This is a genomic window from Streptomyces sp. NPDC060035 (assembly GCF_042736635.1).
In the GTDB taxonomy this organism is placed as follows: domain Bacteria; phylum Actinomycetota; class Actinomycetes; order Streptomycetales; family Streptomycetaceae; genus Streptomyces.
The window spans coordinates 1-191134 of sequence record NZ_JBHWVO010000016.1 but is presented as its reverse complement, the minus strand read 5'-3'; the positions used below and the strand labels follow the sequence as shown (position 1 = coordinate 191134).

Annotated in this window: 181 protein-coding genes and 29 pseudogenes; 99 read left to right on the top strand and 111 right to left on the bottom strand. The window is 68.2% G+C overall.

Annotation, left to right across the window (positions count from 1 at the left end; all coding sequences use genetic code 11):
- Positions 1 to 713 precede the first annotated feature (713 nt).
- The 6 genes and pseudogenes from ACFWBQ_RS24940 to ACFWBQ_RS24915 all read left to right on the top strand — a co-directional run.
- A complete protein-coding gene (locus ACFWBQ_RS24940) occupies positions 714 to 1586 on the top strand; it encodes a hypothetical protein (RefSeq protein WP_385493456.1) in 873 nt (290 codons plus the stop codon).
- Entirely contained in the window at positions 1583 to 1792 is a 210-nt protein-coding gene (locus ACFWBQ_RS24935; protein WP_385493448.1) for a hypothetical protein, read from the top strand. Before ACFWBQ_RS24940 ends, ACFWBQ_RS24935 begins: the two co-directional genes overlap by 4 nt.
- Positions 1793 to 2136: 344 nt before the next feature.
- Entirely contained in the window at positions 2137 to 2484 is a 348-nt protein-coding gene (locus tag ACFWBQ_RS24930; RefSeq protein WP_385493410.1) for a hypothetical protein, read from the top strand.
- A gap of 3 nt (positions 2485 to 2487) precedes the next feature.
- Positions 2488 to 3699, top strand: coding sequence for an RES domain-containing protein (locus ACFWBQ_RS24925; protein ID WP_385493395.1), 1212 nt, complete (start codon positions 2488 to 2490; stop codon positions 3697 to 3699).
- Complete coding sequence (locus ACFWBQ_RS24920; protein ID WP_385493385.1) at positions 3696 to 3878, top strand: hypothetical protein; 183 nt, start codon at positions 3696 to 3698, stop codon at positions 3876 to 3878. The genes ACFWBQ_RS24925 and ACFWBQ_RS24920 overlap by 4 nt, the downstream gene beginning before the upstream one ends.
- A 445-nt stretch (positions 3879 to 4323) precedes the next feature.
- Positions 4324 to 4440, top strand: a pseudogene (locus ACFWBQ_RS24915) (recombinase family protein); the annotation flags it as partial.
- Between the two features lie 168 nt (positions 4441 to 4608).
- Here the strand turns inward: ACFWBQ_RS24915 and ACFWBQ_RS24910 are convergent.
- Complete coding sequence (locus ACFWBQ_RS24910; RefSeq protein ID WP_385493370.1) at positions 4609 to 4956, bottom strand: hypothetical protein; 348 nt, start codon at positions 4954 to 4956, stop codon at positions 4609 to 4611.
- A gap of 85 nt (positions 4957 to 5041) precedes the next feature.
- Here ACFWBQ_RS24910 and ACFWBQ_RS24905 point away from each other — a divergent pair, with 85 nt between their 5' ends.
- The 3 genes from ACFWBQ_RS24905 to ACFWBQ_RS24895 all read left to right on the top strand — a co-directional run bounded on the left by ACFWBQ_RS24905 (position 5042) and on the right by ACFWBQ_RS24895 (position 7391).
- On the top strand, positions 5042 to 5176 hold the full coding sequence (locus ACFWBQ_RS24905) for a hypothetical protein (RefSeq protein WP_385493365.1): 135 nt from the start codon (positions 5042 to 5044) through the stop codon (positions 5174 to 5176).
- A gap of 67 nt (positions 5177 to 5243) precedes the next feature.
- Positions 5244 to 5891, top strand: a complete 648-nt coding sequence (locus ACFWBQ_RS24900) for a hypothetical protein (RefSeq protein WP_385493345.1) — start codon at positions 5244 to 5246, stop codon at positions 5889 to 5891.
- Between the two features lie 468 nt (positions 5892 to 6359).
- Complete coding sequence (locus ACFWBQ_RS24895) at positions 6360 to 7391, top strand: LLM class flavin-dependent oxidoreductase (protein WP_385493331.1); 1032 nt, start codon at positions 6360 to 6362, stop codon at positions 7389 to 7391.
- A gap of 121 nt (positions 7392 to 7512) precedes the next feature.
- Here the strand turns inward: ACFWBQ_RS24895 and ACFWBQ_RS24890 are convergent, their stop codons facing one another.
- The 3 genes from ACFWBQ_RS24890 to ACFWBQ_RS24880 all read right to left on the bottom strand — a co-directional run bounded on the left by ACFWBQ_RS24890 (position 7513) and on the right by ACFWBQ_RS24880 (position 14075).
- The gene (locus ACFWBQ_RS24890; RefSeq protein WP_385493306.1) at positions 7513 to 9780 is read right to left on the bottom strand and encodes a Helicase associated domain protein; all 2268 of its coding nucleotides are present in this window, start codon (positions 9778 to 9780) and stop codon (positions 7513 to 7515) included.
- Between the two features lie 111 nt (positions 9781 to 9891).
- Positions 9892 to 12921, bottom strand: a complete 3030-nt coding sequence (locus tag ACFWBQ_RS24885; RefSeq protein ID WP_385493278.1) for an AAA family ATPase — start codon at positions 12919 to 12921, stop codon at positions 9892 to 9894.
- A complete protein-coding gene (locus tag ACFWBQ_RS24880; protein WP_385493262.1) occupies positions 12921 to 14075 on the bottom strand; it encodes an exonuclease SbcCD subunit D in 1155 nt (384 codons plus the stop codon). Before ACFWBQ_RS24880 ends, ACFWBQ_RS24885 begins: the two co-directional genes overlap by 1 nt.
- A 534-nt stretch (positions 14076 to 14609) precedes the next feature.
- Between ACFWBQ_RS24880 and ACFWBQ_RS24875 the strand changes: the two genes are divergently transcribed.
- Positions 14610 to 14903 carry a hypothetical protein gene (locus ACFWBQ_RS24875; protein ID WP_385493228.1) on the top strand — a complete coding sequence of 98 codons (294 nt, stop codon included), beginning with the start codon at positions 14610 to 14612 and terminating at the stop codon, positions 14901 to 14903.
- 323 nt (positions 14904 to 15226) lie between these two features.
- Here ACFWBQ_RS24875 and ACFWBQ_RS24870 read toward each other — a convergent pair whose 3' ends face one another.
- The 5 genes from ACFWBQ_RS24870 to ACFWBQ_RS24850 form a co-directional block, all read right to left on the bottom strand.
- On the bottom strand, positions 15227 to 15760 hold the full coding sequence (locus ACFWBQ_RS24870; RefSeq protein WP_385493221.1) for a hypothetical protein: 534 nt from the start codon (positions 15758 to 15760) through the stop codon (positions 15227 to 15229).
- 748 nt (positions 15761 to 16508) lie between these two features.
- Complete coding sequence (locus ACFWBQ_RS24865) at positions 16509 to 17228, bottom strand: helix-turn-helix domain containing protein (RefSeq protein WP_385493215.1); 720 nt, start codon at positions 17226 to 17228, stop codon at positions 16509 to 16511.
- Positions 17228 to 19459: a hypothetical protein gene (locus ACFWBQ_RS24860; RefSeq protein WP_385493949.1), complete on the bottom strand. Its 2232-nt coding sequence runs from the start codon at positions 19457 to 19459 to the stop codon at positions 17228 to 17230. The genes ACFWBQ_RS24865 and ACFWBQ_RS24860 overlap by 1 nt, the downstream gene beginning before the upstream one ends.
- A 22-nt stretch (positions 19460 to 19481) precedes the next feature.
- The gene (locus tag ACFWBQ_RS24855; protein WP_385493184.1) at positions 19482 to 20084 is read right to left on the bottom strand and encodes a helix-turn-helix domain-containing protein; all 603 of its coding nucleotides are present in this window, start codon (positions 20082 to 20084) and stop codon (positions 19482 to 19484) included.
- 237 nt (positions 20085 to 20321) lie between these two features.
- Positions 20322 to 21050, bottom strand: coding sequence for a hypothetical protein (locus tag ACFWBQ_RS24850; RefSeq protein WP_385493163.1), 729 nt, complete (start codon positions 21048 to 21050; stop codon positions 20322 to 20324).
- Between the two features lie 1144 nt (positions 21051 to 22194).
- On the opposite strand from ACFWBQ_RS24850, the gene ACFWBQ_RS24845 reads away from it, so the two are divergent.
- Positions 22195 to 22494, top strand: a complete 300-nt coding sequence (locus ACFWBQ_RS24845; RefSeq protein ID WP_385493144.1) for a hypothetical protein — start codon at positions 22195 to 22197, stop codon at positions 22492 to 22494.
- A 286-nt stretch (positions 22495 to 22780) separates the two neighbouring features.
- Here the strand turns inward: ACFWBQ_RS24845 and ACFWBQ_RS24840 are convergent, their stop codons facing one another.
- Complete coding sequence (locus tag ACFWBQ_RS24840; protein ID WP_385493135.1) at positions 22781 to 23257, bottom strand: transcriptional regulator; 477 nt, start codon at positions 23255 to 23257, stop codon at positions 22781 to 22783.
- 156 nt (positions 23258 to 23413) lie between these two features.
- Here ACFWBQ_RS24840 and ACFWBQ_RS24835 point away from each other — a divergent pair, with 156 nt between their 5' ends.
- From ACFWBQ_RS24835 to ACFWBQ_RS24820, 4 genes and pseudogenes are all read left to right on the top strand, one after another.
- Entirely contained in the window at positions 23414 to 24367 is a 954-nt protein-coding gene (locus ACFWBQ_RS24835; protein ID WP_385493109.1) for a hypothetical protein, read from the top strand.
- Between the two features lie 618 nt (positions 24368 to 24985).
- The gene (locus ACFWBQ_RS24830; RefSeq protein ID WP_385493084.1) at positions 24986 to 25924 is read left to right on the top strand and encodes a DUF3048 domain-containing protein; all 939 of its coding nucleotides are present in this window, start codon (positions 24986 to 24988) and stop codon (positions 25922 to 25924) included.
- Between the two features lie 375 nt (positions 25925 to 26299).
- Positions 26300 to 26827 carry a DinB family protein gene (locus tag ACFWBQ_RS24825; RefSeq protein ID WP_385493072.1) on the top strand — a complete coding sequence of 176 codons (528 nt, stop codon included), beginning with the start codon at positions 26300 to 26302 and terminating at the stop codon, positions 26825 to 26827.
- 45 nt (positions 26828 to 26872) lie between these two features.
- A pseudogene (locus ACFWBQ_RS24820) lies at positions 26873 to 27412 on the top strand (transposase); the annotation flags it as partial.
- Positions 27413 to 27670: 258 nt separating this feature from the next.
- Here ACFWBQ_RS24820 and ACFWBQ_RS24815 read toward each other — a convergent pair.
- The 5 genes from ACFWBQ_RS24815 to ACFWBQ_RS24795 all read right to left on the bottom strand — a co-directional run bounded on the left by ACFWBQ_RS24815 (position 27671) and on the right by ACFWBQ_RS24795 (position 31038).
- The gene (locus tag ACFWBQ_RS24815) at positions 27671 to 28030 is read right to left on the bottom strand and encodes a hypothetical protein (protein ID WP_385493061.1); all 360 of its coding nucleotides are present in this window, start codon (positions 28028 to 28030) and stop codon (positions 27671 to 27673) included.
- A 203-nt stretch (positions 28031 to 28233) separates the two neighbouring features.
- Entirely contained in the window at positions 28234 to 29043 is an 810-nt protein-coding gene (locus tag ACFWBQ_RS24810) for a hypothetical protein (RefSeq protein ID WP_385493049.1), read from the bottom strand.
- A 172-nt stretch (positions 29044 to 29215) separates the two neighbouring features.
- Positions 29216 to 29467 carry a hypothetical protein gene (locus ACFWBQ_RS24805; protein ID WP_385493035.1) on the bottom strand — a complete coding sequence of 84 codons (252 nt, stop codon included), beginning with the start codon at positions 29465 to 29467 and terminating at the stop codon, positions 29216 to 29218.
- Between the two features lie 123 nt (positions 29468 to 29590).
- The gene (locus tag ACFWBQ_RS24800; RefSeq protein ID WP_385493031.1) at positions 29591 to 30259 is read right to left on the bottom strand and encodes a DUF4097 family beta strand repeat-containing protein; all 669 of its coding nucleotides are present in this window, start codon (positions 30257 to 30259) and stop codon (positions 29591 to 29593) included.
- A gap of 413 nt (positions 30260 to 30672) precedes the next feature.
- Positions 30673 to 31038 (bottom strand): hypothetical protein, encoded by a 366-nt coding sequence (locus ACFWBQ_RS24795; protein WP_385493023.1) that lies wholly within the window; start codon positions 31036 to 31038, stop codon positions 30673 to 30675.
- Between the two features lie 161 nt (positions 31039 to 31199).
- On the opposite strand from ACFWBQ_RS24795, the gene ACFWBQ_RS24790 reads away from it, so the two are divergent.
- A complete protein-coding gene (locus ACFWBQ_RS24790) occupies positions 31200 to 32090 on the top strand; it encodes an ATP-binding protein (protein ID WP_385493015.1) in 891 nt (296 codons plus the stop codon).
- A gap of 155 nt (positions 32091 to 32245) precedes the next feature.
- Here ACFWBQ_RS24790 and ACFWBQ_RS24785 read toward each other — a convergent pair whose 3' ends face one another.
- The 3 genes and pseudogenes from ACFWBQ_RS24785 to ACFWBQ_RS24775 form a co-directional block, all read right to left on the bottom strand.
- Entirely contained in the window at positions 32246 to 32911 is a 666-nt protein-coding gene (locus ACFWBQ_RS24785) for a hypothetical protein (RefSeq protein ID WP_385493010.1), read from the bottom strand.
- Between the two features lie 86 nt (positions 32912 to 32997).
- Positions 32998 to 33928, bottom strand: a pseudogene (locus ACFWBQ_RS24780) (IS5 family transposase).
- Between the two features lie 55 nt (positions 33929 to 33983).
- The gene (locus ACFWBQ_RS24775; protein WP_385493007.1) at positions 33984 to 34904 is read right to left on the bottom strand and encodes a YncE family protein; all 921 of its coding nucleotides are present in this window, start codon (positions 34902 to 34904) and stop codon (positions 33984 to 33986) included.
- An 850-nt stretch (positions 34905 to 35754) separates the two neighbouring features.
- Between ACFWBQ_RS24775 and ACFWBQ_RS24770 the strand changes: the two genes are divergently transcribed.
- From ACFWBQ_RS24770 to ACFWBQ_RS24755, 4 genes are all read left to right on the top strand, one after another.
- Positions 35755 to 35901: a hypothetical protein gene (locus ACFWBQ_RS24770; RefSeq protein WP_385493005.1), complete on the top strand. Its 147-nt coding sequence runs from the start codon at positions 35755 to 35757 to the stop codon at positions 35899 to 35901.
- A gap of 765 nt (positions 35902 to 36666) precedes the next feature.
- Positions 36667 to 37557 carry a TIGR03620 family F420-dependent LLM class oxidoreductase gene (locus tag ACFWBQ_RS24765; protein WP_385493002.1) on the top strand — a complete coding sequence of 297 codons (891 nt, stop codon included), beginning with the start codon at positions 36667 to 36669 and terminating at the stop codon, positions 37555 to 37557.
- Positions 37558 to 38450: 893 nt separating this feature from the next.
- Entirely contained in the window at positions 38451 to 39026 is a 576-nt protein-coding gene (locus tag ACFWBQ_RS24760; RefSeq protein WP_385492999.1) for an RNA polymerase sigma factor, read from the top strand.
- Positions 39023 to 39970 carry a hypothetical protein gene (locus tag ACFWBQ_RS24755; RefSeq protein ID WP_385492992.1) on the top strand — a complete coding sequence of 316 codons (948 nt, stop codon included), beginning with the start codon at positions 39023 to 39025 and terminating at the stop codon, positions 39968 to 39970. Before ACFWBQ_RS24760 ends, ACFWBQ_RS24755 begins: the two co-directional genes overlap by 4 nt.
- Before the next feature lie 6 nt (positions 39971 to 39976).
- Here ACFWBQ_RS24755 and ACFWBQ_RS24750 read toward each other — a convergent pair whose 3' ends face one another.
- Both ACFWBQ_RS24750 and ACFWBQ_RS24745 read right to left on the bottom strand, forming a co-directional pair.
- Positions 39977 to 40582 (bottom strand): aldehyde dehydrogenase family protein, encoded by a 606-nt coding sequence (locus ACFWBQ_RS24750; RefSeq protein WP_385492989.1) that lies wholly within the window; start codon positions 40580 to 40582, stop codon positions 39977 to 39979.
- Between the two features lie 243 nt (positions 40583 to 40825).
- Positions 40826 to 41995 carry an MFS transporter gene (locus ACFWBQ_RS24745; protein WP_385492977.1) on the bottom strand — a complete coding sequence of 390 codons (1170 nt, stop codon included), beginning with the start codon at positions 41993 to 41995 and terminating at the stop codon, positions 40826 to 40828.
- Between the two features lie 129 nt (positions 41996 to 42124).
- On the opposite strand from ACFWBQ_RS24745, the gene ACFWBQ_RS24740 reads away from it, so the two are divergent.
- Positions 42125 to 42433 (top strand): ArsR/SmtB family transcription factor, encoded by a 309-nt coding sequence (locus tag ACFWBQ_RS24740; RefSeq protein WP_385492974.1) that lies wholly within the window; start codon positions 42125 to 42127, stop codon positions 42431 to 42433.
- 45 nt (positions 42434 to 42478) lie between these two features.
- On the opposite strand, the gene ACFWBQ_RS24735 is transcribed toward ACFWBQ_RS24740, so the two are convergent.
- Positions 42479 to 43492, bottom strand: a complete 1014-nt coding sequence (locus tag ACFWBQ_RS24735) for a cytochrome P450 (protein WP_385492971.1) — start codon at positions 43490 to 43492, stop codon at positions 42479 to 42481.
- On the opposite strand from ACFWBQ_RS24735, the gene ACFWBQ_RS24730 reads away from it, so the two are divergent.
- From ACFWBQ_RS24730 to ACFWBQ_RS24720, 3 genes and pseudogenes are all read left to right on the top strand, one after another.
- Positions 43484 to 43687: an SUKH-4 family immunity protein gene (locus tag ACFWBQ_RS24730; protein WP_385493930.1), complete on the top strand. Its 204-nt coding sequence runs from the start codon at positions 43484 to 43486 to the stop codon at positions 43685 to 43687. The two genes, ACFWBQ_RS24735 and ACFWBQ_RS24730, sit on opposite strands and share 9 nt — an antisense overlap.
- Positions 43688 to 44084: 397 nt before the next feature.
- Complete coding sequence (locus ACFWBQ_RS24725) at positions 44085 to 44582, top strand: N-acetyltransferase (RefSeq protein ID WP_385492968.1); 498 nt, start codon at positions 44085 to 44087, stop codon at positions 44580 to 44582.
- Positions 44583 to 44634: 52 nt separating this feature from the next.
- Positions 44635 to 45510 (top strand): annotated as a pseudogene (locus ACFWBQ_RS24720) (IS5 family transposase).
- On the opposite strand, the gene ACFWBQ_RS24715 reads toward ACFWBQ_RS24720, so the two are convergent.
- Positions 45494 to 45997 carry a hypothetical protein gene (locus tag ACFWBQ_RS24715; RefSeq protein ID WP_385492965.1) on the bottom strand — a complete coding sequence of 168 codons (504 nt, stop codon included), beginning with the start codon at positions 45995 to 45997 and terminating at the stop codon, positions 45494 to 45496. The pseudogene ACFWBQ_RS24720 and the gene ACFWBQ_RS24715 sit on opposite strands and share 17 nt — an antisense overlap.
- A 116-nt stretch (positions 45998 to 46113) precedes the next feature.
- Here ACFWBQ_RS24715 and ACFWBQ_RS24710 point away from each other — a divergent pair, with 116 nt between their 5' ends.
- Entirely contained in the window at positions 46114 to 46371 is a 258-nt protein-coding gene (locus ACFWBQ_RS24710) for a hypothetical protein (RefSeq protein WP_385492961.1), read from the top strand.
- Between the two features lie 106 nt (positions 46372 to 46477).
- Here ACFWBQ_RS24710 and ACFWBQ_RS24705 read toward each other — a convergent pair whose 3' ends face one another.
- The gene (locus tag ACFWBQ_RS24705; RefSeq protein WP_385492959.1) at positions 46478 to 47131 is read right to left on the bottom strand and encodes a class I SAM-dependent methyltransferase; all 654 of its coding nucleotides are present in this window, start codon (positions 47129 to 47131) and stop codon (positions 46478 to 46480) included.
- 211 nt (positions 47132 to 47342) lie between these two features.
- Between ACFWBQ_RS24705 and ACFWBQ_RS24700 the strand changes: the two genes are divergently transcribed.
- On the top strand, positions 47343 to 47480 hold the full coding sequence (locus ACFWBQ_RS24700) for a hypothetical protein (RefSeq protein ID WP_385492956.1): 138 nt from the start codon (positions 47343 to 47345) through the stop codon (positions 47478 to 47480).
- 23 nt (positions 47481 to 47503) lie between these two features.
- Here ACFWBQ_RS24700 and ACFWBQ_RS24695 read toward each other — a convergent pair whose 3' ends face one another.
- From ACFWBQ_RS24695 to ACFWBQ_RS24685, 3 genes are all read right to left on the bottom strand, one after another.
- Positions 47504 to 48751 (bottom strand): PP2C family protein-serine/threonine phosphatase, encoded by a 1248-nt coding sequence (locus ACFWBQ_RS24695; RefSeq protein ID WP_385493903.1) that lies wholly within the window; start codon positions 48749 to 48751, stop codon positions 47504 to 47506.
- A gap of 2 nt (positions 48752 to 48753) precedes the next feature.
- Positions 48754 to 49554: an alpha/beta fold hydrolase gene (locus tag ACFWBQ_RS24690; protein ID WP_385492954.1), complete on the bottom strand. Its 801-nt coding sequence runs from the start codon at positions 49552 to 49554 to the stop codon at positions 48754 to 48756.
- 725 nt (positions 49555 to 50279) lie between these two features.
- Positions 50280 to 51107: a class I SAM-dependent methyltransferase gene (locus ACFWBQ_RS24685; protein WP_385492952.1), complete on the bottom strand. Its 828-nt coding sequence runs from the start codon at positions 51105 to 51107 to the stop codon at positions 50280 to 50282.
- 179 nt (positions 51108 to 51286) lie between these two features.
- Here ACFWBQ_RS24685 and ACFWBQ_RS24680 point away from each other — a divergent pair, with 179 nt between their 5' ends.
- Together ACFWBQ_RS24680 and ACFWBQ_RS24675 are read left to right on the top strand one after the other, a co-directional pair.
- Positions 51287 to 51964: a winged helix-turn-helix transcriptional regulator gene (locus tag ACFWBQ_RS24680; protein WP_385492950.1), complete on the top strand. Its 678-nt coding sequence runs from the start codon at positions 51287 to 51289 to the stop codon at positions 51962 to 51964.
- A 323-nt stretch (positions 51965 to 52287) separates the two neighbouring features.
- Positions 52288 to 53175, top strand: a complete 888-nt coding sequence (locus ACFWBQ_RS24675; RefSeq protein WP_385492948.1) for an alpha/beta fold hydrolase — start codon at positions 52288 to 52290, stop codon at positions 53173 to 53175.
- A 178-nt stretch (positions 53176 to 53353) separates the two neighbouring features.
- Here the strand turns inward: ACFWBQ_RS24675 and ACFWBQ_RS24670 are convergent.
- The 5 genes and pseudogenes from ACFWBQ_RS24670 to bagB all read right to left on the bottom strand — a co-directional run.
- A pseudogene (locus tag ACFWBQ_RS24670) lies at positions 53354 to 53862 on the bottom strand (transposase); the annotation flags it as partial.
- A gap of 152 nt (positions 53863 to 54014) precedes the next feature.
- Positions 54015 to 55121, bottom strand: coding sequence for a LuxR family transcriptional regulator BagY/FevT (bagY, locus tag ACFWBQ_RS24665; protein WP_385492945.1), 1107 nt, complete (start codon positions 55119 to 55121; stop codon positions 54015 to 54017).
- A 217-nt stretch (positions 55122 to 55338) separates the two neighbouring features.
- Complete coding sequence (locus ACFWBQ_RS24660; protein ID WP_385492942.1) at positions 55339 to 55674, bottom strand: SAV_915 family protein; 336 nt, start codon at positions 55672 to 55674, stop codon at positions 55339 to 55341.
- 4 nt (positions 55675 to 55678) lie between these two features.
- On the bottom strand, positions 55679 to 56785 hold the full coding sequence (gene bagC / locus ACFWBQ_RS24655) for a bagremycin/ferroverdin biosynthesis 3,4-AHBA synthase BagC/FevH (protein ID WP_385492940.1): 1107 nt from the start codon (positions 56783 to 56785) through the stop codon (positions 55679 to 55681).
- A gap of 18 nt (positions 56786 to 56803) precedes the next feature.
- Positions 56804 to 57577, bottom strand: coding sequence for a bagremycin/ferroverdin biosynthesis DhnA-type aldolase BagB/FevI (gene bagB / locus ACFWBQ_RS24650; protein WP_385492937.1), 774 nt, complete (start codon positions 57575 to 57577; stop codon positions 56804 to 56806).
- Between the two features lie 167 nt (positions 57578 to 57744).
- On the opposite strand from bagB, the gene bagA reads away from it, so the two are divergent.
- The 7 genes from bagA to bagI all read left to right on the top strand — a co-directional run bounded on the left by bagA (position 57745) and on the right by bagI (position 66914).
- Entirely contained in the window at positions 57745 to 59334 is a 1590-nt protein-coding gene (gene bagA, locus ACFWBQ_RS24645; protein ID WP_385493839.1) for a bagremycin/ferroverdin biosynthesis tyrosine ammonia-lyase BagA/FevW, read from the top strand.
- Positions 59331 to 60644, top strand: a complete 1314-nt coding sequence (bagE, locus tag ACFWBQ_RS24640; RefSeq protein ID WP_385492933.1) for a bagremycin/ferroverdin synthetase BagE/FevW — start codon at positions 59331 to 59333, stop codon at positions 60642 to 60644. The genes bagA and bagE overlap by 4 nt, the downstream gene beginning before the upstream one ends.
- A gap of 15 nt (positions 60645 to 60659) precedes the next feature.
- Positions 60660 to 61682, top strand: coding sequence for a phospho-2-dehydro-3-deoxyheptonate aldolase BagF/FevY (bagF, locus tag ACFWBQ_RS24635; RefSeq protein ID WP_385492916.1), 1023 nt, complete (start codon positions 60660 to 60662; stop codon positions 61680 to 61682).
- Positions 61683 to 62436: 754 nt separating this feature from the next.
- Positions 62437 to 63813 (top strand): bagremycin/ferroverdin biosynthesis FAD-dependent oxygenase BagG/FevA2, encoded by a 1377-nt coding sequence (gene bagG / locus ACFWBQ_RS24630; protein WP_385492913.1) that lies wholly within the window; start codon positions 62437 to 62439, stop codon positions 63811 to 63813.
- A 632-nt stretch (positions 63814 to 64445) separates the two neighbouring features.
- Positions 64446 to 64808: a bagremycin/ferroverdin biosynthesis copper chaperon BagZ/FevE gene (gene bagZ / locus ACFWBQ_RS24625; protein WP_385492905.1), complete on the top strand. Its 363-nt coding sequence runs from the start codon at positions 64446 to 64448 to the stop codon at positions 64806 to 64808.
- Between the two features lie 34 nt (positions 64809 to 64842).
- A complete protein-coding gene (gene bagH / locus ACFWBQ_RS24620) occupies positions 64843 to 65766 on the top strand; it encodes a bagremycin/ferroverdin biosynthesis o-aminophenol oxidase BagH/FevF (protein ID WP_385492903.1) in 924 nt (307 codons plus the stop codon).
- Positions 65767 to 65924: 158 nt separating this feature from the next.
- Positions 65925 to 66914 (top strand): AfsR/SARP family transcriptional regulator BagI/FevR, encoded by a 990-nt coding sequence (bagI, locus tag ACFWBQ_RS24615; protein ID WP_385492900.1) that lies wholly within the window; start codon positions 65925 to 65927, stop codon positions 66912 to 66914.
- A gap of 1080 nt (positions 66915 to 67994) precedes the next feature.
- Here bagI and bagJ read toward each other — a convergent pair.
- A complete protein-coding gene (gene bagJ / locus ACFWBQ_RS24610) occupies positions 67995 to 69353 on the bottom strand; it encodes a bagremycin/ferroverdin transporter BagJ/FevB (protein WP_385492897.1) in 1359 nt (452 codons plus the stop codon).
- A 54-nt stretch (positions 69354 to 69407) separates the two neighbouring features.
- Positions 69408 to 70760, bottom strand: a complete 1353-nt coding sequence (bagK, locus tag ACFWBQ_RS24605; protein ID WP_385492895.1) for a bagremycin/ferroverdin biosynthesis FAD-dependent oxygenase BagK/FevA1 — start codon at positions 70758 to 70760, stop codon at positions 69408 to 69410.
- Between the two features lie 153 nt (positions 70761 to 70913).
- On the opposite strand from bagK, the pseudogene ACFWBQ_RS24600 reads away from it, so the two are divergent.
- The 4 genes and pseudogenes from ACFWBQ_RS24600 to ACFWBQ_RS24585 all read left to right on the top strand — a co-directional run.
- Positions 70914 to 70985: pseudogene (locus ACFWBQ_RS24600) on the top strand (hypothetical protein); the annotation flags it as partial.
- Position 70986: 1 nt separating this feature from the next.
- Positions 70987 to 71202 carry a hypothetical protein gene (locus ACFWBQ_RS24595; protein WP_385492891.1) on the top strand — a complete coding sequence of 72 codons (216 nt, stop codon included), beginning with the start codon at positions 70987 to 70989 and terminating at the stop codon, positions 71200 to 71202.
- A 478-nt stretch (positions 71203 to 71680) separates the two neighbouring features.
- Positions 71681 to 72154 (top strand): VOC family protein, encoded by a 474-nt coding sequence (locus tag ACFWBQ_RS24590; protein ID WP_385492889.1) that lies wholly within the window; start codon positions 71681 to 71683, stop codon positions 72152 to 72154.
- Between the two features lie 30 nt (positions 72155 to 72184).
- Positions 72185 to 72510, top strand: a pseudogene (locus ACFWBQ_RS24585) (UBP-type zinc finger domain-containing protein).
- A gap of 44 nt (positions 72511 to 72554) precedes the next feature.
- Here ACFWBQ_RS24585 and ACFWBQ_RS24580 read toward each other — a convergent pair.
- Both ACFWBQ_RS24580 and ACFWBQ_RS24575 read right to left on the bottom strand, forming a co-directional pair.
- On the bottom strand, positions 72555 to 72911 hold the full coding sequence (locus ACFWBQ_RS24580; RefSeq protein WP_385493794.1) for a VOC family protein: 357 nt from the start codon (positions 72909 to 72911) through the stop codon (positions 72555 to 72557).
- A gap of 108 nt (positions 72912 to 73019) precedes the next feature.
- Positions 73020 to 73291: pseudogene (locus tag ACFWBQ_RS24575) on the bottom strand (VOC family protein); the annotation flags it as partial.
- Positions 73292 to 73382: 91 nt separating this feature from the next.
- Between ACFWBQ_RS24575 and ACFWBQ_RS24570 the strand changes: the two are divergent.
- A pseudogene (locus tag ACFWBQ_RS24570) lies at positions 73383 to 74385 on the top strand (helix-turn-helix transcriptional regulator).
- A 45-nt stretch (positions 74386 to 74430) separates the two neighbouring features.
- On the opposite strand, the gene ACFWBQ_RS24565 reads toward ACFWBQ_RS24570, so the two are convergent.
- Positions 74431 to 74724 (bottom strand): hypothetical protein, encoded by a 294-nt coding sequence (locus tag ACFWBQ_RS24565; RefSeq protein WP_385492886.1) that lies wholly within the window; start codon positions 74722 to 74724, stop codon positions 74431 to 74433.
- Positions 74725 to 75412: 688 nt separating this feature from the next.
- On the opposite strand from ACFWBQ_RS24565, the pseudogene ACFWBQ_RS24560 reads away from it, so the two are divergent.
- The 4 genes and pseudogenes from ACFWBQ_RS24560 to ACFWBQ_RS24545 form a co-directional block, all read left to right on the top strand.
- Positions 75413 to 75610 (top strand): annotated as a pseudogene (locus tag ACFWBQ_RS24560) (DUF4145 domain-containing protein); the annotation flags it as partial.
- A 453-nt stretch (positions 75611 to 76063) separates the two neighbouring features.
- The gene (locus tag ACFWBQ_RS24555) at positions 76064 to 76504 is read left to right on the top strand and encodes an ATP-binding protein (protein WP_385492882.1); all 441 of its coding nucleotides are present in this window, start codon (positions 76064 to 76066) and stop codon (positions 76502 to 76504) included.
- A gap of 268 nt (positions 76505 to 76772) precedes the next feature.
- Entirely contained in the window at positions 76773 to 77114 is a 342-nt protein-coding gene (locus ACFWBQ_RS24550; protein ID WP_385492880.1) for a SpoIIE family protein phosphatase, read from the top strand.
- A 46-nt stretch (positions 77115 to 77160) separates the two neighbouring features.
- Positions 77161 to 77514, top strand: a complete 354-nt coding sequence (locus tag ACFWBQ_RS24545) for an STAS domain-containing protein (RefSeq protein ID WP_385492876.1) — start codon at positions 77161 to 77163, stop codon at positions 77512 to 77514.
- Positions 77515 to 77570: 56 nt separating this feature from the next.
- Here the strand turns inward: ACFWBQ_RS24545 and ACFWBQ_RS24540 are convergent, their stop codons facing one another.
- Together ACFWBQ_RS24540 and ACFWBQ_RS24535 are read right to left on the bottom strand one after the other, a co-directional pair.
- A complete protein-coding gene (locus ACFWBQ_RS24540) occupies positions 77571 to 78491 on the bottom strand; it encodes an anti-sigma factor RsbA family regulatory protein (protein ID WP_385492873.1) in 921 nt (306 codons plus the stop codon).
- Positions 78491 to 78796, bottom strand: a complete 306-nt coding sequence (locus ACFWBQ_RS24535; protein WP_385492870.1) for an STAS domain-containing protein — start codon at positions 78794 to 78796, stop codon at positions 78491 to 78493. Before ACFWBQ_RS24535 ends, ACFWBQ_RS24540 begins: the two co-directional genes overlap by 1 nt.
- A gap of 357 nt (positions 78797 to 79153) precedes the next feature.
- Between ACFWBQ_RS24535 and ACFWBQ_RS24530 the strand changes: the two genes are divergently transcribed.
- Positions 79154 to 79630, top strand: a complete 477-nt coding sequence (locus tag ACFWBQ_RS24530) for a hypothetical protein (RefSeq protein ID WP_385492867.1) — start codon at positions 79154 to 79156, stop codon at positions 79628 to 79630.
- Between the two features lie 283 nt (positions 79631 to 79913).
- Positions 79914 to 80517, top strand: a pseudogene (locus ACFWBQ_RS24525) (IS701 family transposase); the annotation flags it as partial.
- Between the two features lie 168 nt (positions 80518 to 80685).
- Here the strand turns inward: ACFWBQ_RS24525 and ACFWBQ_RS24520 are convergent.
- Positions 80686 to 81162, bottom strand: a complete 477-nt coding sequence (locus ACFWBQ_RS24520) for a hypothetical protein (RefSeq protein WP_385492863.1) — start codon at positions 81160 to 81162, stop codon at positions 80686 to 80688.
- 497 nt (positions 81163 to 81659) lie between these two features.
- Between ACFWBQ_RS24520 and ACFWBQ_RS24515 the strand changes: the two genes are divergently transcribed.
- Positions 81660 to 83207 carry an ISL3 family transposase gene (locus tag ACFWBQ_RS24515; RefSeq protein WP_385492861.1) on the top strand — a complete coding sequence of 516 codons (1548 nt, stop codon included), beginning with the start codon at positions 81660 to 81662 and terminating at the stop codon, positions 83205 to 83207.
- A gap of 8 nt (positions 83208 to 83215) precedes the next feature.
- Here ACFWBQ_RS24515 and ACFWBQ_RS24510 read toward each other — a convergent pair whose 3' ends face one another.
- Together ACFWBQ_RS24510 and ACFWBQ_RS24505 are read right to left on the bottom strand one after the other, a co-directional pair.
- On the bottom strand, positions 83216 to 83491 hold the full coding sequence (locus tag ACFWBQ_RS24510) for a hypothetical protein (RefSeq protein WP_385492858.1): 276 nt from the start codon (positions 83489 to 83491) through the stop codon (positions 83216 to 83218).
- A 145-nt stretch (positions 83492 to 83636) separates the two neighbouring features.
- Positions 83637 to 84167 (bottom strand): hypothetical protein, encoded by a 531-nt coding sequence (locus ACFWBQ_RS24505; protein WP_385492855.1) that lies wholly within the window; start codon positions 84165 to 84167, stop codon positions 83637 to 83639.
- A 661-nt stretch (positions 84168 to 84828) separates the two neighbouring features.
- Here ACFWBQ_RS24505 and ACFWBQ_RS24500 point away from each other — a divergent pair.
- The 3 genes and pseudogenes from ACFWBQ_RS24500 to ACFWBQ_RS24490 all read left to right on the top strand — a co-directional run.
- Positions 84829 to 85392: pseudogene (locus tag ACFWBQ_RS24500) on the top strand (transposase family protein); the annotation flags it as partial.
- Positions 85393 to 85672: 280 nt separating this feature from the next.
- Entirely contained in the window at positions 85673 to 86362 is a 690-nt protein-coding gene (locus ACFWBQ_RS24495; protein WP_385492852.1) for a transposase, read from the top strand.
- 55 nt (positions 86363 to 86417) lie between these two features.
- A complete protein-coding gene (locus tag ACFWBQ_RS24490) occupies positions 86418 to 86855 on the top strand; it encodes a DUF4259 domain-containing protein (protein ID WP_385492849.1) in 438 nt (145 codons plus the stop codon).
- 407 nt (positions 86856 to 87262) lie between these two features.
- Here ACFWBQ_RS24490 and ACFWBQ_RS24485 read toward each other — a convergent pair whose 3' ends face one another.
- The gene (locus tag ACFWBQ_RS24485) at positions 87263 to 87745 is read right to left on the bottom strand and encodes a GNAT family N-acetyltransferase (RefSeq protein ID WP_385492846.1); all 483 of its coding nucleotides are present in this window, start codon (positions 87743 to 87745) and stop codon (positions 87263 to 87265) included.
- 186 nt (positions 87746 to 87931) lie between these two features.
- On the opposite strand from ACFWBQ_RS24485, the pseudogene ACFWBQ_RS24480 reads away from it, so the two are divergent.
- Together ACFWBQ_RS24480 and ACFWBQ_RS24475 are read left to right on the top strand one after the other, a co-directional pair.
- Positions 87932 to 88325: pseudogene (locus ACFWBQ_RS24480) on the top strand (transposase); the annotation flags it as partial.
- Between the two features lie 1649 nt (positions 88326 to 89974).
- Entirely contained in the window at positions 89975 to 91042 is a 1068-nt protein-coding gene (locus ACFWBQ_RS24475) for a glycoside hydrolase family 11 protein (RefSeq protein ID WP_385492843.1), read from the top strand.
- 48 nt (positions 91043 to 91090) lie between these two features.
- Here ACFWBQ_RS24475 and ACFWBQ_RS24470 read toward each other — a convergent pair.
- From ACFWBQ_RS24470 to ACFWBQ_RS24460, 3 pseudogenes are all read right to left on the bottom strand, one after another.
- A pseudogene (locus ACFWBQ_RS24470) lies at positions 91091 to 91711 on the bottom strand (DDE-type integrase/transposase/recombinase); the annotation flags it as partial.
- Positions 91712 to 91832: 121 nt separating this feature from the next.
- Positions 91833 to 92409, bottom strand: a pseudogene (locus ACFWBQ_RS24465) (transposase); the annotation flags it as partial.
- Positions 92410 to 92466: 57 nt separating this feature from the next.
- Positions 92467 to 92592 (bottom strand): annotated as a pseudogene (locus ACFWBQ_RS24460) (IS5/IS1182 family transposase); the annotation flags it as partial.
- Between the two features lie 550 nt (positions 92593 to 93142).
- Here ACFWBQ_RS24460 and ACFWBQ_RS24455 point away from each other — a divergent pair.
- Positions 93143 to 93664, top strand: a complete 522-nt coding sequence (locus ACFWBQ_RS24455) for an AAA family ATPase (RefSeq protein WP_385492841.1) — start codon at positions 93143 to 93145, stop codon at positions 93662 to 93664.
- A 401-nt stretch (positions 93665 to 94065) separates the two neighbouring features.
- Here ACFWBQ_RS24455 and ACFWBQ_RS24450 read toward each other — a convergent pair whose 3' ends face one another.
- Complete coding sequence (locus ACFWBQ_RS24450) at positions 94066 to 94596, bottom strand: hypothetical protein (RefSeq protein WP_385492838.1); 531 nt, start codon at positions 94594 to 94596, stop codon at positions 94066 to 94068.
- 607 nt (positions 94597 to 95203) lie between these two features.
- Here ACFWBQ_RS24450 and ACFWBQ_RS24445 point away from each other — a divergent pair.
- Positions 95204 to 96283: a ferritin-like protein gene (locus ACFWBQ_RS24445; RefSeq protein WP_385492835.1), complete on the top strand. Its 1080-nt coding sequence runs from the start codon at positions 95204 to 95206 to the stop codon at positions 96281 to 96283.
- A 278-nt stretch (positions 96284 to 96561) separates the two neighbouring features.
- On the top strand, positions 96562 to 97281 hold the full coding sequence (locus ACFWBQ_RS24440; protein ID WP_385492832.1) for a dienelactone hydrolase family protein: 720 nt from the start codon (positions 96562 to 96564) through the stop codon (positions 97279 to 97281).
- 451 nt (positions 97282 to 97732) lie between these two features.
- On the opposite strand, the gene ACFWBQ_RS24435 is transcribed toward ACFWBQ_RS24440, so the two are convergent.
- On the bottom strand, positions 97733 to 97900 hold the full coding sequence (locus tag ACFWBQ_RS24435) for a hypothetical protein (RefSeq protein WP_385492829.1): 168 nt from the start codon (positions 97898 to 97900) through the stop codon (positions 97733 to 97735).
- 94 nt (positions 97901 to 97994) lie between these two features.
- Between ACFWBQ_RS24435 and ACFWBQ_RS24430 the strand changes: the two genes are divergently transcribed.
- Positions 97995 to 98399 (top strand): hypothetical protein, encoded by a 405-nt coding sequence (locus ACFWBQ_RS24430; RefSeq protein WP_385492826.1) that lies wholly within the window; start codon positions 97995 to 97997, stop codon positions 98397 to 98399.
- A 44-nt stretch (positions 98400 to 98443) separates the two neighbouring features.
- Here the strand turns inward: ACFWBQ_RS24430 and ACFWBQ_RS24425 are convergent.
- Positions 98444 to 98581: pseudogene (locus ACFWBQ_RS24425) on the bottom strand (IS5/IS1182 family transposase); the annotation flags it as partial.
- A gap of 390 nt (positions 98582 to 98971) precedes the next feature.
- Here ACFWBQ_RS24425 and ACFWBQ_RS24420 point away from each other — a divergent pair.
- A complete protein-coding gene (locus ACFWBQ_RS24420) occupies positions 98972 to 99136 on the top strand; it encodes a hypothetical protein (RefSeq protein WP_385492823.1) in 165 nt (54 codons plus the stop codon).
- Positions 99137 to 99248: 112 nt separating this feature from the next.
- Here the strand turns inward: ACFWBQ_RS24420 and ACFWBQ_RS24415 are convergent, their stop codons facing one another.
- The 6 genes from ACFWBQ_RS24415 to ACFWBQ_RS24390 form a co-directional block, all read right to left on the bottom strand.
- Positions 99249 to 99491: a hypothetical protein gene (locus ACFWBQ_RS24415; protein ID WP_385492820.1), complete on the bottom strand. Its 243-nt coding sequence runs from the start codon at positions 99489 to 99491 to the stop codon at positions 99249 to 99251.
- Positions 99492 to 99729: 238 nt separating this feature from the next.
- Positions 99730 to 100434: a pyridoxamine 5'-phosphate oxidase family protein gene (locus tag ACFWBQ_RS24410; protein WP_385492818.1), complete on the bottom strand. Its 705-nt coding sequence runs from the start codon at positions 100432 to 100434 to the stop codon at positions 99730 to 99732.
- Positions 100431 to 101558 (bottom strand): globin domain-containing protein, encoded by a 1128-nt coding sequence (locus tag ACFWBQ_RS24405; protein ID WP_385492815.1) that lies wholly within the window; start codon positions 101556 to 101558, stop codon positions 100431 to 100433. The genes ACFWBQ_RS24410 and ACFWBQ_RS24405 overlap by 4 nt, the downstream gene beginning before the upstream one ends.
- Positions 101559 to 101918: 360 nt before the next feature.
- Positions 101919 to 102221 (bottom strand): hypothetical protein, encoded by a 303-nt coding sequence (locus tag ACFWBQ_RS24400; RefSeq protein WP_385492812.1) that lies wholly within the window; start codon positions 102219 to 102221, stop codon positions 101919 to 101921.
- Positions 102222 to 102570: 349 nt separating this feature from the next.
- Complete coding sequence (locus ACFWBQ_RS24395; RefSeq protein ID WP_385492809.1) at positions 102571 to 103749, bottom strand: MFS transporter; 1179 nt, start codon at positions 103747 to 103749, stop codon at positions 102571 to 102573.
- A 7-nt stretch (positions 103750 to 103756) separates the two neighbouring features.
- Positions 103757 to 104662: a DMT family transporter gene (locus ACFWBQ_RS24390; protein ID WP_385492806.1), complete on the bottom strand. Its 906-nt coding sequence runs from the start codon at positions 104660 to 104662 to the stop codon at positions 103757 to 103759.
- A gap of 129 nt (positions 104663 to 104791) precedes the next feature.
- Between ACFWBQ_RS24390 and ACFWBQ_RS24385 the strand changes: the two genes are divergently transcribed.
- Positions 104792 to 105703, top strand: a complete 912-nt coding sequence (locus ACFWBQ_RS24385; protein ID WP_385492802.1) for a LysR family transcriptional regulator — start codon at positions 104792 to 104794, stop codon at positions 105701 to 105703.
- A 796-nt stretch (positions 105704 to 106499) separates the two neighbouring features.
- On the opposite strand, the gene ACFWBQ_RS24380 is transcribed toward ACFWBQ_RS24385, so the two are convergent.
- Positions 106500 to 107090 carry an AAA family ATPase gene (locus tag ACFWBQ_RS24380; protein WP_385492798.1) on the bottom strand — a complete coding sequence of 197 codons (591 nt, stop codon included), beginning with the start codon at positions 107088 to 107090 and terminating at the stop codon, positions 106500 to 106502.
- 103 nt (positions 107091 to 107193) lie between these two features.
- Positions 107194 to 107346, bottom strand: a complete 153-nt coding sequence (locus ACFWBQ_RS24375; protein WP_385492795.1) for a hypothetical protein — start codon at positions 107344 to 107346, stop codon at positions 107194 to 107196.
- 17 nt (positions 107347 to 107363) lie between these two features.
- Here ACFWBQ_RS24375 and ACFWBQ_RS24370 point away from each other — a divergent pair.
- Together ACFWBQ_RS24370 and ACFWBQ_RS24365 are read left to right on the top strand one after the other, a co-directional pair.
- A pseudogene (locus ACFWBQ_RS24370) lies at positions 107364 to 107546 on the top strand (arginase family protein); the annotation flags it as partial.
- A gap of 166 nt (positions 107547 to 107712) precedes the next feature.
- On the top strand, positions 107713 to 108825 hold the full coding sequence (locus ACFWBQ_RS24365; RefSeq protein ID WP_385492792.1) for a PP2C family protein-serine/threonine phosphatase: 1113 nt from the start codon (positions 107713 to 107715) through the stop codon (positions 108823 to 108825).
- Between the two features lie 427 nt (positions 108826 to 109252).
- Here ACFWBQ_RS24365 and ACFWBQ_RS24360 read toward each other — a convergent pair whose 3' ends face one another.
- Positions 109253 to 109426: a hypothetical protein gene (locus tag ACFWBQ_RS24360; protein ID WP_385492789.1), complete on the bottom strand. Its 174-nt coding sequence runs from the start codon at positions 109424 to 109426 to the stop codon at positions 109253 to 109255.
- Positions 109427 to 109685: 259 nt separating this feature from the next.
- Positions 109686 to 110236: pseudogene (locus tag ACFWBQ_RS24355) on the bottom strand (aminotransferase class III-fold pyridoxal phosphate-dependent enzyme).
- A 19-nt stretch (positions 110237 to 110255) separates the two neighbouring features.
- Between ACFWBQ_RS24355 and ACFWBQ_RS24350 the strand changes: the two are divergent.
- The 3 genes from ACFWBQ_RS24350 to ACFWBQ_RS24340 all read left to right on the top strand — a co-directional run bounded on the left by ACFWBQ_RS24350 (position 110256) and on the right by ACFWBQ_RS24340 (position 112495).
- Positions 110256 to 110537, top strand: a complete 282-nt coding sequence (locus ACFWBQ_RS24350) for a hypothetical protein (protein ID WP_385492782.1) — start codon at positions 110256 to 110258, stop codon at positions 110535 to 110537.
- Positions 110538 to 110776: 239 nt separating this feature from the next.
- Entirely contained in the window at positions 110777 to 111127 is a 351-nt protein-coding gene (locus ACFWBQ_RS24345; RefSeq protein ID WP_385492780.1) for a hypothetical protein, read from the top strand.
- Positions 111128 to 111505: 378 nt separating this feature from the next.
- Positions 111506 to 112495: an ornithine cyclodeaminase family protein gene (locus tag ACFWBQ_RS24340; protein ID WP_385492777.1), complete on the top strand. Its 990-nt coding sequence runs from the start codon at positions 111506 to 111508 to the stop codon at positions 112493 to 112495.
- A gap of 685 nt (positions 112496 to 113180) precedes the next feature.
- Here the strand turns inward: ACFWBQ_RS24340 and ACFWBQ_RS24335 are convergent.
- Entirely contained in the window at positions 113181 to 113684 is a 504-nt protein-coding gene (locus ACFWBQ_RS24335) for a GNAT family N-acetyltransferase (RefSeq protein WP_385492773.1), read from the bottom strand.
- Between ACFWBQ_RS24335 and ACFWBQ_RS24330 the strand changes: the two are divergent.
- The 3 genes and pseudogenes from ACFWBQ_RS24330 to ACFWBQ_RS24320 form a co-directional block, all read left to right on the top strand.
- A pseudogene (locus tag ACFWBQ_RS24330) lies at positions 113586 to 113867 on the top strand (VOC family protein); the annotation flags it as partial. The gene ACFWBQ_RS24335 and the pseudogene ACFWBQ_RS24330 sit on opposite strands and share 99 nt — an antisense overlap.
- 194 nt (positions 113868 to 114061) lie before the next feature.
- Positions 114062 to 114442 (top strand): VOC family protein, encoded by a 381-nt coding sequence (locus ACFWBQ_RS24325; RefSeq protein WP_385492771.1) that lies wholly within the window; start codon positions 114062 to 114064, stop codon positions 114440 to 114442.
- A 401-nt stretch (positions 114443 to 114843) separates the two neighbouring features.
- On the top strand, positions 114844 to 115317 hold the full coding sequence (locus tag ACFWBQ_RS24320) for a hypothetical protein (protein ID WP_385493752.1): 474 nt from the start codon (positions 114844 to 114846) through the stop codon (positions 115315 to 115317).
- A gap of 383 nt (positions 115318 to 115700) precedes the next feature.
- Here the strand turns inward: ACFWBQ_RS24320 and ACFWBQ_RS24315 are convergent, their stop codons facing one another.
- A complete protein-coding gene (locus ACFWBQ_RS24315; RefSeq protein WP_385492768.1) occupies positions 115701 to 116459 on the bottom strand; it encodes a helix-turn-helix transcriptional regulator in 759 nt (252 codons plus the stop codon).
- 117 nt (positions 116460 to 116576) lie between these two features.
- On the opposite strand from ACFWBQ_RS24315, the gene ACFWBQ_RS24310 reads away from it, so the two are divergent.
- From ACFWBQ_RS24310 to ACFWBQ_RS24295, 4 genes are all read left to right on the top strand, one after another.
- Positions 116577 to 117125: a DUF2231 domain-containing protein gene (locus ACFWBQ_RS24310; RefSeq protein WP_385492765.1), complete on the top strand. Its 549-nt coding sequence runs from the start codon at positions 116577 to 116579 to the stop codon at positions 117123 to 117125.
- 73 nt (positions 117126 to 117198) lie between these two features.
- On the top strand, positions 117199 to 117657 hold the full coding sequence (locus ACFWBQ_RS24305; protein ID WP_385492762.1) for a hypothetical protein: 459 nt from the start codon (positions 117199 to 117201) through the stop codon (positions 117655 to 117657).
- A gap of 1 nt (position 117658) precedes the next feature.
- Complete coding sequence (folE, locus tag ACFWBQ_RS24300; protein WP_385492760.1) at positions 117659 to 118315, top strand: GTP cyclohydrolase I FolE; 657 nt, start codon at positions 117659 to 117661, stop codon at positions 118313 to 118315.
- Positions 118316 to 118737: 422 nt separating this feature from the next.
- Positions 118738 to 119013 carry a hypothetical protein gene (locus tag ACFWBQ_RS24295; RefSeq protein ID WP_385492758.1) on the top strand — a complete coding sequence of 92 codons (276 nt, stop codon included), beginning with the start codon at positions 118738 to 118740 and terminating at the stop codon, positions 119011 to 119013.
- A gap of 87 nt (positions 119014 to 119100) precedes the next feature.
- Here ACFWBQ_RS24295 and ACFWBQ_RS24290 read toward each other — a convergent pair whose 3' ends face one another.
- Entirely contained in the window at positions 119101 to 119850 is a 750-nt protein-coding gene (locus ACFWBQ_RS24290; RefSeq protein WP_385492754.1) for a transposase family protein, read from the bottom strand.
- 292 nt (positions 119851 to 120142) lie between these two features.
- On the opposite strand from ACFWBQ_RS24290, the gene ACFWBQ_RS24285 reads away from it, so the two are divergent.
- Positions 120143 to 121336 carry a serine hydrolase domain-containing protein gene (locus tag ACFWBQ_RS24285; protein ID WP_385492752.1) on the top strand — a complete coding sequence of 398 codons (1194 nt, stop codon included), beginning with the start codon at positions 120143 to 120145 and terminating at the stop codon, positions 121334 to 121336.
- A gap of 267 nt (positions 121337 to 121603) precedes the next feature.
- Positions 121604 to 121801, top strand: a pseudogene (locus ACFWBQ_RS24280) (IS5/IS1182 family transposase); the annotation flags it as partial.
- A 10-nt stretch (positions 121802 to 121811) separates the two neighbouring features.
- On the opposite strand, the gene ACFWBQ_RS24275 reads toward ACFWBQ_RS24280, so the two are convergent.
- Complete coding sequence (locus ACFWBQ_RS24275; protein WP_385492749.1) at positions 121812 to 122018, bottom strand: hypothetical protein; 207 nt, start codon at positions 122016 to 122018, stop codon at positions 121812 to 121814.
- Positions 122019 to 122299: 281 nt separating this feature from the next.
- Here ACFWBQ_RS24275 and ACFWBQ_RS24270 point away from each other — a divergent pair, with 281 nt between their 5' ends.
- Positions 122300 to 122920 (top strand): hypothetical protein, encoded by a 621-nt coding sequence (locus ACFWBQ_RS24270; RefSeq protein ID WP_385492747.1) that lies wholly within the window; start codon positions 122300 to 122302, stop codon positions 122918 to 122920.
- 434 nt (positions 122921 to 123354) lie between these two features.
- Positions 123355 to 124326 (top strand): hypothetical protein, encoded by a 972-nt coding sequence (locus ACFWBQ_RS24265; RefSeq protein WP_385492744.1) that lies wholly within the window; start codon positions 123355 to 123357, stop codon positions 124324 to 124326.
- 27 nt (positions 124327 to 124353) lie between these two features.
- Here the strand turns inward: ACFWBQ_RS24265 and ACFWBQ_RS24260 are convergent, their stop codons facing one another.
- Complete coding sequence (locus ACFWBQ_RS24260; RefSeq protein ID WP_385492742.1) at positions 124354 to 124752, bottom strand: hypothetical protein; 399 nt, start codon at positions 124750 to 124752, stop codon at positions 124354 to 124356.
- A 636-nt stretch (positions 124753 to 125388) separates the two neighbouring features.
- On the opposite strand from ACFWBQ_RS24260, the gene ACFWBQ_RS24255 reads away from it, so the two are divergent.
- The 3 genes and pseudogenes from ACFWBQ_RS24255 to ACFWBQ_RS24245 form a co-directional block, all read left to right on the top strand.
- A complete protein-coding gene (locus ACFWBQ_RS24255) occupies positions 125389 to 127416 on the top strand; it encodes a transglycosylase domain-containing protein (protein WP_385492738.1) in 2028 nt (675 codons plus the stop codon).
- Positions 127413 to 128795, top strand: a complete 1383-nt coding sequence (locus tag ACFWBQ_RS24250; protein ID WP_385492736.1) for a hypothetical protein — start codon at positions 127413 to 127415, stop codon at positions 128793 to 128795. The genes ACFWBQ_RS24255 and ACFWBQ_RS24250 overlap by 4 nt, the downstream gene beginning before the upstream one ends.
- Positions 128796 to 128865: 70 nt before the next feature.
- A pseudogene (locus ACFWBQ_RS24245) lies at positions 128866 to 129123 on the top strand (transposase family protein); the annotation flags it as partial.
- Positions 129124 to 129251: 128 nt separating this feature from the next.
- Here ACFWBQ_RS24245 and mihF read toward each other — a convergent pair.
- The 4 genes and pseudogenes from mihF to ACFWBQ_RS24225 form a co-directional block, all read right to left on the bottom strand.
- Positions 129252 to 129566 carry an integration host factor, actinobacterial type gene (mihF, locus tag ACFWBQ_RS24240; protein ID WP_385492733.1) on the bottom strand — a complete coding sequence of 105 codons (315 nt, stop codon included), beginning with the start codon at positions 129564 to 129566 and terminating at the stop codon, positions 129252 to 129254.
- A gap of 190 nt (positions 129567 to 129756) precedes the next feature.
- A pseudogene (locus tag ACFWBQ_RS24235) lies at positions 129757 to 130110 on the bottom strand (transposase); the annotation flags it as partial.
- A gap of 68 nt (positions 130111 to 130178) precedes the next feature.
- A pseudogene (locus ACFWBQ_RS24230) lies at positions 130179 to 130555 on the bottom strand (transposase); the annotation flags it as partial.
- A 59-nt stretch (positions 130556 to 130614) separates the two neighbouring features.
- Positions 130615 to 130950 (bottom strand): hypothetical protein, encoded by a 336-nt coding sequence (locus ACFWBQ_RS24225; RefSeq protein WP_385492731.1) that lies wholly within the window; start codon positions 130948 to 130950, stop codon positions 130615 to 130617.
- 58 nt (positions 130951 to 131008) lie between these two features.
- Between ACFWBQ_RS24225 and ACFWBQ_RS24220 the strand changes: the two genes are divergently transcribed.
- Positions 131009 to 131776 carry a transposase gene (locus ACFWBQ_RS24220; protein ID WP_385492729.1) on the top strand — a complete coding sequence of 256 codons (768 nt, stop codon included), beginning with the start codon at positions 131009 to 131011 and terminating at the stop codon, positions 131774 to 131776.
- A 258-nt stretch (positions 131777 to 132034) separates the two neighbouring features.
- Here the strand turns inward: ACFWBQ_RS24220 and ACFWBQ_RS24215 are convergent, their stop codons facing one another.
- From ACFWBQ_RS24215 to ACFWBQ_RS24205, 3 genes are all read right to left on the bottom strand, one after another.
- On the bottom strand, positions 132035 to 132595 hold the full coding sequence (locus ACFWBQ_RS24215; RefSeq protein ID WP_385492726.1) for an SMI1/KNR4 family protein: 561 nt from the start codon (positions 132593 to 132595) through the stop codon (positions 132035 to 132037).
- A 405-nt stretch (positions 132596 to 133000) separates the two neighbouring features.
- Positions 133001 to 134272: a DoxX family protein gene (locus tag ACFWBQ_RS24210; RefSeq protein ID WP_385493703.1), complete on the bottom strand. Its 1272-nt coding sequence runs from the start codon at positions 134270 to 134272 to the stop codon at positions 133001 to 133003.
- A 205-nt stretch (positions 134273 to 134477) separates the two neighbouring features.
- Positions 134478 to 134936, bottom strand: a complete 459-nt coding sequence (locus ACFWBQ_RS24205) for a nuclear transport factor 2 family protein (RefSeq protein WP_385492723.1) — start codon at positions 134934 to 134936, stop codon at positions 134478 to 134480.
- Positions 134937 to 135071: 135 nt separating this feature from the next.
- Between ACFWBQ_RS24205 and ACFWBQ_RS24200 the strand changes: the two genes are divergently transcribed.
- Positions 135072 to 135962 (top strand): LysR family transcriptional regulator, encoded by an 891-nt coding sequence (locus ACFWBQ_RS24200; protein ID WP_385492721.1) that lies wholly within the window; start codon positions 135072 to 135074, stop codon positions 135960 to 135962.
- A gap of 48 nt (positions 135963 to 136010) precedes the next feature.
- On the opposite strand, the gene ACFWBQ_RS24195 is transcribed toward ACFWBQ_RS24200, so the two are convergent.
- A complete protein-coding gene (locus ACFWBQ_RS24195) occupies positions 136011 to 136922 on the bottom strand; it encodes a DUF5937 family protein (protein ID WP_385492718.1) in 912 nt (303 codons plus the stop codon).
- Between the two features lie 114 nt (positions 136923 to 137036).
- Between ACFWBQ_RS24195 and ACFWBQ_RS24190 the strand changes: the two genes are divergently transcribed.
- From ACFWBQ_RS24190 to ACFWBQ_RS24175, 4 genes are all read left to right on the top strand, one after another.
- On the top strand, positions 137037 to 137510 hold the full coding sequence (locus ACFWBQ_RS24190; protein ID WP_385492716.1) for a cupin domain-containing protein: 474 nt from the start codon (positions 137037 to 137039) through the stop codon (positions 137508 to 137510).
- A 258-nt stretch (positions 137511 to 137768) separates the two neighbouring features.
- Positions 137769 to 138443, top strand: coding sequence for an SDR family NAD(P)-dependent oxidoreductase (locus tag ACFWBQ_RS24185; protein ID WP_385492713.1), 675 nt, complete (start codon positions 137769 to 137771; stop codon positions 138441 to 138443).
- 558 nt (positions 138444 to 139001) lie between these two features.
- Positions 139002 to 141083 carry a tetratricopeptide repeat protein gene (locus ACFWBQ_RS24180; protein WP_385493694.1) on the top strand — a complete coding sequence of 694 codons (2082 nt, stop codon included), beginning with the start codon at positions 139002 to 139004 and terminating at the stop codon, positions 141081 to 141083.
- Positions 141084 to 141581: 498 nt separating this feature from the next.
- The gene (locus ACFWBQ_RS24175) at positions 141582 to 142976 is read left to right on the top strand and encodes a glycoside hydrolase family 76 protein (protein WP_385492709.1); all 1395 of its coding nucleotides are present in this window, start codon (positions 141582 to 141584) and stop codon (positions 142974 to 142976) included.
- A 52-nt stretch (positions 142977 to 143028) separates the two neighbouring features.
- On the opposite strand, the gene ACFWBQ_RS24170 is transcribed toward ACFWBQ_RS24175, so the two are convergent.
- From ACFWBQ_RS24170 to ACFWBQ_RS24145, 6 genes are read right to left on the bottom strand one after another with little or no spacing between them, the layout of a single operon-like run.
- Positions 143029 to 143316: a MaoC/PaaZ C-terminal domain-containing protein gene (locus ACFWBQ_RS24170; protein WP_385492707.1), complete on the bottom strand. Its 288-nt coding sequence runs from the start codon at positions 143314 to 143316 to the stop codon at positions 143029 to 143031.
- Complete coding sequence (locus ACFWBQ_RS24165) at positions 143313 to 144509, bottom strand: acetyl-CoA C-acyltransferase (protein ID WP_385492703.1); 1197 nt, start codon at positions 144507 to 144509, stop codon at positions 143313 to 143315. Before ACFWBQ_RS24165 ends, ACFWBQ_RS24170 begins: the two co-directional genes overlap by 4 nt.
- A 31-nt stretch (positions 144510 to 144540) precedes the next feature.
- Positions 144541 to 145278, bottom strand: coding sequence for an SDR family oxidoreductase (locus ACFWBQ_RS24160; protein WP_385492700.1), 738 nt, complete (start codon positions 145276 to 145278; stop codon positions 144541 to 144543).
- Positions 145265 to 145720 carry a Zn-ribbon domain-containing OB-fold protein gene (locus ACFWBQ_RS24155; RefSeq protein WP_385492697.1) on the bottom strand — a complete coding sequence of 152 codons (456 nt, stop codon included), beginning with the start codon at positions 145718 to 145720 and terminating at the stop codon, positions 145265 to 145267. The genes ACFWBQ_RS24160 and ACFWBQ_RS24155 overlap by 14 nt, the downstream gene beginning before the upstream one ends.
- Positions 145721 to 145728: 8 nt before the next feature.
- A complete protein-coding gene (locus ACFWBQ_RS24150) occupies positions 145729 to 146883 on the bottom strand; it encodes a thiolase family protein (RefSeq protein ID WP_385492694.1) in 1155 nt (384 codons plus the stop codon).
- A 30-nt stretch (positions 146884 to 146913) separates the two neighbouring features.
- The gene (locus ACFWBQ_RS24145) at positions 146914 to 148449 is read right to left on the bottom strand and encodes a class I adenylate-forming enzyme family protein (protein WP_385492691.1); all 1536 of its coding nucleotides are present in this window, start codon (positions 148447 to 148449) and stop codon (positions 146914 to 146916) included.
- Between the two features lie 133 nt (positions 148450 to 148582).
- On the opposite strand from ACFWBQ_RS24145, the gene ACFWBQ_RS24140 reads away from it, so the two are divergent.
- Complete coding sequence (locus tag ACFWBQ_RS24140; RefSeq protein ID WP_385492688.1) at positions 148583 to 149734, top strand: lipid-transfer protein; 1152 nt, start codon at positions 148583 to 148585, stop codon at positions 149732 to 149734.
- 3 nt (positions 149735 to 149737) lie between these two features.
- On the opposite strand, the gene ACFWBQ_RS24135 is transcribed toward ACFWBQ_RS24140, so the two are convergent.
- The 12 genes from ACFWBQ_RS24135 to ACFWBQ_RS24080 are packed head-to-tail and all read right to left on the bottom strand — an operon-like array spanning position 149738 to position 161437.
- Positions 149738 to 151300 (bottom strand): AMP-binding protein, encoded by a 1563-nt coding sequence (locus ACFWBQ_RS24135; protein WP_385492686.1) that lies wholly within the window; start codon positions 151298 to 151300, stop codon positions 149738 to 149740.
- Positions 151297 to 151728 (bottom strand): Zn-ribbon domain-containing OB-fold protein, encoded by a 432-nt coding sequence (locus ACFWBQ_RS24130; RefSeq protein ID WP_385492684.1) that lies wholly within the window; start codon positions 151726 to 151728, stop codon positions 151297 to 151299. Before ACFWBQ_RS24130 ends, ACFWBQ_RS24135 begins: the two co-directional genes overlap by 4 nt.
- Positions 151729 to 151730: 2 nt before the next feature.
- The gene (locus ACFWBQ_RS24125; RefSeq protein ID WP_385492681.1) at positions 151731 to 152888 is read right to left on the bottom strand and encodes a lipid-transfer protein; all 1158 of its coding nucleotides are present in this window, start codon (positions 152886 to 152888) and stop codon (positions 151731 to 151733) included.
- A complete protein-coding gene (locus ACFWBQ_RS24120) occupies positions 152888 to 153664 on the bottom strand; it encodes an SDR family oxidoreductase (protein ID WP_385492679.1) in 777 nt (258 codons plus the stop codon). Before ACFWBQ_RS24120 ends, ACFWBQ_RS24125 begins: the two co-directional genes overlap by 1 nt.
- Positions 153664 to 154086, bottom strand: coding sequence for a Zn-ribbon domain-containing OB-fold protein (locus tag ACFWBQ_RS24115; RefSeq protein WP_385492675.1), 423 nt, complete (start codon positions 154084 to 154086; stop codon positions 153664 to 153666). The genes ACFWBQ_RS24120 and ACFWBQ_RS24115 overlap by 1 nt, the downstream gene beginning before the upstream one ends.
- Before the next feature lie 51 nt (positions 154087 to 154137).
- A complete protein-coding gene (locus ACFWBQ_RS24110) occupies positions 154138 to 154923 on the bottom strand; it encodes an SDR family NAD(P)-dependent oxidoreductase (RefSeq protein ID WP_385492673.1) in 786 nt (261 codons plus the stop codon).
- Between the two features lie 2 nt (positions 154924 to 154925).
- Positions 154926 to 155399 (bottom strand): PaaI family thioesterase, encoded by a 474-nt coding sequence (locus ACFWBQ_RS24105; RefSeq protein ID WP_385492670.1) that lies wholly within the window; start codon positions 155397 to 155399, stop codon positions 154926 to 154928.
- Positions 155400 to 155426: 27 nt separating this feature from the next.
- Positions 155427 to 156572, bottom strand: a complete 1146-nt coding sequence (locus ACFWBQ_RS24100; protein WP_385492668.1) for an acyl-CoA dehydrogenase family protein — start codon at positions 156570 to 156572, stop codon at positions 155427 to 155429.
- Entirely contained in the window at positions 156569 to 157351 is a 783-nt protein-coding gene (locus tag ACFWBQ_RS24095; RefSeq protein ID WP_385492665.1) for an ABC transporter ATP-binding protein, read from the bottom strand. Before ACFWBQ_RS24095 ends, ACFWBQ_RS24100 begins: the two co-directional genes overlap by 4 nt.
- An 18-nt stretch (positions 157352 to 157369) precedes the next feature.
- Positions 157370 to 158236: a branched-chain amino acid ABC transporter permease gene (locus ACFWBQ_RS24090; protein WP_385492661.1), complete on the bottom strand. Its 867-nt coding sequence runs from the start codon at positions 158234 to 158236 to the stop codon at positions 157370 to 157372.
- Positions 158237 to 158277: 41 nt separating this feature from the next.
- Entirely contained in the window at positions 158278 to 159507 is a 1230-nt protein-coding gene (locus tag ACFWBQ_RS24085; protein ID WP_385492659.1) for an ABC transporter substrate-binding protein, read from the bottom strand.
- A gap of 31 nt (positions 159508 to 159538) precedes the next feature.
- Positions 159539 to 161437 (bottom strand): ATP-binding cassette domain-containing protein, encoded by a 1899-nt coding sequence (locus ACFWBQ_RS24080; protein WP_385492656.1) that lies wholly within the window; start codon positions 161435 to 161437, stop codon positions 159539 to 159541.
- A 151-nt stretch (positions 161438 to 161588) separates the two neighbouring features.
- On the opposite strand from ACFWBQ_RS24080, the gene ACFWBQ_RS24075 reads away from it, so the two are divergent.
- Together ACFWBQ_RS24075 and ACFWBQ_RS24070 are read left to right on the top strand one after the other, a co-directional pair.
- A complete protein-coding gene (locus tag ACFWBQ_RS24075; RefSeq protein ID WP_385492653.1) occupies positions 161589 to 162188 on the top strand; it encodes a TetR/AcrR family transcriptional regulator in 600 nt (199 codons plus the stop codon).
- 110 nt (positions 162189 to 162298) lie between these two features.
- Positions 162299 to 162580: a hypothetical protein gene (locus ACFWBQ_RS24070; RefSeq protein WP_385492651.1), complete on the top strand. Its 282-nt coding sequence runs from the start codon at positions 162299 to 162301 to the stop codon at positions 162578 to 162580.
- Between the two features lie 229 nt (positions 162581 to 162809).
- Here the strand turns inward: ACFWBQ_RS24070 and ACFWBQ_RS24065 are convergent.
- Positions 162810 to 163387, bottom strand: a pseudogene (locus tag ACFWBQ_RS24065) (DUF1062 domain-containing protein).
- Between the two features lie 797 nt (positions 163388 to 164184).
- On the bottom strand, positions 164185 to 165234 hold the full coding sequence (locus tag ACFWBQ_RS24060; protein ID WP_385492648.1) for an aldo/keto reductase: 1050 nt from the start codon (positions 165232 to 165234) through the stop codon (positions 164185 to 164187).
- Positions 165235 to 165502: 268 nt separating this feature from the next.
- On the opposite strand from ACFWBQ_RS24060, the gene ACFWBQ_RS24055 reads away from it, so the two are divergent.
- On the top strand, positions 165503 to 166096 hold the full coding sequence (locus ACFWBQ_RS24055; RefSeq protein WP_385492646.1) for a TetR/AcrR family transcriptional regulator: 594 nt from the start codon (positions 165503 to 165505) through the stop codon (positions 166094 to 166096).
- Positions 166093 to 166926 carry an alpha/beta fold hydrolase gene (locus ACFWBQ_RS24050; RefSeq protein ID WP_385492643.1) on the top strand — a complete coding sequence of 278 codons (834 nt, stop codon included), beginning with the start codon at positions 166093 to 166095 and terminating at the stop codon, positions 166924 to 166926. Before ACFWBQ_RS24055 ends, ACFWBQ_RS24050 begins: the two co-directional genes overlap by 4 nt.
- A gap of 338 nt (positions 166927 to 167264) precedes the next feature.
- Here the strand turns inward: ACFWBQ_RS24050 and ACFWBQ_RS24045 are convergent, their stop codons facing one another.
- Entirely contained in the window at positions 167265 to 167603 is a 339-nt protein-coding gene (locus tag ACFWBQ_RS24045) for an NIPSNAP family protein (RefSeq protein ID WP_385493635.1), read from the bottom strand.
- Between the two features lie 774 nt (positions 167604 to 168377).
- Positions 168378 to 169286, bottom strand: coding sequence for a LysR family transcriptional regulator (locus tag ACFWBQ_RS24040; RefSeq protein ID WP_385492640.1), 909 nt, complete (start codon positions 169284 to 169286; stop codon positions 168378 to 168380).
- Between the two features lie 284 nt (positions 169287 to 169570).
- Between ACFWBQ_RS24040 and ACFWBQ_RS24035 the strand changes: the two genes are divergently transcribed.
- From ACFWBQ_RS24035 to ACFWBQ_RS24025, 3 genes are all read left to right on the top strand, one after another.
- A complete protein-coding gene (locus tag ACFWBQ_RS24035; RefSeq protein ID WP_385492637.1) occupies positions 169571 to 170191 on the top strand; it encodes an NADPH-dependent F420 reductase in 621 nt (206 codons plus the stop codon).
- Positions 170192 to 170243: 52 nt separating this feature from the next.
- Positions 170244 to 171182, top strand: a complete 939-nt coding sequence (locus ACFWBQ_RS24030) for an SDR family oxidoreductase (RefSeq protein WP_385492633.1) — start codon at positions 170244 to 170246, stop codon at positions 171180 to 171182.
- 81 nt (positions 171183 to 171263) lie between these two features.
- A complete protein-coding gene (locus ACFWBQ_RS24025) occupies positions 171264 to 171923 on the top strand; it encodes an NADPH-dependent F420 reductase (RefSeq protein ID WP_385493611.1) in 660 nt (219 codons plus the stop codon).
- Between the two features lie 339 nt (positions 171924 to 172262).
- Here ACFWBQ_RS24025 and ACFWBQ_RS24020 read toward each other — a convergent pair.
- The 3 genes and pseudogenes from ACFWBQ_RS24020 to ACFWBQ_RS24010 form a co-directional block, all read right to left on the bottom strand.
- Positions 172263 to 173180, bottom strand: a pseudogene (locus ACFWBQ_RS24020) (transposase); the annotation flags it as partial.
- Between the two features lie 4 nt (positions 173181 to 173184).
- Positions 173185 to 175533: an ABC transporter permease gene (locus tag ACFWBQ_RS24015; RefSeq protein WP_385492630.1), complete on the bottom strand. Its 2349-nt coding sequence runs from the start codon at positions 175531 to 175533 to the stop codon at positions 173185 to 173187.
- Positions 175530 to 176237, bottom strand: a complete 708-nt coding sequence (locus ACFWBQ_RS24010; RefSeq protein ID WP_385492627.1) for an ABC transporter ATP-binding protein — start codon at positions 176235 to 176237, stop codon at positions 175530 to 175532. The genes ACFWBQ_RS24015 and ACFWBQ_RS24010 overlap by 4 nt, the downstream gene beginning before the upstream one ends.
- Before the next feature lie 214 nt (positions 176238 to 176451).
- On the opposite strand from ACFWBQ_RS24010, the gene ACFWBQ_RS24005 reads away from it, so the two are divergent.
- Together ACFWBQ_RS24005 and ACFWBQ_RS24000 are read left to right on the top strand one after the other, a co-directional pair.
- Complete coding sequence (locus tag ACFWBQ_RS24005; protein WP_385493576.1) at positions 176452 to 177756, top strand: sensor histidine kinase; 1305 nt, start codon at positions 176452 to 176454, stop codon at positions 177754 to 177756.
- Positions 177753 to 178439 carry a response regulator gene (locus tag ACFWBQ_RS24000; RefSeq protein WP_385492624.1) on the top strand — a complete coding sequence of 229 codons (687 nt, stop codon included), beginning with the start codon at positions 177753 to 177755 and terminating at the stop codon, positions 178437 to 178439. The genes ACFWBQ_RS24005 and ACFWBQ_RS24000 overlap by 4 nt, the downstream gene beginning before the upstream one ends.
- A 253-nt stretch (positions 178440 to 178692) precedes the next feature.
- Here the strand turns inward: ACFWBQ_RS24000 and ACFWBQ_RS23995 are convergent, their stop codons facing one another.
- From ACFWBQ_RS23995 to ACFWBQ_RS23960, 8 genes and pseudogenes are all read right to left on the bottom strand, one after another.
- The gene (locus tag ACFWBQ_RS23995; RefSeq protein WP_385492620.1) at positions 178693 to 178962 is read right to left on the bottom strand and encodes a GlsB/YeaQ/YmgE family stress response membrane protein; all 270 of its coding nucleotides are present in this window, start codon (positions 178960 to 178962) and stop codon (positions 178693 to 178695) included.
- Between the two features lie 483 nt (positions 178963 to 179445).
- Positions 179446 to 179598, bottom strand: a complete 153-nt coding sequence (locus ACFWBQ_RS23990) for a hypothetical protein (protein ID WP_385492617.1) — start codon at positions 179596 to 179598, stop codon at positions 179446 to 179448.
- Between the two features lie 79 nt (positions 179599 to 179677).
- A complete protein-coding gene (locus ACFWBQ_RS23985; protein ID WP_385492615.1) occupies positions 179678 to 180220 on the bottom strand; it encodes a GNAT family N-acetyltransferase in 543 nt (180 codons plus the stop codon).
- 341 nt (positions 180221 to 180561) lie between these two features.
- Positions 180562 to 180966, bottom strand: a complete 405-nt coding sequence (locus ACFWBQ_RS23980; protein ID WP_351408166.1) for a type II toxin-antitoxin system PemK/MazF family toxin — start codon at positions 180964 to 180966, stop codon at positions 180562 to 180564.
- Between the two features lie 64 nt (positions 180967 to 181030).
- A pseudogene (locus tag ACFWBQ_RS23975) lies at positions 181031 to 181773 on the bottom strand (helix-turn-helix transcriptional regulator); the annotation flags it as partial.
- A 308-nt stretch (positions 181774 to 182081) separates the two neighbouring features.
- Positions 182082 to 182579 carry a GNAT family N-acetyltransferase gene (locus tag ACFWBQ_RS23970; protein WP_385492611.1) on the bottom strand — a complete coding sequence of 166 codons (498 nt, stop codon included), beginning with the start codon at positions 182577 to 182579 and terminating at the stop codon, positions 182082 to 182084.
- A complete protein-coding gene (locus ACFWBQ_RS23965) occupies positions 182576 to 182944 on the bottom strand; it encodes an ArsR/SmtB family transcription factor (RefSeq protein ID WP_385492608.1) in 369 nt (122 codons plus the stop codon). Before ACFWBQ_RS23965 ends, ACFWBQ_RS23970 begins: the two co-directional genes overlap by 4 nt.
- A 42-nt stretch (positions 182945 to 182986) precedes the next feature.
- Positions 182987 to 183162, bottom strand: a pseudogene (locus ACFWBQ_RS23960) (FAD-dependent oxidoreductase); the annotation flags it as partial.
- Between the two features lie 211 nt (positions 183163 to 183373).
- Here ACFWBQ_RS23960 and ACFWBQ_RS23955 point away from each other — a divergent pair.
- The gene (locus tag ACFWBQ_RS23955) at positions 183374 to 184744 is read left to right on the top strand and encodes an NAD(P)-binding domain-containing protein (protein ID WP_385492605.1); all 1371 of its coding nucleotides are present in this window, start codon (positions 183374 to 183376) and stop codon (positions 184742 to 184744) included.
- Between the two features lie 5 nt (positions 184745 to 184749).
- Positions 184750 to 185973 carry an MFS transporter gene (locus ACFWBQ_RS23950; protein ID WP_385492601.1) on the top strand — a complete coding sequence of 408 codons (1224 nt, stop codon included), beginning with the start codon at positions 184750 to 184752 and terminating at the stop codon, positions 185971 to 185973.
- A gap of 308 nt (positions 185974 to 186281) precedes the next feature.
- Here the strand turns inward: ACFWBQ_RS23950 and ACFWBQ_RS23945 are convergent, their stop codons facing one another.
- On the bottom strand, positions 186282 to 186452 hold the full coding sequence (locus tag ACFWBQ_RS23945; RefSeq protein WP_385492598.1) for a hypothetical protein: 171 nt from the start codon (positions 186450 to 186452) through the stop codon (positions 186282 to 186284).
- A gap of 129 nt (positions 186453 to 186581) precedes the next feature.
- On the opposite strand from ACFWBQ_RS23945, the gene ACFWBQ_RS23940 reads away from it, so the two are divergent.
- The gene (locus ACFWBQ_RS23940; RefSeq protein ID WP_385493500.1) at positions 186582 to 186809 is read left to right on the top strand and encodes an abortive infection family protein; all 228 of its coding nucleotides are present in this window, start codon (positions 186582 to 186584) and stop codon (positions 186807 to 186809) included.
- A 6-nt stretch (positions 186810 to 186815) separates the two neighbouring features.
- On the opposite strand, the gene ACFWBQ_RS23935 is transcribed toward ACFWBQ_RS23940, so the two are convergent.
- Genes ACFWBQ_RS23935 through ACFWBQ_RS23920 form a run of 4 tightly spaced genes read right to left on the bottom strand, consistent with a single transcriptional unit; the run spans position 186816 to position 188381 of the window.
- Positions 186816 to 187187, bottom strand: a complete 372-nt coding sequence (locus ACFWBQ_RS23935) for a fic family toxin-antitoxin system, toxin component (RefSeq protein WP_385493478.1) — start codon at positions 187185 to 187187, stop codon at positions 186816 to 186818.
- A 2-nt stretch (positions 187188 to 187189) separates the two neighbouring features.
- Complete coding sequence (locus tag ACFWBQ_RS23930; protein WP_385492596.1) at positions 187190 to 187453, bottom strand: hypothetical protein; 264 nt, start codon at positions 187451 to 187453, stop codon at positions 187190 to 187192.
- Positions 187450 to 187773, bottom strand: coding sequence for a hypothetical protein (locus ACFWBQ_RS23925; RefSeq protein ID WP_385492592.1), 324 nt, complete (start codon positions 187771 to 187773; stop codon positions 187450 to 187452). Before ACFWBQ_RS23925 ends, ACFWBQ_RS23930 begins: the two co-directional genes overlap by 4 nt.
- 56 nt (positions 187774 to 187829) lie before the next feature.
- A complete protein-coding gene (locus ACFWBQ_RS23920; RefSeq protein ID WP_385492589.1) occupies positions 187830 to 188381 on the bottom strand; it encodes an AAA family ATPase in 552 nt (183 codons plus the stop codon).
- A 208-nt stretch (positions 188382 to 188589) separates the two neighbouring features.
- Between ACFWBQ_RS23920 and ACFWBQ_RS23915 the strand changes: the two genes are divergently transcribed.
- Positions 188590 to 188964 (top strand): hypothetical protein, encoded by a 375-nt coding sequence (locus ACFWBQ_RS23915; RefSeq protein ID WP_385492586.1) that lies wholly within the window; start codon positions 188590 to 188592, stop codon positions 188962 to 188964.
- Here the strand turns inward: ACFWBQ_RS23915 and ACFWBQ_RS23910 are convergent.
- Positions 188961 to 189236, bottom strand: a pseudogene (locus ACFWBQ_RS23910) (hypothetical protein); the annotation flags it as partial. The gene ACFWBQ_RS23915 and the pseudogene ACFWBQ_RS23910 overlap by 4 nt on opposite strands.
- A 96-nt stretch (positions 189237 to 189332) precedes the next feature.
- Positions 189333 to 189647: a hypothetical protein gene (locus ACFWBQ_RS23905; protein ID WP_385492582.1), complete on the bottom strand. Its 315-nt coding sequence runs from the start codon at positions 189645 to 189647 to the stop codon at positions 189333 to 189335.
- A 494-nt stretch (positions 189648 to 190141) separates the two neighbouring features.
- Here ACFWBQ_RS23905 and ACFWBQ_RS23900 point away from each other — a divergent pair, with 494 nt between their 5' ends.
- Both ACFWBQ_RS23900 and ACFWBQ_RS23895 read left to right on the top strand, forming a co-directional pair.
- On the top strand, positions 190142 to 190411 hold the full coding sequence (locus ACFWBQ_RS23900) for a hypothetical protein (protein WP_385492579.1): 270 nt from the start codon (positions 190142 to 190144) through the stop codon (positions 190409 to 190411).
- Positions 190412 to 190518: 107 nt separating this feature from the next.
- The gene (locus ACFWBQ_RS23895) at positions 190519 to 191040 is read left to right on the top strand and encodes a hypothetical protein (RefSeq protein WP_385492577.1); all 522 of its coding nucleotides are present in this window, start codon (positions 190519 to 190521) and stop codon (positions 191038 to 191040) included.
- The last annotated feature ends 94 nt before the right edge of the window (positions 191041 to 191134 follow it).

The following is a 191134-nucleotide window of genomic DNA, read 5'->3' as shown; positions in this document are numbered from 1 at the left end:
GAGCCTGGAGGCTCTTAAGTTGGGCCTGACGGCCCAACTCCGGCCTGACGGCCGGAAAGGTGACGGTGTCATGCCTGACGGCATGACAGTGGGTTGGGTTCGGGCCTGACGGCCCGATGGGTGGTGACGTGTCATGCCTGACGGCATGACAGTGAGTTGAAGTCGTACTTGCCCCTCCCTGCCGGTCAGGGAGGGGGTTGTGTGAGCGCCTGCCGGCGCTGTTGATGTCATCTTGGTTTTTGGGCAGGGATTTGATTTGGTGTCTCTCTCCCGTCACGCCCTGGTGGTGGGGCAGTTCGCGGGTTGCCTGACGGCCTGTCGGTTCGGACGTACGGATACCAGGGTTCTGTGCGCTGAGTGGTGGTGTGCTGGATTTCTGCCCTGCCCGGGATGACGTGAGGTGAGTCTGAGGATGCGGGGCTACGCCCTCGCGAGCCTGGGACTGCTGCATCCCATCCGGCCAAGGGAGTACTCGCCGCCAGGACAAGGTGCGCCAGAGGGCCGACAACTCCCCGGTCCGGGGCCGCGTCGGCCGGACTCTACAGATCTCACACCAGGGCAGCCCCTCCGCTCCTCGTCCGCTGGTCTAGCGCCAATCGGAAGAATGGGACCGGATCACGCAGAACCGGACCGTCCGAGCGCCTGACGCGCCATCATCCACGGGATCGTGGCACCCGGCCGCGCCCACCGTCCCGGACCGGAGATGACTCAACATGCCCACACCGCCCCAGTGGTCGAACCTCAACGATCTGCCCCGCGATCGCGGCATACGTGTTGTCATCGCCCTGAGCCTGCTGCTCGTATTCATGATCCCGGTCGTCAGGGTCGTGTCGATCGTCAGCGTCTCGAACCTCCCCCTCCCCTGGCGGCTCGCCTCCGGCGCGGCGTGCGGGGCAGCACTCCTGTCCGGGCCCGCATGGATGTTGACCCGCAGGCGCGAGGCCCCCGGCTGGGCCACCCTCGCGTGGACGGTCCTCGGCGTGACCGCCGGCCTGGGCGCGGCGGCCGTCTCCGCCACGGGCTATGTGGCGAACGCGCCCACCCCAAGGGAGGGCACCGCCGCCCTCGTGACCGCCGCCGTCCTGTTCGCCTTCTTCGGGCTTTTCATGCCAATCGCAGCAGCGTTTGCCATTGATGGCCTGCGGCACCGGACGGCCACGATCGACGCAGCCGACACCGAGGCTCGGGTGGCGAGGATCGTCACTGACGCCGAGACGGCCCACGCCGATGCGAGACAGGTGGCCGAGGAAGAGGTTCGCGGGCATGAAGCCGCCTTGGCCGCGATCGGCGACGACCATGCGGCACAGATGCTCCGCGTCAGGCAGGCCGCGGAGGTAGCGCACGACCGGCGGCTACGCGAGATCGAAGAGGACTACCGGCAACGCCTGAACGTCGAGCTGGCGCGCGCGACGGCGTGCGAGGAATGCGCACGCCGTGACCGGCTCTGGGCCGGCCGGGGTTCGGACGCCGCGTACGTGTACGTGATCACGCACGAGCAGGACGCCGCAGTGAAGGTTGGCATCTCCACCCGAGCCTCCCGCGCGAGCCGCCTCCGCTCCCACACGGACCGCAACTGGACCGGTTGACTCACCGCCAGGCCCTCGGCGTCGAACGGGCGACCCTCACATGGATGCGCGCCCTGTCCGCCCCCGCCCTCACCGCCGAGCAGATGCCGCAGGGCGGCCACAGCGAAACCGCCGCCGCCGGCCTGGTCCCTCCCGAGAAGCTGTGGACCCAAGTGAAAGCACTCGCGATTCAGCACGAAGGCGTGCCCCTGCGAGTGGACACATGAGCCCGTGCCCGACCCTTAGCCGTCGCTCGCTGGAGCCTGATCAACACCGGAGCAATCGAAGCCGCTTCGATCTTGTTACAGCAACCCTGGACAGCAGGCAAAACGGCGTCGGCGACCAACTCTTGGACGCCTACACCTCAGAGGCCACGCTGTGGGCCACCCCGGCCCGCGACGATCGCGAGGCTTTCCGTCCCAGGCCAGCCGGGAAGCGCCGCCGAGCGGTGAGGGGCGCTCCGAGAGCAGGAAGGACTAATCGTCCGGCTTCCGAGAAATTCATCTGAACCATCCGAGGGTGCGGTGCCTTACCGAAGTAAAGGCAGTCAACAGACACTCCTGGAGCGGACATGGTCTTTGAAGGAATCCAAACAGCGCTGTCGGTCGCGGGCGGCACTCTGAGGGGGCGTACGGGCGGGATGTGGCACACGATCGCGGCTTGGCTTGGTGGGAAAAACGCCGCGAAGTTCGAACGTGAGCGACGTACGACCCTGCTCATGGTTCCGACGGCTCTTCAGCAGGGCGGCAGGATCTACGATCAGCGGGCCGACGGCAGCGTTCTGGAGATCAGTGTTCCTTCCCCGGGATATCCCGCTGGTGTCATCATTGATGGGCTGGCCCGGCAGCACCTCGCCGCTGCACCTCTTGCGCCTCCTGGTGTCCGGCGGGCCATCCTCCGTGGCACCGAGGAGCGGTGATCTATGTCTGTCCTTCCCCCTCCGCCACGGCATCTGGGCGGTCAGGCTCTGCAAGTCCCTGCGGGCACGCCGCTCCACAGGGTCCATCATGAGAAGCGCTCTTCGACCGCCTTCAATCCCCTGCTGGCGAGTCCCTTCTCGGGCGGGCGTTTCGACGCCACCCCTGAGGACCCGTACCCCTTCCTCTACGCCGCCTTCACCCCTGCGGTGGCTCTCGCAGAGGCAGTGTTGCGCACCCTTCCCTTCGGTGAGAGTGGTGCGCGCATCGTCCCTCTGGCAGCGGTCCACGGGCGCTGCTTGTCCCATCTGCGGACCACCGAGCCACTGGCTCTCCTTGACCTGACCAACGCCTTCGCCCTCGCGAGCGTTGGTGCGTCAAATGAGCTCGTCATGTCTGACGGAGGTGCCCCCTCGCGGGCCTGGGCTGCGTTGTTGCGCCGGGACAACCCGTGGGCACAGGGGTTTGTGTGGCCTTCTCGATACAGTCACCCAGAGAACCTGGTTGTGTTGTTCGAGGACCGCTGCGCTTCCGGCCTCCTGACCGAGGCCGAGTCTTCACCTCTCACGTCGTCGCTGGTCAACAGCCTCTTGGAACCGTTCCGCTGTGCCGTCCATGTCCCAGATGGACGGGAGCCTCGCAGCGTGGCTCCGGAGAAGCCCCTCGATGTGGCCCCTGAAGTCGACGCGCCGCCCCGGCATACGGAAGTGGGAGATGATTTCGCCCTCTTCTTCAAGACACATTTTCCATCCGTCTGCCGCATCCTCAACTCACGAGCAAATGACTGGGAGCTGGCACAAGACGCCGCCAGCCATGCTTTCGAGATAGCCCTCCGCAACTGGCCAGATCTCTGTGAACACCCCAACCCTGTGGGCTGGGTAGTCCTCACCGGTCGGCGCGTCGTAATGAAGACACAGCGGATCCAGGCCAAGCGCTCGGCAGGGCCTCTGGGGTCTGACGACCTGGATGTGCCATGCGAGGACCTGAATCCCGCAACCGCGACGGTAGAGAAGGTAGCCATCCACGCCGCCATGGGGAACCTGACCAGGGACAAGCGCGAGTGCTTCGTCATGCACTACGTGCTCCAGCACTCCGTGACGTACATCGCTGATGTCCTGCAAATCCCACCCGGCACAGTGAAAAGCCGGCTCAGCGCCGCGCGCAAGGATCTCAAGGACGCGCTCGGTCACGACTTTCGCGAGGGAGGCACACGATGAGGCCCAACGCCGGAGCCCACATCGACGCATGCGACTTCGACCGGGACATCTCAGAAGAGGAGGTACTCGTCCATCTCGCTAGGCTCAGCCGCCGCGCCCTCACGCGCACGCCCATCCTCGACGATGACGACTACGAAGCAGCCATCGACGAAGCAGCCCGCGAGATCGCCGCAGGCTAACCACTCGACCGTTCTGGGAGACAGGTCAGGCCTCCGCTGTCCGCTCGGTCAGCAGAGGCCTGACACCATGCCGACCTACTTGTCATCGCCCAGCCTCGGACTCGGCGGGATCATCCGCCACCGCCTCAAAGAAGCAGGGATGAGATCCGGACAAGTGCGACAGGGGCCGGACGATACGGAGTGGGACACCCCTGACCACTGATGGACAGCCATGACCGGCAACAATCGCCGTCGCGGGTTGGCGGAACCTCGTCGCTCTGCGGTCGTTCGTTTCGGACCTACGGCAGTGCGCCACACTCCCCCTATGCCGAGTTTTCAACACAGGAAGGCCGTAGGGCGCGACCCGCACAAGCTGCGGGTCGCCCGAGAACTCACCTGGCGCGGGTAGGACGTCAACCCGTGGGGCCAGGGCGTGTTGACCGACCCCGTCCTGCGCAATCAGCGCGACACCACCACGCCCGGCGGGCGGCTGGTGTTCCACGTCTTCGGCGCGCCGGCGGTGTTCATCCGGGGCCTGATCGCCTCCGGCACCCGCAGGGGCCTGGAGGCCGCTCCCCGGAGGTAGACACACGATGACGCCGAAGCCCGAACCCGCCGAGAGCGACCTCGGCACGGCCTCAACCGGCCGTCCCGCGCCCCTGACGCACGCGACGCTGGCCAAGCTCGGCTTCGTCGGCTTCGTACCGTTCGCTAATCTCCCACACAGCACCGTCCCTTCCGGGGAGGGCATCTATGTCGTGCTACGCCCCGCCACCTCGCCCCCGGTCTTCCTCGCACGCAGCCCCGCCGGCCGCTCCTGGTCGCCTGGCGCACCGTGTCCGAGCCGCCCGCCGCCCAGGCCTGGTCCGCCGACGAGTTGGGGGCCACGACGGCCGCCGGAGGCCGCCGCCGGTGCCGTCGCACCGGCGAGGCCGAGCAGCCGGTTGGCGAAGGGGAGCGCTCCGTGAAGCGCGGTGAACTCCGCGATCAGCTCAGCCTCGGCCGCGCACAGCTGTCGGGTCTCCTGGAAACCATTCCCAGAGACATGGCACACCGCCGACAACGCGGCATCGACCACCGACACCATCCAGGACGCCAAGGGTGACGACGTGAGCGACCCCTACTTCGCCCCCGCCTCCTGACGCGCGCCGCCCGGCCGGTGCTCGTCGTCGCTGAACGGCTCGATGCCTCCGCTGACATGGTTGTGGACCAACCAGATCAGCGCGACGTCGGCCGCCAGCGGGCCCGCCCAGGGCTTGCGGCCCCTGCGCGACCCGGACGAGGTCGATCCCGACGACGAGGACGAGGACGAGGGCTGATCCGCGTGTCCCGCGCAAGGCGCACTCTCCCCCCGGGCCTGTCACAGGCGGCCAGTAGCCTCTCGCCATGCAGACAGCGCTGATGATCTACGACGGCTCCGCACCGGCCGATTCCGATGTCCCGCGTACCGGGGGCGTGCCGCTGGCTCCTGCCGGGTTCGCCTGGCCCCTGTGCGGCTGCGGGGGACCGCTTCAGTTCTTCGCCCATCTTCCCGTCGAGGACGGTGTCCTGTCGGTGTTCCTGTGCCAGAACGACCCCGGGGCGTGTGAGTTCTGGGACGCGAGCTCCAGCGCGAACAGGGTCTATCTGTTTCCCCGGGAGGAACTGCGGCCGGTAGCCGTACCCGAGGCGGGACTGACGCTGCTGCCCGCCACCTCGGCCATCCGCACCCATGTCGTGACGATCGACCCCGAGGATGTCTGCGGCGAGGAAGGGATCGGGCCTGACGCCTACGACCTTGCCCGCTCGGGGTGGAAGCGGGAACCCGAGGAACGATTCGGGAAGCAGCGCGAAGTGCTCGGGTCGCTCGGAGGCAGTCCTTCCTACCTTGAGGACGACCGCCTGCCCGCGTGTCCCTCCTGCACCGGCACGATGGAGTTCGCGGCACACCTGGAGGAGGGGATAGCCCGGGAGACCGCGATGAACCTCGGCGGTCAGCTGGGCTACGTCTTCGTCTGCCGCCCTTGTCGCGAGGGAGCCTTCCTCACAGACTGAGGGCCACCTGCGAGGGGCACTGACGGTGATGCTGTCGCCGGTTCGAGACGCCGCAGAGTGCCTCTGGGGCGGAGCCGGTGCCGCCCGTGCGCGGCGTTGCGCCAAAGGGGCAGGGCGAGTGCGGGTGCGAGAACACGGTGCTCCCTCGGCGTGCACAGCCCGGAACGTCATCTCCCCCCGCCCGCCCGCCACCGCTCCGGCTGATGGGGGCTCAATTTCAGTCCGGATGCTGCGACAGTCTGGATCAAGTGCCGGTCGGGGGCGCTAGGTTCCGTTCTCACCATGAGCTCAAACTACAAAGGCGAGTTCTGCGGTTTCAGTGCGTAAGCGCGGGGCGGGCTCGGGGCAGCGTTCTGTGGGACCAGCGGTTCGTGCGTCACCTGAGTGATGCCCTGCCGGGGAACATCGCAGGGCGGCTTCCTGTTGGCACGCCCGTAGTTTTGACGCGATCCATCGTTGGAGGGCTGAGTGCCGCTCACATCACGACCGCTGCGCAAGCTGGGGTTCCTGACCATCGGGCTCTTCGACGAGACCGACCCGGGCCAGGGCCATGAGTCCACGCTCCAGCTGATCGAACTGGGCGAGCGCCTGGGCTTCGACAGTGCCTGGGTCCGCCACCGCCATCTGCAGTACGGCATCTCCTCTCCCATCGCCGTGCTGGCGGCTGCCACGCAGCGCACCCGGCGCATCGAACTCGGCACCGCGGTTACCCCGCTGGGCTGGGAAAACCCGCTGCGGCTCGCCGAGGACCTGGCCACCGTTGATGTCCTGTCCGGCGGCCGGTTCAATCCAGGTATCAGCGTCGGCCCTCCTATGTTCTACGACCGGGTCAAGGACGCCCTGTATCCGGATACCGCGGACGCCGAGGACTTCGGTTACGGGCGGGTGCAGCGGCTGCTGGACCTCGTGCGGGGCAAATCCGCCACTGATTCCAGCGGCAGGGAGGGGTTCGAAGTCTTCTCCGATCGGGTTCAGCCGCACTCACCAGGGCTGGAGCGGCGGATGTGGTACGGCGGCGGCAGTCTGCGGTCGGCCCGGTGGGCGGGCGAGCACGGAATGAACTTGCTGACCAGCAGCGTCGTCAAGGCCGAGGGCCCCGAGGGCGAGCCCGTAGACTTCGCCGCGATCCAGCTCTCGCACATCCGCGCCTTCCGCGCAGTGCACCCCGACGGGGAGGATGCTCGTGTCTCCCAGGGACTGGTCGTCATCCCTACCGATTCGGCGTCACCCGAGCAGCGGGCCAGGTACGAGCGGTACGCCGCCGAGCGGCTGCCCCGCATCGTGGCACCACAGGGCCCGGCGCGCATGATGTTCGCGCCTGACCTGGTGGGCACGTCGGAGGTGATCGCCGAGCGGCTGCATGCGCACGCGGCGTTCCGTGAGGTGGACGAGGTGGCGTTTGCGCTTCCCTTCACCTTCGAACACGAGGACTACGAACAGGTGCTTACCGATATTGCGTTGAAGCTGGCCCCGGCACTGGGCTGGCAGGCGGGCGCCTGACTCTCACGGGTCCCGGCAGGGCTGGCTGCGGCTGCCGTGCGCAGATCGCGCAACATTCCACGGCTGCTGCGAGATACGGCCAGCAGATCTGAACGGGATCCGGCCCCGCCGCAAGGAGCGCCTACCAGCGCATGTCGAGAGCGTCGAGCGCGTGGATCCGGTCGGTGGGCAGGCGTTCCTTGCGGCGGCGGGTGTTGCTGATCCATTGTCCGAGCCGTACGGGTTCTCCGTCGAGGTATTCGATGTGGCGCTGGGGAACCTCGAGGTGGCCCTCCCGCTGGTGGAAAGTGCGGGCGGCGGCCAAGCCCTGCTCTGGCTTGCGGGCCGCTGGCTTCCGTTTCTCCGGGACGGGTTCGGTGTTCTGGATCAGGCCGAGGCCGGCTAGGAGCTGTTGCTGGGTGGGGTGCAGGCGTTCGGGGTGGAGGCGCTGGTTGTGCAGCCACTCCCCCAGGCGGTGTCCGTCATCGGTGGTGTAGTCCCGGGGCACGCCGGTCGGCTGGTGGCCGGCTTCGTGGTGTCTGCGGGCAGCGTGGTAGGTGCGGTGCCAGGTCAGGGGCCAGGGCGGGTTCCAGTGCGGGTCGAGGTCTTGGAGGGCCTGGGCTCTGGCGGGGGTGAGGGTGTCGGCTCGTTTGCGTTGGGTGGCGAGCCAGCGGCCGAGGGCGAAGCCGTCGTGGTGGTGGTCGACGGGGGCGGCGAGGTGGCCGTGGTGGTGGGTGTAGGCGGTGGCGTGGGCGAGGCCGCGGTCGAAGGCGTGCTGCTGGGGGTTCCAGATGATGCCGAGGCGTTCGAGGGCTTGGGTTCGGGCGGGGTCGAGGGCGCCGGTGGTGTGGAGGTGGCGTTGCCAGGTCAGCCAGCGGCCCAGGGGGTAGCCGTCGGGGTCTTCGTGGGTCTGGGGGGCGTCGAGGTGGTGGTGGTTGCGGTGGTAGCGGCGGGCGGCGGTGAGGCCGCGGCGCCATTCGGCGCTTTTGGGGTTGAGGACGCGCAGGGTGAGGGCGAGGGCGACTTCTTCTTGCTGGGTGGGGCGTTCGAAGTGGAGCCAGGCGCCGGGGTCTTCGGTTCCGAGGGTGGGGCGGTGGGTGCGGGGGTCGGCGAGGCGTGCGGTGAGGCGTTCGTCGTGGGCGCGCAGGGCTTGGACGGTGCGCCACAGGGGGGTGTAGGCGTCGGCGCCGAGGAGGTCGTCGGGGTCTTCGTCGGGGGTGAGGTAGACGGGGACTATGAGGGTGGCTTTTTTGCCTGCGCCGGGGGTTTGTCGGAGGGCGCGGCCGACGGCTTGGACGGTGTCGACGGGACTGTTTTTGGGGTCGGCGAAGACGACGGCGTCGATGGTGGGGACGTCGATGCCTTCGCCCAGGACGCGGGCGTTGGACAGGACGGCGGGTTGTTCGGGGTGGGTGTGGGTCGCGAAGTCGAGGAGGATACGGCGGCGGGTGCGGGGCGGGTGGGTGCCGCTGATCCATTGCGACCAGAGGCCTTCGGGTTGCAGATCCTTGGGGAGGGCAGCTGCGGTGTCGGGGAGGGTGGTGGCGAACGCGCGGGCGTCGGCCACGCGGTGGTGGAAGGTCAGGACGCGGCGCAGCTGGTGGTCGTGGATAGCTCTGAGGACGGCGACTTGGTGGCCGGCAAGGCGTAGGCCGTCGGCGCCTGCGCCGGGGCTGGTTGCGAGCCAGTCGCGCAGGTCGGTGTCCTGGATGACGGGGACGAGGATCTGGTAGTCGGCGAGGAGGCCGAGGTCGATGGCGTCGGAGAGGGTCAGGCGCCAGGCGACGGGGCCGAAGAGGGTTTCGTCGTCCATGGAGGCAACGGGGGTGTCGCTGTGGTCGGTGTCGGGGTCCCAGATGCGGGGCGTCGCGGTGAGGTAGAGGCGCCGGGCGGCGGGGACCTGGTCGTCGTGGTGGATCCCGGCCCAGGCTTTGCCGAGACGGCCGGCGGTGCGGTGGGCCTCGTCGACAACGATCAAATCCCAGGGCGGCAGGTGGTGGTCGCGGTGGGCATTGATGACGGTGGGCAGGGAAGCGTAGGTGGCGTAGACGGTCACCGGGCCGGTGGACGGGGTGAGTTCGGACAGCTCGGCAGGCTTCGTCGTCATCGGGACGTTGCCGGCTGAGGGGTGTTCCATGGCCTGCCGGGCGGAGCAGACGGCCACCGCCGGGCCTGTGTGGCCGGCCGTGTGCCAGGAGCGGATGGTCTGTGAGAGCAGGTCCAGAGTCGGGACGAGGACCAGGACCCGCCCGCGCGGGGCCACGCGGGCGGTGGTGCGGGCCGCGATCAGCGTCTTCCCGGTGCCGCACGCGGCGATCACGCTCGCCCGCGCATGGGTGCGCAGCGTTTTGACCGCGGCGGTGACGGCTTCCTTCTGATGGGGGCGGAGCTCGATCGCGGCGGTCGGCATGCTCTCCTGGCCGTTCTTGGTCGGGACGGTCTTCTTACGTGCCGCGGACGCGGTGGTCGGGCCGGCGGGCGGGGTGTGCTGGTGGGTTTTCCCTGTCCGGTGGCTCTGACGTTACAGATCGGTGCTGATCAACGGGCGCAGTGTGGAGCCGTTGCGGTGTTTCATCACGTTGAGCTGGCTGGGGATTCGGCGGCTGAGTTCGGCGACGTGGCTGACGATGCCCACGGCCCGGTTCCCGGCGCGTAGTTGGTCCAGGACGTCCATGACTTCTTGGAGGTTCTGTTCGTCGAGGGTGCCGAAGCCTTCGTCGATGAAGAGGGTCCCCAGGGGGCGGCCGCTGGCTTCCTGGGTGACGACGTCGGCAAGTCCGAGGGCGAGGGCGAGGGAGGCGGTGAAGGTTTCACCGCCGGAGAGGGTGGAGGTTTCGCGTTCGGTGCCGGTCCAGGTGTCGAGGATTCTGAGTCCCAGGCCGGACTTGAGGCGTCCGCGTCGGCCTGCGTCCTTGTCGGCGGTGTGCTGGAGGAGGTAGCGCTCCGAGGTCATGGCCTGCAGTCGGATGTTGGCTGCGTCGGCGATCTCTTCGAGTCGGGCGGCCAGGACGTAGGCCTCGAGTTCCATGCTGAGGGTGTTGGCGGTGGTGGTGGCTGAGGCGATGCCGGCAAGGCGGTCGGCCAGGGCATGGTGGGCTTGCAGGGGTTCCAGGTCGCTGAGGCGGGCTTCGAGGGTGGAGATCAGTTCGGTCAGGGCGGTGACCCGGTGATCGGCCTGCTGACGGGCGGCTGCGGTCTTTTTCATGCGGTCTTCGGCCTCGAGCAGGGCTGTGGCCGCGGCTTGGAGGTCGGCGGGGGGCTGGAGGCCGGCCTCGAGCAGGTTCGGGGTTTTCAGGAGGTCGGTGACGACAGCGTCGTCCTTGCCCCACTGGTCGAGTTCCTGGCTCCACTGGTCGAGGAGCTGGGGATCTTTAAGGGCGGCGGTTGCCTGGTCGAGAGTCGGGAACCCGGCGTCGTGGGCGGTGGTGGTGGCGGTGCTCGTCGCGTCACGGTGGCGGGCAGTTGCGTCGGCTGCCTTCTGGGCGGCGTCGATGGCGTCAGACAGGTTCTTGGCGGTGCGGCTGAGTTCGGCGATGCGCTCGTCGAGGGTGGTGGCGGTGCCGCGTGCAGCGGCCAGGGTGTCGGCGAGGGTGCTCTGCTGCTGGGCCAGGCTTCTGGTACGTGCCTGGCATTCGGTCACGCGGTCCTGGGCTTCCTGGCGTTGCTGGGTGCGGGTCTCGTGTTCTGTGCGGAGCCGGGTCAAGGTCTCCTGGGCTGCGGGCAGTGCGCTGGCGGCGTCGCATGCGGCCCGGTGGGCTGCCTTGGCCTTTTTGAGCTGTGCCTTGAGTTCGTCGCAGGAGGTGGGGCCTGCTGCTCCGGCCGCTTCGGCGTGCTGGGTGGCGAGGTCGTTGTGGTGACGGCCGGCCTGGGCGTGCAGGGTGTCGGCCTGTTCGTGAAGGGTGCGGGCCTTTTCCTCGTCCTCGCGCGTGGGCTGGTCGGGTAGGAGTTGCGCTGGGTCCGGGTGTTCGGGTGAGCCGCAGACCGAGCACGGGGCTCCGTCGGTGAGTTCAGCGGCCAGCTCCCCGGCCATGCCGTCCAGGCGGCGTTCGCGCAGGTCAAGCCACCGCTTTTTCGCTTCGAGGGCTTCAGTGGCACGGTCGGTTTCCGCTTGTGCGGCTGTGTCGAGCTGGGTGGTGAGGGTGTCACGGAGGCGTGCGGCTTTGAGGTGGGTGTTGAGTGTCTGGATGTCCTGCTCGTGTTGAGGTACCTGGTCGGCAGCCTTGGTCATGTCGCCGAGGAGGCCGGTGTGTTCGGCCTCCAGGACAGGCCATGCGGCCAGCCATTGCCCGGCCTCCTCGAGGTCGGCTTGTGCCTGCTCTGCCTTGGTGTTGAGATCGGTGATCTGGGCGCCGAGCAGTGTGTGGTGCTGTTCGTCGGGCAGCAGCCCTTCGACGCGGCCTCTCTCGGCATGGTGCTGTTCGAGGGCGGCCCGCAGCTGGGGAATGTTGGTGTGACGGTGTTCGTCGGACAGCCGGGTGCGGGCGTCGTTCTCGGCTGTCGTAGCCGTGCCCTGGGCACGTGACGTGTCCTTCACGGCCTCCAGGAGGGGGCGCAGCCGTTCGGCGCGCCGGCCGCTGTCGAGTTCCTCGCTCAGCCGCGGGTGGTGGGCGGCCTTGTCATCGAGAGCTGTACGCCGTGCCTGGGCCTGGGCGTGCTGGGTTTGCTGGTTGGCGAGCTCGTGGGTGCGCTGGTGTTCGGTCTTGGCGTGCTGGTGTTCGGTGTCGCTGCGTTCCTCGTCGGCCACCGCTGTGGCGTGGGCGCTCTGAGCGCGGGTGCGCAGGTGCTGGGCCCAGGGCAGGACGTCAGCGGCGTGCTCGGTATCGGGGCGGGCGACCTCGTCGGGGCCGGTGCCGTCCTGGTGGAGGAGGGGGCCGGCTTCCTGGTGGATGCGTTCACTGAGCTGCTGCAGGGTGGTGGTGACCTCGTCGAGGTCCTTCCGTGTGGCTTTGCTTCGGTTGGTGAGCCATACCTGCAGTTCCTGGAAGCGTCCGGTGTCGAATAGGCGGCGCAGCAGCACGGCGCGGTCTTTGGCGTCGGACCGCAGGAAGGTGGCGAAGTCGCCTTGCGGCAGGAGGACGACCTGGCAGAACTGTTCCTTGGACAGCCCCAGGGCCGCTTCGATCTCTCTGGCGGTGTCCTGGTGGTTGGCGCTGACCGGCTCCCACCCCGCAACACCGTCTGTGGTGCTGGTCTGCTGGTGGAGCTCGACGGTGGCCTCGGCGGTGGCGGTGCCGGTCTTGGCACGTGTGCTGGGGTAGGTCTGCTTGGGCTTTCGCGTGATCTTGAGACGGCGTCCGGCTGCGCTGAACTCCAGAATGACCTGGGTGCGCGTGTCGGTGGGGGCGTGGTCGCTGCGCAGGCGGTGGGTGGGGCGGATGCCGGGCACAGTGCCGTAGAGGGCGAAGCAGACGGCGTCCAGGATACTGGTCTTCCCGGCCCCGGTGTCGCCGCGCAGCAGGAACAGGCCGTTGCTGGCCAGGGCGTCGAAGTCGACAGCTTCCGTGCGGGCGAAGGGCCCGAATGCCTGGACCGTCAGGTGGTGGAGGTACATCAGCTGGCCTCTCGTGCGGCGGCTGCGGTGCGGACGCTTTCGAGTCCTTCTTGCAGCAGATTGTGCTCCGGGGTGGTGGCGGGGACGCCGGTGACGTGGTCGATGAAGCCGAGGGTGATCTCGTGGTCACTGCGGCCGTTGACGCGGGAGCGGTAGGACTCTTCCTCGGTGGCCTGTTGCTGGGAGAAGCTCAGCTTCAGGGCGTGGGGGAAGCGCTGCTGCAGGCGTTCCATGGCCATGTGGGGCCGGTCGGTGTCGGTGAGCGTGATGTGCAGCCAGCAGTCTTCGTACTCGGTGTGCTCGGGCTGGGTGAGCAGGTCGTTCAGCGTGCCGGTCAGCTGATGCAGGCGGCGAGGCACGGGGCAGAGGATCTTGCGGGCTGTGAGGGTGGAGTGAGTGTCCAGGTCGATCAGCCAGGTGGCTTTGGGGTGGCCGGCCTCGGAGAAGGAGTAGGCCAGGGGGGATCCGCTGTAGCGGATGCGTTCGCTGATCTGCTGGCAGCGGTGCAGGTGCCCCAGCGCCACATAGTCGACCCCGGAAAAGACGGAGGCACCGACCGAGGGAACACCGCCGGCGGTGATGTCACGCTCGCTGTCGCTGGTGTCGGCTCCGGTGACGAAGGCGTGGGCAAGGACGACGGAGCGGGTGTTGTCCGGGCGGGCCGCGAGATCGGTGCGGACCTTGTCCATCGCTGCGCTGAGCACGGCGTGGTGGCTGGGCTTCTCAGCCCCGAGGTGCGTGTGGACCAGGCCTGGTTCGAGGTAGGGCAGCCCGTAGAAGGCAACTGGTCCGTGCTCGTCGTGCAGGACGGCGGGGCGTGCGCAGTCCTCCACGCTGGTCCGCAGGTGGATTCCCGCACGTTCGATCAGCCTGGCGTTGACGCCCAGGCGGCGCGGCGAGTCATGGTTCCCGCTGATCATGACGAGCGGTACCTGGAGGTCGGCAAGCTCTCCAAGGACCCAGTTGAACAGGTCGATCGCGTCCAGCGGTGGGATAGCACGGTCGAAGACGTCGCCCGCAACGGCCACCGCCTCGACGTGCTCCTGGCGCACCGTGTCCAGCAGGTGCTCGAGGAAGGTGCGCTGCTCCGCGAGGAGGGGCACGCGATGTAGTTGACGGCCCAGATGCCAGTCCGAGGTGTGCAAGATCCGCATGAACGCAGACGGTAACCATCAGGACGGGTGTTACGGGCGGCTTTCCTGATAAACGAGCTTAGTTATGGAGTTGAACAGATAGACGAAGAAAGGTTCCCCTCCGGACACCACAAGGAAGCGCTACAGGGCGCCGGCCGCGACCGCGCGGTCGCGCAGCGTGCGCAGGCTGACGCGCGCCCCCGCCTCGTCTTCGACGTGCCATTCGTTCATGCCCTGGCAGGTCTTGGTGCCGCGAGCGACAGCTCCGGCTTGGCAACCGTGAAGCACTCTCCGTCGGTCGTGATCACCCGGTTGAGCCGGTCGACTGCCCTGGGATGTCCGGCTTCCTGTGCCCACAGCCGCAGAAGGCCAGGTACAGCGTGACGAACCGCTGTTGCCGCTGCTGGCCGGATGCTACGGACGGGCCTGCCTGGACATCGTCGCCCGCTCCTACTGCTCGGCTGGGGCCACGTCGGCCCCGCCTTCCTCGCCCAGTTCCACCCCTCACCCGCCCACCCCGCATCTGGAGGACACTCCCGCTCCTGTCTCCGAACGGTGCCCGACGAAGCAACCGCACCCGAGCCCCCGACACCCGCCCCGGTCGTCGCCGCCTCCCCGGCCGAGAAACCGCGGCCCGCTCTGGCTTCGGCCGCTGCTCCGCCCGTCGCCGTCACCAAGATGCCCCGGCCGGCCTCCGGCCCGGCCCTGCCTGCCGCCCTGCTGGACGCGGCCCCGCGCATCGCCGACACCCACCGAGCCGAGTACGGAACACCCATCACCGCCGCCCACCTGGGCACGCGCATGGGCGTCGCTCAGCCGGTGGCGACCGCCGCACTCGCTCAGCTCTGATCCCCGGCCTGCTCCGGCCGCATCTCCCTCGCTGAACCCACGCCCGCCCCACGGCCTGGTTCGTCATGCCTCGAACAGCACCAACACGCTTCTCATTGTGGGCGGTCGCCCGAGAGATCCCCATCTCTTGGGCCCACGTGAGCGACCGGACGGCCAGCCAGGACCCGCTGGAGTCAACAGCCGCCTGCCATGAACAGTCAGCCGGGCATTACGGTGGGACACGAAGACCTCCAGTGCGGTGCAGTCCTAGACAGCTCCACCACACCGGAGGTCTTCGCCTTTGATCAAAACCCCCGTGTCAACAACGCTCGTGATCAATACACCTAGTCGATCAGGGCATCAGCGATAATGATCACCAGGCCGATCAGCATGTCCAGGCTCCCCGCCCGGCAAGAGGACGGCCATCCGTACCCGGCGATACGAGCAGCCCAGGTACCCCAGCAGAACAGAGCGACGGTGTTGAGCAGCAGGGCTGTGTCCGCAGCCGTGGCTTCTGACCACCACCCGGCTACCGCGGCAAGCAGTATCCCCACTGTCGGCAGCACGGCGGCGACCAGTGGCCACTCGGCAAGCACCAACCGCAGTCTGCTCATGGTTGCTACCCCGTCGGAGGACGCACGCTGGGCGATGACGTGCGCGTACCCATGGGCGGCGCCCGCCGCCAGCGCGGTGAGCAGTACCCACAGCGCGTCCGGACCGGGATCGGCCTTCTCGCCCGTCGCGTCCAGCGCAGCCACCAGGGCGCTGGCCAGTACCAGGCCGTAGATGCCGCTGAACAGCGACTGCTCCGGCGGCCGGTGCCGCAAGATCCACCTTGGTGTGACGCTCTCGGGGCGGACGTGGTTGGTGCGGGGCATCGCATCGCCTCGGTGCGGGAAGAGGGCTGGGTCGGCACATGCTCACTCGCGTGGCGTCAGGGAACACGACGCCACGCGCTGCTCGCGTGGTTGTTGTGCCATAAGAGGTGGTCAGGACGCCGATGCCGGGTGCTGTGCCGGCAACGGGCAGCATGGGACGCCCGTGGGTCAGCAGCAGCGCCTGCTCGGATGGGCCCTATGCCCCGCTACACCAGCACGGCTCGAAGAACATGCCGGCTTCCGGCCCACCGCAGGACGCCCGGCATCGCCCGCACGTTCAACTCCCCGGGATGCCGGAGCCATCGTGCCACCCGCCACTGACAGCACCCCGCCAGCTGGTCGATGGGACCGGCTTGATGCGGGAGGGCTTCGCCGGAGACGGGTGTGGGCTTCACGAGAGGGTGTCTTGGTCCAGGCGGCAAACAGGTAGGCAGATCTGAGGACATCGGGATGTCGCAGCCGGCACCGGGGTACTGCCCGGCTGCGCGGGAAGGTCCTCGTAGGGAGGGCACGGCCCTACCCACCGGCCGTTCGCGTAGGGACCCGATCCCTCCCCGACGTCGTGGCCAGGCTTACGCGCAGCACACCGCCAACGTCCCCTGAAATTCGCATGGCTGACCTCGGGACGCTTAAGGACGTCGAGCACCCGCGGACGGTGTCGGCTACGGCACCTACACCGCATTACGCAACACCTCACGGAGCTCCGACGATGGAACTCGCATCTCGCGAGCAGCCCCTTGGGGCCGGGTCAGCGGGGGCGCCAGGTGCGGATTTCCAAGTGGGTGATGTGTGCGCCGGGGTGGATACGGCTGGTATCGACGAGCCATTGGTGGATGGCGGCGGTGACGTCTCCGCCGCGCTGGTCGACGCGGCGGGCGAAGTCCGCAGCATCGAACCCGCCGGTGGCAGCCGATCCGTAGGAGCGTTCTTCGGTGTGGTCGGCGCGTTGAATGACGTCGCGGCGGATGCCCGGCGAGTCGGTCCTGCTTCCGGAAGCGTGCAGAAAGCCGGTTCTGGCCAGGCGCACGGTGAACGCGAGGCGTAGGCCCTGGCGGGCGGCTTCGGCGATCAGGGGGCGCAGGCGGACGGACCCGGAAGCGATGGCTTGTGCTCCGGCGCGGCCGGTGCCGGTTCCGGTGGGGGTGATGAGGAGGGCTTTGGTGCGGACGCGGGCTTTGGTGCCGGCGGCTGTGGTGCGGCGGGTGATGTGCCCGGCTGCGATGGTGGCGAGTTCGGTGGTGTCGGTGATGCCCGCTGTCTGGATGGCGGTGAGGACCTGGGTGAGGGCGGGGACGAAGGCTGCGCCTTTGTTCTTTGTGTAGAACTGGGAGACGAGGGAGGCGTCGCGGTTGATGATGCGGGCGATGTCGCGTTTGGTATAGCCGGCTGCCTGTAGCTGGTCGGCGAGGCGGGCCGCTTCGTTGAGGTGCGGTGCGGGCGCGGGGCGGCGGGAGCGGTGGGGCGGCATCAGGGTGCCTCATGGTTGGTCGTGGGCTGCTGGGCGGTGCGGCCGCTGTCTCGCAGGGCGAGGAGTTCGTCTTCGCTGCCGGGTGCGGTGACGGGACCGGTGAGGTGGCCCTTGTTCAGGTAGTCGCCGGGCTGGCCGTGGTAGGGCCATGGCTGAGGTTGGGTGAGGTAGACGGCGTCGGTGCGGAAGGCGACGACGGTGCCGGGCGGGGTGTGGAGGGCTCCGGCGTAGGTGTCGTCGTCGCGGTGGCGCTGGGAGAGGAGTGCGGCGCGGGCGGAGGACCAGATGTGGGCGGCCCATTCGGGGTGGGCGTTGGGGTCGCGGGTGAAGCCGGTGGGGCGTTGCCAGGTGATGGTCTCGTCGTTGAAGCCGACGATTTCGGCGTCGGTGGGGACGTCGCGCTCTGCGGTGCGGGGGGTGGTGCCGGTGACGGTGCGGGGGCGCTGGGCAAAGGCGCCGATGCCGTACAGGAGGATCGCGCGGACGGCCCGGGAGGCGAGGTGGGCGGCGGTGCGTTGTGCGGGGTCGCCGTTGAGGTCGGCCTGGGCGGTGAGGGAGGACCAGGCTTCTTTCAGTTTCTTCGACCAATCGTCGAGTGGTTTGCCGTCGTCGAAGAGGATGCCGTCGAGGATTTCGATTTTCCACGGGCCCAAGGGGTTGGACAGGGCGGTGTGGATTTCGGGTCCGCCGGCCCAGGTGGTGAATGTGGTGCCGGGGGCGGCCGGGTAGTGCCAGGCGCGGTCGCCGGGGGCGGGTGCGGGGAGGATTCCGACGTGGTTCCAGGTGTCGGGGACGGTGACGCGGACGTGCCAGTGCCCGGAAGCGAACAGTGCTTTGGTCTGTTCTTTCTGGGACCAGGAGGCGAACGTGGCGGCGGTGACGCGGCGGGGGGTGCCGACGCCGGCTTTCCAGGTGTGTTTGGCGTAGGCGAAGGTGCGGTCGTATTCGACCAGGGCGGGGAGCTGTTGAGGGACGCGGGGCGGGGTGATGAGTTCGGTGCGGCCCTGCCCGGCCGTCGCGTGGAAGAGGCCGCGGAGCTCTTCGGACAGGACGGGGTAGCCGTCGGCGTACTGGCCCTTGGTGGGGATGGTGCGGGTCCACAGGTCCCGGCCTGTCTGGGAGGGGGAGCCCATGAGGACGGCGTCGGTCCAGTGGCGGCGCAGGGCCTTCCAGAGCAGGACGAACGCGTCGCGGATGATGGCGGGTTCGGTGCCGTCGGTGTCGAACCACTCCCCTGCCGAGCGGATCTCCACATGCTGCTCGCCGTGTTCGCGCTGGTAGCGGCCGACGGGATTGCGGGGGTGGACGAAGTGACCGGCCATGCGGTCCTTGCCGCGGCCGGTGTCGGTGCGCCAGCCCGGGGTGGGGGCGTTCAGCCAGGCTCCGACAGCATCCTTGAGGAAGGGGTGCTGGTCAGCCTGGCGGTGCCAGGGGGCACCTGCGGTGATGTAGATCCGCTCGACGCCGTCGGGCAGGACGTGGAAGACGGTGTTCAGGATTTCTGCGGCACTGGCGGTCGGCAGGTCCAGGCGGACCGTCTGGTCCCGGTGCACCAGCACACCCGTCTGCGTATCCAGGAAGACGGTGCTGCGGGCCTGCTGGGTGAAGTTGGGGTGTGTGGAGGTGAGGTTCGCGGTGTGGGCGAACCACCGGTCGCCATCGGGGCCTTCAGGGACACCGGGAAGGTCGCGCTGCTCTCCCGTCCGCACAGGCGGAGCCAGCGCAGTTGGTGGTGTCACTGCCGGAGGGGTGACGGGTTCGGTTGTGCATTGTTCGGGCGCCTGTGTAGCGGGCCCAGTCACTGCGGTCGGCGCGGACGGCATGTCGCTGGCGCTGACTTCCGAGGGCAGGCCGTACACCGGTTCAGGGGTCGATCGGGTCATGTCCGGTGCAACGGTGCCTGACCGGGCGGGTGGCTCCTCAGCAAGGCCGGTGGGTTCCGGACCTGCCACGGATTGAGGCGTCGGCGGGAGGGGGACGGTCTGTGCTGCCGCTGGGGCGGTGGTGAGCCGGTCAGGGGCGAGGATCGGGGCGATTGCCACAACGTCAGCAAGACTGAGCCCGGCCGCAGGTGCGATCCGCTCGGCCTTCGCCTTCTCGTATCCGGCCAGCGCGGTGATCTGCCGCGCACGGTCCGTCTCCAGCTTCGTGAGCGCGGCCTGGGCTTTCTTGATGTCATCGCGCAGCGCGCGCAGCTCGGCCAGCTGTGCGTTGTAGGTCTTTGCGTCCATCATGATCCCTCGTGCCCGCAGGTCAGTTGGTGAGGCGGTTACCGGTGGAGACGTAGGCGATCGCGCCGCCCGAATGCGAGATGAGGCGAGCGCCCAGGAGGAGGTCAGCCACGTTCCGGTCCGTTTGCTGTGGGGCGGTCAAGTGCTTGACGGGGGTGGCGAGGTCGGCGACGTAGCCGGCCAGGACAGCGTCCGGAAAGGCGTGCCGCCCGCCCTCACCTTTCTCCCAGGTGTCCAGACCGATCAGGACAGCAACGACGTAGCCCGACAGAGTCACCGGCAGCACTCCCCCGGCAGCCACACTGGCAGCATCGCAACGCCACCAGCCCCTCAAGGCCTTGAGGAGGTCGTCGGGTCCGAGGCCGGATGCGTATCCGATCCATTGCCGGTCGGTGTCTTCGACTTGGCGTGCCGCGTCGACACGCAGGACCCCGAGCTCTTTGGCCTCCAGGCGGTGCACGGGAGCCTGGGCGCGCTCCTGCAGGGCCTGGACGACCCAGAGAGGCGTCATCACGCGGACGCCACGGTGGGAGAGGCCGGGAAGCACGCCTGCGTTGACGAGGCGGCGGAAGGTCGTGACTGCGCAGCCCAGTTCCTCGGCGGCTTGTCCCGTCGTGAGCAGCATGGTGCCCTCCTCGGGGTCCGGGGGCGTGCCCTGCTCGTGGACGGTATCGACACACGCCCTCTAATGCAACCCTGATCTGATATCTGAGTTGGCATGCCGTAAGGGGTGGAGGTCCGACGGCTACGCGTTGCGGTCTTCCCTGAGGTGGCTGAGTATGCGCGGCAGCGAACTGAGCGAAGAGGAAGGATCGGGCCGCGCACCGGGCCTGCTGCCGGCCCGGCGAGACCCTGAGGTGGGTCAGACGTGGCAGCGCACGTTGACGAGCAGCGTGTCGGCGGGCAGTGCGAGGAGATAGGACTGGACGCTCTGGTGCCTCTGGCCGACGTCCGGGTCGTGGCCGCACCCGGCGCCGCTGTGGCACGCACCGTGCAGGGGCGCTTCGTTCAGTTCGTACCACCATCCCCCCAGCGTCAGCGCGTTACGTGAGGGCAGAACGCTGAACTCATAGGTCGCGATGTACTCTTCACGGCTGCGTTGGCCGATACCGACGGGGTCCCAGCCGAAGGAGAAGTGGTCTGCAATGTCAGGTCGGGCCAGTGTCGGCGCGATCTCGGTCCAGGCGCGGACGGCTGGCTGCGCCCGGTAGTCGGCGGCCTCCTGCGACGTCTCGTACAAGGTTCCGGTGCCTGCCACGGCGAGGTGACGGTAGTAGAACACCGACTCGTCCTCCGCGGCCGGATGGCAGGAGGCAACCTCCCGCCATCGATCCCAGACCCGGCCCGCGTGCTCAGCGGCCTCCACCCGGAGGGCATCCCCGAAGTCGATCAGCCCCCTCGGCCCACCCGCGCACATTCCAGGCAGACCGGGCTCCAGCGTGCCGTCCCAGTGGGGACGACCGGCGATCAGCCCCGGGTCGTCCTCGTAGCCGGCCAGCACCGGCAGACCCACGACCCCGCCGCAAATCCGGAAGTTGTCCCACACATCCCGCTCGACCGCCCCCACCCCGTCTCGCGCGAAGGGCGACATCGCCTCCGAGACCGCCTCATCCACCCGCCCCGACGCCGAACCCGGCAAGCACACAATGGGATCGACATCCCAGCCATCCCGGGATCGTAGGCAAGAACATCACCGCACGTCACCCTGGTTCACGGTGACAGGGACAGGTAAGGGATCGAAACGGTAGAGGCATTCCGGGCTGCGCACCAGGAGGGCGTGGGAACGTCACGGTTGGGCGTCTCCGAGCATAGGAGCGGGGCAGGGCGAGCGCGGTGGAGGCCGTCCAGTGTCCGCAGAGCGGGCGCAGGCCGTCGAGGTCGCCCTGACCGAGCTTCGCCGGGCCCGTGGGTACGAGCGCGGCCTGGCCGCGCGGCCGGCCCGTATGCACGGCGGCGGTGCGAGGACGTGGGGAGCGGGCCGCCGCCGACGCCCGGACCGCGTACGCAGCCGAGCGCGAGGCGCAACGGCCGGCCCCGGAGCAGGACCAGCTGCACCGGGCCGCGCTGCCCACCGTCCGGCCATCGGCCCGGCGTCCAGCGTCGGGCCGATGAAGGGAGCCAGCGCAGCGCCGCCCGCTTCCCCGAGACCACGCCACCACCAGCCACACACCCACCAACACAGCAGGACAGCCCAGACAGAAGAGGGGAAGTCTGAGCACTCACCACCCGAAAGCCGCGCCGCCCCTGCCGGCCCCGGCCCGGGTCGTCACCGAGGCCGGGGCCAGCTGGAGCGCTCCGCAGGCGACTGCGCAGCGTTCCGGGCAGCGGCGCTCGAGGGCCTGGCGTTGGCCGCGGTTCGGCATTCCCAGTGTTCAGCGCCGCTGATCTCCCGGTGGCAGGGTGTCAGGGCCCGGGGCGGGTGTCTGGTGTTTGACACCGGCGACGGAACTCCCGCCCCGGGCGTCTGTGCGCGTTGCAGGTGTTTGTCGTGCAGCCGCCACGGCCGTATGCCGACCCTCTACGCGCCGCACAGCAGATTCAACAAGGGAATGTTTCCAGTGGTCACGGCGATGCGGATTGTCGTGGTGAGTAGCCGGGCGGAGGAGTCTGCGCGGCCATTCACGGACGGGCATCCTCGGAGGCCTTCTTCCGGTCCAAGCGCCGCTGTGCGCTGTCACACTGGCCCCGCGCGGGTCGCGGCAGGGCGACGCCGAAGGGAAGGAGCTGATCGCGGGATGTCCCGATGGATAGTGCTGGCCATACCTGTTGGCGGTATAGCAGAGGCAAACACGGAAGCACGTACCGTCACGGAACTCGAAGGCAGCAGCGAAGAGGCCAAGGCTGCTCTCCTGCAGGCGGCGCACACATACACGCACAACCGCTGGAAAGTCCGCCGCCGCGAGATCTACCAGTGCTCCGACCGTTCCTACCTCCTGCGCCTTCAGGGGCGTACCGGGACGTACAACTACCTCGTGCAGCTTGCCGAACTGGTCCATGACTTCGCTGCGGAGCCAGTGGGCCCAGCCCCCGGCTGAACATCAGTCCCCCACCGCCCCTGACCTACACCGTGGTGAGTAGCCAAGCGGCCTCTGACCAGCCGTGGTGAGTAGTCGACCGGGAAACTCACCACGGTCTGCGGGTGCCTACACACCACGGCTGCGCGCACTCACCACGGGCTCACCACGGCAGGTCAGAGGCCTGCCGGCCGGTCAGTCGTTGACGACCTGGACCTCGCGGACGTCGGCGGTGAACGGTGTCTGTGGGGGCTCGGTGAATTGGCCGCCGTCGTTAGGTGGCCCAGCCGATGGAGGAGACGTTGCTTTACGCGTCGTATTCGGAGCCGATGTCTTCGATGATCTGATCCCAGATCGCGTCGAGCTCCGCCAGGTCCTCGTCGAGCCAGGCGTCGACGGCGCGGTCCCACGCGCCGCGGACGTTGATGCTGCGGCTGGCCACGTCCCGCTGGTGCTTGCGCTCGACCCCGGTCTGGTCGACGGGGTTGATCTCGACCCGGGTTCCACGGCCGTTGTTGTTGAGGCGGTGCTTGACGTCGGTGGCCACGTTGCGGCGGCGCAGATCCCAGTAGGCGGCGTCCAGCCGGGTGCGGTTGGCCTTGTTGGGGGTGCGTTCCTCGGCGAGCCAGGCGATGAGTGTGCGGGAGGCAACGTGGATGCCGCCGCGGTCCATGGCTTCGTATCTGGCGTCGGTTTTGGTGAGGTAGCGCAGGCGTGCGGCGAGGCCGCGGTCGCGGCACAGTCTGGAGAACCCCCCGACGGTGTCCGGACCGCTGTATAGCATCGCTACCGAACGTACTTGGAAGGCTTTCTCATGACCCGCGCCACCCCGCCACGTCCCCTCGACGTGGAAGCGGCTTTCCCTGCCCTTGCAGCTCACCGGCGCACAGCCACCCGGCTGCACCCCCGTCACGGGGCTCCCAGGGCACAGGAAAGTTCGGTGGCGGGCCCCCTGCTGTGGCCGGCCGACGAACCGTGGCCGGTGTGCACGGCCGTACACCCGAAGGGCACGGGCCACCTCCTCGCCGACGTGCGGCTGCGCCGTCGGATCCAGGAGGACGCTCGGGGACGGGAGTACACCGAGGAGGAACAGCGCCTGCTCGACGGCATGACCAAGGGCAACCACGTCTCGGGTCTTCATGACGACGCCCCGTTGCCGATGCTGGCCGTTGCCCAGCTGTACGCACGAGAGGTTCCGAATCTTGTGGGACCCGAGGGCCAGGACCTCCTGCAGGTCTTCTGGTGCCCCTTCGAGGTGCACGGCGACGACCGCACCATCGACGTCGTGCTGAAATGGCGGCGCTCCGCCGACGTCGGGGCCGTACTCACGCCGCAGCCCGAGCCGCCGGTGGCCGGCCGCGCGGAATGCGTGCCGACCATGTGCGTCGTGCACCCGGAGCAAGTCGTGGAGCACGAGTACCTCGGGCTGCTGGACGAGGAACTTCAGGAGGAGATCGACGAGTGGGAAGAAGGGCTCCTCGACGAGGAAGAGGAGGACGAGGACGGTTCTTCCTCTCCGGCGAGCTACGCGACGTATGAGGAGTACGAGGCGGCGATGGCCGCGGCCCGGGCCGGGGAACCGGAAGAGATCGACTACATGAGCGACCTGTCGATCGCCCCCGGTTGGAAGGTCGGAGGCTTCGCCTCCTGGCATCTGACCGATCCTGCTCCGGTCGACTGCCAGGTATGCGGAACAGCGATGCCACCCCTGCTCACCGTGGACAAGTGGGAGTGCGACGGCGCCTCACGCAGCTGGCTACCGGTCGAGGACCGGGATGCCGACAACGACCCACGCGTACTCGACCCGGTCGGTGTCTACCTCGGTCGCGGCCTGATGCGCGTGCACACCTGCCCGACCGATCCGGCCCACCCACACCGACTGAGTTTCCAGTAGACCGTCCAGGCCATGAAGTCGGGCGACGTGACCAACTCGTCATGGCCCACGGGGGCTGCTGCAGTACCAGCGGGCGCGCGCCTCGGCGTCGGCCGCGGCCAAGGTGGAGGACCGCAGTACCGATTGTGTGAGTTCGTGCAGCGGCCGGCGTGGTTACGTCGTCGGTGGGTTGCCGTCGGGGTGAAGGCACGGTCCAAGAATCCCGGCGACCGGCCGACCCGCGGCTGAACTCAGCCTCGGCCGCGCAAGGTTGGTCGCTGCCCAGGCCACGGCTGTCGCGCCTCGTCCTGAGGAGCAGCCGACCCTTGTGGCCGACCTGGTGAGCCTCCACTGGGAGTTGCCGCACGAGGACCCCCGGGGTGGGCTGTCGCCCCGCGGGGGCGCCGGCGCGTGAGGCTGGTCGTTGCAGCCGCGCTGTGGGATTCTCTCTGCGCAACAAGTACGGCAACTTCGATCCAGTGCTCTTCGTCGGCCTGCCGGGCGGCGCCGGAGGGGTTCCGATGCCGCGCCTGAGGCGCTCCGGTCGGTCTTCTGCGTGATGATGCACGGGAGAGTCATCGCCGCAGCAGACATGAGCCGGTGCCATGCCGCAGAGCCGGCTCGAAAGGGGCGGCAGCCATGCGTACCTCCGGAACGAAGAGATCGACCGCCGCCGCACTCGCCGCGCTCACGCTCGTCATCACCGCGGCCTGCGGCAGCTCGGGCGGAGGGAAGACAACTCCCACGACGGCATCCGCACCACGCGCCGACGTCCTCGCGGTGAAGATCGACAACGTGGAAGCCGCCCGGCCGCCGACCGGACTCGAGAAGGCCGACATCGTCTACGTGGAGCAGGTGGAGGCAGGCCTCAGCCGCATACTCGCCGCCTACTCCTCCGACGTGCCGTCCGTCATCGGCCCCGTACGCAGCGCTCGCGAGACGGATCTGGAGCTTCTCCGGCAGTTCGACGAGCCCACGCTCGCGTACTCGGGCGCCCAGTCCGCCCTCCGGCCATCGATCGAAGCGGCCCCCCTCGACGCGCTGCCGCCGTCGAAGGCACCGGACGCCTATTTCCGCAGCGGGGACCGCGCCGCACCGCACAATCTGTACCTGCGCCCGGGGAGCATCCCGCATGGCGCGACCGGGGTGAACGCGGCCGAGGACATCGGGCTCCGCTTCGCTGCGCCGCCCCCGGGCGGCACCCCCGTCAACAAGCGCACCGTGTCGTACCCGTCGGCACGGTTCACCTTCACCTGGGCCGCGGACCGGGACCAGTGGCTGGTGAGCATGGACGGCACCCCGGCCCGTACGGCCTCCGGGGACCGGCTCGGAGCAGCCACAGTGGTCCTGCAGGATGTGGACGTGCAGCCTTCGCGCTTCCGGGACCGAGGGGGAAACACCTCGCCCTTCAGCGCCACCGTGGGGTCCGGCTCGGCGGCCGTCCTGCGTGACGGCAAGTCGTACGACGTGGCATGGGAGCGGAACACCGCCGAGTCGACGACCGGCTTCACCACCGAGGACGGCGAGCCGATGACGTTCGCGACCGGCCAGGTCTGGATCGTGCTCGTACCGAAGTGACGCGGGGCCGCCGGAGTCCGCACAGCGGCCCCGGTGACGGCGAAGCGGCCCGGCTCAGGCGATGTCGATGATCGTGCGCAGTGCGAGGCGTTCCTGCAGCAACAGGGCTGGACCCGTCCCCGCAATCCTGACTCCAAGCACACCGCGGTCCACCCTGCGGACGTTGCCAAGTGGCGCGAGCGGTGGGATCTGCTGCTGGCTCGGCAGGCGGGCTGGACCGGCAATAGGCGCCCGGGAGGTGGCGGGGGCTATCAGAACGGTCAGGGGTCCATGTGATCATGGAGTTCTCTACGCTCAGTAACCACAAAGGACGGCCTGTCCGCGCTGCCATTTTGCCTGCTTGAACCCTCCAGGATGGCAGTGCAGGGTGGATCCATGACATGGACAGCGCCACCGGTCGAGCGCACCAAGCAGCTAGGCGACCTGGGTAACGTGACTGAGCGTCACATGTTGGAGGGTTGGCTGAGCTGGCACCGGGAAACGTTGCTGGCCAAGTGCGCCGGGCTTGAGCCGGCCCAATTGGCGCGGACGACCGTGGAGCCGTCGAACCTCACCCTCCTTGGCCTGGTCCGGCACATGGCGGAGGTGGAGCGATGGTGGTTCCGGCGAAGCTTCGCAGGTGAGGCTGTCGGTGATGTCTTCACTGGCCCGTCAGATGGCAATGAGGGACTCGACGGAGTTCACGCAGCCGATGCGGAGAGAGACTTCGGATTGTTCCAGACCGAGGTCAAAGTGTGCGACGCGGTGGCGGCCGGGCACGACCTCGACGAGACCTTCATGTCCTCTCGCGGAGTCCCCCTCAGCCTGCGCTGGGTCTATGTGTTGATGATTCAGGAGTACGCCCGCCACAACGGCCACGCCGACTTCCTGCGGGAGCGGACCGACGGGGCAACGGGTGACTGATGCTTCCTTCGCGGGCCGGTCCGGCAGCAGGTGCCCGACGCGGGCCACCTGCTTGACTGCCACCGCCGCCGCGTCCCCGACCGGACTGTGTTCGAGCACGTGGTGCTCGCTCTGGTCCACGGCTCGGGCTACGAACGGGGCTCCAGCCCCGGATGCTTTGACCGGACCATCCGTCAACGTGTAAAGGAGTGGGCTGACCAAGGGATATTCGAGGTGGTGCGCGGTCTCGCTCTGGAAGCGTACGACCGGATGATCGGCCTGGAACTGGCCGAGATATCCGTGGATGGTTGCATCACCAAGGCCCCGTGTGGCGGCCAGAGTGCGGGCCGGTCCCCGGTGGACCGTGGGAAGCAGGGCCTGAAACGCTCGGTCGCCACTGATGCCCGCGGCGTCCCGCTCGGCCTAGTCGCGGCGGGAGCCAACCGCCACGACTCGCCCCTGCTCGGACCGACTCTCCACGCAGCCATGGACCAGGTCGGGCCACGGCCGGACGACGTGAACGTCAACCTCGACCGGGGCTATGACGGAGCAAGGGCAATGGCGGCTGCAGAGGGTTGCCGCATCTCGACGATTACACGGACGTGAGCTTGAGCCAGCGCCGCCCGTTCGCCGCGACCACAGACCAGCCCCACATCCAGAAGCGGGCAGCCAGGAGTCACGGGGAATTCTGAGCACTCCCCACGGGAAAAGGGTGCTCCCACCAGCACAAACGCACGCGGCCGGACTTCAGGGGTGCAACACCCTGCGCAACGTCGTGCGCAACATCCGTTGCCGCTGAGCCGAAGCGCGAGGGCTGTCATCAAAGCAATTTTGTTGGCACCGAGATCGAAGGCACCGGACCGCTCATGGCCTGGTACGTGTGTGCAGGGCAAGCGCGCCGGCAAGCGCGAGCGCGCCCGATCCGACCAGCGCGAGCGTGCCTGGGGAGCTGACCACGCGGTATGGGCCGATGGCCAGTACAGAGCGCCGTGCCTGGATGGACAGCGCACTTCCGGTGCTCTGGATGGACCCCAGCGACACCAGGGACATGGCGGAGCCGATCGAGCCGACGGACATCGAAGAGCCGATGGACCCGATGGACAGCGCGCTGCCCACCGAACCGATGGACAGCACGGACCCCACGGAGCCGATGGACAGGAATGAGTCCTTCGACCACAAGGAGAGCGAGGAACCCCTGACTGGTCGGGAGAAAATATGCGCCATGGGGTCATTGTGCCGCGCGAGGGGCCAAGGCTGGCGTAGCCGGTGACAACAGCTTCGCCGGTTTCTCGCTGGTGACAAGCAGCGTGCTGATCCCATGACAACAAGCTTGCCTCGCCGAGGCGGAACCGCAGGTCGACGTCGTCCCCGTTGGAGCACACGTACGGCGGCATTCGCCTCACGGTCCAAGATCGGCGGGACAGAACCTAGCGGTTCGGGTAGTAGGCCGGGAAGCACACGGCGCCGTCCGCGCCGCAGATCTCGGTCTCCGGAATCTGGCGCGAGTGCTTCTCGTAGGACTTCTCGTAGGAGATCAGGCCCAGCTTGCGGCCCGAAGCGAAGGTCACGACGGCGTCGTGGACCGGGCCCGCCGCCTCTGGCGCCGCCCCCTTGTAGTCGTACGGGCCGTGATCACCCTCGACGACGGCAAGGAAGACGAACAGGCTGGGCTGCTCGCCGGGCTCCTCCTGATACGGCTCGCCCGTCGTCACGTTCAGGACGCCCTTGCGCGGCCAGCTCTCCGGCAGGGACCCGCACTCGATCCGGGCCAGCCCTTCGCGAACGATCGCGGAGCAGTACGTACGGTCGTCCTTCATCCACAGGAGCTCACCGGCGTCCGGCGCATCCCGCCGGATCACCGCTACGAACTCGTCAGACGGCATCTCGTGGAACGACAGCGAGTTCATGCTCTTGCGGACCGACGCCAGCATCGGTCCGTCGGCGACCGTGGGCCGCGCCGCCCCGACCGGGACGGCGGGCCCCGACGAGGATGCCGGCTTGGGCGGCGAGGGCGACGCAGTGGGTGAGGCCTGCGCCCGCTGCGACTGCGGCGGCACGGATCCCGGCGGCGGAGCCGCCGTGCACGAAGTCACGGCCAGCAGTGCCAGTCCGTACCCCGCTCCGTGCGCGACGAGCCTGCGCCCGTGCATGTTGAGCCCCATCTGCCCCACCCCCGTGGTCGAGCCCCCGCGCCCCTTGAACGGGGCGAACCTGTCGAAGCGTATCGCTGGTGACACGCCTGTCATGAACGGCTCAGGAGCAGGTGCTGACAGCATGCCCGGCCCAGCAATTGCTCCCAGGCCGTCTCATGCGTCAGTGCCCGTCGAGTCGTCGATGTTCCGGTCAGCGCTCTGATACATCCGCGGGACCTTGCGCCACCCGCCGAGGCGGGGCGGGCGCTGGTTCAGTTCATGCGCCGGCCAGTACGGCGCCCAGGATCATGCCGCCGATCAGTCCTACGGCGCTGACCACGATGGCGGGCACGGCGAGCTGCTCGTGCCGGACGGTCTTGGCGATGATGGCCAGTATCAGGCCGATCACGCCGAAGACGATCGGCAGGAAAAGGAGCGAGATCACTCCCAGCACCATCGCGATGATGCTCAGCACATTGCCGCTCGCCGCGCGCTGCCCGGTCGGTTGGTTGCCGTACTGCGTCGTCATCTGCCACTCCTTCGGGGCGATCACCCTGAGACCTGATCCCGAAATGGACCAGCCCACCCCACGGGTACCCGCAAGTCCTTTACAAACGCCACGACTTGACCGCCCATATCCGGAGGCTGGGGTTCAGAGGCTGCGGGCGTCGATGTCGCCCCGGGAGGTGGTCGCCCTGATGGTCAGAGCGGCGGCGCCGTCGGTGTTCTTGAGCGTGTTGGTGATCCGGCCGTATGTGGTGCCGGCGTCCAGGGATGCGGAGACGCCGCGGGCGGCACCGACGGTGATGGCGCCTTGCTGGGTGTTCAGCGTGAGCGTGCCGCGCACGGCCTCGGTGACGGTGACGTCGCCGCGCTGGGTGCTGATCTCGCCGGGGCCGTTGAGGCGGCCGACCGTGATGTGGGCGTCGAGGCCGGCCAGGCGGGCGCTGTCGGCCTCGTCGAGCCTGACCGAGCCGTGGCCGCCGTCGAAGGCGACGTCGCCGAGCCGTCCCACACTGCGGAACTCGGCGGCCGCGGCCTTCGCCTCGACGCGGGAGCCGGAGGGCAGTTGAACGGTGACCTCGACGGAACCCGAGTTGCCGAGAAGGCGGTTCTTCGCCTCCGGGGCCTGGATACGCACGACACCGTCGGCGTAGGTGACCTCGGTCTGTTCGGCGGCCTTGACGTCGCGGCCCTTCGAGGCGTCCGCGGCCCGGACCTCGACCGTGGTGTCGGTGCGGTCTGCGGCGATGAACTGGATACGTCCCGCAGGGATCTCGAGGACAACCTGGACGGCGGCGGGGGTGTCGAACTTCTGCATCATGCTCTCCTTCATCTGCGGTGCGAACCCTCCGGCCCGCTCTTTCCGATAGAAGAAACGCTACGTTGCATTCACCAGTCTGGCAACGCTTCAATTGCATCAGAATCCTGGAACCGCAGACCAACGCACCAAAGTTGATGCAATGACCCTCGCGACTAACGCAACGACTCACTCTCAGCGCGTTGCAATGAATTGGGAACGAACGCTACAGTCGACACACCGGGCACCACGAACACCGGCAGATCGCGCAGGGACCGGGACGGACCCGCCTACAGCCCCCTCCCCTGCGTACTTGATCCCCGCCTCGCGCTTCCGGGCCGCCTCGTTCTCCGCGCCTCCGGGCCGTCCAGATCCCGAACGAAACGGCCTATGCGGCACGCTGAAGTGCTGCTATCGCCAGCAAGGCCGGCCATTCACGAGAGCGACGCCGGCCTGCGAAGAGGCGACACCGCCCGCAGGATCTCCCACAGGGACGGGATCCATTCGCCCACGCGCCAGGGTGTGCGGGTCGACCAGATGCAGACGCTGGGCCTTGGCGAAGTCCACGGCGGGCGCTGCGGCAGGGGCAGGGTGGGGCTGGCGCGGGCGGGCGGGTGCAGGGCTCTGGACACCGGCGTGGGTGGTGAGGACCCGGTGGTCGCATGCGACACCAGATGGGCGAGGTCCACCGGCAGTTCGGCGTGGTGCACCACGACCACGTCCGTGCCGGTGCTGCGATGCAGGGCCACCAGGTCCGCCCACACCCCCAGCCCGAAGCGGTGGGCCCGCAGAATCGTCACCTGGCGCACGGCCGCGGCCCTGAGGGCGGCGACGCCCGGCCCGGCCGTGTCCCTAGCCCCAGCGCAACCGGCCCCAGAGGCGATAGGCGCCCGCCGAGCACCACCGGATCGCCACCCTTATCACCGGCCTGCAAGCCCTCGCCCGCGGCGACGCCCGCGCCGTGCCCGAACGCGCCACCGTCGACCTCCGGGCTCCGGCTCGCTGTGCACAACCTTCTCGACAACGCCGCCCTGCACGGCCGTTCCCACGGCACCGTCGCCACCACGCCGCGATCCGGACCACTGTCAGCGACGGCGGCCCCAACATCCCACCCGACCAGCGCCAGGCCATGAAGGAGCGCTTCACCCGTGGCGCGCGTGCGCGAGCACCCGGCTCCGGCCTCGCCCTCGTTGAGCAGCAAGCGCAGCTCCACCACGGGACGCTGCATCTTGGGCAGAGCCCCGGAGGTGGGCTCGGCGCGACTGTCAGCGCTGTGCGAACTGTGCGGCGACCTCGGGCGAGCCGTGTCACCACCGTCGTCAGCGCAGCGCAGCGCGCCCGCGCCGCGGTCCAGCGCCCAACTGCTCGCCCGTCTTCGGCAACCGGACCCCCGGCGCCAGGGCCCGCCCCGGCGCTCGATGCGAAGGAGATCCTGGCGGCAGCACAGCGGTGCACGTGGGCCTGCACCGACCCGGGCAACCCGTACGAGACGAACCGAAGTAAATGGCGGGGCCCCGGTCGAGACGGCCGGGGCCCTCGCCTTGTGGTGTCCTGCTTGGTGGAAGACCGAGGTGCGCCCGCCCACCGGGCGCTCGCCTCAGCCGATCGCCACGGTCACGCCGTTGGTGACAACGATCAGCCATCGCGGGTGAGGGCCGGCTCGTTGGTGGCCAGTTGGGGCCAGCCGTTTCTGCAGCCGTTGGCGCAGCAGGAGTACTGGGGCCCTTCCGGAAGCCGCAGGTCGGAGCCGTGGGTGAGGATGAAACAACCGGGAACCGTGTCCGGGCCGCGCGCAAGGCAAGACGCGCGCAGCACGATCCAGCGCCATCCTGACGGGCCATCAGCCCGCTAAGCCCCGAACAAGCAGTCTGACCAGCACAAATGGAAAAGCCGCTGCTGGAGTACTAGGGCCTGTTTCTTGGATCATCCATTCCCCATCTGGCCGGTGCCGATGCCTCTTCGAAATTGTGATGGAGCCGTACGACACGAGGTCCCTGTGCCGACACGTTAGCTCTGGCGGATCTTCGCCAATTTGTGGGCCCTGACCTGGCTTTCAACGATGGCACGCAGGTCCTCGGCGTTGTCCGCCTTCTTGCTCAGGGAAGCAATCCATACCTTTCCGCCGACCCAGTCCAGCGGCAGCCTGTGCTTAGGCCACTTCTTCACCAGGTCCCGAGCAAGTTGCAGCCCCTCCTCCGCTAGGTCCCTGTCCCCACTCGCTGACGAGATGAGGATGCTGTCCTCAACCTCCCCTACTGCGGGCCAACTGCCCATACTGTGCTGGGCTACCGCGAAAGCGTGCAATTCGGTGACGACGTCTCCGACGGGAGGCGGAACATCGAGACTCAATCTGGCCTGGCCAGCAAGGCGCCGGGCGGCGTCGAGATAATCCTCCGCATGGTCGGTGAACCTGATGGCTTCCGGCATCCCCGATCTTGACGCCAAGCGTTGGCCAAGTGCCAGAGAGACGGCTGGGAACGGTCGCGTCAATGCGTGAATGTGAGCGGTCGGGAAATAGGCGTCACCCGAAGTGGAACGATCAAGAGTGATCCCCTGGACCAAGGGCCCAACCCGGCGCAACAGCCGCAAAGGACGCCAAATGTCGAAGCCGTCGAAGACTCGCGCCCAATCCGCCGTTACCTGCTTGGCGGTCGCTGCATCCGTTTTCATCATGGCCCTACCTCTACGGTGATCACCCCTGTAGTGCAAGAATCTACCTTCGTTGCACGTAGAGGCTGGAGCAGGCCATGGTTCTCGGTTCATGCTCGGAGCCAGATCATGAGGGCCGCGAAGGTGACGGTGCCGAGGTAGATGTAGGCGCGTTTCTCGTAGCGGGTGGCGACGGCGCGGAAGCCTTTGAGGCGGTTGATGGTGCGCTCGACGATGTTGCGTTTCTTGTAGCGCTCGCTGTCGAAGCCGGTGGGCCGACCGCCTCGGGAACCTCGGTTCTTCCGATGTCTCTGCTGGTGAGACGTTCGGGGATTGTGTGCCGGATGCCGCGCCGTCGCAGGTAGCGGCGGTTCTGCCGGGACGTGTAGGCCTTGTCCGCCAGGCCATGGTCGGGCCGGGTGCGAGGCCGGCCGACTCCGGCTCGCGGCACCGAGACCTGCTCCAGCACCCGCTCGAGCTGAGGTCCGTCTCCGTAGTGTCCGGGTGTCAGGACGAAGGCGAGTGGCCGGCATCGTCCCTCGGCGACGAGGTGGATCTTGGTGGTGAATCCTCCGCGGGAACGTCCCAGACATTCGCCGATCTGACCACCTCCTCCAGACGGACGGCCAATCTCCGCAGTACCGGATCGACCTGGTTCGTCCCCCGCTTGGCCCCCCTTTGAGGGACGGCCGCCGGGGGCGCTTTCCTCGCACCGGCGGCATGCTGGTGGGCTCGCACGGCTGTCGAGTCCACTGACACGTCCCAGTCGATGCCCCCCTCGGCGTCCTCGGCTGCCTGGATGCGAGAGAGCAGCATCTGCCATGTTCCATCGGCTGACCAGCGACGATGCCGTTTATAGACCGTCTCCCACGGCCCGAACCGCGCCGGCAGATCCCGCCACTGCACACGTGTCCGCACCCGGTAGAGAACCCCGTTGATCACCCGGCGGTGATCGCTCCACCGACCTCCACGCGCACCACCAGGAGGTAAGAACGGCTCCAGCCGATCCCACTCCGCATTCGTCAGATCTCCACGGCCCATACAGCCAGCCTGGCGCCAACACTCTGCCCAGGTCAGGAGATCCGAGAAACAGTGCCTAGCTGCGAGCAAGGTCAATCGCCGATACGGTGCCGTCGCCCTTGTTGGCGACGTAGACGCGATTACTGTGGGGTTCGAAGGCCACGCCTACCGGTTGGGATCCGACTGGGATCGTGGCGCTCACGGTGCTGGACATGGCATCGATCACCTTCACCGTGCCGTCGGAGTGGGTGACGTAGGCGTCTCCCCGCGAATCGACCGCCACACCGATCGGTCTCAGTCCGACGTCTATGTCGGCGGTGCCGCCGGTAACCATGTCGATCACTGACACCGTCGTGAAGCCGGAGTTGGCGACATAAGCACGGCGTCTCGGGCGATCGAGCGCAATACCCATGGGATGCTGTCGGACCGGGATAGTAGCGATGACCCCGTTGGTCGCGGCATCGATCACCGACACCGAGTTGAAGTCGGGTTGCGTGACGTAGACGCGGTGATCTACAGAATCAACTGCCACACCAAGGGGACCACGGACATCGATGAATTCGTGGGCAGCGGTGGGGGGCTCGCTACTCATGCCAATTATCGACACCCTGTGACGACTGCGGTTGGTCACGTAGGCGCGACTCAGGAAATGATCGACCGCCACCCCCACCGTGTTGGGTGCTGGGTCAAAAATTGAAGGCGGGCCTCCGACGTTGATGGTGGCGACGACGGTGTTGAATCTGTCGATCGCTGACACGATGCCACCACCGCTGTGGGCGACGAAGACACCGAATTGAGGGTCGGTTGCCACGCCCTCCGGGTGGGGCCCGACGTTGATGGTGCCGGTCACAGTGTTGGTCAAAGCGTTGACCACCAGCACCGTGCCATCACCGCTGCTGGCGACGAAGACTTGGTCATGGACATCTACCGCCACACCGACCGGTCTCGTCCCCACAGGAATGGTGGCGACGACACATAGTTCTTCAACGTTGGACATTTTCACCAACATCTTTCGTTGATTGCGGCTATCCGGGTAGACCGAGCAGGAGGCCGCCGAGACCTTGATGCAGGCGGCGACCGAGGGCCCGGCGTTCACCGCATCGGGCGCGCGACCCGCATGACGTGACTCGTCTCTGGCTGCTTCGGCCGGCCAGACCCCGCGTTACTCGATGCGGCACCCGCTGAGCCACCCTGAGGCATGCCCCCTGGCCGCACCCTCGGTGCCGGCCCTCGGCCGGCCCCTCCCTCACCCGCCATGCCCCGTCGGCCCCGCCTCGCCGCCGGGAGCTCGCTCCCGGGACTCCGCCACAGGGCGGCCTCCGGCTGAGGCGCCGTACCCTGCCTCGGGTGAGGCATGCGTGCCCGCTGGGCAGCCGCCAACGAAAGATCAGACCGACGATCAGACGCTGCGAAGCAAACGGCCTCGGCGACGACGATGGAAAATGCTCGGTCAGAGGGAGTCGACGCAGGGGCCGTTGGCCGCAGCCCCACTGGCGCCATCGGATGCCGGTGAGTCTGGTGACGGTGAGGGCCGGAGGCGCATGCGCCCCGATGGGACCTGCCACAGATACCCACTTCTCATAATAGGCGGCGCGCGGGTGGGCTACCACTGGGCATCAAGGGCTCGAATCACTGATGGCATCAGGACGCCACCGCAGGTCAGAGGGCTGTCGGTCATAACCGGGACGGCCAGGCCGTCCTGGCCGGCGGGGACGGACACGCTATGACCCGCAGGACGGATCGGTGTACATGGTGCGGTGCGACAGCGGGCGGGGTGGTGTCCCTTCCACGCCAGATGCCCCACCGGCGGAGGCGGGTCGATGAAGTCTGCAGGAGCGCGTGTCCGCGTGTCCGAAGGCAAGCGGCAGCGGGCCAACGAGGTGATGAACACGATGCTTCCCCGCGCGTCACCGACCGCGCACCGGCCCGGCCGGTCGTTCAGGTCCGGCCCGGCGATCGCGAAGGCGGCGAACCGGTGGTTGCGGGCTGCGTAGTCGACGATGCAGCTACGGACCTTATGCGGTACTGAATTTCGCGGAGGCCCGGCCGGAGGGCTCTCATCAGGTGACCAGGATCGGTGAAGGCGGTGTTGGCCTGGCCCGGCACGCAACACCCTGTTGCGCCTGCCCTGCATCTCGGTTTCCGCGGACCACAGCGACCGGGATGACAACCGAAGCTCTCCGGCAGGACGGCGTGGTTGAAAGACCTCCCCCAGGCCGGGAAGACGGCTCACCAACACGGTGGCGGCATGGCCCGGTCACCAAACGACCGGCCGTGCAGCGGTGGTCAGCGCAGGGCAGCAACGAGCTCTCCGAGTGGTGCGGTGAGCTCGGGGCGGTCTCCACGTGAAGCGGACTGCAGGAGGCCGGGGCCGCGACAACCAGCTGAGCAGCCCTGAGTGTTCGGGAGTCGAGGACATCACCGAGCGCCGCGTGGATGCGGCGGCGCGGCACATTTCTGGACGACGCCCGCCGAGGAGCCGACAAGCTCAGCGGCGCGAGGCGCTGACCACACTCAACGTGCGCCGGACATGAGGGGGATGCCGTGATCACCGCCGTCGTGGCACTCGGGCCCGGCTACCGGAGGGGGCGGCGAAGCGGCGTTCACGCGGAAGGTGGCTACCCTGGCTACATCGCGAGGGAAGCCCGCACCGTCGTACCGGGCGGGCCCAGCGAAGCAGTCGAGGGCTGCGCTGTGTCCATACGGATGATTCCCGGCCCAGCCGGGAATAGCGGGCACGGGTGGCTGTTGATCACACCATGACTTCTGAGACGCGTGAGGCATTCGGACGGGTCGGCATCTGGAGCAGTGCCCTGCACGGGTCGCGGGCGGACGACGCGGGCAAGGGGGCGATCGCGGAGGCGGTCGCCGAGCTCGAAGAGCTGGGGTACGGCACTCTCTGGATCGGGGGCAGCCCCTCTCCCGACGACGCCGCGGCTGTCGTCGCCGCCACCCGCACGGTCACCGTGGCCACCGGCATCCTGAGTATCTGGGACCACACCGCCGAGGAGGTGGCGGCGCGGATCGCGGCGATCGACGCGGGCGGGCGCGGGCGATTCGTCCTCGGCCTGGGCGTCAGCCATGGCCCGATGGTGCCGCAGTACGCGAAGCCGTACAGCGCGATGGTGGCCTACCTCGACGCACTCGACTCCGCGACCCCGCCCGTGGATTCCGCACGTCGGGTCCTGGCGGCGCTCGGCCCGAAGATGCTGAAGCTCGCGACCGGCCGGGCGCTGGGCGCACACCCCTATCTCGTCACCACCGAGCACACGGCGGAGGCGCGCGAGGCGCTCGGCCCCGACGCGCTGCTCGCCCCGGAACTGTCGGTCGTGCTCGACACCGACCTCGACCGGGCCCGCAGCACTGCGCGGAACATGCTGGGGATGTACCTCCGACTGCCCAACTACACCGACAACCTGCTGCGTCTGGGGTTCGCGCAGAGCGACTTCGAGGGTGGTGGCAGCGTCCGTCTCCTCGACGCCCTCTTCGCCCTGGGCAGCGCGGAGCGCGTGAGGGCCCGGACGCGGGAATACCTCGACGCCGGCGCCGACCACGTCGCGCTCCAGGTGCTCACCGCCGACAAGGGCGGCGCCGGCCTGCCGCGGGCCCAATGGCGTGAGCTGGCCGGGGTCTTCGCCGACGAGCTGTAGAGGACGACTCGCACGGCCGGCCGGACCGGGGGCCTGGACGATGGTCGTACCGGGTGGTGATGCCGTGCCACTGCTTGAGCTGGTGATGCAGCGCTCGACGGTGGTGCGCTGTTTGCAGGCGGTCTTGTCGAAGTCCATCTGCACCCGGAGGCGTCCATGGGAAGGCCCCCGCTCTACCGGCGGCCCGACGAGTTACTCGCGCACCGGCTCACCCGCGCGGGCGTGTCGAACGTCGAGCTCGCGCGCCATCACCACCCGGGCCGTCGAAGTCGGCGAGCGGGGCATCGGCACGGACGAGAGTCGCATACGGCGGTGGGCTGCCCTGGCAGTCCGGCGTGACCTGCCGGCCCGGGTTCCGGGGAGCGGGCCTTCTCCAGCACCGGCTTGAACTGAGTCGGAGTCCGCCCGCTGCCCACCGGTGACGGCCAGGGGACAGCCGGCGGCGGCAGATCCGCGCTCGGACGGGCTCGTTGGTGGACCGTCGCGGCGAACTGCCCAGGCGCCTTCACCTCGGCCAGGCGGGCGAGCTGGCGGGCCCGCGGATGCCGCCCGCGTTTGGTGATTCAGCGCTCCCGGCCGGCTTCTTCAGAAAATTCACGTTCGGGATGTCACGTTCTTGCCGCCCGGCTGCACTAGGAAGGGCGGTGCTCGTTCACGGCATCGCGAACCAGGAGCAGACAGGAGCACAAGGGTGGATCCGGTGTTGGTCACGAGCGTGGCGATCGTGCTCATGGGGGCTGTCAGCAGCGCCCTGCGGTTCGCTCGGAAGCGGCTGGAGCAGGAGGTGGGGCGCCATGTGTCCCGACTGCTCGCAGACCACGCTCAGAGCAGCCTGCCGTCACGTTCTGCGGGCTGCGGCAGCAGCTGCCTGGCGGAGGCCGGGGTGAGCCGTCATGGAGGACGCGGCCAGCGCTGAGCTTCGGGTCGGCGATCCACTGGAGCAACTGCGTCCTGCGGACCTGCAGGGCCGGGATCTGGCCGAGGATCTGCACCACGCCGAGTATCCCGGCCTCGTGCGCTTCCTGCTGCTGCACGGAGCCTCCTGGAACGAGGCCCAGGACGCCGCCCAGGACGCATTCACTCAGATGTGCCGGCCGGGAACGAGTATCCAGTACCCCAAGGCGTGGCTACGCAAAGTGGCCTGGCGTTCCTGGTTACGACAACAGGTGCGGGAAGAGCCCTGCGAGGAGGTTCCGGACGCGCCGACAGCACACTGGCAGTCTCCCGCGTATGCCGTGGAACTCGGGTCCGAGGAACGGCGCGTGATGGAGCTTCTGTTGACGTTGCCGGCCAAGCAGCGCGCTGCGATGGCATGGACGCTGGATGGGTTCACGACGCAGGAGAGCGCTGAGTCGATGGGGATCACGCCTGAGGCTGCCCGTCAGAACCTCTCCAGGGCAAGGGCAACGCTCAAGGAACGGCTCGGACTTGAGGGGTTGGGCAACAGGATCGTGGAGGAGGAGCGATGAGCAGCGACCGGGCAGCCGAACGTTTCGAGGCTCTGCTGGCGCGTGCACACGAACAGTTGGGAATCGCTGTCTACGACGGTCTGATGAGCGCCGGCGGACCGCCGGAGCTGCGGGATCCGGACCAGATGCTGGGCCGCTTGCTGGCGTCTGTGCATCGCCGGACGGGAGATGCGGTGGTGGGACGTCTGGCCCGCAGCCGGAGGGGACCCAGCGAACCTGCCGGTGTGGGCAGGGCGGCACCGGCTGAGGGACTGCTGATGCGGCGCTCGGCATCGGTCCGGCTCAAGTATCGCGAGCAGGCGATGAACTGTGCTCGGCAGTACTGGCCGCTGGATGTGGTGCAGGTGATGGGTGCTGCGGTGGACGCGGTGCAGAAGCTCATCGCCGGCCTCGAGGAGGAGATGCTGCCGGACGCGACCCGTGACAGGCTCCTGCGGGTGAGCAGCAGCCTGGGCCGGGTACTGGCCCTGCCGCAGCATGTGCAGTTGCCGCCGGCACTGGGCGGTTACGACTACGTGCAGGAGGTGGAGGACTACTTGTCCACCTGCACGTGGCGACTCGTGGCGCAGGCACGCCGCTCCAAGCAGCTACTCGATGGCGAGCTGGCCCCCTACTTCCATGCGGCGGAGATCTCGTGGCTCGGCATGCTCGAGGTGTCGCAGGACCTGGGGGACGATCTCGACATGGCGCACAGGGAAGCCCTGTCCCTGTCCAGGGCCGTGGCTGCGGTCGAGGAGGCCAGCACCGATTTCCGGGGAGCTGACCTGCAGTTGGTGGACCTGGACGGCGTCGATCTCGAAGGCATCCGGTGGGACGCGTCAACCGGCTGGCCCCCGGAGTGGGAGAAACGGATCTGGAAGGCGTCACTCGCCGCCGGCACAGGGCAGGGGGAGCTCATTGTCGGCGCGGAACCCAGTGACAGCACAGTGCCTGCGGACATCTGACCGGGTTCAGCCGGTGAGCCCGGCCCATGCCTGGCCCGCCACGACGTCCACGCAAGTTCGCGGCGCTTGCCGGTACCGGCATGACAGGCCAGTCCCTGTGGGCGGCGAGGGCTTGAGCACCATGGTGTTGCCGGCCAACAGGGCCGGGGCGACCTTCCACACGGCAAGGACGATCGGGAAGTTCCATGGTGCGATGGCTGCCACGACGCCCAACGGCCGTGCAGCCACTTCGGCGTAGCCCTGGTCGTCGTTCTGCACGATCTCGTGCGGTAGTTCCATGTCCGCGTAGTGGCGCAGCCATGCCGTCGCGGCCGTGACTTCCTCGCGCGCCTGGGCGAGCGGCTTGCCCTGTTCCGTGGTGATGAGTCGGGCCAGCGGTTCGACTTCCGACTCAAGGGTGTCGGCGGCCGCGCGAAGGGCGTGCCGTCGGGCTTTTTCGTCGAGGCTCCAGGCCGGGTATACCCGGGCGGCCGCGGCCATCGCCGCGTCGAGCTGTTCGGGTGTGCATTCGGGTGCCTGCGCAAAGATCTCTGCGGTGGCCGGGTTGCGTACGCTGAAGTGCCCCGCTCCTGCCACTGCGGCGCCGTCGATCGTCATCGTGAGTTCGCTCAAGGTGTGTCCTCATGTCCGGCTGATACCAAGGTGCCTGGGGTGGAGGGCTGCTGGCGGGGGTGCGGGAGGCGGTCCGTTCACGGGCTTGCCGGGGGTCCGCCCTTGTTCGGGGTGTCCTTGGGGCGTGTCCGGTGCGAGCCGAACCTGTCCGACGCCTGGTCGTGTTCCGTGGTCGCAGGAGGGGTTCCTGTGCGGCGCTGCGGGTGGGTGGTCGGACAGGTTCCGTTTACGAGCGGGCACTGTTCAGTGGGTGGCGAGGCTTGGTTCGTTCACGGCTGTGCTCTTGCGGCGCTGCATGCCGGCGAGTGTCAGCAGGAATGCGAGCAGGGTGACGCCGGCTGCCGGAATGCCCAGCCACACGGGCGAGATCCATTCCTGGAGGAGCCCGCCGAGGGCTCCGCCCAGCGCGACGCCGAGGTAGATGGCCGAGGAGTTCAGCCCGAGCAGTACGGGTGTGGCGGCCGGGGCGTGGGCGACCAGGCGGTGCTGCTGCAGGACGGTGGGGACGCCCACCAGGACACCCCATGCCGCTGCCCAGACGAAAGTGGTCCCGAGGTTTTCGATGGCGGGCCGGCTGACCAGCAGCACGATGGTGAAGATGACGAGGGCGCCGAGCAGGAGCCGTTCGGCGGGGTAACGGTCGGACAGGCGTCCGGCCAGGAGGTTGCCACCCAGTACCCCGAGTCCGTAGACGAACAGTACCCAGGTGAGTGTGGCCTCGGAGCCGTCGATCGTGTCCTTGAGGGCGGCTCCGACATAGGTGTACAGGAGGTATGCGCCGGTCAGGGCAAGCATGGTGACGGCCAGGGTGCCGAGTACCCAGCGTTCCTTGAGCGGTTCGAGTCGGGCGCGGAAGGTCGTGGAGGGCAGCATGATCTTCGGGAGGGCGAAGGCGACGCCGAGGGCCGCCACGATGCCCAGTGCGGCGACTGCCCACAGGGTCACGTGCCAGTCACTGCTGCCGATGAGGGTGCCCAGGGGAAGGCCGATCGCGCTGGAGAGCGTCAGGCCGCCCAGGACGAAGGCCAGTGCCCTGCCTCGCTGTTCGGGCGGGCTGACGACGGCTGCTGCACTGGAGGCGGTGGAGGTGATGATGCCGGCGCCGGCCGCCGTGATGACGCGGGCGGTCATGACGGTGGCGTAGGTGGTGCCCAGCGCCGTGGCGATGTTGCCGATGGCGAAGACGACCAGGGCGATCATGAGTGCCTTGCGGCGGTCCATGGAGCTGGTGGCCCAGCCCAGGACGGGGGCGGCGACGGCGAGAGTCAGTGCGAAGGCGGTGACCAGCTGACCCGCGGTGGGGATGCTGACGTCGAGGTCTTCGGCGATGGAGGGAAGAAGGCCGGCGATGACGAACCCGTCGGTGCCGACGGCGAACGTCGCCAGTGCCAGGGGGATTAACCGCTTGTACACGATGCACTCTTTCCGCTGTGGAGGGTGTGGATTGGCTTCGAGAGTGGCAAAGTAACAAACATGTTGATGGTTGTCCACGCATCAACATGTGGGTTAGGGTGGCGGCATGACTTGGCAGGCGGGCCGGCGATGCGCGAACTGATACAGCCGGCGACCGAAGAGATTCAGCTCGTCGAGATCTTTCACGCTCTCGCCGATCCGGTACGCCTGCAGATCGTCGCCCAGCTGGCGGACAAGGGCCGCGACAGTTGTTCCGGCGTGGGCGAGAGCATCGACGTACACCGGACGACGATGTCCCACCACTACCGGGTGCTGCGCGAGTCGGGGGTGACGTGGACCGAGCTGGAAGGCCGGTCCAGGTTCGTCAGTCTGCGACGCGAGGATCTCGACGCCCGGTTCCCGGGTCTGCTCGACGCGGTACTGGCTCAGCTGCACTGATCTGGGCCGCGCCGGCCGGCCGTCCTCGGGCCGGCCGGCGGCCGGTCAGACCGTGAGCCTGACCGGCAGGGAATCGTGGCCGTTGGAGATGAACGAACCCAGCGGAACGATCTCCTCCTGCGGGACCGCCAGGCTGAGATCCGGGAACCGGTCGAACAGTGCGGAAAGCGCGATCACCGCCTCGAGGCGTGCCGGCGGAGCACCGAGGCAGTGGTGCACGCCGTGGCCGAAGGCGAGATGCTCACGCCGGGTCTCGCGCTGGATGTCGAACGTGTCGGCCGTGTCCCCGTGCTGTTGCGGATCCCGCCCCGCGGCCGCGAAGGAGATGATCATCGCGTCTCCGGCAGGGATGGTCACGTCATCGAGCTCGATCGTCTCCACGGCGTACCGCATGGGCATGTTGGCCGGCGGAGCCTCCAGGCGCAGCGTCTCCTCGATGACGTCCTCCCATGTGCTCGCGCCCGCCCGCACCCTGGCCAACTGCTCGGGGTTGCGCAGCAGCGAGTACACAGCGTGGTCGAGCAGGTTCACCGTCGTCTCGTGGCCGGCGGTGAACATCAGCAGGACCGTGTCGATCAGTTCCCGCTCGCTCAGGCCGGAGCCGCCGTCCGCGTCTGCGTCACGTATCTGGATGAGGCTGCTGATGAGGTCTTCACCCGGCGTCTCGCGTTTGACGGCGACGAGTTCGGCCATGAGCGCGTACAGCCCCTTCTCGTTGGCCCGGGCCTCCTCCGCCGTGGCCTGCGTGTCGAAGATCTGGTGCACGAAGACCAGGAGGGAGTCCCGGACGTCGTCGGGCATGCCGAGCAGTTCGGCGATGACCCGGGTGGGGAGCGGATAGGCGAAGTGCTCGCGCAGGTCGAGCGGTTGGCCGGCAGGGGTGTCGGCGATGCCCTCCAGCAGCTCGGAGGTGATGGTCTCGATGCGCGGCCTCAGAGCGGCCGAACGGCGGGTGGTGAAGGCCTTCGCCACGAGCTTTCGCAGGCGGCCCGGACTTCCGGAACCGTCCACGCCCTCGGCGACGGCGAGACCGGGCCGGTCTGCAACCCGATCCACCACGATGCGGAATCCCTCGTGTACGCGCTGACCAAGTTCGAGGCCCTGCGCCACGAACTCGAGGAAAGCGACGGGGACATCGAGAAACGCGTGGACGCCCTGCGTACCGAGATCACCGCACTCGATCCGCTCCCATGCGCAGACGAGGACTCGCAGTGGAACCTCGCCTCCGAAGAGGTCACCGACGGTATCCGGTAGTCCCGCTTCCCTTCGGAACCGGGACAGGCCAGTGCGTCCCGGCAGGCGTCACAGACCGGCCGGCATCCTCCGACCGCGTGTTGGAAGAGGAGAACAACGCAGCTCGAGGCCCTGGCCCGGGAGCTGGAGACCGAGCGGTGGCGTAGAAGTCGATGCCGTTCTCGCAGGGCCCGTCGGCGAACACCTTCAGTGCCTCGAGCTCGATCGCGTCCGCAGCCAGCTGCCGGCGCAGCTCGGTGGCTACCCACTCCCCCACACGCCGGCACTGCGCATCCGGCGCCGGCGCCAGCCACTTGGCCGGTCCTGGTCGGAGTCGTGTCGAAGTCTGGTGGTTGTCCGCCGTGGCACCCGCGCCGCCTGGATCCTCCCGCGCCGATCGGTTGTAGCCTCGGCCCTTATGAGCTGGCTGCCAGACGACTTCGTCCACCCCGTCCATATACCCGTGCCCGACACCGCGCTTCACCTGCGGCCGATCCGGGAGGCGGACACCGCGATCGACTACCCCGCCGTGATGGGCTCCCGAGAACGCTTGTGGGAGATCTTCGGCCCGGCCTGGGGCTGGCCCGAGGAAACGATGGCCTATGAAGAGGACCGCATCGACCTGCTGCGGCACGAGAAGGAGATAGCCGCGCACCAGTCGTTCAACTACGCGCTGCTGGACGAGGAGGAGACAGCGATCCTCGGCTGCGTCTACATCGACCCGCCCGAGCGCACCGGCTCCGACGCAGAGGTCTCCTGGTGGGTGGTGGACGACCTCGTCGGCGGCGAGGATGAGCGCGCGCTCGACGCGCTGGTGCCGCAGTGGATCGCCGCCGACTGGCCCTTCCAGCAGCCCCGTTATCTGGGCCGCGACATCACCTGGCAGGACTGGCTCGCGCTGCCGCGCGCCCAGTGACACGTCCGAGGCGGAGCCTGGATCGTGTCTTCGAAGATCGTCCGATCGTTGCGTGGATGTGCCGTTGACCGATGCCCGGTGGGCGTGGATCGAGCCGTTGCTCCCTGACCGGTCGCCGCGTCGCGGCAGCCGGTGGCGTGATCACCGGCAGGTGATCGACGCGATCGCATGGAAGTACCGGCGCGCAATGGCGGCGCCTTCCGCCGGAGTACGGGTCCTGAAAGGGTGTGTACACCCGGCTGCGCAACTGGGCGTGCGACGGGACTTGGCAGAAGGTGTCCACCGTGTTGGTGTCCCGAGCGGATGCCGAGGGCGGGCTCGTGTCGGCCGTGCACTCCAGAGTCGTCCGGGCCCTCCAGCACGCCGCCGGGGCCGAAAAAAGGGAGCGGGGTGGACGGCGAGCCGAGCGACCACGCCCTGGGCCGTCCCGCGGCGGCTTGACCACGAAGATCCACCGGCCGACCCCCGCCGTCGGCCCTGGTCCTGCTCGTCTCCCCCGGGCAATCAGGCGACGCCCCGCACCTCCCGCTGTTGAGAGACGCCCTGCGCGTGCCGCGCCCGGTCCGATGCCCGCGCACCAGGCCCGAGGCGGTGCTCGCGGACCAGGCGTATTCGTCCAGAGCCATCCGCGCGCACCTGCGCCGCCGCGGCATCCGCGCGATCATCCCGCAGCCGGCCGACCAGGTCGCCCCGCCGAAAGCGGCGCGGGCGCCACGGCGGACGACCACCGGACTTCGAGAAGACCGCCTGCACGCAGCGCACCACCGTCGAGCGCTGCATCAACCAGCTCAAGCAGTGGCACCGGCATCAGGCAACCACGACACTGGACCGCGCATTTGCCGCACATCGAAGTGTCCGCTGCGTAGGCAGCACGGTCCCGCAGATAGATCGCCGGACAGATTGCCGCGGCGTCAGTTCTGGTCGGTGACCCTTCGACCGATCTGCTCAAGGAACTCACGGATGGACGCTGCGGCAACCTCGAAATCGTCGAACCAGGATGCCGTCGTCGACCTCCAGACTCGTCCACTGCCTGCCACTGCGAACAGATGGCCACCCCCATCACTGGCGAACACAAGGGCGGGTGACTCGTCGTCGACCTGGACAGAGCCGTACTCGCGGAAGTGCTCGGCAACCGTCGAGGCTGAGTGGACGAAGTATCCGTGCTCGACATCAGGCAAGGAGACCTCGCACATCACCCAGTAAAGGGTGGTCAGGTCGGAGGGGATCGCGGTCAGATCCACCAGTGCACCCGTCGCCTCGTGGCTCTCATCCGTTGCGAGGATGACTGCGTTCTCGCCAGGGGGGAAACCATGCGTCTGCGAAAACGACGACATCACGTCCCCGAGCGCCGCAGAAGTCTGTTCGCCCCAGACTCGCACCCACCCCGAGTCGAGTCGCTCACCAGACACGTTCATCCTCCTCGGCACACCTCAGCTCGGCATCCGCGAACCTCAATGAATCTATCGAAAGGCACGTCGCGGACATGTCCACTACGCCTCACCGCAGTTCAGAGGATCCGGTGAGTCCAACGGTGGTAACGCCAGCGACGTCATCGAGTTCCGGCCGGGCCGGACTCCAGGACGGCGACCAGCTGTCTGACGACCCTGCCTGGGGCCGGTGGCTCGGCATCCGGGTGATCATCACGGTGGCACCCGCCGACACCACCGACCGCGATGCCGCCCGCGAACTCCTCTGGCGCCTGCGGGTCATGCAACCGCAGATCACCCGGGTCCGGGCCGACTGCGCCTGTACCGGCCGGCAGCCACCCGGCTCCTGGCCCCACCGCTGACTTGGCATCGCTGCCCCAAGTGGAATGTGAGGGTGCAGGCAGCCGGGCGCCTGCGGGGCCCGGCTGCCGACGGCGGACGGCAGGCACCGGATCCGTGCAGGAAGCCTCAGGCTCGGGCGATCAGCGCGTAGCGCTCGTCGGTGACCGGGCCGCCCCACAGGTCGGCATCGCCGGTCAGGTCCTCGACGCGGAGCTCGGCCACGAGCGGGCGTACGGCGGCGGTGAGATCGTCGGCGGTGATGCCGCCGTGCCAGGGCAGGGTTTCGGCGCCCGCGACGTAGGGGACAGCGCTCTGTCCGGCCTCGCGCCAGCGTCCTTCGACCAGGATCAGCAGGCCGCCGGGACGAAGCCGCCCGGTCCACTCGCGCAGTGCGGCCCGAGGGTCGGGCAGGGTCCACACCAGGTGCCGGGAGAGCAGGACGTCGAACCGTTCGCCGCCGGTGGGCGGGTTGGCAGCGTCGCCGACGAGGAAACGGCCCTCCAGGTCGGCGGCCCGCAGTTTCGCCTGGGCCTGTTCGACCATCCTGGGCGCGAGGTCGACGCCGGTGACCTGGTGGCCGGCTGCGGCGACGAGCTCGGACAGGGAGCCGGTGCCGCAGCCCACGTCCAGCACGCTCACCGGCACGGCCGGCAGCCAGGAGGCCAGGCGGGTGCCCCATGCGGTGCGGGTGCGCTCCGTGGTCAGTCCGTGGTCGGGTTCGTCGTCGAAGGCGTCGGCTGCGGCGTCCCAGTAGGCCGTGATGGCGGCGGAGTTCGTCATCCGGTGATCCTTTCAGTGACCACTGACAAGGCACCCTGACCGCGCGCGCCGGGCGTGCTGTGCGGTGGTGGAGGTCGGCGTGCGGGTGGGGGTGTGACCCACGCTCGGCGGCCGCCAAGGACTCGGGGAGTGCCGCCGGACCGGTCCCAGCGGCGCCGGCTGGAACTCCGGCGTTCTTGCGGCCGGGTGGAGGCCGGTGCGGTACTCCCGCATGCGGGAGCGCAGTGTCCTGGGTTCGCTGGTGCCGGCGCGGTGCGCGGTGAACCCAGGCCGTCACCTCACGCACGCAGTCGGCCTGGAGGACATCCTGCGCGAGGTCGGCAAGGTACTCGCAGTGGCCGGGTTCTGATCGCTTCCCGCGGCTTCCTCCCCTCACCGCTCACCCGGGGGCACGCTCATCGCCAGGAGCGCGGTGTCATCGTCGAGTCCCTCGCCGAACGAGTCCAGGAGTGCGGTGAGCGCCTGGACGGCACCGGGTGCCGAGGTGGGTGCGAGGGCCCGCGCGAAGTCCAGGAGCGCTTCGTCGCCGTAGCGTTCACCTGCGTTGCGGGTGCGTGCCTCGGTCAGACCGTCGGTGTAGAGCAGCAGGGTGTCGCCGGGACCCAGGTCCAGGGTGGCTGTGGTGAACTGCGCGTCCACTACGACTCCGACCAGCTGGCCGCCCGGCGTGGGCAGGTAGTCGGCGCTGCCGTCGGCACGCAGCAGCACGGCAGGGGGGTGGCCGCCGCCGGCCAGGACGACATGGAATCCCGCGTCGTTCCCGCCGGGTGTGAGCAGGCCGAAGATCACGGTAGAGAAGGGCGGTTCGTCTTCCTGGAACTGGTGGTTGAGCGCGGTGTTGAGGTTGGCCAGGACCGTGGCAGGTACCGGATCGGAGACCGCTGCGGCTCGCAGGGTGTAGCGCGCCAACGACGTCACCACAGCCGCGTCCGCGCCTTTGCCGCGCACGTCCCCCATGAAGAACCCCCAGCGTCCGGCGGCCAGCGGGAAGAGATCGTAGAAGTCCCCGCCCACCTCGTCGGAGGATGCGAAGTGGTAGTGCGCTGCAACGTCCAGGCCCGGAACCGGTTCGAGAGCCGGCGGGATCAGGGTGCGCTGCAGGGTCGTGGCCAGGCGCTGCAGGCGTTCGCGGTCGTGCTCGGCCTCCTGCCGGGCTCGCAGGAGTTCACGCTCGTAGGTACGCCTGTCCCGGGCGTCCAGGAGGGTGGTGCGGATCAGGAGCGGTTCGCCGTCGCTGTCCTGCTTGACGGTGGAGGTGACCAGGACAGGCAGTCGGCTGCCGTCCGCGGCCTTGAGCTCCAGGGCGATGCCGCTGACCTCGCCCTGCATGCGCAGCAGCGGTGAGAAGTGCGTCTCGTGATACAGCCTGCCGCCGATGGTCAGCAGGTCGGAGAACTGTTTGTGGCCGACCAGTTCCTCGCGACGGTAGCCGAGCCATTTCAACAGGGTTTCGTTGACCTTGGCGATCCGCCCGTCCATCAGTGTGGAGAGGTAGCCGCACGGCGCGTTCTCGTACAGGTCCTCCACGCTGTCCTCCAGCAGGGCGGAGAACGACAGCTGTTCCTGGTCACGGTCCCCGGCCGCCCACAGCCCGTCGCTCTCGTCGCCGCCCGGGGACACCGTCACGGCCCCTGCACGAAGGCGATGATCGCCTCGGCCGTCTCCTCGGGGGCACTCAGCTGGGGGCAGTGGCCCGTCGAGTCCAGAGTGACCAGTTCACTGCCGGGGATCTGTGCGTGGACGAAGGCGCCCACCTCGCGCGGGGCGATCGTGTCGCGTGCGCTCTGGGCGATGAGCGTCGGAACGGTCACGTGGGCGAGATCCGCCCGGTTGTCGGACAGGAACGTCGCTCTCGCGAAGACCCGGGCGATCTCCGGATCCATGCGGCAGAAGCTGTTGGTCAGCTCCTCCCCCAGTTCGGGACGCCCCGGGTTTCCCATGATCACCGGTGCCATTGTCGCGGACCAGCCCAAGTAGTTGCTGTCCAGCGACTCGAGCAGTTCGTCGATGTCCTGCTCGCTGAATCCGCCCCGGTAGTCGCCGTCATCGATGTACGACGGCGAGGGGGTGAGGAGGACCAGCCTGTCGAAGAGCCCGGGCTCCTGTACGGCGGCAAGAACACCGATCATGGAACTGACCGAGTGGCCGACGAAGGTCACGGGTCCGAGTCCGAGCTCCTGGCAGATCTCGATCACGTCCTGCGCATAGCCGTCCAGGGTGGCGTACCGCTCGGGGCTCCACGCGGACACATCGGAACGCCCCGCCCCCACATGATCGAAGCGGACCACCCGGAAGCGTTTTTCCAGTGCGGGCGCGACAAGACGCCACAGATTCTGATCGCATCCGAAACCATGGGCGAGCATCACCACCGGGCCGCTGTCCCGGCCCGTCACCCATACCCGGTTCCTCTTCCGCACGTCCATGAGAACATCCTGACACCCTGGGCACGTGACGGCCTGGTCTGTCAGAAGAAGGCCGCCCACCTGTGTAGATCACGATGAGTGACTGTCGGGGTGCAGGTGCGTCGGCGCGCAGGTCCGCAGCCGCGCTCGCACGGTGGCGGGCGAACCACCCTGCTGCGGCCCTCCTGCTTTTGATCTTGGACATGCCCATGTCCTAGGGTCCCGGGTTGCAGGCGGCAGCGGAGCAAACGGGGGACGGAATGCGCGTGGTGCGGGTATTGACGGCTGTGCTGGTCGCGGGTGCGACGGTGGCGGGCCTGGCCGGGTGTGAGGACAGCGGCAACCCGGCGATCGGCGCGATCGGCGGCGCGGCGGAGCCGGCGACCGCCGACGGCGCCGGACGCAACGGCGGTGGGGGCGCAGAGGGTGAGCGGTCCGGCGGACTGAGCACGCGTGAGCAGTTCATGCTCGGCAACCTCCCTGAGTCCGGGTCGGTCATGGCGGCCGGTGAGTTCCTGCAGCGGTTCACGGCCTGCGAGCAGTACAGCATCGACCCGTCCGACACCCGCTACTACTCCATGGACGAGAAGTTCGACGAGAGCTGGGGCGTCCGCTTCCGCGGCACCTGCGGCGACGGAGGGCACGGCTACATCCGCGTCTTCTGGACCGGTGCGGGCGAGGGCAAGGGACGCGTCATGTGCCACCGGATCGTCCCTCCCGAGCGCGTCCGTGCCGCAGGCCACTTCTCAGCCGCGCCTGCGGGCCGTGATCACCAGGTATTCCCACTCCATGCCGGCGGCGCCCGCCCTCTCGGCGAGGCTGTCGAGAGCGGCGTCCAGCGCGGCGACACGGCCGGGGTCGTCAGCGATGTTCCGATAGGTGGCAATGGTCGGGCCGTAGTTGGCCTTGAAGTACTCACGGAAGTCCGCCGGCTTCCCGAACCGGCCGATCCGTACCGTGCGCCGGTGCGCCTCGACGTCGCTCACCCGGTCGCCGAGAAGGCCGCGGACGTGTTCCGCCCGGCCCCACAGCGGTGGGGGCTGCGCACCGGGCGGAGGCAGGGGGGCGAATGGTTTCATCGTGGCGAACATCTGGCCGATGAATCCTTCCGGGGTCCAGTTGAGCAGGCCGATCGTCCCGCCCGGGCGGCAGACACGGATCAGCTCATCGGCGCCGGCCTGGTGATGCGGGGCGAACATGATGCCCACGCACGACATGACGGTGTCGAAGTCGCCGTCGGAAAACGGGAGAGCCTCCGCGTCGGCCTCACGCCACTCCACCTCCGCGCCCCGCTCGGCAGCGAGCCTGCGCCCGGCCTCCAGCAGCTCGGGCGTGAGGTCACAGGCCACGACGCTCGCGCCTGCCAGGGCCGCGGGAATCGCCGCGTTGCCCGACCCGGCCGCGATGTCCAGGACGCGCTGGCCGCTGCGGACGGGGCATGCCTGGACCAGATCGGGTCCGAGGTCGGGGATGAGCTGGGTGGCCACGGCCGGGTAGTCGCCCAGTGCCCACATCGTGCGGTGCTTCGTCTTGAGTGCGCGATCGGCCTCGACTGCGTCGATTGCTTCGGCCATGACAGCTCGCCTCCGGATTCTGTGCCCTGGCGGGGTCGTCGCCGTCCCCGTAGCACCGAGGTTAGGAAGGTAGGTGGGCCTGTGCCAGTACGGGATCTGTACCGGAGCCCGCTCCGCCGCTGTCCGTAGCTTCGCCCCGGACAGTGGCCGAGCCGTCACCGGGGTCCTAGCCTGCACCCATGGGGTCCTCGTACTACCAGTTCTGCCCGGTCGCCAAAGCGATGGAGCTGCTCGACGAACGCTGGACGCTGCTCATCGTGCGCGAGCTGGTGACGGGGACCGCACACTTCAACGAGCTGCGGCGCGGCGTGCCGCGGATGTCGCCCACGCTGTTGTCCAAGCGACTGCAGCAGCTCGTGCGCGCCGGAATCGTGGAACGGCGGTCCGAGGGCCACCAGGTGCGCTACGTCCTGACCCCGGCGGGCCACGAACTCAGGCCGGTGGTCGAGGCACTGAGTATCTGGGGCATCCGGTGGATCGGAGAGCTCGGCGACGCGGATCTCGATCCCAAACTGCTGATGTGGGACATGCACCGGCGTGTCGACCACGACGTCGTCCCGGCCGGGCGCACCGTAGTGGGGTTCGTGTTCTCGGACGTGGCCGCGAGCGCCCGCCACTGGTGGCTGGTGATCACAGCGGCCGGAGCCGACGTCTGCGATGTGGATCCGGGCTTCGGTGTGACGGTCACTGTCTGTGCGAGCCTGCGTCACATGGTCGAGATCTGGCGCGGCGATCTGGGATGGTCCGCCGCTCTGCGCTCCGGGGCCGTGGCAGTACAGGGACCGGAGACGCTGCGACGAGCGGTTCCCGGCTGGTTCACCCTGCCGCCCTTCGCTTCGGTGCCGCGGCCTGCCTAGTGCTGTGACCGCCTGGGTTCGCCGGGCCGGTGGTGGCGGTGGGATGTGCGGTGACGTCCGATCCGGCTGCTGGAGGCGCGGTGGCCGGGCCCGTCCGTGTGGGCGGACCGGCTGTCCAGGAGGGGCAGAGGCTGCAGCAGATCGTGCGCCGGGGCAGCACCGGTTCGGTGCGCTACCGGCGGGCGATGATGCCGGCCTCGAGGAGCAGTGCGAGATCAGCGCCGGACCGTGACATGGAAGAAGGCTACGGCGACTACACCTAGACATCGACAACCTTGTTGTCTATTGTCTTGGACAATAAGGTTGTCGAATTGGGGAGAATGATGGACGCCGCCTTTCCGGGTCCCACGCTTGCGGGTGTCTCCCACCACCTCACCGAGGTCAACGGAACCCAGTTGCACTACGCAGCGGCGGGAACCAGTGGATCGCCGGTGCTTCTGGTCCACGGGTTTCCCGAGAGCTGGTGGACTTTTCACAAGATCATCCCGCTCCTCGCGGAGAGCCACCGAGTCTTCGCAGTCGACCTGCGCGGCTTCGGCGACTCCGGCAACGGGCCGGGTGAGTACGACAGCAAGACCTCGGCCCAGGACCTGCACCTTCTCATCGAACAGCTCGACGTCGGCCCGGTGCACCTGACCGGTCAGGACATCAGCGGAGCGACCGTCTTCCGCCTGGCGGCCACCCACCCGCAGGACGTACGCAGTCTCACCGCCATCGAGATGGGCCTGCCCGGATTCGGCCTCGAAAAGCTGGCCGACATCACCCACGGCGGTGCCTGGCACATCGGTGTCCTCGCCGCACCCGGCATCCCCGAGATGCTCCTGGCCGGCCGCGAGCGGGAGTTTCTGGGAGAGTTCGCCTTCCCTGCCATGAACGCGACCCCAGGAGCCATCACCGGCACCGACATCGAGGAGTTCGCCCGCACCTACGCGCGCCCCGACGGCTGGCGCGGAGCGATCGGCCTCTACCGGTCGATGCTGAGGGAGGGGCCCGAGATCAAGGCTCTTGCCGACACGCACGGTCTGACTGTGCCCGTACTCGCGGTCGGCGCGGGCGGAGGTCCCTTCACAGCCGGCACCATGTCCCAGGCCGCAGCAACCGAAGTGAGCTCGGTGTCACTCGACGGTGTGGGTCACTATGCCGCGATGGAGGCCCCCGCGGAGTTGGCGAAGGTGATTCTCGAATTCACCGGGAACATCGACGCCCGCTGAGGGCTGTCCCAGCGCACGGCGTCGGATGCGGCGCATCGCAAGGCGGAGGGACATCCGCATACTGGACTGGATGTGTTCGGGCGTTCCGGCAACGCGGCGGGGTGCCGTAGCTGTCGTCGTGCGCCCGCCAGGGATTACGGGACAGCCCCTGGTGTTGTGACCGCACCGGTTCGCCGATCGCGTCAGTGACGCTGGGGCGTCCGCCCCGGCTGATGCCCTTTTCGCTGCGGATGCGGGCGCGTTCCTTGCGTTCGGCCGCCAGGGGGTTCGGTGGCGGGCGTTGGCGTTGCGCCGGCGCAGGCAGGCGTGCAGGGCCCGGGTCTGCACGGTGTGGTCGGGGCAGTTCGAGTTGGCGACGGTGAACTGCCTCAGCGGCCCGAAGTGCGCCTCGACCGGGTTGGCCCACGAGGCGCAGGGCCGGGGGTGAAGCACAACTCGGCCTAGTGCTTCTTCGCCCAGCGGCGGATGTCGGCGCCCTTGCGGGCGGACAGGTTGTCCAGGATGACGCAGATCGGTGCGCCGTCGGGCCGGGCGGCACGGATGGACTTCAGCGCGGCCGGCGTCTTCGCGGCACCTTCTGCGGTGGTTGACGCCCCACAGCCGGTCGTCGCCGACCGCGTAGCAGCCGTGGAAGTAGGGCACCCCGCAAGTACGGTGGCAGTCCTCTACGCAGGGTGCCCGGTCCGGCTCGCAGGCCGGGGGCAGCTGTGCCCGCAGGCGGGTGAGCAGACAAGGGCGCCTTGTCCGGTCGGGGCCGCGCATGCCGGCTTCGGCGAAGTCCCCCCAGGCGTGGGTCGTGTTCTTCCTGTTCCGTCAGTGCGCCGGGCTCCGGTCCGCCGCTACGCCCGGCGGCCGGTGGAGCCCGAGGGAAGCGGCTCGTAGTACTCGGTGTACAGCTTGCCCACCAGTTCGCCCCGGCTGGACACGCCGAGCTTCTCGAAGATCGCTTTGATGTGGTCGCGCACCGTGTGGGGCGACAGGTGGAGTTCCTCGGAGATGCCGCTGGTGGACAGGCCGCGGGCCACGCACTGCGTGACCTCCAGCTCCCGTTCGGACAGTTCGTAGGCCTGCACGATGAGCGGTGTGACGTCGGAGATCGGAGCGCGTTCGATGATGACTGCGGAGACACCCGGCCGTCCGTCGGCTCCCCGCAGGCAGGAGGCGTGGCAGACCAGCCAGCGGCCCGTCCGGCTGCGCATCCTGATCCGCGCGGTGTCGCCACCGTGCTTCTCCGCGATCGCTCTGGCCCGCATCGCGGTGCCGTGCACCCACAGCGGTATGCGGATGCCGAGAGCGGTGATTGAGGTGGGGCCCTCGGGCATCTCCTGAAGATAGCGCCGCGCGTCGTCGTTGGCGGAGATGAGGGCGCCACCGGTGTCGAAGAGCAGGAGCCCGGTGCCGGTCAGACCGCCGGCGGAGGGTTCGGGGCGGTGTTTGGCGTACGACCTCAGCTTGCGGGCGATCGGTGTGCCCAGGTCCTGGATGAACCTGCGCTCCACACTGTTGAAAGCGGCTCTTCCCTTCTCGCGGAACAGGCTGATGTACCCGTGCGGCCGTCCGTCCACCCGCAGGACGGCGCGCAGCTCGTCGTGTACCCCGCGCGGTGCAAGAAAGCCCCGGTACAAAGGGCTGCGGTCCGGTTCGCCGCCGGTGCTCTCCCACAGGCTCGCCACCGGTACCGGCGCCAGCGTGAGGTCGCGGAACAGATTGATCTTTTCCGTGAACAGTTCGTACTGCCAGTAGACGGCGCAGCTGTGATCCTCGATGTTCTCCGCGAGGATCGGTGACGTGATCATCCCGGTCTCGGGGTCAGTGGCCCGCCAGACAGCCGCGTCGTAGGGGACCGCCCTGCGTAACTGCGTGGCGAGCGTGCTGAACATCGTGTGTGGACTGTCGGCACGGCCGGCACGTGAGATGAGTTCTTCGCGGCCGATCACAGTGGGCATGCTCCGGCACTCCGTTCCGGGGTCGCCTGCGGATGGGGAAGCGAGCCTTGTCTGCTCCCAACCAGGCACCACCGTACGTCACTTGGCGGATCCTGCCTGTGACGGCCACCACGGCCGGCCGTCACCACGGCCGGCCGTCACCACGGCCGGCCGTCACCACGGCCGGCCGTCACCACGGCCGGCCGTCACTACGGCCGGCCGTCGCTGCGGCCGGCCGTCACCACACCTCGTCCGGCAGCCACTGGGCGTGGCGCCGCACTCCGGCCAGGACGGGCCCGTCCTGGATGAGGTCCACCGCCGGCACTTCCGGTCCGACGTAGAGCGGGTCGGTCCGGACGTCGTTGATCCCCAGCGGCCCGAGCAGCGCCAGGAGGGCGGGCCGGGACAGCCGGATCCACGGCTGGGTGGAGCCCAGCGCCGCGTGGAGCCGTTCCTCGCCGGTGAAGGCGAGGCCGACCCGCTCCTGCCCGGCGCCGGGCCGGGCTGTCCGGACGGCGGCGATCGCGCCGCCGGGGGCGTTGACCCGTACCGGGACGAACAGGAGCGTGTCCATTACGTCACGTCTCGAGGCAGAACTCGTCGAGCGGGTAGCCGACGTGCCGGTCCTGTGTCGGCAGGAAGCCGAGAACCTTGTCGCCGGGCTTGAGTTCGGTGCTGTTGAGTACGGTGCCGCCCGGGCCGAGCACCCGCACGTGCCAGTCGTCCTGCAGGATCAGGTTGACCTCGCGGCCGTCCGGGGAGACGGCGTTCACCGAGATCAGCGGCCTGGTCTCGATCTTGACCCGGCCGACGGTGACGAGCCGGGTGCGGCCCTCGACGTCGGCGGCCACGATCTTGCTGCCCGCCTTCAGTTCGCTGAGGTAGTTGGTGCGTCCGTCCTTGGACAGTGTGTAGGAGTGGATGGCGCCGGCGTTCACCCGGAAGGGACGGGTCGGCATGTACGGCAGCGGGTGTGTCTCGCTGACGCACAGGATCATGCCCTTGGAGTGCGACCCGACCAGGATGCCCTCGTCCTTGCGGAAGTAGGTGCAGGTGTCGACGCAGGCCCGCTCGCCCATGCCGACGTGCTCGGTGCTGATGACCTCGAGCTCGACCAGGGCCAGGTCGGGGGTCTCGGCGTTCACCACGGCCTTCAGGGCTGTCGCGTCGCCGACCTTGCGCGGCGCCATCATGACGCCGTCGGAGCCGTGTTCGAGCACGCCGAAGATGATTTCGGCTTCTTCGACGTCGGCCGCCACCGTGATCAGGCTGCCCGCGGATGCGGCGGACGCGGCGATGACGATCTCCAGCGGAATCTTGGTGGGGTCGCGGAACAGCAGCAGGCTCCACCGCTCGGTGCGCGCCGACTGGCAGGCGTCCTCCAGTGTTTGCGCGTCGACGATCTCCACGAACCGGCCGAACTCCAGCTCCGGGTGTTCGAGCGCGAGTTCGGCGGGGGTCGTTTGGTGGAACGCGGGGTCCACGATGACCACGGTGGCCTCGCCGAAATCCTCCGGGAGGGGCTTGCCGCGGGGGAACAGCACCTTGGTGACGGTCGGGGGCAGGCCCTCGAGGCCGGCCGGGTCCGCGGCGACGATGCCGTCGAGCCGCTGATGCAGCGCCTCCTGGACGATGGCGTTCCTGGCCTCGGTGAGGTCCCGGATGTCCAGCCAACTGAGCTTCATGCGTAGGGCTCCTAGAGGTCACTCACTGTGGATGAGGTCGGCCAGTTTCGCGGCCATGACACCGGGGTCGGGCGCCTCGAAGACGTTGCGGCCCATGGCCACGCCCGCGACGCCCGCGCTCAGCGCTTCGGTGACGTGGGCCAGGACCTGGCCCTCGTCGTCGTTGCGCGGGCCGCCGACGGTGATGACCGGGATGGGTGCGCGGGCGGTGATCTCTTTCATCTCCGCGACCGAGCCGACGTACGGGGCCTTCACCAGGTCGGCGCCGAGATCGGCGGCCAGTGTCACCGCGTGCGCCACCAGTGCCGGGTCGCGCGGATCACTGATCCTGGGACCGCGGGGGTACATCATCGCCAGCAGCGGGACGTTCCACCGGTCGCAGGCGTCGGCGACCGCGGCCAGATCGGAGATCTGGCGCTGCTCGCCGTCCGATCCCAGGTTGACGTGCACGCTCACCGCGTCCGCGCCCAGCCGCAGGCACTCCTCGACGCCGGCCACGAGGTACTTGGCGTCGGGGTCGGGGGCGTGCACGGTGCTGGCGCTCAGGTGGACGATGAGCGCGGTGTCTGCGAACCAGGCGGGATCGACGTGCCGGAGGCTGCCCTTGTGCAGGACGATCGCGTCCACCCTGTTGGTGGCCAACTGGCCCACGAGCGCGTCGAGTCCCTCGCCGCCGGTGATCGGTCCCTGGCTCACCGAATGGTCCAGCGGCACGATCAGCAGCCGTTCGGAATCGTTTCGGTAGAGGCGCCGCAGGCGAAGTTGCCTGCCGAACGCGCCGTTGGAGATCATGGGGTTTCCTCTTTCTCCGTGCCGGTCTTGAATCAACCCTGCGGAGCGCGGGTATCTTCGGGATCTCGTCCGCATATCACGCACGGCGCGTTCGGATATCGACGGGAAACATCAGCGGTCAAGACTCGTGGACAACCGGGTGAGAAAGGTGTCCACAAGTGACGACCATGAAGATTGACGGGCATGACCTGAGCATTGGCCAGGCCGTGGCCGCCGCGTCCCGTGAGGGTTCGGAATTCTCGGTCTCCGAGGATGCGCTGCAGGCGATGAACGCTTCACGGAACCTGAAGCTGGAGATCCTGAAGACCGGCAAGCCCATTTACGGGGTGACGACGGGTTTCGGTGACAGCGTCAACCGGCAGATCTCGCCGGAGAAGACCGCACGGCTGCAGAACGAACTGATTCGCTACCACCTGAACGGAACCGGCCCGCTGGCCTCGGACGAAGTCGTGCGAGCCACCTTGCTGATCCGCGCCAATTGCCTCGCCCGAGGCAACTCCGGTGTCAGTACCCCCGTGGTGGAGCGGCTCCTGGACTTTTTGCGGCACGACATCCTGCCGACCATCCCCGAGCGCGGTTCGGTCGGTGCCAGCGGAGACCTCGTCCCGCTCTGCTACCTCGCCCACGCGCTGACGGGCGAGGGAAAGGTGCGCCACCGCGGCGAGATACGCCAGGCTGCGGACGTGCTGTCCGAGCTGGGGCTGGAGCCCGTGATGCTGGAGGCCAAGGACGGGCTCGCGCTGATCAACGGCACTTCCTTCAGCTCCGCGTTCGCCGTCCTGAACACCGAGGCGGCGGCCGAACTCGCCGAGGTGGCCGACATCTGCACCGCGCTGGCCAGTGAGGGCATGCTCGGCAACCGGGGCCACTACGCGCCGTTCATCCACAACGAGAAGCCGCACGACGGCCAGCGCGCCAGCGCCGCGCTCATCCACGACCTGCTCGAGGGTTCCGCGCTGGCGATGACGTACGACCAGGTCGTCGACCTCAACGGCCCTCTGGAGGGCCGGCACTACCAAAAGCTCACGCGCAGCATCCAGGACCGCTACTCGCTGCGGTGCGCCCCGCACGTCACCGGAGTGCTGCGGGACATGCTCGACTGGGTCCGCACATGGATGACGGTGGAGATCAACTCTTCCAGCGACAACCCGCTCTTCGATCCGTCCACGGGCGCCGTGTACAGCGGTGGCAACTTCTACGGCGGGCATGTCGTCACCGCGATGGACTCGCTGAAGACGGCCGTCGCCGGGATCGCCGACCTGCTGGACCGCCAGCTCGCGCTCCTGGTCGACGAGAAGTTCAACAACGGCCTCACCCCGAATCTGATCGCCCGGGTGGACGACGACGACACCGAGGCCGGGCTCCAGCACGGTTTCAAGGGCATGCAGATCGCGTCCTCGGCGCTCACCGCGGAGGCGCTCAAGCACGCGGGCCCGGCCAGCACGTTCTCCCGCTCCACCGAGGCCCACAACCAGGACAAGGTCAGCATGGCCCCGATCGCGGCACGCGATGCCCGCACCGTCATCGAGCTGACCCGTGAGGTTGCGGCCATCCACCTCCTCGCCGCCTGCCAGGCCGTCGAGCTGCGCGGCGTCGAGGAGATGAGCCCCCGCACCACGGCCGTGTTCACGCGCATCCGTAAGGAGGTTCCCTTCGCCGCCAAGGACCGGCAGATGGACGGTGACATCGCCGCGGTCGTCGAGATGATCTCCTCGGGCGCGCTCAGCGAGGCCGCACGGGCCGGAGGCGCCCTGTGACCGTCTCCCTGAACACCGGGCCGGCCCGCTCCGGGCTGCCGGCCATCGGTGACTGGACGACGTTCGACCAACTGCGGGCGCACCAGGACGAGCGGATCGCACCGGCGCTCCACCATGCCCGCAACTCGCCGTTCTACGAGAAGCATCTGGAGTCGGGGCAGGCCCTGTCCGCGGTCGGCCTCACCAGGAAGTCGGACCTGCGCGACAGCTACCCCTTCGGGATGCTCGCCGTGCCCAGGGAGCGCCTGGCCACCTACCACGAGTCCAGCGGCAGTACCGGCAACCCCACCCCCGCCTACTTCACCGAGGCGGAATGGACCGATCTCGCCGACCGGTTCGTCCGCAAGACCGTCCCGATCGGCCCCCAGGACACCATGCTCGTGCGCATCCCCTACGGGCTGGTGCTCGCCGGGCACATGGCCCACTGGGCCGCCATGCGCAGCGGCGCGACCGTCGTCCCCGGTGACTGCCGCTCACTCGCGGTCCCCTACTCGCGGGTGGTGCGCCTGCTGCGCGATCTCGAGGTGACGCTGACCTGGTCCACACCGAGCGAGAGTCTGCTCTGGGTCGCGGCGGCCAAGGCAGCCGGCTACCCCGCCGGTTCCTTCCCCGCGCTGCGGGCGCTGTATGTGGCGGGTGAGCCGATCAGCAGCGCACGCCGGCGCCGCATCGAGGAGATCTGGGGCGCCCTGGTCATCGAGGAGTACGGCTGCACCGAGGTCGGCCCGCTGGCCGGCGACTGCAGTTACGGCCGGATGCACTTCTGGGCCGACCGGGTGCTGCCGGAGATCTACGACCCGCAGACCGGCGGTATCACCGCCGAGGGCACCGGGCAGTTGGTCATCACTCCGCTGTACCGCGAGGCGATGCCGCTGCTGCGCTACAACCTCGAGGATCTGGTGGACCTGCGGTACGAGGACTGCCCGTGCGGGTGGAAGCTTCCCACCGTGCGGGTCCTGGGCCGGCTCGGTCAGGGTTACACGGTGGGCGGGAAACGTCTTGGGCAGATCCAGGTGGAGGAGCTCGTCTTCCGCCTTCCGGCGTCGTGGGGTGTGCTGTTCTGGCGGGCCAGGGCCGAGCAGGACCGTCTGGTCGTCGAGATCGAGGTGCCCGGCCGGGACGGCGGGGACGCCGCCGCGTTGCTCGCCGAGTCCGTCAACGCGGAACTGGGGGTGCGCTGCACGGTGAGCGCAGTCCCCGAAGGCACGCTCGTGCCGAGCGCGTTGCTGGCGCAACGGCTGGATGCCATGAAGCCGCGCAAGCTCTTCGGGCCCGACGAAGACTGGGGGCAGGCCATTGTCCGGGGGTGAAGCATGGTGATCGTGATGTCGCCGCAGGCTACGGCGACCGACGTCGCCGCCGTCGTCGCGCTGGTCGAGACGGTGGGCGGGGAGGCGTTCGTCAGCCGCGGCATGAGCCGTACCGTCGTCGGGCTGGTCGGCGACCTCGACCAGTTCGGCACGCTGAACCTCGGTGCCATGCGCGGAGTTGCCCAGGTGGTGCGGATCTCGGTTCCGTACAAGCTGATCAGCAGGCAGGGCCACCCGGACCGCTCGACGGTCCGGGTGGGCGGGGTGCCGATCGGCCCCGGCACTACGACACTGATCGCGGGGCCCTGTGCGGTGGAGACACCGCAGCAGACGCTGCGGGCGGCACTGATGGCCCGGGCGGCGGGCGCGACCCTCCTGCGGGGAGGTGCATTCAAACCCCGGACCTCTCCCTACGCCTTCCAGGGCCTGGGAGAGGAGGGGCTGAAGATCCTCGCCGATGTGCGCGGCGAGACCGGGCTCCCCGTCGTCACCGAGGTCGTCGACGCCCATGACGTCGAACTGGTCGCCTCCTACGCCGACATGCTGCAGATCGGCACCCGCAACGCGCAGAACTTCGCGCTGTTGCAGGCCGTCGGCGACGTGGGCAAGCCCGTCATGCTCAAACGGGGGATGTCGGGAACCATCGAGGAGTGGCTCATGGCCGCCGAGTACGTCGCGCAGCGCGGCAACCTCGACATCGTGTTGTGCGAACGCGGGATCAGGACGTTCGAGACCGCTACGCGCAACACTCTGGACATCGCCGCCGTGCCCGTCGTCCAACGGCTGTCGCACCTTCCCGTCATCGTCGACCCGTCCCACTCGGGCGGGCGGCGCGACCTCGTCCTTCCGCTCACCCGGGCGGCGCTGGCCGTCGGCGCCGACGGGGTGATCATCGATGTGCATCCCGACCCCAGGACCGCCCTGTGTGACGGACCCCAGGCGCTCGTCCACGAAGACATGGCGCAACTCGCGGCGGTGATGCGGAGCGGATCGGGGCGGCAGGGCGAGATTCTCGACGGGTACGTCGCCTCGCCGTGACGGGAGGGGACCACGAAAGCCGTCCCGTGCACAGCCCCCTCCCCTTCCCTTCCCCTTCCGCTTCCCCGGTCACGGTTTTGGCCCCGGCGCCGGCGCCGGGGCGAGCGCCGCCGTGTGCCCCTGAGCCACGGTGCCCGCACGCCGTGCCCGACGGCCCCTGCGCCGGCCCCGTCGTCGGGGCCAGAGGGTTCGGGCGGCCGGCGGCCGGGAGGACGGACGGGTCCTCCCGGCGGTGACGGTCACCGCCGGGAGGCGAAGCGCTCCTTGTGGCCGCTGCCGCCAGGTGCTGCCCTCACCTGCAGAGGGCAGCAGGGCTCGGGTCCGGGAGGGAACTTGCCCCGGCGCGGCCCGGCCGGCAAAGGCGTGGTGCGCGGCGGGCCGCCGTGGTCGGCCCCGCCGGGCCCCCTTTTCCGCACCCGCCGGGCCGGCCGGGGCTGCCCCCGTGGGGCCGGAGGACCAGGTGGCCGGCCCGTCGGGGGCGAACCGGCCGGCCCATCCCGCGCCGGGTGGCCGCAGGACCGGCCCCACGGCCGTCCCAGGGGGCGGCGGTGCACCGGCACCGCCGCCCCTCGGCGTTCCCCCGGCGTCCCCCGGTGTCCCGAGGTGTGTGCTGCAGGGACCCGGTGCCGGTGAACCATGTGCACCCCGATCGGCCCGGTCGCGGCATTCGCCTCAAACGGGGGATGTGCCGCGGCGCCCGCCGTTGGCAGAGTCCTCGCATCCCGACAAACAACCGGGTCCGGGAGGACTGAGGATGACGACAGGCAAGAGCATCGTGAGGCCGGCGGCGGCCGAACTCTCCGAACGGCTCCGCGGACGGGTCCTTCGACCGGGAGACGACGGCTTCGCCCTCGAGCTGGACGGGTTCAATCCGATCAGCGAGCACGACCCGGACCTGATCGCGATCGTGACCACGGCCGCGGACGTGCGCGAGGCCGTGGCCTTCGCCGCCGGCCGGCAGCTGCCGATCTCGGTCCAGGCGACCGGCCACGGTCCGTCCACCGCCGCGGACGGCGGGCTGCTGGTCAGCACCCGAAGGCTGCGGGGCGTGAGCATCGACCCCGTGACCAGGACCGCCCGGGTCCAGGGCGGCACCCAGTGGTTCGAGGTGATCCAGGCGGCCGCGCAGTACGGCCTCGCCCCGCTCAGCGGGTCCTCACCGCTCACCGGGGTGATCGGATACACCCTCGGTGGCGGGCTCGGGCTGATGGCGCGCAGATACGGCTACGCCGCGGACCGGGTCACCGCCCTCGAGATCGTCACCGCCGACGGGCAGTCGCACCGGGCCACTGCGGACCATGACACCGACCTGTTCTGGGCCGTGCGCGGCGGCAAGGGCAACTTCGGCGTCGTCACGGCCGTCGAGTTCGAGCTGGTAGAGGTGTCGCGGCTCTACGGGGGCGGACTGTTCTTCGCGGGCGAGGCGTCCGCAGACGTGCTGCACGCCTGGCGCGAGTGGACCGCGTCCGTGCCGGAGGACCTGACCTCCTCACTGGCGCTGCTGCGGATGCCCGACATCGAGGCGATCCCGCCCTTCCTGCGCGGCCGGCTGACCGTGCACGTCCGGATCGCCTACCTGGGCTCCGCCCAGGACGGGGACCGGCTGGTCGCACCCTTGCGGGCGGCGGGCCCGCTGGTCGCCGACACCCTGGCCGAGATCCCGTACACGAGGTCCGGGGAGATCCACAACGACCCGACCGAGCCGATTCCGTACAGCGAGCGATCGATGATGCTCCGCGTGCTGGACGAGGCGGCGGTGGACGGGCTGCTCGAGCTGGCCGGGCCGGGCGCCGACTGCATCGATCTGGCCGTCGAGCTGCGGCATCTGGGCGGCGCGGCCGGCCGGCCGCCCAGGGTGCCCAACGCCGTCGACCACCGGGACGCGGCGTTCGCACTGTCGACCCTCTCGCTCCCCGACGACCGCCCCCCGCTGGTGGTGGACGGCATGGCGCCGTGGGGCACGGGGCGCCGCTACCTCAACTTCCTGTCCAGCCCCGACACCGCGGACCTCACCGAGAGCGGCTACGAGCCGGCCACCTTCGCCCGGCTGGCCGAGATCAAGGCCCGGGCCGACCCGGACAACCTCTTCAGGTTCAACCACAACATCGTGCCGCGTCCGCTGCGGGCCTGATGTCGCCGCAGCCGCACATACGCCCAACGCAGGTCCCGGGCAGTACTGATGACATGTCCGCCCCGGCCCGGCCGGACCCGAAGACCACCGATGGCGCCGCCCCGGCGAAAAACAGCCCGGCGGCACGCTCGACCACACCTCACGCGGCGGCGCACTCCCGTGCCGTCAAACCCGTCGTGCCCGTCGTGCCCGTCGTGCCGGACCCCTCTGCCGGACGGCCGGCCGACTCGCCGGCCGGCCCGGCCCTGACGTGCTCCAGCCGCCGGTCTCATTCCTGCCGCGGGTCCTGTTTTGGCCATTCGTCTCGTTCTGGCCGTTGCGCCGGTTCATGCGGCCCCTGCCCACCGCAGTTGCCGGGGATCCGGGCGGCCGCAGCGGATCCCGCGCACAGGGACATATATCACCACGCTGCGCCTCAGCGCCGGCAGTCACCTTGCCGGCATTCTCCCGCCGTAGCAGGCCGCAGGGCTGTGACCAGGCCAAAAGCGCCCCGGTGTCACAGGACCGCCGCGAAACGAGCAGGGGTGAGCGGCCGCACCGCCGCCCTCGCGATATCCCGCCGATAGGCCCCGTTGAAAAGCTGGGCGGGGGTTTAGCCACTGACCCACCGGTTGTCAATCAGGAGGACGTCAATGAAACGACGTGACGTGATGAAGACCATGGCGGGCGCCGCCGTCGCCGCGGTGCCGGTCGCTGTCATCCACGCGGGCAACAACTGGGTCGCCGCGCACGACGCCGCCCAGGGCCAGGCCACCGAAGGGCCGCAGGACCTGTACACCGAGACGTACAAGGGCCGCACGATCACCGTGTCCAGGACCGCCGAAACGGTGCACATAGACAACAAACCGCTGCACCTCATGAAGCTGGGCGACGGCGCCTACCTCAGCGCCATGTGCCACTACCGGATCGAGTCCACCCCGCTGGCCGCCGGCCGCCAGGCCGTCGACGAGCTGCGCGGGGCGAACCTGCTCCCGTCCGCCGCCCACCACGCCTGATCCGGCCCTGAGCGGCCGAGAGAGAAGAGACCTCATGGTTCCCGTCCGGAAGAACCATCTCAACATGACCGCCGAGGAGAAGAGACGTTTCATCCGCGCGGTGCGCAGGGTGAAGGAACTCGGCATCTACGACGAGCTGGTCCGGATCCACATCCAGATCAACTCGGGCGACTACCTGGACAAGGACGGGGGCGTCGGCAAACGCTGGGGCCATATGAGCCCGGGCCTGTTCCCGTGGCACCGCCAGTACCTGCTGGTCCTGGAACGGGCGCTGCAGCGGGTCGACCCCACCGTCACCATCCCCTACTGGGACTGGACCAAGGACCAGAGCCTGGACTCGCCGCTGTGGGCCGACACCTTCATGGGCGGGAACGGCCGGCCCGGTGACCGGAAGGTCATGACCGGCCCGTTCGCCCGCTGCAACGGGTGGAAGCTCAACGTCAGCGTGGTGCCGGTCGGTGATGAGCATCCGGCGTTCAACGGTCACTACACGGCGGACGACCGGGACTACCTCGTCCGCGACATAGGCACCGTGAATCCCGCCCTGCCGACGGTCAAGGAGCTGGAGGACACCCTCGCGCTGACGACCTACGACACTCCGCCCTACAACTACACCTCCGGCTACGGAACCGAGACGCAGTCCCTGCGCAACCACCTGGAGGGATACGCGAAGTTCCCCTGGGAGGAGAACCTCGGCAAGCTGCACGGCGCCGGCCACACGTGGATGGGCGGCCACATGCTGTACATCGGCTCGCCGAACGACCCCATCTTCTTCATGCACCACTGTTTCATCGACAAGCTCTGGTCGATCTGGCAGAAGACGCATCCGGACGTCCCGCACTACCTCCCGCTGACCGAACACCCGGATGTCCCGTCACTGGATACGAAGCTCGCACCCTGGTATTCGATGTCACCCGCCGACCTGCTGGACCACTCGAGTTTCTACCGCTACGCATAAGAACCCGCCGAGCCAGACAACAATGTGCTGCCCGGCAGTTCTTTCGTGACACCAACATAGCTGCCATCGACATTTCATCATGCCGGTGGCAACTATGTTGGGGCAGTAAGTGTGTTCGTCCTTGCGTCATTTCCGCACATCATTACGGGGGTATAGATATGCGTGATGAACATGTTTTTCGAATACTCGGACCGCTGCTCGTGACGAACGGCGACGAACAGATAGAAATCAGCGGGATCCGGAGGCAGAAGTTACTGGCGGCGCTGCTTCTCCAGGCGAACCAGATGGTCAGCCTCGGCCGGCTGGTCGACGCGATGTGGGACGACAAACCGCCCGCGTCCGCCCACGGACAGATCCGTATCTGCGTCTCCGGCCTCCGCCGCCTGCTCAGGGGACGAGAACGCGACAGTGTGATCGAGACGCACCCCTCCTGCTACCGCATCAGGGTGCGTGACGACGACGCACTGGACCTCTTCAAGTTCGAGAAGCTGGTCGCCCAGGGGCGGGCCATGGTCCGCGACAACCAGCTGGAGCGTGCCGAAGGGCTGCTGAAGTCCGCGCTCGCCCTGTGGCGCGGCCCGGTCGCGGCCGGCCTCGACAGCAGGGTGCTGGCCTCTCTCGTCGTCGGGCTCAACGAGGACCGGCTGACGGTGAAGGAGGAGTACTTCGACGTGACGCTGAAACTGGGCCGCCATCAGCAGATCATCGGCGACCTGACCGGCTTCGTCGCCGAGAACCCCTTTCGGGAACGCGCCTGCGCCCAGCTGATGCTGGCGCTGTACCACTCAGGCCGCCAGGCCGATGCCCTGGAGACCTTCCGTACCGCCAGAATGCGGTTCTCCGAGGACCTCGGCATCGAACCGGCACGGGATCTGCATGTCCTGCACCAGTCGATCCTGGTCGGACAGCTCTCCCCCGCGGCATCCCTTCCCAGGGACGTCCTCGCACCGCTGCCCCCTCGCTCGCACGGTCAGCAGAGCCGTCCGGCCGGCGTCGCACTGCTCGCACGGACCGCACCGAACGCCGTCACACCCGACCCGCTGGAACAACTGCGCCTGGAGAACGACCTGCTCCGCGTCGAACGCGACGGGCTCCGGAAGATCCTGTCGCTGTGGCTGAACTCGAACGAGAGCAATCCGGGAGCCTGAACCTCCTCGCGGGCCAACCGGCGGACGGAAAAAACCACAACGCGGAGGCAGGCCGCCGCTCACCGCGCCGGGCATCGCGTGCGTGAACACCGGATACGGCGCCTGCCCCGGCCACCGGACACACAATGTCCATGCCGTCGCCATCCGCCGGTCGAGCAGGCGCCAACCGGCGACCCGACCGCACGCCCCGCCCCCGGTCCACCTCCACCGGCCCTGCGGGCGTGAGCCCGCCCCGAGACCAACCGGCCCTAAACCAAGGGCAATCGGCCGGCCCAGGAACAACCGGACCGGGACCAGGCCCTACCGGCCGGGCAACAACCAGACCGGGACCAGGCCCAACCGGCCGGGCGACAACCAGAGCGGGACCAGGCCCTACCGGCCGGGCGACAACCAGAGCGGGACCAGGCCCTGTCGGCCGGGCGACAACCGGACCGGGACCAGGGCCTGTCGGCCGGGCCGGCGCCCCGACGGTGGAGCGGCCACGGCGCCGACATGCCCTACCCGCCCCGGAGTCCCAAGACACACGGTGTCCGAAGACGCCACGGTGCCGCGGACGCCACAGTGTCCCAAGAGGCCCCTCCCCCAGATGTCTCACCGGACAGAGCCGCGGGGCTGCGTCACACCTGCCCCTGGCCGGCTCGGCACCAAAACGCACGAGACACGCAGGCCGGTCATCCGCCCCGCGCTGTACGCCCGCCGTCGCTCTGCGACCCACTGCCCAAGGACAGTTGCTCCCTCTGTGCCCATACGGGACCCGGGCATGACCCTCACGCTCCATGAACGCCTTCAGCTTCGCCCACCCACGAGCCCAGTCCTGCCGCTCCGTATCGATCACTTGGAACGACACCCACAGAGCGACCATCACCAAATCCCTCGGAGCCGCGAACCGGAGCAGCAACCGTGATCCCTCCCCACCCTCCCCGGGCGCCGCGGTGTACCCAGCACGCTGCCACCCACGGCCGGGCCCGCACGGTCCGGCCGGCACCACGTACCGGTGCACGGTCCAGCCGGCACCACGTACCGGTGCACGGTCCAGCCGGCACCACGTACCGGTGCCGGCCGGACCCGGTCGGGGCTGGGTCAGGCTTCCTGCTGCGCCCGGGCAGGCGGGAGCAGCAGGGCGATCAGACCTGCGAGCAGCGGGAGCGCCGCGACGACGGCGAGTGCGCTGGTGAGGTCCATGTGCTCGGAGAGTGTTCCGGTGGTGGCGGAGCCGATGCCGCCGCCGACGAAGAAGAGAAGGTTGAGCACCCCCATGGCACCGCCGCGCTGAGCGGGTTCGAGGCGGCTGGAGAGCACGGCGGTGGTCAGTACCTGAGTGGCTGCGAACGTTGCCATGCCCATGGACGTGCCGATCAGCATGACGACGATGCCGCCCTCGACGAGGCCGACGATCCCGAGGAAGACCGCGGAGCTCACGGCGGCCCCGGCCAGCAGCAGGCTGCCGCCCTTGCTGGCGGTGAGTTTACTGGCGACCCGCGCGAACACTGCGCCGACGACCGCACCCGGCAGGAGCCAGGCGCCGATGGTGAACACGCCCCAGCCGTACTTCACGGTGAGGATCTGCGGCACCGCGTACATCGCGGCGAACAGCCCGGCGTAGCCGCCCAGCCCGACCAGAGCAGCGATCAGGAAGGTACGGTCGGTGGCCAGCTGACGCGGTACGAATCCGTCGGGCCGCTTGCCGATGTGCATCACCAGGCCCACTGCGGACAGCACCACAAGCGCTGCCAGTGCGATCACCAGCGGGGTGGCCAGATCGAGTGAGGATGCCTGGATGAGCAGGAGCAGCGAGGTCGCGCCCGTGCCCAGCAGGATCCCGCCGACCAGGTCGACGGCCTTGCCGAAGCCGGGGCGGGAGGCCGCGAGTTCCAGGCAGAAGGGCACCACCAGCAGTGAGAGTGCCGGCAGCACGAGGGTGAGCCGCCAGTGCATCCAGTCCGTCACCATCCCTCCCATGAGGGTGGCGGTGGAGGAGAAGAGCGCCATCGACGCTCCGAAGATCCCGAGGATTTTGGTGCGTTGCGCGGGGGCCGCCGCGGAAGCGAGCGTGAGCGCACTGGAGGTGATGGCACCGGAGCCCGCCGCCTGGACGAACCGGCCCGCGATCAGAGTGGGGAAGGTGGGGGCGATCAAACACAGCACCGCACCGACGGCCAGGAACAGCGACCCTGCCAACAGTGTGTTGCGCACCCCCCACTTCTCCGAGAGCCGCCCGAAGAACGCGGTGCCGACGCCGAGCGCCAGGGCATGGGCTGTCAGTACCCAGCCCGCGACGGCCGGCCGGACCTCCATCGCCTGGGCGACATCGGGCAACGCCACACCCGCGGCCGTCACTCCGAAAATCACGGGGCCGAAGAGAGCTCCGAGCCTGAGCCCGGTCAAACCCGCACCGGGTGCATTCTGCGGCGGGGCCTGGACCGCGCTGGTGGTCGTCATCGAAACTTTTCCCTTCCAGAATTCTGGTATGCGCCGGAAAGCTTCCTCAGGTGGTCAGAAGCTCTTCGCGCGCGGCGGAATGTTGTGGTTGAACCGGAAAAGGTTGTCCGGGTCGTACCGGGCCTTGATCTCGCCCAGCCGCGCATAAGCGGCGGGGCTGTAGCCCCGCTCGGCCAGCTGGGCGGTTCCCGGGCCGGCGAGGAAATTGAGATAGCTGCGGCCCGTCCCCCGGTGCGCCATCGCGTCCACGACGTGCGCCGGACGTGGACCGGGCAGCCCGAGAGTGGACAGGCAGAACGCAGCATCGCGGTGGTCGACCGCACTGGGCACCGAAGGCGGCCGGCTGAGCGCACCACCCATATGCCGCAACTCGACCATGATGTCCGTGCAGCCACTGCCGGGGCCCGCCAGGCGCAGCAGGTCATCGGCCGCACCCCGGCCCAGCTCGCGCAGCATGGTGGAGCGCTCCTCGTAAGGGATCGGGAACGTCGGGTCGTTGTGGATTTCCGCGAAACGCCTGTAGGGCATCTCCGCGAGCGTGTCCACCAGTACCGGCGTAATCTCCCGCAGCGGCCCGACCAACCGCTCCCCCTCGTCGCCCGGCCCCAGGTGAGCGACGCGGACGTGCACCACGAGCCTGCCCCGCAAAAATTGCGGGACCGCCTCCAGGTCCGGCATCCGCAGCAGAGCCAGCGAGGAGGCCATCTCCTGCGGAACAGACCGGGTCCACAGCCGCCATGCATGCAGGACCTCAGCTGCACTCTCCCCGGGGAAGAACAAACCGCCACCGTAGAAACACGGCACCGCAACAAGCCCGAACTCGATAGCGGTCACCACCCCGAAGTTGCCCTTGCCACCACGCAGCGCCCAGAAAAGATCCGTGTTCTGCTGCGCAGTCGCAGTCCGCGGCCGCCCGTCGGGAGTAACGACTTCCACACTCGTGACGTGGTCCGCAGCAAAACCGTACGCACGGGACAACAACGCCAGCCCGCCCCCCAGCGTGTAACCCACGACCCCCACCAACGGCGAGGACCCATTCAAAGGAGCAAGCCCATACACAGCGGCCGCTTCCACGACCTGCTCCCACCGTGCACCCGCCTCCACCCGGGCAACCCTGGCAACAGGATCAACCAACACCTTCGTCATCCGGCGGGTATTGATGAGCAGCCCAACCCCCTCAGCAACACGCGAGGGACCATGACCAGTCGCCTGGACAGCCGTCGGTGTACCCGTCTCCGCCGCGAAAGCAACAGCCCTACGCACCTCCCCCGCATCCCGGACACCCACCACCATCACCGGCCGGTGCTCCACCACCTGATTGAACCCCGCAACCTCCGCCGCGTATCCCTCATCCCCAGGCCCCAACACCACACCGGAAACACGACCAGCAAGCTCCCGCACCGTCACAGCTCTATACACACAACAGCCCTCCAAAACGAACCCAGCCGAGACACCAACCACAGTCCCAGCCCCCACCCCACACACCCACCCCCCACTTGAGGGGAAAAACAAACACCCCCACCACCACCAAAACGAAACCCCACACCCCACACCTCAAAGATCGTCGTCGTCGACGACAGCAGCACGGACCGCAGCTGCGAGCGGGAATGGCCGCCGCAGGTCCGCGTCTTGCGTGGGGACCACGTCGGAGTGGCCGCCGCCCGCAACCGAGGAGCGCAGGCGGCGAGCCAACCCCTCACTCGGTGCCCTGGACCCCGTCGTCACCCACCGCTTCCGCACGCTCCCGCCCTACCGGCCGGAGGAGCAGGCATGGCTCCAGAACATCGTCCGCACGGCACTCCTGCACCTTCGGCAGCGAAGGACTACGGGCAGGAGCGGGCACTGCTGATGGACGGCCTACCCGATGTGACTGCCCGGGTTCCGGAACTGGGGCGACAGGTCGACGGGCTGGATGACCACTGGACGATGGACTTCGCCCGCCAGGGCAAGACGGTGGTGCAGACCCTGCGCGGCAAGCACCCGCGGGCCCATGAGGTGTCGCCCGTAGAACTCACGCAGACCGGGGACGGCCCCCTGGCCCCGGAGCTTGCCGCAGCGGTGCGGCGCAGTCTGGGCTTTGGGCTTTCGGAGGAAGGTGTTGCCGCGCGAGGCTGTACAGAGCCTGACGGTCTGTGGGCCCGAGTGGCCGTCCGGGGCGCACCGGGACGTCTAGGTGCGGTGGCGGCCAGCGGCTGTGGCCCCGCCGGCCGAGATTGGGGTGGACGTGGTCTTCCGCCAGCGCATCGTGGCCGGCGGAGGCACTTCCCAGGTGACGAAGCGCACCGGCTGAGAATGCCGCACGGCCATGCGCGCCATACGCTCGACATATGTCCAACGTAACGTCTGGCGGCGTCACAGCCGACGACCTTCCCGCACCCGCCGAAGGCCTGGTACTCACGCACTTCCTCACGGTCAGCGATGTCCCTCGCTCGCGGGCGTTCTACGCCGACGTACTGGGTGGAAGGGTGGTGCTGGATGAGAACCCCTGCATCGTCAAGGTCGCCAACAGCTGGATCATCATGAACCCCGGCGGCGGGCCCACCGACGACAAACCCGATGTCGTCCTGCGCACACCGGAGGACCCCCACACCGTCTCCAGCTTCCTGAACGTACGGGTGGCGGACATCCACAACTTCTACGCCTCGGCGAGTGCCAAAGGGGCCGAGTTCCTCACCCCGCCCATCGACCGCCGCGCCGAGCTGCGCTGCTATATGCGCGATCCGGACGGCTACCTCATCGAGGTGGGCCAGGCCACGGGGCTACTCAAAGGCATCCTGGCGCGCACCGACACCGAAACCTGACGACGGCGCCTCGTCAGGGAGGCATCCCTCATGCCACACGACCAGATACCAGGCCCCGATCCGACCGCAACGCCCGGCGGAGCCGGCTGCGTGGAGTGCTTGGTCGGCGACGGACCGGGGTAGTGGTTCCACCTGCGGCGCTGCGCGGCGTGCGGGCATATCGGCTGCTGCGATTCCTCACCCCCGCAGCACGGAACAAAGCACGCGCGCGAGGCGGGACACCCCCTCAGACCAGCTTCGAACGGGGAGAGAGCTGGTTTTTGGAACACCGAGGAGGGCATCTCGTAGAAGTGCCCGCAGTCCGGGGACGGGGCCCCCGGGAGGCGGTGTACGGGGTGCCGGGCCCCGGCAGGTGACGGTGTCGCGCTTAGGGCACCCATCGAGACCCTCTTGCCCCCAGTCAGCCCCTGACGATGCAGAAGGGATGTCCAGCCGGATCGCTGAGGACCCGCCACCTGTCCTCATGCGGCTGGTGATCCGATTTGCCTGCGCCCAATTCCAGCAACCGGGCCTCCGCCTCGTCCAGATCCACGACGTCGAAGCAAAGGTGAAGCTGCTGGGGAACGGCCTGATCAGGCCAACTCGGCGCCCGGTGATCGCCGACCCGTTGAAAGCCGATGAGGAGTCCGTCCTCACGGTTGAGGCCGGCAAAGTCGGCGTCCGACTTCGGGTGGGGTTCAAGGCCGGTGGCCTGCTGATAGAACGCCGCCAGAGCCAGTGGATCAGGGCAATCGAGTGTTATCGCGCTCAACTTCATCTGCAAGGGAACGACACCTCCGAGCCGGTCAACAGACCTTCCCGATGCACACCCTAAAGGACGCTGGCCCGGTCGGTGTCAGGAAATGGCCTGTCAGGCCACGCCTGTGTCCTCCACGAAGCCGGTCAGGTTCCGGTGCACACTGTCCTCGTCGTCGACAACGAACTCGATGATGACGCTGTGGTTGTCGGCCGGGCGGGCGGAGCCAGGCGCGAACAGAGGGACGGTACGGGTGCTGGCGATCGCGAGGTGGCCGAGGAGGTCCTGAGCTCAGCGAAGTCCTCGGTAGACCAGCCCGCCCGCACTCCGGTGGCGCGCTCGTAGAAGTCCACGAGGCGGGCGACGTCGCTCGTGATGATGCGGATCGAGACGAAGTTCATGGGTTCTCTGCTGGTCGATCGATGCTTCTGACCGCACCCTAAGACCGATACCGGACAGAACCCGCCCGGTATCTGCGAGAGACGTCTGGGCATGTCCCGACCCATTGCTCGCGTGCTCACCCTGCTGGAGCTCCTGCAGTCGGGAGGCATCCGGACCGTGGCCGAACTGGTCGATCGGCTCGACGTCGACGAGCGCACGGTGCGGCGGTACGTCGGCCGCCTCATCGACCTCGATGTGCCCGTCGAGTCCGTACGTGGCCGCTACGGCGGCTACCGACTCGCCTCCGGATATCGCATGCCTCCGCTCATGCTGAGCAACGACGAAGCGCTCGCCGTGCTGCTCGGCCTGGTCTCGGGTCGGCGAGCCGGCTTGATGACGGCCACCGGCACGGCGAGCGAGACGGCAGCGGCCATGGTCCGGCGGATGCTCCCCGAGCGGCTCGTTCGCAGACTCGACGCTGTACTCGGCTTCCTCGCCTTCACGGTTCCGCCTGGTGAGTCGGCCGCCCCGGAGACCGTGGTCCTGCTCTCGATCGCCGACGCGGTCCGCCATCACCGGCCGATCTCGATCCGGGACACCGCCGCCGACGGCCGGCGCAGCGAACGCACGCTGCACCCGCACGGGCTCGTCACCCACTCGGGCAAGTGGTACGTGACGGGTGGGGATCCCGCGATCGGCGAGGACCGGACGTTCCGGCTGGATCGCATCGCCGGTGCGAGGACCCTGCCCGGCGCGTTCGAGCCGCCCGCCGGACTCGACCCGGCGGGAACGCGTCCTGACAGGGCTCGCTACCGCTCCGTACCGGCACGAGGTGACGCTGCGAGTCCAGGGGACGGCCGAGCAGATCCGCACCCGACTTCCCGCCAGTATCGCGATCGTGGAGGAGTCGCCGTCCGCGAGCGGCGCAGATTCCGACACCACGCCGTGGTCCCGCGTCGAGCTGCGGGCGGAACGGCTCGACTGGCTGCCTGCCGTGCTCGCGTCACTCGATCAGCCATTCGTCATCGAGCGACCGGATGAGCTCCGCGACCTCGTCGAGGCGCTCGCCGTCAGGCTCGCGGATTCCGCCCGGCGACGACCGCCTCATGCATGACGGATCAGTAGGCACCACGAAGTCGGCGGGTGGCGGACCCGGGCGTCAGAGGATGAAGACGCTCCCGGCGGTTTCGGAGTGGTACGTCCCGCCCGGATAGACGAGCTCCTCCACCAGCCCCGTGCAGTTGGGGCCGGAGTGCACCTCAGCGATGGCGTCGGTGTGGTTGGTCACCGACGACGGGTACCAGTTGACTGGGTAGCAGCCGGACGGGTCCTTGTACTCGCCACCATTGACGATCAGCACACCTTCGGCTGCGTATGCGGAACCGGGGACAGTGAGGGCCAGCGCTGCGGCGGCCGCGAACGCCCCCAGGGTTGTTGCCATGCGTCGCTTCATGCGCGTCGTTCCTTCCCATGCCGCGAGCCGCATCTGCGACGACCCGCTGTCATCACGCAAAGTATCGGTGATCGAGCAATAGGTGAACATTGCAACGCCCCCCAGACGACGGATACTCACATACACACCCCAAGCGTGGTGAGTTCGCTGTCCCCGTTGCTGACCCGCTGTGCATCCCCACAGGCGCGGGGTCGACGGCAACCGACGCCGCCGTATCGGAGTGGCGAGGAGCATCCCCGCGAGCGCGGGGCGACCCGATGTCGTTGTCGCTGAGCTCCGCGCTGTCCGGAGCATCCCCCCAAGCGCGGGGTTCGATTGCCACGGCCAGCATCGGGCGCCGACCGGAGATGGATCAGCCGAGCGCGTCGATCGCCTTCACAATTAAGGTCCGTCCAGCAGCCCCGTACCCGGCAGGGACCCTTCCCGCGTACTCAGCGGCAGACACCGTCGAGGAGATACTTTGGGCCTGCGACTTCTGCCGCCGAGGCCACATCGTCTTGATGTCGTACGTGGGCGAGACCAAGCTCGGCGAGAACGAAGAAAGAGTTCACCCTCGTAACCGGCGCAAAGACGTGGGTACTTTGGCCGGAGCCGCGGGTTCGCCCACTGTCGCCCGAGGCGCCGGCGCTGGTGCGTGAACCTGTTTGAGTAGGCAGCCAAGGCGGAGCAGGCCAGGGCGTTTCGGCTTGCCGGGGTCGGCTACCGAGCAGTGATCGAACAGATAGCGAAGGATCGAGACGCGACGGGCAACAGTCTGTTCGAGCAGATCACCGCGCTGGGAAGCAAGGGCGTGGATACAGAGGTCGTGAACGACTTTCACGAGGCACGCCTTGTGGGGAACTCCTGGGAACTCATCGGTACACGACGCCTTGGCCTACTCCCCTGAGGAGATCGCCGACATCGCTGGACTCATTTTGAGTCGGCAGTTCTCACCTTGTACGTGCAGCCGGCACAGCGGGCCAAAGTGGCTGCGGACTGAGCGGCTCGGCGTGATGCGGCAAATGCGGCGGGGCCCACTTCCTGATCAAAAGCCCGCACACACTCGTACGTAGCGCGGGGGCGCTCAGTGGTCCGGAGGATACCGTTTCTCGCCTGCTGCCCCATCCCTACGCCGTGCTCGGCTACCGCAAGGACGGCCGGCCCATCCACCCCATCTTCGGCGTGTCCGAGGGCAACCTTGCACAGCCGCCGACCTCTCCAGTGCGGATCGTTCGTGCAGGACGAGGTGTCGCAGCTTCTGGCCCGCGAGAAGCAGCAGGACGGCCGGGCCGCGCGCCGGGTGCCGTGGTGGGCCTCGAATGCGGGGGTAGAGGAGAAGAGAGCCGAGCAAGGAGGGGCGATGACGAAGGACACGTCGCTGTATGCGGTGGGATGGGCACAGTCGTTCCCCGTATCGCATGGGGTACGGGCCGGCCGCTGCTGGACGCGGGACCACCTGGCGTCCCTGGAGTGGACGAAGGACGCTCCCGAAACCGTGGACGCGATACTGCTCAGTGTTTCCGAACTGATCTCCAACGCGCACGTGCACGCGCACAGCGACGCCCAACTGGTCCTCACCTGGGACAGCCGCTGCCTGCATGTGAGTGTCCACGACTCCGATCCTCTGCCCCCTGCCCAGCAGCCCGAAAACCTCACGACGACCGGTGGGCGCGGACTGGCCATCGTCGACGCGCTCGCCGACGGATGGGCCACGCACCGCCAGGCGTCGGGCAAGACCGTCACCGCCTGCTTCGTACCCCCCGGCGCTCCGAAGCCCCGGCAAGGCGAGGCCATCGACTGATCCCCCGCCGGACGTGATCCGGGCGGGCGGAGCGGCGACCCGTTCCGAGGGGCGCAGACCTCACCCCTGTACGTGCCGGGCATGCGTGTGGCCCGCCACGGCCGGTCGCCTGAACGACTTCCGTGACCATCTCAACCAGCTCTTCAGCACCCTGGACGCCCCCTATATCCCTCTGCGGCCGGTGACCGGACCGCCTCCCGATCCGGACCTGTCTTTCGGAAGACCTGGATGAGTCCGTCAACCGTGCTGAGCAATCTGAATACCGTCCTTGCACACGAGTACACCGCGGGCCACTCGCTACTGCACGGCCCTCTTCGGTCTCCTCACCCCCGCCCCACAGGGCTTCACCCTCACCCTCGCCGGAGGCGGCCGTCCCCCGCCGCTATTGCTGCGCGGCGACGGCACGGTGCAGACGGTGGACCTGGCGGGCGGGCAGCTGATCGGATGCTGCCCGAGCCGCGCATCGCCACCGCCACCCTTTGGACTCCATGTACGGCGAGGAGCGCCTGATGGCCTCGCCGGCCGGCCCCGGACATCGTGGCCGCCCCGGAGGAAGTTCTGGCCGGCTTCGGGCAGGGCCTGTCCGATGACACGGTCATCCTCACCCTGACCGTCCCCGCCGCCCCACATAGCGTGGCAACCCCGCAGGAGACGACGTGAACACCACCCGCTTGTCCACCACCAGCGACTGCCAGGACAGGCTCTGCCTGCTGACCCTCACCGGCGAACTCGACCACCACACCGCCCCACAGCTGCGCGAGGCCCCGGACCAGCTGCCTCTGGCGGACAGCACGCTGCTGGTCATGGACCTTGCCGCGCTGACCTTCTGCGACTCCACCGGCCTCACCACGCTGGTGGCCGCGCACCGACGCGCGTCCGCCTCCGGTACGGACATCGCCCTGGCCGGCCTGACCCCTAGCATCGCCAAGAGCTTCCGCATCACCGGCCTGGACCAGCTCTTCCCCATCCACGCCAGTGCCGCCGAGGCTCTGTCAGCTCCGGCGGGGTGAACCAGGCATCCACAAGGCGACTCGTCCACGCCGCACGCCGGGGCGGGCCGCGGCTGTCAGTTCGAGAGGTGGAAGCGGATCGCGGTGCCTTCCGGGCTGGTGTGAACGCGGACCAGGTCGGTGAGGTAGTGAACCAACAGCAGACCCCGGCCGCCGAGCTGCTCCCGCGCGGCCGGGCGACGGCCTGCCAGCGGGTCACTCAGATGCCCTGCGTCTGTCACCTCGCACAGAACCTGACCGTCCTGCGCCCAGACGCATACGGTGCCTGACCCGCCACCATGCACCACGCTGTTGGTGGTCAGCTCGGCAACGGCCAGGGCGAAGTCATCCAAACGCTCATCCGCAAGCCCCAGATGTTTGGCCCGCCCCACCGCGAAGTCTCGCGCGAAGGGGAGGCGCTCGGCATCGAACACGAAGGCCAACATGTGCGACGGCCGTGCCAGCGGCTGGTTGTAGGCGGCGACGATGCGGTCGGGGTCGTAGCTGCTGCTGTGTTCCTCACGTCCCGCGTCGATAATCACGGGATGCGTGGCGTACGCGTCGGCGAGCACTGTGGCATCGAGCCGGACGGCGTCGTAGGGGCAGACGATGGTGACGTCGCGGCCGCGGAACGCAGCGTTGATCAGCGCCTCGTGCTGAACGCAGGCCGGGTATTCGGCCGCAGTACGGCCGGGCCAGATCGGTTCACCGATGATGCGCACCCGGCTGATGGGGTGGGCGTCGGCAAAGGCCCGCAGCACCTTGGAAATGATCCGGCCTGGGTTGCGCCCGGCCTCGTTCATGTCGATGAGCCGTACTGCCCCGGCGTCTGCACCGAGTTCCGCCCGCAGCAGCGCGAGTTTGGGGCCAGGGACGGCCACCGCCACCGGCTCGCCCGCGGCGAGACCATCCTGGATGAATGGCACGGTCCCGGCCAGGTACTCCTGGACATCCCGGTAGAACAGCGCCGGGTGGACGAACGATTCAGCCGCATGCACTACTTCGTCACCTCGATCGCTGACAGGTCGGGCCAGAACAGCTCCAATGCGCGCCGCAGCGGGCGCGGGGGCGCTTTGAGGACCATACGGCGTCCGGTGCCGAGCTGCTGGGCTGCGACCGCCACCGCAGACGCGCCGGCGATGTCGACGAACGTCACGCAGGACAGGTCCAGATAGACGTCGCTGCTCCCGCCGACCAGACCCTCCAGAGCGTGCTCCCACGCGGCGCGGGTGGTCAGCGTGATCTCGCCGGCCGCGTGCACTCCCGGCGGATCCGTCAGGGGACGGATCTCCAACGCGGCCATCCTCGGCGGCGACGATGCCGCCAAAGCATCCGCACCATGTGAGTCATCCACCCCGTGACCTCCACAGACCTCAGTACCGGGGCATCATCCCACGGCTGCGAGGCTCCAGGCCCACCACCCAGAGAGCTTCCGGTGGCAAATTCCGCCACGGGGCACCGGCGCACGGGCGGGTACGTGGCCGGCTTGTTCACGAGGGCGGAGACCCTACAGTTGCTCTCGCGCCACGCCCGTCGTTCCGAGCCCCGTGGTCGCCGTGCGATCGGCGGCCGGGCTCTGAGCCCTCGTTGACCAAGGCTCATTTGGCGGGCGGGCCGTCAGGGAGGATGCATGTTCTGAAGTGACCGATTGTGGAGTTCCATGGATTTCAGAGCGCAGGTACCGCCGCGAAGGCTCGGGCCGTTCCCGCTGACCGAGGAGGGCATCGCTGCCCTGCTGGGCCGGTACGAGTTCGGGGACTCCTGCGTTCGGAGGGTCGTACTCGACCAGGAGTTCGGCGCGCAATCGCGGGGGCGGGCGGTCCGGATCGTCATCGACGCCCAGGTGAGGGACGAGGATAACCGCTGGGAGACCGTCTGCCTGGACTTCGAGGGAGTCTCGCGCTTCCGGATCGACGAGAGCAAAGGCTTTGCCTGGGTGCTGTACGACCCTCCGATGTTCTCTCGCTTCGACGACCAGTTGTACGTGGACTTCTGCGCCGAGTGGTTCGACGGTCCGGGGCCGGCCGACGCAGGGCAGGTGTTCGAGTGGTCGCAGTTGGTCTTCGCCATAGCAAGTGGCTCCTGGAGTGTGCTCCAGGACTGGGACGACCGAACAACGATCGCGCCACCACGCTGAGGTTCCGGCTGCGCGTCAGTGGCCGGGGCCGGCGTCTGGGGCCAACCTCAAGGGCTCCCCGGTCGCTCCGGCGCGGGGCAACCCTGAGCGATTCTCCACGAGGCAGCTTGGTCGGCTCCGGTGAAGCCAACTCCAGTCGTGGATCGTGCTCTTGCTGGCGGGGGCTGGCGCTGGGATGGATGTGGCCACCGTTGATCATCGGCGTGTGAAGGCAGAAGATCATGCGGTGGCCGCAGGTCACCGCGTAGACCCTGCCCGTTGGCAGGAGGCATTCGAGGTTCTGATGGGCCGGATCGCGGGTCGGTTCACACGGGTCGAGCTCCGGCGCCGGGTGCGGCAGTTGGTGCTCGGGCTGCTGTCGGATCTGCCGCGCAAGAACTGCTGGACCATAGCCGAAGGGGCCGGCGAGGCGACTCCGGACGGGATGCAGCACCTGCTCGGCCGGGCCAAGTGGGACGCCGACCGGATGCGCGACGACGTGCGCGAGTACGTGGTGGAGCATCTGCACGACGACGGGGCGGTGTTGGTGGTCGATGGGACCGGGGACGCGAAGAAGGGCACGCACACGGTCGGGGTCCAGCGCCAGTACACCGGCACCGGCAGGATCGAGAACTCCCGGGTCGCCGTCTACCTCGTCCATGCGGGCCGCCGCGGTCACGCGGCGGTCGACCGCGAGTTGTACGTCCCGCGCTCGTAGACCTCCGAGCCCGACCGTTGCCGGGCCGCCGGGCTCGGCGAGGAGACCACCTTCGCCACCAAGCCGAAGCTGGCCGCCCGCATGATCGGCTGGTTCCTGGACGCGGGCCCACCGGGCCCCGTGGGTCGCCGGCGACGAGGTCTACGGCGGCAACCCGAAGCTGCGGGCCGCACTGGACGCACATATGACGATCGAACGTGTGGCACACCGAGGTCGGAAAGGAGAGGCCTCGCGGATTTCGATTTCCGACGGCGCCCTGATCAATGTTGAAGGTCGTCGGCGGACGCCGGTCGACCGGCCACCGCGTGGCGTGCGCGCGGAGCCGTTCATCGGGTGGTCCGCGTAGGGCGCGTCGGGTTCAGTCGGTGATGTACCAATCGTTCTTGAGGTACTCCAGGGTGTAGCTGCCGAGGTCGCTCTCGGAGAAGGATGCGGAAGCCCTGACCGCTTCGACCGGCATCTCGATCTTGTCGGGCGCGCGCACGGCGATGCGCTGCGGGTCGACCGTCGCGGTTTGCAGGGCCTTCTTCTGTGCGGCCGAGATCATCTGGACCACGATGGCGTACGTCGACGTGCACGGGCCGAGCCCCTGGTCCTGTGCCTTCTGCGCGGCGGGCCCGGCCACTTCGCAGACCTTGTCGATGTCCTCACGGCCCAGGGCGTGGAGGTATTGCTCGTACCGCTGGATCGCACCCTCCTTCGTCCTGGGCGCGGGCTGGTCGCCGGTCGGCTCGGCCGACGGCTTCTCGGGCCGAGCGGACTCGGACGGCGCGGCCGACGGCTCTTTGGCCCGCGTAGACGCGGACGGCTGCGAAGGCTTCGCGTCCGTATCCACCTTCGAATTCTTCGGACCGCACGCGCACGCCGCCAGCGCCACACAAGCCGTTACCGCCACGCTCACCATCGTCGGAACTCTCATGCGGTCCCCTCACCACCAGTCGGCAACACAAATGGTCACGCAGGATCCGGGGGGATGGTTCCCGAGCCGATCCAGGCGGGATGCCGGCCGGTTCACGGAGGGCCCCGAGTCTGCGTGCGCCGCTGCGCGAGGCCGCGTGCGGCCCCGCCCTCCCCCAGCGCCGACGCGGTTGACGAGCCTCGGTGGTCACTCTGGATTACAGCGGCCAGGACCAGGCGCTCGGGTGCCTCCCGAAGTCGGGTTCTGGCTCACTTTCCGTGGAGCTTGCACGCTGAGTGACGGTTGTTGGGTGAGCGGGCCGCGGGGAAGTTGCCCGGAATTGACCCGTATCGGGTGGGGTGGGGCTGACAGTTCGGCTCGTGGAAGAAGTGGTGCTCCGGCTGGAGGAGTTGCTGTTCCCGTAGATCGCGGACGTGGCGGTGCTGTCGATCGATGTGAACGACGAGGCGGTACGCATAGAGGCCCGCAGCACGGTGCCCGGGGCCATCTGTCCCGGATGCGGGATCTGGTCACGGCGGATTCACGGCTCCTATCTGCGCTTTCCCGCTGATGTGCCCAGCGGTGGCAGACGGGTTGCTCTCTGTTTGCGCGTCCGCAGGTTCCTCTGCCCGGTCATCTCGTGCGGGCGGCGGACCTTCGCCGAACAGCTGCCAGGCTTGACCCGTCGGTACGGCCGGCGGACCGAGCGCCTGCGGTCGACGCTGGCCGCGATCGGGCTCGCGCTCGCCGGTCGGGCCGGTGCCCGCCTGGCGAGCATGATCGGCGTGTCCGTGAGCCGCAGCACAGTGCTGCGGCTGGTCGAAGCGTTGCCCGACCCCGAAGTTACGGCCCTGCGGGTGGTCGGCGTCGATGAGTACGCGACCCGCAAGGGGCGTCACTACGGGACTGTCCTGGTCGACGTCGAAAGCCGGCGCCCAGTCGATCTGCTGCCTGACCGGGAGGCGTCCAGCCTGGCCGCTTGGCTCGCGAAACGGCCCGGGGTGGAGGTGGCCTGCCGCGATCGGGCACCGTTCTTCGCCGAAGGGGCCACGGCCGGGGCACCACAAGCGGTGCAGGTTGCGGACCGGTGGCATCTTTGGCACAACCTGAGCGAGGCTGCGGAACGGTGCGTCGCAGACCACCGCGGATGCCTGAAGGCCCTGGCGCCGGATCCGGCCCAGCCTGCCCCAGAGCCGGAGAAGTTCGAAGACCCCTCCGGATCGCCCTGGCCGCGGGGACACCGCTTCGCTGACCGCACCCGTGTGAACCACGCGACCGTCCACGAACTGCTGGCAGCCGGGCTCAGCCGGAGGGCGATCGGCCGCCAACTCCGGATGACCTCCCGCACCGTCAAGCTCTTCGCCGACGCAGCCACCCCGGAGGACCTGTTCCAGGGGCAGTGGCAGGGCCGGCCATCCAAACTCGACGCGTTCAAGCCCTATCTCGATGACCGCTGGAACCAAGGCCGCACGAACGCCTGGAGAGTGTGGGAGGAGATCGTGCCGCTCGGCTATCAGGGCAGCTACCAGCGGGTTCGCGCCTATTTCCGGGAGAAGCGGCTCTCGCCAGGTCCCGTCACGGCTCGGCCACCGTCACCCCGGGTCGTCGCTGGATGGATTCTCCGTCGGCCGGAGACCCTCACCGAGACCGAGCACCTTCGCCTCAAGGCCGTTCTGTTCCACTGCCCTGAACTCGACGCACTCACCGGCCACGTCCGCTCCTTCGGCCAGATGCTCACCGAGCGCCAGGGCGAACGGCTGCCGCAGTGGCTCGACGCTGTCCGACAAGATGACCTCCCCGGCCTCCACACCCTCGCCGCAGGCATCGACCGTGACCGCGAAGCAGTCATCGCCGGCCTCACCCTGCCCTGGAGCTCAGGCGTCGTCGAAGGCCACGCCAACCGGATCAAGATGCTCAAACGCCAGATGTTCGGCCGGGCCGGCTTCCATCTCCTCCGCAAGCGCGTCCTGCTCTACACGTGAAGCACAGGTCAAACCGCATCATCAAGGAGACCAAAGCCCTCCGGAAACCCTTCCAGGAACTCCCGCCGCGCGGGGTCGGACTCGGCTTCGGCCGTCGTCCCGAACAGACCGATCAGTTCGCTCCGTTGGTCGCTCGACAGCTTGCTGATCAGGTGGGCGACACCCTCCAGAACCTTGACGGCGTCGTCCGGATCCATCTGCTCGTCTTCACTACCCTCGATGAACCACAGGACATCGACCAAGGCCGCCGCCAGGGCGTGAGTCAGAGACGAGTACACGGGCATGAAGGCGGTCTCCCAGCAGGTCGCGGCGGCAGAGTCCGGCCATCCCACCACATACCCCTGACATAACACTCAGTCAGCCCTCCACGGAAAGTGAGCCAGAACCCGGGAACGGGAGGCAGTGGGTGGCGTTGCTGTTCGAACCCGGCTAGTCGATCACAACCCTGCGGAGACGACCGTCCCAGCCACCCGGAGTCGCAAGGGTCGGTGACACTTGCTTCACTTCGATCCTCATCTCCATCATCGACTCGTCGGCTTCCACGAGCCGGACAGAGAATTTCCGCTCCGGGTATGTGTAGACGAGTCGCGCATGCCAGGACTTGACGAGAATTGACCCGAGTTCGCGGTGCAGTGAGTCGAAATCTTCACTGTGCACGGGCACCGCGCTGAACAGGTGGCCCAGCTCGAACAGGTTGAAACTGTCGACCACCTCCGCCCAGGAGAGCTCCTCCCTGTCGGGGATCGCACGGCCGGTAGTGGCGGACAGCCTCTCCCGGATCTCCTCCTCGTCATTCCCGCTCAGACCGAGGAAAACCGCGCCATGAAGCTCGACGAGGCGAGGCCAGTACAGGAACGAGTACATGAGTGCGTTGACCGTGTCGCCCGCCTCGCTCAGATACGAGACGGGGTCATCTGTCTCGATTTCCGGAAAGAACTGACGAAGGTAATTGATCAGCATGTGACTACAGTCCTGCCTGCTTGGCCATTTCGAGATCGTAGCCCTGCGTCGGCCATTTGCTGAACCGCCTGAGGACTGCCGAGGTCCGGCGAATATTCTTCGATTCCTCGTCACCCATCCGGCCGCCCCTAGCCGAAAGCCAAGACCCGACTTCATCCGCGGAATACCTTGTAAGCAGTTCCGAGTGAGCCGTCGGCGAGAGAACGGGGCTCCTACCCGCAAGTGCCGTCTCTACCTCTGCCGCCCTCGTTCCACTAAGTGAGTACGAGACGATACTTGTGTCTACGGCCACTTCACCGCAGTTATGAACCAGAACCGGCGTGGCGCCTGCCAGTATGGCGGCCGGGTGGCTTAACGCACGGTTCGACGTCGAGGTCCCTTAATCCCCTGGCACGGGCGGGTCAAGACCTGCTTCGTTCGATTCCTCCACAGGCCAGACGCCTCCTGAGGTCGTGAACATCTGCTGTCCGCTCTCGGGTTCTGGCTCAACCTCTGTGGAGCATCCACGCTCCGTGACTGTTGATCTCCATGTTGGCTCTCGCTCGATCGTCTTGAAATGCCCCATGGCTGCCTTGTCGTGCCCGAGAGTTCGGGGCCGTGAACGAAGTGCTGCTGCGTCTGGAAGAGCTCCTGTTCCTGTCGGAACCCTGAAGTCGCGGTGATGTCAGCGGAGGACGACGGCGAGGCGATCTGGATCGGAATCGCCCGCAAGTCGGCTGGTGCTGAGTGTCCCGGCTGTGGAAGGTGGTCGAACCGGCTTCATGGGTCCTACCTGCGGCTTCCTGCCGATCTGCCCAGCGCGGGTAGGCGTGTGGTGCTGCGCCTGCAGGTCCGACGGTTCATCTGCGCGGACACATCCTGTGGACGGCAGACCTTCGCTGAACAGATCCCGGGACTGACCCGCCGTCACGCTCAGCGGACTGACCGGCTGTGTTCGGCCTTGGCCGAGGTGGGTCTTGCATTGGCCGGCCGCGCTGGAGCCCGTCTTGCGGACGTCTTCGGAATCTCCGTCAGCCGCAGCACGGTGCTTCGGCTGGTCGATGCGATGCCTGACCCTCAGCCATCGGCCCCGCGGGTGGTGGGAATCGACGAGTACGCGATGCGCAAGGGCCGTATCTACGGGACCGTGCTGGTCAATGTCGAAACCGGCAGGCCAGTGGATCTCCTGCCGGACCGTGAGGCAGCCACTGTCGCCGCCTGGCTCGCTGAGTGTCCTGAGGTCGAGGTGGTCTGTCGCGATCGTGCCCCCTTCTTCGCCGAAGGCGCCAGCACCGGGGCTCCCCACCGCGGTGCAGGTCGCAGACCGTTTCCATCTCTGGCGCAACCTCGGCGAAGCCGCCGAGCGATGCGTATCACGCCATCGGACCTGTCTGCGAGCGCCATTCACGGTTCCCAGCTCCGAGAGCGTCACCGCATCACCGGCCCCCGAAGCTGGCACGTTCCCGTGGCCGACTGGACACCGCTTCGCCGATCGAACTCGCGAGAAACACGCCATCGTGCACGAAATGCTCGGCGAAGGACACAGCTGGCGGGCAGTCGCCCGTCAGCTCCGGATGACATACCGCACCGTTCAGCGGCTGGCCGACGCGGCAAGCCCGGAAGACCTCTTCCAAGGCCAGTGGCAGAACCGCAGGACGAAGCTCGACGACTTCAAGCCGTACCTGCACGAGCGATGGGCCGAGGGCTGCACGAACGCCTGGACCCTCTGGAAGGAGATCCAGAGCCACGGATACGCCGGTGGGTACGGGGCTTTCCGTGCTTACCTTCGTCCCTTCCGGGACACCGTGCCAGATGGTCGGCCGCCGTCGCCCAGGACAGTCTCCGGGTGGATCCTGACCCACCCGGACGCCCTTGCGGAGAAGGACCGGCTGAAACTGAAGTCCGTTCTGGCCCACTGCCCCGAGCTGGATGCCCTCGCCGGCCACGTTCGCTCCTTCGGGCAGATGCTCACTCAGCGCCAAGGAGAACGGCTCCGCGAGTGGATAGCGGCGGTCCGGGCCGACGACCTGCCCAGCATGCACACCTTCATCAACGGCCTCGAACGTGACCTCGCAGGTGTCACAGCCGGCCTGACCCTGCCCTGGAGCTCAGGCGTCGTCGAAGGCCACGTCAACCGCATCAAAATGATCAAGCGACAGATGTACGGACGCGCTGGCTTCAAGGTCCTGCGCAAGCGGGTGCTGCTTGCCTCGTGACTTCGTTGTCGGTGGCCAGTGCGACGATCCTCCAGACGGCCACGCAAGGAGAGACATGGGCACCTGGCATACCGGTCCCTTCGACAACGACACCGCCGCCGACTTCGGGGGTGATCTGGACGAGGCAGCGTGGGAAGAACGCGAACCCATGATCCGCGGCGTGATCGTACGCGCCGCCAGCCCCGTGGACTTCCTCGGTACCTACGACGGCGAGCGGGCAGTGGCCGCAGCTGCCCTGGTCGTCGCCCAGCATCCCGAGGGCGAGTCGGTGTGTTTGAACTATGGCCCATCAGAGCCGCTACCGGAGTTGCCCGCAGACCTTCGAATGCTCGCCGTCGACGCCCTGGACCAAGTGGTCTCCGACCGGTCTGAGCTCGCCGAGCAGTGGGCCGAAGCTGCGAACTGGTCGAAGTGGCGTCAGGAGATCACCCGCCTCCGCGACCTCCTTGACCCTCCGATCCCGCCACAAGAGGAAGCCCTCTTCGAGATCTAATCGGTGACCCAAAGTCACAGACCACAGAAGTTGAGCCAGAACCCGAAGTCGTGAACATCGACCTCACCGTCATCGGGGTGCCTCCCGCGCTCATCGACAAACGACGCCCGCTTCTGGCTTTGGGACACATTCCGTGAACGATCTTCCTGGCCGCTGCGTCGGCTGAGGAGCAAAGCGCGGCACCAGCACCGATCGACGACCGCATGGGCCCGATGGAGCCGGACTCGGGATCGTTCACGCAATGTGTGCCAGATCCCGACAACGGGAGGCGGTACGCCACAGCGAGCCTGCGTGACGGCGTCGATGCCGCGCCACCGGCCACCTGGCCCCGTAGCCAGCGCTTTTCCCCTCAGTACTCCAGTCGTAGATCGTGATCTGGCACGGTGTCATGCGATGAATGCGTCGCGTCAGCGGAGTTCGCAGATGTAGGACATGGCCGGCTTGTCGGTGAGCGTCAGTTCGCTGACGGCGACGAACCGGTTGCGTTCAAGGACCTTGTGCGAGGCTGGATTGTCCAGCGTGGCCTTGGCGTGCAGCCTGGTGAGTCCGTAGTGGGCGGCAGCGAGTTCGCGCACCTCACGCACCGCTGCGGTGGCCAATCCCCGCCCGGCGGCCTTCTGTGCGATCCGGTAGCCGAGCTCCGCCGATCCGTCCGCCGCTTCGATCAGGTTCACCCGACCCATCACCTCGCCACCCTCGGTCACCAGCACATGGAGGTAATCCGTCCCGGCGGCCTGCCACTCAAGCAACTGCGCGAACCGCGCGTCGAACTCGGCGAAGAACTCCTCGCCCCGGTCCGGCACTGACGCCGCGAAGTAGGCGCGGTTCTGCCGCTCGAACTCAAGCAGGGCCGGCGCGTGGTCGAGACGGATCAACTGAAGTTCTGGCATCGATAGGCAGAGGCGCGGTGTCGTTCCTGACCCGGTTACCCCGTCCCCCTTCATCGTGACGTGTGTGACTGGGGTGGCTGAAGAGACGAAACAGCCACCGCTGATCATCGGTGGGCGAAGACTGATGTGGTAGCGGTGGCCGCGCCGCCGAGTTTAGACCTTGCCGCCTGCGAGGCCGGGTTCGCCCTGCTCGCAGGACGGATAGCCGGCAGGTTCAGGCGGGTGGAGCCGCGGCGGCATGCTGGCGCGCTGGCCCGGGCCCTGATCGCCGAGCTGCCCCGGGTGAACTGCTCGACCCTGGCCGAGCACGCCAGATATGCCAGCCCTGACGCATTCCAACACCTGCTGTCCCGTGCGCTGGGACCACGACGGCGTGCGCGACGACCTGCGGGAGTTCGTCACCGAGCGGCTCGGCACCGAAAACTCGGTGCTGGTCGTGGATGAGACCGTGGACGTGAAGAAGGGCACGTCCACGGTGGGTACCCAGCGTCAATACACCGGCACGGCAGGCAGATTCGAAAATGCTCAGGTCGCCGTCTACGCGGTGTGGGCGACCAGGCGGGGTGCGGCAGTTGGGCGTCCGGCAGGGGGAACACCGCCGGGCGCACCGCCTACTGCTCGTACTCCGGCCACATCGCCCGGCAATGGATCGAAGAGCACGAGCGCATTTCCTTGTGACGCACAACGGGCGGCCCCTCGAATCGGGGCCGACTCACTTGCCCCGGTCGAGGGGCGACGAAATGGCGGGGCCGGACTCGTGTGCGTCCGGCCCCGCCATTTTCGTGTGTGTGGCGGTCCGGCGGTTGTCCGCCGAAGCGGGCCGCTTTCGCGGTTGGCCCAACCGCCGGACCTTCCCAAACCACAACCCCAGCAGGGAGGACCGAAGAACGGTTCCGCGCAGAGCTGCGATGCCTTTCCAGCATACCGGGCCGTGCGATCGGCCCGCCGCCACGCGCAGCGTACTACCCCCATCGGTATCAACAATGGTGGAATTCTTTATGTCGACAGGTTGGCCCCGGTCGACACCCCAGACCACCCCAACAGGGAGTTTCCGCAATGACCACTCAGGATCACCAGACCCGCAGCGCGGCACCGGCCGACGACATCACCGACGAGGAACGGGCGTCGCTCGCGCAATTCGCCTGACCGAGGACGACGTACGCGAGGCTTCCAGCGCCACGGCCGGTGGACGCTCACGCCCGCCGAGTACGTCGCGGAGATCCGGCGCTACCTGTCCGAGCTCCGCGGACCTCTGCCACTGAGTCGCCCCGCAGGACTGGATGTGCGAAGAGCTGGTCATCTACGGCGGCGCCGGCCGCCGGGGCGCACTGTTCCACGGAACCCAGGACGCCCGCGGCGTGAAGCCCGGCGCCACCGAGCAGGACCTGACGACCGCCGTCCCTATCCACCAGTACCTGACCGTCGACAACGCCCTCGAACTGCGCAGTCTGGCCCCGGACATCCCCTTCATCTGTGTTCTCCAGGGCAACCGGCTGGAGGACTACGTGCCCTGCGAGCAGCTGTTACGCGCAGGCCGGTATCGACCTGGCCGCCGAACCGGTCGTCGGGATCGGCTCCGTGTGCCGCCGCCAGGGAACAGCCGAAATCAAGTAGATCGCCCGGCACTTCGCCGCCCAGGGAATCCGGCTCCACGGCTTCGGAGTGAGGACCCTCGGACTGGCGGCCTACGCGGACGCCCTTGTCTCCGCGGACTCCATGGCCTGGTCCGAGGACGGCCGCTACTCCGCCCCACTGCCCGGCCACACCCACCGGAGCTGAGCCAGCTGTCCGCACTGGGCGATCCGCTGGCACCAACGCATCGTCCAGCAGCACCTCTCGCCTGTCGCCCGACCTCACCGGAGGGACGGCACAGGCCGTCTCGCCGCTCACCACACCAGCCGCCTCGCATCCCGCCGAAAGAGGGTCCGAAAGTTTCGAGGCTTCGAAAGTTTCGGCGTCGCTTGATCGGTGACATCCCGGCCTCCCTCCCTCGGTGCTTTACCCGCACCCGCGTTGACCAGCGCGGCAGAGATCCATGACGTCGCCTGAGTTTCGGAAAGGTTACGGAAACCGTTGACAACTCCCTTGCCAGGGCCGACTGTTGTGACGCTCCCCGGCCGTGCATGGGATGCGCACAGCCGGGCTGTGTCACCTCATCGATGAACGCCGACGTGTGCTCGGCGTGTCTTTTGCTCACAGACCGTGCTACTCGCGAGGAGGAAACAACGCATGAGCGACACTCCCCACAACTCCGACCCACGTCAGGTCAGCCGCAGGAAACTCGTCTTCGGCGGTGCCGGGGCGCTGGTGGCGGCCGGGACAGCAGGGCTGCTCCTGCCCGGCAGTGCGCGCGCCGCAACGGTCCTCACCAGCAACGCGACCGGTACGCACAACGGCTACTACTACTCCTTCTGGACCGACAACCCGGGCTCCGTCAGCATGACGCTGTCGGACACGGCCGGCTCGTACAGCAGCCAGTGGAGCAACACCAACAACTGGGTCGGCGGTCTCGGCTGGAGCAACGGCAGCCGCCGGGCCGTCACCTACTCCGGCTCGTTCAACCCGGGCAGCAACGGCTACCTGGCGCTGTACGGGTGGACCGCCAACCCGCTGGTCGAGTACTACATCGTGGAGAACTTCGGCCCGTACAACCCCGGTTCCGCCGGCACGAGGCGCGGCACGGTCACCGACGGCGGCGGTACGTACGACATCTACGAGTCCACCCGGACCAACCAGCCCTCCGTGGAAGGCACCAAGACCTTCCAGCAGTACTGGAGCATCCGGCAGAGCAAGCGCAGCAGCGGCACCATCAACACCGGCACGCACTTCGACGCCTGGCAAGCGGCCGGGATGCCGATGGGGGCGTTCAACTACTACATGATCATGGCGACGGAGGGCTACCAGAGCACCGGAAGCTCCAGCGTCAGCCTGGGCGGCGGCGGGACCACGCCCACCACTCCGCCTCCGAGCGGGGGTACCACTCCTCCTCCGGGGACAGGTGCCTGCACCGCCACCTACCGCACCACCAGCTCATGGAGCAACGGCTTCAACGGTGAGGTGACCATCACGGCGGGCAGCAGCGGCGTCACCAACTGGAAGGTGCCGGTGACGCTGGCCAGCGGCCAGACAATCACCTCGCTCTGGAACGGCACCTCGAGCCGGAGCGGGAACGTACTGACCGTGACCCCGGTCAGTCACAACCGCACCCTGAGCGCGGGGCAGTCGACGTCGTTCGGCTTCACCGCCAGCGGACCCAGCAGCCCGACCCCGTCGGTCGGCAGCTGCAGCGTGGGCTGACCCCGACGTACCGCGTACCCACACGCTCCGGCGCGGTGCCCCATCGGGCACCGCGCCGTTGGTCTGCGGCCGGTAGGGCCGGGTTCGCTTGTGGGTGACCCCGGCCTTTGTCAGGGTCTCGCGCCAGAGGTGGGACTTGTAGCAGGCGCCGTTGTCGGTCAGGACCCGTTCGACGGTGATTCCGCAGTGGGTGGTGAAGTAGGTCTGGGCCCGCTGCCAGAAGGCGGTGGCGGTCTCCTTCCTCTCGTCCGTGTGAATCTCGCCGCAGGCGAGGCGGGAGTGGTCGTCGACGGCGGTGTGGATATAGCTGTAGCCGGCCCCGGAACGGGTTTTGCGGCCTGCCTGGCGGCCCAGGACCTTGTGGCCGCCGCCGTCGGGGATGTTGCCGAGCTCCTTGATGTCCACGTGCACGAGTTCGCCGGGCCGTTCGCGTTCGTAGCGGCGTATGACTCGGCCGGTGGCCCGGTCGAGATGGCTGAGCCGGGCCAGGCCGAAGCGGACCAGCACCCGGTGCACGGTGGATGGCACCAAACCCAGCAGGTGCGCGATGCGGGCCGGTCCCCAGCGCCGTGTGAGGCGGACTTTGATGATCCGGCGTTCGGTCCGGCTGGGCGTGCGCCGGGGGCTGTGGCGGGGGCGGCTGGAACGGTCGCTCATGCCCGCCTCGCCGTCACACTCACAGCCCTCACTATCTGGCTCCGAACATGATCCGAGAAACAGTGCCTAAGAGGGTGTTTCGCCCCGTAGTTTCATCACGGATTGCCGGGTTGAGTGCGGTTTATGCGCCGCGTCAGGTCAGGATGGATTCGGCGGTGAGTCTGCGGGTCATGAGGTTGATCATCGCGAGGTGGATCATGGCCTCGGCCCGGTGTGGGTGAGTTTCGTAGTCGCGGGCCAGGCGCCGGTGGTTCATGAGCCACCCCAGAGTCCGCTCGACGGGCCCAACGGCGCGGGAGCAAGGCAAATCCCCTGGTGGTGGGGTCGCGACGGACGATGTGCATGTCGATGCCGAGGGTGGCGCCGTGCTCGACGAGGTGCTGGCGGTAGCCGCCGTCGACCCAGGTCTTACGGACGGTGGGATGCTCGGCAGCGATCCGTTCGATGAGGGGCCGGCCGGCGATCGAGTCCTGCACGCCGGCCACTGTGACCAGCACCCCGAGGAGGAGTCCGAGGGTGTCGATGACGATGCTCCGCCGGCGGCCGACGATCTTCTTGCCGGCGTCGATGCCTTGCCCGGTGGCGGGGACGTTGGTAGAGGTTTTGATGCTCTGGGAGTCGATGACGCACGCGGTCCGTTCACCCTCCCGGCCTTCTTGTCTGCGTACTTGGCGGCGGTGGAGGCTGTTGAGCCGGTCGAAGACGCCCTCGGAGATGCCCTCGGTGCGAACGGCGGTCTGGTCGTGCATCCGGCCGGGCCGGACCACCCCGCTGAATTGGGTGCGGCCCTGATCGTCGCTGAAGGTGGTGGTCTTGATGGTGTTCTGCTTCTTCTTGCCGGACACGAACGCCTTGCGGCCCGGGCGGCCTGCGCGCGGGCGGCGGACCTGCACCTCGGTGCCATCGATCCGCAATTTGACCCCTTCGGCGCCGGCGTAGGCGAACACGTCCTCCAGCGCGCGCAGCCGAACACCGGGCCGACCGGGAACGGCGAAGCCGCGGCTCGCCGGCAACGGCCGGGTCTCGCGGATTGCGTTGGAGACCGTGGAGCGGTCAACTCCGTACAACTCGGCGAGCGCCCGAGGGCCGCAGCCCCAGCCGCAGGTGCACCAGCGTGACCAGCAGCCGGTCCACGAACACCAGCTTGCAAGAGGGGCTGGCCCCGGCAGCGCGGCGTCGCTCCCCGCCACGTCGCTCGCGCAGCGCCGACTCCCGTGCAACCTGCCACTTCGGTGCGAGTTCTTCGAGTAACTCGCCGAAGTGTGCACGGTGGATGCCGGACAGGACAGGATGGGAGCAGGCCGCACGGGCCCAGGCAAGCGTCACAACTCGCCCAACCCGTGCGGCCCTTCTTACGCCACAGGCCGACCACCGAGCACCAGGCAAGTGGGCGCTGAGGAACCCCCGGGCACGACCGCCTGCCGGCACGTTAGCCTCACCTGCATGGAAGAAGTAGATCTTCTGCCACATCTGGACGGGACGGAGCGCGGCCTCGTCGTGATGATGTGCGGCCTGCCTGGCTCGGGCAAGAGCACGTATGCGCACGCCCTTGAACGCCGTGGCTATACCCGACTGTCGATCGACGAGGTGGTGTGGGCGCGCATTGGCCGCGACGCGGCTGACCTCGACCCGGCGGACTACGAGCAACTCAAGTCCGCCGTCGAGCAGGAACTGTGGGAAGAGTTGATCCGCTTGATGGAGGCGAAGCTACCTACCGTCATTGACTACAGTTTCTGGAGCCGCGCCACCCGAAACCGGTACAAGGCCGCGATCGAGAGTCACGGATATCGATGGGAACTGATCCGCCTCAAAGCCGATCTTGCAACCCTGCGACGCCGACTGGCCGGCCGCAACCAGCGGGGCGACGCAAACAGCGTCACCGTCTCCGATGAACTCCTGGAACGCTACTTCACCGACTTCGAGGAGCCCATCGGCGAGGGCGAGCGCGTCATCGTCCAGGAATAGTTCCCCAACTCGTAAGGCCGGCGCAGGCAGGCCCCTCCACCCCGGGAGGTGCCGACAGCGAACGACGCGGGCCGGGCGACGACGCGGACGGGCTGCGCCGACGGGATGGACTGATTGCCGCGTACTGCCAGCAGCACACCGACATTGAGATGGACGCCCTCTCGTCCTATCTCCAGGCCCGACAGCAACGCAGCCGGGCGGGTGGCCCGCGGGAGTCGGACCGGCAGGAGATCGCCGGGATGCTCGATGGCTCGCTTCCGCCCGAGAACGCCCCCGACGCGCGGCGGTGGTACTCGTGGGGGCAGGGATATGCGGAGGGCGGTCTGATGGAGGAGGCCCAGCCAGTGCGGCTCACCGTCACCTTAACGATCGAACAGCTCATCGGCGCGTTCGAGCCGTTCTCAAAGAAGGGATTCCCGGCTCGCCTGGCCTCGGCCTCCAGAACGAGATGTCCGACGAAATCCGGGTGCAGCGCTTCCAGATGTACGAGCGTCCCGGCCAGAGTCGCCCGTGAGTCCTCGAACAGCACGCTGGGCAGTGGCGAGGAATGTGCCCCTGTCGCGCTCCACGTGGCGTCCCAGGTGCTGCAGGGCCGTGGCGTAGAGAACGGAGACATAGGCCCGCGCGAAGTCACTGTCCGGTTGCCGGATGTCCTCGAAGGCCGCCGGATAGGAATCGCTGATGCTGCCCTGCGGCAGCGCCGCGATGGTGTTCAGTGCCGCTTGGAGCCCCGGGTCCTTCTCCATCCGGTTCGTCACCGAGGCCTTCAGGCGCTCGAAGGTGCAGTGCGCCTCTTCCTCCTTCTCGGCCGACGGTGGCGGCAGATTGAGAGGAGCGAGGTAGGCGTGCACCGGCTCGTACAGCGGAGAGGTCGTCAGCGAGTAGCGGGTGATGAGCCGTCCGCGCTCGCTCGCCGTGCTTGTGGTGTTCATCATTCACCCCGGTTGTGGGCATTCACCACTGTCGTGGGATCACCCTCCTGTTGTGGGATCACCCCTGTTGTGGGATCGCGCCCTCTTTGCGGGATCGCGTCAGCCGAAATGGCACCCGCACGTGCCACCGCAGGTTTCGAAACAGGAGAAGTCGCAGGTGCTTCCCTGCTGCGACGGATCCGGGTCGTCACAGTCCTCGAGCGGCTGCGTCTGCGATGGATTCGATCCGCACGTCCAGATCGAACTCGCAATGACCAGTGACATGACGTCACCTCTTCCCTGACCCACACCGCCAGATAGGTGGGAATTTGTTGATGCGTCGATCTTCGGAGCGGGCCGGGTCATACAACCGGCACGACCGGCCCGCGCATATCTTACTTCCTCGGTTTCCCACCAACCAACCGGCATGTTGCGGCGATAGGAAAACTCGGAACCGGCCGAGTCCCGAGCCGAGGAGCACCGAGCCCACCCATTCGATGTTCAATCATTTCTCCTTACGCTATAGCCTGTGCGGGTGGAATCCTGGAGACCACACCCTCGCGCCGCGGATCCGGCGACCCCCGTCATCCAGGATGGGCCGGAAACTGTAACCAGCAAGGGGTGCACCATGACCGCGACAGCCCTCAACTATGAAAGCAACAGGATCACCGAGCTCATGGAGGCGCCCACCGAGGAGCACGACGAGCAGTGGCTCAAGGACGCGCTACAGCAGGCCGTCATGCTTGAACTCGCGACACTTCCCCCTTACTTGTGCGGCCTGTGGTCGATCAAGGACCCGAGCCAGAGCCCTGATGCCTTCGCGACGATTCAAGAAATCGTCTTCGACGAGATGTCCCACATGGGCTTGGTCTGCAACATGCTCACCACCATTGGAGGCACCCCACTCCTCGCCGAAGAGAAACTGGTGCCGAAATATCCTGGCCCACTTCCCGGCGGCGTTCGTCCCGAGCTTTCCGTTTCTCTCTCCGGACTGACCAAACAATCACTGGAGATGTACTCACAGATCGAGAAGCCGGACGACCCCGTCGTCGAGGCCAGGGAAGTTCACAAGTCGATCGGAGCCTTCTACACAGCGATTCTGGACGCATTCCAAAAACACCAGTACCTGATCTCGGGAACCCGACAGGTGACCAGGAACATGTCGCACCATGGAAAGGGGAACGAAGTTGTCGAACTCACCTCGTTCGATGACGTCGAGAAAGCAGTAAAGATCATCAAGGAGCAGGGCGAGGGAACCGCCGCGTCACCGGATAACCCCTTCCCAGGACAGTCCGGCGAAGTGGCCCACTTCTACTCCTTCCGGGAGATCTTTCACGGCCGCAAGCTGATCGTCGTGTCGGAGGATCCGAAGGAATTCGACTTCCAGGGCGCCGAAATTCCCATGCCGGAGGCCTTCCCCATGGGAACGGTCCCGACGGGCGGCTGGGCCACGGGCGCACCGGAGGTTCCCGACGAGGTGAGACAGCTCCTCGACACCTTCAACCACCACTACAGCTCGATGCTGCGATTCATCGAGCAGGCATGGCAGGCGGAGACGCCGGGTGCGGCGGCGCAACTGCTGAACAAGGCCGTCGGGCAGATGTTCCAACTACAGGAGCCAGCACAACAGCTGATGCAGATTCCGCTGTCCGACGGCAGCGGAAGGACGTACGGTCCGGAGTTCCGGTACGTCGAGGCGGAAGCGTGAGCAGGGTGCTGCGCGATACATGTTCCTGCACCGGTCCGCCCGCCCAAGGGCGCTCACTCTCGGTTCCTGTGACAACTGGTGGCGTCCGGCCACGGAGCTCCGCAAAAACCCGTTGGCGGACCACGGCGACCACTGCTATTTTTCCGGAGGCCGTGCGAGAGAATAAGGAGGTGGTACCCGTGAACGCAGTATCGACATGGGTGCTCCCCTCCGGGGTCACGGTCGGGCGATAGGTCGTCCGGGAGCGCCGTTCTAGAGCCCTCCCGAAAGGCACGACCATGCAATTCACTTCTGAACAGCACCTCGACGACGGCGTCCTCGAACGCGAATTCACCCTCGGCGAGATCCCCGGCACCCTGTGGACGCCTGGATCCGCACCGTCCCCGCTGATCCTGATGGCCCACAACAACGGCCTGCCCAAGGGGGAATCCCGTCTGGTGGCCCGGGCCCGGCAATCCGCGGCGTACGGCTACGCAGTAGCCGCCATCGACGCCCCCGGGTGCGGTGACCGGCCCCGTTCCGCCGCCGACGAGCAGGCCCGCGCGGACGTCCGTCGGGCGATGCAGGCCGGTGAGCCGGTCGACGAGATCTTCGAGTCCTTCATCGGCCCGCTGGTCGAAAAGGCGGTCCTGGAATGGCGGACCACCCTGGACGCCCTCCTTTCGCTGCCCGAGATCGGCGGCCCGGTCGGGTACTCGGGGTGGACCGCCGTCGGCATTCGGCTGGCGGTGGTCGAGCCGCGCATCGCGGCCGCCGGCTTCTTCGCCGGGGGTTACGTGCCCCGCGCCCAGCGCGAGGAGGCCCGGCAGGTCACCATTCCGCTGCTGTTCCTGCTGCAGTGGGACGACGAAGGGAACCCCCGGCAACGGGCCCTGGACCTGTTCGACGCCTTCGGCACCAAGGAGAAGACGCTGCACGCCAACATGGGCGGGCACGTCGGCACCCCGTGGTTCGAGGTGGAGGACGGGGGCCGATTCTTCGGCCGGCACCTGAAGTGAGGCCGGGCCGTCTGGCCGGCAGCAGAAGGTAGGCGGTGTCGGCCAGGATGCCGCTCATCGAGGACAGGTCCCGGCCCTCCTCGATGGCGGTGTCGGCTACTCGATCTGGCGCGACATCCCGGGCCACCGCCTCAGGCGGCCCCACGAAGGGCACCAACCCCTCGGCGGACCGAGCCGCACCGACCGCGGGCAGAGCGGCTGTGCCCTCAAGGAGCGCACGACGCATCTCACCTCAGCGCCCGACCTCATACGGCCCACCACCTGCAGGCAGTTCCTGGAAATCGCTAAGGGCTTGGAGAAGACGACGATCGAGGCCTGCTGGCAGGACGGCGGATTCGTCCCGGTAGTCCTGGACAACCCGCCGAGTGGGCAGCGCGCCGCGATGTCCGGCCCACCACGCCGTCCCGGTTCCGCCAATGCAGCAGACGCCGGTGCCGGCCGGCCTCGTGGGTCACCAGCCGCATCGGCAGCCCGTCGTACCGCCCCCGGGCTCGCCGTGATCGGGGCCCGCCTGACCGAGTGGACCGGACACCAGGGAGTCGCCGGTCGTCTCGGAGACGACGAGTTCACCGTCCTGGCCCGCATCGAGCCTCGCCATCGGGAGGTGCGCCAGGCGCACCCTCGCCCGCCTCATGACCCCCCGGTCCCCTACGGCGACGAACTGCTCCCCCTAAGGCCTGTCCGGCGGATCATGATGATGGCAGAGTGCGCCCGTGAGTTACAGCATCTACCTGCTCCGGTTCGTGGAGGGTGAGGTCGTCACCCTGGACACTGAACGGTTCCGGCAGGCGACAGCGCCGTACGTGGTGGAGGGCCGCCCGGAGGAAGGTTTCTCCCAACTTCGCGCGGAGGACGGGGGCGAGACGGATCTCTACCACGCATTTCGTGGCGAAGAGGGAATGTCATGTGTGACGGCGACGCACTTCGCACGTGGCGCGATGAGCGGCGTGCTCGCCCGGCTGGCGGCAACCCTCGGGGCCTCGATCGTGCCCCAGGACGGAGCCGCGCTGATCTTCCACGAAAACGATCGCCTTCATCTTCCTGCGGACCTCCAGGGGAGGGCCTTTGTCATAGTCCCCACGGCGGAAGCGTTCGAGGCGGCATTCGACGCGCTCTGAGCGACTCTGCCCCGTTAGAAGCCCTGGCGCTCCTGCTCGACGGATTAGGGACGGAGCCATAAGCGGATCGCTGCTGCGGTAACTGTGCCGTGGAAAACGTAGGCCCGCTTGTCGTAGCAGGTCGCGACGGCCCGGGAGTTCTTGAGCCGGTTGATGGGGCGCTCGACCTCGTTGTGGCGCCGGCATGCGCCGCTGTCCCAGGAAAGCCGCCGGCCACCGCGACCATTCGACCACCCAGCAACGCAACGATGTTGCCGCAACGCCCGCGGAGAAGTCCACGACATCAACGTTGACCTCCGCCATGTCCGCCGCACTCCAGCGGTACTCGACGCCACGCGGTGGCATCTTCGGTGCCGTTGATGGTCTCCTGTCCCCCACTGCGACAGCGTGACCGGCACCTTCTGAGCCGACAACCGCGGCTACCGACTCCGCGACCATGTCCACCGTGCCCGGGCAGCTGCCCGCCGCCGACGAACACCTGAGCCCAGACACGCTGCTCGGCCAACGTCCGTCGTCAGTGCCGGGCAGCAAGATGGAGACAGCCCAACCACCCCGGTCCGAAAGGCGCCACGATGACCAACCGCACCTCCCAAGAGCACGCACAGGAAGCGATCCTCACGAAGATCAAGGAGGTTGCCGACAAGCTCGACGCCGATCGTCCCGAGCAGACCTCCGGTGTCCTCAAGGCCCTTGCAGAGGCGTACGCCTGGTCCGTCTCGCCGCACAACGCGCACTGACCGAGGAGCACCGGAGCCCGCCCCTGCACCAGGTGGCTGGCGTTCGTCATACCCGACCACCGTCACCAGGCCGCGACCACCCGCGTCATATCCGTGGCGCTCTGCCCCATAGCTAAGTGGTCGCGTTCGCGTCGGACCGCTGCCGCTCGTCCGCGCTGACCCCGGTGCCGGCGATCCACAGGAGGGGCAGCAGCCTGGTCGCGTAGCAGAAGCACTGCGGCTCCCCCTCCGCGCGGGGCAGGTAGGAAATCGAGGTGAACCTCAGGTCCCAGGACTGGTGCCGCGCCGGGTCCTGGGTCCGCTCCCCGAGGACGTCCATATCGGCGTCAATCACGATCTCCACGTACAACCCCATGGCCGCTGCCTCCCCTTCTCGCATTTTGAGCGTTCGCTCAAAGTGCAACTTCTCGCCCTCGTGCACATGCTCCCGGAGGACCGTGGAGGTCTTGGACCAGGTGCCTGGGCCCGGTCCCCACACATTCCGGCCTTCGGCACGTCGAGCTGCTCCTTGTGCCGCGGCCGGCTCACACGTCCGCAGCACCTCTTGCTGCTGGTGCAGGCTGCTCTCCCCGCCGTCGGCAGTCGGCCTCGATTCAGCGGTCGCGTGAGCCGGCCAAGGGATGCGCGACCGCATTGTCGTACGCGGGGTCGGAGACGTTAGGACCTGTGGTTGCCAGGTCCGGCCTCTGGCCGGATGCCACGGATGCCGGGGCTGGTTCGGTGAAGTAGTCGGGGTCCTTGGGGCGAGTGCGCGCCAGTCCCAGGGGGCGGGGGGCGGGCTCGAGGTGAGGGATGTATTTGGAGCAGTGCACGTAGGCCTCGTGAAGGGTGATGAGCGTCCACAGTGCGGGGTGCCGCCCGGGGGCGGTGTCGGCGGGTATCCAGGGGTGGGAGGTACGCAGCTCCTGGTCACTGACGAGTCGGGCGGAGCCGTTGACGTGCAGTCCGATGTGGTCGTGGGTGAAGTCCATGAAGAGCAGACCGATGTGCGGGTTGTCGGTGATGTTGCCGGCGCTGGCCAGAACGCCGTTTCCGCGGTACTCGGGGTAGGCCAGGGTGCGGTCGTCCAGCACGGTGACGAATCCGGGAGGGCCGGCGCGGAAGGTGGCGTCGCAGTGGCCGCGGGCGTCGGCGGTGGAGAGGAAGACCATTGACTGGCGGTGGATGAAGTCACGCATAGCCGCGGTGAGGTGCGGGTGGACCTGCTGGTCGTAGAAGACGTTGGCGCGTTCGCTGGTGCCCAGGTGGGTCTGCAGCAGGCGCTCTCCCCGCGAGGGGGTGGCGTCGTGGCGGGTCACGGCTGGTCGATCTCCTGACCGGGTCGGGGCGGTGTGAGGGGAGCGGTGAGAACGGGTGTGTCGAGCGGGTCGTGGTGGATGTGGGTCCGGGGGGTGCCCTGGTCCAGGAGGGTGCGCACGGCCGTGGTGACCATGTCGGGCGGACCGCACAGGAAGGCTTCGTGTCGGTCCCAAGGACCGAACTCGCGCAGAACCTGCGGGAGTGTGCCTTGCTGGCCGGGAATGTTCTCGTGGGAAACGGCCGCCCGGACGGACAGCCAATGGTGACGTTGGGACAAGCGCAGCATGTCGTCGAGGCCGTACAGCTCCTGGGCGGTGCGGGCCCCGACGAACAGGTCCACATAGCGGTCCATCCCAGAAGCGCCGGCTTCCTCGAGCAGTGCGCGCATCGGCGCGAGGCCGGTCCCCCCGGCCACCAGCAACAGATCGCGGTCACCCGCCGCAGCAAGGGTCATCTCACCCAGCGGCGGTCCGAGCCGCACCCTGTGCCCTGGGGCGGCATGGTGAACCAGCGCGTTGCTGACCTGGCCATGGTGTACAGCCCGGACATGGAAGGTGAGCGTGTGGTCGGTGCGCGGCGGGTGAGCGGGGGAATAGTGCCGCCAGGTACGGGGGTACCAGGGGGTTTCCATGCTCACGTACTGCCCGGCGACGTATTGGTAAGGCAGGTCGGGCTGCACCGTGATCTCGGCGATGCCGTGGCCGCGGTATTCGTGGCGGATGATCTGTGCTTCCCAGGAAGCCGGGCGCAGGCGGGTGTCATCGGCCGCGGCCGCGATCATCACCTGGGCTGCGACGGTGTAAGCGCGGGTCCATGCGGCGGCGACCTCGGGGTTCCACGCGGTTCCCGCATAGCGGGTCAGGGAGGCCACCAGGCATTCGCCCACTGCCGGGTAGTGGTCTTCCAGAGCTCCGAACTTACGGTGGTCCCGGCCCAGCCGGGAGCAGAACTGCACAAGGTTGTCGACGTCATCGACGAGATCGATGATGCGCAGCAGTCCGCGCAGCAGCCGGTCACGCTGGACGTCCATGTTGTCTGGGAACAACCCCCGTACTTCGGGATACCGGGCGAAGAGGATGGCATAGAAGTAGACGGTCATCTCCGTGGCCTGCGGTGCAACCACCGTCAGGCTCGTACGTATCAGGGAGATCTCTCGGTCTGTCAGCGGGGCGGATGTCACGTCCGGCCCCCAGAGAGCTCACGGCGGAGGTGCGTCCTCGTTCGCCGGGCGGGAACGGCGTGGGGGGCAGCGGGTGTCGCACATGGTGAGGGGGCCACCAGGCGTACTGGATGTGCTGACACGTAAAGATTCGCAATCGTAGAAGGACGTTTCATGTCGCTCGGGTTCAGAACAGCGAAAGTGTGATCACCGGACGAGTCATTGTGCACATAGGGCGACAGGTCCGAACCCACCCCTGGGTCTACGTCTCATTCTCGAATCAGCACAATTCCCTGGGAAATGTCGGCTCGTGACCAGCCCGCGTCAGCAACAGAAAGCCTGGGCATGGCGCATCACCAGAGCTCCGACCTGTCCGAGGCTGCCCTCGGAGGGGCACTGGGCAGCTTGGACACGCGCGCGATGGGGAGATTCGGTAAGCAAATCTGTGAGGTTAAGTGAACGAACGTCGGGGACGTGCTGCGCGCGGTCGGCACGATAACTCACTGGTGTCCAGCCGAAATCGACCACGTACGCACCGTGAACACCATCAAAGCCCGCCAGGAGTCGGGCGAGCTCCTGATCCGACAAGGCCGCGCCGACGAGGCCCTCGCCGTCCTCGGTGGACACTCTGCTCAATCTGGTCGTGCTGAGCCCGCCGGACGCCGCAGCTCTGGCGCCGCCCGGGCGGGTGTATGGTCTCGATCGCCACCGCGGTCCAGTCGCCTGCCGATGCCGGGGCGACTGCGATGCACATGGTCGCCCGAAACGATGTAGCGCACCTGGCGGCGCTTGTGGAACTCGTCGAGGCGGGCGCGGTCGCCATCGACGTCAGCGAGTCATGCCCGCCGAGCGACCTCGGACTTCAAGAGCCGGCCTTTCGTGGAAGCCGGCAACGTCACCGTGCTGGACGAGCCGTTCCCCGCCGAGGCGAAGTCGTGCTGACGGGATCGGACTTCGACGCCGACCTCGCTGAACGCTATGGATGGGTCAACCGTGCGGTCCCGGACGCCGAACTGGACGAGTTCGTAACAGACATCGCCGCACGCATGAGCGGCTTCCCCCGTGAGGCACTGATCGCAGCCAAGTCGGCAATCAACGCCATGAGCCTGCCTACTCCTGCTGAAGTACGCGCAGACGCCGTACTGTTCCAGCAACTCGTCCGAGGTGAGGAAGCACAGCAGCGCACGGCTGAGCTGTTCAAGAAGGGCTTCCAGGCCCGTGGGCCACGGTCGACGAGCGGTACGAGCAGTCCCGCAGGTCCCAGATACAGGCCGACAAGACCGAGGGCGCGGCCGAAGCCGAGACGCCGAGCGGTGAAGTCTGCGCAGCGGGCGCCCAGGAGGAGGCCGATGCCGCCTGCCGCCCAGAACAGGCCCAGTACGCCTTCCGGAAGGCCGAGTTCGCGGACGAACAGCACCGGGAGCATGGTGTTGAGGATCTGGGAGCCGAGGTTGGAACACGCCGAGGTGAGCGCGAGGGCCCGCAGCTCCGTGTTGCCGAAGACGTGTCGCAACCCCTCGGCGATCTGCGGCCACAGCCGCGTGGTCGGCCCGTCGGGCGGCGGGGAAGGCGCCGGCTTGCGGCGGATGGCGGTGAGCCGTAGGGCGGAGATCAGATAGCCCACGGCCGCGGACACCACAGCCACGGGTGCCGTCAGTAGCTGGACGAGCCCTCCACCCGCGCCGCGTCCGACCACGGTGCCGGCGGCGATGAGAGTGTTCACGGCGGCATTCGCCCGGACGAGGTCGGCGCGGCCGACCAGTTGCGGCAGCACGCTCTGTGATCCGACGTCGGCGAAGACGGTGGCACAGCCGTGCAGCAGCACGACCACGTACAACTGCCGGAGCGTGAGTGCGTCCAGCCACCAGGCCAACGGGACGGAGGCGAACAGCCCCGCCCGCGTCAGGTCCGCTGCGATCAGGACTCGCCGCTGACGCATCCGGTCCAGCCATGCCCCGGCGGGCAGACCGATGAGGAGGAAGGCAACCGTGCTCAGGGTGGCGAGTGCCCCGACCTGGCCAGGACTCGCGTCGAGAGCGGACACGGCGATGAGCGGTACGGCAACGTAGCCGATGTTGGTGCCGAGCTGGCCGAAGCAGGTCGCGGCGAACAGTGCGCGGAAGTCGGAGTTCCGCCAGGGAGAGTCGGGTTGCATGATCCGTTCATCCGGTGGTCGATCCGAGGCGTCGCCGCGATCCGGCAGCTCCGTCGGCAGGGCCTCCGGGCTGATGGGTGCGGGTAAGGCCGACGCCGATGAGTACGACTGCCATGCCCGTGACGACGCGAGCGCTCAACTGCTCGTCGAGGACCAGGGCGCCCAGGGCCACCGAGACGACCGGCAGCAGGTACCCGACGGTGGCGGCGGCGGTGGGGCCCTCGTCGGCGATGAGCCGGGAGTTGAGGTGGAACGTGACACCCGTGCCGAAGATGCCCAGGACGATGACGGCGATCACTGCTCCGAGAGTGGCGTCCGCAGGGCCGGGGCCTGCGGGAAGGGCGAGTGTGGTCAGACCCGTAGCGGCGATGAGCTGGGCCGCGGACAGGGCGAGGGGGGCGCCGTCCCGGCGGCCGAGGAGGTGGCGGGCCATGTAGGCGAAGGCGACGGCGTAGCTCACGGCCGCGGCGAGAAGGAGCAGAGCGCCCCAACTGGTCAGGCCGCTCTCGCGCCAGGGGGCGAAAACGAGCAGCACGCCGGCGAAGCCGAGCAGGAGGCCCACCAGACGGAGCGGGTGCCGGCCACGCTCCGTACCGAGAGCGAGGCCGATCCCCATGGACCAGAGGGGAGTCGTGGCGTTGAGGACGCCGGCCACCCCGGAGTCGACGGTCTGTTCGCCAACGCTGAACAGAAAGAACGGCAGGACGTTGCAGAAAAAGGCACCCACGACGAGGTGTCCCCATGTCCGGCGGCTACGCGGGAGGCGCTGGCGGGCCGAGCGGGCGAGCGCCAGAAGGACGGCCGCGCCGAGCGCACATCGGATGACCGTGATGTGGAGAGGGGCAAGGCCGCCGTTGAGTGCGATCTTGATCCAGAGGAAGCTCGACCCCCACAGCACGGCGAGGAAAGCCATGCGCAAGAGGGTTCCTCGCTGGCCACTGAGCACTGTTCGCCTCCTGACGGATGTCCGGCTTTGTACAGTGCCCCGACAGATCCAGTAAGACAAGCGAAAAAGTTTACATGGAGAGTTAAGCTGTACTACATGCTTGACTTGCGACGCATGCAGCTTCTGCGAGCGGTGATCACCAGCGGCTCGGTCACCGCGGCAGCCCGGAATCTCGGGTATACGCCCTCTGCAGTCAGCCAGCAGATGGCGGCGCTGGAGAAGGAGGCCGGGATCACGCTCCTCGAGCGGTCCGGACGAGGCGTGCGGCCGACGGATGCGGGGCGGCTGCTCAACGAGTACGCGACCCTCATCGGCAACCACGCAGCCGAAGCGGAGACCGCGCTGGCCGATCTGAGAGCCGGACGTACGGGGCAGGTGGCGATCCGTTACTTCGCCAGTGCGGGGGCCGCTCTGGTGGCCCCCGCACTCGCACAGCTTCGCCGTGAACAGCCGGGCGTGCAGACCGAGCTGAAGCTGAGCGATCCCGCGGACCCGCTGCCGGAGGTGAAGGACGGCCGGGCCGACCTGGCCCTCGTGGTCCGGCCGCGTGACCAGCCCGCCGTCGACGGTATCCGGTTCGTCTCCCTGCTCGACGACAAGTATCTCGTGGTCCTTCCCGAGGAGCACCGGCTCGCCGCGCAGCGGGAGATCGAGCTGACCGACCTCGCCGACGAGCCGTGGATCAGAAGTGACCGGCCGGGCCCCTGCCTGGACCCCGTTCTCGACGCCTGCGCATCGGCAGGTTTCAGCCCGGGTTTCGTGGTGGAGAGCGAGGACCATGCCACGGCGCAGGCATTCGTGGCCGCGGGGCTGGGTATCGCCCTGATTCCTGAACTGGGGATCGGCGACCCCCATCCCGCCGTGGCCGTCCGCAGGGTCCGCAACCCGGAGCCGGTCAGGTCTATCCATGCGGCGGTGCGGGAGTCGTCACCGGCCGAACAGCCCGCACTGCGCGGGCTGCTCGACGCCCTGCGGACCACGGCGGCCGCTCGGACGGTGGCGCTCTAAGGGCTGTCCCGTAATCCCTGGTGGATCAGCGCACGGCGTCAGATGCGGTGCATCGCAAGGCGGAGGGACGTCCGCATACTGGATGTATTCGGGCGTTCCGACAACGCGGCGAGGTGCCGTAGCTGTCGTCGTGCGCCCGCCAGGGATTACGGGACAGCCCTTAGCTTGATCTTTAACCTGTGCGGCGCGGGCGCGGGGTCGTCGATTTCTTCGTGCGCGCCGCATTGTGGGGTTCGGGTTTGCCGCCTGTGAGCACGTCCTGGCGTGCAGTGGGCTGGTCGTTCCTGCGGCCGGGTGGCCGTCCTGGGCCACACACGGATTCGACGCTGCGAAAAGCATCACCGGCGCAAGAGACACACCGCTGTTGACACCCTCGGCCTCTCCGTAATGATCACCGTGACACCCGCCGACATGACCGACCGCGAACGCCTCTAGCGCCTGCGCGTGAGGCAAGCGCAGATCACGCAGGGCTGGGCCGACTACGGGACAGCCCTTAGCTCGTGAGCTGGTCCGACGACTTCCTCAACATGACGCTCGAACCCGCTTTTCGCCCCCGCGGGGCGAAGGGCTTCGTCGTCCTGCCCCGGCGGTGGAAAGTCGAACGAACCGTGGGGTGGATCATGAATGCCCGCAGCAACGTCCGTGACTACGAGCGCTGGCCACAGCACTCCGAAGCACACCTGCCCTGGACACTCATCGCCCTCATGACCAGGCGCCTGACCCGCAAGGGCCCCGCGCCAACTGGACACAGAAAACCTGCCGTCGACGGCTTGGCCAGCAAGCCTTGTCGCCGACGTCAGTGCATCTCGACGCGAGCGGTGGGGAGGTTTTCGAGAATTGTCGCGACGGTCTGCTCCGGTGTCTGCTCCGAGGTGTCGAGCCAGAGCCCGATACGCGGAGTCTCCCCACGCAAGGATTGATCGAGAGCATCCACCGTCCAGACCCCGTACCCGGTCTTCCGGCGTCCCGCCTCTCTGCTTTTCACAGCAGTGGTGGAGGGAGCCAGAACAACGACGTAAAAAGGGCGTGTGCGCACGCTGGTGACGTACTGGGACAGGTCAGCCCCCAGAATGATGTCCTGCACAATCGCGGTCCATCCGTGACGCGCGTATTCGTCGGCCACAAGTGCGGACAGTCGGTAGCGCAGTTCCAACTGGGCTCTGGCTTCTGCAGTTTCCTCGGGTAGCAGTTCCTCTCGGCCTGAGACCACCATCCGCCGAAAGATGTCGCCGCGCACATGGGCAGCCCGAGGTAACCGCCTGGCAAGCAGGTCGGCCACAGTGGACTTTCCCGCCGCCATCACACCTGTGACCAGGACGACCGCAGAATCCAGTTCCTTCGCCACAGGGACCTCTCGCTCAGGGACGGCATCCGAATCAATCAGCATGCCTGACAGTCTGCTGGCACAGCCCGAGACGAGGCATCCGGATTTCCCGCACGGGCGCGGCAAATCTCCTGAACTCTGTGGATTCTCGAACACTCACTACGGTTCACAGCAACCGCCCCTCCTCACATGCCGAGGCCGCGGGCCACTCTTCCAGGACGAGGATGTCGTCGCCTTCGGCTTCCGCGAGTCCGCCGAGTCCGCCGAGTCCGCCGAGTCCGCCGAGTCCAGGATGCAGCCTCTGCCGCCACAGCTGCACGCGATCGACTCGGCGGTGTGCGTACGGCCGGCGCCGCCGCGGCAGCGCGCCGCGCGGCGGGCCGACACCGGCGGCAAAAGCGCCGATACTGGATTCACCTCGACGTCGACGTCCTGGATGACGCGATCATGCCTGCCGTCGACTACCGCTTCCCCGGAGGACTGGCCTGGGCAGAACTGGAGAGCGTGCTGCGGACAGCACTGGCCGGCGACCGAGCCGTCGGTCTTGACATCACGATCTTCAACCCGAGGGCTGCAGCGCGGACCGTATTCGGCAGCACTTGTTCAGTCGTCTCGGGCAGGGCGATGTCCACCCGGCCGTTCACTATGAGGAGCGGTCAGGGGCAAGGTGAGGTATCCCGGAGTCATGGGTTTCGGTCAATGGCTGCAGTCGCTCCACGGCAGTACCCGCCAGAGCAGGGCACTCATCGTGGTGCCGTTCGCTCTGATCGCCGTCGTGACCGTCGTCGACATCATCGCTCCGCCAGAGGTCCACCTTGGTCCGTTTCTCGTAGCGGCCCCGGCACTCACAGCATCGTTCGCCGGCCCGCGCCTGACCGCGTTCGTCGGTGCGGTCGCCGTACTGGCTCAGACCATGGTGGCCGTGGCGCGCACCAGCATCAACGATCTCAACCACACCTACCAGATCATTGCGCTGTTCTTGATCTCCGCGATGGTCACCTTCTTCGCCCACCTGCGAGAACGTCACGCAACGGAAATGGTGCAGCTGCGCTCCGTAGCCGAGGCAGCTCAGCGTGGGGTGCTCCGGCCCCTGCCAGCACGCAGCGGTCCGCTACGCCTGGCCTCGGTGTACCTGGCCGCCGAAGCAGGAGCCCAACTGGGCGGAGACCTCTATGCAACCGCGCGCACCGCCGAGGGAACCCGCGTAATCATCGGCGATGTCCGGGGCAAGGGCCTCGACGCCATCAGCAGCGCCGCCGGCGTTCTGGGCGCCTTCCGAGCTCTGGCCCGCCAGGAACCACACCTGCCCGATCTGGTGGCCCGCCTGGAGACCAGTGTGGCTGCGCATCAGATCGATTTCCTGCACGAGACCGAGGACGAAAACATCGCCGAGGACTTCGTCACGGCAACCGTGCTGGACATTCCCCATGCCTCTGCGGTGCTCCGCCTCGTCAGCTGCGGACATCCGCCGCCACTGCTCCTCCGCGCAGGTCAAGTGCGTTCGCTCGACGCCAAAGAACCAGCCCCGCCACTCGGAATCGGGCAACTGACGGCCACCCATTTCACGGAAGAGGTATTCACCTTCGATGCCGGTGACACGCTGCTCCTGTACACGGACGGGGTCACCGAAGCCCGTGACCGTTCCGGACTCTTCTATCCACTGACCGAACGGGTAGCCACACGGTGCGAGGAAGGTCCCGAGGCACTACTCAAGTATCTGTGCGCAGACCTCCTGCGACATGCGGGCGGCCACCTCGGCGACGACGCAGCCATGGTCGCGATCGAACGGCTTCCCTGACCGAATAGGGCCGGAAGCGCTGAGGCCCCCGCGACTGCAACAACCTCGGCAAGGTCGGAGGGCTCTGCGCTGCCCTCAAGGACCCCGCCCAGCGGCTCCCCCGGCGAAGAACGCGTACTGCTGCGCCTACGCCGCCGACTGGGCCGGTGCAAAGCTGCGATGGAACCTCACCGCCGAAAAGGCGGAGAAGACCGCACTCCTCGAACTCGCCAAGGCCTGCACCGACACCGTCGTCGAGCTCGAAGAGGTCGCCGAGTAATGCTCGCAGCACCGTCCCCCTCCCCAGCATCCTGGTGAGGCGACGTCCGACGCCAAGCGGCACTCAGTCGACCATCCCATGCTGCAGCCCTGTGGTCGTGGCAGGGCGGTTAGAGCGGGGCGTCCACCCTTGCAATCTCGGTTCTTGGAGCCCGGGGCCCGGGTCAGGTCAGGCAACGAGGGTCCGCACGCCGACCACCGAGGCGACGGCCTCGTCGAGTATCCCGATGCACTGCTCCACCTGCTCGTCCACCACGGTCCGTGGTGGCAGAACCTTCGCCACCTCGTCGTGCGGCCCGGCCGTCTCCAGCAGCAGACCGCTCCGGTAGGCGGCCTCGCACACCTCACGGCCCGCGCCCGGGCGGTCGAAGGGCAGACCCCCGGCCAGACCGCGCCCGCGCGGGACGTCAGCACGTGCCGGCGGGCGGTCTCCGCAAGGGTGTGGCCCACCCGTTCGCCTCGCTGGGTGGTTCTGGCTACCAGCGCGCCGTCGGACCAGAACTGCACTGGTACCGGGCGGCGGTGACGAATGCCGGGGTGTACCCGGGGAAGGTGCCGTTGTGCTCGCCGGGCTTCCACGTCTTACTCGGAACGCATCAGCGTCAGGGGCATCCCGTACCCGCTGACGGACTTGGACAAGCAGACGATGTCGGGGACGATCCCGGCCTGCTGAAGGAAAAGAACAGCCTGGTGCGCCCGCAGCCCATCTGGATGTCGTCCACCACCAATAGCGTGCTGTGCTCCCGGGTCCAGGGGGCCAGCGCGCGCAGCCAGGCCGGACGGGCCGGGTTGACCCCGCCGTCGCCCTGCACGGTCCCCACCACGACGGCGGCGAGCGGCTCGTCACCGGCGGTGGTGTCCAGCGCCGGGGCGCCCCGAGCCACCGCCTGCTCGTCGTCTGCGGTGCGTCGAAGGGCACCGGCACGGTGTGCGGCAGCGGCACCCCCGCCGCGGCGCGCTTCATCGGATTGGCGGTGACCGCCAGCGCCCCAAGCGTCATCCCGTGGAAGCCGCGCTGGAAGTAGGCGACGGTGTGCCGCCCGGTGACCTTCCGGGCGAGCTCGAGTGCGGCCTCGACCGCGTTGGTTCCGCCGGGCCCAGGGAACTGGAAGCGGTAGTCCAGGCCGCGCGGCGCGAGGACCAGGTCCCGCAACTGCTCCAGGAAGACGCGCTTGGCCGCGGTCTGTACCGCTGCTCAGCAACGGCCCGAAGACCAGGTCAATGCCCGTAAGCTCGGCGAGAAGGGCGGGATTCGGCTCTCACGGGCCAATGCCGCAGCATTCATGCTCCAGCAGGCCACCGACTCCCGCCATATCGGCGAGGCGCCGTTCATCAGCGACAAGGAGGCACGCCAGAGGCACGCCACGGCCGGACGCGGCCCCGGACCGGGCTACCGCCGGGCGAGGCCTTCGAGCCTTTCCACCGGCGGCGCGGCCACACCACCGCTGGTGTAGGTGAAGCGGCGGCCGCGGCGTTCTTCCTGGCGGCGGTATTCGCGGTTGTTGATGTGCCACGCAGGATGGACGTCTCGGAGTCCGGCACGGCAAGCTCCTGTCAGTCGCGGTCGGGTGCAGTTTGCGACTGGTGCCCGAGCGGCCGGGCCGGTCTCCGGGGTCGCCGTCACCCGACGCATCCGAGTCCTGGGGCACCCGTCGACCACGCTCAGCGCAGTGCGTCATTCAAGGAGATCACCATGGAAGCAGCTGACATGGCGGACGAGAAATCCTGGTACGCGGTTCGCTGCGTGTTCCAGTGGGACGCCGGGGAGGACGCACCTTACGAGGAGCGCCTGACATTGTGGCAGGCCGCCTCGATGGGCGAGGCCATCGCCAGGGCCGAAGGCGAGGCACAGACCTATGCAGAGGAAAATGGCCATCGCTACCTGGAGCTGGCCCAGTGCTATCGCCTGGCCACCGCAGGACGGCCGGGCGACGGAGACGAAGTCTTCTCTCTACTGCGCGACAGTCCCCTCGGCGAGGAAGCGTATCTGGACCACTATTTCGACACCGGCCGAGAGCATCAAGCCACCACAACCGACGAATGACGGCCGCACCCAGAGTCCGGGCTGTGCAGCATCTGAGGGTCAGCCTCCCGGGCGGATGCCCACGGAGTCACTGCTCGGTCTCCACCCCGTCTTGTGCAGGTCCTTCACCTCCGCGCGACCTCCTGAACGTCCAGCGCTGTTGATGAGGAGCGTGTCCTCGGCCGCGCGCCAGTCCGGGGCAGGCTGACGCCTGCGGGGGGGTGGGCAGGAGCTCGGCGAGCTGATTGAGTTCTGGACTCATTGATTGTCTCTTTGCCTGGTGTGTACGGATGAACGTGCTCAGGAGGACGGCGCGCCGTAACCGGGGCGAAGGGGCCGTGGGCAACTCTTTCGGCTGAGTGGTCCTCATGGGCGACGGATATCGGGAGGTTGAGGCGCATGCTCGTCCTCGGGCGCTCACAGGTCGAGGCGCTCCTTGACGTGGAGCGGCTTGTCGAAGCCCTGGCCCCGGTCATGGAGGACCTCAGCGCAGGTCGCGCTTCCGCTCCGAACCGTATCGCCGCGCTGGTGCCCGAACGTGAGGCATTCCTTGCGGCCATGCCGGGCTATGCTCCGTCGGCCTCGGCGCTGGTGACCAAGCTGGTCTCTCTCTTCCCGCGCAACGCCGGGACACTGCTGCCGACGCACCAGGCGATGATCGTCGTGTTCGATCCGGCCACGGGAGAGCCGACGGCGTTGCTGGACGGTACGGCCATCACAGCTATGCGGACCGCAGCTTGTTCGGCTCTGTCCGCACGGCTGTTGGCTCGTGAGGACGCGACGGTGCTCGCAGTGTTGGGCACCGGCGTGCAGGCCCGCTCCCACGCCCGCGCGATGTGCAAGGTCCGCCCGATCCGGCAGATTCGGGTGGCAGGCCGAAATCCGGCAAAGGCGGCCGCCCTGGCCGACGACCTCTCAGCAGAGCTGAAGGTCGAAGTCACGGTAGCGTCCACCTACGCCGAGGCGTTGGACGGCGCGGACCTCGTCGCCGCTGCCACCCACGCCCTCGAACCCGTCATCCGCCGCCGCTGGCTAACGCCTGGGGCACACGTCACCTCCGTAGGGTTCAATCCGGCCGGCCGTGAGATCGATGACGCCACGATCGCCGAGGCACTGGTGTGCGTCGAGTCGCGGCAGGCGGCGCTCGCCGCTTTCCCGGCTGGCAGCAATGATCTGCTCATGCCGATCCGCCACGGCGTCATCACGGCTGACCACGTCCACGCCGAGCTGGGTGAAATCATCGCCGGTGACAGACCGGGCCGCGCGTCACCGGATCAGATCACTTTGTACAAATCGGTTGGCGTAGCAGTACAGGACGCCGCTGCCGCGGCCTTGGTCGTCTCCATCGCACGCGCACGGTCAATCGGTGAAGACATCTCGCTGCGATGACTCCGATACTCGACTCGGTCAACCATTGCTCGGTGACCTCACGGCGAACCCGCAGCCACCCACAAGTCGGCTGAACACGTTCGCCTGTATGCGACTGAGCACAGCAAGGTGTATGCCGACACCGGGGACTCGGAGGGTCTCGGGATGCTGCCCTCCAGACCGGCAATCGTCGCCGCCCCGAACTTTCGGCGCGTGGGCGCCGGACGTCCGGCCGTGCCGGCCCAAGGTTCTTCGGAAAGTGTGGGTTCGCGGTGCAGGACCGCCACTACGTGTGGGGCAACCACGCAGACGAGGCGACCCTGCGCGACAACCGCGGCCGCCCCATCGACACAGACACCTGGGGCCGGGGCCACCACCGCCGCTGACACCAGATGGTGAGCAGCGGGCCGGCCCACAGGCGCAGGCAGCTCCGTCTCCTCCGTAGGCCGTGTGCCGGGCAGTCTCACCTGCCCGGCACACACGCACGCACGCGGCGCAACGGGTCGACGCGTCCAGGGGCTGAATGTGGTCAGACCACCTCGTCGTCCGCTGGCCACTCGCGCGGAGGATGCGTCAGCGCTGCCCGGCCGCTGGCGTCGCCGACACCAAGCCCGATCCCGAGCCGGCCACCACTGCCGTCAAGTCGCCTACTCTGCCTGAGCGCACTCGATCACGTGAGCATGAAGTCCCGGGGCACGAACCCGCGTCACGGCAACGAGCGTGTGAGCCATACCACTTCACCGCTGTCGTCCGTGGAAACGTGATCCCGCTCGAACCCGAGCTTCTCAAGGACACGGAACGACGGTGTGTTCCATGTGCCGACGGTCGACCAGAGCCGTTTCCGCCCGGTCGCTGTAGCGGCATCGAGCACCGCGCCGGCCGCCTCGGTGGCGTAGCCACGCCCATGCGCGCGCTGGAACAACTCATACGCGATTTCAGGCTCCTCCACGGTGGAGCGGCCGATGATCAACCCGCAATAGCCGATGAAGTCGCCTTCGTCACGGCGCTGGATGGGCAGCAGGGCGATCCCCGTTGTCGCCGTTGCGGTGAGCTGCTTCGCGATGAGCGTCCGGGTGTACTCAACCGTGGGCGTCCCGTTGCCCCGTTCGGAGTGCAGGGCGCGGAGCTCAGCGGCGTCCGACTCGGCCCACGGCCGCAGTATCAGCCGCTCGGTCTCAAGGTGGAACGACATCGTCTCGTACATAGACATGCCCGTACTCTGCCCCACGCTTCATCACGAACTACAGCTGAAGTACTGGCCCTGGAACTTTGGCTCCAGGTCGGGAACGCGCAGGCAACCTACGAGCAGCTCGCCCGGCAGGATGTCGATATGCTGCGGCCGCCCGAAAGAGAACCCTGGGGACTGTTCGAGATGCGGAGCGCCGATCCGGACGGCGTAAAGATCTACATCGTCGACGTGCCCAAGGACCGCCCGGCGGCCCGGCCGGGCGAGGTGACGACCCCAAAGACCCTTCCCACCTGCTTGCTTCACCCGGTACGGTCTCGATCATGCTCCCAATACGGGGAGCCCAGGTGTTCCGCGCGCGGACGCCCCAGCAGTTCCCACGTTGAGAGCAGGTTTCGTCCATGGCATGTCGTATCAGTGAGCTGGTGCTCGGTTGCCGCGACCCCGAGGTGCTGGCGCGGTTCTGGTGCGAGGTCCTGGACTTCGTTGTGCTCGATCGCGAAGGGGACGACTGCTTCGAAATCGGGCCGCGCGAAGGGTTCGGCGGCCCGCAGCCGACGATTATCCTCAGCCGCAGGGACGAGCCCGAGCCGGGGAAGCCCCGGCTGCACATCGACGTCAACGCCACCGACCGCGATCAGGACGCCGAACTCGAACGCCTCCTGAAGCTCGGGGCGCGGCCGGCTGACATCGGCCAGACCGGCGAGGAGCAGTGGCACGTTCTTGCCGACCCCGAGGGCAATGAGTTCTGCCTGCTCAAGGCCCGCCTCAACCCGCTCTGACGGCTCTGTGTCCCCGGTGCGGCCCCAGGGCCTGACGGCAATTGGACGAGAACCCGGGACACCGAGGTTGCCTGTCCTGGGTGTTAGGCGCTCTCCAGCCGGGTGCACAGCACGCACGGGGGACGTCTTGCCGACACGCCGGTCGGGGACCGGCCGGTACTGATCAAGCTGACAGTGCGGCGGCTCTCCTGCGAGAACGTTCTTTGCGCGCGGTGGACGTTCGCCGAGCAGGTCGAGGGCCGGACTGTTCGCTACAGCCGCCGCACATCTGCCGCCCGGCGGGTTCTGGAGGCTGTCGCCGTCGCTCTCGTTGGTTCGGGCCGGGAGCCGTCAATCACGAAATAGATCCCGTGATTGAGGAACAAAGAGTGAGTCCCTCGACGACTCGGCGGGGGTACGCCATGGAGATCACCGTCCAGTGGATACGGACGTCCTGGACGAAGGAGTCCCGGGGAGGGGAGGCTGCCTCGCGCAGGAACGCTGCCCCGGTCGGCTTCGCTCTCCCGCATGATGCGGCCTCCCTCGCGCATGTGATTCGCATGCATGAGCGTGACGCCTTCGAGCCGTATGACAGCCAGGAAGAGCTGAGCAAGGTCGATGTCCAGCTCCGTGAGACAGATGGTCGGCTCCGCGTGCTTCCACGGGTGCAGCCCTTGTTTGCCCTGCCGCCTCGGCAGCGGCGACCCCCAGGTGTCCGGCTCATCCCTGGCCAGTGGGTGCGGTGGCAGCTCAACTACCGCTTCAGCAGCGCTCTGGGGATCCGGGGCTGGTCGTACTGGCTGGACACGTTCAACATCGCCTACGGCCCCGTGAACGCGAATGTGTTCCTGTCCACGCCCACCGTGTTCATCGACGAACGAGGACCGCTCCGATAACCCCGTCCGGACCGTCGACCACGAGCCCAGGTGACGTTGTGTCACCGAGGCTAAACCCCGTTACCACGACACGCGCCCGCCCGAGGGCGGGCACCCTCGGGATGTCGACGCCCGCATGTACGGGGACTGGTACCAGCGCACCGGCCCCGGCGCCGAGCTTGGTGCGGGCGTCGGCCGCGGTCGTGACGCCCTCGGTGCGTTCCAGGGCCTGAAGGCGGCAGGGCGGTCAGTCGCAGCCGGGACGGCAGCCGCGCACGTCCACCTCGGCGTTGACAGCGCGCCCACCACCGCGGCGGTGGGCGCGCAGCGTCCCTTGCCCTGCCGTGCCTCGCGGCCCTCCACCACCTGGTGGCGGCCCACGTGAGTGTGCGGCCGGCGTCGTGTCAGCGGTCCTGGGTCATCTGGTCATCACGATCGGTGTCGCTCGGGCCCAGTCGCACGCAGCATTCGCCGGGCTCGGGGGCCAGGACGGCGTGGATTCCGTTGACCTGCAGGCCGTTGAGATAGCCGCTGAGGAAAGCCTGGTTCATACCGCACACCAGGTCAGGGGCCTTCGCGGCCAGCGGGTGGAACGGGCAGTTACGCAGCCGGAGCTGGGTGGGAGTTTCACGGACGGGTTCGTATCCGTACTGGTCCAGCAGCCGCTCACAGGCGGTCAGCCCGCGCTCGGGTCCCAGGCGGCCCGGACGGGCCTCATCCCTGGCGGCCCCGCCCATCTGCCGACCGCGCTGCTCGGCGGTCCGTACCGCTGCCTGCGCGGCATTCTCGTCGGAACTCTCGGTCAGAACGGCATCCAGGAGAAGGTCCGCCAGGAGTTCATGGCGCCGGTCGGGGATGCTCACGGTGATCTGGGCATCGGTGGGTTCGTACACCTTCGGCTGTCTGCCGACCTTGCGGATCCCGCCGGGCGTTTCGTAGCGGGCGCGCAGCAGGCCGGCGTCGACGAGTTTGTCGAGGTGGAAGGCGGCGAGTTTGCGGGATATGCCGACGCTGGCGGCGGCCTCGTCGCGGGTGACGGCGCGCCGGGCGCGCCGGATGAAGGTGAACATGCGCCGCCGCGAGTCCTCGCTCAGGACGCTGACGGAGTCGATGGCGGTGTTGGCTGCGTCGGCCTGCGGAGGCGGAGTCGGGTCAGAAGCCACCAGACCACGATATCTCCTACCTGTGTGGGCGCAAGTGTTCTGTTGGCTTTCTGTACTGCTACCTTGACGTCCGCACTGAATAAGACCAAGATTTGTTGGTGAAACTAGGAGGTTGCGATGCCCACTGAGTCACAGCTTCAGGCGAAGCGTCCGGTCAGCGCCTCGCTCGCCGGACCGTACGGCCACCCCTTCCATCCGATCCTGGTGACCGTGCCGATCGGTGCCTGGGTGACCAGCCTGGTGTTCGACATCGCTTCCCACGTCGTGCACCGTCCGGGATTTTTGACCCAGGGCTCGGAATGGTTGATCGCCGTAGGCGTGATCGGAGCCCTCCTGGCAGCCATGGTCGGATTCCTCGACCTGTTCGCGATTCCGGCCGGCACCCCGGCCTTTCGCACCGCTTTGGTCCACATGACACTGAACCTGCTGGTGACCGCCGCCTTCGCCGTCAACTTCCTTTGGCGTTACAGCACCTACACCGATGGCGGAAGTGTCGGCCTCGGCAGGCTCCTTCTGTCCGCACTCAGCGTGGCAGCCCTGGGCGTGTCGGGGTTTCTGGGCGGCAAGCTCGCCTACCGCTACGGCGTACGGGTCGCCGACGAAAACACCCAGGCCGAGGGATACACGCCCGGCCGCAGCGCCCGGGACACCCGCTCTGCCGTGTGACCCGCCCGCGCACCCTCCACGGCGGCCGGTGTCGTCCGGCCGCCTTCGATACCGTCATCACTCGGGAGTTCCCATGGACATCGCCGCACTGATCACCTGGGTGGTCACCGCCCTGGGCGGGTTCTACATGCTCGGCACCTGGATCCAGCGCGGGGGAATCCGGCAGCAGCAATCGGGCACCAGCCGGCTGCCCGCCCCGGTGATCTTCGGGCACTTCGCCCTGGCCGCGATCGGGCTCGTGGTGTGGATCATCTATGTCGTGGCCGACCAGACCGCCCTGGCCTGGACCGCCTTCGGTCTGCTGCTGCCGGTCGCCCTGCTGGGATTCGTGATGCTGGCCCGGTGGATCCCCGTCTACCGAGAACGCGCCACCGCCGGGCCGACACCGGCCGCAACAACGGCTCAGGTAACCGAAGGGACCGTCCCTGCCGAACGGCACTTCCCGCTTGCTGTGGTGCTGGCACACGGTCTGTTCGCCGTGGTCACCCTCGTACTGGTCCTGCTCACCGCCCTCGGCATCGGCGGCAGCTGACATGACCGAGCGCCCGCACCGCACCACCGCCCGAATAGATCCGCCCGACATCGACGCGACGGCGCCCGCACGTCCCGCCCTGCGGGTCGTCCACCAGCCCAGCGGCATCGACCTAGCGGCCGCGGAAGCCGCGGCCGGCCAGTTCCTCAGCGCACTCGGCATCTCCACCGACTCGGAGAGCCTGCGCGGCACACCGGGCCGGATGGCCCGCGCCTACGCGGAGTTGTTCAGCCCGCGCGCCTTCGACCTGACCACCTTCCCCAACGACGAGGGCTACGACGAACTCGTCCTGGCCCGTCGCATTCCGGTCCGAAGCGTCTGCGAGCATCACCTGCTGCCGTTCGTCGGAACCGCCCACGTCGGCTATCTGCCCGGCGCCCGCATCCTGGGCCTGTCCAAGCTTGCACGCGTCGTCGAGCACTTCGCCTGCCGCCCGCAGGTCCAAGAACGCCTGACCAAGCAGGTCGCCGACTGGCTGCAGACCCAGCTGGAACCCAAAGGCGTCGGCGTGGTGATCGAAGCCGAGCACTCCTGCATGACCCTGCGGGGTGTCCAGGCCACCGGGTGCAGCACCATGACCTCCACCATGCTCGGCCTGCTGCGTTCCGATGCCCGCTCCCGCAGCGAATTCCTCGCCCTGACCGGCGCGGCCTCCTGATTCGGCAAAGCCGCACACACCCGGCCCGACATCGGAAGACCACCGCGCGTGGAAATCTGGATCAACCCAGTCTGTTCCAAGTGCAGCACCGCGCTGTGTACTGGACGCCGAGGGCGTCCAGCTACACAGCGCGGCACTACTTGGGCCCGGCTCACCGCTCTCGTACCGTCCCTCACCGGCATACCCGTCGAGATACACCACCCGCCGGTCCTGGGGCTTCCTGCTCGTCCGCCCGCCGAACGGCGGAAGATAACGCGGCAGCAGCTCGTGCTGGGACACACTCGGCAACGCCTTGCCCTGCCAGTACGTGCCGGACGCCCCAACCGGCATCGCCCCCCAACCCTCTACCGCCTATCACACACAGTGACGCATCCGTCCGGCATGATCGCAGGAGCGCGGAGAAGCTCTACGCGAACCGCTACATGTCCGGTGGGTTCGACCCTCCGGACCAGCCGGACAATCCGTTCTGGCGTAATGAGTGGATCCCGTTCCTGTCGGACCAGGACGGCTGGATGGGAAAGTTCATCGACGCGCGGGACGGGCGGATCGGCAGTTGGTTCGTGGGTGATATCACGACCACGGGCGAGTACGAATCACTGGCTCACTATTTCGACTCCGTGGCGGAGATGCTGACGAAGATCGCCGATGGAAACTATCCGGTCTGCGAGGTCGCCGAAGGGCGACTCGTCTGGTCGTGAGACAAAAAACCAGCCGCGTCGGTCCCACTGGATGACCGTCATCGCCAAAGCCGTCCTCCCTGGGGAGGCGACGGTGAAGAAGCATTTTCAGCGTTGACGCTCCAGGGTGAGAATGGCCGCGGCGATGGCCGTCATGCGGTTGGGACTGACGCGGGCTTTGCGGAAGACGTGCCAGGACTTCAGTCTCGCGACGCTTCGTTCGACTGGTGCTCGTGCCGCTGACAGGGCCCGGTTGACCGTCCGCCGGGTCGGGCTGAGGTCCTGGTGCGGAAGTCGCCTGATCGGCGTGGTCACCCAGGAGCCGGCTCCCATGTAGGCGCGGTCGGCAAGGACCGGAATGCCCTGGCGCTCGCAGATCCGGATGACTCGGTGGGTGCGGGCCGCGCTCAGGTCATGGGTGCGGCCGGACAGGGCGGGTGAGATCCACAGCAGGTTGCCTGCGGGATCGGCAACTACCTGTACGTTCACGCCGTGGCGGCGGTGCTTGTGGGAGAAGTCGGCCCGGCCGTCACCGACGCGGTCGCACTCGGCGAGTGTTCCGTCGAGCAGGACGTACTCGGGATCGCTCTCCCGCAGGGCACGCAGCAGCCCCGGCGCCCGCCGGGACAGGTGACCGACGAGGGCCGTCACGTAGGCGTGGGCCGTGCCGACGGATATGCCGAAACCGGCGGCGATCCGCGCGAGCGCGTCGTGTCGGCGCAAGTAGACCAGGCCGACGAGAGCGCGCTGGTAAGGCGGGAGCTTGCAGCGGCGGCCACCCTCACGGGTGACGATGAGCATGGTTACCCACTCGACCAGAGCATGCGGCAGGTCGAGTGCGGCACGATAGGGAACCAACGAGACTCCTGCGCTGCTGAGTTGAGACGTCGAACACCTCTCTCAACGGCACAGGAGCCTCGTGCGTTGCGGGAGACCAGCCCGTCACCCGATCGGTGGCCACTCTGAAGACGCTCATTGTTCACGGCCGGGGGTTATCCCCACTGCCGATCCGGATGAGCACCCCATCGCATCGGCCGGAATTCTCTCAGGCATCGTGAACGCACGTGGAGGGAGCGGGGTTTGAAGTGCTCTCCCCGGCCGGTCGCCGCAAGCCGCGGCAACCGGGGTCGCTACGACGGAGGTAGAACACGTGATCAAGCACAAGCGTGCGCTGTGCGGCGCACTCACGCTGGCCGTGGCGGTCGGGGTCGTGGGAGGCATACAGCCGGGTAGCGTCTTCGCGGCGACCGCCGCCAAATCCACCCCTGCACAGTCCACCAACTCCGCCGACGAAGCTCGGCTACGCGAAATCCTGCACCGGCTGACCACGGTTGACGGCGGGCCCGGAGCGCTCGTCGAAGTGCGCAACCAACATGGCAGAACGGCTCTGACCAGCGGTGTCGCGGACGTGAACAGCCAGACACCGGTGCGCGGCGACAGCAGATTCCGGATCGGCAGCATGACTAAACCCTTCGTGGCCACGGTCGTGCTCCAACTGGTGGGAGAGCATCGCGTCGCCCTCGACGCACCGGTGGAGCGCTACCTGCCCGGCGTCGTCCGCGGCAACGACAACGACGGGCGGGAGATCACCGTCCGCCAGCTCCTGCAGCACACAAGCGGCCTGCCCGACTACCTCGACCATCTCAACCCGCAGGATGTCCTCAAGGACCCGCTCGCTCACCACGACACCCGCGATCTGGTGAACATCGCACTCACCCAACCCCGGACGTTCAAGCCCGGCTACGGCTGGAGCTACTCCAACACGAACTACCTGCTGGCGGGCATGCTCATCGAACAGGTGACCGGCCACCCCTACGGCGAAGAGATCCGCCGACGCATCATCCAGCAGCTCGGCCTGCACGAGACGTCCGTGCCGGGTGACGACACGGCGATCCCCGGACCGCACCCGCGCGGATACGTGCGGCCCGGCGAGGACGCGCCGCTCATGGACCTCACCGCGATCAACCCGTCGATCGCGGGCGCGTCCGGCGACATGATCTCCAGCACCGGCGACCTCAACCAGTTCCTGGACGCACTCCTGCGCGGCAGGCTGCTGCACCCGGCCCAGCTCAAGGCGATGATGAAGACCCAGCCGACCGGCGACCCCGACGGTCGGGCGTACGGCCTCGGCCTGGAGAGCAGGACGCTGCCCTGCGGCGGCCTCTACTGGGGGCACGGCGGCGACATCTTCGGGTACGAGACCGTCGGCGGTGCCACGATCGATGGCAGGCAGGCCACGGTCATGGTGAACCTCGATCCGGGCGGTACGGACGCGCAGGCCGACGACATGGAGGCTGCTGTCCAGACGGCGCTGTGCGCGGGCCGGCCCGCGCACTCCCAGTAGTACGACCCCGGTGGCGGCAACCGAAGGCGGGACCATCCCAGCGACTCCCCCGCGACTCGGAGGTGCTGGGACATCCGGCGGCCTCGTAAGGGAGCCACCCCCTACGCGACGAAGGGCCACGCGGCGCTGATGGGGACGCCGATCGCGCCCGGCCGCGACCCCGTGCGGCCCGTCGCCGGTTGAGTCCGATCTTCCTCGGTTCGTGATCACTCGATCGTGGTACTGGTCGTCGCACCGGCCGCCTGTTGGGCATGACCATCGAGGTTCGTCCGCCGCAACCCGGACGACCAGGGCAAGGGCTTCGTCCCACAGCCCAAGCGGTGGATAGTCGAGCCGGTCAACGGCACGTTGATGCTGCACCAGCGGCTGGCTGGGGAGTACGACCACCGGCCTGACACCTCCGCCTCGCGGATCTACTGGGCCTCCATCGCGAACATGACCCGGCGCCTCACCGCACCCACCCCGGGCCGGCGAACTACGCGACCAGATCGAGCACTTCACTGCCGCCCTCACCGAGACCGAAGCGAGCCTCGCGGACCTGGCCACCGCCCGGAGGGTCATCACCGAACTCGCACCGGCCGGGACCGAATCCGATCCACCCGAAGCGAACTCCGCCTACCAGGCCATCGTGAACGCCTTCGACCAACACCTCGACCAGGTGTTTCCGGTCCGCGAGCTGCACGGACTCCTCGGCATGCCCACCGACGACCCGACCGTGAACGTCACCCGCAGCCGCCTCGGACGCCTCACCCGACAAGGCTTCCTCACCCAGCCCGGACGGGGCCGCTACCAGAAACGGACCTACCTCCCTCTCAGACGAAACACGCCACGACGCCTTGCAATCGAGCACCGAAGGAGGGTTCTCGGCTGTAGTGGAGCGTATCCACTGGGGCGTTGCCTTCGTCGGTGTCGGTAGCATGAGCTGCCATACACATTCAAGCCACAGAGAATGACGAGGACTGCATGTCCACAAACACTCTTGCGTCCGGCATCAGCGCAGACTACGCGCAGAGGATCACAGATGATCTCGCAGCGAACCGGGGCGAGCAGGACAGAGCTCGTGCCGAGCTGACCCGGCTGCAGGACGAGCTCATCCAGCTGGAAGAGAGTGAGCAAATCCTGGTCAAGATGCAAGAGGTACTGGACGCTACCGGACAACCGGCTGAGCGAAACGGCAAGGGCCGCAAGGCGGCGTCCGTTCCCGCAGCGCGCCACGCCAAAGGCAAGACGACTTCGCAAAAGGCGGGACGCGGGTCAAAGCCCCAGGCACAGGCTGAACAGGAGACTCTCGCCGACGAGACCACAGCATCCAAGGGCGCCGGCAAGCTGACGTGGCGTGAGCTGGTCATCGGATACCTCGGCGATCAGAAGGAACCGAAATCGTCAGCCGAAGTAACCGCCGCCCTGACCGCGTCACACCCCCAGCGCAATACCCAAGTCGCTGTGGTACGCAATACTCTCGAACAAGGGGTAGCCCATGGGCTGCTGGAGCGCTCCAAGCAAGGACGCTCCGTCTACTACAGCCCTGTCTCAACCCCTGCCGCCGTCACGAAGCACGACGTAGTTGAGGCACCAGCCCACTAGCTGAAACCTTAAAAACGACTGCAGATCCACCTAACCCCATCCCATGATCCCGGTGTCGAGGTGGTCGGGTCGGCGAGTTCGGTTTCAGGGCGTGGACTCCGGCGTCCTTGCGGTTGGGGCTGTCCATTCCGGCGACCCAGGTGACCATCTGGTCCTCCAGCTTCGAGAAGACGCCGACGTGGTGCAGGGGTCCCTGCTCGTAGAGCTGGGCGATCGGTTCGGCTCGGAGACGTTATGAGGAGGCCGCGGGCGTCGCCGCTGCGCTGAAGCTGCTCCCATGCCGGGCAAACGATCTGGCGGGCCATGTCGCCGCCGTCGCCGTAGTTGCACTCGCCCGAGATCGCGTCAGCGCGGAGTACCAGGGCGAGGCGACAGGCGGCGAGGCCCCAGTCGTTCGCGCCGAGGTAGCCGGACCGGTCGTCGAGGACGTAGTGGTGGCCATCGCAGCCGCGGGCTGCGCCGACGATGCCGGTCTCGTCGGACACCGTGGTGTCTCCGTCGGCGCAGTCGACGGCGTCGACGATGCCGGCCATGTCGAGGCCTCCGAATGCAACGCCCGAGGTGCAGTTGGTGTCGATCCAGGCGCAGGCCCGGACTCCGCCTTTCGGGGGCGGGATTTTCTGCTGGTACAGGGCGGCGAACACGCGCTCGCCGCCCCTCCGCGACCAGCACAGCAACAGCAACCGATGCAGCGGTGGGCCGGCATCCAAGCTGTACGCGGGCAGAAGCAGCTGGTCTGCGAGGCCAAGGGCCACACCAGCGAGAAGGGCATCGAAACAGACACCGCCTACGGCCAGTTGCAGCGCCGTATGACGCGCCAGGACCCGCACACGCGCTCGTCGTGCCGTCCTCGTCGGTCAAGGCCGCCGGCCCCGCGTCCCCGCCCACGTCCGGCAACTGCTGTGCATCGACGTGTACGAGGTGACGGACGACGACCAGGTACGCCGGCTGACCGGGTAGAGGCCGTTGTCGCCGCGGAGGATGACTTCGCGGTGGGGGTGGCGCATGTCGTCGCTCAGGTGGATCGCGGCGACAGAGGAGGAGAGGCGGGCTTCGGTGCCGACGAGGGTGGCATTCACCTGCTCTCGAACATCTCGAAGGCCCATCCTGCCATCTCCAAAGCCTGGGCGGACAAGGGCTACCGCATGAAAGCCATCGACCACGGCGCCCGCCTCTGCATCGACATGGAAGTTCTCCGCCGCGACCCCGCCGAGAAGGGATTCAAGGTCATCCCCCGACGTCGGGTGGCCGAGCGGACCTTCGGCTGGCTCATGCGCCACCGCCGCCTCGCCCGCGACCACGAAACCCACCCCCACCGATCCGAAGCCCTGATCAACATAGCGGTGATCGATCTCATGAACCGCAGACTCACCCGCGAATCAACCCCGAACTGGCGAGGCAGCTGAACGGCAGCAGAGTCGCCTTCGTGCGCATCACAGCGGGTAGGGATACAGGCTGACGCTGGCCCGCTCCACACGCACCTCCACCCACGTTCCGTCAACCGCGACCGGTGGCGGCGGGTCGGCGAGGTCGAACAGGATCTGCGAGTCACCCACTTCCAGCACAGCCCCGCCGTCGCCCGTGAGACTCAGGCGGCCCCGGAAAACGACCTGGCTGCCGTCCTCGCTCAACGCAAGCGAGGACAGAGCGACTGACTGCGTGTTACCACCCCAGGCCATGTCCTCATCGACAGTCCACTCCACATGATGCTCGCAGCCCACATCGGTCGGATCCCCGCACCAGAGCGCCACGGCGGTTCCCACACCCGAGCGCACCCGAATCGTCGCAGCCCCGCCGGAGACCTGTCGCACTGCCGCTACCTGGACCAACACCCCGCAATCATCCATGACATGGCTGCATTACCAAACACTCCCGCCAGGACAGGACGCTCTTGTAGTTCCGAGCCGCAGGTGGACCCGACAGCCTGGGCCAGCCACTCCCGAGCAGCCGGACGACAGTTGTGACGGAGCCGGTTGTGCCCGTACACAGCCAGCAGCGGCCGCGCACACCTCGGGGGGTGTGACGACGGTGCCGCCTGTTGCCCTTCGAGCCTTGAAGAAGAGAGACCCTCCAGGAACCTGTTATCTTTACGTGACTTTCGGCGCAACTCTCAGTCAGGTTATGGCCTTGGCTGTTGTCGGAGTCGTGGGATGAGGCTGTCCAGCCGTCTTCCGAGTGGTTCCGTCCGATCAGCTGCCCCATGGGCTGAACCCGAGGATGCGCGTGACCTGTACCGGTTCCACCGAACGGTGCGCCGTCTCATGTTCGGCCAGCAGGCGGATACCGGGCGCAAGGACGTGCAGTTGTACCGACCCCCACGCCTCTCGGCGCCACGGTCCGTCGAGCCTGAGACCCCGTTGCCGCCCGAGTGCGGCGGGTTCGTACGGGGGTCGGCGAGCGGATGACTCCTTCACTCGTAAAGGCGGCCGCGATACGCGGGTCGGCCAGGACTTTCATGGCTGGGTGGTATGACGAAGCATCACAAGGTTGGTTCGGTCATTCGTGCCGCGCGAAGGCGGCTGCCAGGGGGAGTGCGCCGCTGGAAGGCAGCCGGGCAGCGCTCGCGACCGAGGCTGAAGCCTGACTATCCACGGGCCGGCCGACACGGATGGCGAAGATGGGTTCCTTCGTGGAGGCTTGCTCTCGCCTCGTTCCTCATATGCACAGCGTCGCTCACTGCCGTGGTGGGCGTCGCCTATGCGCGTACGGACCTGCCCGAGGACCTCAACGCGTTCGCCACTCAGCAGGACACCGTCTATTACTGGGCCGATGGCTCCCCCATGGCCCGTACCGGCTGGGTGAGTCGCCAGGAGATGCCCCTGTCGAAGATCCCCGAGTCCGTCAGGTGGGCCGTACTGGCGGCCGAGAACGCCAACTTCTATTCAGACCATGGCATTTCGACGAAAGGGATCACCCGCGCCCTGTGGCGCACCGTCGGAGAGGGGGACACCCAGGGCGGATCCACCATCACCCAGCAGTACGTCAAGAACGTCTACCTCTCGCAAGACCAGTCCTTCTCACGCAAGTTCACGGAGATGCTCCTCGCGGTCAAGCTGGACCGCCGGCTGAGCAAGGACACCATTCTCGAGGAGTACCTGAACACCAGTTGGTTCGGCCGTGGCTCCTACGGTCTGCAACGCGCCTCGCAGGCCTACTACGGCAAGGAGGTCACCCAGCTCAATGCCAGTGAGGGTGCTTTCCTCGCTTCCCTGCTCAAGGGAGCGTCGCTCTACGACCCTGCCGTCGATCCCGACAACCGGGAACGCGCCATTGAACGCTGGAGCTGGACGCTGGACCGCATGGTGGAGATCGGCAGGCTGAGCCCGGCTGAACGGGCGCGGTACACCACCTTCCCTCAGCCCAAGGCTCCTCTCAGATCGAACAATGCGGGTGGGCAGGACGGCTATCTCGTCGCGCTCGCGGAGTCGTACGCCAAACGCGCGGGACACATCTCCGACTCCCGGTTCGACCTCGGCGGGTACCAGATCTACACAACGTTCGAGAAGCCGCAGACGGCAGCACTCACCTCGGCCGTGCAGCAGGCCCGCGAAAAGCTTGATCCTCAGCAGCGCAAGGCCGACCGGCACACCCGCTTCGGGGCCGCCTCGGTCTCTCCGGACGGCCGGATACTCGCCGTTTACGGCGGACCGGACTTCCAGAAGCAGGCTTTCAACGAATCCAACGCGAGTACCGTGCCGGCCGGATCGGCCTTCACCCCGTTCGTCTACGCCGCCGGACTTGAGTACGGGGTATCGCACGAGCGCGACGGTCCCCGCACCCCGCTCACTCCCTCGACCCCCTACGACGGGGACAACGGCCTGCCGGTCACAACGCCGGAAGGCCCCTACTGGGACCGCGCCGGCAGGACGGTCAAAGGACACAACGAAGGCAATCGCTCCTACGGCCGCATCGGCCTGCACGATGCCATGGCCCAGGGTGCGGACGCACCGTTCCTTCAGCTCGGCATGGACGTGGGTTTGGGCCGGGTCCGCCGCATCGCCGAGGACTCCGGACTGCTCCCGTCCAGCTTCGGTCCCCCCGTCCCCGCGTTCTCACTGGGCAACTCCACTCCCAGCGCCATACGTATGGCCAGCGCCTACGGGACGTTCGCGGCTCATGGCCTGCACACCACTCCGTACTCGGTAGCCAAGGTCACCCGAAACGGCGAGCCGGTCCCCCTGAGCCGGCCGAAGGCCAGACGAGCCATGAAGACGGCCGTGGCCGACGAGATCACCGCTTCCCTCACCCGGAGTGCGACGAGCTCCGGCACATTTACCGCACCGTCCTCCGGGAAGACCGGAACAACTCAGGACCTGACCGCGCACTGGTATGTCGGCTACACGCCAGAGGCATCCACCGCCGTCGTCACCTACCGGATGGACCTGGCGAAGAGCATCGCACCGCTTCCACTCAAAGGGCTCGGAGGCGACCCGTCCTCCGGCAGAGACTATCCGGCCCAGATCTGGATGAGCTATATGGAGGCCGTGACCCAATGACCCGACGAGACCCGCGCCGGTGGCGTACCGGAAGATATTCTTACTGCCGTCGAGCACCACGCCCGTCACCTGTCGGCCAGGCCGCAATCCTCGTCGGCCGGGCCGGCGTGAGGCGCATATGGATCACAATTCGCGCCCACCCCGGTGCAGTTGCAGTGGTGGCGTCCAGCCTCATCGTGTCGCTCTGCGCGGTCCTCTTGCTCCTCCCATCCGGTGGTGCATACGACGACTCGCCGTCCGGGGCCACCGAGACCGTTGCCGCACCGGAACCCCCCGCCCGGCAGAAGCGCGTCGACGCACATAAGACTGATGCGGAGGCATGGGACGGGAAAGTCAGGATCCTGGGAGACGGCTCCACCTCATATACCGGCCCGCAGCCCCGCCAGCTCAAGCCCGAGAGACTCAAGCCGGGCCAGAAACCGCCCCAGTTCGTCGTCTTCTCCTGGGACGGCGCGCTCGAGGGCGACGACCGGATGCTCTCCCGCTTCCGGCAGGTGGCGAAGGAGAGCAATGCCCACATGACGTTCTTCCTCACCGGTATCTACCTGCTCCCGGAAGATCGCAGCAGTCTGTACCTGCCGCCCCAGCACAAGGCGGGTGCCGCAGCCATCTCCTACCCCACACGCGAGCACATCCGTACGACACTGGAGCAGCTCGGCAAGGCGTGGAAAGACGGCCACGAGATCGGGTCACACTTCAACGGCCATTTCTGCGGAAAGAAGGGAGGCGGCGACTGGAGCACCGAGGAGTGGACACAGGAGATCGACGCGTTCTACTCCTTCGTGCAGAACTGGAAGACCAACACCGGCTATCAGGATCTCGAACCTCTCCCGTTCGACCCGACCCGCGAGGTCGTAGGCGGGCGAGCACCTTGCCTGGAGGGCCAGAAAACCCTGCTCCCCGCCACCAAGGGTTTCGGATGGCGCTACGACGCCAGCTCGCCCGGAGACTTCCAAATCTGGCCTTCGAAGAAGGACGGCATCTGGAACCTCCCGCTGCAGATGCTCCCCTTCCCGGGCAAGGACTTCCAGGTCCTCTCCATGGACTTCAACTTTCTCTACAACCAGTCGGACGGCAGCACCGAGGGCAACCCGGCGCGATACGGACACTGGCGAGAGCAGGCCCGCGACGCCTACCTCGCAGGATTCGAAAGGGTCCTGCACGGGAGCCGCGCACCGATGTTCATCGGCAACCATTTCGAGGACTGGAACGGCGGGATATACATGGATGCCGTCGAGGACGTGATGCGCAGCATCTGCCCCCGCAAGGAAGTGCGGTGTGTGTCCTTCCGCGAACTGACCGACTGGCTCGACGCGCAGGATCCCAACGTGCTTGCCCAGTGGCGAACCCTCGATCCCGCTCAGCCATCCGGTTGGTAGCAGTAGCGACCTCGTGCGTGGTCAGCGGTGACGATGGCCGCACCGGCTCGTCGGACCGTTCGTGGTGGGGATGCAGGCGCGTACGTTGATCATGTCGGAGCGTCGGGTCACAGGGCTGTCAGCGGACGTGATCGCTGATCTGGTGGCAGAGTTGGGACCGGTCTGGCAAGCCCGCAGAGATGCCGAGCTGCTCGATCGACGGCGTCGGCGAGCGGTCGGAGCAGGCGCGAAGTACAAGCTGGTCTTCGCCGACCGGCTCCTGGCCACCCTCGTTCATCTGAGGCACGGCGTTACCCATGATGTGCCGGCCTGCTGGTTTCAGGTGGACCGGTCGACCATCACCCGTGCGGTCGGCGAGCTCCGGCCTCTGCTCGCCGACCGCGGCTGCCGCATTGAGGGCGGCCTGCAGTTCCGATCCCATCGGGGTTTCGTGGCACGCCGTGGGGAACGCGCCCGTCAGTCCTGGGGCGGGAAGAGGGCGAGGAGGCGTTCCTTCTGGCGGGTTCCAAGGCCATGGACGCGGCGGGTCTCCGAGATGCCGAATTCCTTGACGATCTGGCCGGCACGGATCTTGCCGATACGGGGCAGCGACTCCAGAAGACGGCGAACGGGGATTCTGGCAACGACCGGGTCATCGCGTCCGAGGACGTCCTGCAGCGACACCTTGCCGTCCTTGATGGCGGCCAGGAGATCGGCGCGCTCTTGCCGGACGGCGACAGCCCTCTTCAGTGCGCTGGCACGGGCTTCGGCGGACAGGTTGGGCAGGGCCATGGGCGGCGCTCCTGTTCTTCTCATCTTTCGGTGTGCGGCGTCATCGCAGTCGCATCCTTGACCTTGTGGTGTACATAGTGCCCTCAATCGGCCGCGATATGACTCTGCGGCATCACCCCCTCTCGGCAGCCAACCCGGCTATCCGGTTCGTGAGGTCCGGCCAGCTGGGGCCTGTCCTCAGTCGCGATCAAGCAGTGGGGCGGCTGCCGTTGGCGGTCTGGTCGTTCCACTCCGGGATGACGGCCTTGATGTTCCGTTCGCGCAGGCGCGCGGTTGGCGCGGGAGCTGTACGCCTTGTCGCCGGCGACTGCGGCGGGCCGGGTGCGGGGCGGCCGACGGGGCCGCGGATCTTGATCTCGTCCAGGGCCGGGATGAAGTGGGGGCTGTCGGCCACCTGCCCCTCGGTCAGGACGAAGGAGAGCGGGCGGCAGCGGGGATCGGAGGTGAGGTGGACCTTGCTGGTCAGGCCGCCGCACGAGCGCCCCAGCCGGGCTGCCTCGAGGCGGGCCTGGCGTCTGCGCCGGGCCCGTCGCCGCTCTTCACGATCCGGACCGGGCTCACTCTCCACATCGACGACCTGCGGCTCATGTTCTTGCCGGCGGCCCCCTTTGTTCTCCCGGCCGCCTCCTCCAGACGGGCGAGGACCTCCTCGCTGACCCGCATGCCCGCCGCTTCGTGATGGGCGCGGGCCACTGTGGAGTCCACGCTGACCAGGGACAGGTCCACTTGCCCCCGGCGGCCGCCTCGGCGATCACGCCGATCAGTGCCTGGAAGACACCCAAGTCACGCCATTGGACGAAGCGGTTGCAGACGGTCTGACAGGCGCCGAACTCCGGCGGCATCTTCCGCCGCTGACTGCCCGAGCGGAATCTCCAGATGACGCCCTCGAACTGCTCCCGCAGATGTCCTGGATACGGGCCGGACCTGCCAATCGGTAGGAACGGATCGACCAACTCCCTCTTTTCGTCTGCAAGTTCCGTACGTGCCATACCGGGCTTCGCCCAGCCCGCAGACAGACAGCCACCGGAAGACGCGTCCCGAATCTTGATCACGACTCACGGCAGGGCCTGAGCGCTGTCCCGTACCTGCGGTGGCGGACAGCTGCGGCCTCGTCGGTGCTCGGCTTCCTCCACAGATGTCGCTCGTCCAAGGTTCCGAATCGCACGTCTCCGCATGCAAGGTCGACGAGGATGGGCCAACAGTCCAACAGCTGGTCTCTCGCATTACGCGAGGCGAGGTACTGCGCAGAGTTGTAGGGCACGATCAGGAGCCCGTTGCTCTCACGAACCCGCTCTGCGTCGATGGCGAGAGGCGGCTCGTCATCGCGCTGGCTGTGAGCGAGAATCGCCACTGCGAGCTGCAGGGCCTCGTCCTGCTCCATCATCGGTCTCCAGTTCGTCGGCTCGAAGAAGGCACCCTAACCGGCTTGGGATGATCTTGGTGTGGCTGGTGTGATCAGGGCGCCGGAGCCGTCCTGGATAGCCCCGTTCACAGGGCTGAGCCCTCGTGCCTTCGGGAAGCCGGTGACCGTACTGCGGCGCGAGGGTGCGGACGCGGTCCGCAAGGGCGGGCCGTGGAGCCTTCCGCTGGAAGACCGGGCACTGCTGGTCGCAGCGTACTGGCGCACTGACCTGACGATGCGCCAGCTCGCTCCACTGTTCGAGGTGTCCAAGTCGGCGGCGGATCGGATCATCGACCACCTCGGGCCGATGCTTGCTCTCCAGCCCCGCAAGCGGTTCGCCAAGGGCACCGTGCTCATCGTGGACGGCACCCTGGTCCGTACCCGCGACCACACCATCGCCGAGCAGTCGAAGAATTACCGGTACTCCACCACCCACCAGGTCGTCATCGATGCCGACACCCGGCTCGTCGTCGTGGTCGGCCGACCGCTGCCTGGGAACCGCAACGACTGCAAGGCGCGGGAGAAATCCGGAGCCAAGGCCGCGGTCGGCAGGACACTCACGATCGCCGATGGCGGCTATCCCGGCACGGGGCTCGTCACGCCCCATCGTCGACGCAAGGGTGAAGACCTGCCCGCCTGGAAGGAAGTGCACAACAAGTCCCCCAAGCAGGTCCGTGCCCGTGTCAAACACGTCTTCGCCCGAATGAAGACCTGGAAGATCCTGCGCGACTGTCGCCTCAAAGGCGACGGCGTCCACCACGCCATGCTCGGCATCGCGCGGATGCACAACCTCTCCCTCGCCGGATAGATCAGCGGGTCACACAGCGACCGACCACGCCCGAGGCGACCCAAAGATCATTTACGGGCCAGCCCTCAGGCCGTGTATCGGGAGTGGATCTCGAACGGCGCGGCGAAGGTTCAAATCGCGGTGGGAGATCCAAAGCAGTGCAGTCATTGACGGCGACCAGGACCGGATCGACGCAGCCAAGCCGCAGTAGCACAGCAGAAACAGCAGTGGGCCCGTGGTGTCGGTCGGCACCGTGGGCCTACGTGCGTACGCCGATCATCAGTCCCAGATCAGCCTGCCGCCCCGAACACATCCAATTGCGCCCTGCGCCCCCGCAGAAATCTGCTCCATGAGGACGACCGTCTCGCTGAACAGAACGGTCAGTGACTCGTGAACTCCGAAGGATGGCGCATCCCCATCGCCGAAGGAGCCGATCTGACCGCTACGCACATCCAGGAACTTGCCGTAACAAGCATCATCGTCCGAGATGACCGGAATCCACTGCTCATGCCAGAAGGGAAACTCCGGATCGTCGGACGGGTCGTCGCGCTCGATCTCCATCTTGAAGTGGTACGTCCACTCCATGGCCGCGAGTCCCAGCAAATCGCGGTTGCTGCCGGGCACGACCCCCTCCGTGACACCAACAGGGCCGTTGTCGGCCCCGGAGGCCAGGAGCCACGTCCGAAGCTCGACCGGGAAAACGACGCACATGCGCTCCTCAGCCGCAGTGATCGCTGCCGGCGGAGCGGGAGCAAGGATCGACGACGCAGTCGTCGGTGCATTCGTCTCCAGCCAGTCCACCAATCGCTGCCACGCCAACTGCACGTCCCCCATGGTCATTCCCTTCTCCGAACGTCTACCTCACAGCCTCACGGCGCACCCTACGGCCCGGCAGCGAAGCGCCCCAGAAGCGCAACGTCGTACGCGAGGACGACCTCGGCTGTGTGTTCTGCGGCATGAAACCTGGATCCCATCGCGTGACAGCCGAGGGTCACAGCCACTCGTTGACGGCCGCGATGAGGGCGGTCGCCTCGTAGCGGACCGCGAGCTTGTCGTACCTCGTGGCCACAGCTCGGTGTCTCTTGAGGCGGTTGATACCGCACTCGACAGCGTGGCGCTCACGGTAGTCGACCGGGTGGAAACGTGGCGGCCGGCCGCCACGGGAGCCATGTTTTGTCCGGTTGTGCGCCTGGTCGGCCTTGTCAGGGAACCGACGACACCGATGCGAGAGACCGACGACGTTTGTCAGCTGCCGAAGGACCAAGGGCCGAAGCGGCCCCACGTGATGAAGACGGAAAGCGCGAGATAGACCGTGTTGAGCAGCACCAGTTTGGACTGACCGAGGCGGCCGTGGGTGATCATGGCGCCGACCATGAGGGCGATCCAACAGGCGGCCGTCACCGGCACCATGACCGGTGCGATGTCGAGCACGGCGGGCAGGATCAGGCCGACCGCGGCCAGGAGTTCGAGGACCCCGAGGGTCTTGATGAAGCCGGCGCTTGCGTCTTGCGTCCATTCCCCGCCGTGCTGCGCGGCCAGTCTCGCCTTGGGGATGAAGGTCTTGCTGACGCCGCCGGCCAGGGCGACCGCGGTCAGCAGTCCGGCGGCGATCCAAAGAGTGAGGTTCATGGGTGGGCTCCCAGTCTTGTGTGAAGTGAGTGCGGCGTCGTGAAGATCGGCGGCGGATCCGCCGCCGAAGGTGGGTGCGTTGTCGCATGCCCGGTCGGCGAAGGTGCGCGCGGGTCGACCCAGCTGGTCTTCCACGGCGCTGGTGGTGGGTCCTGGGCGGTGGGCGTAGTCGGCCAGGGAGCCGAGCAGGCGGTCGGGGACCTCCTCGGGCAGCCCTGGCGCGAGCATGCCCTGGCGTATGTGCTCCGGCGGGAGTTCCTGGAAAGACAGTGCCCGGCCCAGGGCGGCGCCGATGAGGTGCACCTTCTCAACCTGGTCCAGCGACTGAGGCCCGGTCAGCGTGTGGATCGGCCCCGAGGGAACACTCCCGCGGAGGGCGCGAGCGGCGACCGCCTCGATGTCGGTTTCGTGGATAGGGAAGGTGGCGGCTTGGCCGTAAGCGCCGCGCACCACGTCACCGGACCTGATCTGCGGCGCCCAGGCCAGTGCAATGGCCGCAAAGTCGGCCAGGCACAAGACCGTCCGGTCCAGGTCGGAGCTGCTGACGAGGCCCTCGGCGTGCTCGAACTGCGTGGCGAAGCGGTCTTCCCCCGCGGAATTCCATGGTGGTGGCCGACAGCAGCACCACACGCTGTACGCCCTCCTGACGGCGAGCCGCAGGAGTTCGCCAGGTCCCGGGCCTGTGGCGCGCGGGCTGATCTGCAGGGCCTCCCCACCTTCTTGCGCCGCCTCGATCCGTTGGGGACGAAGCAGGTCGCCGATGACGGCTTGGACGCCGTCCGGGAGCGCGGCCGAGCCGGGGCCGCGCGTGACCGCAGTGATGGCCGTGCTCTCCTGGAGCAGCAGGTTCCTCACCTGACGCCCGACAACGCCGTTGGCTCCAGTGATCAGGATCTGAGGTGTGTTCCTTTACTTGTTGCTGAGTTCGGTTGATGCGGAGGGTGGGGGCATTGCGCCGCTCGTCCGTCATGGCGAGCCGACCCGGTCGAATCGGGTGCTCAAGAACAGGTGTCTACGGACTCGGGGAAGGGCGGTCGCCACACGACGCGGCCGGGGTGGTTGATGCACGTCCCGGTCGGCCCGTCGGTGGTGGTCAGACGCGCCTTTGCCCCAGGTGCCGGGGCGGCGAGCCCGTAAGCGGGGTGGAGTCGAGGTACCTGACCTCGTAGACGCGTTCGCTGAACTTCCAGCCGTCGGACGTGCGCTGGTAGCGGTCGTGATAGAGGGCGTAGTTCAGGTGCGAGCTGCCGTCGTTCATCCGCCCGAACTCCTGGATGTACGCACGCCCGACCGCGGTGTTGCCGTCGAGCCGGATGACGCCGGGGTGAACGTTCTGCACGAAGAACTCCCACAGTCCTTGCCCCCATTCGACCCCCGCGCGGATCTCCTCGCGGCCGACGAACTCCTTGTCGATGTGCGGCCATCGCATGGCGCCGTCGGGCGTGAACAGCGAGGCGACACGGTCGAAGTCGCGCATCATCACAGCGTCGGCGACCTCGCCGCGCAGCTCCTCGATCTCGAAGCGATCGACGACGGCCTGCATAGCGCTCATCGGGTTTCCCTGCCTTATCGATGCGTCGGTCAGGCGTCTGCCGCCTGTCCGGTGAGTGATGTGTCCAGCATCGATGCAGGTCAGCGGCGGAACAATGTAGAGTCCGTGGAGCTAGCCATAACGTGGGAGTTATGCATGGAGCTGCGCGACATCGAGATCTTCCTGACGTTGGCCGAAGAGCTGCACTTCGGCCGCACCGCCGAACGGCTTCACGTGTCCCAGGCCCGCGTCAGCCAGGCCATCCGCAGACAGGAACGCCGCCTAGGCGTGGCCCTGTTCGATCGCAGCAGCCGACGCGTGGCCCTGACCCCTGTCGGCCGGCGCCTGCGTGAAGACCTCCAGCAGGCCCTCGACCTCCTCCACGCGGGACTCGCCCGCGCCCAAGCAGCCGGCCCGGGCGAGGGCCGGACTCTACGGCTGGGCGTTTTCGGCCACGCCGGACACGAACTACGCCCCCTCGTGGACGCGTTCCGCACCCGCTACCCCGGTAGCGACATCCAGTTCGGCGAAATCAACGGCGCCGATGCGTTCACCGCCCTGCGCACCGGAGAGCACGACGCGCACGTGCTGTGGCTGCCCGTCGCCGAACCGGACCTCACCGTCGGCCCCACCGTGCTCACCGGAGGCCGCGTACTGGCCGTGGCCGCAGACCATCCGCTCGCCGAACGCGGCACCGCGTCCCTGGAAGACCTCGCCGACAACCACGTCGTCGACCTCGGTCCCGAAGCCCCCGAGTACTGGGTCGCCTCCATGGTCCCCACCCGCACCCCGCTCGGCCGCCGTATCCCCCGCGGGCCCGCCGCGCGGACCTTCCACGAGATCCTCTCTCTGGTCGCTGCCGGACGCTGCGTCCACCCGCTGGGCGAAATCGCCGCGCGCTACAACAAGCCCCCCGGCATCGTCTTCCTGCCCCTCCATGACGCCCCCACCCTCGAATGGGCGCTCACCTGGCGCACCACCGCGGACAGCCCCACCATCCGCGCACTGGCCCAAACCGCCGCCGCCCTCGGCCCCATCCCACTGTGACAGCGGCAACGGGCAGCGACCGGGGGCCATCAGCAGCTCCCCGACCTGTCATGGCCGCGGCGAGGCCGCGGCCAGGAGAGCACGTCCAGCCTTGGTGAGCTCGTGCGTGGCCGTGCGACCGGCCCGGCTGCTGTCGATCAACCCGGCGTCTCGCAGGATTGCCAGGTGTTCGCTGGCCGTCGGGGGCGTGACGCTCACCAGCCTGGCCACAACGGTCGTCTGCAGCGGAGTGGCGAGCGCGGCCAGGATCCTCGATCGAGTCACCCCCAGAAGACGGTCGAGCGACCTCGGAGTGGGAGGTGCCGCCCAGAGGTACCGCCCGGATGCCGGGTAATAGATCGCCGGAGTCCAGTGGTCCGAGGTGGTGCACTGCATCCGGTCGGTGATGAACAGTGACGGTACGAGAATGAGTCCTTCAGGGCAGTCGACGTCGATGTCGACGGTCTTCTCGACGGTGATGGTGTCGCCTTCGCACGCAGCGGAAGGGTGCAGGCGCGGAAGGACTGCGCGCAGCCCCTCGCGGTTGACCTGGATGGCCCGATCCAGCATCTCGGCACGCAGCGCCTGCCGCATGGACGGCCATTCCGGTTCAACAACTGCCTTCCAGAGGCGGCGCAGCGCATCGGCGGCCTCGGACCTGGCTCGGTCGGGGTCTTCGAGCAGTCGGCGGCCCACTTCTGCCCCGCGCCCCATCGTCGCGTCGACCAGCTCGGCGTACGTCTGGTCCGCCGGCGCGGCGAGGAGGGCATGCATGCCCTCCTCGAACGTTGGCTCACTGGACATCGGCGATGGGTCGAGGAAATCGGGTCGATACGCGCCATAGGCCATGAAGACCGTGAGCGCCCCCAGGTCGGGGAGCGAGAGACGGCGGCGACGGCGAAGCCACGGGTGGAACATCGGGTGACGCTGCGGCTCGGTCAAGAGCTGGGCAAGACTGACCACTTCGTGGATCGGCGACATCGCCCACCGCACACTCGCAGCACCAACGCCCAATCGGTAACGGATCACTCCACTATTGTTAGGCCACCGCCGAAGTGAGCGCGAGCAGAACGGCGAAGCACCGAGACTCGGGTCATGACCGACACGGAGTCGATTGCCCGGTGTTCCAAGGAACCCGAGCGAGCCCCACAGACGCGAACGATCCGGCTGGGCGCCAGCGGATCGACCATCGAAGTCCTCGCGGGTCCGGCGGAGACCAGCGGGATCGTGAGCATCTACCGGTGGCGCATGGCGCCGTCCGGCCGGGGACCTGCCCCGCACTTTCACACGACGTTCAGCGAGACCTTCATCGTTGAAGAAGGTGAAATCGACTACTTCGATGGGCGGGCCTGGCGAACACTGCTGCCCGGCGACACCACGCATGCCGCGGTGGGTGACGTCCACGCGCTCCGCAAGGAGCGCGCCGAACCTGCCACCCTCCTTATGGCACTCACGCCAGGTGTACCGCGCGAGGAGTACTTCGCACAGCTCGCCACTGTGAACGAGCGGGACCTGAGCCGGCTTCACGCAGCCCACGACAACCATTTCGTCGACGACTTCGAGCGGTGAGGGCACCGGCAACGGCATGTGCCCCGTCCCCCGACCCACCCAACGACCTGGAATGCGCTGGTAGAACTGCTCCCGCGCGTGATCGCCACCGCCGAGCCGGGCCCGGAGGCCGACTTCGTCCGCAGTGACCCTCAAGGTGTTGGTGATCTCTGCCTACGACCTGGAGCAGGCTGGCGAGGCGTTCGGCGCCGGCAAGATCGCGCTCACCGTCGCCTGATCCACCCCTTTCCCAACGGGTTTCCCAGCAAAGGATTCACTGTGCCCAGCATCGCCATCGTCGGAGCCGGCCCCGGTATGGGCCTGGCCATCGCTCGTACCTTCGGCTCCCACGGCTTCGACGTCGCTCTCATCGCCCGCAACCGCGACAAGCTCGACGACCTGGTCGGCCGGCTCGACGCCGAAGGCATCACCGTCGCCGCGTTTCCCGCGGACGTACTCGACCATGACGCGCTCACCCAGGCGCTCAAGGACGCCGCCACCCGCTTCGGCGGAATCGACGTCCTGGAGTACTCCCCGGCCCGGAGCCTCGAATCCACGACGCTCATCGCTCCGTCAGAGACCAACCCGTCCGATGTGCAGTGGGCGATGGACTTCCTGCTCTACGGGGCCATTGCCGCCACACGGGCCGTGCTGCCCGCAATGCGCGAGGCCGGCGTGGGCACCCTGCTCTACACCAACGGCGCCGGCTCGGTCGACCCCACTCCGATGCTCGGCAACCTCAACGCCGCCCAGGCCGCGCTGCGCAACTGGGTACTCAGCCTGCACAAGGAACTGGCCGACACCGGCGTCCAGGCCGCGCACGTCGCCATCGGCGTGTGGATCGGCACGGACGGCCCGCCCGGAGTACCGGCGGCCTCGGCCGAGGAGGTCGCCCCCCTCTACTGGGACCTGCACACGCAGCGCGACGAAGTCGAGCGCGTCTTCACCGTGTGACGCCGTCCCGGCCCTCCCCGTCCCACCATCGTTGATCCTTGATCCGCCAGTACGGCGGTGGCCTGCCTCGGTGCCTTGGGACAACCGATTGCGGGAGGCAGTACCGAAGATGGCCAATCAGGCGCTCCGGCTCCCACTCCTGCCGCACCCCGCGCTCCCTCCGGTCGTCATGACCGGACCAGCCTCGCCGAGCACGGCCCCCGATGAGCCCCGAAGATCAAAAACGCTGACAAGCACACCCCGATCCGCTACAGAGAGCTACGTGTCACTTCGCCGTAGCTTCGGGAGAACAGGGCCGAGGAGGCCGTACCCAACCGGCTCACGGCCTCGTCCTACTGAACGCTCCCGCGCCCGCCCCAGGCGCACGACAATGGGGTTAGCTCACCGCGAGGACGTTGAGCACGGGGTCGGGAGTCTAAATTGTGGGGATTCTTGCGGCCGTGGGCCGTACTCATCGGAGTGGCTGCTGCAGCGGCTGCAGGAGCCTTGGCGGGAGCGGTGTGGTTGCCGGGATGGGCCACGGCCGTCATCGCGGCGGCTGGTGCGGCCTTGACCGGCGTGTTCACCGCCGAGGCCCAAAGCGCGCTGGCCCATCGCCGCCGCCTGGCGCGCCAGGTCGAGGACTTACGTCTTCAACCGTGCCGTGTGCGTGAAGTGTCGGACCCCATCGCTCTCGGTGTCCACCCCGCGGCGGCGCGCGGCGGCCCGCCAACGGGCAGAGACCGCCTGCCCGACTTCGTCCGCAGAGATCGGTTCGACGATGTACGACGTCGCATCGCCTCCGGCGGCTTCATTCTGATCGTCGGTGAATCGACAGCCGGCAAGTCACGGCTGGCTTTCGAGGCGATGCAGGCGGCCGTTCCCGGGCACATATTTTTTCACGCGCGGCCGACGCAGGACCTGCAGGTGTTGGCTGCACGGGTCGCCGCGACCCGGAACTGCGTGGTGTGGTGCGACGAGTTCGACCAGTTCCTTCGAGTGGGAGGGCTGACAGCGGACATGGTCACCACCATGCTCGCGGGGTCCCGTCGGCACGTGACTCTGATCGCCTCAATGCGCAGCAAGGAGTACGACCGGTACAGCGCTCGACAGCGGGATGTGACAGAAGCGGCAACCTGGCAGGCGGGCCGCGACGTGCTTCTCATGGCGCAGGATCCGGTTGAGCTGGATCGTCTGTGGACCCCACGTGAGATCCGCCTGGCGCGGTCGTCCGTCGATGACCTGCGCATCAGGGCGGCAACCGAGGGAGCGAGCCGGTTCGGGGTGGCAGAGCTGCTGGCCGCGGGTCCCGAGCTGGTGAAGGACTGGAAGCACGCCTGGCAGGCAGGTGAACATCCACGCGGTGCCGCCCTGGTCGCGGCCGCAGTCGACTGTCGACGTATGGGATTGCACCGCCCTGTCATCGAGGAGGTCCTGCTGCGGCTGCACGAGGAGTACCTGGACGCGCGTGGCGGCCCGCTGTTGCGCCCGGAATCCCCAGATGCGGCCTTCGGCTGGGCCACGTCGGCCGTGCACGGGGCGAGCAGTCTCCTGCTGCCGGCGAGCGGCGGGTACCTGGCCTTCGACTATCTGATCGACCTGCCGTGGCTGCCTCCCGTACCCGAGAACAGCTGGCGAGTCCTCCTGGCGACGGCTTCACCCGACGAGGCGTTCAGCATCGGGTGGGCGGCCGTGCACCTGATGCGTACGACCATCGCGGTCGAGGCATTCGACTTCGCGCGCCGCTGCGGGGTGCCCGAAGCCGAGTACGCGCATGCCATCGCACTGGGCAACGCCGGGCGCCCTGCGACAGCGGTCCAGGCGCTGTGGACCCTTCTCGAACAGCGCCGCGGCCATCTCGGTGACGACCACCCCGCGACTCTTGTCGCACGCAACGACATCGCCCGCTATCTCCTCGAAGCCGGAGAGCTCGTCCGAGCGTCCGGCATCCTGGACCAACTGGTCCTGGACCGACAGCGGGTCTTGGGCGCCGGGCATGAGCAGACACTCGCAACGCGCAGGCTCTCTGCGCGCTCGTGCAGGGAGTCGGGGGATTTCGCCGGATCCGTTCAGAGGTATCGCGCACTCCTGCCTGATCAGGAGCGCGCCTTGGGTCACGAACACATGGATGTGCTCCTCACTCGTCAGGAACTCGGCCGTACCTTGGGGCTCGCGGGCCGCGTGACTGAAGCGTTGGAAGAACTGGAACGGACTCGGACCGACCAGGAACGGGTGATAGGCCCGTCCCATCCCCAGGTCCTCACTACTCGTCACGAGATCGCCGTCCTGACCGGACAGGCGGGTGACCCCGCCGAGGCCATTCGACAGCTCGAAGCCATACTCGTCGATCAAGAACGTATCCTCGGACGGCACTCGCGGACCTTGAGCACCCGGCACCAACTCGCGCTATTCATCGGGGAAGCAGGTGACCCGGGCGAGGCCGTCCTCCAGCTGGCGCACGTGATCGCCGAACAGAGGGAATTCCACGGAGCACGCCACCCGCGCACCCTGGCAACACGCTACGACCATGCACGCATGGTTGGCCTGTCCGCCGGGCGGGCACCAGCGCTCCCCTTACTGGCGGCGCTGGGTGAGGACTGCCACAGCGTGCTCGGTGATATGCACCCGCTCACCATCCGCGTACAGGAAGGGGCACCGTAGGGGCCATAGGCGACTACATTCGCTGACATGGATCGCGGGTCGCCTGGGTTGGCCGACACAACGGCTGACTTCCTTGTCCGGCGGGGGCTGCTTCGATCAGGCCCCGACACGCGTCGAGGGTGATCGGTGCAGGTGACAGTGTCAATGCGGTCTGCCGAAGAAGCGGATCTCAGGCCGTTCATCGGTGCCGCGTCCGCGCTCTGCGGTCCGGTGTTGCCGGGTGGCGTGTTGCCGCTGAAGGGGAGTCCGAACCAGACGGCGCGGATTGCTGGAGCACGCGAAGCCGGACCGGCTGGTGGAACTCGACATACGACACCGGTCCGACGGTGGTCCGGTGCATTGACGGGGGGTCAGGCCGTGGCTAGCTTCAAAAGGCGCGCTGACCTGACCCCTGGCACGCCCACCATCTCCTCGCGCCCCGTAGTCCCTCCACGCTCGATCGGTTCGGGAGCCTCGATGAAGCCCAGCAGAACTGTCCTCTGCATCCTCTCCGCCTTCATGACAACGTTATCCGTCGGAATAGCCGCGCCGCCGGCCTCGGCCGCTCCGGCGGCGGCGGTATGCAACAGGTACTGCGACGCCCGGGATCCGGGTTTGAGCCCTCAGGACCGGCAGCCGGTGACGGCCGCACTGTCGGGCCGCTCGGTCGTGCTGCACTTCGATGACACCGACGCCATGGGCTGGGCGTCCATCGACAACGGCACCACCGGCGACGAGGTGTGGCTCGACCGCAGCTTCGACGGCGGCCGTACCTGGGCCTCCGGCAGCAGACTCGGCAGCACGACGATCCCGTCCGGCCGACGCGGCTGGCGAACGCTGATGTACAACGTGGACGACTGGAACACCCAAGGCGTCGGAGCCTTGCGGGCCTGCGGGCAGGCAGGCGGTGCCATCGCGTGCACTCCATGGGCGCGGACCACGTGGAACGCAGGCGATCGGCGGACCGCAGCGGCCACCGCGCTGATGATGTCGTACGACCGCACCACCAAGCTCTTCGGCAGCAACGGGTGGTGGACCGGCGCCAACGCTCTGACGGCGATCGTCGACAACGCCCGGATCACCGGCATGGGCAGCTACACCTACACCATCGCCCAGACGTACGACAAGAACATCGACGCACAGGGCGGGCAGTTCAGGAACGAGTACCTGGACGACACCGGCTGGTGGGGCCTGGCCTGGGTGGCCGCGTACGACATGACCGGTGACATCCGCTACCTGAACACCGCCCGGGCCGACGCCGACCACATGTGGGCCAACTGGAACGGCACCTGCGGCGGCGGAGTGCGGTGGAACTCCAACGGCAACTACAAGAACGCGATCACCAACGAGCTGTTCCTCCAGCTCACCGCCGCCCTGCACAACCGCGTCCCCGGCGACACGACATATCTGAACCGGGCGAAGAGCGAGTGGTCGTGGTTCCGGAACAGCGGGATGATCAACAGCAGCAACATGATCAACGACGGTCTCAACGACGCGTGCGTCAACAACGGCCAGCCGACGTGGACGTACAACCAAGGCGTGATGTTGGGTGGTCTGACCGAGCTGTACCGGGCCACCGGCGACTCCACCCTGCTGAGCACCGCCCGCACCCTGGCCGACGCCTCGACCGAACGGCTGCAGACCGACGGAGTCCTGCGCGAGCCGGGCGAGAGCGACGCATGCACCGATGACGGCGCCAGCTTCAAGGGCGCCTACGTCCGCGGACTGGGCCGGCTCAACACCCAGCTCAGCGACCATCCGTACACCGGGACCCTCGCGAGCTGGGCGAACACCGCCTACACCCGCGACCGCAATCCCCTCGACCAGTACGGACCGCACTGGAGCGGCGGCGCCGGCACCACGGACTACGGCTGCCAGCAGAGCGCCCTGGACCTCCTCAACGCGGCCGGCTGACGGTGTCCGGCTCGCACGGGGCCGTCCGAACAGGCGGGGGCCGACTCGGTCGTTACGCAGGAGCGGTCGGTGACCGTCCGCCTTCTGCGGTCACCCACCCGTGGTGCGCCATGCCGAACTGCAACACGGGAATCGTCGACAGGGTCAGGAACCCGTGCGTGACCGTTCCTCCGAAGGGACCGGCCGCCGCCCGGTCGGGGTCGGGGAGGATCCACAGGGGATCGCCGGGGGCCTCGGCAAACACATCGATCCGGTCATGCGCAGAGTGCCGGTCCGCGTAGCCGAGATGCGGGCCGGTCCCCGACTCCGGACCAGCGAGACGCTGTGCCGTCGCGCTCACAGTTCAAATAGTCCTGCCGCGCCCATGCCACCGCCTACGCACATCGTGACCACCGCGAATCGGGCGCCACGCCGACGTCCTTCAAGCAGCGCGTGGCCGACCATGCGGGCGCCGCTCATGCCGTACGGGTGGCCGATGGCGATGGCCCCACCGTTGACGTTGTAGCGCTCGGGATCGATACCGAGCTGGTCGCGGCAGTAGAGCGCCTGCGAGGCGAAGGCTTCGTTCAGTTCCCAGAGGTCGATGTCATCAACAGTGAGGCCGTGCTGCTTGAGCAGCTTCGGAATGGCGAACACCGGACCGATGCCCATCTCGTCGGGTTCGCAACCCGCGACCGCCATGCCACGGTAGGTCCCGAGCGGCTCAAGACCGCGCCGCTCGGCCTCGCGGGCCTCCATCACGACGACAGCAGCCGCGCCGTCCGAGAGCTGCGATGCATTCCCGGCCGTGATGGTCGCGCGGTGGTCCCCGCGATCAGGCAGCACCGGTCGCAGCGCCCTGAGGTCATCGAGCGTCGTGGTGGGCCGGTTGCTCTCGTCCAGCTCCAGGGTGAACGGGATCGGGCTGTTCCCGTCCGGATCCGCCTTGACGTCGAGGCACTCACCGCTGAACGACACTATCTCGTCGGCGAACAGGCTCTGCTGCTGTGCCTGCGCCGTACGCCGCTGGGACTCGAGGGCGTAGGCGTCCTGCGCGTCTCGTGAGATGCCGTATCGCTGCGCCACCGTCTCCGCGGTCTCCAGCATCGAGACGTAGATGTCGTGGCCCTGCTCGACCAGCCACGGGTCGTCTGCCCGGTGGCTGTTTCGGTACCGGTCGTCCTGCACGAGGGAGATGGACTCCACCCCACCGCCGATCGCGACGTGCATGCCGTCGCAGATCACTTGCTTGGCGGCGGTCGCGATGGCCATCAGTCCTGAGGCGCACTGCCGGTCGATGGTCATGCCCGGCACCGAGACATCGATCCCGGCCCGCAGGATCGCCTGGCGCGCCACGTTGTAACCACTCGCGCCCTCCTGCATCGCACAGCCGAGTACGACGTCCTCTATCTCCTCCGCCTGCAGACCTGCCCGTTCGATCGCCGCGCTCAATGCATGCGCCGCGAGCGCCTGGGGCTGGGTGTTGTTGAAGGCACCCCTGTAGGCCTTGCCTATGGGTGTACGGGCAGTCGAGACGATCACTGCTTCGCGCATGGCTATCTCCGTTGTTGTGGAAGTGGGGGTGTCAGATCGCGATGCCGCCGTCGACGGGGAGGACGACACCGGTGATGTAGCCCGCCTCGTCCGACGCCAGGAACGCCACCGCAGAAGCCATCTCGGCCGGGTCGGCGAAGCGCTTGAGCGGGATCTGTGCGAGGAGCTGCTCGCGCTTCTCGGGCGGGACGCCGGCGATCATCCGGGTCTCAGCGTTCGGCGAGATCGCGTTGACGGTGATGCCGAAGCCGGCGAGCTCCTTGGCGGTGGCCTTGGTGAACCCGATGATTGCGGCCTTCGCGGCGCCGTAGTTCGACTGCCCGATGTTGCCGCGGAGCCCGGTGTACGAGGTGACGTTGATGATCCGGCCCGCGCCCTGCGCCCGCATATGCGGGACGGCCGCCCGGGTCAGCTTGAAGGTGCCGCCCGCATGCACGGCCAGGACCTGGCTCCAGTCGTCGTCCGACAGCTTCCAGACCACGCCGTCGCGCAGGATGCCGGCGTTGTTGACGACGATGTCGACCCGGCGGGTCCTTCGCAGCGCCGCCTCGACGACGGCCTCGACATCGGCGGTGTTCGACACGTCCGCGGCGATCCCGAAGGCGCCGATCGCCTCGGCCGCCTCACGAACGACGTCCTCGTCGAGGTCCACCATCACCACCTGGGCGCCCGCAACGGCGAAGCGTTCGGCGATCGCCAGCCCCACCCCACGGGCAGCTCCGGTGACGATGACGGTGCGTTCGGTGAAGTCGAACTCAACGTTCGCCATGCCCGCCGCTCTCCGTATCCGAGGCGAGTGGCGTGCACGACACCATGCCGGTGTCCGGGTCCGTCGCATCGGTGGTGACGCTGACCATCACGGCATCTCCGATGGCAACGTCGCTGCCCTTCTCGGAAGCGTTCGTGCGGCACACCATGCGCACGTGCGGCGCGTCATCGAAGGTGACGAGGGCGATGCCGTACGGCGTCCGGCCACGCGTCGCCGCGGTGAACGCGTAGCGGACGGTGGTGACGCTGTAGACAGTGGCGCGCCCTGACACCGGCGCCCACTGAAGGCGCTCCGAGAAGCAGTGCGGACAGCGCTCCATCGGGTACCAGTGGTGTCGGCCGCAGTCCAGGCAATGAGGCAGAAGGACAGTGTCCGCACCCGCCTCCCGGAAGAACTGGCCGAACGAGCTGATCGGGATCCCGACCGTTTCCTGCACACTCATGACATCTCCTAGTTGCTCAGCATCAGCAGCGCGTAGTCGGGCACGGACAGGCCGGTCACCAGACCGACACGGGCGTTCTCGACCTGGTTCGGTCCGGCATCGCCGCGGAGCTGACGCACCGCCTCGATGACGTGCTCGGCACCCAGCAGGTAGCTGTGGGCCAGAAGACCGCCGTGCGTATTGACCGGAAGGCGGCCACCGAGTCGGGTCTCACCGGCGAGGGCGAACTTGCCCGCCGTACCCCTGTCGCAGAGTCCGAGGTCCTCGAGTTGCAGCAGGCACGAGATCGTGAAGCAGTCGTAGACCTCGGCGAAGTCGACCTCGCTCAACGAGAGCGACGCGTCACGCTCCACCGCGGCGCGTGCCTGCGCCGTACCGGGGAAGCTCAGGTAGTCCGGCCGCTGGGTGAAGATGTCGTCGCCCGAGGTCGCTTCGGAACCGAAACCGACGCCGCGGACGTGGACCGGCCGATGAGGGCTGTCGACAGCGCGCTCCTCGAGGGTGAGCACATAGGCGACCGCTCCGTCACTGATCAGGCAGCAGTCCTCGAAGCGCAGCGGGTCCGAGATCATCGGCGTGGCGAGGTACTGCTCCATCGTGAGCGGAGTCGTCTTCTGACCGACACCGGCACGCACGGCGTACTCGCGCTGCGCGACGGCGAAGGCGCCGAGCTCCTCGTCCGCCAGGCCGTACTCCTCGGCGTAGCGCGCGGCCAGAAGGCCGAAGTACTCCGGCTGGGCATCGAACCCGATCGGCTTCTCATAGGCACGCTTGGCCGGATACATGTCGTGGAACCCGTAGGGCCCGCTCGGCCGCGAACCCCAGTCGACACCGAAGTAGACGAGCACGTTGCGGCATAGCCCCTGCTGCAGGCCGGTTCGGGCGAGGAGTGGAGCCCCGACGGAGCCGGCACCGCCGTAGGACAGGGAGGCGTCGAAGGTGCGGGTGATTCCGAGCTGCGCCGACAGCCAGTCGCGCGGCACCGAACCCGACATGATGACCGAGTCCGACACCATGCCGTCGATGTCCTCGGGTTGGAGACCGGCGTCCTCGATCGCGGCGAGGGCCGCGTCGACCACGAGGCGCCTGATGCTGCTCGTCGATCGACGAGCCGGCGGCGTGGCGCCGATGCCGGTGATGCAGATGTTGCCTGTGGAACTCATTGACTCTCCTTCATTGGTCGATGGCGAGGCTCAGGCCCGCGCCTCGAGAAGCTCGCGGATGACCTTCCCGGTGACGTTCCTCGGGAACTGGTCGACCTCGATCCGGTGGAACACCTTCGGCACCTTGTAACCAGCGAGTTCACGGCGGCAGGCCGCCTCGAGGTCTCTGGTCACGACCGGCCGGTCGGTCGCCACGAACGCGACGGGGGTCTCGCCCCAGTGCGGATCGGGTTTGCGTACGACGACGACCTCCACGACGCCCGGGCAGGCCATCAGCACACGCTCGATCTCGGCGGGGTAGACGTTCTCGCCACCGCTCTTGATCAAGTACTTCGTGCGCCCGACGAAGTGGAGGAACCCGTCCTCGTCGGCGCGCAGCAGGTCACCCGTGCGATACCAGCCGTCCACCAGCGCGGACCGGGTCGCCTGCTCGTCGTGCAGGTAGCAGCTGAAGAGCGTCGGACCGCTGACCTGCATCTCGCCGGGCTCGCCGAGAGCGGCGTCAGTGCCGTCCGCCCGCGCCAGCCGGTAGTTCGCCAGCGCGGTGAACCGCTTGCCCAGGTGGTCCGGGTAGGTGCCCGGTGCGATCGCACCGTAGGTGAGCGGACCGGCCTCGGTCATGCCGTAGGAGTTGTAGTAGGAGGTTCCCAACAGCTCGGTCAGCTCGCGGACCTGTGCCGGGGGAACGAGGTCCGCCATGGCACCCACCAAGCGGATCGGCATCACCGGCCGGTCGTCCTGGCGGAGTCGCTCGATCAGTGTCCCGATCGCACCCGGCATCATCACGAACCAACCGAGCCGGACCTGGTGCAGGTACTCGTTGATCACCTCGACGTCGAAGCCGTCGACCACGATGTACCGGCTGCCCAGAACCGCACAGATGAAGATGTAGTCGGCCGAGACGAGGTGGAACATCGGCGCCCAGGCGAGGTGCGCGTCATCGGCGCCGAGACGCATGTCGGTCGCCGCGAAGGCCGCCCGGGCGATCATCGCCCGCTGCGAGATCGCCGCCGCCTTCGGACGCCCCGTCGTACCGCTGGTGTAGATGATCGTGACGAGATCCTCGGCATCGACCTCGACCGCCGGCTCCTCCGCAGCGAACGGGTCGACGAACCGCTCGTAGAAGTCGCTCTCGCCTCGCGGTGAAACAAGCTCGACCGATCGCTCCGTCATGGTGATCAGGTCGCGGTAGGCCGGCTGCGCGAAGACCAGTCGCGGCCGGCACAGCTCCACCGCGTAGGCGACCTCGTCCTCGCTCTGTCGCCAGTTCAGGATCGCCAGGGCCGCTCCGAGCTTCGCCACGGCGTGCTGGAGCAGGGCGTGCTCGACGGAGTTGCTGCCGAGGACCGCGACGGTGTCGCCGCGCCGTACCCCGGCCTCCGCTAGCCCGTTGGCCAGCCGGCTCGTGATCGCGTGCAGCTCGGCGTAGCTGTACTCCTGCCCCTCGGCGGTGAGGGCGAGCCGGCGCGGATTCGTCTTCGCCTGGTTGCGCAGGACGCCGGCCAGCGTCAGCTGAGGGGTCGCGCCCCGGCTGTTCGACGGGGTGTTCGCAGTTTCGACGGACATGGCCGACCTCCTGGTGACTGAGCGCTCATTCAGCTACGTTATGGCGCATCAGTTTGGGACGTCAAGAGACTCCTGGGTTGTTCTTCGCCCCGGAGTTCGGACGGCATCCAGTCCGCTTGTTAGGAGCTATCCAGTGATACGCAAGGTCGCCATCGCAGGTGTCGGCTACACCGACCTGAGCCGCAATTCCGGACACTCCGTCCTCGACCTGGCCACCGGGGCCGCCCTGAGTGCCTGCGCCGACGCGGGACTCCCTCCGTCGGCGATCGACGGCATCGCCAGCTTCATGGTGAGCAACGACTCCGAGCCGTGCGAATCACTCGCGACGGCACTCGCCCTCCCGGGACTGCGCTACGTCATGGATGCCAACGGAGCCGGTCAGTCGCCCTGCCATCTGGTCGGCAATGCCACGATGGCGATCGCGACCGGCGCGGCCGACCATGTGCTCGTCTTCCGGGCGCTCAACGGCCGCTCCGGCGTACGGGTCGGCGCCTCCCGCTTCGCCGGGAAGTCAGCGCCGTACCGCTACCCGATCGGCTACAACGCGTACATGATGTACATCGCGATGTGGGCACGCCGGTTCCTGCACGAGACCGGCCAGGGCGAGCGGGACCTCGCCGCTGTCGCGGTGGCCCAACGGGCGTACGCCGAGTTGAACGACCGTGCCATCCTGCGCACGCCGCTGACGTACGACGACTACTTCGCCTCTCGGCGCGTCGTCGATCCGTTCCGGCTGCCCGACTGCACGACCGAGGTCGACGGCGCCTGCGCGGTGCTGCTCACCAGCCTCGACCGGGCCCGCGATCTTCGCCGGCCTCCGGCGGTCGTCGCCGCGCACGCCTACCGCGCCGGCGCGCGCCCGGGCCTCGACATCGGAAACCACACCATGGTCGAGGACTACACCCACAACTTCACCGCACTGCTGCGCGAGGACCTCTACGCGGCGGCCGGCATCGGTGCGGGCGATGTCGACTTCGCGCAGATCTACGACTGCTTCACCAGCACGGTCCTGATGGGCCTCGAGGGCCTCGGCCTGTGCGAGCGCGGCGAGTCCGGCGCCTTCGTGCGCTCCGGGGCCACCGGCCTCGGCGGCTCGCTGCCGGTCAACACCAACGGCGGTCTGCTCAGCGAGGGGTACGTACACGGCATGAACACCGTCGCCGAGGCGGTCCTGCAGATCCAGGGCCGCGGTGGTGAGCGCCAATCAGCCCGCCACGACGTCGGGGTGGTGACGTCGGGCGCGCTGATCGACGGGTCCGCACTGGTGCTGACCAGCGACAGATGAGCCTCAGCCGACGCGGGACCGGCTGGTCGGTCCCGCGTCGTACGTCGCGGCGGTCACGCCGGCGGCGCGCAGGTCGTTCTTCCGGACCTTGGCGGTCTGTGTGCGCGGCAGTTCATCGAGGAACTGGAGGTAACGCGGTACCGCGAAGTACGGCAGCCGCTCCCGACACCAGGCCAGCACCTCCGCGTGCGCCGCCGCGGGAGCGTCGTCGCGCAGTACGACGGAGACCATGACCTCGTCCTCGCTGAGCTCCGAGGGGATGCCGTACGCCGCGACGTCACCGACCGACGGGTGCGACAGCACCACCTGCTCCACCTCGTAGGAGGAGATGTTCTCCCCCGAACGACGCATCGAGTCCTTGGCCCGGTCCATGAAGTAGAACCACCCGTCCTCGTCGCGCCGCATGAGGTCACCGGTGTGGAACCACAGGTTGCGCCATGCCGCGATGGTCGCCTCCGGCATGCCGTAGTACCCGAGCTGGCTGGCGAACGGCTGCAGCGGGCGTACGACGAGCTCGCCGGGCTGACCGTCATTCACCGGTGCGTCCCATTCGTCGACGAGCCGGCACTCCCACCCCGGCAGAGCACGCCCGCACGCCTCCGGCTGCCGCTGACCGTCAGGTATCCCGAGCGGCACGCCGAGGTCCGTCGAGCCGTAGAGCTGGGTGCTCTCGAACCCGAACCGCCTCTCGAACTCCTCGATGTAGCCGACCGGTGGCGGAATCACCAGAGCCTTGCGCAGCCGGTGGTCCCGCTCGTCGTCACTGGGCTCACGCTTCCAGAGCAGTGCTCCCATCGAGCCGAGCATGTTCGTCACGGTTGCGCCGGATCCCTTGATGGCGGGCCAGAACCCGGAAGCGCTGAAGCGCGGCGCGACCACGAGTTTCGCGCGGACGATCAGGGCGGGCAGGAACGAGGTGCACAGGCCGTTGGCGTGGAAGAGCGGCAGGCAGGTGAAGAGGACGTCGGAGGAGGTGTGGCCCATGACGGCCATCGCGCTCTCCGCCTTGCCGATGGCTGTCCGGTGGGTCCACATGACCCCCTTCGAGGGCCCGGTGGTCCCGGAGGTGAACATGATGCTCGCGAACGTCGACGGGAGTGCCGAGTGCGGCGCCGGCTCTCCGACCCCGGCCAGGAAGGCCGTGGTCGTCGGTCCGGTCGAGGCATCCGACACCTCGAGCACCTGAGGCGCCCGCTCCAGGTCCGCCGCGACGGTGGCGATATCGGCCAGGAAATCCTGCTCCGCGACCATCAGCACCGGGCCGGAGAGATTGAGCATATGGTGCAGGACGCTGCCGCGCATCGCCGTGTTGAGCGGCACCGACACCAGGCCGGCGATGGCCGTGCCGAGCCACCAGGCGAGGAAGTCGATCCGGTTGCCGATCATCAGGGCGACCCGGTCACCGGGAGCATGTCCCGCTCGCTGGAGCCCGGACGCCACGGCCTCCGCCCGCGCGTACAGCTCACCGGCCGTGTACGCGCGGTCGTCGAGGAAGTCCACCAGGACATGCTCGGGGTCCTCCGCTGCCAGTCGCTGGACCATGAGGTGAGGCACGTACTCGGTCATCGCCGGTCCTCTCCATGCGGCCCGACCGGCTCGAAGGCCAGGCGGGTGAACTCGGGCAGGTCCTCGAAGGCAGCCCGGACGACCATGCCCGGCTTGATCCGGTCGAACGCGGCACCGATGAATCGCCCGTTGATGCGGGGTCCCTCATCCAGGTCGACGTCGAGGACCGCGTAGGGCACATCGGCCTCGAACGCGGGATGGAACGCATGGTGGGCCACGAACCAGGAGTGGACCCGGCCGGTACCGGCGACCTCGCGCATCTCGATGTGGTCCTCCCCGGCACCGCACTCGGGACAGCCGGGCATCGGCGGGAAGAACCAACGGTCACAGGTGTGGCAGAACGGGATGCGCAGCGTGTGCTCGCGCAGCCCCTCCCAGAAGGGTGCCGAGTCGGGGCCGGGCACCGGTGCAGGGACGTTCGTGGTCATGGTCACCTGTCCTTCGTCAAGACGATCGCGGAGCCGGAGAGGTAGGCGCCCGAGGTGACGACGGCGACATCGTTCTTCGGCACCTGACGCTCACCGCCGAGCCCCTGCATCTGCCACACGGCCTCGGTCACCGTGTTCATGCCGTGCACATAGCCCTCCGACAGGAGGCCGCCATGGGTGTTGGTCGGCAGCTTCCCGCCCGGCGAGGTGTGGCCCTCGCGCGCGAAACGACCGGCTCCCCCGGGCTCGCACAGTCCGAGACCCTCCATGTTGAGCGCGAGCGCACCGGTGAAGCAGTCGTAGATCTCGGCGTAGTCGACGTCCTCAGGGCCCAGCCCGGCACGCTTCCACAGGGGTGCCGCGAGGTGGCTGGAGAAGTTGCGGAGGTAGTCGTCGTACCGGAGCGAGCTGCCCATGTCGAGGTCGAAACCGTGCGTGGCCCAGGCCGCGCTGCTGATGACCGCCGGGGTGAGGTCGAGATCCCGAGCGCGCTCCACCGAGGTCACCAGGACGGCTGCTGCACCATCGACCTCGGTCGTGCAGTCGGGCAGACGGAAGGGCTCGGCGACCCAGCGTGACGCGAGATAGCTCTCCTCGGTCAGCGGCTCCCGGAGGATCGCGCGCGGGTTCCGCTCCGCCCACCGACGCTCGGCGATCGCGATGGCGCCGAAGTCGAGCTCGGTCGCCCCGGTCTCGATCATGTAGCGCCGCGCCCACATCGCGGCGACCTGGGGGTAGGCGACGAAGCCGAGCGGGTAGCGGAACTCCGTGCCACCACCGACGGCCGCACGCTGGCCGATCCGGACACCCGATCGACCGTTCATGGCCCGGAACACGATCACGTTGTTTGCGAAGCCGCAGGCCACGGCCATCGCGGCGTGCGCAACCATGTGCGCCGCCGACTGGCCGCCCTGGGCGAAGTCCATGACGTAGCTGAGGTCGCGGGCTCCGATGACCGCGCCCAGCGCCTCGGCCTGCACCGAGTCGTCGTACATGCTGTACTGCACGACCCCGTCGACGGTGGTGGGATCCAGACCAGCGGCCGAGCACGCGGCGAGCGCGGCCTCGCGGGCGAGCGAGAGCACGCTGCGACCGGACCGTCGGGTCAGCTCCGTCATGCCTGCCCCGGCGATCGCCGTCCGTCCTGCGAACGGATCCATCACACACCCCCCGTCAGGGTCAGGCCGCCGTCGATGGTGAGCACCTGACCCGTGATCCACGCGGCGTCCCTCGACAGGAGGAACGTGATCGCGGCGGCGACGTCCTCGGGCTCGCCGAGGCGCTTCATCGGGTACGTCGCGGTGACCTCGTCGTCCTTGTCGGCGAACAGTGGCGCGGCAAAGCGTGTACGGACGACGGCGGGAGCGACCGCGTTGACCCGGATGCGCGGGGAGAGCTCGAGGGCCAGCTGTTGGGTGAGGTGCATCAGCGCGGCCTTGCTGGCGCCGTACACGCCGATCCGGTCGGCCGGCTTGAGACCGGCCACGGAGGCGACGTTGACGATCGCGCCGTCCCGTTCGGCCAGACCCGCCGCCACCGCGTGCTGGGCCCAGCCGATCGCGGCGAGGACGTTGGTGTTGAGGATCGTCGCCGCCGTGTCCAGGGGCGTGTCGACGATCCGGTGGAACGCCGGGTTGATGCCGGTGTTGTTCACCAGCAGGTCGAGCGAGCCGAAGCGCTCCAGGACCGCGTCGACCGTGGCGCGCTGGTGTTCGGTGTCGTCGGCCGAGCCGGCCATCCACATGGCCACGTCCGGGCCGCCCAGCTCCTGGACGGCGTCGGCCAGCGCCGGCTTCTTGCGTCCGGTGATGCAGACGAAGCCGCCCTCCTGGACGATCCGCCGGGCGGTCGCGAGGCCGATGCCGCGGCTCGCGCCGGTCACGATGGCGACCCGGCCCTCGAAGCGGCCGGTGTCGGGGCTCTGGGGCATGTTCATCAGGCCACCTCCTTGAAACGAAGCTCGGTCCATTCGGGATGATCGACGTATGTCGCGACGACGGGGAGGCCGAAGGCGGGCACCTCGACGTCGTCCATCCGCCCGACGACCCGCACGCCTTCCTCCAGGTCGACCGTCACCAGCGCATAGGGCACCTCGGCCGCGAACTCCGGCCAGAACGCCTGCCGGACGACGATCCAGGAGTAGATCTGCCCCCGTCCGGACAGCTGCCGCCACGCGTGCTCACGTGCGACGCAGTAGGGGCAGTGCGACATGGCCGGGTAGCGGACCCGTGCGCAGGCGTCGCAGCTCTGCAGGAGCAGACGACGCTCGCGCAGTGCGTCCCAGAACGGCTCGCTGTCGAGATCTCGCTCCGGCACCGGCAACGGTGGCGCGGTCGACCGGATGGCTGATGGGGACACGCTCGACTCCTCATGGATGTCACGAATTGTTGGTTGCTCACTGGGTGCTGGTCACGCCACGGAGACGCCCCCGTTCACGCTCAGCACCTGGCCCGTCGTGCGCGCCGATCGCGCATCGCACAAGAACGCGATCGCCTCGGCGACGTCAACGGGGCTGGCCACGCCGAGGCTCGCCGCCCGCGCGGCGCGGTCGAACAGCTCGGCGCTGAAGCCCTTCGCCATCACCCGCTCGGTCGTCGGAGTCCCCGAGACGAGGGAAGGCGTGACCGCGTTGACGCGTACGCCATCACGTCGGCCCTCCAGCGCGGCGACCCGGCTGAACATCACGATGCCCGCCATCGCCGCGCCGATGACCGACTCGCCGGGGGTCGGCACCTTGGCCGCGTCGGAGGCCACGTTCACGATCGCTCCGCCGCCACGGGCCCGCATGTGCTTCAGGGCGAGCCCGGTGATGTGCAGGGGTGGCAGCGCGAAGCTGGTGAGCGTCCCGGCGAAGCTCGCCTCCGGCGTGCGGTGGACCAGGTCGAGCACGATCGAAGTCGGCACCGTCGAGGTGATGGCGAAGTCGAGCGGTCCGATCGCCGCGATGGCCTCGGCAACTGCGCGCTGCGCGTCGTCGGGATCGGCGGCATCGGCCTGCACGAAGCGTGCGTCGATGCGGTCTCCGAGTCTTGCGACCGCTGCGCGACCGCGAGCGGCGTCGCGTCCCACCAGGGCCACGGCCCTCAACCCGGCATCGGCGAGCAGCTCCGCGGTCGCCAGCCCGATGCCCGACGTACCGCCGACGATCAGGGCAGTGCCCGACCGGATCCGGGGGACGTAGTGCGGTGTGTCCACGCTCAGCACCGCCCTTCGGCGGGACAGCTCACGGCGCGGTCGTAGTGACCGTCGATATCGGCCGGCTCCACCCAGATGCCTTCGGCGCTGGCCAGCACCGTCTCCGTGCCGGCCAGCCGCATCTCGCCGCGCATCAGGCGCCGTTGCTTTCCGGCGAGGGTGCCTTGCGCGGTGACGACGACCCGGGTGCCGATCGGCACCGGCCGGCGATAGCGCACGGTGAGCTCCGACGTCACCGCCCACGAGCTCAGCGCGGTGGCGGCGTAACCGAGGAACTCGTCGAAGACCCACGCCGTCCAGCCTCCGTGCGCCACCGTCCGACCGACCGCATCCTCGGGTACGACGAACTCGCCCCGGACCGTGCCGTCGGGCAGGACCCGGAGATCGTCGACCCCGACCCGGCACGTCCCGCGGGCCTCACACTGCTGGCACAGCTCGACATCGCGTACAAGGTCGCTCTTGACCCTCATCGTCATTCTTCTCACCGTCCGTTTGTGGAACCGTCAGAGTCCGAGGTCGCGGCCTATGAGTTCCTTCATGATTTCGCTGGTGCCGGCCCAGATGCGTGTCACGCGAGCGTCGCGCCAGGCACGAGCGACGCGGTACTCGTTCATGTAGCCGTAGCCGCCGTAGATCTGTACGCAGTGGTCGAGGACGCCGTTCTGCACCTCGGAGGTCCAGTACTTCGCCTTGGCCGCATCGACGGCACCGAGGGTCCCCGCCACGTGCGCGGCGACGCACTTGTCGACGTACGCCTCGGCGACCTCCATGCGGGTGGTCAGCTCGGCGAGCAGGAACTTGGTGTGCTGGAAGTGTCCGATCGGCTGACCGAAGGCATGCCGCTCCTTCGCGTACCCCACCGTCTCGCCGAGGATCTGTTTGGCATGGGCAGTGTTAGAGACCGCCGCCCCGAGGCGCTCCTGCGGGAGGTTCTGCATCATGTGCACGAAACCGTGGTCGAGTTCGCCGACGATCTCCGCGTCCGTGACGCGGACGTCCTCGAAGAAGAGCTCGGCTGTGTCGGACTCGACCTGCCCGACCTTGTCGAGCGTGCGACCGCGGCTGAACCCCGCGGTGGTCGCCTCGATCCCGAACAGGGTGATCCCCCGCGCGCCCTTCGACGGGTCGGTGCGCACCGCGGTCAGCACCAGGTCGCAGGAGCCGCCGTTGGTGATAAAGGTCTTCGACCCGTTGATCACCCACGCGTCGCCATCACGAACCGCGGTCGTCTTCAGCGCCGCCAGATCGGAACCCCCGCTCGGCTCGGTCATACCGATCGCCGCGACGATCTCGCCCGACGCCATGCCCGGGAGCCAACGCTGCTTCTGCTCGCCGGTGCCGAGGCGAGCGATGTACGGCGCCACGATGTCCGCGTGGATGCCCCAGCAGGAGGGCAGCGCACCGTTCACCTTGGCGAGCTCCTCGGTGACGATCGCGTTGAAGCGATAGTCCTCAGCACCGAGACCGCCGTACTCGGCGGGAATCTCGACCCCGAGCAGGCCCTGCCGGCCGGCCTCGAGCCAGAACGAACGGGGGATCGCTTTGTCCTCGGCGTAGGCCTCCAGCTCGGGCTGAACCGTCCGGGTCACGAACTCCCGGACCGAGGCCCGGAACCACTCGTGGTCCTCCTCGTAGACCTCTCGCTTCACTTCGCACTCCCGACGAAAGTCGCCATGACCCGTTCGTCACTGAGCACCTCGGCCACACCGCCGGACGCGGCGACGGCCCCGCCCACGAGGGCGATCACCGAATGGGCCAGGGCGGTCACGAACTCGATGTCGTGATCGACCACGACCGTCGAGCAGTTCGTCCGCGCGGTCCAGGCCCGGATCAGCTCCAGGATGTAGCGCCGGTCCTCCATCGATACGCCGGACGTCGGCTCATCGAGCAGGAGGAGCCGCGGCGACGAGACCATCGCGCGGAGCAGGTCCGCGACCTTGCGGACGCCGTACGGACAGGCGCTGAGCAGCCGGTCCCGGTACGCCGACAGGTCGAACTCCGCGATGATCTCCGATGCCCGCTGCCGGGCCTCTGCCTCGGCCCGCCGTGAGGACCGCAGTCCGAAGACCGTCGCCAGGCCTCGCGCCGGCCACACCGGCTCGAGCCCGAGCAGGACGTTCTCGAGCACGGTGAGGTCCTCCATCCGTCCGATGGACTGGAAGGACCTGCCGACCCGGCTTGCGGCGATGCGCGCCGGGCTCCAGCCGACCACGTCGACTCCGTCGAGCTGCACGCTCCCGGCGCTGGGCCGGTAGTAGCCGGAGATGACGTTGAGCAGGCTGCTCTTGCCGGAGCCGTTGGCGCCGAGCAGGCCGACGGTCTGTGCCGGCTCCACCACGAGGCTCACCCCGCGCAGGATCAGCACGTCCGACAGCTTCAGCACCACACCGTCGACCCGGAGGCGGTCGCTTTCCGCGACATGTTGCATGGGATTGCCCTTCCTGAGCTAGAGACGCTGGGCCGAGCTGGTGCCCATGAGGCCGAAGGGCCGCACGATGAGCACGCCGAGCAGGACCGCAAACGCCATGACGTTGACCCACTGACCGCCGAAGAAGTAGCCGCAGACGGTCAGGAGGGTCGCCATGATCACCGAGCCGAGGACGGAGCCGGGGAGGCTGCTGAGCCCTCCCAGGACCGCAGCGGGGAACGCGAGCAGGAGGACGTCCGACAGGGCGAGCGACACCGAGGTGGTCTCCGCGTACATCACTCCTGCCAGCGCTGCGCCACCGCCGGCGATCGCCCAGGCCAGGCCCGCGAGTCGGTGCACCTTGATCCCGCTGTACGCCGCGAGCACCTCGTTGGCCGCCAGCGCTCGCATCCGCAGCCCGGACAGCGTCCGGCTGAGGAAGAGCGTGAGCCCCACCGCAAGCACGACCGCCGTGCAGGCGTCGATGACGACGCTCCAGCGCACGTGGGCCGAACCGAGCGCGAACCAGGCGTCGGTCGAATTCGGCACCTCGCGGGTGTCGGTGCCCCACACCAGAACGATGATCTGCGTCAGCAGGATCGCCAGCATGAAGCTCATCACGACCTTGCGGAACTCGTCGGCGCCCATCAGCCACCGGATCAGTGCGTGGTACGAGATCCACGAGACGATGCCGACCGCGACGGCCGCGATCGCCAGCCTCAGCGGGTACGACCCGAACTCCACGTTGGACATCACGTAGGCACCCAGCATGACCAGCTGACCGTGGCTGAAGTTCAGAACCCCGGTCGATCGATAGAGGAGCACCAGCCCCGTGTTGACGAGGCAGTAGATCGCGGCGAGCAGGACGCTCGCGCTCGCCAGGTTGATCGCGGTAGTGATCGGCATCGTTCAGTCTCCAGCCTGGCGCGTATCAGCGAAGGGAGTCATCAGTGGCCCGGACCTGCGAGCTTGAAGCCGCCCTTGACCGTGGCCGGGGCGTTCTTCGTCGCATCCCACGTACGGAAGGCAACGGTCGTCGGGCCGGTGTGCTGGTCGGCGTCGAAGACGACCGGGCCGAAGGCGAGTCCGTCGAGGTCGGAGTTGAACGTGCTGACCGTCTTGAGGAACTTGTCCGCCGCGCACGGGTAACCGCACTTCTCGAGCGTGTCCGCGATGATCTTCCCCTGGGCATAGCCTTCGGGGACCATCACCGTCGCGGGATCGCCGCCGGCCTTCTCTACCGCGTCGACGTACGCCTGCGAGCCGGGCGCGTCACCGCTGGCGTCGAACGGCGCCGAGGCGACGTAGTGCTGGAAGCCGAGGTCCGCGACCGCACGCAGCCCCGAGGCACCGCTGCCGAAGGAGTAGTTGACGATCGGCGTCTTCGGGTCCACACCGGATGCCTGGGCGCTCTTGGCCATGTTGATCAGGTCGGTCTCGGCAGCGGTGATGAGGATCGCGTCCGGCTTCGAGGAGGCGATCGCCTGCATCGCCGCGCTGTAGCTCGCGGCGCCGACGGCCGCGATCTGCTCGGTGACGATGTCGAAGCCCTGGGCCTTCGCATACGGCTCGACCGCCGACTTCCAGCTCTCACCCGCCGGGCTCGAGTAGGAGAACAGCGCCAGCTTCGGCTTGGCCGGGAGCCGGCCGTCGGCGATGAGGCTCTTCAGGTAGTCCACCCCGCCGGTGCCCTGCGCGTTGATGCTCGCGTTATTCGAGAACACCACCGGGTTGACCGGGTTCAGCAGGTCGCCCGGTACACCGGCGGCGAGCATCGCGACCTTGGACTGCTTCGCGAAGTTCACGACGCCGGGAATCGAGGTGCTCGACGTGAAGCCCGTGACCGCGCTCACCTGGTAGCGGTCGACCAGCTCACGGAATGCCGCGACGCCCTTGGCGGCGTCCGAGGCGTCGTCCCGCACGACGAGCTCGATCTTGTGGCCATTGACGCCACCGGCGGCGTTCGCCGCCGCGATCGCAGCCTTGATGCCGACCAACTGCGGCGCCGACACCGACCGCACCGGGCCCGACTGGTCGACGACGACGCCGATCTCGTAGGCGCCGTTCGCGGAACTCCCGGATCCGCCGCCACAGGCGGTCAGAGCGGTGACGAGCGCCAGGCCCAGACCGCCGCCGGCAAGAATGCGACCACCGAGGCGTGCCGAGGAGGACTTCATCCGGATCTCCTTCGTGAGGGTTGAGTGAGATTCACTGCGTGATGCCTTGGCCCCGGGTGACGTCGGGCTGTGGCACCGTCTCGGCCGGGACGAGCCCGTTGAGCCCGAGGAATCTGTTCTCGATGAACTCGAGAAGCTCGTCGCACGGCTCGCCCGAGCGGACGACCTGACCGCCTTCGAGGAGCACGAGGGTGTCCGCGAGACGCATCGCCAGGCTCGGGTTCTGCTCGGCGAGGACGATGCCGCCCGGCACCTGGGACCTGATCCGCTCGAGCACCGGCTCAAGCATGGCGATCGCGGCCGGAGACAGTCCGAGAGTCGGCTCATCGATGAGCAGGAGATGGGGTCGCCGGGCAACGGCCGCAGCGAGAGCGAGCTGCTGCCGCTCACCGCCGCTCAGCAGCCCGGCACGGCGGTCGAGCTTGTCCTCGAGAGCGGGGAACGACGCCAGCAGCGCGGCCATGGTCGGAGCCTCGACACCGGTTCGCCGCGCGCGCGTCGTCCCGGCGGCTACGGCATCGCGAAGGTGCTCCAGCACCGTCAGCTCCGCGAAGACCTTGTCCTCCGCCGGGATCAGCGCGACACCGAGGTCGCTGCGCTCGCTGATGGACAGCGGCCGAAGGTCCGTGTCCTCGCCGTCGACGCAGACGCGAACCCGACCCGAGGTGACGCGGCCGCCCGACCGCTCCGGATAGCCGGCCAGCGCGTGGAGGAGGCTGGACTTTCCGGCGCCGTTGCGCCCGACGACTGCCGTCGTCGTACCTGCTGCAACGGTCAGGGTGACATCGTCCAGGGCGGTCTCACCGGCTGCATAGGAGGCAGAGACACCGACCAGCTCGGTCCGCGAAGCCTCTGCCGACGCACCGGTCGCCGGGGCCGGAGGCGAAGGCGCGTCGGTGTCCTTCCGGGTACGGCGCAGCAGCGTTCCCCGGGTGTTCAGCAGCACGGCCATCCCGATCGCGGCGAAGACGATCGACTCGACCGAGCTGAGGTTGCGCGATATCCAGCTGTCGGTGGTCGCGGCGCTGCCGAACAGTGCGTTCATGAACGTCGGCACCAGCGTCACCACGGCAGCGCCGACCACCGCACCGAGCGGACTGCCAAGACCACCGAGGACGATCATGACGATGAAGTTGATGCTCATCTGCAGCGTGTAGGCCGTGTAGGACACGGTGCTGAGGTGGTAGGCGAACAGCGCGCCGGCGAGGAACTGGACCGCTGTCGTGAGCGCGAACGCCAGGGCGACCGACGACCCGACCCGTACTCCGGTCACCGAGGCCGCTGCCTCGTGGTCCCGGATCGCGATCCAGGCGCGGCCGTGGCGGGTCCGGCGGATGTAGTTGAAGTACTCGTAGACCGCGAAAGTCAGCAGAGCGACAACGACGAACCACGCCGAGCCATCGGTGAGCGCGTGCCCCAGTACCTGCGGCGGGTCCACGAAGTAGCCCCCGAGGACCTGTTGACGGCTCTGGACGATGTTGCCCAGGTCCACGACCAGGTAGAACACCGCGAGCGTGCTCAACAGGAGGTAGAGGCCCGACAACCGGCGTGCCGGGAGGGACGCCACGAGTCCGAACATCGCTCCGACGAAGGTGACGATGACCAGGATGCCCAGGAACGGGATCGACGTCCGACCGGCGACGAATACGGTGCAGTAGCCGCCCGCGAGCAGGGAGCCTGCCGTCATCAGCGACGGGCGCCCCACCCATCCCATCAGCACCGTGAGGGAGATCGCTGCGATCCCGTAGATCAGCGCGGTCACCACGACCTGCTGTTGGTAGTCGCCGAGCGCGACCATACCGAGCGCCACCAGGACGGCGACGACACCGGCCCGCAAGCCCAAGCGCGCCGAGACGAGGCGTCGAGCCCGCCCAAGCGCGTCGTACGACGTTCGCACCAGTGCAGGAAGCCCGCTGCTGCTACTCCGCATCTCTCCACCTTCAGCCGTATCTCTGTGCCCGCCGTCACATTATGAGCGCTCAGTAACCAGGTCAATGGTGTCGCGAAGAAAAGATGAGCGCTCACTCAAAGAGGGCTAGGATCGGTCCGTGCCAGACGAGCGAAGCGAAAACGGAGCAACTGTGGACGCCACCCAGCCCGACCTGTCGACCTCGGCGAGACGCCTCCTTGCAGGCGCGACCGAGTGCTTTGCCGCCAGCGGCTACCAGGCCACGACGACGCGCGACATCTCGAACCATGCAAACCTCAGCGCCGGCTCGCTGTACGTGCACTTCAAGAGCAAGGAGGACCTGCTCTACGAGCTGATCCGCAGCGCGCACGGCGAGCTCCTCACGGCCCTTCGGGCACTCCCCGATCCGGCTGCGGGGTCGGAGCTGCAGCTGGTGACGGACCAGATCCGCACGGTGACGCACTGGCACGTCGAGAATCACCTGCTGGCACGTGTGGCGCAGACCGAACTGCCCAACCTCAGCGACGAGCACCACCAGAGCGTGCGGGAGCAGCGCGCCGCCATCGAGTCGATGCTGACCACACCTGTCGTCACGGGCTGCGAGGCCGGGGTGTTCCAGTGCGCAGACCCCCGTCTGTTCGTGCGCGCGATTCTGTCCCTGAGCATCGATGTCATCCGCTGGTACGCCCCGAACGGGCGCTACACCGCCGCCGACCTCGCCCAGAGCAATGTCGAGATCTTGAGCGCCTACCTGCTTCGCCCGGGGAGCTGAGAACCTGCTGCGCACCGTTACGGTGGATCAGTCGTGGTAGCGATAAGTCGTGCTCCTACGGCGTCGGCGGCCTGGAGGCGGCCCGGACGAAGACGGCTGCCGCGCCGGGCATGGCCGACGCCCGGGCCGAAGAGCTGCGCGAGAAGCTGTTCGAAGGCATCGCTGCGCGCTTTCCTCGCCGGGACACCCGCTCCGGTTTCGGGGAGCTGATCCAGGGGCTGCTGAGGGAACTCGAGACGCGCACCTGCTGGAGGGGCGCGGAGGCGGTCGGCCACACCCGCCCGGACAGGCGCAGTACCTGGTCGGGCGGGCGCACCGGGACGAGCGCTCGGTGCTGGACGCGACGGCGGTACGGGCGGTGGAACAGCTCGACGACAGCGACGCACTGCTGATCGCCGAACGAGACCGGGATGAGATCAGCACCAGAACAGCCGGCGCTTCCCGCGCTCCCGCCAGCCTGGCGATCACCCTCTCCCCGAAGCAGCCCGGGCCCGCAGCAATCCCGGCACGACCCACCCCCAGCAGTCTCACCAACAGCAGTTCCATGCCCGCATTTTGAGGAATCCAGCGCTCGTGTCCTGCGGATCGGACACTGCCGGACAGGCCCCGGGCCGGAAGGGCTCAGCGCTTGAGCGTGAAGGTGAAGTCGCCCGAGAGCTTGCCGCTCAGGCGGACTGTCGACACGAGGGTCCCCTCGGCGAGCAGTCCCTCGGCCTCCGCTCGCAAAAGGCCGAGACCTTCGGCGATCAGTCGCACCGGCCGCACAGGTATCCGCGCCGCAAAGCGGACCGAGACCTGACCAACACCGGCACAGGCGCCCACCGGCTGCGGTGCGCCCGGGGCGGCGGCGGACCGTACGGCGACTGCCAGGCCGGTCGCTCGGTTCGACCCGAGCCGCCGACATCGCGGCGCCGTACGGCCGGGTCCTGGAGCAGTTCGGCTGCCAGGCCGGGGTCGTTGTCGTGCAGCAGGTTCAGGAGATCGGGTTGTACGGAACGCACGTTCCTCCGCTCCAGGACAGTGAGCTTGGTGGTGTCGCCGCACTCGGTGCACAGTGCGAGGAGCCAGGCGTCGAGGAGCTTGTGGTTCGCGTTGACGCGGAATGTGCCGTTCGCCCGGAAGCGTCCGGAGGCGCACCTGTGGCAACGGCGGAGAACTATCGGCAGGCAGGTAGGCACAACCACCCAGGTTCTGGACACAGAAATACACCGGTTCAGTGAGAGGACCGCAGCGAAAAGGAGCGCGGCGCACAGGTGCGACGCGCGACGGATCAGCGCTCGGGGGGTCTCACTTGGTGTACAACGGCACGTCCTTGACAGGGCGACGGTGGGCGGGAGCACGGTAACGGCACACGGGAGTGCGGCTCCACTGATTTTCTGGCGGGTGGCGATGCCTCGCTGCTGGCGCCCACACCACCGCTGCCACACCCACCGCACTCGACGGCAAGCCACCGGTCAGCCGAGTCAACAACGCTACGGGCCACTACACCTGGTCCGGGGGACCTCGGCGGATCACGCGTCAATCCAGCTGGCCGACCTCCTCGCCGACGCGGTCCGCGTGAGCTACGAACACCAAGCGGGAACCGCACTATCGGACGCCGGTGAAGACCCCTGGCCGGCCGCCGTCCCGCTCCTCGACGGACAAAGCGTCGACCCACCCCATTCGGCAGCTCCCGCGCGCGGCCGGGGTATCCCTGCACCGTTTCGAAGTCGGACGGCCCGTGCAGGCTCTGCAGCACCACCGTCGCTGCCAGGACCTGCGGCGGCATCGACGGGCGCCTGTTCGCCGACGGGTACAGTGCCCACGAACATCGACTTCGGGAACAGCACTTCACGGTGCCCGGGCAGGAACGCGAACACGCTCCCGGCCGGGATCAACTCCCGGCAGGTCGCCCACACATCCTCGCCGTTCTCCCCTCCCCATTCCCCCTGCATGAACAGCAGTCTGGCTTCGCGTCAGAACACACAGGACCAGAACCCGCAATTGCAGTGATCTTCTAGACGGCGGGGCGGTCCGTCGGGGCCCGTCGGCGGCCCGCGGTGTCGTCGAGCGCGGGCGCCCGCCAGGCACCGTCCGGGTGGTAGAGGTTGACTCCCGGCGGCACGATCTCGTCGATCCGGTCGAGTACGGCGTCGTCCAGCACGAGTGAGGCGCCCTTGAGGAGGTGCTCCAGTTGCTCCCCGGTACGCGGTCCGACGATCACCGAGGTGACGGCCGGGTGTGCGAGGGGGAAGGCGATCGCCAGCTCGGGCAGGGTGCAGCCGATCTCGGTGGCGAGCTCGGTGAACTGCTCGACGGCGGCGAGCTTGGCCGCGTTCCCGGGGATGGCCGGGTCGAAGCGGGCGGGGGTGAGCTTGGCCCGTCCGGTGGAGAGGTCAATGGGGCGGCCCTGCCGGTACTTACCGGTCAGGAAACCGGAGGCGAGCGGGCTCCAGGTCAGCACACCCATCCCGTAGCGCCGACAGACGGGCAGCACCGAGGACTCGATGCCGCGGGCGATCAGCGAGTAGGGGGGCTGCTCGGTCCGGAACCGCGGCAGCGCGCGCCGTTCGGCGACGTGGTGGGCCTCGACGATCTCCTCGGCCGGGAACGTCGAGCAGCCGAAGGCGCGGATCTTGCCTTCGCGCACCAGGTCGCCCAGGACCGAGAGCGTTTCCTCGACGTCGGTCGTGTGGTCGGGGCGGTGCACCTGATAGAGGTCGATCCAGTCGGTCTGGAGCCTCCGCAGGCTGTCCTCCACCGCCTTGACGATCCATCGCCGCGAGTTGCCGCTCCGGTTGCGTCCCTCCCCCATCTGGAAGTGGACCTTGCTGGCGAGCACCACGTTCTCACGGCGGCCCCGGAGCGCCTTGCCGACGATCTGCTCTGACTCGCCTGCGGAGTACATGTCCGCGGTGTCCACGAAGTTGATGCCCTCGTCGAGGGCCGTGTGGACGATGCGGACGCAGTCGTCGTGGTCGGTGTTCCCGACCGCGCCGAACATCATCGTGCCCAGGCAGTACGTACTGACCTCGATGCCGGTTCCGCCGAGGTTGCGATAGCGCATGGCCGTGCTCCCTTGCTGCTGACTCCCCTGAGCAGCGCACTATAGGAGTTGGAGTGCACGCGAGATCAAGCCCGTGCGGTCGATACCGTGATGTCGGTGGCACGACTACGCGCGTGAGGTAGTTGAGTTGAGCACCGGTCAGGTCACTGGACGCGCCGAGCGGAGCACAGTACGCCGGGAGCCTCGGTGGCGAGACTCACGCCTCCTGATTGCCGTTCCTAGGACCCCTAGGCTATACCTAGGGGTCCTAGGAACGTGAGGAGTGCACATGGTGCGGGCCGGGCTGACGGCAGAGCGGGTGACGATCGCTGCCGCCGAGCTGGCGGACGAGGTGGGGCTCGACCAGGTGACCATGTCGCAGGTTGCGGGGCGGCTCGGCGTGAAGGACGCGAGCCTCTACACGCATGTCCGCAACCTGGAAGACCTGCGCGGACGGATCGCGCTGCTGGCGGCGGACGAGAAGACCATCCGTATCGCGGAGGCGACAGCCGGCCGGTCGAGCAAGGACGCCCTGGTCGCGTTTGCCAACGCCTGGCGGGAGTACGCCCGCCGGCATCCGGGCCGCTATGTGGCGACGCAGGCCCCGATCAAGATCGACCCTGAACTGGCAGCACAGGCGCCCGGCCCGCGGCGCGCGGTCGAGCTGAGCTACGGCATGCTGCGCGGCTACGGACTGGTCGAGCCCGACCTGACCGACGCGGTCCGGCTACTGCGCAGCACGTTCCACGGGTTCGTCGCCCTGGAGGCCGCAGGCGGGTTCGCGCACAAGCGTTCGCCGCAGCAGTCCTGGGACCGCGCCCTCGACGCCCTGCACACCCTCCTGGAGCACTGGCCCGCATCCCAAGAAGGAGACTCCTCATGACCGACCCGACCATCGGCAGCCTGCGCGTGAACGGCGCGACCCTGCACTACGAAGTGCGTGGCCACGGCCCCCTCCTCCTGCTGATCCCCGGAGGAACGGGCGGCGTGGCCTCCTACGACGGCGTCGCCGACGACCTGGCCGCCACATACACAGTCGCGACCTACGACCCGCGCGGCATGTCCCGCAGCACGCTGGACGACCCCGAGGCCGAGCAGCAAGTACCCGAACACGCCGAAGACGCGTTCCGAATACTGGAACTACTGTCTCCCGGTGAGGCTGCCCGGGTGTTCGGCGCCAGCTCGGGCGCGATCGCCGCCCTGCACCTGCTCACCACCCATCCCCAACGCGTCGAACGCGTCGTGGCGCACGAGCCACCGGTCGTTGAGGTACTGCCGGACGCCTCCGAACATCGCGCGCTCATCGCGCGCGTGCAGGAAATCTTCCGCACACAGGGGCTCATGCCGGCGATGGCCGTGTTCGCCACGGGGCTGAAGAAGGACGGCGACACCACTCGACCGGAGACCGTCAAACTTCCGCTGCAAGCAGCGGCGCGGGCCGAGCAGACGATGGCCAACCTGCCGTATTTCCTCGGACACATCGTGCCCAGCTTCATGTCCTACGCCCCGGACCTCCACCGGCTGGAGACGCTGTCGGATCAGCTCGTGCTCGCCGGCGGCCAGGACTCACGCGGCGAGCTGCCCTACCGTCCGGCCGCTTTCCTGGCCGAGCGCCTCGGCACGGAGCTTCTGCACTTCCCCGGCGGGCACACCGGCCTGACCACGCATCCCGTCGAGTTCGGCGAACTCCTGCGGAAGGCTTTCCGCTCTTGAACGCAGAACCGATTTACTGAGCGCCGTGCCCGCAACTGGCCGACCCTGAGGGGGACTTCCTGGTGGTCGCTGTCAAGCGCGCACGTTGAAGGACAAGTCAGTGAAGGAGGGCAAGCCACGATCCTGAGCACGCTATCCCCACAGCCCATGAAGCCAGCCTGCCCCCACCATCCCGCCCAGGTACGGAGGCGAGTGCCTTTCCCGCCATGGAACAGGCGGTGGCAATGCCCTGGCGCGCTGTCGGCTCGGCGACCGCCAGGCGGTGGCCGAGCCGACAGCGGGCCGCCCCGCCCCGGGCAGCGGACGGGCCGATCCGCGCAGTTGCCGACGGGTTCACGTCAGTCCGTTACCTGGTCCTGCTGGGCGGCCTGCGGGTGGTCGAGGGGGCGCAGGAAGCGGCGTTCGTAGCGTCGGATGCACTGTGTGCGACGGGCCAGTTCGACTGCGGCCTTGCATTCGGGGTCGGTGGAACTGTCCGTTCGATAGCGCTCGTAGTGGGCGAAGTCAGGGAAGGAAAAGAGGGCGTAGGCGATGTCACTGTCGCCCTCACTTGGCAGGAAGTAGCCGTGATGGGTGCCGCCGAACCGGTTGACAAGGGTGATCCAGCGTCGTCCGTACTCCTCGAAGTCGTCGATGCGGTCGGGGTTGATCTCGTACTTCAGATGGACCGTGATCATGTGCTTCCTGCCGTTCGTCTCTGGTTCCCTGGACGCGCTGTCCTTGTAGTCGTGTTCACGGTACGGGCGCCTGCGGGTCCTGGGCGGCACGGGCAGGTGGTAACGGGTCTTGAGGTGGCGCCCGGCGCCGGCGCGGTCGTAGAAGCGGAGGCGTCGTTGTTCCTCGACGGAGACTGCCACTGCATCCGCGTGGCGCCCGAAGTCCGCGAGACGGCCACCACGGCGTCCAGCACGCGCTTCCCCCAGCCGGCCGCCCCGGTGAGGTTCGCAGACCGGCCCGGCCTCCCGGACGTCCATCAGGAGCACGCCGTTGGCACCCGTGAACGAGCTGATGCGGGAACTGGCCGAGCTACCCACAGAAACCACTGCCCGGCAACCGGACGGCTCTGGTCCGACCGCCCGCCCCGAGCATCCGACGCGGGGAAACGCCTGCCCCGCTCCCCCGCGGCCTGCACGCTCCGCGCCGGACCACCGGCTGCTGCCAACTCACATGCTGGCACCACTAAGGGCTGTCCCGTAGTTCCTGGTGGATCAGCGCACGGCGTCGGATGCGGTGCATCGCAAGGCGGAGGGACGTCCGCATACTGGATGTATTCGGGCGTTCCGACAACGCGGCGAGGTGCCGTAGCTGTCGTCGTGCGCCCGCCAGGGATTACGGGACAGCCCTTAGGACTCCACGCCCGTCTCCGAGCACGTCCGGACTGTCCGCGAGCCTCCCCGGAACACGCCTTTCGCGTGGTTAAAAACCGGGTGTCCGATTCGCTTTCTCTGAGATCACCTCATTGGAACGGCACCGCTTCCAAGCTGCCACATTTCATAGTTCCCGCATTCTGCCGTGATCTCGGCCGCCGCCTGAGCCGCGGTGAAGAAGTCGTCGACCACCGGCGAGGTGCGCGATGCCGCCACCGCGAGGCACACCTGGTCGGACGCCAGATCCGGGACGGGCACGTAGCTGATGTTCGGATGTGAGTAGAACACGGTCGCCGAACGGGCCAGGAACGAGATGCCCCGGCCGGCCGCGACATGCTCGAGCGTCTCGTCCACCCCGCGCACCAGGTACCCGGCGTTAGGGTGCGGCCGCCTGGTGGGCTGCGTGCTCGTGTCCATATGCCAGACCAGCGGCTCGCCGGCCAGGTCGGCCTCGGTGATCTGCTCCCGGCCGGCCAGTTTGTGGCCGGCGGGCAGCACCGCCACCCGCGGCTCGGTGTACAGCGGGGCGACGCGCAGGCCGGCCTCGTCGATGGGCAGCCGCACATAGCCGACGTCGATGCGGCCGTCGAGCAGCATCGGGGCCTGGTCGTCCCATTCGATCCGCTGCACGTCCACCAGAACGTCCGGGTGCCGGGCGGCGAACAGCCGTACCGCCGGGGCGACCGCGATGCCCGCCCGGAAGCCGACCATTATTCGCTGGCTGCCCCGCGCGGCCACGGTCACCCGGCGGCGGACCGCGTGCGCGGAGGCCAGCAGCGGGCCGGCGTCGGTCAGCAGTTGCCTGCCGGCGTCGGTCAGCGCCACGCCGTGGCTGTCCCTTGTCAGCAGCGGGGTGCCGAGATCCTTTTCCAGCGCGCGGATCTGCCGACTGAGCACCGGCTGCGCGATGTGCAGCTCATCGGCGGCGCGGCCGAAGTGCAACGTGCCGGCGACGGCGACGAAGTAGCGCAACTTGCGCAGGTCCAGATCCATGGAGCCTCCCGGTCCGGCGATGCCTTCAGGGTATCGCAGCGGCTGAAAGAGGTCTTGGACGCCCACTCAGGCCAATGGCATTCTCAATAGGTACTCGATGGGTCCGGAGCGTATGAGGCATAGGAATTCGACATCGGGATTTGATGGCAGGCCCCGAACCAGAATGAGCACATCATGAATTGAGCCAGGCCCGCCGCGTCATTCGACGGCATCGACGAAACAACCGTTAAACAACGATGGCGTAGGCATAGCGTCCTATTCAGCTCCAGAAAGCAGGCACACCAATGGGCAGCGTCAGCATTATCGGCCTGGGGAACATGGCCGGCGCCCTGGCCGGCCGGGCACTCGCCGGCGGCAACGCCGTCGAGATTATCGGCCGCGACCCGGCCAAGGCCAAGGAATTGGCCGCCGCGCTCGGCGGCGCCACTGTCGGGACGGCCGGCACCGCCCCGGCCGGGGACATCGTTATCCTCGCCCTGCCGTACGCCAGCGCGGCGGCGGTGGTGAGCGAGTACGGAGACGCACTACACGGCAAGGTCATCATCGACGTCACCAACCCCGTCTCCCCCGATTCCCAGGGCCTTGTCACCCCCGACGGCAGTTCCGGTGCGCAGGAGATCGCCAAGGTCGCCCCCGCCGGCGCGCACGTCGTGAAGGCGTTCAACACCGTCTTCGGTCACATGCTGGCGCAGGGCAACCCGCTGGACGTGCTCATCGCCGGCGACGACGCCGAGGCCAAGGCGACTGTGTCGGCATTCATCAAGAGCCTCGGGCTGCGGCCGATGGACACCGGCCCCCTGGGAATGGCGCGCTGGCTGGAGGGAACGGGCCTGGTGATGATCGGCCTGGGCCGCTATGGCGCGGGGAGCTTCAACTTCACCCTCGGCGTCAACACTTCTGCCTGAGCGCGCCCGCACCACCACTTCTCGCGCCACATCAATCACAAGGACCAGTAGCATGCGCGTTTTCGTCACTGGCGGGACCGGCCATTCCGGTTCGAACATCGTCCCCGAGCTCATCGCCGCCGGGCACGAGGTCACCGGCCTGGCCCGATCGGACACGGCCGCGGCGGCGCTGTCCGCGCTCGGCGCGAAGGTGCGCCGCGGCGACCTCCAGGATCTCGACGGGCTCAAGGAGGCGGCCGCGGACTCCGACGGCGTCATCCACGTCGCGCACAGGCAAGACCTGCTTCCGTCCGGCGGGATCGACGCCGTGGCCGCCGCCGAGCTCTCGGTCATGCTCGCGTACGGCGAGGCACTGGCGGGAACCGGAAAGCCGCTGGTCGCAGCGGGGAGCATTGGGTCGCCCGGGCAGCACCTGGGCCGGCCGGCCACCGAGGAGGACCCGGCCCTTCCCGGCGGCGATGGGTACAAGGGCACCCTGCGGGTTCGTAACGTCGTGGAAACCGCCGTAGTCGGCCTCGCTGAGCGTGGGGTGCGGTCTTCGGTCGTGCGGATTGCCAACATCGCGCACAGCAGGACCGACCGTACCGGCTTCCTCCCCACGCTGATCGCGCTCGCGAAGGAGAAGGGCGTCGTCGGCTACCCCGGAGACGGCGCGAACCTGTGGAACGCCGTGCACAGCCGCGATGTCGCCTCCCTGTTCCGCTTGGCGCTGGAGAAGGGGCCGGCTGGCAAATACTGGCACGCGGTTGGGGACGGGGCCATCCCGTTCCGCGAGATCGCCGAGGCCATTGGCAGCCGTCTGGGCCTGCCCGCCGTGAGCATTCCCGCGGACGTACTGATGGTGCCGGGATACTTTGGGTTCCTCGCAAACATAGTCACGCAGAACTACCCGGCGTCCAACCTCATCACCCGCCGGACCCTCGGCTGGGAACCCGCTCAGCCCAGCCTGCTCGCCGATTTGGACAACGGCCATTACTTCTCCGCCGGCTGACGGCAGGGACCCGAATCGCAACGAGCCCGGCAAATGACAAGGGTTCGGCTCTTCTGGAGGGACGCTGAGAATATGACGACTGTGGGATTCATCGGAAGCGGATACATCGGCAGTACCATCGCGCGGCTCGCCATCGAGGCCGGGCACCAGGTCGTGCTCAGTAACTCGCGCGGTCCCGAGACGCTCGCGGACACTGCCGCGGAACTGGGGCCGCAGGCGTCCGCGGCGACGAGCGGGGAGGCCGCGGCGGCCGGTGACATCGTCGTGGTCGCGGTGCCGGTCAATGCCTTCCCCAACTTGCCCGCCGCGCCACTGGCCGGGAAGACGGTCATCGACACGTGCAACTACGGCCCCGAGCGTGACGGGCACATCCTCGAGCTCGACAGCAAGTCGCTCACCTCGAGCGAGCTGCTGCTGCGGTACATCCCGGAAGCCATGCTCGTGAAAGCGTTCAACAACATCTTCTTCAAGCACCTGCTGTCACTCGCCCGCCCGGCGGGGGCGGCCGACCGCTCCTACCTGCCGATCGCCGGGGACTCCGCGCCGGCGAAGGCGGCGGTGAGCGAATTCATCGAATCCATCGGGTACAGCGTGGTAGACGCGGGACCGCTGGCCGATAGCTGGCGGCAGGCGACGGGCACGCCGGTGTGGGGGACCCCGTACGGGCCGTTCTCGAACGAGAAGGGCCAGCCGGTTGGCGAGGACGCCATCCGCGCGGCACTGGCCACCGCAACGCGGTAACCATAAGTTGGCGCGGGCCGCGGTACGGTCCGGCCGTGTTATGGCCCCGTCCGGTAGGCGTCGGGCGGGGCCATAACGCAGAACTCGTTGCCGTCCGGATCCGCCAGGATGTGCCATCTCCAGCCGTTCTCGCGGACCGGACGCCCGTAAGCACGGCCGCTCCCAAGTCGGTGACTGGACCACCCCGGCGGCTCGCAGGCAAGGGCCTGTGGCTGGCCGTCGCGGTAGCCTCGATCTTTCGTGAGGGTGGGCATGGTGGTGGCCCGGGTGTCGTGTCGGACGCCGGGTTCCACTGTTCCGGCTGGGTTCGTCTTCTCGTAGGGGTGGCGGATCCGCTGGTCAGCCGGGGGTCGGTCGGAGGTCGAGGCGTTCGAGGGCGCTGGTGATCTCCACGGTCCAGGGCCAGTGGCGGACAAGGCGGAGGATCCGGCGCCGGCCGGTGGTAACGAGTTGGGCGGCGGCGGAGAACAAGCGAAGCCGGAGCTTCTTGGGTTCCCAGCGGAGAAGTTCGCCTTGCAGGGCGAGCATCGGCATCCAGGCGAGGAGGTCGAGGGCGAGGGAGACGATCTCCAGCCAGATCTGGTTATGGGTGATGTCGTGTAGGGAGGTTGCGCAGACCGGTGGCGCGGGTGTCTCGGATGCGGTCCTCGCAGCGGGCCCGTCTGCGGTGCCTGAGTTCGAGAGCGGCGAGTTGGCCGCCCTGGGTGTTGGTGGCGAAGCAGGCCAGCCGCATGCCGTCGAGGTCGGTGAAACACAGTTGGGCGCCGGGGTGGTTGAGTCGGCCCGCAGCGCGGTGCCGGTGTTGCCTCCGGTCCGTTTCTGCGGGCCGCTCGCCGAACCCGGCGTGCGCGTTTCCACCGCGGATGATCAGCCGCATGCCCTTCGGCCACGTGCTCAGGTCGGTCGCATCGGTGATCTCGGCGACCCAGGCGCCGGGCCGCTGGATGCCTTCGGCGTCGTAGGCCGGCGTCCACGCCTTCGCCGGAACCTTCAGCACGGCCTGGTGGAGGGTGTCGGTGGTGGTCGTTCCGACGGAATAAAACAGCCACCTCCCGCGGCGGGAGAGCCAGTCGAGGAAGGCTTGGGTGCCGCCGGCGACATCGGTGCGGATCAGTGTCTGTCGGCCCCGCCGCCAGGTTTTGGGGAGTTGGGCCAGGGCGAGCGGGTGGTGGTGATGTGATCGGAGCCGGCGTTGCCGGGCCGGAGCAGGCCAGCCACGGGTTCTCCGGACCCGGTCTGGCCGTGGTCGACGAACGCGAGCCTATTCGGTGCGCAGGGCCGTGGCGGTTCGGGCCCTGGCGGCCCAGCCGGCGGGCAGGAGCGCACCCAGGGTGGCGATGAACAGGCCGCCGAGTGCGAGCAGGAGCAGTTCGGCCCCGTGGTAGACGGCAACGACGGAACCGGGGAGGCGGAGCCCCACGCCGGCGCCCATCGCGGGGATGACCCAGCCGTGCAGGGCCATGCCGAGCGGCACGCCCAGCGCGCCCGCGATGAGTCCGGTCACGACGACCGAGGTGAGGACCATCGCGATGGTCTGCCGGGGGGTCATGCCGAGCGCCTTGTGGACACCGATCTCCCGGACGCGCTCGCGGGTATCGAGCAGCACGCCGTTGAGCACGCCGAGCGCGGCGACGGCGACGAGCATCAGCGTGAGGATCGCGGACAGCGCGTTGAGCGTGACGACCATGTCGCCGCCGGCGTCGAGCCCGCCGGCCCGAGCACTGACCCCCAGCGATGCCACATCCTTGGTCAACGCCTCGACGTAGTCGGAGACGTCGGTCCCTGACGTGACCGCGATGTGATGGCTCGTCTCCGTCAGGTCGGGATGTGCGGCCGCGAGGGTCGAGGCGTCGGTGAAGACCTGCATGCCGTCGTTGCGGGGGTCGAGGATCTCGCCGACGATCCGGACCCTGACCGGCTCGGCCAGGCCGTGCAGGGTGACAGCGTCGCCGATCCGGACACCGGTGGCGGCCAGGAACTGGGTCGGGACCACGGCCTCGCCGGGCTTGTCGATCCAGCGGCCCGAGACCATCGTGTAACCGCCCCAGGAAGCGTCGCCGGCGAAGGCAATCACATCGATGGTGCCGGTCAGGCCGGACACGGTCGCCCGTACCGTCGCGGCGCTGTAGTACTTCCCGGTTCCGGCAGCGGCCTCGATGGCCGCGGCGACCGCAGCGGGATCGGCCTGGGGCTGCTTCTCGGCGCCGGGGCTTTGGGGTCCGAAGTCCGGCAAGGGCGCGGGCACGACGACATCAGCGGCATCGTGGGCCTTGGCCTTCATCACCTCGCCGAGCGAGGCGCCCATCCCCACGGTGAACGTGACTGCGATGGCGCCGAACAGAACCGCCGTGCCCATGGCCAGCGCACGGGCGGGCCGCGCGAAGGGCCGTGCCAGGCCCAGGGCTACCGGCTGCGGCAACGGCAGCCGACCGGCCAGGCGGGCCGCCCACCGACCGCGCCCCGCCGATGCGGTACGCCCGACGGTGAGCGCGTCGACCGTACGCAGCCGGCCGGCTCGCCAGGCACTCGCCCACGCGGTCGCCGCCACCAGGCCGAGCACCCCGGCGATCACCGCCAGGTCCACCCAGGGGGCGATGGCCAGGGACGAGGTGCCGTAGACCTCCTCGGTCTCGGCCATCACGGGGACGGCGAGCAGGTGGCCGGCGAGGACACCGAGGACCGTGCCGACCCCGGCCGGGATCAGCGCCTGGCCCACGTAGGCCCGCACGACCTGGGCCGGAGTGAAACCGATGGCCTTGAGGATGCCGATGCGGTGCGTTCCCGTTCCGACGTCCGACGCGACAACGTTGCCGACGATGAGCACCGACATGACCAGGCCCAGGGCGCCGAACGCGATGAGGAACGGGACGTAGACGGCGGTGTCGCGCTCGGCGGTCTTCTTGACGGTGAGCCATGACTGTTCGCCGACGGCCGTTCCTGGTGGCAGGGGTTCCGTCACGGCCTTCCCGCCCGCCGTGATCTGCGCGGCGGTGCCCGCGTCGGTGAAGCGGTAGAGCATCTGGTAACCGCCGCTGCCGGGCGCGGTGAGCGCCGGCATCTGGGACGGAACCACCCAGGCGTCGGCGGTCCGTGTGACCGAGCGGGCCACACCGACCACCGTCAGTGTCGGACCGCCGGACGGTTGGGAGAAGGCGAGCTTCATGCCCATGGTAGGGATGAGCGAGGAGTCGGCGGACAGCACGATCTCGCCGGAACGTGTGGGCCACCGCCCGTCGAGCAGGGCCACCACGTCCACGTCCTGGCCGGTATCGCCCCTGCCGACCACGGTCATCGGCCACCCGGGGCCCGCCCCGTCCGACCGCGGGGTGACCGTCGCCGTACAGAACGGCCCGGCCGCACTGCTCACCCCTTCGGCGTCCTTGGACTTCGACAGCTGCCCGGCACTCAAGTTGCCCACGTCGAACTGCACGGACAGATGCGCGCCGTGCTGCTTGGCGAAGGCGTCGTCGAAGGGCGCGCCGGAAACCACGAGCAGCGATCCGCCGAGGACGGAGACGGCCACCGCCATCATCGTGGCCAGCCCGATCACCAGCGTCTGCACCCGGCGTCGTCTCACCCCCGAGCGCACCACCTTGCCGAGCGCGCTCATCGGACGACCTCCGAGGCGACGGCCTGCGACCTGACGTCTGCGGTGATCCGGCCGTCGGCGATCCGGACTGTACGGTTCGTGCAGGACCGGGCCAGAGCCAGGTCGTGGGTGACCACGACGACGGTCTGTCCCTCTGCATTGAGTTCGGTGAGCAGCCTGCTGACGGCCTGTCCGGCGGCCGTGTCCAGGGCCCCGGTCGGCTCGTCGGCCAGCAGTAGCGCCGGCCGGTTCATCAACGCCCGGGCCACCGCGACGCGCTGCCGCTCGCCGCCGGACAACCGCCCCGGACAGGCGCGGGCGTGCCGGTCGATGCCGAGGTTCTCCAGGAGCTCGGCCGCCCGCCGGTCGGCCTCGCCACGTGCCATACCCGCGAGGCGCGCGGGCAGGACGACATTGTCGGCGACGGTCAGATCGTCGAGCAGATTGAAGAACTGGAAGACCAGGCCGATCTTCGACCGCCGGTAGAGCGCCGATCCGGCTTCGCCCAGCTGGTCCACTCGCACCCCGTCCACGGTGACGGTCCCCGTACCGGGCCGGTCCAGGCCGGCGATCAGATTGAGCAGCGTGGACTTCCCGCTGCCGGAAGGGCCGAGGATCGCGACAGCCTCGCCGGGCTGTACGGTCAGCGACACTTCGTGGAGAGCGGGCGGGCCGTCGTCGTAGCGGCGGCTCACCTCGCGCAGTTCGATCACCGGCACGTTCATGAAGGGCTCCTCGGGTACGGGCAGTCGGCTGCGAGAACGCTAGGAGCGGGCCCGGCTCGCGCGCGTCGCCCGACCGAGCCCATTGCGGTACCGCGCTGGGATGAGCCCCGGAAACGTCATCCCTACGATGTAGGCGGGCGATGTATCCGGTGCGGCGGAAATGACCACCAAGACGGACTCCGCGGGTCCCCGCGGCGGCGACAATGAACCGGTGATGGACGTACGTACGACGCTGGAGCGGCTGCGGGAAGCCGCCCGCCGGACGGTCCGCGACGCCAGGTTTCCGAGCGGTCCACCGCTGCGGCCCACCCGGCGCGCCTGGCAGTTCGACACGCTGGTGGCACTGGCACTCGGAATCGTCACCGTCTATTACGGCATCGACAACGCCGACAACGTCGTGGTGCGTGAGATCGCGCCCGGCGTGGAGCGCGTCATTCCGCGCCCGTCCGGCCCCGGCGGCATGGCCTTCATAGTGACCCTCGCGGTCATCGCCTCGGGTGCCCTGGCGCTCCGTCGCCGCTACCCGCTCGCCGTGCTGTGCATCGTGACGGCTTCGACACTGGCGACACCGCAGAGCGTCCTGCGGCTGACCTTCTACGCGTTCGTCATCGCCGTCTACGGCGCCGCCGTGTACAGCCCGTACCGGGTGGCGACCCTGGCGGCGCTGCCGGTGTCGGTCGTCCTGGTCGGCACCTCGGGGAACTCGGTGACACCGATCGTCCCCAACGAATACATCGCCCTGCTGATCCTGGTCCCGATGGCCGTGGCCTCCGTCGGCCTGCGTAACTGGAAACTCCGGACCGACGAGGGCCGCACCCGGCTTTCTGCCCTGGAACGCGAACAGGCCGAGGCGCTGGGCCGGGCGGTCGAGCATGAGCGGGCCAGGATCGCCCGCGAACTGCACGATGTCGTCACGCACAACGTCAGCGTGATGATCATCCAGGCGGGCGCCGCCCGCAAGATCATGAAGACTTCCCCCGAGCAGGCCGGCGAGGCTCTGCTCGCCGTCGAGGCGAGTGGGCGGGCGGCCATGACCGAGCTTCGTCACGTCATGGGACTGCTCACCATGGCCGACGAGGGCGAGGGGACGGACGGAGGCGGAGACCTGGCCGATACGGAGGCGGAGCTGGCCCCGCAGCCCGGCCTGAACCAGCTGGAGACGCTGGTCGGACGGGTCCGGGACACCGGACTGCCCGTCGACCTGACCGTGGCCGGCCCGCCCCGTCCCCTCCCGCCCGGCCTCGAACTCGCCGCCTACCGCGTGGTCCAGGAAGCCCTGACCAACACCGTGAAGCACGCGTCCGGCGCCACCGCCGCCGTGACCGTCGAATACGGCCCGGAACAGCTCCGGGTGGAAGTCACCGACACCGGTGGACACCCGGGCGCGACCGCCGGAAGCGGCCGGGGCCTGATCGGCCTGCGCGAGCGCCTCGCCGTGCACGACGGGACCCTGAACACCGGCCGACGCCTGACCGGCGGCTACCGTGTGGAAGCACTGATCCCGTTGGAGACACCGTGACCGAGCCGCTGCGCGTTCTGCTCGCCGACGACCAGACCCTGGTCCGCACCGGTTTCCGGTTGATCCTCGGCGCCGACGGCATCGAGGTCGTCGCCGAGGCGGCCACCGGAATCGAAGCGGTCGAAGCGGTCCGCCGCACACGTCCCGACGTGGTCCTGATGGACGTCCGGATACCCGAGATGGACGGCCTGGAGGCCACCCGCCGCATCCTCACCGGCGCTCCCGACGCACCCCGCGTCATCATCCTGACCACCTTCGATCTCGACCGGTACGTCTACGCGGCACTCTCCGCCGGGGCCAGCGGCTTCCTCCTCAAGGACGTCACCCCCGAACATCTGACCGCGGCCGTCCGCACGGTCCGTAGCGACGACGCTCTCCTCGCGCCCGCCATCACCCGGCGCCTCGTGCAGCGGTTCGCCCAGCACGGCAGCGACACCGCCGCACTCCACCGCGACCTCGCCTCGCTCACCCCTCGCGAACTGGAGGTCCTCGGCCTGCTGGCCCGAGGACTGAGCAACGCGGAACTCGCCGCCCGCCTCCACCTGGCCGAGGCGACCGTGAAGACGCACGTTGCCCGTATCCTCGCCAAACTTGGACTCCGTGACCGTGTCCAGGCGGTCATCGTCGCCTATGAGACAGGGCTGGTCAGCGCCGGCGCACGCGAGGCCGCCGAGCAGACGTAGACCGAAGCCGAGACGTGGGATCAGCCGCCGAAACCTTCGTCTGTTCCGGTAGTTCACGCCTCCGAACTGCCATACAGCGGTTCCCCGCGCTGGAGGTGACTGAACAGGCTCCCCAGAGGTGCACCGCTGAAGCGCCTCACGGTCCCGGTCCGATGCCGACTGCGCGGCCCGACGCGATGACGGAGTCGCTGTGATGCGCGAAACGGCTCCGCCCTGTCAGGGCGGAGCCGTTTCGCGGCGATGTGCGGATGGATCAGGCGTGGCGACGGTTTCCGGTGATGACCCGGTACAGGGCGAGGAGGATGAGGGAGCCGACGATGGCGGCGATCCAGGTGGAGAGGTCGAAGAAGCCGTCGATGGAGTCGACGCCGAAGATGACCTTGCCGAGCCAGCCGCCGAGCAGGCCTCCCGCGACACCGATGAGCATCGTGATGATGATGCCGCCCGGGTCCTTGCCCGGCATCAGTGCCTTGGCGATGAGGCCCGCGAGCAACCCGATGATGATCCAAGCAATGATGCCCATGATGCCACTCCTACCTGGCCGTATAAAGACAGTGTCAAGGAACCGTCTTTACCGTGCCGGTGCTTTCAAACGCTGATCACGCAATCTCTCGTGCGGTGAGCGGCAGGGGCGGCCCTCAGGTGCCGCCCTGTACGGAGGTTGGTTGGTTCCGGGGCGGCGCCGGGGCTGTCGGCCTTCTCGGACCGGTAGTTGCTGTGCAGCGAGCGTGCGCAGGTCTGACCGAGCGGCTCACTTGGCACCGTTCGCCGAGTCGGATGCTCAGATCCGGATGACCGTTCACATGGTCGCATTCGCGCGGACTGCAGGTCGGATCGAGGTCGCCGCCCGTGTCAGGGGGCATCGAATCGTGCGGCTCCCATAGATGGCCCACCAATGGGTTCGGCCCTGACCGGCACGCTCATCGGCGTGCGCAGCAAAGCGCTGGACGGGGTCGCCGATCTCTGTGGCCGTCAGGTAGGCCAGGTGAGATGCTTGGAGGTCATCTCAGTTGGTGGAGCGGCAGTAGCAGATCAGGACGTCGGCGATGCCGACGAAGGCCAGGAAGTCCTCGGCCTTGCGCTCGTCATGCCTGTGCAGGCAGCAGCAGCCATTGAGCCAGGACACGGCGCGCATGACGACCCGGTGGCGGCCCGACAAGGGCCTCCACGTTGACAGGCGGCCTCGGCCTGAGCGGTTCGCCTGTCGGTCGGCGAAGGGGCCCACCGACAGGCGGAGCCTAGCCCTTCGAGTCCGGCTTCCAGTCCTGGACGAGGAGTCCGAGCACCACGTCGTCCAGGAACTCGCCCATCACCCAGGCCGAGGAGCGCAGCACGCCCTCGCGTACGAAGCCGTTGCGCTCGGCGGAGCGCAGCATCGCAGCGTTGTCCGACAGCGTCTCGATCTGCAGACGCTGCAGGCCGCGCACGACGAAACCGTAGTGGCACAGCACCGCGACCACGTCTGTGCCGTAACCCTTGCTGCGGGAGGACGGCAGCAGCCCCAGCCCGATGTGCGCGGACCGGTTGTGGTTGTCGATGTTCCACAGCGTCGCGGTGCCGACCAGCGTGCCGCCGTCCAGTTCCACCACGGAGAACTGGGCGTGCCGTTGCTCCGTGTCGTCCACCACGAGCCGCGATTCTTTCGAGCCGGGCGTGATCGGCAGCCACGGCCGGACTTCGGACCGCGAGTAGTTGACCACGTCGTCGTAGAGCTCGGTCTGCAGGATCGGGATGTCGTCCTCGTGCCGGGCCCTGAGCCCGACCTTGCTGCCCATTAGCATGCAAGATTCCTATCCGATCGGGCCGGCGGCGGCAAACCGATTAGCGCTCGTGGCAGTTGGTGCAGCGGCGGAAGCAGATCTGTGCGCTGGCGATGCCGACGAAGGCCAGGAAGTGCTCGGTTTTGCGCTACTCGCAAAGCGCCCCGTTCATCTGCGGCTCGGAGTGGTCGGCAAGGACCGTGTCGCCGGCCCGCACCGAGCGCGTCGCTCGGTCGAGACCGCCTAGTACTCCAGCCGTAGTTCGTGATCTCGATCGTGAGGGGCGCCGAGGAGGCAGCTGGCAGCGTCGATCATCTGGACGAGACCGACCACGCCGTCGCGGGCGTCCGTTCCTTCTCCGCCTACCCGAGTCCACCGAGACGGAGGGCGTTCCTTATCTCGCTGAGCTTCGCGGTCGTCGCCGGGGTCCACTCCTTCGCTTGCTCACCGAGACGGAGGGCGTTCTCAATCTCGCTGAGTTTCGCGGAGGACAGAACGCCCGCTCGCTCGATCAGGTCGTCCCGGGACACGGTGGTCAGCCACGTGCAAGGGGTAAAGCCCGGACGCGGCAACGCGAACCGCAGCACGCCTTCAAAGGGCAGTCCTTCCACGGCGCCTACTGCCACTTCGACGCCCAGACCGGTGATGTCGACACCCGCCCGAGCGACGACCTGCATCACCCGGATCCCGGACGCGTCGTCTCCCGACAGCAGCACGACCGGCCGCCGCTCGTCGAACTCCACCCACCAGACTTCGCCACGTTGCACATGTCCTCCTGACACAGGAACGGCGGGCGGACGCTGCGCGACCCCGACGCGCTGTGGAGACGGGTGCGGCGAGCCTGCGCAGGGTCCGCGCTGAAGGCGATCCGGGATCCGCCGTCATCAGGACGACTTCCTGGTCGTCCTCGGGGACGAGCAGTACGTCGCAATTCAACCGCACTTTGCCCGCCGACGGGTGGTCGAGGGTCTTGGTGCGGTGCCCGGGAGCGTGGACCGGGCGCGTTTCCCAGATCTTCCGGAACTCCTCGCTGCCGGAGCGCAGTTCGGTCAGCAGATCGGCGAGCTGCGCATCGTGCGGGTATCGGGTTGCGGCCCGGCGCAGTCGCGCCACCACAATGTGCCCGAATTCCTCTGCGCTGGAGCTCTCGTACATGAGCCCCCGACCGAGGAAGCGGCGCTGGGCCAGGTTCGTCGTCCCGCGTCCGAGGTCATCGCCCAGCAGAGCCTGCGCGAGGGGGTTCCAGGCGACGACGCCATAGGCCGCGTCGGTGACGATCGCGCCGGTCTCCGGCAGTCGCCGCAGCATCCGGGCCACCTGCGGGCGCACCCGCTGCACGGCGTTGGTGCCGGGCGGCGCGGATGATCCGGCCAGGTGGAACAGGTGGCTACGTTCGGCCGGAGTGAGCCGCAGGCCTGGGCCAGCGCGTCCAGGATCCGGGGCGACGGTCGGGGCCCGCGGGCCTGCTCGAGTCGTGTGTAGGAGCCGACTGACATGTGGGCCAGCTCTGCCACCTCTTCGCGTCGCAGACCCGACGTGCGGCGAGGAGTACTCGTCGGCAGGCCGATCTCGTGTCGCTACTGTCCCACGCTCCTGACTGATCGTTTCAGGATGAGATCGGTGTGCTGGCTTGGCAGTTGGGTGTTGCGTCGGCAGGATCTGCCGCACCAGTTCCGGCGAGTTGAGGACGTAGACGTCCAACGGGACGATCCGGATCCGCACCACGTCATCGGCGCCGCGGACCGACTGCAGTCTTCGCGCCCGCGTACAGCTTCCCCACCATGAAGTCACTACACACCGGCCGGACCGACGAGTCGTCAACCCTGAGCGTCCTGCCCACCCCGCCGAGGCGGACGACAGCCCTTAGCGGGTGAATGGGACCTCACATGACGCTGGGGCTGCGGCGCTCCAGCAGGACCACATCCCGCCACGCGCCGTGGTGGCGGCCGATGCGCTCACGGGTCCCGATGATCCGGAACCCGGCCCGGGCGTGGACGGCGAGGCTGGCGGTGTTCTCGGGGAAGATCCCGGACTGGATGGTCCAGATGCCTGCGGCCTCGGTCGAGGCGATCAGCGCGTTCAGGAGCCCGCGGGCGACACCGCGGCCGCGCGCGGCGGCGTGGACGTAGACGGAGTGCTCGACCACGCCCGCGTACGCGCAGCGGTCCGAGACTTTCGTCGCGGCCACCCAGCCGAGCAGCGAGCCGTCCCCGCCGAAGGCGCCGAAGCGGTGCGCGGGGAGCTTCGCCGCGTCGAACTCGGCCCAGCTGGGCGCGTTGGTCTCGAAGGTCGCATTGCCCTCCTCGATGCCGGCCTGGTAGATGGCCAGGACCTGCTCGGCGTCCTCGGCGCGTAGCACCTCGATCCGGAGGTCGTTCATGCGGCCTTCGCCGCTCCGGCCAGCAGGGCGCCCATCGAGGCGAGGACGGAGGGTTCGACGCGGTAGTAGACCCAGGTGCCCCGGCGCTCGGAGGACAGGAGGCCTGCCTCTTTGAGCTTCTTGAGGTGGTGGGAGACCGTGGGCTGGGAGACGCCGACGTCGGAGATGTCGCATACGCAGGCTTCTCCGCCCTCGTGGGAGGCGACAGCGGAGAAGAGGCGCAGGCGTACCGGGTCGCCGAGGGCCTTGAACATCTTCGCCGCGACCTCGGCCTCGTCGGCGGACATGGGGCGTTCGGTCAGCGGAGGGCAGCACGGGGCGACGGCCTCGGGCTCCAGGAGCGGCAGAACCTTCGCATTCGACATACGTCTATGTTGACACATGTCGAACCAAGGTGCAGTGGCGTCTCAAGGGCGGGCGAGATGGCGCGCGAGGCGGCGGGCGGCGCGCTCGGCGTCTCTGCCGACTCCACGCAGGGAGTTCGACGACACGCTGCGCTGCCACTCCAGGCCCACGAGGCCAGGTCCGGGTGAGTCAGGGAGCCGCCGCGGTGGCGGGGCCGGCCGCCGGCGTCGAGGGCGCCGTCGAGGTCTCCAGCACCACGGGCGCCAGCCCCTGTCGGACGAGGGCATGCGCGGCCGCAGAGCCGGACCGACCGCCCCGATCACCGCGACGTCGATGCACTCCACGCGAGCCCATGATTTCGACAAACGTCTATGTTGACGCCTGTCGAATCAGGTGCCATGCTGGGCACGCAAGCCATCGACAGATGTCGAAACAACGAGGAGCCTGCCGTGAACGCCCCTGCCACCACCGACCTGCCCGTCGTCGTCATCGGGGCCGGCCCCGCCGGACTCGCGGCCGCCGCTCACCTCACCGAACGCGGCATCGAATCCCTCGTCCTGGAAGCCGGATCCACCGCCGGATCCGCCGTCCGCGAGTGGTCGCACGTGCGGCTGTTCTCCCGCTGGGGCGAGGTTGTCGACCCGGCCGCGGAAAAGCTCTTGGCCCCGACCGGCTGGACCAAGCCCGCCGAGGACACCTACCCCTCCGGCCGGGACTGGGCCAACCTCTACCTCCAGCCCCTCGCCGACGTCCTCGGCGACCGCGTCCGCTACGACGCGCGGGTCACCGGCGTCTCCCGCACCGGCCGCGACCGCATCGTCGACGCCGACCGCGCGGCCCAGCCCTTCGTCGTCCACTACACGACCGCCGGCGGCCACGAGCAGCGTGTCCTGGCCCGCGCGCTGATCGACGCCTCGGGCACTTGGTCCACCCCCAGCCCGGCCGGTGGCAGCGGCTTGCCCGCCCTCGGCGAGAAGGCCGCGGCCGACCGGATCGCCTACCTCGTCCCGGACCTGAAGGACCCCGCCGTCCGGGCCCGGTACGCGGGCAGGCGCACTGCGGTCATCGGCTCCGGTGCCTCCGCCTTCACCGCGCTCGCCTACCTCGCCGACCTCGCCAAGTCCGGTGACGGCACCGGTACCCACGCGACCTGGATCCTGCGCCGGGGCATCTCCGGATCGACTTTCGGCGGCGGCGAAGCCGACCAGCTCCCTGCCCGCGGCGCGCTCGGCCTGGCGGCCAAGGCCGCTGTCGACGGCGGATACGCGGAGGCGGTCACCGGCTTCCGCACCGACACCATCGAGCGCGACGGGGAGGGCCGCCTGGTCCTGGTCGGCGAGGACGGCCGCCGACTCGACGCAGTCGACGAGGTCATCGTCCTGACCGGCTTCCGCCCCGACCTCACCTTCCTCGACGAGCTGCGCCTCGGCCTGGACGAGCGCCTCCAGGCCCCGACCGCCCTGGCTCCGCTGATCGACCCCAACCAGCACTCCTGCGGCACCGTCTACCCGCACGGCGTGGGCGAGCTCTCTCACCCGGAGAAGGACGTCTACCTGGTGGGCATGAAGTCCTACGGCCGTGCGCCCACGTTCCTGGCCATGACGGGCTACGAGCAGGTCCGCTCCATCGCCGCCCACCTCGCCGGCGACCTGGAAGCCGCCGAACGCGTCGAACTCACCCTCCCCGAAACGGGCGTGTGCGGCGGCGCAGGCCTCTTCGACCAGCCCGAGACAGCCGAGGAGACCGGCGGCGGCTGCTGCGCGGCCCCGGCCACGATCAGTATCGGTGTCGGCGCCCCGGCCCGCTCCGGCGGCTGCTGACCCAGGTGACCGACCTTCGAGGCAGCGGGGCCGCGACCGGGACGGGGATCCGGTCGCGGCCCCGCGCCGTCCTGCCCGCCCTGTGCCTCACGCAGATCACGAGCTGGGGCATCCTCTACTACGCCTTCCCCGTCCTCAACCCGACCATCACCGCCGACACCGGCTGGAGCACGGGCACAACCACCGCGGCGTTCTCCGCCGCGCTCGTCATCTCCGCCATCGCCGGAATCCACGTCGGCCGCATCCTCGACCACCGCGGCCCCCGCACCGTTATGACGGCCGGCTCCGTCCTCGGCGCCCTGAGCCTTCTGCTCGTGGCCGCAGCCCCCAACCCGGCCGTCTTCCTTGCCGGATGGCTGCTCGCCGGTACGGCGATGGCCGCCACCTTCTACCAGCCCGCCTTCGCCGCGCTCACCCGCTGGTGGGCACCCGACCACATCCGCGCACTTACGATCGTCACCCTGGCCGGTGGACTCGCCTCCACCGTCTTCGCGCCCCTGACCGCGGTCCTGGCAGACCACATGTCCTGGCGCGCCACCTACGTCGTGCTCGCCGGCATCCTCGCGGCCCTCACCATCCCGGCCCACGCCCTCGCGCTGAAAGCCCCCTGGCCACCTGCCCCGCCAAGCCCGGCACACGTCCCTGGTGGCAGTGACGCGGTGGTGCGCGACAAGGCGTTCTGGATGCTGGCGGCCACCTTCACCCTGTCATCGTTCGCGATGTACGCCGTCGTCATCGGCCTCGTCCCCCTCCTGCTCGAACGCGGCTACACCGCCACCCAGGCCGCATGGACCCTCGGCCTCGGAGGCGCGGGCCAAACCCTCGGCCGCACCCTGTACGCGGCCCTCGCCCGTCGCCTCGGCGTCACCGCCCGCACCGTCACCCTGATCGCACTCGGCGGAATCACCACCGCGCTCCTCGCTACGGTCGCAGGACCGTACGCGCTACTCATCCTCGTATCCGTACTCGCCGGAGTGGTACGCGGCAACCTCACCCTCCTCCAAGCCACCGCCGTCACCGACCGCTGGGGCACCACCCACTACGGCCGCCTCTCCGGACTCCTCGGCGCACCAGCCCACGCAGCAGCTGCACTCGCACCGTTCGCCGGCGCACTCCTCGCAGGACCGCTCGGCGGCTACCCCACTCTGTTCGCCCTGCTTGCCGCACTCTCGCTCACCGCAGCTGCCACTGCTCTTGGAACCCGACCGCAGGCACGGCCGCTCCCCTGAGTCACCCGAACCGGCGGCAGCACCACACCTGTTGCATGACCAGGGTTGGCGCTCCGCGCGCTGAGCTGCACGAACTGACCCTCGACCGCCTCACGCCGCACCCTCTCCCCCAGAGATGGGATCACGAGCCCAAAGGCCTCGCCGCAGTCATCCGGCTCCGCGTCTTCGCGCTGTACGGGATGCGGACAAGCACGGAGTCGGGCCGTCGCGGATGGTCACAGCGATGGCAGCCGCCGTCACCCCACCCGGCGCTGCCACCATCGTCGGCAACTCCCGCACGACACCGCCGCCTTCCTCCGCCCCCGACGTCATACGACCGGGCTCACGGCACCGACGACCGCCCCGTCGTCCCCGCTGCCGCCCCCAGAACGATCAGCCGCACCGGCTGTTTTGATCGCGAGGAGCTCGACCCCGACCAGCAGCACCGGGCTGTCCTCGGCGTCGCCGGGCAGCTCGGGTCCCAGCTGAGGGACACACAAGCGGTATGCCAGTCCTCACGTCCGTTCTGGGGCTTCACGGGGCGGGCAAGGAAACCGAGCTGGACATCCGCACTCTCACTAAGCGGGCCACCATCCATCCGGGTCCGGACCCGGCGGTGGGCTCGGTAGCTGAGCAGCGCCGCAGGATTCCGGGTCCCCTCGCCGCTTTGGCTGTCTCCACTGCCGAGGCGTAATGCCGGGTTCGGAACCGGTCACGGCCTGAGCCGGCGTCCGGAGCTGAAGGTGCCGACCGCACGGATGGTCGTCGATGCGGCAGTGACGGTGGCGCACTTCTACCTCGACGTGCACGCCGCGGCATCCTCCCTGCGGGAAGGTGAGGTCCCTGGACGGCACTGACCTGCGTCAGCCCTGCCAGGTGCGTAGCTGCTCGGTGATGCTCGCCGCGGTACAGCGCGGGTTGTACAGCTCCTGGGCCAGGGCCGCGAGTTGGTCGCGGTCGGGGTCGGCGGGGATGCCGCTGGCGTTGAGGTACATGACCGCCACGGCGCAGGCGACGGTGAGGTTGGAGCGCTCCAGCCAGCGGCATCGGCCGAGAGTGTGGACGAGGGCGGCGGCGCGGGCGTAGGGGCCGCCGTAGACGGGCTGCTCGAGGAGCTCTGCACGATGTCGTGCGACGGCGGCGAGCGGGACACCGAGGTCGTCGGGCGCCGGGTCGTGCTTGCCGGCCCGCTCGGCGACTTCCAGGATCCAGGACAGGTCGACGTGCAGGGACATGCTCACGCAGCGGCGCCCCGGTTCTGCGAGCTCGGGGTGTGCTGCGCGTCGAGGTCGGCCTCCAGGCCGTCGAGAAAGTCGCTCTGGGTGTCGATCAGGCGCTGGGCTGCGGCCATGCCGGCCGAGCGGGCGCCCGTGGTGTCCTCGGAGATGAGACGCTCCACGTACCGGTTGAAGTCCAGACCGCGGGCGGCGGCGGCGTCCTTGCCCGCGGCAAGGACATCGGGGGCGAGCCGGAGCTGGGTCTGCTTCCTGTCGCTGTTCATGCCCCCAAGGTAGCAGGGTGGTAGCACACGCCGTCGGGAAGTTGTCCGGCCCTCCCCAGCTTTCCCCTCCGATGCCTCCAGAACGCAAAATGGCCCGGCCCCCGGGGCAGGAAGGTGACCAGGCCCAGTTTCCTGGTGTGGGTGATGTCGGCGCAGCCGGCTGGTTCAGCCGGGCCGCAGAACAGCAGGCGCCTTTCGGCGTCCGTGACGACCATGGATTTGACGGCGTTCTGCTTGTCCTTGCCGGAGCTGAACTTCTCCCGGTCCTTGCCCCCGGCGGCGTGCCTTCGGACACGCATCTCGGTGCCGTCGATGATCACGGTCCGGCCGCACCGTGATACCCCTCAAAAGCGACGCTGAACAGCCACAACCGCGATCAGGCGCCGGATCGCCCACCGGATCGGACCCGGGCCAGTACCTGATCGGCCAACTTGCTCGGGGGCAGCTCGCCGTCCAGGAACACCGTGTCGCTGGGCAGGGTGTCGGCCGCCGCCAGACACAGCTCGATCTTGTCCTTGCACCAGTGCCGCACCCGCTCGTCCTGCTCAGGCTTGTCCGGGGTGAAGCTCCGGCCGTCGATCCGTTGCTCCAGGACCTCTCGGGGGACCTGCAGGAAGAAGTGATGAACGTCGATGTTCGCGTCCGTCAGTGCACTGAAGATCTCGCCGGCATACCCGGGGTTGACCAAGGTCATGGGGACCAGGACCGGGCGGCGGTACTCCTCGACCAGCCCCACCGCCAGGTCGGCGACCTGCCGCCGCCACAACCGGAGATCCTGGAAGTCGCCAGTCGGCACCTCCACAATCTCCCGCAGCACATAGCCGACCATCTCTGGGTCATAGACCAGCGCCTCGGGCCAACACGGACGCAACTCGTCCACCAGCGTGCTCTTCCCGCTCCCGAACTCACCGTTCACCCAAACGATCAACGCGATCCTCCCTGACCCGTTGCCATGCCCGCACGTCGGGCCCAGCATGCCGCACGCCCCGGGGAGGACGGCCCACCATCGCGTTTCCTGCGGGCGCTGCGCAGCTCAGTCAGCGACCTCTGCGGCGGCCAAGGAACCCACGCGGGTAGCCTGCTGCGGGAGTTGCAAGTGACAGGGCCGAGCGGACGCAGTTTCAGCCGGGGGCAACATGGTGCGCGTACATAAGGCGGTAGTCCCGGTCCTCGCCCTCATGGCGGTGGCGGCGGGGTGTTCCTCGTCCGAGGGCAGGGACGAGCAGCAACTGACCGCGCAGCGGGAGAACTACTGCACGCAACTGGGGACGTGGCAGAAGGCGCGGAACGCGGCGGGCACCGACGCGCCGAACTCGTCAGGGTACGACGAGGTCGGGGCCGTCGCTCAGGACGCCTTCCTCGCGATGCGACCGCTCCGGGATGAGACCGTCGGCGGAGGCCGCACCTTGGCGGAGGCGACGGTGGCAGCGATGAGCAACAGTGACTCCGAAGCGGAGGAGCTCGTTGCGCAGTACTGCGGAGACGTCGGCTTCGAGACGCTGACCCGCTAGTGACCACATGGGTTCGCCGGGTTGGTCAGGCTGCGATTTTTGAGAGGGTGTCCTCGCCAGCGAATGCCTTTCCCACTGCGGATGCGGGCGCGTTCCCGACGTTGCTTGGCCAGCGCGTCAGGGTGGCGAGCGTTGGTGTTGCGCCAGCGTTGGTAGGCGTGCAGGGCCCGGGGCTGTGCGGTGTGGTTGGGGTGGCTGGAGTTGGCGATGGTGAACTGCCGTAGTGGTCCGAAGTGGGCTTGGATCGGGTTGGCCCAGGACACGTAGGTCGGAAGCTCGGCCATCATGCCTCCACGGGGCGGATCGGACGTCACCGCACACATCCAACCGCCGCGATGACGAGCCGGGCGAAACTTCCCGGTCGGGGGCTACTTCTGGCGCAGAGTCTCGACTTCGGCGGCCAGCACAGCCATGTCGCGGACGTGCATGTAGTACCTGGTCGCGTACTTGTCGTCGATCGCCGGGAGAACCTTCTCGAACACCGCTGTCAGCCGGACCAAGCCTTCACCGCGCCGTTCGTCAAGCGGACCTTTGAGAACGCCCAGGGCGTAGCCGTAGGCGTCCGCATCAAGCATCACCATGTCCTGGCCCTCGATATCCAGGCCGCGGAAGCCTGGCGGGAACGGCATGGCCATGTGCTCGGCCATCACCTGCGAGATCGCTTCAATCTTCTCTTCGAACATGCACAAGATCCTGCCGGATCCCACCCGGGGAACCAATGCGGTCACGGCACCAGCGGTCGGGCAGTCCTCGAGTTGGGAAGTGGAACGGGTGTCCTACGATGCGGCTGGTGAACAACCATCGGGCCCGAATACTGCTGGCCTGCTTCGTCGTAGCCGTCGTTGCGTTTGGGTGGTATGCCACCCAGACCGTACGTCCTTCCGACTGCGAGGTCGCTGTTTCCGCATTCACTGACGGTGCCGGACAGCCACTCCCCGAGGACGGGGAGGAAGTGACCTGGGGTGAATTGGACGAACGTGCCTACCAGGACCTGGTCGCGTCAGGACGTTGCGAGCCGCCGGCAGCCCGCTGGCGCCACTGGCTCAGCTGACAACCCGAAGTGCACGGTCGATCTGCATGCGGCTCTGCCGTGATGCAGGACGCTCCAGGCGCGGAGCCCGGACGGGATCAGCCGTGAGGACCTGGCCGAGGAGACCGGCCTCTGACCGAGCTCGGGGTGACCGGAATGTACCCCGGAGGCCATGCGCTGGCACCGAGTTCGGCGACGGCAAGGGACGGCCGGATCGGCCAGCGTCTCCACAAGATCGGGATCCGGCCTCGGCAGGACCACTCCACCGCACTGTTCACCCTCGCCGCCGAACTTCCCGCCGCCATCCTCGCCAGGGTGCTCGGCGTCCGCATCCAAGTCGCCGTCCAGTGGCAGACGGCATCGGCCGGCGACCGGGGCGCGTACGCAGCCGAAGCCAGCCGGCGCACGACCTGGTGAGCGCACGCGAATCCCGACGCCGGAGAGGGTGACTGGTCGAGAGTAGTAGCTGGTCAGGCCGCAGATCGCCGGTCGGATTCGACGCAGCGCGCACTACGATGATCAGCATGGAACCGGTGCCCGCCCTCGTCCACTCGGACAGCCCTTTCATCAACTTCCGTGACTTCGACTTCGCCGAGGGCTCCCACGGTTACCGCTGGGTCGACACCAAGCGCTTCCGGCTGTCAGCCGATGCGCCCGACGACCGCGACATGTTGGCGGCCTTGATCGCGCACCCTCAGTTCCGGGACACGTACGCCGGAGCGGGCGTTCAGGACTGGCCTCGGCACGGCCAATGGTGGCTTGACCGCATCGCCCCCGACACCTACAGGGCAGTCGACGACGCAACCGCAGCCGACATCATCCACTCGTGGGCCGGCCGGCACGGCAACATCCCGGAGGAGCTCGAGGCCCGCCTGCAGCAGGAGATCTACACCCCGATCCGCACGGCAACCACCCGATACGTGCTGGGACGGCTCCCCGAGGACGCGTTCCACGACTACGGCCCCATCCACATCGACTACCACGAACTGGTCCTCATCGACCGTCCCGCAGCTGCACTGACCCTGCTCGTCGCAGCCGACGACTAAGGGCGTGCAGATCATTAACTCGTTTTTTTGATCTTGGTTTGGGTGGGGTCTGGAGCGAGGAACGTCATGATGTCGGCTGGTGTGCGGAAGCGGG

Coding starts and splice junctions, on each gene's coding strand:
- ACFWBQ_RS23935 (WP_385493478.1), bottom strand. CDS start 187,187: ATGTCCCTGCACGTCGACCTGTCCTGGATCCTGGAAGTCGCCGAGCGG.
- ACFWBQ_RS24010 (WP_385492627.1), bottom strand. CDS start 176,237: ATGAACGTGCCGGTGATCGAACTGCGCGAGGTGAGCCGCCGCTACGAC.
- bagA (WP_385493839.1), top strand. CDS start 57,745: ATGAAGATTGACGGGCATGACCTGAGCATTGGCCAGGCCGTGGCCGCC.
- ACFWBQ_RS24715 (WP_385492965.1), bottom strand. CDS start 45,997: ATGAACGTGTCTGGTGAGCGACTCGACTCGGGGTGGGTGCGAGTCTGG.
- ACFWBQ_RS24800 (WP_385493031.1), bottom strand. CDS start 30,259: ATGCAGAAGTTCGACACCCCCGCCGCCGTCCAGGTTGTCCTCGAGATC.
- ACFWBQ_RS24475 (WP_385492843.1), top strand. CDS start 89,975: ATGAGCGACACTCCCCACAACTCCGACCCACGTCAGGTCAGCCGCAGG.
- bagJ (WP_385492897.1), bottom strand. CDS start 69,353: ATGACGACCACCAGCGCGGTCCAGGCCCCGCCGCAGAATGCACCCGGT.
- bagH (WP_385492903.1), top strand. CDS start 64,843: ATGGTTCCCGTCCGGAAGAACCATCTCAACATGACCGCCGAGGAGAAG.
- ACFWBQ_RS24205 (WP_385492723.1), bottom strand. CDS start 134,936: ATGAGCGCTATGCAGGCCGTCGTCGATCGCTTCGAGATCGAGGAGCTG.
- ACFWBQ_RS24880 (WP_385493262.1), bottom strand. CDS start 14,075: ATGCGGATCTTGCACACCTCGGACTGGCATCTGGGCCGTCAACTACAT.
- ACFWBQ_RS23995 (WP_385492620.1), bottom strand. CDS start 178,962: ATGGGCATCATTGCTTGGATCATCATCGGGTTGCTCGCGGGCCTCATC.
- ACFWBQ_RS24365 (WP_385492792.1), top strand. CDS start 107,713: ATGGGTTTCGGTCAATGGCTGCAGTCGCTCCACGGCAGTACCCGCCAG.
- ACFWBQ_RS23985 (WP_385492615.1), bottom strand. CDS start 180,220: ATGCTAATGGGCAGCAAGGTCGGGCTCAGGGCCCGGCACGAGGACGAC.
- ACFWBQ_RS24900 (WP_385493345.1), top strand. CDS start 5,244: ATGCAGACAGCGCTGATGATCTACGACGGCTCCGCACCGGCCGATTCC.
- ACFWBQ_RS24700 (WP_385492956.1), top strand. CDS start 47,343: ATGCGGGAGCGCAGTGTCCTGGGTTCGCTGGTGCCGGCGCGGTGCGCG.
- ACFWBQ_RS24855 (WP_385493184.1), bottom strand. CDS start 20,084: ATGCTGCTCACGACGGGACAAGCCGCCGAGGAACTGGGCTGCGCAGTC.
- ACFWBQ_RS23970 (WP_385492611.1), bottom strand. CDS start 182,579: ATGAACGACCTCCGGATCGAGGTGCTACGCGCCGAGGACGCCGAGCAG.
- ACFWBQ_RS24930 (WP_385493410.1), top strand. CDS start 2,137: ATGGTCTTTGAAGGAATCCAAACAGCGCTGTCGGTCGCGGGCGGCACT.
- ACFWBQ_RS24105 (WP_385492670.1), bottom strand. CDS start 155,399: ATGACGATGAGGGTCAAGAGCGACCTTGTACGCGATGTCGAGCTGTGC.
- ACFWBQ_RS24345 (WP_385492780.1), top strand. CDS start 110,777: ATGGAAGCAGCTGACATGGCGGACGAGAAATCCTGGTACGCGGTTCGC.
- ACFWBQ_RS23915 (WP_385492586.1), top strand. CDS start 188,590: ATGGTGCGCGTACATAAGGCGGTAGTCCCGGTCCTCGCCCTCATGGCG.
- ACFWBQ_RS24660 (WP_385492942.1), bottom strand. CDS start 55,674: ATGGACACGCTCCTGTTCGTCCCGGTACGGGTCAACGCCCCCGGCGGC.
- ACFWBQ_RS24885 (WP_385493278.1), bottom strand. CDS start 12,921: ATGTACCTCCACCACCTGACGGTCCAGGCATTCGGGCCCTTCGCCCGC.
- ACFWBQ_RS24675 (WP_385492948.1), top strand. CDS start 52,288: ATGGACGCCGCCTTTCCGGGTCCCACGCTTGCGGGTGTCTCCCACCAC.
- ACFWBQ_RS24815 (WP_385493061.1), bottom strand. CDS start 28,030: ATGGCGCATATTTTCTCCCGACCAGTCAGGGGTTCCTCGCTCTCCTTG.
- ACFWBQ_RS24395 (WP_385492809.1), bottom strand. CDS start 103,749: ATGCAACCCGACTCTCCCTGGCGGAACTCCGACTTCCGCGCACTGTTC.
- ACFWBQ_RS24775 (WP_385493007.1), bottom strand. CDS start 34,904: ATGTCCAACGTTGAAGAACTATGTGTCGTCGCCACCATTCCTGTGGGG.
- ACFWBQ_RS24690 (WP_385492954.1), bottom strand. CDS start 49,554: ATGGACGTGCGGAAGAGGAACCGGGTATGGGTGACGGGCCGGGACAGC.
- ACFWBQ_RS24755 (WP_385492992.1), top strand. CDS start 39,023: ATGAGCAGCGACCGGGCAGCCGAACGTTTCGAGGCTCTGCTGGCGCGT.
- ACFWBQ_RS24270 (WP_385492747.1), top strand. CDS start 122,300: ATGTCCACAAACACTCTTGCGTCCGGCATCAGCGCAGACTACGCGCAG.
- ACFWBQ_RS24090 (WP_385492661.1), bottom strand. CDS start 158,236: ATGCCGATCACTACCGCGATCAACCTGGCGAGCGCGAGCGTCCTGCTC.
- ACFWBQ_RS24125 (WP_385492681.1), bottom strand. CDS start 152,888: ATGGATCCGTTCGCAGGACGGACGGCGATCGCCGGGGCAGGCATGACG.
- ACFWBQ_RS24175 (WP_385492709.1), top strand. CDS start 141,582: ATGACAACGTTATCCGTCGGAATAGCCGCGCCGCCGGCCTCGGCCGCT.
- ACFWBQ_RS24940 (WP_385493456.1), top strand. CDS start 714: ATGCCCACACCGCCCCAGTGGTCGAACCTCAACGATCTGCCCCGCGAT.
- ACFWBQ_RS24160 (WP_385492700.1), bottom strand. CDS start 145,278: ATGGCGAACGTTGAGTTCGACTTCACCGAACGCACCGTCATCGTCACC.
- ACFWBQ_RS24165 (WP_385492703.1), bottom strand. CDS start 144,509: ATGCGCGAAGCAGTGATCGTCTCGACTGCCCGTACACCCATAGGCAAG.
- ACFWBQ_RS24535 (WP_385492870.1), bottom strand. CDS start 78,796: ATGGCCGCGTTGGAGATCCGTCCCCTGACGGATCCGCCGGGAGTGCAC.
- ACFWBQ_RS24305 (WP_385492762.1), top strand. CDS start 117,199: ATGGACATCGCCGCACTGATCACCTGGGTGGTCACCGCCCTGGGCGGG.
- ACFWBQ_RS23895 (WP_385492577.1), top strand. CDS start 190,519: ATGGAACCGGTGCCCGCCCTCGTCCACTCGGACAGCCCTTTCATCAAC.
- ACFWBQ_RS24825 (WP_385493072.1), top strand. CDS start 26,300: ATGACATGGACAGCGCCACCGGTCGAGCGCACCAAGCAGCTAGGCGAC.
- ACFWBQ_RS24320 (WP_385493752.1), top strand. CDS start 114,844: ATGGAGATCACCGTCCAGTGGATACGGACGTCCTGGACGAAGGAGTCC.
- ACFWBQ_RS24760 (WP_385492999.1), top strand. CDS start 38,451: ATGGAGGACGCGGCCAGCGCTGAGCTTCGGGTCGGCGATCCACTGGAG.
- ACFWBQ_RS24555 (WP_385492882.1), top strand. CDS start 76,064: ATGACGAAGGACACGTCGCTGTATGCGGTGGGATGGGCACAGTCGTTC.
- ACFWBQ_RS24080 (WP_385492656.1), bottom strand. CDS start 161,437: ATGCGGAGTAGCAGCAGCGGGCTTCCTGCACTGGTGCGAACGTCGTAC.
- ACFWBQ_RS23905 (WP_385492582.1), bottom strand. CDS start 189,647: ATGTTCGAAGAGAAGATTGAAGCGATCTCGCAGGTGATGGCCGAGCAC.
- ACFWBQ_RS24190 (WP_385492716.1), top strand. CDS start 137,037: ATGACCGACACGGAGTCGATTGCCCGGTGTTCCAAGGAACCCGAGCGA.
- ACFWBQ_RS24450 (WP_385492838.1), bottom strand. CDS start 94,596: ATGAACACCACAAGCACGGCGAGCGAGCGCGGACGGCTCATCACCCGC.
- ACFWBQ_RS24415 (WP_385492820.1), bottom strand. CDS start 99,491: ATGGGGTTGTACGTGGAGATCGTGATTGACGCCGATATGGACGTCCTC.
- ACFWBQ_RS24785 (WP_385493010.1), bottom strand. CDS start 32,911: ATGATGAAAACGGATGCAGCGACCGCCAAGCAGGTAACGGCGGATTGG.
- bagB (WP_385492937.1), bottom strand. CDS start 57,577: ATGATCTCCAACGGCGCGTTCGGCAGGCAACTTCGCCTGCGGCGCCTC.
- ACFWBQ_RS24485 (WP_385492846.1), bottom strand. CDS start 87,745: ATGCCAGAACTTCAGTTGATCCGTCTCGACCACGCGCCGGCCCTGCTT.
- ACFWBQ_RS24095 (WP_385492665.1), bottom strand. CDS start 157,351: ATGCAACATGTCGCGGAAAGCGACCGCCTCCGGGTCGACGGTGTGGTG.
- ACFWBQ_RS24380 (WP_385492798.1), bottom strand. CDS start 107,090: ATGCTGATTGATTCGGATGCCGTCCCTGAGCGAGAGGTCCCTGTGGCG.
- ACFWBQ_RS24120 (WP_385492679.1), bottom strand. CDS start 153,664: ATGAACATGCCCCAGAGCCCCGACACCGGCCGCTTCGAGGGCCGGGTC.
- ACFWBQ_RS24015 (WP_385492630.1), bottom strand. CDS start 175,533: ATGAGCGCGCTCGGCAAGGTGGTGCGCTCGGGGGTGAGACGACGCCGG.
- ACFWBQ_RS24310 (WP_385492765.1), top strand. CDS start 116,577: ATGCCCACTGAGTCACAGCTTCAGGCGAAGCGTCCGGTCAGCGCCTCG.
- ACFWBQ_RS24505 (WP_385492855.1), bottom strand. CDS start 84,167: ATGCTGATCAATTACCTTCGTCAGTTCTTTCCGGAAATCGAGACAGAT.
- ACFWBQ_RS24685 (WP_385492952.1), bottom strand. CDS start 51,107: ATGGCCGAAGCAATCGACGCAGTCGAGGCCGATCGCGCACTCAAGACG.
- ACFWBQ_RS24335 (WP_385492773.1), bottom strand. CDS start 113,684: ATGTCTATGTACGAGACGATGTCGTTCCACCTTGAGACCGAGCGGCTG.
- bagG (WP_385492913.1), top strand. CDS start 62,437: ATGACGACAGGCAAGAGCATCGTGAGGCCGGCGGCGGCCGAACTCTCC.
- ACFWBQ_RS24255 (WP_385492738.1), top strand. CDS start 125,389: ATGACGAAGCATCACAAGGTTGGTTCGGTCATTCGTGCCGCGCGAAGG.
- ACFWBQ_RS24085 (WP_385492659.1), bottom strand. CDS start 159,507: ATGAAGTCCTCCTCGGCACGCCTCGGTGGTCGCATTCTTGCCGGCGGC.
- ACFWBQ_RS24590 (WP_385492889.1), top strand. CDS start 71,681: ATGTCCAACGTAACGTCTGGCGGCGTCACAGCCGACGACCTTCCCGCA.
- ACFWBQ_RS24195 (WP_385492718.1), bottom strand. CDS start 136,922: ATGTCGCCGATCCACGAAGTGGTCAGTCTTGCCCAGCTCTTGACCGAG.
- ACFWBQ_RS24580 (WP_385493794.1), bottom strand. CDS start 72,911: ATGAAGTTGAGCGCGATAACACTCGATTGCCCTGATCCACTGGCTCTG.
- ACFWBQ_RS24680 (WP_385492950.1), top strand. CDS start 51,287: ATGGGGTCCTCGTACTACCAGTTCTGCCCGGTCGCCAAAGCGATGGAG.
- ACFWBQ_RS24870 (WP_385493221.1), bottom strand. CDS start 15,760: ATGCCCCGCACCAACCACGTCCGCCCCGAGAGCGTCACACCAAGGTGG.
- bagI (WP_385492900.1), top strand. CDS start 65,925: ATGCGTGATGAACATGTTTTTCGAATACTCGGACCGCTGCTCGTGACG.
- bagZ (WP_385492905.1), top strand. CDS start 64,446: ATGAAACGACGTGACGTGATGAAGACCATGGCGGGCGCCGCCGTCGCC.
- ACFWBQ_RS24740 (WP_385492974.1), top strand. CDS start 42,125: ATGCGCGAACTGATACAGCCGGCGACCGAAGAGATTCAGCTCGTCGAG.
- ACFWBQ_RS24200 (WP_385492721.1), top strand. CDS start 135,072: ATGGAGCTGCGCGACATCGAGATCTTCCTGACGTTGGCCGAAGAGCTG.
- ACFWBQ_RS24040 (WP_385492640.1), bottom strand. CDS start 169,286: ATGGATCTGGACCTGCGCAAGTTGCGCTACTTCGTCGCCGTCGCCGGC.
- ACFWBQ_RS24150 (WP_385492694.1), bottom strand. CDS start 146,883: ATGAGTTCCACAGGCAACATCTGCATCACCGGCATCGGCGCCACGCCG.
- ACFWBQ_RS24865 (WP_385493215.1), bottom strand. CDS start 17,228: ATGCCGCCCCACCGCTCCCGCCGCCCCGCGCCCGCACCGCACCTCAAC.
- ACFWBQ_RS24045 (WP_385493635.1), bottom strand. CDS start 167,603: ATGATCACGGTCCATCTGAAGTACGAGATCAACCCCGACCGCATCGAC.
- ACFWBQ_RS24135 (WP_385492686.1), bottom strand. CDS start 151,300: ATGACCGAGTACGTGCCTCACCTCATGGTCCAGCGACTGGCAGCGGAG.
- ACFWBQ_RS24725 (WP_385492968.1), top strand. CDS start 44,085: ATGAGCTGGCTGCCAGACGACTTCGTCCACCCCGTCCATATACCCGTG.
- ACFWBQ_RS24070 (WP_385492651.1), top strand. CDS start 162,299: ATGGCCGACGCCCGGGCCGAAGAGCTGCGCGAGAAGCTGTTCGAAGGC.
- ACFWBQ_RS24890 (WP_385493306.1), bottom strand. CDS start 9,780: ATGCCGACCGCCGCGATCGAGCTCCGCCCCCATCAGAAGGAAGCCGTC.
- ACFWBQ_RS24390 (WP_385492806.1), bottom strand. CDS start 104,662: ATGGCTTTCCTCGCCGTGCTGTGGGGGTCGAGCTTCCTCTGGATCAAG.
- ACFWBQ_RS24565 (WP_385492886.1), bottom strand. CDS start 74,724: ATGAAGCGACGCATGGCAACAACCCTGGGGGCGTTCGCGGCCGCCGCA.
- ACFWBQ_RS24830 (WP_385493084.1), top strand. CDS start 24,986: ATGCGTACCTCCGGAACGAAGAGATCGACCGCCGCCGCACTCGCCGCG.
- ACFWBQ_RS24445 (WP_385492835.1), top strand. CDS start 95,204: ATGACCGCGACAGCCCTCAACTATGAAAGCAACAGGATCACCGAGCTC.
- bagY (WP_385492945.1), bottom strand. CDS start 55,121: ATGCCCACTGTGATCGGCCGCGAAGAACTCATCTCACGTGCCGGCCGT.
- ACFWBQ_RS24225 (WP_385492731.1), bottom strand. CDS start 130,950: ATGATGGAGCAGGACGAGGCCCTGCAGCTCGCAGTGGCGATTCTCGCT.
- bagF (WP_385492916.1), top strand. CDS start 60,660: ATGTCGCCGCAGGCTACGGCGACCGACGTCGCCGCCGTCGTCGCGCTG.
- ACFWBQ_RS24145 (WP_385492691.1), bottom strand. CDS start 148,449: ATGTCCGTCGAAACTGCGAACACCCCGTCGAACAGCCGGGGCGCGACC.
- ACFWBQ_RS24340 (WP_385492777.1), top strand. CDS start 111,506: ATGCTCGTCCTCGGGCGCTCACAGGTCGAGGCGCTCCTTGACGTGGAG.
- ACFWBQ_RS24215 (WP_385492726.1), bottom strand. CDS start 132,595: ATGACCATGGGGGACGTGCAGTTGGCGTGGCAGCGATTGGTGGACTGG.
- ACFWBQ_RS24530 (WP_385492867.1), top strand. CDS start 79,154: ATGGATTTCAGAGCGCAGGTACCGCCGCGAAGGCTCGGGCCGTTCCCG.
- ACFWBQ_RS23965 (WP_385492608.1), bottom strand. CDS start 182,944: ATGTCGAATGCGAAGGTTCTGCCGCTCCTGGAGCCCGAGGCCGTCGCC.
- ACFWBQ_RS24495 (WP_385492852.1), top strand. CDS start 85,673: ATGCTCGGCGAAGGACACAGCTGGCGGGCAGTCGCCCGTCAGCTCCGG.
- ACFWBQ_RS24925 (WP_385493395.1), top strand. CDS start 2,488: ATGTCTGTCCTTCCCCCTCCGCCACGGCATCTGGGCGGTCAGGCTCTG.
- ACFWBQ_RS24050 (WP_385492643.1), top strand. CDS start 166,093: ATGACCGACCCGACCATCGGCAGCCTGCGCGTGAACGGCGCGACCCTG.
- ACFWBQ_RS24250 (WP_385492736.1), top strand. CDS start 127,413: ATGACCCGACGAGACCCGCGCCGGTGGCGTACCGGAAGATATTCTTAC.
- ACFWBQ_RS24805 (WP_385493035.1), bottom strand. CDS start 29,467: ATGACGACGCAGTACGGCAACCAACCGACCGGGCAGCGCGCGGCGAGC.
- mihF (WP_385492733.1), bottom strand. CDS start 129,566: ATGGCCCTGCCCAACCTGTCCGCCGAAGCCCGTGCCAGCGCACTGAAG.
- ACFWBQ_RS23930 (WP_385492596.1), bottom strand. CDS start 187,453: ATGAACAGCGACAGGAAGCAGACCCAGCTCCGGCTCGCCCCCGATGTC.
- ACFWBQ_RS24155 (WP_385492697.1), bottom strand. CDS start 145,720: ATGAGTGTGCAGGAAACGGTCGGGATCCCGATCAGCTCGTTCGGCCAG.
- ACFWBQ_RS24705 (WP_385492959.1), bottom strand. CDS start 47,131: ATGACGAACTCCGCCGCCATCACGGCCTACTGGGACGCCGCAGCCGAC.
- ACFWBQ_RS24920 (WP_385493385.1), top strand. CDS start 3,696: ATGAGGCCCAACGCCGGAGCCCACATCGACGCATGCGACTTCGACCGG.
- ACFWBQ_RS24035 (WP_385492637.1), top strand. CDS start 169,571: ATGGGCAGCGTCAGCATTATCGGCCTGGGGAACATGGCCGGCGCCCTG.
- ACFWBQ_RS24420 (WP_385492823.1), top strand. CDS start 98,972: ATGACCAACCGCACCTCCCAAGAGCACGCACAGGAAGCGATCCTCACG.
- bagC (WP_385492940.1), bottom strand. CDS start 56,785: ATGAAGCTCAGTTGGCTGGACATCCGGGACCTCACCGAGGCCAGGAAC.
- ACFWBQ_RS24130 (WP_385492684.1), bottom strand. CDS start 151,728: ATGACCACGAACGTCCCTGCACCGGTGCCCGGCCCCGACTCGGCACCC.
- ACFWBQ_RS24455 (WP_385492841.1), top strand. CDS start 93,143: ATGGAAGAAGTAGATCTTCTGCCACATCTGGACGGGACGGAGCGCGGC.
- ACFWBQ_RS24765 (WP_385493002.1), top strand. CDS start 36,667: ATGACTTCTGAGACGCGTGAGGCATTCGGACGGGTCGGCATCTGGAGC.
- ACFWBQ_RS24325 (WP_385492771.1), top strand. CDS start 114,062: ATGGCATGTCGTATCAGTGAGCTGGTGCTCGGTTGCCGCGACCCCGAG.
- ACFWBQ_RS24510 (WP_385492858.1), bottom strand. CDS start 83,491: ATGCCCGTGTACTCGTCTCTGACTCACGCCCTGGCGGCGGCCTTGGTC.
- ACFWBQ_RS24295 (WP_385492758.1), top strand. CDS start 118,738: ATGTCCGGTGGGTTCGACCCTCCGGACCAGCCGGACAATCCGTTCTGG.
- folE (WP_385492760.1), top strand. CDS start 117,659: ATGACCGAGCGCCCGCACCGCACCACCGCCCGAATAGATCCGCCCGAC.
- ACFWBQ_RS24840 (WP_385493135.1), bottom strand. CDS start 23,257: ATGCTATACAGCGGTCCGGACACCGTCGGGGGGTTCTCCAGACTGTGC.
- ACFWBQ_RS24060 (WP_385492648.1), bottom strand. CDS start 165,234: ATGCGCTATCGCAACCTCGGCGGAACCGGCATCGAGGTCAGTACGTAC.
- ACFWBQ_RS24055 (WP_385492646.1), top strand. CDS start 165,503: ATGGTGCGGGCCGGGCTGACGGCAGAGCGGGTGACGATCGCTGCCGCC.
- ACFWBQ_RS24440 (WP_385492832.1), top strand. CDS start 96,562: ATGCAATTCACTTCTGAACAGCACCTCGACGACGGCGTCCTCGAACGC.
- ACFWBQ_RS24850 (WP_385493163.1), bottom strand. CDS start 21,050: ATGTCGCCCTTCGCGCGAGACGGGGTGGGGGCGGTCGAGCGGGATGTG.
- ACFWBQ_RS24030 (WP_385492633.1), top strand. CDS start 170,244: ATGCGCGTTTTCGTCACTGGCGGGACCGGCCATTCCGGTTCGAACATC.
- ACFWBQ_RS24860 (WP_385493949.1), bottom strand. CDS start 19,459: ATGGACGCAAAGACCTACAACGCACAGCTGGCCGAGCTGCGCGCGCTG.
- ACFWBQ_RS24005 (WP_385493576.1), top strand. CDS start 176,452: ATGGACGTACGTACGACGCTGGAGCGGCTGCGGGAAGCCGCCCGCCGG.
- ACFWBQ_RS24385 (WP_385492802.1), top strand. CDS start 104,792: ATGCTTGACTTGCGACGCATGCAGCTTCTGCGAGCGGTGATCACCAGC.
- ACFWBQ_RS24905 (WP_385493365.1), top strand. CDS start 5,042: ATGCCTCCGCTGACATGGTTGTGGACCAACCAGATCAGCGCGACGTCG.
- ACFWBQ_RS24845 (WP_385493144.1), top strand. CDS start 22,195: ATGTCCCGATGGATAGTGCTGGCCATACCTGTTGGCGGTATAGCAGAG.
- ACFWBQ_RS24490 (WP_385492849.1), top strand. CDS start 86,418: ATGGGCACCTGGCATACCGGTCCCTTCGACAACGACACCGCCGCCGAC.